A 228571-nucleotide genomic window follows, 5' to 3' on the forward strand; every position below is an offset into this window, starting at 1 on the left:
TCATCGGGTCCTTTCATCGGTTGTGCGCTCGGCGCGACGCCCAGGCCCCTCACCGGTACCCGAAGGTAGGATCGGAGTGTGAGCCAGGCCACCGTACATCTTCCCGTTCCCCGTATTCCACGTTCGCGGGCGACGCGGCTTCAGGATATCCCGGTCGACGGACACAAGCGCGTTCTGCTCGCCGCCCCACGCGGCTACTGCGCCGGTGTCGACCGTGCTGTCGTCGCCGTCGAGAAGGCGCTCGAGCGCTACGGCGCACCCGTGTACGTGCGCAAGCAGATCGTGCACAACATCCACGTCGTCACCGAGCTAGAGGCGAAGGGGGCGATCTTCGTCGAAGAGGTCGATGAGGTGCCCGAGGGCGCACACGTCGTCTTCAGCGCGCACGGTGTTTCGCCGGCAGTCGTGAATGCGGCATCCGATCGCGGACTGCACGCCATCGACGCGACCTGCCCGCTGGTGACGAAAGTGCACCGCGAAGCGGTGCGGTTCGCCCGCGATGATTTTGAAATCCTGCTGATCGGCCACGAAGGGCATGAAGAGGTCGAGGGCACCGCCGGGCACGCGCCAGAGCGAGTGACGATCGTGAACTCGCCCGATGAGGCCGACACCGTGCAGGTGAAGGATCCTTCGAAGGTCGTCTGGCTCTCGCAGACCACACTCTCGGTCGACGAGACCATGGAGACCGTCAACCGACTGCGGGCTCGCTTCCCCGACCTGCAGAACCCTCCGTCTGATGACATCTGCTACGCCACGCAGAACCGTCAGGTCGCGATCAAGAAGGTTGCGAAGGATGCTGACCTGGTGATCGTCGTCGGCTCGTCGAACTCGTCGAACTCGGTGCGTCTCGTTGAGGTCGCTCTGGAATACGGTGCGAAGGCCGCCTACCGCGTCGACTACGCGGAAGAGGTCAAGCAGGAGTGGCTCGACGGCGTTGAAACCGTCGGCGTGACCAGTGGCGCCTCCGTGCCCGAGGTGCTCGTCCGCGAGGTGCTCGAGGCACTCAGCGGCGCCGGCTACCGGGACGTCGAAGAGGTCAAGACCGCCGAGGAAGATCTGATGTTCTCGCTTCCCAAGGAGCTTCGTCAGGACATTTCGGGCCAGAAGGATCCGCGCGCGCTCGGCGGCCGTACCGGAGCTGCTTCTTCATGAGTGACCGTCCGCAGTTCGGAGAGTACGCGACGCCGGAGGAGCAGCGTCGGCTGGCCGGGCTCCCTCCTGCGGACGCCGTTGCTGAGTCGCCTGTGATGCAGGCCGCACCGGCAGCTCCGGTGCAGGCGACGCCCTCGGCGCCAGCGGCCCGCCCGTGGGATCGCATCATCACGATCGCTCTGCTCGCGTACGGCGTGGTCAACGTCTTCATGACTGCCATGTCGTATTTGGACCTGCCCACACTGATGAACCGGAGCATGGGGATTCTCGGCATCGAGGGCGAGTTCACGAACTTCGCGCAGGGCAAGACCTGGGGCACAGTCGCCGCGGTCGTGCTGTTCATCGGCTGGGCAATCACCGCCTGGCTGGCGGTGCGGCGTCTGCGTCGCGGCAAGCTCAGCTGGTGGGTGCCGCTCGTCGGAGCTGTCATCACCATGATCATCACGACGATCTGCATCACTGTGCCGATGATGAATGATCCCGCCTTCATCGCGTACCTGAACGGTGCGACAGGGCAGTGAGCGCCTAGCTATATAAGAAACGAGCCCGCGTCGAATCGACGCGGGCTCGTTGCTTTGTGAGGCTGGTGTCAGCTCTTGGACTGGCCGTAGGAGCCGAGCTGGCGGGTCGACTCGACGACGCGAGCGGCCATCGCGGACTCCGCGACCTTGCCCCACGCGCGCGGGTCGTACTGCTTCTTGTTTCCGACCTCGCCGTCGACCTTCAGGACGCTGTCGTAGTTCTTGAACATGTAGTCAGCGATCGCACGCGTGTACGCGTACTGCGTGTCGGTGTCGATGTTCATCTTGATGACACCGTTGGCGACGGCGAGAGCGATCTCTTCGTCGCTCGAGCCTGATCCGCCGTGGAAGACGAGGTCGAGGGGCTTCGCACCGGTGTTGTACTTCGCGGCGACCTGCTGCTGGATCTCACCGAGCAGCTCGGGGCGCAGCTTCACTCCACCCGGCTTGTACACGCCGTGCACGTTGCCGAAGGTGAGGGCGGCGATGTAGCGGCCCTGCTCGCCGAGGCCCAGTGCCTGAACGGCCTGGTCGACGTCGGCGAAGGTCGTGTAGAGAGCATCGTTCGAGCCCTCGTGCTGCACGCCGTCCTCTTCGCCGCCGACGACACCGATCTCGACCTCGAGGATCGCGTTGATGTTCTTGATGCGGGGGAGGAGATCCTTGGCGATCTCGATGTTCTCCGCCAGCGGCACGGCCGAGCCGTCCCACATGTGCGACTGGAAGATCGGATTGCGTCCGGCCTTGACCTCTTCTTCGGATGCCGCGATGAGCGGCTCGACGAAGCCTGCGAGGGCATCCTTCGGGCAGTGGTCGGTGTGGAGTGCCACGGTGACCGGGTAGTTCTTGGCGACCTCGGTCGCGTAACGAGCGAAGGCGAGAGCGCCCGTGGCGCGAGCCTTGACGGTGTGGCCGGCGAAGTAGTCGGCACCACCGGTGGTCACCTGGATGATGCCGTCGGAGCCGGCCTCGGTCAGGCCCTGGAGGACGGAGTTGATGGTCTGCGAGCTGGACACGTTGAACGCCGGGTACGCGAAGCCACCGGCCTTCGCGCGGTCGAGCATTTCTGCGTACTGTTCCGGGGTGGCGACGGGCATGAAAAACTCCTGCGATAGATGAAGCGGGGTCAGTGCTCACTCTATCGCTGGCCATGAACTGATGACGGCGCGGTCAGCGTCGGGGCCACCCTCTCTTTCCCGGTGGTTAAGAACTGCGATTTCTTCGTGCGTGCTACGCCGAAAACGCCCCAGTCTCATGCGGGGCGGTCACTAGGCTGGCCACATGGTGAGTCTTACGGCTGATATGAGCCCCCTGCGTCCCGATCGGAACCTTGCGCTTGAGCTGGTGCGTGCGACTGAGGCGGCATCGATCCGGGCGGTGCCGTTCATCGGCCGCGGGGCGAAGGAAGCTGCTGACGGAGCTGCCGTCGACGCCATGCGCGCGTTCCTCGGCACTGTGAACTTCCAGGGCCGCGTCGTCATCGGCGAGGGCGAGAAGGACAACGCCCCGATGCTCTTCAACGGCGAGGTCGTCGGCTCTGGGCGCGGACCCGAGTGCGACATCGCGGTTGACCCCATCGATGGCACCTCACTCACCGCCGCTGGTCGTCAGAATGCACTTTCGGTCATCGCGGTCTCTGACCGCGGCACGATGCTCGATGCCTCGAGCGTCTTCTATATGGACAAACTCGTCACAGGTCCCGCCGGCGTCGGTGTCGTCGACATCAATCTGCCGGTCGGTGAGAACATCCGACGCCTGGCGAAGGCTCTCGGCAAGTCGGTCGACGAGATCGTCGTCTCGGTACTGAATCGGCCTCGTCACGAGAAGCTGATCGATGAGATCCGTGAAGCCGGTGCCGGCACCCGTCTGATGAGCGATGGCGACGTCGCAGGCGGCATCAACGCTGCGCGTCACGGCGCTCGCACCGACATGTGCGTCGGAGTCGGTGGCAGCCCGGAAGGCATCGTCACCGCGTGTGCGATCAAGGCACTCGGAGGACACATCCAGGGGCGTCTCTGGCCGCGTGACGATGAAGAACGTCAGCGCGGGACCGATGCCGGGCTCAAGATGGACTACGTCTACGAGGCCGATGAGCTCGTCAAGGGAGACAACACGATCTTCGTGGCGACCGGTGTGACCGATGGGCAGCTCGTGGCGGGCGTCCGCCGTGAGGGCAACTACGTCTATACGGAATCCGTAGTGCTGCGCGGTGCATCCGGCACTTTGCGCCGCGTCACATCTGAGCACCTCGTCTCGAAGTGGCTCTGAGTCTCTGACGGCGCCCCTCCGACCGTTATCAGGGTTACCTGGCACAATGGGTGATGTCGTCGAGGAGTCATCTTCGACGACATCCAGGGAGGGGTCACATGGCCGCGGGACAGATGAGCAGCAACGAGAAGTCGGCTCCAGTGAAGATGGTCACCACCAACACTGGTCGCATTCTGCGCGTCTCTGCGGACGATGAGGCAGCACGTGTGGCCGCTGCGGCCGCCGCGGCATCAGCCCCTGCGCACGTGGATCCTGCACGCCGTGCTGACGTGCTCTTCCGGGTTCGTCGCGCCGAAGGGCACGAGATCAGCTCGTGGTGGATGATCGGCGCATTTGTCCTGACGTCGGGGCTCGTGATCGCTGCGCTCAGCTGGGTTCCCTACAGCGCCTGACGCTCGTCACGGCTTTTGACCGAATCGACCTCTGCGAGCCGGTTTCGCACCGCACCGAGGTCGGCTTCGATCTCTGATGCCGGATCGGCGTCGACCAGCTCAGGAGCGGTGAACTTGCGCGGCACGCTGGTGATCGCCGGCGGCGCGGGAGCGAGCGCGGAGGCATCGATTCCGGGGAACTGCCGCGCTGTCACGAGCACACGGGTCTCGAGGGAGCCGGCGAACTTGTTGTAGCTGTCGACCGTGCGCTCCAGCGCGCGGCGCAGGTCGTCGGCGTGACCGGCGAGGGTGCCCAGGCGATCGAACAGCTGCGTGCCGAGCGCGAGCAGGGTGCGGGCTTCGGTAGACACTTCCTGCTGCGTCCACGTGAACGAGACCGTCTTCAGCACTGCCCAGAGGTTCACCGGCGATGCCAGCGCGACGCGCTTGCTGAATGCGTAGTCGAGCAGCGTCGGGTCTTCATCGATCGCGGCAGCGAGCAGAGACTCGCTCGGCAAGAAGCAGATCACGAACTCGGGGCTCGCATCGAGTCCGGACCAATACGCCTTCTTCGCGAGTGCATCGACGTGAGCCCGAACAGCCTTGACGTGCTTCTGCATGTGCACCCGGCGTTGGGCCTCGTTCGCATCACCGCCGCTGAGTGCGCTGGCTTCGAGGTATGCGTCGAGCGGCACCTTCGCATCGACTGCGATCGACGTGCCTCCAGGAAGGCGCACCACCATGTCGGGTCGGCCTTGTCCGCGGTCGGAAGAGATCGTCGACTGCAGATCGAAATCGACGTGGCGCGTGAGGCCGGCGGCCTCGACGACGCGGCGCAGCTGGGTCTCGCCCCACACGCCTCGTGTCGCCGTCGAGCGCAGTGCGCCGGCAAGCGATTCGGTGGTGGCACGCAGTGCCTCGTCTGATTCCTGTGCGCGTCGCAGCTGCTCGGTGAGCGACCCGAACTGCGCATGACGCTCCTGCTCGAGAGAGGCCACCTTGGTCTGCATCTGCTGAAGCGATTCGCGCACTGGCGCGAGTGCGGTGAGAACCGCGTTCTGCTGCTGCACGCGTTCGGCTTCGGCTCGCTGCTCTGTACGAGCATGCTCGACGGCATCGCGGTACAAGTCGTACTGCCGGTCTCGGTCGTCGCGGGCCGCAGCCAGTTCGGCTTCAGCGCGCGCGAGGTCAGCACGTGCCTGTGCTTGCGAAGAAGTGGCGCGCGCTGCGCGCGCAAACCAACCCACAGCAGCCCCGACCGCGAGGGCGGTGATAACCAGCAGAGCGATCAGCGAAGCATCCATACCGCCATGATGCCGCGGGCCTCGGACATTGCCGGGCTGCCGCCCCGATAAGGCAGCGTCAGCGTGCCGCGTAGTCCTCGAGCACCGCGCGCATCTCGGTGAGCTTGAACTGGTCAGCGATCGCGATCGCCGACATCGCGCCGGCGTTCTGGTCGGCTCCGGCATCCAGCAGCATCCGCAGCAGTGTCTCGTTTTTGCGGAATACCGCACACGAGATCGCGGTCTGGCCGTTCGCATTCACAGCATCCAGATCCGCCCCGCGACGGATGAGATCTGCAACGGTGTGCGGTTCTTCGGCGTACGTGGCGACGATCGTTAACGTGTCGCCGCGTGGGTTGCGCAGATCGATCGGAACACCGGCGTCGATCATCTCGCCGAGCGGGCCGGTGCGACCCTGTCGCGCGAGATCGAAGGTACCCTCGATGACCTCGAGGCTGACGGGGGAGTCGCCGGATGGATTCGTCATACGGCCATTCTTGCGTGCCGGACGGAAGATGTCCTCACGCAGCGCGTTCGGCGATGGCGGGTGTGGCCGGCTCGGTGACGCGAAGGCTGAGCGAGCTGGCGAGAGCGTGGACATCTGCAGCTGCGGTGCGGCGGGCTGCATCGATGACGATCTGTGCGCACGCACGAGCATCCGCCAGCGCGTCGTGATGCGAGAACTCGGCGAAGCCGGCCGCGGCAGCGGCATTCGGCAACCGGTACGAGTCGAGGTCATAGACCTTTCGCGCGACCTGCAGGCTGCACAGTGAGCGGTAGGGCGGGCAGTCGAGGAGCGTGACCTCGGACGCCGTGCGCAGCACCTTCATATCGAAGCCCGCGTTGTGCGCCACGAGGACGTCAGCTCCGGCAAAGGCGCACAGCCTGTCGAACTGCTCGGGCCAGGTCGCCGCATCCGCCACTTCATGAGGATGGATGCCGTGGATCTTGATGTTCCACTCCTGGAACTCGTCGTGGCCTGCCGGCGGACGGATCAGCCATCCGGCGGTCGCGACGACCTCTCCGTCGCGGACCCGGACGAGTCCGACCGAGCAGGCAGATGCCGGGCTGGAGTTCGCGGTTTCGAAGTCGATTGCAGTGAAGTCCAGAGGCACACTTTCACTTTCACCCTGAGTCGGAGTCTCGTGCGGCAGACTCGCCGTAGGAATCCACGACCGACCGCGAGTAAGGCGTCCAGGCGCGCGCCGGTAGACTCTTACCCCGTGGCTCTCACTATCGGAATCGTCGGCCTGCCCAACGTCGGCAAGTCCACCCTCTTCAACGCTCTGACCAAGAACGACGTGCTCGCGGCGAACTATCCGTTCGCGACGATCGAGCCGAACATCGGGGTCGTCAACCTGCCGGACTCGCGTCTGCAGAAACTCGCCGACATCTTCGGCAGCGAGCGACTGCTCCCGGCGACGGTGTCGTTCGTCGACATCGCCGGAATCGTGCGCGGAGCGAGCGAGGGCGAGGGCCTCGGCAACCAGTTCCTCGCGAACATCCGTGAGGCGGATGCTATCGCTCAGGTCGTGCGCGGATTCGCTGACGGTGACGTGGTGCACGTCGAGGGCGCGATCAACCCGAAGAACGATCTCGAGACGATCAACGCGGAGCTCATGCTCGCTGACCTCCAGACGATCGAGAAGGCTATCCCGCGGTTTGAGAAAGAGGTACGGGGCAAGAAGCTCGACTCGTCGGTTCTCGAGACGGCGAACGCCGCGAAGGATGCTCTGGAGCGCGGAGTGCTGCTCTCCGTCAGCGGCATCGACCTCGCCCCGATCAAGGAACTCGGCCTACTCACTTCGAAGCCGGTCATCTTCGTGTTCAACGTCGATGAGACCGTGCTGACGGATGCTACGCGCAAGGCCGACCTCGAAGCGCTCGTGGCACCAGCCAAGGCGATCTTCCTCGATGCGAAGATCGAGTCCGAGCTCATCGATCTCGATCCTGAGGATGCTGCTGAGCTGCTGGCATCCACAGGCCAGGACGAGTCCGGACTGGACCAGCTCGCCCGCATCGGCTTCGAGACGCTGGGACTGCAGACGTACCTCACGGCAGGTCCGAAGGAATCGCGTGCGTGGACGATCCCCAAGGGCGCCAAGGCGCCGCAGGCTGCCGGCGTCATCCACACCGACTTCGAGAAGGGCTTCATCAAGGCCGAGGTCATCTCGTTCGACGACCTCGTCGAGACCGGCTCGGTCGCCGAAGCCCGCTCCAAGGGCAAGGCCCGCATGGAGGGCAAGGAGTACGTCATGCAGGATGGCGACGTGGTGGAATTTAGGTTCAACGTATAAAAATGCCGCCTGAATAGGGTTTTCGTCTCTTCTGCCTCAAGCCGAGGAATTTGCCGGAGTTCCGATCTAGCGTGCGCAACCAGGCGAGTAAGTGCCTCAACCGCTTAGGTCGTTGGCATTCCGCGGTATCCAGTAGGCGTGACCCACACATGAGCGGTAACCACTTGTCGCCCGCTGTCTCGGGCGTTACGCAGAGACGGTACGTTGTCTGGATGGATATGCCCCCAAAGCACATCGTTAGTGTTCGCCGGCACTTGTCGCGTCAGCCGCTGTAAGGCGGCGATGCCCACACGTTGTCCGCGATGTGCTGAATTGAGGGCGATCTCCTGCATGCAGAAGCCAGTGAATCCGTAGGAATCATCACGCTCTGCGGCCACAATGCCCGCTGAGGTGCCACCCACGCGAATCTCGAAAAGTAGCCCTTCTTCCGCGGCATCCTCAAGCGATTCTGCGTCAGCCGGCACGGCCCACTGGCCCAGTTGCGGCCGTGATGGCTTTAGTGCTTCGTAGATTGCCGCGACGCGTTCTGCTGCTTCTTCCGGAGCGCAAGCAACGAGAGTCACATCGTCGTAGCGGTCGGCCAGAGGCTGCTCGCGCATCTCGGCTACGGGGCGTGCCACGATCAGCAGATCTGGCGTAGCTTGTCCAACATCCATACCCGAACCAGTGAGCGCTCGAAGTCGCTGTTCCGGGTCGGGTAGGTTGACGCGCATGCACAGCGGCGAGAAGGCGTCGAAGCTCGGCAAAACATCACCGAGAGCGGCAAATCCCAATGGTTCAGGCGGCAGTGATGTTGCGATTATGTCCACGAATGGCTTCTCAATGTCTCGCCCCCGGAACCGAATACCCGCGACGGCCCAATGTCCGTTCGGCAGTTCCACGCGTCTGTTCGCCCACGCGAGGGGGTCTTGGACGGGGAGCTGAACCATGTCCCGGATCTGGCCGCCCCACTCAGAATCTCCGACGAGGGCGAGGTTTGGCTCCAGCCATTCTGCTAGATTCGTCCGCCACTGTGGCGACCAGTTCTTGATCTGCGAGGAAGTCCATCGCTCGGCCGCTTCTAGTGCATGCGCATCAGGGGTAGTCATCCGGATGAGAATATCAGGGGAGTGGCGAACGGATATTGAGCATATAATCTGGCTGGTTCGCAGAGCGGCCAGGGAGCGTCTCGCCGTCTTGCGCAGCATCTAACTCGTGTCTGGCGGCAGAGGTTGGTATGTGCGGCGACGTGGTTGAGTTTAGATTCTCGAACTGAGCCTTTGGCGCATGCCGCATTCCATCGGCGGCGTCCTTCTCTCCAATGGGCGCTCAAAAAGGGGCTCTCGCGGAGGCTTGGCGCGCCGTGAGGTGGTGGAGTTTAGGATTAACGCCTGACGGTCTCTTTGTTGAACGGCGGTACACGAGTGGCCCCCAGCCGGTCGAAGCGAATTCATTTTCCTCTTGCGAGAAAACACTGGGCGATCATCGCTGCCACGGCGATGCTGGTGGTCGGCGGGTGCGCGATGTACCTGTCTTGGGGTGTGTGGGGCGTGTTCGTGGCCTGTAGTGCTCTGACGTTGGTGGGCTCGACGGCTCCGGCGTTGATGCTCCTTCCGCGGTCTGCGGTGACGAGAATGTTGGTCATGCAGGTGGCGTCTTGCGCGGTCTGGTTCATGCTCATCGGATGGGGGCTGGTCGCCCTGTTGTACCCCGCGTGCACCGTCGGTTGGAGATTTCCGGGTAGAGGCGGCGGTGGCATGCGCGTGGAAGATGAGGCCGATGCATGGTGGATAGGTTGGTCCGTGCTCGGCATGGGGGTCGCCTGCGCGGCGTTGATCATCACAGTCGAGATACTCCCTCGCATCCGCCGAGCACGAGTGGATCCGTGACTTCGAGACCGTCGTGGTCTGCCTCCTATTGTCCGTCGATCGTGCAGCCTTGGTATCAGCTCTAGGTGACCTTGTAGATCCAGAGGTTGGTATCTGTGGCGACGTGGTCGAATTCCGGTTTAACGTATAGCGTTAATGACGGACTCCGTTATACACTGGTTTCGTGATCAGATCGTTCGGCAACAAGGACACCGAACGGCTGTGGCGTCGTGAGCGCGTGCGCTCGATCGATCCGAGGATCCATCGGGTCGCGCTGCGCAAGCTACGTCAGGTGGGGTCTGCAGAGTCTCTCGAGGACCTCCGCGTCCCGCCTGGCAATCGGCTCGAGGCGCTCAAGGGCGATCGGGTCGGGCAGCACAGCAACAGGATCAACGACCAGTGGCGGATCTGCTTCGTGTGGACCGACGCTGGACCAGCGGAGGTGCAGATCGTTGACTACCACTGACAGGATCGAGCCGATTCACCCGGGTGAGGTCCTCATGGAGGACTTCATCGAGGGCTTCGGCATCACACAGAACAAGCTCGCCGTGTCGATCGGCGTCCCGCCCCGGCGGATCAACGAGATCGTGCACGGCAAGCGGGGGATCACCGCAGACACGGCGCTGCGGCTCGCGAGGTACTTCGGCACGTCGGCCGAGTTCTGGATCAACCTGCAGAGCCACTATGAGCTCGACCGCGCCGAGGACGCAGCAGGTGAGCAGATCGCGGCGATCGCGCCGCTACGGGTCGCGTGACCAGCTGCGTCGTGCAACGCCCCGGAGGCGTCTGCATCGCGGTCACCGACCTCGGCGGCGACGGCCCTGTCGTCGTGCTGCTGCACGGGCTTGTCGGGAGCTCGCGGGAGTTGCTGCGCACGGCGCGAGCGTTGCAGGACCATCGGGTCCTGCTCGTGGACCAGCGAGGGCACGGTGCGAGCACGCGGCTTCCCGATGATCTATCCCGCGACGCCTTCGTCGGCGACGTCGTGGCGGCGATCGAGGAGCTCGCCCCAGGGAGTCAAGCGACGCTCGTCGGGCAGTCGATGGGAGCCCACACTGCTTTTCTCGCAGCAGCAGCGCGCCCAGACCTGGTCGAGGGGCTCGTGATGCTCGAAGGTCATGTGTCGGGGAGTGACGATCCGCGCGAGGCTGCTGGTCTCGGCGCGTACTTCGCGTCCTGGCCGGTTCCGTTCCGGGACGAGGCCGCTGCCCGCGAGTTCCTCGGTGATGACGCGATCGTTGATGCCTGGGTAGCGGATCTCCAGTCGACGGATGATGGGCTCGTCCCGCGTTTCGACTCCGCGGTCATGCAACGCACGATCGAGGCTGTGCGTGAACCGCGCTGGGACGAGTGGGAAGCTCTGCAGGTTCCGACGCTCGCGATTTTCGCCAAGCACGGGATGTTCAGCGATGCCGACAAGGACGAGCTGATCCGGCGCAGGCCCGAGACGGTCAGAGTCGATCTCTCCGGCGGCAGCCATGATGCGCACCTCGACGCCTTCGACGAGTGGATCGACGTGCTTCGCCGCTGGTTATCCCGCGATCAGGCCAGCGACTCGCGGACCAGTGTCCGCTGAGGTTGGTAGCTGCGGCGACGTGGTGGAGTTCCGCTTCAACGTGTAGTCGCGTTCTGCTCTAACGTCTGGTTCGATTGCCTGGATCTCCCTGTGGGGGATCCGGGCAATCGATTTATGTGCGACCATCAGGCGAGTCGCCGCGGCCTGGGTCTAGCGAAACGCTCGGCTGATCGCGCCACCGGTCTGGAACAAGGAGATCCACACCAGGAACTTTCGAATCGGACGTAGCGGCCATGCGACAAGTCCTCGCCAGCCTTGGCGTCGCGACCAGGACCTGCTGATCCGTACCTGCGTGCCACCGGTCGCGCTCACCAATGTGAATTCAGTCAGCACTGAATTGCTTTGCGCGACGTCGGGATATCCGAAGCTCCACGCGATGCTGTCCGGTTGGTGAAGTGCGATGAGTTCAACACTGCGTCGACGAAACTGAGGCTTAATCTTCACGGGCTTGCCGTCTGGATAGCTTGCGGGTGCAACGCCATCCCAGACCGTACCTGGCGTCGCTTCTTGACTGGTCTGATCGAGGATACCGATGCTCGGTTCCCACTCGGGGATACGTGCGGGATCTGTGAGGAACGCCCACACCTCGTCCAGCGGTGCGGATACGAAAGTCTCAGTCGTTCCCGTGGTCCGCCCCTTCACTTTCGCTGCGGCGGGCATGGACTTCATAGAGAGCGAGTCGGCCCGATCGAGGCGTTCGATGAGCACATCGGATGTCGCGCCAAGGCGGCCGAGGATATCCGTGATCAGACCGCTGGGTTCTGCGACGAGTTCCCGGAGAACGGCGGCCGCGTCGCCTGGCTTGCCTTTGCTGCTGGACTTCGCGATGAGGTCCCGAGCACGAGCAGTCCACTCGTACCCATCCGTCTCATGGAACACGATGCGCCCCGCCTCGGGGAACGACGCCTCGATGCCGAGTGAGGTCAGCTGTGCATCACGTTGTTCCTCGACGGCGAGACGGGCGCTGTCAATGTCGATACCGAGCTCGCGCAGTGCGCGGCCGGCGGACTGGTCATTGATGACCAATGCGAGGAACAGGTGGTCGATGTCGGCTTCGCGGAGCTCGAGCCGGGATGCTTCCTCCATGGCGGCCAGGGAAAGCGATTGGCTGGTCTGAGCGGCGCGGACGAGTTTGTTCATCTGTTCCTCCTGGGTGTCGAGATCGCCGGGTCAATTCTTTTGGAGTGCTTCTTGTGGGCGGCTTGTCGCGTCACTCCGAGCGCGTCGGCGATCTCCTGCCAACTCATGCCCGAGAGCAACGCAGCCTCGACCTGCCGAAGTTCCAGGGTGTCCGCGAGCACGCGCAAGGACGCTACGGCCCGCAATCCTGCTTTCGGGTCGCTGGTATCGGCTGCTACTGCTGCGATCCGCGGAGACTCCATGCCGTCAACCTACGTTGCTAAGTGACCGAATGTCAACCTTGGTTGCTTTCTCGTTCGGCGAGCTTGGTATTCGCAGGGCCAGGAGAGGGCCGACGCTTCGGGGGATTCGCCGGGTCCTGAGAGGTTGGTACGTGCGGCGACGTGGTGGAGTTTAGATTTTCGAACTCAAGTCCGGACTTGAGGACTGGCCCAGAAGCGCGCTTCCGTGCCTGTCGAGCCCGGATGCTCTTCAAGCCTCAGTCTTCGTGCGGCTGAGGCCCATCGAGACATACGCGGAGAACCCGGCTCGATTAGCGAATTTGACACGCCGTCGCTGCGTTTCGGTGAATCCGAGTTTGGCGTACAGTCCGAGCGCGGGGGTGTTGGTGTCCTTGATATCACGCAACACGAACTCGTCGGAGTGCAACTCCAGGAGCCGACGCATCAGCGCAGTGGCTACGCCTTTGCCCTGATGCTGCGGCGCTGTCGTGACGAACGCAATCTCCGTCAGATCGTCGCGGGCACCGTCGTGGGTCCCCATGAATTGACTTCGGATGATCCGATAGCTGATCATCCCGTGTATTGGACCGAGCACGCGCTGGAGCTCGCGCCGATCCGGCTCGAAGCACTCCTGCTCACCTTCGGTGACGACCGCGACAGCGGCGGGCTCGCCGTCGACGAGCGCGACGTGAAAGCGCTCCAAGATGAGCATCGGGGCGAACGCGTCGGCAAGCACGTCGGGGTCCTTGGAGAAGAACGCGAAATCCTCGGCGAACCCTTGCACGAGAACTTCAGCGATCCTGTGCCGATACCCCTCACCCATTTCGTCTGCGCGCGCGACTTCGATCTTCATCGGGGTCCTCCTGTGAACATTCGTAGGATCAGCTCGACATCGGGCTCCGCAGATCCCTCCCGAAGAGCAACGTGCATCGTCGTCATTCCGGCAAGCATGGCGAAGTAGTGAGCGGTCATTCGGGTTGGGTCTCCCGCGGCGATTTGGCCTGCGGCCTGGCCTCGACCGATGAGCAAGGCGAAGGCCCGCCAGAGCGCCCCCTGCGTTGCGGCCAGCCGCGCCGCAGTCCCCTCAGGAGTGTCCGTCGAGAAACCCTGGTTGATCACCATGTAGAACTCGGCCGCGCCGTTGCTCGCCGCGAGGTCCGCCACGTATACCTCGGTGAAGGATCGGATCATGGAGAGTGGATCCCCTTCGGTCGAGAGCTGAACGGCGACAGCCTCGAGCCCGCGTGAGGCCTGATCGATTAGTTCAGCGAAGAGTTCTTCCTTGCTCGCATAGTGCCGGTAGATCGACCCAGTGCTGATCCCCGCCTCGACGGCGATCTGACGCATGTTCGTGGCCGCGAAACCACGGTGTGCGAAGACCCGGACGGCGGCCGTCTCCACAGCAGAGCGCGTGGCTGAGCGCAATGCTTCGTTCTGCTCCGTCGTCCGCGGCACGATGTTCCCTTCAATGAACTTCTGTTCATTTTATGCTTCGATCGCACCGGGCGCAACTGGGTGCCCGACTAGGGTTGCTACGAGGTGCCTGGTGGGCAGTGGAATGATGCGCGGCCACGGGTCGACACTCAAAGGTTGGTATGTGTGGCGACGTGGTTGAGTTCAGGTTTAACGTATAGCGTTATTGACGGCGTCCGTTATGCGACTGGTGTCGTGATCAGGTCGTTCGGTAGCAAGGACACAGAAGCGGCGCTACCATCAGTTGGTCGCTGCCGGGGCAACGCCAACGGGGCGACCTGCGTTGCGGGAGTGGGGCCAGTTCTCTGGATTCTTCGCGGATCCGGAGGGGAACATTCACTCCCTGTTCGCGAATGTGTTGCGAGTGTCCCGCGCGGGCGCAGTCGACCGTCACCCCGAACCTGTCGTCTGGAGAGAGGAAGATCGCATGAGTGACTGGCGCAAGGATCGTGTCGGTGCGGCGCTCGCGGGCACAAACCCGACCGTTCTCGCTGAGCTGGGCGCCTCATTCGCGGTGTTCGGCGATGTGCAATGGCTTCCGGGCTACTCGCTGGCGCTCACGAAGGTTCCGGGCGTGGACCGCCTCAGCGACCTGCCGAGGCCGGATCGAATCCGATACCTGGCAGACGTCGATCTTCTTGCAACTGCGGTCGAACGCGTGTGCAGCCGTCGGGACGAGGCCTTCCGCCGGGTCAACGTGGAGATTCTCGGGAACACGGACGCATTTCTCCATGCGCATATCTGGCCCCGCTACGACTGGGAGCCGGGCACGCTCGTCACCAAACCGGTCTGGCTCTATCCGGCGGATCATTGGTCGGATCCGGCTCATGCGTTGAACGAATCTCATGATGACTTGCGGGCGCAGCTCGCGGCTGAGGTTTCTCTATGCCGGAACTCGGTGGAGTTCCGGTTTAACGTCTGAGTGACCGGACCCTCGGGGCCGGGAGTGTCTCGCGGGAGGCGTTCCGATGCTGCACAACCGTGACCTGGACGCCCCAGAACCGCTCTTGAGCGTGGCGCACTAGTAGCGGATAGGGCGGCTCGAGCGTGCAGCGAGTCTGAGTCGGTAGTCAGGAGTTTGCGCTCGGTCTCGGTCTGGATCGCTCTGGAATCCGCTGAATTCGAGTGATATCATGGGTGCTATCAACTGGAGGTGGTTGTGATGTCGTCGATCATTGTCCGCGGTCTTGATGAGTCCGTGAAGGACCGTTTGGCTGCGCAGGCCAGGGAGCATGGCCGCTCTATGGAAGCAGAGGTGCGCGATATCTTGACGCGCGCTTCGTCACGGCCACACATCGGGATTGCGCTGATGCGCGTCGCCCGCGACGTCGGTGGAGTCGAAGGGCTGGAGATTCCTGCTCGGTCAGACACCGCTCGGGCTGCGGACTTCGGATGATCGTTCTTGATACGAACGTCATCTCGGAGCTGTTCAGATCGACCCCTGATCGAGGTGTTGTCGCCTGGCTCGAGTCCCTCCCGGACGACGTTGCGATCACAACAATCACCCTCGCCGAATTGCTGGCTGGGATTCGGCGGTTGCCTACCGGTCGGCGTAAGAACGAGTTGGAGACGGCGCTCGGTGCCGCGCTGCAGCCCTACCGGGACACCCGTTCACTTCTCTCATTCGACGACGAGGCAGCCGGAGAGTACGCCGAAGTCTTGTTCGCTCGTGAGCAGGCGGGGTTGCCGATCAGCACGCCGGACGCGCAAATCGCGGCGATCTGTCGGGCAAATGGTGCGGTCTGTGCCACGCGGAACGAGAGGGACTTCACGAAGACAGGCGTCCAGATCGTGAATCCCTGGACGGTGTGAGAGCACTGCCGCGAGGCTGCGAACGTGACGTTCCATCAGTGACGGAACTCGGTTGAATTTAGGTTTAACGTCTAGTCGGATCGTCTGAAGTCGCCGACTTAGCGAGTGCGGCGGCGTAGTTGCGCATCGAACGCTGGTAGGCGCTGGTAGCGCGGCATCGTTTCTATCTGCGCTTCGATGGCGACTCGGAGGGCTTGGTCCTTGCGTCCGGCGCTGTGCAGAGCCAGGGCCAACACGACGCGGGATGCGGAGCCGGTCGATGCATGCGTCGGCGCTGCTTGCAGGACTGCGATCGCCTCGTCGATGCGACCGAGATTACGCAGGGTCGATCCGTACTGGACGGCGAGCTGAGCATGCCTGGCTGTGTCGAGGCCGAGTTCGAGAGCGCGCTCGTACTCTGCGCCGGCCTCAGTCTCGAAGCCCATTGAGTCGTACATGCCAGCGAGTTCGAACGAGTCGAATCGCTCCCACCATAGTCATGTCTCACTCCATCTTCAGCGTGAGCAAGTGTTTTCGCGCCAGTGCTGATGCCGTCTGACCGTCGCGGTCGGCGATTGCATCGAGGATGGCCGTGTGCGCGTGCTGATCGACGTCGCTTCCGAACTCGTCACGCAGGCGAAGGAGGTCGATCATCGCTTGGCGGCTTCGCGGAGTGAAGCTGTCGAACAAGTCGATGAGGATCGGGTTGTGTGCAGCCGCGACGATTGCGCGGTGGAAGGCGATGTCCACATCGACGTGCGCCTCCATGTCCGTTCGTTGAGCGTCACGCTTGTCTGCGGCAAGTCGGATTGCGCGTAGGTCCGCGGGGGAGCGCCGCTCGGCAGCGAGAGCGGCAGCTTCGACTTCGATGGCAATGCGGGCTTCGATCACCGAGTTGATGTCCGCCTGGCGCAGTGCTGCACTCCACTCCTCGGCGACGTCGAGCGCAGCAACGAAGACGCCGGCTCCTTGCCGGGTGGACAGCACGCCTTGCCCTGCGAGGCGGCGGATGGCTTCTCGAATTGTCGAGCGGCCGACACCCAGCTGCGGACCGAGCGTGTTCTCGCCGGGGAGCTTCGATCCGAGCGACCATTCGCCTGCACGGATTCGCTCAAGAAGCAGATCTGCCGCTTGCTCTGCGAGCGGGGTCCGTGTCACCTGTGCCATGGAGTCTCCACTTCGCTACTTGTCTGAGAAGTTGTGTAGAGTCTACCCGTGCCACTGCGGAGTGCGCTGGATGACCAAGCCACCGAATTGGAGAGCGCAAATGACTGACCGCGAGATCCTTCGCCTCGACGGCGTCGACTTTGTGCGCGAATCCCGGCAGATCCTCAGTGGCATCAACCTGACAGTTCGTGCGGGGGAGAGATGGGCATTGATCGGCCCGAACGGAGCCGGCAAGAGCACCATCTTGAGCATGTGCGGCGCGGTCAAGCACCCCACTCGCGGCAGCGTCCACGTGCTCGGCCGTAAGCTCGGCCGCGTCGACATCCGGGAACTGCGCGAGTCTATTGGGCACGTCAATCCTCGACACCCGCTCAGCTCGCCACTCACTGTTCGGCAGGTGATTCTCACCGGTGCAACGGGCACGACAGAGCTCATGCCGCGCTGGAAGCCCGACGCCGACACCCATGCCCGCGTCGACGAGCTGATTGAGATGCTCGGTCTTGCTGGTCTTGAGAGAGCGACGTGGCCGACGATGTCGCAGGGTGAGCGAGGACGCGCGCTGATAGCACGGGCCTTGCTGCCTGATCCTCCGCTCCTGCTGCTGGACGAACCATCGACGGGACTCGATGTTGCGGCGCGCGAGCAGTTCCTTGGCACTATGGACCAGCTGCACCGGGCGCGCCCAGACCTCGCCACCATCCTGGTGACACATCACTTGGAGGAGCTCCCGACAACGACAACGCATGCCATGCTGGTCAAGCACGGGCAGGTGCATAGAGCTGGCCCGGCCCGAGAAATCCTCACGACCGAGCTGGTGAGCGAGTGCTTCGACCACCCGATCGAGATCGAGCACCGTGCTGGTCGCTGGCAGGCACGAGCCCTGGTGAGGGCCTGAATGATTCGGATGCCCACGACGGTCGCCTAATCGCATCCCGGTAGGCTTTCGAATGGCCGTACCCGCCGGCATCATCGACTGTAAGGAAGCTCCCAATGCCAGTTATCGCAATCATCGGAGCTGGACCCGGTCTCGGAGCAGCGGTCGCTCGCAAGTTCGGGCGCGAGGGCTTCTCGGTAGCGCTGATTTCGAGGGACCAGTTGAAGCTCGACGCTTTGGCAGCAGAACTCGAAGCGGGTGGGGTGACGGCCCGCGGTTACGTCGCAGACGTACGGGAGCCGGCGGCGCTCGAAGTCGCGCTCGCGCGTGCCGCCGCTGAATTGGGTCCAGTCGCCGTCCTGCAGTACAGCCCGCTCCCGTCGCGCGACTACCTGAAGCCGGTGCTCGATTTAACTCCCGAGTTGGCGCTGGAGGCACTGCAGTTCTCAGCGCTCGGTCTCATTCGTGCGGCGCGTACAGTGCTGCCTTCAATGCGTGAGACGGGGGATGGCAGCATCATCCTGATCAACGGTGGCACCTCGGTGAAAGCACGCGCAGGCTTCGCGGGAACATCGGTGGCCTTCCCAGCCGAGAGCGCCTACGGGGAGATGCTCCACGACGCGCTCGAGGACGAGGGCATCCGCGTCCGTCAGCTCGTCATCCCAGGAGGCATTCCCAAGCTTCAGCTGCCCAACGGCATCGACGACGTCGCGTCTCGCATCTGGGAGCTCCACGCCACCGCGGCACCCTTCCGCACCATGCTCATCCCGCTCGAGGACGGCAGGGAGTAAGACGGCTGCTCCTGGCGGCCACGGTTATGCGACAGAGGCCGCACGTCGTCTATCGATTCATGCGTGTCGTGGAGAAGTCGGCAGCAGCGTACGGCCCAGCCTGCGGCTGAGCCGGCGGATAAGACTCTGCCGGGAAGCTCGCCCAGTCCTGCGCGTCGTCCTCGGGGTGATAGCCAAGCTGCTTCCCCGCGTTCAATGACCACCAACGCTCGGTGTTCGCCGAGACGGCGTAGAACACTGCTCCGGGCTGGTCCGCAATCATGGCGGCGTCAAAGGCGCGGAGTGCGTCGCCGGGGCTGAGCCATGTTCGAAGGTCACGTTGGGTTTGGGGACGCTCTTCATACGATCCGATTCGCACCGTCACAGTGAGAAGTTGGAACTTGTCTGCATAGAGTCGGCAGAGAGCTTCACCAGCGATCTTGGCGACGCCGTAGAACCCATCGGGTCTGACTGGCATGGAAGGATCGACCATTGTGTCTGCGGGGTACATGCCGGTGACGCGGTTGCTGCTTGCAAAGACCACCCGACGGATTCCTGCTCGGCGTGCGGCTTCGAGTACGTGGTAGCTTCCGACGATATTGACCTCTGCGAGATCGTGGAAGTCTGCCTCATCGGAGAGGCCGCCGAGGTGGACTATGCCATCGCAGCCCTCGGCGCTGCGCGTCATGGCGTCGAGATCGCGGAGGTCGACGGTCATGACCTCGTCGTCCTCTGACACGGCTTGAGGTGTCGCCAGATCGACTGAGCGTAACGCAATGCCACGGTCAGCGAGGTGACGACGAAGCGCGACACCGATGCGCCCCGCGGCACCTGTGATCAGCCATCTGCTCTGATGCATGAAACGACACTATCGCCCTGCCCGATTCCCTTTGCGGTTATGGTCGAGCCATGAACGCAGACGCTCTGATCTGGCTCAACGCCATTGCGATTCTGCCGCTGTCGCTCGTTGGTTCGCTCTTACACTTCGCCTATGACTGGTCGAGGCACAACAGGTTCGTCGCGGTGTTCGCCGCTGTCAACGAGAGCTACTGGGAACACATCAAAATTGCGTTCTGGCCGGTTCTGGTGTGGTTCATCGTTCTGTTCGCACTTGGTGGCTGGAGCATCCCGGGTTTCGTGCCTGCCGCAACGATCGCGCTCTACTCGGTCCCCGTGATCATGATCGCGATCGTCTTCGTCTACAAGGCGGTCGTGCGCAAGAACGTCCTCTGGATCGATATCGCGGCCTTCTTCGTGACCATCGGACTTGCGCTGATGATCTTCGCGCTGGTCGCTGCCGAACTCGACGCGAGCGGCTGGACGATTGCGATCAGCGTGATCCTGTTCGTGCCACTCGGTGTCGCATTCGCGCGCTACACGCATGCGCCGCCCGATGAACCAGACCTCTTCATCGACCCGCTCAACATGCGCTACGGCTTAGAAGCGCACCCCGACGACTGAGCCGGCAGCACCCTCTGGGACCGGCGTCCTGCAATTAGACTGACGGACGAAGACCCGTCGCACAGGAGGATCACCCACGTGTCCCAGTTGAACATCATGGAGCCTGAAGGCCGCGCCGTCCCGTACGTCGTCGAAGGTGAGGGCCCCGTCGCTCTTGTGCTGATCACTGAACGTGCGTTGGACTCCGACGGGCTCGGTGTGATCTCGCACTATCTCGCCGAAGAGGCAGGCTTCCGGATCATCCGCATCGGAACACGCGCGGGCGCGGCCGACGAATCAGCGGACGACCGGGTTGCTGATGTTCTGGCAGTGCTCGACCACCTCGGCCTCGAGGACAGCTGGGTGGGCGGGTACGGGATCGGCGGCACGGCTGCTCGCTCCTTCGCTGCCGCGCACGTCGATCGCGTCAATGGGCTTCTGCTTCTGGGCGTTGAGGATGCCGACATCCCGCTTGCACCGGCGATCCCCGTCCTGCTCGTGCAGGGCACCGCAGATGATGTGACGCCGCCGGCCAATGCCGAGAAGCTGCAGGCGACGGCCCCGGAGCGAGCCAGCATCAAGACGCTTGAAGGGGCCGATCACTTCTTCCCGGTCACGCACCCGATCGAGACGGCCGTCATCATCGAGGAGTACCTCGACTGGGACTGATCACGCCCACGACGGTGTCTCCCGGCTCGGCTATGGTCGACTCGTAGCGACGACGTGAAGACGGAGGGTCCGATGCGCAAGCTGTGGCAGAGCGATCTCGGGATCGGCGGGCTCTTTCACCGTCATGCTCGTGACGACGTCCCCGAAGAATCAAAGTACGTCACGGGCAAGCTCGTGAGATTCGTTCACAACGGGGTGCCTACTCGCGTCCCGGATGACCTCACGGTCACTGACGCAACCGCTGTCGCAGCGCAGAACAGCGATCAGATGGCGCTGTTCCTCTATTCGCAGCCCACTGCGACGCAGATCGAAGAACTCGCCGAGGCGTGGGCGCTGCATCCGGTGCTGGTCGACGACCTGCTGAACGCCGGGCAACGTCCCAAACTCGAGCGCTACGGCGACACGCTCTTCGTCGTGGCGAAAGCAGCGCGGTACCTCGACGACAGTGAGGCCGTGGACTTCGGCGAGTTCCACGTTCTACTGCGCCCGGGAGCAGTTGCCGTGCTCTGTCAGGATTCCCGGTGGCTACGCCGGCCCGAGCACTCGACGCACGATGGCCACGATGGCAACGACCAGCGCGAGGTCGATTTCGGAGATCGTGAGCGCGCCATGCTCACTGACCAGAGCCTGTTGAAGATGGGGCCGGTGGCCGTCGTCTACATGCTCCTCGATGCGATCGTCGACGGCTACGGCCCGGTGCTGAACGGCATCTCCACAGACCGCGAAGAGATCGAACGCCAGGTCTTCGGCGGCGACGCGACGGTCACGGAGCGCATCTACCGACTGAGCCGCGAGGTCGTGGAGATGCAGCAGGCGATCGCGTCGCTGACGGAAGCGGTCGATCTGCTTCGCTCCGAGCCGAGTGGGCACGAGATTTCGCAAGAGCTGCGCACGCGCCTCGATGATGTCGCCGACAGGCTCGTGCAGGCAGACACGAAAGCATCCGGCTTGCGCGACGCTCTCACCCAGATTCTGAGTGTCAACGCAACCCTCGTGAATCAGCGGCAGAACGAAGACATGAAGCGGATCTCCGGCTGGGCGGCGATCCTCTTCGCCCCTTCGCTGATCGGTGGCGTCTACGGCATGAACTTCGATGAGATGCCTGAGCTGCACTGGGCGTTCGGCTACCCGTTCGCCCTTGGACTGATGCTGGCGCTGGCGGCAGTGCTCTATACCGTCTTCAAACGCAGCAAGTGGATCTGACCTCAGTCAGTCCTGCTCGCCAGGGCGCCGACGGCCGCTCTTAGTCTGTGACCGTCGCCGTTTTCCCTCGAGCCGCCGTCGCTGAGAGCCCTTCGTCGGCCGAGTCGACCGCCGGGCGACAGCCGGCATGACCGCCTCGCGGAGAAGCTCAGCGAGGCGCTCCCTCGCTGCGAGGCGGTTCTGCCGTTGGGATCGCTGCTCACTGGTGCTGACGATGAGCACGGTGCCGGCAAGACGCGAGCCGAAGTAGTCGAGAACACGCTCTCGCTGTACGTCGTCCAACGCACTTGTCGTACCGACGTCGAAACTCAACTGCACGCGAGAGTCGGTGGTATTCACACCTTGACCACCCGGACCAGACGATCGTGAGAACTGCTCGACGAGCTCACTGGCCGGCACCCGGAGGCCACGGGGCGCTCCGGGGCCGCCGGGCACGTGCAGGTCTTCCACACGACCAGTCTGCCGCAATCAGTGTGCAGCCTTCAGTGCTCAGGCGTGCTGTCCCGCGTGCGGACCCTCGGCGATCTCCTCGATGGTCTTGGCGTTGAACGCGGGCAGGTCATCCGGCGTCCGGCTCGAGACCAGGCCCTCGTCGACGACGACCTCCTCATCCACCCACGTGGCTCCGGCGTTGCGGAGATCGGTTCGCAGACTCGGATAGCTGGTGATCGTCCGGTCTCGCACGACGTCCGCTTCGATGAGGATCCACGCACCGTGGCAGATCACCGCTACCGGCTTCTGTGCTTCGAAGAACGCCTTCGCGAACGCGACGGCATCCTGATCCAATCGCAGATGGTCTGCGTTCACGACGCCGCCGGGCAGGACGAGCGCATCGAAAGCCGACGCATCCGCCTCGGCGACAGCCTGATCCACCGGTTGTGTGTGTCCGTTCTTCCCCGTGACCTTCTGGTCGGCCGGCGACACGAGCCGCGCTCGGGCACCCGCTTGCGTGACCGCACCCCACGGACTCGTCAGCTCACTGTCCTCAAATCCGTCGGTGAGCAGAAAGGCCACGTTCTTACCTTCGAGTTCTGCCATGTTCATCCTCCTCGTTCGCGGTTTTCGTTCCCCTCACCATCGTCGATCGGTTGATGACGCCCCAGGGGGTTGACGAATGAAAGCGAAGAGGGTGGGATGCCGAAGCATCCCACCCTCTTGTAAGGCTGTGGATCAGAGCGGCTGCGGCAGGATCGTGAAGCTCACGGCTCCCTGCTCATCGACGCCCGCATCGAGGACCTTGTCGGACAGCGCCTCGGCGGCGTCATCCTCCAGGAATACCCGGCTGCCGGGACCCTCGATGACGATATCTGCGGGTTCGGGGGAGGGCGCGATGTGAACGGCGAAACGTGCTTCGCCGTTCGGTCCCTGCCCTTCCGCGGTCTGGATGCGAAGCCCCGCCTCTGCGCTGGCATCCTCTCGGCCGACGATCGTGGTGACGACGGCATCTGCATTCTCGGTCAGGGTGAGCACAGCGCTCTCCTTCCGTGTTGCGGACATGCTCCGGACAGAACATGTCCGGCCCACGATTCCGCACAGCGCCGTCGTCTTCAAGCTCAGCGGCAAGATTGTGAGGAACCTCTCATGTGCGCAGGTTCTTGCGCAGGAAAACCTGCTCGGTGCCGTCGTCCTGCGGCACCCGGCGCGTCTCGACGTAGCCGCATGATTCGTAGAGGCGGATGTTCGCTTCGCTGAGGCTGCCGGTGAACAGCTCCGATTCGCTTGCAGTGCTGCCGTTCTCCGCAGCTTCGAGCAGCGCGCGTCCGACGCCTTCGCCCTGCATGTCGGGCGCGATGGCGATTCGACCGATCAGCAAGAGCTCGTCGTCTTCGACAGCACGGATTGCACCGATGAGGCGCCCGTCAGCGGTGGCGACCCAACCGGCGTTCTCAGAGATCTCCGCGCGCAACTGCTCGAGGGTCTGGGTCAACGGCGGCATGTCTGCGCTGCCGTAGATGAGCGCTTCAGAGACGAAGGCGGCGCGCTGGATCGTGAGGATCTCGCCCGCGTCATCCTTCGTGATGCGACGCAGCGCGATGCGCGGACCCTCTTCTCGCAGGCGTGGTTCGCGGCGCCGCTTCGGGTGGAAGCCGGCTTTGTCGGCGTAGAACTCCCGGACGCGATTCATATCCGCAGTGATATCGCCGGTGGTCTCGATGGTCATCCCGAGTCCGGTGGTCATGGTGGTTCGATCGACGTAGCCCAGGGTCAGCGGCATCCCGGTCTCCTGCGCGATGCGGTAGAAGCCGGACTTCCAGTACGCGGTGTTGCTTCGCGTTCCATCCGGCGTCACCACGAGACCGAACACCTCACCCTCGCGGATCAGCGCGACGACATCGGAGACGACCCGGCCCGGATCAGCGCGATCCACGGGGATGCCACCGAGCGCACGCATCAGCGGGCCGCGCCAGCTGGCGAACAGACTCGCTTTGCCCAGCCAACGGAAGTCGATTCCCAGCCGCCAGGCGATGGCGAGCATGAGCACGAAGTCCCAGTTCGAGGTGTGCGGAGCGCCGATCAGAACTGTGGGATTGGCAGGCGCTGGCTCGCTGACCAGCTTCCATCGGCTGAGTGCCCAGAAGGCTCGCGCGAGGAGACGTCGAATCATGTCTCAACCGTATGCGTGCGGGCGTCCCGTTCTGCACCACGTGACACCAGCAGTGGCAGCACCAACCACAATCCGACGACGACGAGCGATCCCACGATGAGGATGACGACCGCGAACGTGCGGTCCAGGGTGAAGTCGACGATCAGCACGGTCACCCCGACGCTGAGGGCGCCGACGACGACGAGGTTCGCCTTGACCAGACGGTGGGCGATCCGCACGAGCGCGGGTTTCTGCCGACGACCGAACAGGGACCGATGCATGCCGACGGGCGCGAGCGCGAGGATCGTCGCGAGTGCCGCGAGACCGACGAGCGCGAGATACAGCCCGACCTGCAGCGGATCGAGCTCATCGAATCGTGGCTGGAACGCCACCGCGAGCAGAAAACCCGACAGTATCTGGGTTCCGGTCTGCATGACGCGCAGCTCTTGCATGAGCTCTTCCCAGTTGCGGTCAGCCCGCTCATTCGCTGTCTCGTCGCGACCATCTTCACTCAGCGCGTCGCCGAGGGCGCCCTCTTGTTTCATGGGCCAAGTGTTCGGGGTGCGCTCGCTCGTGTCCAGTCCCTTGACCTCATCGCGCTCGATGTGCCGCCATACGGAAACCGGCGTAGCATGGAGCCATGACCGATACTCGGACGACGGATGCTGTGCAGACTGACGCGGACGCCGCGCAGGCTGACGCTGTGCAGAAGACGCAGCAGCTGACGGCTCCCGCAGGACTCAACCTGCTGGGCGATGAGAGCGCAGGGGGCTGCTGCGGCGGCGGATCCTGCGCGATGCCGGGCGAGTAAGTCTCACCCGGCACCGACGCCGGCAGTCAGTGCCCGCCAGCGGACTCGGAGTCGATGTCGTCTGCGGGCTTGCGGACGAACGCGCTCAGCGCGACAGCGCCCAGTGAGACGATCGCTGCGATGAGGAACGCCATGCGCGCTCCGGGCGCACCTGCGGCGGCTGTCTCAAGTCCTTGCTGCTCACCCGCGTGCAGGGTCGACGAGTAGATGACCGTCAGCAGTGCGACACCGGCGGCGCCGGCCACCTGCTGGATCGTGTTCAGCGCGGCCGAACCGTGCGAGTACAGGTGGCGGCGCAGCGATCCGAGCGATGCGGAGAACAGCGGCGTGAATGACATCGCCAATCCCACCGAGATCACGGTCTGCGCGATCACCAGCAGCCACCAGACGGTGTGCTCGCCGATCGTGGCGTAGAAGAACAGCGCGGCCGACACCATGATCGTTCCGGGAATGAGTAGTGTGCGTGTGCCGCGGGCGTCGTAGATGCGGCCCATGATCGGACCCAACAGACCCATCAGTACCGAACCCGGCAGCAGGATCAGGCCGGACTGCAGCGCGTCGAGCCCTGCGACGTTCTGCAGGTACTGCGGAAGGAGAACCAGTGTGCCGAACATCGACAGCGCGAGGATCGCCATCACGATGACGGAGATCGTGTAGTTGCGGCTGAGGAAGACGCGCAGGTCGAGCAGAGCGTCGTCCACGCGCTGCAGCACGAGCTGGCGCCAGACGAACAGGGCGAGAGAGATGACGCCCACCACGAGCGAGACGATGCCGATGACTTCGCCCGTCGAGCCTTCTCCGCCGAACTGGCTGAGCCCGTAGACGAAACCGCCGAAGCCGAAGGCCGACAGCACGATCGACAGGATGTCGATCGGAGCATCCTTGGTCTCACCGAGGTTCGTCATCCACTTCGCGCCCATCGCGAGCGCGATGAGGGCGATCGGAAGCACGATGACGAAGAGCGCACGCCAGCTGAACGCGTCGAGCACAGCGCCCGCGAGCGTCGGTCCGATCGCGGGAGCGAGCGAGATGACCAGGCCGACGCGGCCCATCATGCGGCCGCGGGACTGGGGCGGCACCACGTTCATCATGGTCGTCATCAGCAGCGGCATCATGATTCCGGTGCCGGCGGCCTGGATGACGCGTCCGACCAGCAGGATCTCGAATCCGGGCGCGAGCATGCAGACCAGCGTGCCGAGTGAGAACGCGCTCATCGCAGCGATGAAGATCTGCCTGGTGGTGAAGCGCTGGAGCAGGAAACCGGTGGTGGGGATGACGATGGCCATCGTGAGCATGAACGCGCTCGTGAGCCATTGACCCAGCTCTGGCGGAATGCCGAGATCGGCGTTCAGATGGGGAATTGCAATACCCATCGTCGTCTCGTTGAGGATCGCGACGAAGGCGGCGACCAGCAGCAGCCAGATCACCCGCATGTCGGATGCGGCGATCAGCGGTTCCTTCTTCACGACGTTCACGGTGGGAACAGTATCGGTGGGTGTGGTGGCCAAAGCGTCTCCTCAGCGACAGGGGGTGGCGGAAGGCCAGAGAAGGAGCCGTCAGATCCGGCATCCTCTCGTGCACGACATCTCAGGATAACCCTGCATGTCGCGCTCTCATTCCCCGCTCGAGAGATTTTCTGCGGATTAGGCTGAGCGCATGAGCATGGGCGGCGGACGAGGCGGAGGCGCGGGATTCCGCGGTGTAGACGCGGCGGCGCAGAAGAAGCTGAATGCGCAGGCGCCGAAGATCGAGGGGCTCGGCAGACGCGTGGTCGCACTGTTCCGCCCGTACCTCGCTCGCATCATCATCACCGGTGCGCTCGTCATCGTGGGCGCGGCGATCGCCGTCATCCCCCCGCTGATCGTGCAGCGCATCTTCGACGACGCGCTCTTTCCCGTCGACGGCGGCGGGCCGCAGATCGGGCTTCTGATCCGACTCGTTCTCACCATGGTCGGGCTATTCCTGTTCTCGGCCGGGCTCGGCGTCGCGCAGACCTGGCTCACCTCGACCGTGGGCAACAGTGTCACCGGCGACTTGCGCGTTCGGCTGTTCGAGCACTTGCAGGCGATGGAGCTCGGGTTCTTCACGCGCACGAAGACCGGCGTCATCCAGTCCCGGCTGCAGAACGACGTCGGCGGGGTCTCGGGTGTGCTGACGAACACCGTCACCAGCATTCTCGGCAATGTGGTCACGGTGATCGCGTCGCTCGTCGCAATGATCATCATCGACTGGCGGCTGACGATCATCGCCGTCGTACTGATGCCCTTCCTGATCATCGTGCAGCGCAAGGTCGGGCAGGTGCGCGCACGCATCGCGGGGGAGACGCAGGAATCTCTGTCGGAGCTCACCTCGATCACGCAGGAGACGCTGAGCGTGTCGGGGATGCTGCTGTCGAAGTCGTTCAACCGGCAGCAGACCGAATCCGACCGGTACCAGGCCGAGAACCGCAATCAAGTGACGCTGCAGGTGCGCCGCGCCATGAGCGGCCAGGGTTTCTTCGCGGTGGTGCAGGTGCTGATGGCATCCGTCCCGGCCGTGATCTATCTGGTCGCCGGGTACTTGATCGCCGGGGGTGAAGGGGCGATCACCGCCGGAACGGTCGTCGCGTTCACGACCGTGCAGGCGCGACTGCTGCAGCCATTGATGGGGCTTATGCGCGTTTCGCTCGACCTGCAGACCTCGCAGGCGCTGTTCGCGCGCATCTTCGAGTATCTCGATCTGGTGCCAGAGATCGCGGATGCTCCCGATGCGATCCCGGTGTCGCAGGCGCCAGGGCCCAGGGGACAGATCGAGTTCCGGGATGTCGTCTTCCGATATCCGGATGCCGCACCGGACACCCGCCCGACGCTGCAGGGAATCTCGTTCACCGCGAGGCCAGGGCAGCACGTCGCGTTCGTCGGCCCGTCGGGTGCGGGCAAGACGACCGTGCTGTATCTCGCTCCACGGCTTTACGAAGCGCACGGCGGCGCCGTCTTCTTCGCCGGCGCTGATGTACGCACGCTGACGCAGAGCTCGATCATCGACGATGTCGGGATCGTGTCACAGGAGACATACCTCTTCCACGCCACGATCCGCGAGAACCTGATGTACGCGAAGCCGGATGCGTCGGAGGCGGAGATGGTCGCGGCATGCGAAGCGGCGAACATCCACCACATCATCGCCAGCTTCGAGAACGGCTACGACACCGTCGTCGGAGAACGCGGCTACCGGCTCTCCGGAGGGGAGAAGCAGCGCATCGCCATCGCGCGGGTGCTGTTGAAGGATCCGCCGGTGCTGCTGCTCGACGAAGCCACTTCGGCCCTGGACACGGTCTCAGAGCGGGTGGTGCAGGAGGCCATCGATGAGGCGGCGAGAGGCCGGACCGTGCTCTCGATCGCGCACCGGCTCTCGACGGTGATGGGGGCAGATGTCATCCACGTGGTCGAGGCCGGGCAGATCGTCGAGTCAGGGACGCACGCAGAGCTGCTCGCCGCCGGCGGCCTGTATGCAGAGCTCGCCGCGCAGCAGGTGGCAGCGTCGCAGATCTTCGACACGGAGAAGAAGATCGAGCAGTCGGTCAGCGGCGGGTTGATGGCGGCCTTCGCCGACCGCCGGGCCGACCGCGCACCGCAGGGCTCGGTGGCGGAGGATGCCGTGGATGCTCTCACCGCGCCGGTGCCGCTGCTGGATGGTCAGGGCGTCGACCAGAGGGTGTACCCCGCGGACGGGTGAGCCTCAGTGCGACGACATTCCCCCGTCGACGAACAGCGACTGGCCGGTCACATACGCCGACCCGGCGCCGGCGAGGAACACCGCGGCACCGGCGAAATCATCGGGAAGCCCGTTGCGCCCGATCATCGTGCGTGCGGCGAGTTCGGCGATCTTCTCCGGGTCCTCCTGCAGGCGGGCGTTCAGCGGGGTGAGGACGAACCCTGGAACGAGAGTGTTACTGGTCACGCCGGTGCCGCCCCACGCCTCGGCTTCTGAGCGCATCAACGACTCCACCGCGCCTTTGGAGACGCCGTAGATGCCGCTGCCGACGAACGCGCGATGGGCCTGCTGCGAGCTGATGTGAATGAGCCGTCCGTAGCCGCGCTCAGCCATGCCCTTCGCGTAGCGCTGACCGAGCAGGAATGGTGCCAGCGCATTGACGGTCATCGTCGCATCCCAGTGGTCCTCGGTGATCTCGGGGTACGGCGGGCGGATGTTGATACCGGCCGAGTTCACGAGGATGTCGGGTTCGCCGAATGGTGCGATCGCGGCTTCGGCGAGCGAGCGGATTCCGTCGCGGGTGCTGAGGTCTCCGATGACGCCTGCGACGCGGCATCCGATCTGGGTCAGCTCGGCGACGGTCTCGTCGACGCGATCCTCTCCTCGGGCGACGATGACAGTTGCCGCGCCTGCGCGGGCGAGCGCTGTGGCGATGCCGCGTCCGATGCCGGAGCTGCCGCCGGTGACGATCGCGGTGCGGCCCGCGAGAGAGAAGAGGGAATCGAGGTAGGTGTTCACAGGGTCTCCACGAGCGTCACCACGAGAGAGCGGCGGCCAGATCAGGGTCAGGATGGATGTCGGCGAATTCGGGGAAGGCGCGAAGGTCGTTGAGGAATGCGGCGACTTCCGCGCCATAGATGGGGTCGGGGTGCACTGCTGCGATCTCCTCGAGCGGGGCCATGTCCATCGCGAGGATGAGATCGATCCGCGCGGTCACCGCCGCGTGCGCACCGGCATCTCTCAGCACTTGGATGCCGCCGCGGAGAGCTGCGAGATAGTCGCGCAGCACGGGAAGCTGTGACTTGCTCTGCGTGATGGAGGAGCCGTCAGCCCGCAGGCGCCAGCGCACGATGACGTCGGGGATGACGTCGAAGGCGGATGCGCGGGTGTACATTCGCTGCGCGACGATCTGGTCTTCGTAGGCAACGCCCTCGGGGAAGCGCTCGCCCTCCCAGAAGGCGGTGCGGCTCAGCTTCGACCAGGCGACGATATTCGCGGATGCCGCCGGATGATCGAAGATGTTCGTGCGCAACCGCTCGGGGTCTGTGGCGGCCGTCGTCCACGGCTGCACGCGTCCGGCCGTGTAGCCATCACCCTGTGGGCGCAGCCGCACATAGGCACCGGCGACGAAATCGCTGCCCGTCGCGGTGATCGTCGTGATCAGGCGTTCGAGCGCGTTCGGGGTGAGTTCGTCGTCGCCGTCGAGAAAACCGACGAACTCCGTATCGACCCGGGCGAGTCCGGCATTGCGTGCCGCCCCGAGACCGTGGGCGTGTTCGTGGGAGATGACGGTGAAGCGCTCGTCCGCGGCGGTGGCGGCGCGGAAGATGTCACCCGTGTCGTCGATGGATCCGTCATCGACGAGGATCGCCCGCCAGCGAGGCTCGGTCTGCACGCGCAGTGACGCGATTGCCGCGGGCGCGAAGGACTCGATGTCGCGGCCGGGGACGATGAGCGTGACGATCGGGTCTGACACGCACAAGAGTCTAGGGGCCAGAGGATCGGGTCAGCCCGAGACAGCGGCGGCAGCATCCGCCACCAGAGCGGCGAGGCGCTCTGGCGCATCTTCCGGCAGCGGTTCGTGACCGAAGGTGAAACGGACCGAGGTCTGGGCGATCTCGGGGGCGATGCCGCACGCGAGCAGCACGTGCGAGGGTTCGTCACTGCCGGCCGCACATGCCGAACCGCTCGATGAGATCACTCCGCGGCGCTCGAGCTCGAGCAGTACGCTCTCGCCGCTGACGCCTGCGAGGGTGAAGCTCGCCACGCCCGGCAATCTGCTCGCCGGGTCGCCGGTCAGCGCCGCGTGCGGCAGCAGTTCCAGAACTCTCGTGATGAACCGTGCGGTCAGTGCGCCCACGTGCTCCGCACGCGAGGAACGCTCGGCGTCAGCGAGTTCCAGGGCGGTCGCGAGTCCGACGGCGCCGGCAACGTTCTCTGTCCCTGAGCGGCGCCCGCGTTCCTGTCCGCCGCCGTGCAGCAGAGGCTCGAGCGGCACGCGGCCGCGCACGGCGAGCGCGCCGATGCCCTTGGGCGCGCCGAGCTTGTGGCCGGCGATCGACACGGCATCCGCACCGAGGCCAGCGAGAGGGAGCCACCCGGCGGACTGCACCGCATCCAGATGCAGCGGCACGCGTGCCTCCCTCGCGACCTGGGTGAGGGATGCGGCATCCTGCACCGTGCCGATCTCATTGTTCGCATGCCCGAGCGAGACGAGCGCGGTGTCCTCACGCAGCGCGGCGGCGAGAGCATCCGGTGAAACGCGTCCGGCCTCGTCAACCGGCAGATGCGTCACCGTCACACCGTGGAACCGCTCGAGGAAGGCTGCGGATTCGAGAATCGACTCGTGTTCGATCGGCGTCGTGACCAGGTGGTGCCGACCGTTCGCCAGCGCAGCCAGCACGATGCCCTTCACCGCGAGGTTATTGGCCTCGGTTCCTCCTGCGGTGAAGATGACGTCGCCCGTGCGCATCCCGAGCACTCGCGCAACCCGTGACCTGGCATCCTCGAGCGCTCTCTCGGCGGCTTCGCCGACGGTGTGGTGACTCGAAGGGTTGCCGAAGATCCCGGTGAGGTACGGATGCATCGCTTCGAGCACCTCCGGACGCACCGGGGATGTCGCTGCGTGATCGAGATAGAGCACGTCAGTCGATCCGTACGTCGAGCCCCAGATCCAACGCGCGCGCGGAGTGCGTGAGCGCGCCGACCGAGATCACGTCGACGCCGGTCTCGGCGATGGCGCGCACGGTGTCGAGGTTCACCCCGCCGGATGCTTCGGCCGTCGCACGGTCACCGATCAGTGCGACTGCCGCCTGAAGATCTTCGAGCGAGAAGTTGTCGAGCAGCACGGTGTGCGCCCCGCCCGCGAGCACCGTCTCGACCTGGTCGAGGCGGTCGACCTCGATCACCACATGCGTGGTGTGCGGCAGCTTCGACAGGGCCTCGCGCAGGGCAGGGGCGAGATCCGCACCCGATGACTGCAGCACGGCGAGATGGTTGTCTTTGGCCATCACCGCATCCGACAGCGAGAAGCGGTGGTTGTTTCCGCCGCCCGAGGCGACCGCATGCCGCTCGAATGCACGCAGCCCCGGCGTGGTCTTGCGGGTGTCGACGATGCGCGCCCCGGTGCCGTCGATCGCGCGCACGTACTGCGCGGTCAGGGTCGCGATGCCGCTCATGCGCTGGGTGAAATTGAGTGCGACGCGCTCCGCGGTGAGGATGCTGCGCGCGGAACCCGACACGGTCGCAAGCACGTCTCCCGGTGCGAACTCGTCACCGTCGCCGACGTGCAGGTCGACGGTGAGCGAGCGATCGGTGAGAGTGAACGCGGCAGAGAAGACATCGCCGCCGCTGAAGACTCCGGCCTCGTGGGCGACGAGGTCAGCGGTTGCGGTGGCCTCGGCCGGCAGCAGTGCGGTGCTGGTGAGGTCGCCCCACGGAGCATCCTCTTCGAGGGCAGCTCCTACGACGCGGGTGACGGTGGCGGGGGTGAGCATCAGGCTCCGATCAGGGCAGGTTCGTGGTCGACGTGGTGCGCACCGACAGATTCCGTACGCGCCAGGGCAGCGGATGCGGTGGCTTCCGCAACGAGCAGCAGATCGGCATCCTCGTGGGCGGAGCGTGAGACCCCAGAGCGTAAGGCGGGGGCAACCGCTGTCGCACGCCAGCTGCGGATCGTCTCGAGTGCTTCGGCGAGGCCTTCGTGCGTCCGCAGCAGTCCGACTCGGTCCCACATCAGCTGCTGCAGCGCAGCGCGCGAGAAAACCCCACCGTTCAGGTCGCGATTTGTGCCGTTCTCAGCATCCGATACCGGCACAATTCGCGACCTGAACGTGGGGGGCGCCGACGTGGGGGTCGACGACGGGTCAGGCTCGAGCGCTGCGGCAGCGCGCGCACCGAAGACTGCGCCCTCGAGCAGGCTGTTCGAGGCGAGGCGGTTTGCTCCGTGCACACCGGTGCGGGCGACCTCGCCGACGGCGAAGAGCCCGGGGAGCGACGTGCGTCCGTCGATATCGGTCACCACTCCGCCCATCAGATAGTGTGCGGCCGGGGTCACCGGGATCGGTTCGCGGCTCCAGTCGAGTCCGCGCTCGCGCGTGACCCGATCGATCGTCGGGAAACGCTCCGCGAGACGCGCTGCGCCGATCATCGTGGCGTCCAGCCGCACCGGCGAACCCTGCGCTGCGGCCTGACGTGCGACGGCGCGCGCGACCACATCGCGGGGTGCGAGCTCTCCGTCGGGGTGGGAGTCGAACGTGAACCGGCGTCCGTGCTCGTCGACGAGCGCCGCGCCTTCGCCGCGCACAGCCTCCGAGATGAGAAAAGGCGCTCCCGCACCGAGCACGGTCGGATGGAACTGCATGAACTCGAGATCCGCAACAGCGACCCCTGCGCGGATCGCCGCGGCGATTCCTCCGCCCCTGGCACCTCGGGGGTTCGTCGTGTGCGCATAGAGGCGCCCGGCGCCGCCGGTCGCGAGAATCACGGCATCCGCGTACATGTCGGTAAGCGCTTCGCGAAGCATCCGGATGCCTCGCACGACACCATCGGCGACGATGAGATCGACCAGCGATGCGTGCTCGACCACTTCGATATCGGCAGCTTCCACCTGCGCGACGAGTGCCCGCGAGATCGCCACCCCCGTCGCGTCGCCACCGGCGTGCACGATGCGCGCATGACTGTGCGCTGCTTCGCGGCCGAGCAGCAGCATCCCGTCCGCACCGCGATCGAACGCGACGCCACGAGCGATGAGCTCTGCGATGCGCGCGGATCCTTCGCTCACGAGCACATCGACGGCCGCCGCGTCAGCGAGCCCTCCGCCGGCTGTGAGAGTATCGGCCGCGTGCACAGCGGGCGAGTCGCCAGGACCGTACACGCCCGCAACGCCGCCCTGGGCAAGCGGGGTGCACCCGCCCCCGAGGGCGTCATCCGTGACGAGAGTGACGCGGTGCCCGGCATCGGCGGCGTGCAGAGCCGCGGTGAGCCCCGCGATGCCGGAGCCTGCGACGATCACGTTCATGCGCGGGGCTTTGCGGCCAGCATCCGCTCGAGAGCCACGCGCGCCGGATCGGCAACGTCGGACGCCACCGAGATCTGGTTGACGACGCGGCCCGCGACCAGCTCTTCGAGCACCCAGGCGAGGTACCCGGGGTGAATGCGGTACATCGTCGAGCACGGACAGACGACCGGGTCGAGGCAGAAGATCTCGTGCTGCGGGAACTGTGCGGCCAGGCGCCGGACAAGGTTGATCTCGGTGCCGATCGCGAATGTCGCAGGTTCGGTCGCTCCGGCGATCGCCCGGCGGATGTAGTCGGTCGATCCCGCTTCGTCGGCGGCATCCACGACCTCCATGGGGCACTCGGGATGCACGATCACGCGCACGTCCGGATGCTCGGCGCGGGCCTGATCAATCTGCGCGACCGTGAACCGGCGGTGCACGGAGCAGAAGCCGTGCCACAGGATCACGCGCGAGTCGACCAGCTGCGCGGCGGACGAACCGCCGAGCGGCTGGCGCGGGTTCCACATCGGCATCTGTTCGAGCGGCACGCCCATCGCCTTCGCGGTGTTGCGACCCAGGTGCTGATCGGGGAAGAACAGCACGCGCTGTCCGCGCTCGAAAGCCCACTCCAACACTGTCTCGGCGTTCGAAGACGTGCAGACGATGCCGCCGTGGCGCCCGACGAAGCCCTTGATCGCGGCGGAGGAGTTCATGTAGGTCACCGGGATCACGGGCACGCGGCCGTCGGGGCCCGCCTGATCGAGCGGGCCGAGAGCGTCTTCGAGCTGCTCCCAGCAGTCCTCGACCTGGTCGATGTCGGCCATGTCGGCCATCGAGCAGCCGGCCGCGAGGTTCGGCAGGATCACGGCCTGATCGGGGGTCGAGAGCAGATCGGCCGTCTCGGCCATGAAGTGCACCCCGCAGAACACGATCGCCTCGGCATTCGGATGCTCGAGCGCCGCGTTCGCGAGCTGGAACGAGTCGCCCACGTAGTCGGCGTGCTGCACGACCTCTTCACGCTGGTAGAAGTGTCCGAGCACGACGACGCGGTCGCCGAGCGTGGCCTTCGCGGCGCGGATCCGCTGATCGAGGTCAGCATCGCTCGCGTCGCGGTACTCGGCAGGCAGCTCGCCCTGGCGGGGTGCTCCGCTCGGGATGACATCACCCATCGAGGAGCCGGGGCCGTAGCCGGGGACGCTGTCGAAGGTCCAGGGGGATGCCGCGAGATCGCTGCTGCACGACTCGGCCGGTGCGGCCTGGATCAGGTGATCGACCGAGGGATCGATCAGGTGAGTAGCGAGTGTGGACATCAGGCTCCGCCTTAGGGTCACTTCGACACTTACTGTGCGGGTTCAGGTTATGTCGAAATGACCTTTACTGCAATTTCAGTCGTCGGAAGCGACACGGAACAGCCGCGCAGGGCGGTGCTTCCCAGTGCGGAACGACTCCGTGGGGACGAGCTCGTCCGATCCCTCGAGCAGGCGTCGGAAGTTCGAAGGGTCAAGGCGGCGGCCGAGCACCGTCTCGTAGACCTCGCGCAGCTCGGTGAGAGTGAACTCGTCGGGGAGGAGTCCCGCACCGATCCAGCTGTAGCCGACCTTGTTGCGCAGGCGCCACAGGGCGTACTCGGCGATGCGGTTGTGGTCGAAGGCGAGCGTCGGCATCGCGTCGACGTCGAACCACTCGACGTTCTCGGGTGCGCCGGCGGCCGCGCGGTGCGCGTCGACGAGATCGGATCGCAGCAGCGCCCAGTACACGATCGAGATCGCGCGCGCGGGGGAGCGGTCGACATCGCCGAACGTGTACAGCTGCTCGAGATAGCTCGGCTTGAGAGCGGTGGTCTCGGCGAGCGTGCGGGATGCCGCGGCATCCAGATCCTCGTCAGGATCGAGCCAGCCGCCGGGCAGTGCCCAGGACCCCAGATACGGCTCCCGCGTGCGTCGCACCAACGGAAGCATCAGCCGGTCACCGTCTGTGCCGCTGCGCACCGAGAAGATGACGGTCGACACGGCGACGCGGATCGCGTCGGAGGTGCCGTCGAGAGAAGTCACGCTGTTGAGCCTAGATGAGAGGGGGTGTGCGGCTAAGCTGTCAGTGACAACTGAAGACGGCCCCACGACCCGTGCGGGAGAGCCCCGGTGAATGCGACCGGGCACCGAAGGAGCAAGCCTCCCCGCCAATCTCTCAGGTACCGAGTACCGCGCAGGTCAGGCCACTCTGAAGAGCGATGCTCACGCATCCGCCGACGGTGAAAGCCCCTCGTCACGCTCCCTGACCCTTCGACAGGCTCAGGGATCGAGAAGGGGCGAAACTCTCAGGCCCATGACAGAGGGGGAGTTCTCGGATACCGTGCATTCCGTACGGCATCCTTCCGATCCACACGGGAGAACTCCATGACCGAGGCACGCTTCACTCCGCTCCGAGAGCGACATGAGTCGCTCGGAGCATCCTTCACCGATTTTGGCGGCTGGCAGATGCCGGTGCGCTACACCTCTGATCTCGCTGAGCATCATGCCGTGCGCCAGGCCGCGGGCCTCTTCGACATCTCGCACATGGCCGAGTTCCTCGTCCACGGCTCCGAAGCCGCCGCGTTCCTCGATTACGCGCTTGCGGGGCACTTGTCGACCATGATCATCGGCAAGGCGAAGTACTCACTGCTGCTCTCCGACTCCGGCGGCATCATCGATGACGTCATCGTCTATCGGATCAGCGATGACCGTTTCCTGATCATCTCGAACGCCGGCAACCGGGATGCCGTCTCTGCGGCACTCAGCGAGCGCGTACGCGCCCACGCATTCCGCCGCACGCCAGAGATGGTCGACGACAACGGGTCGTTCGCGTTCGTCGGGGGGAAGACCGGTGTCACCGTCGAAGACGTCTCCGACTCCTTCGCGCTCATCGCCATCCAGGGACCGGCGTCCGAGACGATCGCCGCGGCGATCGACGGCATCACCGACCTCACCGTGCCGTGGGCCGAGCAGAAGTACTATGCCTGGACCGACGCACGCTACAACGGCGAACCGCTCATCGTCGCTCGCACGGGCTACACCGGTGAAGACGGCTTCGAACTGCTCGTTCGCGCCGAGGACGCCGCTGCGCTCTGGGACGCCGCGCTCGCCGTAGGTGAGCCGCACGGCCTGGTTCCAGCCGGGCTCGCAGCTCGCGACACACTCCGGCTCGAGGCGGGCATGCCGCTTTACGGTCATGAGCTCTCGCTCGGGATCAAACCTGCGCAGGCCGGGCTCGGCCGCGTCGTGGCATCCGACAAGGACGACTTCGTCGGCAAGAACGCGGTCGATGCTTCGACAGGCTCAGCGATCGCGGGGCCGGCACGCGTGCTTGTCGGCCTGGCAGCCGACGGCAAGCGTGCGGGCCGCGCTGGCTACGCCGTCGTCGCCGACGACGGCACCGTCATCGGCGAGATCACCAGCGGCGCCCTCAGCCCCACTCTCGGCCACCCGATCGCGATGGCCTTCGTCGATCCCGCGTTCACCGACGAAGGAGCCACTGTGTTCCTCGATGTCCGCGGCACCAAGATCCCCGCAACCGTTACCGCACTGCCTTTCTACCGGAGGAAGAAATGACCGATCTCAACGCACTCAAGTACACCGAAGAGCACGAGTGGCTCCACGTCGAGGGCACGACGGCCACGATCGGAATCACTGACTATGCCGCCGACAAGCTCGGCGACGTCGTCTTCGTCGAGCTGCCGCAGGTCGGTCTCGACCTCACGCCGGGGGCCGTCATCGGTGAGATCGAGTCGACCAAGTCGGTCGGCGAACTCTACGCTCCCGTCGTCGGCCGCGTCATCGAGGTCAACGACGCCGTCGTCGATGACCCGTCGCTCGTGAACGCCGAGCCGTTCGAAGGCGGTTGGCTGATCAAGGTGTCGATCGCCGAAGGCGGCACGGACGCCCTGCTCGACCGTGATGCATATGTCACGCTGACCGAAGGGTGATCCTGCAGTGACAGCCTTCGCCGATCGTCATATCGGAACCAACGCCCAGACCCAGCGCACGATGCTCGAGGCGCTCGGACTCACGGATGCTGACGCACCGGTCGAGACGCTCATGCGTCAGGCCGTTCCCGCCGCCATCTTCACCGACGCGGCAGCATCGTCCGTGCTGCCGCCGGCTGCGACCGAAGCGGAGGCCCTCGCCGAGCTGCGCGGATTCGCATCGCGCAACACGGTGAACCGGGCCATGATCGGTCTCGGCTACTACGGCACGATCACCCCGAGTGTGATCCAACGCAACGTCCTGGAGAACCCGTCCTGGTACACCGCGTACACGCCGTACCAGCCGGAGATCTCGCAGGGCCGCCTTGAGGCGCTCATCAACTTCCAGACGATGGTCGCCGACCTCACCGGGCTGTCGACTGCGAACGCGTCGATGCTCGACGAGTCCACGGCGGTCGCCGAGGGGATGCTGCTGGCGCGTCGAGCGTCGAAGTCGAAGTCGCCCGTGTTCGTGGTGGACGCCGACGCGTTCCCGCAGACCAAGGCGCTGCTTGCGACGCGTGCGTCGGCACTCGGCATCGAGCTCGTCGAGCGCGACCTGTCCGGTGGCGAAGCGCTGCCGGAAGAACTGTTCGGCGCGTTCGTGCAGTACCCCGCGGCATCCGGACTCGTCTGGGACCCGACAGCCGTGATCGATGCCGTGCACGTCGCTGGCGGTCTCGCGGTCGTCGCCGCCGACCTGCTGGCGCTCACGCTGATCTCGTCGCCCGGGTCTCTCGGCGCCGATGTCGCGGTCGGCACGACCCAGCGCTTCGGCGTGCCGATGGGGTTCGGTGGGCCGCACGCCGGCTACATGGCTGTGCGTCAGGGCTTGGAGCGTCAGCTGCCCGGCCGCCTCGTCGGCGTCTCGGTCGATGCCGAGGGCAAGCCCGCGTACCGCCTCTCTCTGCAGACGCGTGAGCAGCACATCCGCCGCGAGAAAGCGACCAGCAACATCTGCACCGCGCAGGTGCTGCTGGCCGTGATGGCGGCGATGTACGCCGTCTATCACGGGCCGGACGGACTGCGAGCGATCGCAGGCGAGGTCGCCGCGAAGGCATCCATGCTGCGTGACTGGGTGACGGACGCCGGCGCGGAGATCGTGCACGACGCCTTCTTCGACACGCTGACCGTGCGCACCGCGGATGCTGCGACGATCGTTTCCCGTGCCCACGACGAGCAGGGCATCCTGCTCTACCTCGTGGATGACACCACCATCAGAATCTCGGCCGATGAGACGACCACCGTCGCGGAGCTGCACCGTGTCGCCACGCTCTTCGGCGGCACTGAGGAGCGCGCCTTCGGGTTCTTCGGAACCAGATCGCGCGGGGCACTTCCGGAGTCCCTGAAGCGCACCGACGAGTACCTCACCCACCCCGTCTTCCACGTGCACCACAGCGAGACTGCCATGATGCGGTACCTCAAGAGCCTCGCCGACCGCGACTATGCGCTCGATCGCGGCATGATCCCGCTCGGCTCGTGCACGATGAAGCTCAATGCGGCAACCGAGATGGCTGCGATCACGTGGCCGGAGTTCGCGCAGATCCACCCCTTCGCCCCGGCACCCGACGTGGAGGGATATCTCGAGATGATCGACCAGCTCGAGAGCTGGCTCGCCGAAGTCACCGGATACGACGCGGTCTCGCTGCAGCCGAATGCCGGGTCCCAGGGTGAGCTCGCCGGACTCCTCGCGATTCGCAGCTACCACCTCGCGAACGGCGACGAGGCTCGCACCGTGTGCCTGATCCCGTCATCCGCGCACGGCACGAATGCAGCATCCGCTGTTCTTGCCGGAATGAAGGTCGTCGTCGTCGCGTGCGACGACCTCGGGAACGTGGATCTCGACGACCTGCGCGCGAAGATCGCCGCACATGCCGATGAGATCGCGGCGCTCATGATCACGTATCCGTCGACGCACGGCGTGTACGAGCAGGATGTCGTCGACATCACTGCCGCGGTGCACGACGCTGGTGGGCAGGTGTATGTCGACGGGGCCAACCTCAACGCGTTGCTCGGCTACGCGCGATTCGGCGACCTCGGCGGCGACGTCTCGCACCTGAACCTGCACAAGACATTCGCCATCCCGCACGGCGGTGGTGGACCAGGCGTCGGGCCGGTCGCGGCGAAGTCGCATCTTGCGCCCTACCTGCCGTCGCATCCGCTCGAACAGCGCGCGACCCACGCCGGTGGGTATGAGTTCGCCGGTGGTGTCGTCTCGGGTGCTCCCTACGGTTCGGCCGGAATCCTGCCGATCTCGTGGTCGTACGTCCGCATGATGGGCGCAGGTGGGCTGCGGGACGCCACGGCTGCCGCTGTCCTGTCGGCGAATTACATCGCCGCTCGCCTGAGTCCGCATTATCCAGTGCTGTACACCGGCGAGAACGGGCGGGTCGCGCATGAGTGCATTCTCGACCTGCGTCCGCTCAAAGAAGCCACCGGCATCACGGTCGACGACGTCGCCAAGCGGCTCATCGACTACGGATTCCACGCGCCGACGATGTCGTTCCCGGTGCCGGGGACTCTCATGGTCGAGCCGACCGAGTCGGAGGACCTCGGCGAGATCGACAGGTTCATCGAGGCGATGATCCTGATCAAGCAGGAGGCGGATGCTGTCGCCGCGGGCCGCTGGCCCGCAGACGACAACCCGCTCGTGAACTCACCCCACACCGCGGCGTCGCTGATCTCGGGGGAGTGGAACCACGCGTACACGCGTGAGGATGCCGCATACCCGGTGCGCACGCTCATCGCGTCGAAGTACTGGCCACCGGTGCGCCGGATCGACCAGGCCTACGGCGACCGCAACCTGGTCTGCGCCTGCCCGCCGATCGAGGCATTCGCGTGAACAGCCCACCCCGCGAAAGCGCAAAAAATTCGGTTTCGCGGGGTGGGAGACCGAGTTTCCTTGGCGATCGTTCAGTAACGGTTCATTAACGGCGCTACCTGTGTGCGAGAAGGTCACGTAGCCTCAGATGTAATGGTGCGCTCACTGTTGTCGCGCCTTTGCACCTGTCCACAGGAGGACACTCACATGAAGCGAAACAAGATCACCCTCGCCGGGGTGGGCCTGCTCGCAGCCGGGACCATGGTTCTGGCTGGTTGCGCAAGCGCCAACGATTCCGGCAACGGCGACAGCACTGACGGAGGCGATGCTTCGGCCATCATCTCGGTGAACGGCTCTGAGCCGCAGAACCCGCTGATCCCGACCAACACCAACGAGGTCGGCGGCGGCAAGATCCTCGACGCGATGTTCGCAGGGCTGATCGGCTACGCGGCCGACGGTTCGGTGTTCAACGACGTCGCTGAGGACATCACGGTCGAAGACCCGCAGCACCTCACCGTCAAGATCCGCGAGGGGCTGACCTTCACCGACGGTGAAGAGGTCACTGCTGACAACTTCATCAACGCGTGGAACTACGGTGCTCTCGCATCGAACGAGCAGCTCTCCAGCTACTTCTTCGAAGACATCGAGGGCTTCAGCTACGACGAGGACTCTGAGCTGACCGGTCTTGAGCAGGTCGACGACTACACCTTCACGATCGCGCTGAACAAGCCGGCATCTGACTTCGCTCAGCGTCTCGGCTACTCCGCGTACTTCCCGCTGCCCGATGTCGCTTTCGAAGACATCGACACTTTCGGTGAGAACCCGATCGGCAACGGTCCGTACATGCTCGAGGGTGAAGGCGCGTGGCAGCACGACGTCGGAATCAACCTCGTCTCCAACCCTGACTACGACGGCCCGCGCACGCCGGCCAACGGCGGACTGGACATCAAGTTCTACGCTTCGCAGGACGCTGCGTACGCAGACCTGCAGGCTGGCGAGCTCGACGTTCTCGACGCGATCCCGGACTCGGCCTTCGAGACCTTCGAGTCCGACCTGGGCGACCGCGCTGTGAACCAGCCGGCCGCGATCTTCCAGTCCTTCACGATCCCCGAGCGCCTCGAGCACTTCGGTGGCGACGAGGGCAAGCTGCGTCGTCAGGCGCTGTCGATGTCGATCAACCGCGAGGAGATCACCGACGTGATCTTCCAGGGCACCCGTACCCCGGCCAGCGACTTCACCTCGCCGGTCATCGACGGCTGGTCCGACTCGCTCGAAGGCGCTGAGGTTCTGGCGTACGACCCCGAGAAGGCCAAGGAACTGTGGGCCGAGGCTGACGCGATCAGCCCGTGGTCGGGTTCCTTCCAGATCGCCTACAACGCCGACGGAGGCCACCAGGCCTGGGTCGACGCGACCGTGAACTCCATCAAGAACACGCTCGGCATCGACGCATCGGGTGCCCCGTACCCGACCTTCGCTGAGCTGCGCGGTGAGGTCACCGAGCGTGCGATCCTGACCGCATTCCGCACCGGATGGCAGGCGGACTACCCGGGTCTGTACAACTTCCTGGGCCCGCTCTACGCAACCAACGCCGGCTCGAACGATGGAGATTACTCCAGCCCCGAGTTCGATGACCTGCTCTCGCAGGGCATCTCGGCGACGGACCCCGAGGAGGCGAACTCCCTGTTCCAGCAGGCACAGGAGGTTCTGCTCCGTGACCTCCCGGCAACGCCGCTGTGGTACTCGAACGTCGTCGGTGGCTACGGTGAGACCGTCGAGAACGTCGAGTTCGGCTGGAACTCGGTGCCTCTGTACGAACAGATCACCAAGGTAGGCTGACACCCGAACGGCAGGTGACGAGGCGGTGGTGAAGACCACCGCCTCGTCGCCCTGTCTGGCCCGTATCTGAACGGAGGTCGAGGGTGGCCATTTACATCCTCAAACGGATCCTGCAGGCGATCCCGGTGTTCTTCGGCGCCACCCTGCTGATCTATTTCATGGTCTTTGCGATGCCCGGCGACCCGATCGCGGCGTTGTTCGGAGACCGTCAGCCCAACCCGGCGCTTCTCGAGCGACTGCGCGAGCAGTACCACCTCGATCAGCCCTTCATCGTGCAGTACTTCTACTACATCGCCGGAATCTTCCGGCTCGATTTCGGCATCAGCTTCTCGGGGCAGCCGGTCAGCGACATCTTGGCTCGGACGTTCCCCGTCACGCTGCGTCTGGCAGTGATGGCCATCGTCATCGCGTTCGTGCTCGCGATCGTCATCGGACTGTTCTCCGCACTCGGCAAGGGTGGGATCTTCGACAACTCGATGCTCGTGCTCGCGCTCATCTTCGTCGCGGTACCGATCTTCGTGCTCGCATTCCTCGCGCAATACTTCCTCGCAGTGCAGCTGGGGTGGTTCAGACCGACGGTCGGTGCGCGCAACGACTGGGGTGATCTCTGGCTTCCCGCCATAGTCCTCGGCGTCAGCGTCTACGCGACGAGCATGCGCCTGACCCGCAGCTCCACGATCGAGACGCTGAACCAGGACTGGGTGCGCACCGCATACAGCAAGGGCCTGTCGCGCGGACGCGTGATCCCCGTGCATGTTCTTCGCAACTCGCTGATCCCGATGGTCACCGACCTCGGCACCGTGTTCGGCATCCTCATGGTGGGCGCCACCGTCACCGAGGGCATCTTCAACGTCCCCGGCGTCGGAAACACGCTGTACCAGGCGATCATTCGAGGCGAGAACCCGACGGTCGTCTCGTTCGTCACGGTGTTCGTCGTCGTCTATGTGTTCATCAACATCGTCGTGGACCTGATCTACGGCCTGCTCGACCCGAGGATTCGCTATGTCTCGTCCTGACGCGAACGTGGAGCACTACGTCGCTCCCGTCGAAACGACGTCGATTGCGGTCGACGCCGTCCGCATCGATGCCAAGCGCAGCAACCTGTGGCTCGACGCCTGGCGCGATCTGCGTCATCGTCCGCTGTTCTGGATCTCCACAGCGTTCGTCCTGCTCGTGGTGATCGTCTCGCTCTGGCCGGGACTGTTCACGAACGTCGCGCCCAACAACGGCTGCGCGCTCGCGAACAGCAACGGCGGACCGGAGGCCGGGCACCCCCTCGGCTTCACCCGCCAGGGATGCGACGTCTACTCCCGGATCATCTGGGGAACGCGCACTTCAGTGGTGGTGGGCCTGCTCGCCACGCTGATCAGCACGGTCCTCGGCATGATCATGGGCGCGTTCGCTGGGTTCTACGGCGGCTGGCTCGACTCGCTGCTCTCGCGCATCGGTGACATCTTCTTCACGATCCCGTACATCATCGCGGCGATCGTCGTGATGTCTGTGATGCCGGTGCGCAACGAGATCGTGCTCGCATTCGCGATCGGTGGGTTCGCATGGGCGTCGACGGCGAGGATCATGCGCGCCGAAGTGCTCCGCGTGAAGCAGGCTGATTTCGTGATGGGCGCAGAAGCTGTGGGTCTCTCGCGATTCCGCACGCTGCTGAGCCACGTGCTGCCGAACGCTATGGCGCCGGTCATCGTGGTCGCTACCCTCAGCCTCGCTGCGGCAATCGTCGCAGAGTCCGTGCTGTCGTTCCTCGGTGTCGGTCTCGGCGGCAGCACGATGTCGTGGGGCAACGACATCAGCCAGGCTCAGACCAGCATCAGAACCGCACCTATGGCGCTGTTCTGGCCGTCGCTCGCGCTGACGGTGACCGTGCTGGCATTCATCAGTCTCGGCGAGCTTCTGCGCGACGCCGTCGATCCGAAGGCGAGGGCACAGCGATGAATGCACCGCTTCTCAGCATCCGTGACCTGAAGGTCGCGTTCCGCAGCGGCAAGAAGTCGCGCGAGGTCCTGCACGGCGTGAGTTTCGACATCCTCGAGGGCGAGACGCTCGCGATCGTCGGTGAGTCGGGTTCGGGCAAATCGACCACGGCTGCCGCGATCATCGATCTGCTGCCAGGCACCGGCGAGGTGACCGCGGGCAGCATCGAGCTCAACGGCAAGGACCTCACCAAGGCGAGCCGACATGCGATGGAGCGGATCCGCGGGCGCGAGATCGGCTACGTCCCGCAGGACCCCATGTCGAACCTCAACCCGGTGTGGTCGATCGGCTTCCAGGTCAAGGAAGCGGTGCGAGCGAACGGGCTCGCCCGCGGACGGCGCGAAGTGCACGATCGCGCCGTTGAGGTCCTCGTCCAAGCCGGCCTCAGCGATGCAGCGCGGCGCATGCACCAGTTCCCGCACCAGTTCTCTGGAGGCATGCGGCAGCGTGCGCTGATCGGAATCGGCCTCGCAGCCGACCCGAAGCTGCTCATCGCCGATGAGCCCACCAGCGCACTCGATGTCACGGTGCAGCGAGTGATCCTCGATCATCTCGCAACCCTCACCAGCGAACGCGGCACCTCCGTGCTGCTGATCACGCACGACCTGGGCCTCGCCGCTGAGCGCGCCGATCGTATCCTCGTGATGAACCAGGGTGAGATCGTCGAAGCCGGTGCGAGCGCGGAGATCCTCTCCAACCCGCGTCACCCGTACACTCAGCGACTGGTCGCGGCTGCCCCCAGCCTGGCATCCAAGCGCATCGGGCTCACGGGGCGGTCCATGCAGGTGAACGAGGACGCTCCGGCTGTGGTCGAGGTGCGTGACCTCGTCAAGGACTTCTCGATTCGTACCGGTGGCCTGCGTCACGAGAACTTCCGTGCGGTCGACAACGTCTCCTTCTCGATTCCGCGCGGAAAGACGCTTGCGCTTGTGGGGGAGTCCGGCTCGGGCAAGTCCACGGTCGCGAAGATGCTCCTGCAGCTCGAGAAGCCGACCGACGGTGAGATCCTCATCGACGGGCTGGCGACGAGCACGATGTCGCGGTCGGATGTGTTCCGGTTGCGTCGTCGCATGCAGCCGGTGTTCCAGGACCCGTACGGCTCGCTCGACCCGTTGCGCAGCATCGGCAGTCTCATCTCCGAGCCGCTCCAGGTCCACGGCATCGGCACGCGCGATGAGCAGCACCAGCGCTCGCTCGACCTGCTCGAGCAGGTGGCCCTGCCTCAGGAGCTCGCCTGGCGCTACCCGAACGAGCTCTCGGGCGGCCAGCGCCAGCGCGTTGCGATCGCGCGTGCGCTCGCGCTGAAGCCCGACATCGTGGTTCTCGATGAGGCCGTCTCTGCGCTGGATGTTCTCGTGCAGGATCAGATCCTGCACCTGCTGTCCGACCTGCAGCGCGACCTCGGCCTGACGTACCTGTTCATCACCCATGACCTTGCGGTCGTTCGTGTCGCAGCGGACCTCGTGTGCGTCATGGAGCAGGGACGCATCGTCGAGCAGGGCACGGTCGACGATATCTTCAGCAATCCTCAGCAGGAGTACACCCGCCGACTGCTGGATGCCATCCCCGGAGCAACGCTGCCTCTGGGCGGCGTCAGCGAATGACGGATGCTCGACCGGCCCGGGTCTTTCGAGTCACCGGGTCGGTCGTCCTTTTCGTGCTCTGTGCGCTGATTGCGGCAGCACTACTGGTCGATGCGGCTGTCCGGTCGGGGGTCGTCCTGGCGGTGCTTCTCGCGCCGTGGATTCTTCTGGTCCTCTGGGCCGTCTACGTGGTGGGGATCGCGTCTGACGTGCGTGCCGATCGCAGGGGCGTCCGCGTGCAGAACCTGCTTCGTCGCACCTGGATTCCATGGAGCAGGGTGAAGCGCATCGCCATGCGCTGGCAACTCGAGCTCACGCTGGATGATGGCGCGGTCGTCCGTTGTTTCGGCAGCCCTGGTCGCTCACGTCCGCGAAGGATCGGACCCGAGCGGACGCGCGAGGACGGGAACGAAACGGCCGAAGATGGCATCTCGCGGATGCAGCGCCTCCGGCTGGATGCGGAAAGCCAACCGGATGCTGTCGTCGTCCGAACATGGGACTGGGCATCCATCATCGGTCTCGCGGTGCTCGTGGCCTGGGCGGCGGTCGCCGTGGTCGCGACCCGCTGACCCGTTCCCCTTCCCACCCTTGCGGTTTGCGCGTCAGTCTCGGCCCAACGGGCTGAAGTTCGCCAGGCGCATCGTGTCGCGAGGGCGCACGGGTTGCAGCCCCGCCGAGCGCAGCGCTGCATCAACCGGATCGATCTCGTGCAGCTCGCGCCATCCCCAGCGGACGAGACCCGCTGTACTGCGCCGCAGTCTGTTCTCGCGGCCTTTCTCTTTGATGATCACCGCCGTCGGATCACCCGATTCGGCCGAGTATTTCGTATCACCGTCGGCCTCGCCGATGACGTCGGCGTCTTTCCAATAGAAGTCGCATCGGTCGAGCTGTCCTTCAAAACAGAACTCCTGTTGGAGCGTGGGTGCTTCGTAGCCCAGCCATTCGACCACTGCCACGCTGGCCGACTCCAGCACGCTCTCCGGGATGCCGGTCGCGCGCTCCAGCGCCCAGCAAGCCTGACGCCGTCCGCGCCCGGACACGAGTGCCTCGTTGAGAGCGCCGAGCGATTCGGGGATGATCGTGGAATCGATGCGCAACAGTGCATCGGCATACGCCAGCGCCTCGGCGGGCGGACGGGTACGGGCAATGTCCACGGCCGTCGCGGAGGGCGATGTGAGACGGATGCCATCGACGATGATGGTGTCGCGCCCTTCGACGAATACGTGCGTGCGGACACCGCGGTACTCCCGTGACGACCCTTCGCCAGCGAGCACATGCACCGGGCGACCGGGGTAAGCGATCAGTACACCCAGCAGCGCCGCCGCTGATTCGTGGCAGATCACTCGACGAGGGTCAATCGCGATCACCGCATGAACTTGCACGAGATACTTCTCCCACGGCGGAAGTACTCTCCACGGTTCAGTCTCGACGTACACGCCGCGAGCGAGACGCGTCAGTGCGCCCGATCGCCATCCGCGTTCCGTATGGCTGATGCCTTGGTTGCGTGAGAGGACGAGAGGCAGGGGGCTCGGCAGGATCTGCATCGAGCCAAGCTCTCACGTAGGACAGCCGCTTCTGTGCTTTCCACAGCCGCACAGAGAATTCCTCACCTGTGCAGAACGAGTGGTGCACGCCCCGCACCTGCAAAACCACGCCGAGAACCGCGCGATTCGGCGCGGTCTCGGCGTGGTTTTGCAGGTTGGGGAGCTAGGGGAGGAGCGGCGCTACGAGGGGGTAGCCGACGAACGCCGCGGCGTCGATCAAGAAGTGTGCAACCAGGAACGGCAGCAAGCGACCTGTTCGGGCGAAGAGCCAGCCGAACAGCAGCCCCATCGCGAGGTTGCCGATGAACGCTCCGGGCCCCTGATAGAGGTGATAGCTCGCCCGCAGCACCGAGGTCGCGATGATGATCGGCCAGATGTTCCAGCCGAGCTGACGCAACCGGAAGAACAGATAGCCGAGAACGACGAACTCCTCCATGATCGAGGCGCGTGCGGCCGACAGGACCAGGATCGGAACGGTCCACCAATGCTGGTCGAGCCCACCGGGATCGACCAGGACGAAGAGCCCGAGCATCCGGCCGGCGACATAGAGGGCGATGCCAGGGATGCCGATGGCGAGAACGAGCAGCGCACCGCGACCGATGTCGCGCCCGATGCGCGTGCCGTCGAGTCCGAGACTCCCCAGGTGCGGTCGGGTGTTCTGCCACACCAGGAAGCACACCAGCAGCACCGGCACGATCGAGAACCCGATCCCCAGCACCTGATAGATGAGGTCGAAGACCTCACGGTCGCTGCGAGACGGATTCAGCGTCGTCGTCTGATCTGCCAGGGGCGCGGCATCCGTCAGCCGATAGGCGAGCTGCACGATCGAGTAGATCGCCGATTCGCCGAGGCCGAGCGCGAGCACGATCGCGATCTCCCACCACACGCGGGATCTGGATTGGGCCGGTCCCTGAGCCTGTCGAAGGGTCACAACCCGATGTTACGGGAGCGGTCGGCGAGCGTTCAGCGAGCATGCGATATCCTGGACCGTCGGCATCCCGGCGCATCCCAAAACCCCTTTTAGGAAACTTGCATGGCGCACGCCCTTCGCTCTGACCTCCGCAACGTCGCAATCGTGGCGCACGTCGACCACGGCAAGACCACGCTCGTGGACGCGATGCTGCGTCAGACGGGCTCCTTCGGCGAGCACGCTCACGTCGATGAGCGCGCCATGGACTCCAACGACCTCGAGCGCGAAAAAGGCATCACGATCCTCGCGAAGAACACCGCGATCACCTACAAGGGTGAGCACGCGGGCGGCGAGGAGATCACGATCAACGTGATCGACACCCCCGGCCACGCCGACTTCGGCGGTGAGGTCGAGCGCGGCCTCTCCATGGTCGACGGCGTCGTGCTGCTCGTCGACTCTTCTGAGGGCCCCCTCCCGCAGACCCGCTTCGTGCTGCGCAAGGCTCTCGAGGCGAAGCTTCCCGTCATCCTCCTTGTCAACAAGACCGACCGCCCCGACGCGCGTATCGCAGAGGTCGAGGCTGAGGCGCAGGATCTGCTGCTGGGCCTTGCCTCCGACCTCGTCGATGATGTGCCCGACCTCGACGTCGACGCGCTGCTGGACGTTCCCGTCGTCTACGCGTCCGGCCGTGCAGGTGCTGCCAGCCGCAACCGTCCCGAGAACGGCTCGCTGCCCGACAACGATGACCTCGAGCCGCTCTTCGGGGCGATTCTCGAGCACATCCCCGCTCCGTCCTACGATGACGAGGCGCCGCTGCAGGCGTGGGTCACCAACCTCGACTCGAGCCCGTTCCTCGGCCGCCTCGCGCTGCTGCGCGTCTTCAACGGCACGCTGAAGAAGGGCCAGACTGTCGCTTGGGTCCGGGCAGATGGCACCCACCAGAACGCCCGCATCACCGAACTGCTCAAGACGCGTGCGCTCGAGCGCTACCCGGCCGAGTCGGCTGCTCCTGGCGACATCGTCGCCATCGCCGGATTCGAGGACATCACCATCGGCGAGACGATCGCCGACCCCGAAGATGTCCGTCCGCTTCCGCAGATCCACGTCGACGATCCCGCCATCTCGATGACGATCGGCACCAACACCTCTCCGCTCATGGGCAAGGTCAAGGGCCACAAGCTCACTGCACGCATGGTGAAGGACCGCCTTGACCGCGAACTCATCGGCAACGTCTCGCTCAAGGTCGTCGACATCGGCCGTCCGGATGCATGGGAAGTCCAGGGCCGTGGCGAGCTCGCACTCGCGATCCTCGTCGAGAACATGCGCCGCGAAGGTTTCGAGCTCACCGTGGGCAAGCCGCAGGTCGTCACCAAGCAGATCGACGGCAAGGTGCACGAGCCCTTCGAGCACCTGACCATCGACACGCCGGAAGAGCATCTCGGCGCGATCACCCAGCTCCTAGCGAACCGCAAGGGCCGCATGGACAACATGATCAATCACGGCACCGGCTGGGTGCGCATGGAGTTCATCGTTCCCTCGCGCGGCCTCATCGGATTCCGCAGCGAGTTCATGACCACGACCCGCGGCACCGGAATCGCCAACGCGATCTCGCACGGCTACGACGCCTGGGCCGGTCACATCACCACGCGTCAGAACGGCTCGATCGTGGCGGACCGTTCGGGGGTCGTCACTCCGTTCGCGATGATCGCACTGCAGGAGCGCATGTCGTTCTTCGTGCAGCCGACGCAAGAGGTGTACGAGGGCATGGTCATCGGCGAGAACTCGCGCGCCGACGACATGGACGTGAACATCACCAAGGAGAAGAAGCTCACGAACATGCGTGCCGCGAGCTCCGACACCTTCGAGTCGATGACGCCGCCGCGCCAGCTCACCCTCGAGGAGAGCCTCGAGTTCGCTCGTGACGACGAATGCGTCGAGGTGACTCCTGAGGTCGTGCGTATCCGCAAGGTCATTCTGGACCAGACCGTTCGCGGTCGTGAGACCGCACGTATGAAGCGTCAGGACGCGAACGTCTGAGCCTCGCAGCTTCGCAGGCCCCACCCACCGGAGAGAACCGGCAGGTGGGGCCTTCTGCGTTTCGGATGCTTCTGCGTTCTCCGGCCTCGGTGTCGAACAGGCCGACGCGCCAATAGCGCTGATTGGCTCTGTGCCCGGCAGGCGATCAGAATGATCATCATGCGTGCATCGAATCGGGCGGCGGCCGAAGAGCTCTCGGGCCGGCGGGTGGTGTGGCGCGAAGGGCTGGGCGTTGCGATAGCGACGAGCGCTTATGGGGTCTCGTTCGGGGCCCTGGCGGTAGCATCCGGTCTCGATGTCTGGCAGACGTGCGTGCTGAGCCTGCTGATGTTCACCGGGGGATCGCAGTTCGCCTTCATCGGCGTCTTCGGCGCGGGCGGCATCGCGGCGCTCCCGTCGGCGATCGCTTCGGCCGCGCTGCTCGGAGTGCGCAACGTCGCCTACGGCATGCGGATGTCGCCGACCATCGGATCCGGCTTCTTCCGGCGGATGGCTGCGGCGCAGGTCACGATCGATGAATCCACCGCTGTCGCGATCTCGCAGAGCACCCCGCCGCTGCGACGGCTGGGATTCTGGATCACCGGCGTCGGCGTCTTCATCGGCTGGAACATCACCACTCTCGTGGGCGCGCTGCTCGGGGACGTCCTGGGCGACCCGAAAGCGTGGGGTCTGGATGCCGCGGCTGCTGCCGCTTTCCTCGCCCTGCTGTGGCCACGGCTCAAACAGCGACAGGCGATTGCGGTCGGCGTCGCGGCGGCAGTGGTCGCCGCTGCGCTCACGCCTTTCCTGATGCCAGGGCTGCCGGTGCTGGTGGCCGCGGTCGTTGCCATCGTCGTGGGCTGGTTCAACTGGCTGGGCCGCGATGAGAAGCCGTCGGTCAGCGCGGAGGCGAGCGTATGAGCGTGTGGAGCGCGGTGCTGCTCGCCGCCTGCATCTGTGCGGCGCTGAAGGCCTTCGGCTACTTGATTCCCGCGCATCTGCTGGAGGCGCCGCGCCCCGCGCGAATCTCTGACCTGCTGACGGTCGCGCTGCTGGCGGCTCTCGTCGCCGTGCAGACGCTCGGTGCCGGTCAGCACGTCGTGGTGGATGCTCGGGTTCCGGCTGTGCTCGTCGCCGCGGGGCTGCTGTACCTGCGGCAGTCGTTTCTCGTCGTGGTCATTGCTGCGGCGGCTGTCGCGGCTGGGCTGCGGCTGGTCGGCTGGGCCGTCTGAGCCCACGGTGCACGCGCGGGGCCGCGTAAGATCGGTGCGTGCCCAACTGGTTGTCTCGTACCCTCTCCTGGATCGCCGCTGCGCTCGTCGGCGCTGTCTACGGGACGGCCGGGACCATCGCGCACGGCCTGATGTGGGGTGTGGTGCCGGTCGGGCTGATCGTCGGCGGGATCGCGTGTGCCGCGCTCCTGGTCGCGGTGCGCACGCTCACGCATGATCGCGGCGCAGCAGTGGCGACAGCGATCGGAATGATCGGGATGCTGCTGATCATCTCGGGCCCGGGCCCTGGCGGATCCGTCATCGTCCCGAACACTCCGGTGGGGCTGATCTGGATCTTCCTCATCTGCGGGATCGCGCTGCTCGTGATCGCCTGGCCGAGCCTTGATCGGCTTCCGTCCCGAGTGCAGACTCCGGCAGCGGCGCCGACACTGACGCCCGCCGAGCGAAACGAGTCGTAGACTGAAGGGGTGACGTATGTGATCGCCCTTCCGTGCGTCGATGTCAAGGATCGCGCCTGCATCGACGAGTGCCCCGTTGACTGCATCTACGAGGGTGAGCGCTCGCTCTACATCCACCCCGACGAATGCGTCGACTGCGGTGCCTGCGAGCCGGTCTGCCCCGTCGAGGCGATCTACTACGAAGACGACCTGCCCGAAGAGTGGGCCGACTACTACAAGGCGAACGTCGAATTCTTCGACGAGATCGGCTCGCCAGGCGGCGCCGCGAAGATCGGCGTCATCAAGCACGATCACCCGATCGTCGCAGCGCTTCCTCCCCAGGGCGAGTAGTCCGTGGGGGTCAAGGATCTCGCCGACTATCCCTGGGATGCAGTTGTCCCATTCCGGGAGCGTGCGGCGCAGCATCCGCAGGGTCTCGTCGACCTGTCGATCGGCTCGCCGATCGATCCGACCCCGGATGTGATCCGCACAGCTCTCGCAGAAGCCACCGACGCGCACTCCTATCCGCAGAACATCGGCACGCCCGCTCTGCGAGAGGCGATCGCCGGTTGGTACGCGCGGCGCAGGGGAGTGCCGGGACTCACACCTGAGAACGTGCTGCCGACCGTGGGGTCGAAAGAGCTCGTCGCACTCCTGCCGACGCTCCTCGGGCTCGGCGCCGGCGATATCGTCGTCTTCCCCCGGGTGGCATACCCGACCTACGAGGTCGGGGCGCGCATCGTCGGTGCGACACCGGTCGCCGAGGACGATCCCGCGTTGTGGCCAGAGGGCACCAGACTCATCTGGATCAACACCCCGGGAAACCCGGACGGACGCACGTGGACCGTCGATGAGCTCGCCGTCGCCGTCAGCCGCGCACGCGAGCTCGGCGCGGTGCTCGCCAGCGATGAATGCTACGCCGAGCTCGGCTGGGACGGCCAGTGGGCGACCGAGCCCGTGCCATCCGTCCTCGACCCTCGGGTCACCGGTGGTTCGCGCCGCAACCTGCTGAGCGTCTACTCGCTGAGCAAGCAGTCGAATCTCGCCGGATACCGTGCGGCGTTCGTTGCGGGGTGTGCACGGGTGGTCGCCGAGATCCTCACGCCGCGCAAGCACCTCGGCCTCATGATGCCGCTTCCCGTCCAGCACGCGATGATCGCGGCGCTGGGCGATGACGAACATGTCGCCGTGCAGAAAGAGCGCTATCGCGAACGCCGCGACCTGCTGCGGCCTGCTCTCGAGGACGCAGGTTTCCGTATCGATGGCTCCGAGGCTGGCCTGTACCTGTGGGTCACCGAAGGACGCGACGCCTGGGAATCGATGGGCAGGCTCGCCGACCTCGGCATCCTCGCGGGCCCTGGTCCCTTCTACGGGGCGGATGCTGCCCAGCATGTGCGCTTGTCTCTCACCGCCCCGCTGGAGCGCATCGCCGACGGCGCACGGCGCCTGCGGGGAGAAGCTCTGTAGGTTCTCACCGTGGATCGCGTGCATCCCTTGGCCGATGTCACAGTAGGCCGATCTGACGACTAGGCTGTAAAGGCGATTCGGTCGGTACCCGGCCAGGTGCTCGGCGCCGTGCATCGCCCTCGATCAAATGCGACCGACTGGAAGATTCAAGCCAGCGGTTCGCGGACACGTACAAGGAGGACCGCGTGAGTGCAGCGGGAGACCAGCAGGCCAAGGCGACTCTCACGATCGGTGAGACCAAGGCAGAATTCCCCCTCCTGCGCAGCACGGCAGGTGCAGACAGCATCGACTTCTCGACGCTGACCAAGCAGACCGGCTACACCGGACTCGACTACGGATTCGTCAACACCGCGTCCACCAAGTCCGACATCACATTCATCGACGGTGACCAGGGCATCCTGCGCTACCGCGGTTACCCGATCGAGCAGATCGCCAAGAACTGCACGTACCTCGAGGTCGCCTGGCTGCTCATCTACGGCGAGCTGCCCTCTGCGGATGAGCTGGCGAACTTCGATGACCGCATCCGTCGTCACACCCTTCTTCACGAAGATCTCAAGCACTTCTTCTCCGCACTGCCGCACACGGCGCACCCCATGTCGGTGCTGTCGTCGGCGGTCGCTGCCCTCTCGACGTACTACGAGGGCCAGACCGACCCGAACAACCCCGAGCACGTCGAACTGAACATGGTTCGCATGCTCGCCAAGCTTCCGGTGATCGCGGCGTACGCGCACAAGAAGAGCACCGGTCAGGCGTTCCTCTATCCCGACAACTCGCTGAGCTTCGTCGACAACTTCCTCAAGCTCAACTTCGGTGTGCACTCCGAGCCCTACGAGATCAACCCGGTCATGTCGAAGGCGCTCGAGCTGCTTCTGATCCTGCACGAAGACCACGAGCAGAACGCGTCGACCTCGACGGTGCGTCTGGTGGGCTCCACCGGTGCGAACCAGTTCGCATCGATCTCTGCCGGCATCCAGGCCCTCTCCGGTCCGCTGCACGGCGGTGCCAACGAAGCAGTGCTGAGCATGCTCGCCGAGATCCGCGATTCGGGTCAGGGTGTGGCGCGCTTCGTCGAGCGGGTCAAGAACAAAGAAGAGGGCGTCAAGCTCATGGGCTTCGGCCACCGGGTCTATAAGAACTACGACCCGCGTGCCAAGCTCGTCAAGGAAGCCGCCGACGAGGTGCTGCGCGAGCTCGGCGTCACCGACCCGCTGCTCGACCTCGCCAAGGAGCTCGAAGAGATCGCTCTCGCAGACGACTACTTCAAGGAGCGTCGCCTGTACCCGAACGTCGATTTCTACACCGGTGTGATCTACAAGGCCATGGGCTTCCCGACTCGCATGTTCACCGTGCTGTTCGCGATCGGACGCCTCCCGGGCTGGCTCGCGCAGTGGCGCGAGCTGAACCTCGACCCGCAGACCAAGATCGGTCGCCCGCAGCAGCTGTACACAGGATCGCCGGAGCGCCAGTTCCCGACCCGCTGATCACCGATCGCCATCCGCGCGATGCGCGGTGAATGCCGAAAGCCCCGGATCACTTCCTGAAGGAAGAGATCCGGGGCTTTCGCGTGGGCTCAGCGTCCCTGAGAACTGCCGCCCTGCGCGCGACGCGGACGACGGTTGTCGACGCGCTGTCCGACCTGGATGCCGGGGCGCTGGCCGCCGGAGCGTGAGGATGCGCCTGCGCGCTGCCCCTGGCCTGCAGACTGCCCCTGGCCGCTCTGCCCCTGGCCGCCCTGGCCCTGCGGGCGACGACGACGCTGTGCGGGCGATCCGGATGCCGGGGCGCCACCCTGCTGAGGCTGGCGAGGCTTCTTCGGCTGCTGACGCTGCTGCGGCTGCACCGGTACGGGCTTGACGTGCGCTGCACGCTCGCCGACGAGCTCATCGACGATGGTGGAGTTCGCCTGCTCGAGCTCGGCTGCGATCTGCGCCTTGCGCAGCAGATCCTTCACGTCGCGGCGCTGCTCGGGAAGAACAACAGTGACGACGGTGCCGGCAGCGCCTGCGCGAGCGGTGCGGCCTGAGCGGTGCAGGTATGCCTTGTGCTCCATGGGCGGGTCGACGTGGACGACGAGGTCGACGTTGTCGACATGCACGCCGCGGGCTGCGACGTCGGTCGCCACGAGCACGCGCACGCCGCCATCGGCGGGATCAGCCGAGAACGCGCTGAGGTTGCGCTCACGGGCGTTCTGCGACAGGTTGCCATGCAGGTCGACGGCGGGGATTCCCGCGGCGGTGAGCACCTTGGCGAGCTTCTTGGCCTGGTGCTTGGTGCGCGTGAACATGATTCGGCGGCCAGTGCCGGAGGCGAGCTCCCGCACGAGGACGGTCTTGTGCTCAGTGCTGGTGGTGACGAGGACGCGGTGGGTCATCTCGCCGACCGGAACACTGGACTCGTCGACCTCGTGGCTGACCGGGTTCGAGAGGAAGCGCTTGGCGAGCGAGTCGATGCCGCGATCCAGCGTTGCGCTGAAGAGCAGACGCTGTCCGCCGGCGGGCGTCGCGGTGAGAATGCGGGTGACGCCGGGCAGGAAGCCGAGGTCGGCCATGTGGTCGGCCTCGTCCAGAATGGCAACCTCGACTGAGTCGAGCGAGACGACCTTCTGCTTCATGAGGTCTTCCAGGCGGCCGGGGCACGCCACGACGATGTCGACGCCGCTGCGCAGTGCCTGCTCCTGCGGGCGCTGGCTGACGCCGCCGAACACGGTGGTCACGCGAAGGCCGACGGCCTCGGCGAGAGGGGCGACGACTGCGGCGATCTGGGTGGCGAGCTCACGGGTCGGCGCGAGGATGAGGCCGCGCGGGTGGCCGGGGCGGCTCTTGCGACCCGAATCCGTCAGGCGTGCGACGAGGGGGATGGCGAAGGCGATGGTCTTGCCGCTGCCGGTGCGGCCGCGGCCGAGCAGGTCGCGACCGGCAAGGGAATCGGGAAGCGTGTCGCGCTGAATGGCGAAGGCTTCGGTCTTGCCATCTGCTGCGAGAACGTCTGCCAGGCGTGCGGGCACGCCGAGGTCGAGGAAAGTAGTCATAAAAATACTCCGTGAACGCGTGACGATTCACGCGTGAATAGTGGGGTGGGCGACCGCGCACAGGAAGTGCGCAGAGGTTCGCCGTTCGAAACGCCAACTGGTGGGGAGCAGTTCTGCTCGCTGTGGTCCGGGAGGACCCCGTGTCGACGACGCAGTCACCCGATGCCGGGCAACCGCACAAGCCTAGCAGAGCGAAGCTGAGAGCGGCTCCCGAGCTGTCGAAGGGTCAGGCGTGCAGGGTCTCGTTCAACGTGACGCCCGCTCCACGGCGCTGCTTCGCCTCGATCGCACCGGTGAGGGAGTTGCGCCAGAACAGCAGGCCGTTGCGTCCGGAGAGCTCGGCGGCCTTAACCACAGTCTTGCCGCCATCGGCGGAGGCCGGACCGTCAGCGAGGATGACCTTCGAGCCGGCTGTGATGTAGACGCCCGCTTCGAGGATGCAGTCATCGCCGAGAGCGATGCCGAGACCGGCGTTCGCGCCGAGCAGGGTGCGCTGGCCGATCGAGACCCGTACGGTGCCGCCACCCGAGAGGGTGCCCATGATGGATGCTCCGCCGCCGATGTCGCTGCCTTCGCCGACGACCACGCCCTGCGAGATGCGGCCTTCGACCATGGAGGCGCCGAGCGTGCCGGCGTTGAAGTTCACGAAGCCCTCGTGCATCACCGTCGTGCCGGGAGAGAGGTGCGCGCCGAGGCGCACGCGCGACGCATCCGCGATCCGTACGCCCACCGGCAGCACGTAGTCGGTGAGCCGGGGAAACTTGTCGAGACCCTGCACCTGGATGCCGTGACGGCGCAGCTGTGCCTGCAGGCGTGCCGCATCGTCGGGGTGCATGGGTCCGGCGTTCGTCCAGGCCACATTGGGGAGGTGTCCGAAGATGCCATCGAGGTTCAGCTCGTTCGGGCGCACGAGAAGGTGCGAGAGCGCGTGCAGCCGCAGATAGGCATCAGCGGTGGAAGAGGGAGACGCGTCGAGGTCGATCTGCAGCTGGACGACTTCGGTCCGCACATTCCTGCGCTCATCGTCGCCTGCGTGCGCTTCGAGACCGGCGACGTCGATCGTGGGGAGCGCGCCACTACCCACGCGCGGATACCAGGCATCGAGAACAGTGCCGTTGCCGGCGATCGTGGTCAGGCCGATACCCCATGCAGTGCGCGCGTCGCTCATAGGTTAACGCTACCCTTCGACAGGCTCAGGGAACGGCACGGCAGGGCTCCTGCGCCGTAGGGTGGAAGAATGCTGCTCGATCTGACTGCGTCCTCTGTCGATCTCACCCGTGCGATCTGCGACATCCCCAGCGTTTCAGGGGGCGAGGTCGCGCTCGCCGACGCGATCGAAGCAGCCGTCACGCCACTTCACCATCTCGAGATCCTTCGTCACGGAAACACGGTCGTCGCGCGCACGAACCTCGGCCGCGCGCAGCGCGTGGTGATCGCGGGGCACATCGATACCGTGCCGATCAATGAGAACGTGCCCACGCGCATCGTTGACGTCGATGGCGAACCGCACCTGTGGGGTCGCGGAACCGTCGACATGAAGGGCGGCGTTGCGGTGCAGCTCAAGCTCGCGGCAGAGCTCACCGCGCCCGTGGTCGACATCACCTGGATGTGGTACGACAACGAAGAGGTCGCCGCAGCCCTCAACGGACTGGGCCTGCTCTCGGCAGACCGCCCGGATCTGTTCCAGGCGGACTTCGCCATCCTCGGCGAGCCGTCCAACGGACAGGTCGAAGGCGGATGCAACGGAACCATGCGCGCGATCGTCCGCACGAAAGGCGTGCGTGCGCACAGCGCCAGAGCGTGGATCGGCGAGAACGCCATCCATGCCGCCGCTCCCATCCTCGCGCGCCTCGCGGAGTACCGTGCGAAAGAGGTGCAGGTCGAGGGCCTCACTTACCGGGAGAGTCTGAGCGCGGTGCGCATCACCGGAGGCGTGGCAGGAAACGTCATCCCCGACCTCTGCGAGGTCGAGGTCAACTACCGCTTCGCCCCGAGCAAGAACGCCGCGGATGCCGAGGCACACCTGCGGGGCGTGCTCGAAGGCTTCGAGGTCGAGATCACGGATGCTGCAGACGGAGCCCGCCCGGGGCTCGATGCGCCGATCGCTCAGGAGTTCGTCGCCGCTGTCGGCGCACAGCCTCGACCGAAGTACGGCTGGACCGATGTGGCGCGGTTCAGTGCGATGGGCATCCCTGCGGTGAACTACGGCCCCGGTGACCCGCACCTGGCGCATCATGACGAGGAGCAGGTGCCGCTCGCGCAGATCGACGCTGTCGAGCGGGGCTTGCGGGCCTGGCTCACTGCATAGTGGCTTCTGCGGCGCTCGCGACAGCGCGATGGTGGGCGAAAGTGCCGATCATCGCTCGCATCGCGGTCATCTACGCGGCAGGGCGCCTCGTGACCTTCGGCTTCCTTGCGCTGGCGGCGTCGCTGTCAGGGCCTGCTTCACGCTTCGGCGCGGATGCGAGTATCGGCAGCTTCATCGTCGGCTGGGACGCCCAGTGGTACTGGCTGGTCGCCTGGGAGGGATATCCGCAGACGCTGCCCCTCAACGAGGCAGGGCAGGTCGCTGAGAATGCCTGGGCCTTCATGCCCGTGTACGCCTATGCAGCCCAGGTCATCGGCACGCCGTTCGGATCGTGGGGCGCCGGTGCACTGCTGATCTCACTGGTTGCTGGTTTCTTCGCCTGCGTCATGCTGCACCGGCTGCTTCGGGGACGCATCGGATCGTCGGCTGCACTGTGGTCGGTGGCATTCTTCGCCTGGGGGCCGCTGGCGGCGCTGTTCCAGGTCGGCTACGCCGAAACACTGTTCGTCCTGCTGCTGCTGATCTGTCTCGACCTCGTGGCGAGACGTCGCTTCGGCTGGCTTTACCTTGTGATCCCTGTGATGGCCTTCACACGCCCCGGGATCCTCGCATTCTCGCTCTACTTGGCGCTCTACGGCATCCTGCGCTGGCTGAACCGGCGACGCGACCCGCTTCCCGCCCGCGAGATCGTGCACATCGTCGCGCTCGGCCTGCTCGCCGCTGCCACCGGATTCTTGTGGCAAGTCATCGCCGGCGCCGTCACCGGCGACCCTGGCGCGTATCTGGCCACCGAGCTGTCCTGGCGACGCAACTGGGGGATCGGCGCGAGCACCTTTATCCCGTTCGACGGGTGGGTGCAGGCGGCGCAGTTCTGGTTCTCGCAGTGGGGGATGCCGGGGTGGCTCGGAATCGTCGCCCTCGTGCTCATCGTCCTGGCGATGGGGCTCGCGCTGTTCACTCCGCAGGTGCAGCGACTCGGCGCCGATCTGCGTCTGTGGAGTGCGAGCTACCTGCTGTACCTGCTGGCGGTCTTCTTCCCGCAGTCGAGCACGTTCCGGCTGCTGCTGCCGCTCACACCTCTCGTGGGAGCACTCGCCGTGCCGCGATCACGGCTGTACCGGTTGGCGGTTCTCGCGGCGTGTCTGCTGGGACAGTGGGTGTGGATCTTCCATATGTACGCGCTGGGGAATACGTACTGGCAGGTTCCGTAGGGCCGGTGGGGCTCGACGATACGGATCGTTCATGACGCTTTCTTCCCGTGCGAATGCCGAGGCGGGAGTCTACCGATAAACTTGATGCATACCAGCGAGGAAAGGAAGCCACGATGGCAGCGATGAAGCCGAGAACCGGTGACGGACCAATGGAGGCCGTGAAGGAGGGACGACTGATCATCGTGCGAGTACCCCTCGAGGGCGGCGGCCGACTGGTCGTCTCCGTGAACGATGCCGAGGCGAAGGAGTTGCATGACGTCCTCGCGGGCGTCGTGAGCTGAGCGCCTGAGCAAGTAAAGGGGTGGTGGATCATCGATCCACCACCCCTTTGTGTTCGCGCGACGCGCTACGCGGTGCGGATGCTGACCAGCTGCAGCAGTCCTTCGCCGACTGTGGAGATGGCTGCGAGCACGGCGGGTGATTCCTGCGTCTCCTGCACCAGAGAGCGGTATGCGCTGGTGACGGTGTCGCGCTGCACAGGATCCGCAGCTTTTCCGCCGGCGAGGACGCGCGGCACGACGACGATGCCGCCGACGCGCACGAGCCTCAGCCCGTGCTCGACGTACTCGATGACGTTCTCGGGGTCGGCGTCGACGAGCACGATGTCGTAGGACGCCTCGTTCATGCGCGGGAGCACGTCGGCTGCGCGTCCGGTGATGAAGCGTGCTTTTGTCGAGGGGATCTTCGCCTCGGTGAAGCTGCGTCGGGCAGCTGCGAGGTGCTCTGGCTCGTTGTCGATCGACGTGAGCACGGCCTGGGGTGCTCCGCGCAGCATCCACAGCCCGGATACTCCGGCTCCGGTGCCGATCTCGACGATCGATCGGGCGTTGGTCGCAGCGGTGAGAACGGCGAGCTGTGCGCCGACGGCGGCGCTGATCGACGCGACACCGAGTTCTCGTGCGTGCGTGCGTGCTCGCGCGATGTGCGCGGGTTCGACTATCGCCTCGCGGATGTAGCGTGCGTTGGCGTCGTTCTCGCTCATGGTTTCTCCTCGGGTGCTTCTTCCAGGGTATTCGCCCGTGGTGTTCATGGCCCGCAGGCGCGGCGGGTAGCCTGTGTACATGGAATTCGGACTCACGTTCGAGAAGATTCTTCTCATCGGGGTGATCGCTGCCGTCATCATTGGTCCTGAGCGACTCCCGAAGGCCGCTGAGGCGTTCGCGAAGTTCGTCCGCAGGGCCGGCGAGTACCTGCGAGACACGAAGTCGCGGATGCGCGATGAGCTCGGTCCTGAGATCGACGAAGTCGACTGGCGCAAGCTCGATCCGCGTCAGTACGACCCGCGCCGCATCATCCGCGATGCGCTTCTCGAAGAGAGCCCGGCACCGGCCGCAGCCGTATCTGTTGCGACGGCGTCAGCCGTGCAGGCCGATGCGTCGGCCACGAGTGCGGTCGCCTCGCGAGCTCCGCGGGTCCGACCGGACTTCACCCGCGATTCGCCACCGCCGTTCGACGCGGAAGCGACCTGAGTCAGATCTTCGACTTGAGCTGCGCGACACCGGCGTCACTCAGCAGAACGCGCGGTACTGCAGTGACGACGGAGTCTCCGCGCAGGAGCAGCAGCACGGCGTGACGCCCGACCCGCATCGTGCGGAACGTCGTGAACGGCATGTCAGAGACACCTCGTTTCGATGCCACCACGATCGACTCCTCGTGGACTTCGGCGCGCACTGAGGAGCCGGAGGGCATCGCCGTGCTGATCGCGCGGCGGTTGGATGCTCTGGTGAAGATGATGGACGCCACGATCAGTGCAGCGATCGCCACCAGCGTCAGCGTCACGCTCGTGCGCTGCTCTTCGTCTGCGGGACTGATCATCCCCAGCAGGGCGGCATTCACGATGAAGGCGGCGATTAGCGCGGTGTAGGCGATGATGGCGAGAGGCCGGGTGAGTGTGAAGATCGTGGCGTCCCTGGTCATGCCGCGCAGCAGCTCCGCATCGATGACAACGGAGTGGGAGGTGGAATCGGCAGTCACCTCACGAGTCTTTCACGACTCGGATGCGGCGGTTCGCGAGAGCGAGATCGGCAGCGACCGCCCTGAGAGCCCTCGACCTCGGTGCCAGAGGCGATCTGCCAGCTGAATGATCGACTGCGCCGCGGCATCCTCAGGGTCGCTCAGGACGATCGGGACTCCCGCGTCTCCGCCCACACGCAGCGCGGGACTCAGCGGTACCGACGCCAGCAGGGGAACCTGCTCGCCGTCGTCTGACTGCGAAAGGGCTGCGGCAACTTCCGCGCCGCCGCCCGATCCGAACAGATCGACCACGGTGCCGTCGGGGAGCGTGAAGGCGGCCATGTTCTCGACGACGCCGATCACGTGCTGACCGGTCTGCCGCGCGACGAGCCCGCTGCGGATCGCGACATCGGATGCCGCCCCTTGCGGAGTGGTCACCACGATGACCTCGGCGTGCGGCAGGATCTGGCCGATCGAGATTGCGATATCACCGGTGCCGGGCGGCATGTCGATGAGGAGCACGTCCAGATCGCCGAAGAAGACGTCGGTGAGGAACTGCTGCACAGTGCGGTGCAGCATCGGACCGCGCCAGGCGACGACGGCCTCACCGTCGCGAAGGAACATGCCGATCGAGATCGTCTTCACGCCGTGCGCGACGGGCGGCAGCATGAGGTCGTCGATGCGGGTCGGCTGGGTTCCGGTCGGAATGCCGAGGAGCGCAGGAATGGAGAAGCCGTGCACATCGGCATCGATGAGGCCAACGGCAAGGCCCTTGGCGGCGAGCGCGGCGGCGAGGTTCGCGGTGATCGTGGACTTGCCGACCCCGCCTTTGCCGCTCGAGACCAGGATGACTCTCGTCAGCGAATCAGGACCGAACGGCATCTGGCGCGGGGGGCGTCCGTCACGCAGCTTCTCGGTGAGCGCTTTGCGCTCGGCCGGAGTCATGACCCCGACCTCGACCGTGACGTCTGAGACCTCCGGGACGGATGCCGCAGCGCGGCGGACATCGGATTCGATGTGCGCCGCTGCGGGACATCCGACGATCGTCAGCACGATTCCGACGTGCGCATGACCGTCGTTGACGCTGATGTCGCGCACCATGTCGAGGTCACCGATCGGCCTGCGAAGCTCGGGGTCCGTCACCGCGGCCACCGCCTGGCGAACACGATCTGAGAGGCTCATCAGCGCAGCCGATGGTTTCTGGTCGAGAGGGGACCCGTGCGTGGGTTGGTGTCGTCAGCGCCATGCTCTTCATCGAGGTCTGCAAGCAGCGCACGCAGCTCTTGACGCAGCACGTCGCGCGTCACCGCCTGAGAATTGCGCTCCTCGAGCGACATGCGCAGCGCCACGATCTCGCGGGCGAGGTACTCGGTGTCGGCGAGGTTGCGCTCGGAGCGCTGCCGATCCTGCTCGATCTGCACGCGGTCACGGTCATCCTGGCGATTCTGCGCGAGCAGGATCAGCGGTGCGGCATACGACGCCTGCAGCGAGAGGATCAGCGTCAGAGCGGTGAACCCCAGGGCCGCCGAATCGAAGCGCCACCAGCCGTTCGCCTCCGCAGTCACCGTGTAAACCATCCACAGGAGGCAGAACAGCGTCAGCAGAAGAAGGAAGGTCGGCGTGCCCATGGCGCGTGCCACCCACTCCGTGAACCGTCCGAAGCGGTCGCGGTCGGTGGTCCTCTGCCGCGCAGTGCCGCGCCCGAGGGGGGCATCGAGGCCGGAACGGTCGCTCTTGGCCATCATCGCGCACCTCCGGTCGTCACAGTTCCCGTGTCGCCAGCATCCTGAGTGCGCCAGTCATCGGGCAGAAGATAATCGAGCACGTCGTCGATGCTGACCACGCCGACGAGTCGGTTGGCGGCATCCACGACGGGCAGCGATACCAGGTCGTAGCTGGCGAGCAGGCGTGCCGTTTCGGCAGCGGATGCCGTCACCGAGATCGGTTCCATCGTCTCGTCGACGATCGCGCCGAGGCGCTCGTGGGGCGGGTAGCGCAGCATCCGCTGGAAGTGCACGACGCCGAGCAGGCGCCCCGTCGGTGTCTCGAACGGAGGCAGAGTCACGAAAACCGCCGCAGCCAGAGCTGGGTGCAGTTCGTGGCGGCGGATCAGCGCGAGGGCCTCGGCAACGGTGGCGTCGGCGGAGAGGATGATCGGCTCGGTCGTCATGAGGCCACCGGCGGTGTCTGGACCGTAGCTGAGCAGGGTGCGCACGTCCTCTGCCTCTTCGGGCTCCATCAGATCGAGAAGTTGCTCGAGGCGCTTCTTGGGAAGCTGCGCGAGCAGGTCGGCCGCGTCGTCCGGCTCCATGTGATCGAGGATGTCGGCGGCTCGTTCGTCGCCGAGCCCGTCGAGGATGTGCACCTGCTCGTCCTCTGGCATCTCTTCGAGCGCGTCGGCGAGCCGGTCATCGGGGAGCTCTTCTGCGACCTCGATCATGCGCCGCTGCGGCAGATCGAGGAGCGTTGTGGCAAGGTCGGCGGCGTGCAGCTCGGAGTAGGAGGCGACCAGCTGCTCGGCGGACTGAGACTCCCCGGGTGCGCGCTTCTCTGCGACCTCGTTCCACGCGGCGAACGTCGTCGGGCCCTTCGCGAACGGCGAAGCACTCGTTTTGGGCTTGCGCAGGAAGAGCTGGCTGACGCTCCACTCGCCGAGGCGGTTGGGTTCGATCGCGGCATCTTCGATCACGGCGCTACCGCTGCCGTCGGTGAGCTCGACGCGGCGGCCGAGCAGTTCGGCCAGCACGCGCACCTCACCGGGGCGCGGCTGGAACCGGCGCACATTGATCAGGCCAGTGGTGAGCACCTGACCCGCGCGGATCGAAGTCACCCTGCCGATCGACATGAAGACATGGCGGCGCCCGGGAATCTCGATGACCAGACCGATCACGCGCGGGGCGACGGTACTTCGATACACGATGACGACATCTCGGACCTTGCCGAGCCGGTCGCCCACGGGGTCGAAGACGGCGCAGCCTGCCAGGCGCGCGACGAAAACCCGTTGTGTGCTCACGCGTCCAGCGTAGTCCGCGCACCGCTGAACTCGGGCTGGCTGATGCCGCGCATGGAACAATGGGGGCATGAGCATGTTGAATCGTCCGGCGAGCAATGCGACCGTCGGCGAGCCCGTGACTTCGGTCCGTGAGTACGAAGCCGCGCAGAAGGCGGTGTCGGCGCTGATCGCGGGTGAGATTCCTGCGCGCGATATCGCGATCGTCGGCCAGGGGGTGCGCACGATCGAGCGCGTCACCGGCAAGCTCGGCTACGCGACCGCGGCGCGCTCCGGTGCCGTCAACGGTGTGCTCATCGGCCTGTTGCTCTCGGCAATTCTCGTGATCGGCAATCCGGATGCTCCGATCCAGCTGTTCGTCGGTTTCGTGTTCATCGGGGTGGCCATCGGCATGATCATGAGTCTCGTCACGTTCGCGATCGTGCGACGCCGTCGTGACTTTGCGAGCATCACTCAGATGGCCGCAGACCACTACGAGGTGACTGTTTTCCCGAGCTCCCTCGCCAAAGCACGTGAGGTGCTCGGCACGGGAACGCGGACGCAGGTCGTCCGGCCTCCGGTGGATCTCGACGAACCGCCTCGCTACGGCGAGCGGATCACGCCCGGAGAGCAGACTTCTGAGCCGGCGGAGGCAGCACAGGAGCCCGCGGCAGAGGAGCCTGCGAAGAAGAGCGACGACAGCGAGAGCTGAAGGTGACCTTCGACGTCGAGTTGCCGAAGGGCGCCGTGTCGATCTCGACAGAGTGGGGTGAGGGTGCCGGTCGTGGCACAGTGCTCGTGGCACACGGCGCAGGCGGAGGGATGGAGCATCCGTTCCTCGTCGGATTCACCGACGCACTGAACGACCTCGGGTTCTCCACCCTCCGATTCAACTTTCCCTACCGTGAGCAGGGCAGGCGGATGCCTGGGCCCGCAGCTCACGCGATCGCGACCTGGCACGCTGCTGTCAAGTATGCGCGCGTGCGTGCGCCGGAGCATGCGATGTGGGCGGCCGGGAAGTCCTACGGCGGACGGATGGCCTCGATGGCCGCGGCCGAAGGGCTTGAGGTCGACGGGCTGATCTATCTCGGGTACCCGTTGCATCCGCCAGCGCGCCCCGATAAACCGCGCGTGGAGCATCTTCCGGCGATCGCCGCGCCGCAGCTGTTCATCGAAGGCACGAACGATCCCTTCATCCAGCCTGTTGCACAGCTCGAGGAAGCCGTGGCGGCGTGTCAGAACGCCCGCATCGCATGGAGCGATGGGGGAGGGCACTCCTTCGAAGTGAAGGGGCACAAGCGCCCTGCCGACGAGGTCGGTGCCTCGCTTGCCCCGCTCGTCGAGGAGTTCGCCGCGAGCTAGGGCGTGTCTGACAAAGCCCGGGCCCAAGCGATAGCAGCGTGGATGAGGACGGCGGCGCGGTAGAGGATTCAGCCCGCGGTCGATTGGTCGAGTACGTAGATGGTGGTGCCGCCCGCGTCGCGGTAGGTCGCCATGAACCCGTCGGGGATCTCTGCGGGTGCTTGCAGGACTTCGAGCGCCACCGGTCGGGCGTCATGGAACGTCTGCACGTTGTCCACCACGAGCATCGGCCCTGCGACTGCGGTCGGATCGTTCGAGTCGAGCATGATCTGCACTTCGCTTCCGGGAAGAGTGATGGCGGCGGTGCTGTCGCCTTCGCGCCAGACCTCCTCGAATCCGAGATCGCGATAAGTCGCGAGCGTGGCGTCAAGGTCGGTGGTCGGCAAGAAGAGGAGTTCGAGCTTCATGGGTCCATCACTTTCGCGTCGTAGCGGCTTTTCCTCAGAGCATAATGTCATTATGTGGTTATGCGCGAGTGGATTCCGATCTCAACTTCGCCGAAGGGGCGTCTGGCGCTCGCTGCGGTCAAAGAGTTCGGCGCACGCCCCTTTGGCGAAGTGACGGTCGGTGAGCTCGCCGCCGCGGCCGACGTGACCACCGGAGCGATCTACCATCACTTCGGCAGCAAGCTCGGCCTGTACGCCTTCGTTCGGCGCGACGTCGAACGAAGGCTGATCGACCGCATGGAGGGCGCTGCCGAGTTCGCGAGGCAGCACGCGGTGCGTGCCGCGCTGCAGGTCGGGTTCGATTTCGCAACCGGGCAAGGATTCCTACACCTGCTCGCCCAGCCGCCTCTCGGCGCTGAAGACGATCTGCTGGTGGAGATGCTCCACCAGCTCCTTGCGCCGCGCAAGGAGCCGGTGGGTCAGGTGCTCGCGGCTGGCTGGCGGGCGGCATTGCTCGCGGTGGCTGGTGGCGTATCCGTGAACGACGCCAGGGATGCGCTGTCGGCGCTGAACTACTAGGGCGCGGCTGACCGAGGGTGCGTCTGCGGGTTGAGAGCCTTGAACACGTGTCACGGTTTCAGTCGCTCTTGGATGCTCAATGGTCGTTGATCGAGCCGATGTTGCCGAAGCCGACGGGCAGTCCAGGGCGGAGATTCTCGGATGCAAGGTCGATGGTCGAGGGCATCATCTACCGGTATCGGTGCGGGATCGCGTGGCGAGACTTGCCCGAGGTATTCGGGCCGTGGCAGACGGTGTGGACCTGGCATCACCGCCTCGCTGCGGAGGGAGTCTGGGACACGATCGTGTCCGCGCTGATCGCGCAGGCCGATGCTGAGGGCCTGGTCGATTGGTCGGTATCGGTGGATTCGACAATCGCTCGCGCGCATCAGCACGCGACGAACACCACCCGTCTCACGGGGGCTGGATCGAATTACACAATTCCGGCCGTCGAGCCGCCTGATCACGGCATCGGCCGCTCACGAGGAGGCCTGTCCACGAAGATCCATCAGCTCGTCGATGGCAACGGGCTGCCGCTGGTGACGCTGATCACTCCGGGGCAGGCCGGCGACTCGCCGATGCTACTTCCCCTGCTCGAGCAGCTACGCGTGAAGCGTGATAATGGCCGGCCCCGCACCCGGCCGGACGCAATTCGCGGCGATAGAGCATACTCGTCACGCGCGATCCGCTCGCACCTGCGCGGACGCGGCATCAAGGCCGTGATCCCGGAACCGCGCGACCAGCAGGGGCACCGCAGGAGGCGCGGCTCACACGGCGGCAGGCCCGTCGGACTCGACGTCACCGATTATAGAAACCGCAACGTGATCGAGCGCCGCTTCTGCCATACCAAGCAATGGCGCGGCCTCGCCACCCGCTACGACAAACACGCGATCGTCTACCGCGCCGCCGTCCTCATCCATGCCGCCGTCGCCTGGGCTCGGGCTTTGTCAGACACACCCTAGCGGTGCTGCCAGCGGAAGAGCAGCAGCCGCAGGGAAGCGCCGATCTTCATCGGCACGATCTCGCCGAAGCGGTGCTCGTCCGCGCGGACGAGCCGCTCCGCGAGATCTGGTCGCTGCTGCCAGAGGTATTCGCGGGCGACTTGTGCGTGCGGAGAGTTGGAGACGATCTTGATCGCATCCACCTGGTCGATCATCGGAATTACGTTCTCGATGTTCTCCCATGTCGAACGGCTCTCGGTCTCGAGCAGGATGCGTCCGGTGTACCCGAGTTCTTCGCGGGCGAATCTCTCCATCACGACGGCCTCAGGCGTGTCGCCCTCGACCGTCCCGCCGGAGAAGATGAGTGTGCTCTCAGCGGTGCGGTTCAGCGAGCGGATGCCGGCGCGCACGCGATATCGATTGATGAAGTTCGCACGCTCTTCACGATTGCCGTAGCCGAGCACGACAACAGCCTCAGTGCCGTCGGCGAGAGTCCCGTCGAAAGCATGCGGCCCCAGCATCCGATGGCTCGAACGCCAGTGCACGAACTCTGCCCAGGCGGCGAACGCCGCGTACGCCGCGAAACCCGCCCAGAACAACCGGCGGGTGAGGCGACGGGAACCGCTCAAACCGTACGGCCCTCGGCGATCCAGGCCTCGACATCCTCGGCGGTGCGAGGAATGTCTGCCGAGAGGTTCACCGGGCCCTCTTCGGTCATCAGGATGTCGTCCTCGATGCGCACGCCGATTCCGCGGAGCTCTTCGGGAACGGTGAGATCGTCGATCTGGAAGTACAGACCGGGCTCGATCGTGAAGACCATGCCTGCCTCCAGAATGCCGTCGTAGTACATCTCGCGACGAGCCTGCGCGCAGTCGTGCACGTCGATGCCGAGGTGGTGCGAGGTTCCGTGCACCATGTACCGGCGGTGCTGGCCTCCGGCGTCGGCGTCCAGAGCCTCTTCAGCGGTGACCGGAAGCACACCCCATTCGGCGGTGCGCTTCGCGATGACGGCCATCGCCGCCTCGTGGACTTCGCGGAAGCGCACACCCGGGCGGGCCGCGGCGAACGCGGCATCCGCGGCCTCGAGGACCGCGTTGTACACGCGACGCTGCACGTCGGAGAACGTGCCGTTCACCGGCAGCGTGCGGGTGATGTCGGCGGTGTACAGGCTGTCGGCCTCGACGCCGGCATCGACGAGGATGAGGTCGCCGGGGATCACCGAGCCGTCATTGCGCGTCCAGTGCAGGTAGCAGGCGTGCGGGCCGGAGGCCGCGATAGTGTCGTAGCCCTCACCATTGCCGTCCTCACGGGCACGGCGGTGGAAGACGCCCTCGACGACGCGCTCGCCGCGGGAGTGCTGTGCGGCATCCGGCAGAGCCTGGATGATGTCGTCGAAGCCGCGTGCGGTGATCTCGACGGCCCGGCGCATCTCAGCGATCTCGTACTCGTCCTTGATCAGGCGCAGTTCCGAGACGAACGTCTCAAGGTCGGTGTCGGCCAGCGTCACGTCCTTATCGGTCGCGGCGAAGACGGCGAGGTGGTCGGTGGCGATCGCGAGATCTGCGGCGACGTCGGCGAGCGACGGGCGCGGTCCGATCCAGAACTCGCCCACCGTGGAATCCGCGTAGAACTCGGTCGTGGTGCGGTCGGCGCGCTCGCGGAAGTAGAGAGTGACGTCGTGGCCGGCATCGGTCGGCTTGAACACGAGCACGGAATCCGGCTCGGCGTCGGCAGCCCAGCCCGTCAGGTGGGCGAATGCCGAGTGCGCGCGGAAGGGATAGTCGGTGTCATTACTGCGCTGTTTGAAAGATCCGGCCTCGATGACAACGCGCTTACCGGCGAAGGCTTCGGAGACCCTTGCGCGACGGACGGCCGCGAATGCGGCCTGTGCGCGTGCAGCCGGGAGAGATTCGGGGCGCTCGGCCCACCCGGTCGAGATCGTGTCGAGGAATCCACGAGGGAACGGCTGCTTGCGGTTCGTCGTGACGGGCGCCTGTTCGATCGTTTCGTTCTCTGCAGTGCTCATACCCCCAGTCTCTCACTCCTGCGTAGGCTGGGCATGTGGCGATACTCATAGATCTCGTGCTCGTCGTGGTGTTCTGCGTGATCGGACGCCTCTCTCACGATGAGGGGATCTTCAGCGACTTGCCGGGACTTCTGAACACGACCTGGCCGTTCGTGCTGGCACTGCTGCTCGCACACGGTGTGCTGCTGCTGCGCAAGGCGCAGCCCGACCGGATGCTGCCCGGGGTCATGGTCTGGTTCCTGACCGTGGTCATCGGCCTGCTGCTGAGATTGTTCAGCGGACAGGGCACGGCCGTGCCGTTCATCATCGTCGCAACGCTCACCCTCGCGCTCTTCCTGCTCGGCTGGCGCGCGATCTGGGCGGGGATCAGCCCGCGGGCTCGAGCTGAACGACGAGCGCGCGATGATCCGAGCCCGCGGCGTCGAGGATGAGCGAGCCGGTCGGATTCCAGTTCTGACTGGCCATGACATGGTCGATCGGCGCGCCGACGAGTTCGGGGTACTTCGCCGGCCACGTTCCGGTTGCTCCGGTGCCGGTGCGTGAGGCGGCATCCAGGCAATAGCCCATGTCGCCGCCATCCGTGCCCAGGGACGCCATGTGGTCGATCGTCGCGTTGAAGTCTCCGGCGAGGATGAAGTCACCCTCAGGGCACTGGTCGGCGATCCAGTCGAGGTCGGACTGCCAGCCGGCCATGTCCTCGATGCGCGGTGCGACGGCGTGGACGGCGACGATCGTGGGGCCCATGCCGCTGACGGGCATCACCACCGCGCTCGGGACCGAACCGGTGTTGCTGCTGCCATCTTCAGACGACGCGATCACGGAGTAGTCGCCGAGCGCGGGGGAGATGAGAATCGTCGTCTCCCACGCCTGGGGGCCGTTGTCGACGTTGCCGAACTGCACATGATGGACCCACATCGGATGCCCCTGCTCGCGGAGCATGACGGCGATGCGCTCCCCGACCGATTCTGCGGTCTCGGGGAGGGTCACGACGTCGACCTGCTGGGTCAGGATCGCATCGGCGATCGTCTCGGCGGAGACCGCTTCACCCGCAGTGTTCCAGGTCAGAACACGCACGCTCTCGGCGGTCTTCTCTGGCAGCGCACCCGTGCCGAAACCGCGCACGGCGCCGATCGCACCGGTTGCGGCAGCCCCGAGCAGCGCGACGATGAGGATGGATGCCGCGAACCCGCGCAGCGGGCGGGCGAACAGCAGAAGCAGCGATACGACGGCGACGGCGAGCAGACCGACCAGGACGAGCCCGCGGACGGCGACGAGCTGCGCGAACGGGAATGTCTGCTCGAGGTGGAAGAACTGCGGCCACACCACGATCGCCGTCGCGATCGCAAAAAGCACGGTGACGAGGATCCCCAACAGACGAAACATCATCACGAGCGTAGAGGGAGACGCTGTGAATCACCTGCCGCGGCCGGGGCTCAGCCGGGGTCGCCGGGACAGCAGTAATGTCAGAGATATGACCGATGGGCAGGCTTTCGCGGGACCAAGCGATCTGCACCTGCATTCGAACCATTCCGACGGCACGGAGACCCCTGCAGACGTGGTGCGGCAGGCACACGGTCACGGGCTGCGCACCCTGGCGCTCACCGACCACGACCGCACGACGGGGTGGGACGAAGCGGCAGAGGCCGCGGCATCCCTCGGCATGACGTTCATCCCCGGCATGGAGTTGTCTGCGAAACAGCAGTGGCGCAGCGTGCACGTCCTGGCCTACCTGTTCGACCCGGCCGATCCGGCGCTCGTCGCGGAGACGAATCGCATCCGCGACGACCGACTGGGACGGGCAGAGCGCATCGTCGGGAACATCAGTCGCGACTACGACCTCACCTGGAACGACGTGCTCGAACGCACGACAGCGGATGCCACGGTGGGTCGGCCGCACATCGCCGATGCGCTGATCGCGCGCGGCATCGTCCGTGACCGGACAGAGGCGTTCGAGGGGATCCTCCACCCGCGTGAGGGGTACTACGAGCCGCATTACGCGCCGGATCCGATCACGGCCGTGCGCCTGATCGCAGATGCCGGGGGAGTGGCGATCATCGCTCACCCCGTCACGTCAGGACGCGAACAGATGCCGCTGGCATACATCGAGCAGCTGATCGACGCGGGCCTGGGCGGCTTCGAGATCGATCACCGCGAGAACACCGAGCCGGGCAAGCGCATGCTGCGTGAGCTTGCCGCCACGCACGATCTCATCACGACGGGGTCGAGCGACTACCACGGCGCGGGCAAGCCGAACCGACCAGGCGAGAACACCACCGCCGACGCGATGGTCGAGCGGATCATCGCGCAGGCGAGCGGCTCGGCTCCCCGCTACCCCTGACGGGGCGCTAGCGAATCTCAGGCGCCGGTGGGCGCTGCGCCTCCGGAGCGGCGACGACGACGACGGCGCTGCGGTGCGGACTTTCCATCGCGGTGCTCGTTCGTCGCATCACCATCGTGTGTTCCGGCGCCCTCAGCGTCGCGATCTGCGGCGGGCGCGGGAGCGGAATCTGCCGAGGCGGGTGCCGCATCCTCGGTGAAGGTCGAGCCGAGCTGCTCGGCGCTGGACCCGCGGCGGCGACGGCGACGGCGACGGGTCGTACCCTCGTCCGTGCCCTCGGCGGCAGCTTCTGAGGCCTTCTGCGGCGGGCGCTGACGACGCTCGGATGCGGGCTTCTCGGCCTTGGGCGCTGTCGTCAGGCGTCCCTTGGTGCCGGCGGGGATGTTGAGCTCTTCGAACAAGTGCGGGCTCGACGAGTAGGTCTCGACGGGATCGGGCTGGCCGAATTCGAGGGCGCGGTTGATGAGGGCCCACTTGTGCAGGTCCTCCCAGTCGACGAAGGTCACCGCGATCCCGGTCTTGCCCGCACGGCCGGTGCGGCCGGCGCGGTGCAGGTACGTCTTGTCCTCGTCGGGGATCGTGTGGTTGATGACGTGGGTGACGTCATCCACATCGATACCGCGGGCTGCGACATCGGTCGCGACCAGCACGTCGCGCTTGCCGGCCTTGAACGCGGCCATCGACCGCTCACGCTGCTCCTGGCCCATGTCGCCGTGCACACCGCCGACGTTGAAGCCGCGGTCCCCGAGCTCGTCTACGAGCTTCTGCGCCGCACGCTTCGTGCGGGTGAAGATCACGGTCTTGCCGCGGCCCTCGGCCTGCAGGATGCGGGCGATGATCTCGTCCTTGTCCATCGAGTGTGCGCGGTAGACGAGGTGCTTGATGTTCGCCTGCGTCAGTCCCTCATCGGGGTCGTTGGCGCGGATGTGGATCGGGTTCGACATGAAGCGGCGCGCGAGGGCCACGATCGGGCCGGGCATCGTCGCCGAGAACAGCTGGGTGTGGCGCACCGCCGGCACCTTCTGGAAGATCTTCTCGATGTCGGCGAGGAAGCCGAGGTCGAGCATCTTGTCGGCCTCGTCGAGGACGACCTCGACCGCACCCGAGAGGTCGAGCAGACGCTGACCGGCCAGGTCGATCAGGCGACCGGGGGTTCCGACGACGATCTGCGCGCCGGCCTTGAGCTGGTCGATCTGTCCTTCGTACGCCTTGCCGCCGTAGATGGCGACGACGCTGGTGGAGCGGTTGCTGGTGAGCAGATCGATGTCTTCGTAGACCTGCACCGCGAGCTCACGGGTCGGCACGACGATGAGGGCCTTGACGCCGGGCTCGGGGTTCAGACCCAGGCGCTGCACCACGGGGATGCCGAAGCCGAAGGTCTTGCCGGTGCCGGTCTTGGCCTGGCCGATGATGTCCTGACCGGGAAGACCGAGCGGGATGGTCTGCTCCTGAATGGGGAACGCGTCGATGATGCCTTTGGCAGTGAGTGCCTCGACGATGTCCTGATCGATGCCGAGATCAGTGAAAGTAGTCAATTTTTTGTGTGCCTGTCCGGCGGAGTTCTCGAAGAAGAGGCCGCCACGTAACGGATCCACGCCGTCTCTTGTGCCACAGGCGCGGCGCCCTGCTCCTACGGCAGGACTCGTCCAGCCTACCCCGAGGGGCGTCTGGCACCGAGAATTTCGCGCGCCCGGTCCCTGAGCTTGTCGAAGGGTAGTCTGATTGCGTGGTGAAGTGGTTCTGGCAGCGAGACAAGCCCCGACGTGCTCTTGCCCTGCGCACTCGCGGGGAGCACAGCGGTACGACGCGTGTCGACTTCGCTGAGCTCGCTCCTGAGCTCGATCGCTTCCTCGGTCAGGCCGCCTATCTGCAGCTCGGATACTTCGAGACGCTGACACGCCTCATCCGTGCGACGCCCGAGCTCGATGAGAAGGCTGCCCTGACGCGCGCCGCAGGAGCTGCTCTCAGCAAGCACCGCGGGATCGTCGAGGTCATCACCGCTCAGGGCGATGACCCCACAGAGATCATGCTGCCGTTCCAAGAGCCGCTCGACGCGTTCCGCCGGAAGACGATCGGCCTCCGTCCGCGTGAGACGCTGCTGGCGGTCTACATCACGGCAGCGATGCTGGACGACTTCTACCTCGCCCTTGCCTCCAGCTACGGCGAGACCGGCGCGCGGGTCGCCGAGATCCTCAGTGAGGACGATGACACCGGAGAGGTCGTCTCGATCCTCAAGAAGACGATCGAGAGCGACGGCGAGTGGCGTTCGCTCCTGTCGATGTGGGCGCGCCGCCTCGTCGGCGACACCCTTCTCGTTGCACGGCAGGCCCTGCGCAGCGAGCGTCTCGCGGTAGAGGAAGAGCGTGTCGAACCGGTCTACACCGAGCTCATGGGCGCGCACGCACGCCGCATGGATGCGATGGGACTCGCCGCGTAGCTGTCCCTGGGTCGCTCAAGAGCGTCGCTCAGATTCCGAGCGCGGCCTTCTTGGCAGCATCCGATGTGCGCCGGTTCTGCGTCAGCAGCGCGCCAGCGACAGCGGCGATCAGAAGTGCGCCGACGATGCTCGCCAGCCACAGCCATCCGTTGCCGTCGCTGATGCCAGCCCACTGCATGACCGTGTAGATCACTGCGGAGGCCGCCGTCGCGATCGCCGGCACGAGCGCAACGCCGCGCAGCGAGCGGTGCGGCAACAGGTAGTGAACACCGATGCCGCACGCGCACGCTGCGATGAGCGCGAGAAGGATGTACATCCGGGTCAGGCGACGAAGCCGACGCGACGGGACTCTTCAGTGCCGAGCTCGACGAACGCGAGGTTCGCCGTGGGGACGATGTAGGAGTTGCCCTTGACATCGATGAAGCTCACGTGAGCGGCGTTCTGCTCGAGAGCGGACGTCACCTGGGTGCGGACCTCATCCGCAGAGGTGGAGGTCTCGAAGTTCAGTTCGCGGCCGGTGTTGATGATGCCGATGCGGATTTCCACGCGTGCTCCTTGAAGGTTCGGGGACTGAGACGACTCTACCCCGCGGGCAGGTGTCGCGGCGCTGTCTGCGGCTGCCGATAGCGTGGATGACATGACAGAAGATGCCGGACAGCGCGCGGTCGTGAACGCTCCCGTCGAGGCATCCGGTGTGATCATCGGGGCACCGGGCACGGGCAAGACGCAGACGCTGATCGAGCGTGTCGTGCACCTGCTCGAAAACCAGGAACTCGCCCCTGAAGAGGTTCTTGCGCTGACAGCGAATCGACAGGCGGCGACCGTGTTGCGCGACCGGATCGGTGTGCGGATCGGGCAAGCCACCCCCGGCCCGCTCGCGAGGTCTTTGGGGTCGCTGGCCTTCCAGGTCGTGCGAGGGGCGATGGTTCGCGCGGGTGAAGATCCTCCGGCGCTACTGACCGGAGCAGATCAGGATCGCATCATCGCCGATCTGCTCGCGGGCGACGCAGAAGACGAGGCAGCGGGAGCAGCGAGCAGGTGGCCAGAAACACTGAGCCCCGCCGTTCGCGCGTCCAAGAGCTTCCGGTCCGAACTGCGCGCCTTCCTCGCGGAATGCACCGAGCTCGGCGTGACACCCGCAGAGCTGCAGCGGTCAGACCGAGCGGTGTGGCGCGTTGCGGGTGATTTCCTCGACGAGTACCGCGCGGTGCTCGCGCGCATGCGCACTTCATATCGCGATGCCGCCGATCTGGTCAGCGAAGCCGCCGCGATTCTCTTCGAGGCGGATGCTGCGACCCTGGGTCCACTCGCGCCGCTGCGCGTCGTGCTCATCGATGACGCGCAGGAAATCACGCGCGGCGGCATCACCCTCGTTGAGGCACTGCGCTCGCGAGGGATCGCGGTACTGGCATTCGGCGATCCCGATATCTCCTCCGGGGCGTTCCGCGGTGCGAGCCCGCAGCTGTTCCACGACCTGGCCGGAATGCTCGGCCAGGTGCTCGTGCTCGACACGCCGCACAGGCAAGTGCCGGCACTGATCGATCTGACGCGCACCGTGACTCAGGCGATCGGTGTCGCCGGGCGAGTGGAGCATCGTCGGCCACCGGGTCCCGCGCCGGAGCATCCGGACCCGGCAGTGCAGACGTTCCTCGCCTCCTCTCCGTACGAAGAGGTTGATCGGATCGCGGGAACGCTGCGCGAGTGGCATCTCGCCGAGGGCATCGCGTGGAGTGACATGGCGGTCATCGCGCACGACACCCGTCAGGTCACCGCCCTCGAGACCGAACTCGCCGCCCGCGAAGTGCCCACTCGGGCCGCGGGCGTGCAGCGTCCGCTCGGCAGCGAGAGTGTCGTGCGCGACATCGTCGGCATCGTGCGACTCGCGCTGACGCCGCTCGAGCAGCGAGAGACCGAGGCGCTCGTCGAGGCGCTGCGTTCGCCGTTCGGCGGGATGGATGCTGTCGGTCTTCGGCGTCTGCGCGCGCGAATGCGTCACAACGAGCTCGCCGATGGCGGCTCGACCCCCGCGGGGGAGCTGCTGCGCGAGGCGATGAGTCATCCGGCGGCGTTCACATTCATCGATGCTCCCGAGGCTCGGGTCGCTGCTCGCTTCGCCAAGACGCTGGCGGAGACGACAGCGGCGGCCGAGGCCGGAGAGACGATCCACGAACTGCTCTGGCGCATCTGGGACGATGCGCGTGCGCTCGACGGCTCGAAGCTGCAGAAGTCTTGGCGCGAGAGTGCCGAGCAGCACGGCGGCGGCGAGATCGCTCGTGCGCTGGATGCGCTGGTCGCGCTGTTCGATGCGGCCAAGCGCTTCGTGGAACGGTCGCCCGAAGAGCAGCCGGATACCTTCGTGCGCGACATCCTCGACAGCGAGGTGCCCGAAGACACGCTCTCGACGCCGGATCGCCCAGGTCTTGTGACGCTGCTCACTCCCGCGACCGCACTGGGCACGCAGTTCGATGCGGTGATCGTCTCTGGTGTGCAAGACGGTGTCTGGCCCAACACGCGTCTCCGTGGTGGCCTGCTCGAGACGTGGCGGCTGGCGGATGCCGTTGTCGCGGCGCGCACCGGCGCACCACAGGCTCCGCAGGGGGTTCTTGACCGGCGTCGCGACGCACTGCATGATGAACTGCGCCTGTTCGTGCGTGCTGTATCCCGGGCCCGCACGCGCATTCTGGTCACCGCGGTCGACGACGACACCACCGGCCCCAGTGCCTTCTTCTCGTTCCTTCCCGCGCCGCCGCCGGCCTCGCAGCATCCTGCCTCCGAGCATCCGCTCACTCTGCGCGGACTGGTTGCGAAGCTCCGGCGCACGCTCACCAGTACGACGAATCCTGCGGAGCGGGTGGCTGCTGCCCAGCAGCTGCGTCTGCTCGCCGAAGCCGAGGTACCAGGCGCTGCTCCCGCCGAGTGGTACGGCATCGCTGCGCCTTCGACGACCGCGCCCCTTCACGATCTTCAGGTCGAAGCCGCACGCGTCTCTCCGTCGAAGATGGAGGCGTTCGAAGAGTGCGAGCTCAACTGGGTGATCGCATCCCTCGGAGGCGACACCGTGCTGCCGCCGTCGGCGGGGATCGGAACGATCATCCACTCGGCGATGGAGACGGTTCCCGACGGCGAGCTCGAGAAGATGCGTGAGGTCGTCGCTGGTTTCTGGCCAGAGCTGGAGTTCGAGACCGAATGGATCGGCCGGAAGGAACGGCGGCGAGCAGAGCTCTACATCGACCGCCTGCACTCGTATCTCGGCAATGTCGTCATCGAGCGTGGGCGCGTTCTGGCCAGCGAGGTCGAGTTCCGCTTCGCCGTCGAGGTGGGCGACGACGTGGCAGAAGCTGCACCTGAGGTTTACGTCGACGACGAGGTCTACGGGCCCCATCGTGCTCTCGTGCACGGGTTCATCGACCGAGTCGAGGCCTATCCGCGGGGCGCAGGCGAGCATGCGGCGGCTCGGGGAAAGAACTTCGCAGCCATGGGAACGAACATCGAGGGGGAGCGCGTCGTGGTGGTCGATCTCAAGACCGGCAAGTACGAGTCGGAGTCCGACGCCAAGGTCATAGACCATGCACAGCTCGCCGCGTATCAGATCGCGGTCGAGCAGGGGCTCGTCAGTGGTGCCGACGCGCAGGCGCTCGCCGGTGCCAGGTTGGTACTGGTGGCGAAGACACTCGCTGGCAGCGACTATCGGGTCGCGCATCAGCACACCCTCGTCGGCGAGGACCGCACGCGCTTTTTGGGCCGACTGGCGGATGCTGCCAAGGGAATGTCGGCGAACACCTTCACTGCGCATGTCGAAGCACACTGCGCTGATGTGCAGTGGCGGGTGCAGCCGTGCCGCATCCACACCGTTCCCGCGGTGAGCGCATGAGCGGGTGGGGTGATGGCCTGGGGCTGTCGGCACTCGACGTCGCGGCGGCACTGGGCCAGTTCCCTCCCACCGAGGCGCAGCAGCGGGTGATCGAGGCGCCGCCGACCCCGGCTCTGGTGGTCGCGGGCGCGGGCAGCGGCAAGACCGAGACGATGTCGGGACGAGTGGTCTGGCTGGTCGCCAACGGACACGTGCGCCGCGATGAGATCCTCGGCCTCACCTTCACTCGCAAGGCCGCCGGCGAGCTGGCGGAGCGCATCGGCGCCCGGCTCGCGGTCATCGACGAGTTCGGCAGGCGAGGGCTGCTTGCGCATGTGCCGGAGATCGTCGCATCCGGTGCTCTTGCGCGCGTGAACGCAGCCACAATGCCAGCGCAGAAGGCTCTCGTGCGCACGCATGTCCTCGATGAGCTCGCGGCAGGCTACGGCACCGGCTGGAATCCTGCGGCGGTGCGCACTGCGGATGATCTGCTGGTGCAGCCGCGAGTGTCGACGTACAACGCCTTCGCCGATTCGATCGTCAGAGAGCACGCCGCACGGATCGGCAGAGATTCGGATGCCGCGATGCTCACGCAAGCGGCTTCGTGGATGCTCGCGCGTGAGGTCGTGCTTCGCGCAGACCTGCCACAGCTCGAAGACATCGAGCTGTCGGTCGCGACCATCGTCGATGCCGTGCAGCGTCTTGCCGGCGATGCGCTCGATCATCGGGCCGACCTCGGCCGGGCTGAGCGCATCGCAGTAGAGCAGGCGCGGGCGTTCGAGCCCTATCGCAGCAGTGAGCCGATCGCGAAGATCGCTGACAACCTGCTCTCCCTGCCCACGCTGACGGCCCTCGTCCGCGAGTACGACGCCGAGAAGCAGCGCCGAGGGGTCCTTGATTTCGCCGACCAGGTCAGTGGTGCGTTCGACATCGTCGAGACCGCTCCTGACGTGCGCGACGATCTACGGGAACAGCATCGGGTCGTGCTCCTTGATGAGTATCAGGACACGTCGGTCATCCAGACCCGGTTCCTTGCGGCGCTCTTCCGGGATCAGGCGGTGATGGCAGTCGGCGATCCGCATCAGTCGATCTACGGCTGGCGCGGCGCCAGTGCAGACAACCTCTACGCGTTCGCCGCCACGTTCGCCGCAGAGCAGCCCGCGCACAGCTACAGCCTGATGACGAGCTGGCGCAATGACAGCACGATCCTCGATATCGCCAACGAGGTTTTGAAGCCGCTGCGGCGGCCAGGGTTAGACGTGCCGCCGCTCGAGGCGCGCCCCGGCGCCGGCCCCGGAACCGTGGATGTGCGCTTTCCACTCACCGTGCACGACGAGGCCGCACAGGTCGCGGAGTGGTTCGCAGAGCGCCGGGCAGGTCATAGCGACAGCGCGAATCCTCACACCGGTGCGATCCTGTTCCGCTCCAAGCGGCACATGCAGACCTTCGCCGAAGCGCTTGCCGTGCGCGGCATCCCGCATCGGATTCTGGGGCTGGGCGGATTGCTGGCCACTCCCGAGGTCGTCGATGTGCTCTCCGCACTGCGCGTCATCCACGATCCGAACGCCGGCTCCCCGCTGATCCGCCTGCTGGTCGGCCCGCGCTTCGGCGTCGGGGTCGCCGATATGGGGGCGCTCTACGCGCTGGCCGGGGAGCTGTCGCGGCGCGACAGCGGTCTGCTGCCGCTGCCGGAAGAGCTGCGATCACGCATCAGGGCCTCGCGCGGTGCCGATGAAGCGGTCTCCATCGTGGACGCGGTCGATGTCGTGCGAGGGCTGCGCGATGACTACCGTCTGCTGGCGGGAATCACGCCGGAGGGTCGAGCACGCATCCGCGCAGCGGGAGAGATGTTCGAGCGGCTGCGCCGCGCATCGGGTCAGCCGATCCCCGAGCTCATCAGGCTCATCGAGCTCGAGCTGCGGCTCGATATCGAGCTGGCTGCGAACGAGTCGCGCGGACCTGCGCGGGTGGCCGCCACGCAGCTGCGCACGTTCGCGGATGAGGTGCGCGCGTTTCTCGCAGCTGACGACCGGGGGACAATCGGGAGCCTCCTGGCCTGGCTCGACAAGGCCGAGAGCACAGATGAGCTCATGCCGCGCCCGGAACCGCCAGAGCCAGGAGTCGTGCAGCTGCTGACCATCCACGGCTCCAAAGGCCTCGAGTGGGACGCGGTCGCTGTGGTTCGCATGGTCGACGGAGAGCTGCCGTCGCGCCCGAGCGACACGTCGGGCTGGTTCGGGTTCGGCGTGCTGCCCTTCGCACTGCGCGGCGATCGTGCGGCCCTCCCGTCGTTCCACTGGCTGCCCCCGACCGAGGAGGAACTCGACCCCGCCAAGCGGCTCAAAGCGGGAATCGCATCGCTCACCAGCGCGAGCAAGTCGACTCCCGGCGCGATCACGGTGTTCAAAGACGCCTATCGCGACTACCAGCAGCAGGAGGAACGTCGGTTGGCGTACGTCGCTGTCACCCGTGCGCGCACAGATCTGCTGCTCAGCGGCGCGCACTGGGCGGGGCAGAAGAAGCCGCGAAAGCCAGGGCCTTACCTGCTCGAGGCCTTTGACGTCATCGGAGTGGATCCGGTCACCGAGATCGACGAGGACGAGAACCCTTACGAGGGCGAGGGCAAGACCAGCATCTGGCCTCTCGACCCGCTCGGAACCAGACGCGCAAGGGTCGAAGAAGCGGCGGACGCCGTGCGTGAAGAGTTCCAGAACGATGCCGCCGAGCCGAGCGACATGCTCCGCCGGCTCCTCGCCGAGCGGGCAGAACGCCAGCGCGGAGTCATCGCCGAGGCACCGACTCGAGTGCCGGCCTCACGGTTCAAGGATTACATCACCGATTACGCAGGCACCGTCCGCAGCCTCACCAGGCCCATGCCCGAGCGTCCCTATCGGCAGACCAGGCTCGGAACGCTGTTCCACGCATGGGTCGAGCATTGTTCAGGACTCGTCGGCACGGCGCCGAGCCCGCAGAGCGCGCTGTGGGAGATCGACGACGAGGCACCCGAAGCATGGAACGCCTCAGCGGCCGATATCGACGATCTGGAGCAGTTGCGCGCGATCTTCGATCGCAGTGAGTGGGCACAGCTGCGTCCGATCGCGGTGGAGATCGAGATCGACTTCGTCCTCGGTGCAGATGTCGGTTCGGTCCCTGAGCCTGTCGATTCGGTCCCTGAGCCTGTCGATTCGGTCCCTGAGCCTGTCGATTCGGTCCCTGAGCCTGTCGAAGGGCACATCGTCATCTGCAAGCTCGACGCCGTCTATCGCCGTGCCGATCGCGGCGGACGCATCGAGATCGTCGACTGGAAGACCGGCAAGGCGCCGCGAACGGCAGCGGAGAAAGACGAGCGGATGCTGCAGCTCGCGCTGTATCGACTCGCGTACCACCGTCGGTTCGGCGTTCCGCTCGATGAGATCGATGTCGCGCTCTACTACGTGGCCGATGACCTCGTGATCAGAGGCGACCGGGCCTATTCGGAGGAAGAATTGGTCCAGCGGTGGAGCGCCGCGCGCGCTGCACGCTGAGCCTCATCGGCGGGATCGGCTTGCGACGGGGTCTCATCTGAGGGGATGAGTCCGGATTCGACGACGTCTGTGAGGTCTTCTGTCGCGTCAGCATCTTTCACACGGGCGTCCGCGACATCGCCGGTGTCCGCGGAGAACGACTCCTCCGGAAGGAGATCACCGGGGCTGTAGGCGTCGGTCTGCATCGAGGTGTTGATGCCGGTCGATGCAGTCGCCGGAACATGATCAAGAGCGTCCAGCGCCGAATCGACGCCCTCACCGCGGGCAGCGATCACCGTCAGATCGTTCTCGCGCAGACCCTCGGCGAGTGCATCCAGCAGTGCAGCCGCATCATCGACGATATCTTCGCGATGCATCGCATCGCCGTGCACCAGCCAGCGGGCGAACTCGAGTTCGGCCAGCATCCGTGCGCGCACGGCCAGCGCGGCGTCGGGTGCGCGACCGGAGGATTCTGCATAGGTCGCGTGCACGTCGCCGGCAGCATCCGGTGCGGAGGAGAGCCACGCGAGGTCGACCGCAGGGTCACCGAGCGACAGACCATGCCAGTCGAGGAGTCCTACGACCTCCGGCCCGCGCTCTGGGTCGTCTTCGAACAGGAAGGAGGTCGCTTTCACGCCGCCGAGCGTCACGGCTGATTCGAAGCGCCACAGTTCATCGTCTTGGACTGCTTCGCGCCAGCGCACGGTGAGCCTGGCAGGGACCCGGCCGGTTGCGGCCGCGCGGTCGACCAGCCGACCGATCTCGGCGCGCACCTCTTCAGCGCTGCGCGCGCTGAGGCCGGCGCTGCGCACGACCGAGGCCGGGAGTGCATGCACGGCAGCGATCGCCGCGCCCATGGATGCTGCAGCACCCCGCCCACGCGGCACGTGAGTCGCTTCGATCTGGAACCCGGGCAGCAGCTCGGTCACCAGCGCACGTCCGTCTGCGAGTCGGGTTTCACCCAGGTACTCGGGCACGCGGAAGGGCAGGATCGCACGTGCTCCCGTCGTCAGCGCTCGCAGCGCGATCGACTCGGAAGCGAGCTCTCGCGAGGTCTCGTCGTCGTCGCCGACGCGGATCGCGAGCTCTCGGCCATCGGCGAGTGTGATGACGGCGGAGTCGAATCGTCCATCGCCGTCGGCCGTGAGAGATCGTGCTCCCACGACCTCCGCCCCGGGCAGTGCAGCGGTGACCGCCGCCGCTAGAGTAAAGGGAGACCGTGCCATGACCCCAAGGTTAGGTGTGCTCGGGTGCGGTTCCGCCTACGCCACGCCTGCGAAAGAGGAGTCGATGAACGTTTCACGCGCCGTGTTCGACCGCGCCGGCTTCCTTCGCGATGAACCAGGCATCCTCGATGCGCTGCGTTCATCGGCGGATGCTCTGGTGATCGTCGTCCGCGAAGGGCGTGCGCGCGTTGCGGACGATGCGCTTGTGACTGTCTCGCCGGCCGAGGTCGGCGACGGAGCGGAATGGGGCTTGCTCGGCCGTGACGGCCAGGGCCGCACGATCCTGATCGCTGCCGTGGAACCCGAACATGACTCGATCGACGCGGCGCCCGCCGAGAGCTGGCTGGGGGTGCGCGACACCGGGGGAATGCTCGACGCGGAGAGCACCGAGATGCTCGTCGCCGCAGTCACTGTCGCCTCATGGCTCCGCGATGCGCGATTCTGCCAGAAGTGCGGCGCCGAGACCGTGCTGCGTCAGGGCGGTTGGTCGCGACGCTGCGAGACCTGTGAGATTGACATCTTCCCGCGCACTGATCCCGCGGTGATCGTTGCCGTCGAGAGCGCAGACGGCGAACGGCTGCTGCTCGGGGCGAATGCGAACTGGCGAGGACGGATGTACTCGTGCTTCGCCGGCTTCGTCGAAGCGGGCGAATCGCTCGAGACGACCGTTCATCGTGAGATCGAAGAGGAGGCCGGTGTTCATCTCGACGATGTCCGCTACATCTCTTCGCAGCCGTGGCCGTACCCGCGCTCACTCATGATCGGCTTCCGGGCGACGGCGACGGACGCACGCGAGGCTCGACCCGACGGTGAAGAGATCATCGACGTGCGCTGGTGCACGCGCGAGGAGATCGGTTCCGCGCTGAACGGCGACGGCCCGATAGGGCTTCCTGGCCCGGCATCCATCGCCCGCGCACTCATCATCGACTGGTACGAAGACCAAATGCACACTGTCCCGATCACGGACTCCGGGCCCCAGTGAGCGCACTCGACGCGCTCGACGAACGGCAGAGGGAAGCAGCAACGGTGCTGCGCGGACCCGTCGCAGTTCTCGCCGGAGCCGGTACCGGAAAGACCCGCGTCATCACGCACCGGATCGCACACGGCGTCGACACCGGCGCCTATTCGCCGAGCCGGGTGATGGCTGTCACCTTCACCTCGAAGGCCGCGGGGGAGCTTCGCGGTCGACTACGCGCGCTCGGCATCGAAGGCGTCTCCGCGCGCACGTTCCACGCAGCAGCCCTCGCGCAGTTGAACTTCTTCTGGCCGACACTGGCTGGTTCTCCTGCCCCGAAGATCGTCGACAACAAGGTGCGTGTTCTCGGCCAGGCCGCAGAGCAGCTGCGTCTTCGGCTCGATACCGCGACGCTGCGTGACATCGCCAGTGAGATCGAATGGCGCAAGGTCTCCATGCTGACGATCGATCAGCATGCGGCACTCGGCAAGTCGGTCGGTCGGGTGAACACCGACCAGCTCGCCGAGCTGCAGCGCGGGTACGAAGTGCTCAAAGATGATCGTCATCAGCTCGACTTCGAGGACGTGCTGCTGGCGTGCGCGGGGATGCTCGAAGCGGAAGCCCGTGTGGCCGCATCGGTGCACGAGCAGTACCGGCACTTCACCGTCGATGAGTTCCAGGACGTCTCACCACTGCAGAACCGGCTGTTGGAGCTGTGGCTCGGTGAACGCCGCGACATCTGCGTGGTCGGTGATGCGAGCCAGACGATCTATTCCTTCGCGGGTGCCGACCAGCGCTACCTGCTGGAGTTCGGCCGTACATATCCCGATGCCACGGTCGTGCGCCTCGAGACGAACTATCGTTCGCAGCCCCCGATCCTCACCGCAGCCAATGCGCTGATGAAGGGGCGCCCCGGCGCGCTCGAGCTCGTCGCGGCCCGCGAAGCACCGACGGCTGATGCGCCGACCGTGACCGCATACGACAGCGACGCGGAGGAAGCCGCTGGCATCGCCGCGGGCATCGTCGCCCGGATCAAGGCGGGCGCCGAACCGTCCGAGATCGCCATCCTCTACCGGGCGCACGCGCAATCCGCGCCGATTCAGCAGGCGCTCGCCGAAGCAGGGATCCCCTCGACGGTGCTCGGCGGTAAGCGATTCTTCGATATCCCGGAGGTCCGTCAGGCGGTGCTCGCTCTTCGTGGAGCATCCGTCGCGCCGACTGAGCGCGGTTTCCTGCCGAACGTTCGCAGGGTGCTGCGCGAAATGGGCCTCACCGACGAGCCGCCGGCTGCGGGCGGCGCACAGCGCGACGGGTGGGAGGCCCGGCGTGCCATCCTGCGCCTCGCGGAGGAGGCGAGCGATGACACGACACTGCGTTCGTTCAGTGAGACGCTCATGGCCCGGGCCAAGGACCAACACGAGCCGACGATGCAGACGGTGACGATGTCGACTCTGCACGCAGCCAAGGGCCTGGAATGGCCGCATGTGTTCCTGGCCGGCTGCGCTGAGGGTGCGTTGCCGATCTCATATGCGACAGGCTTCGACGCCATCGATGAGGAACGGCGTCTTGCCTACGTCGGCATCACGCGCGCCGCAAGAACGCTGGCGCTGTCGTGGTCGCGTTCGTCTGGGCGAGGGGAGCGGCGTCCGTCTCGCTTCCTTGAAGAGATCGGGACGTCTGCTCGCGGCACAGGCAATCTGCGTGAAACTTCACCTCGCTCCACAGGCGCCGCCCGTCGCCGCTGATCCGGACGGATTTGGTGAGTTTTGCGCCGTCGATCTCGCCGAGCACGCGCGCGACGAGCGCTGCCGCTTCGATGGTGCGCACGGAAGTGATTTCGACCGCCGTCGCACCGATGAGCTGGGCGTGCATGCGGGGCCACGCGGGATCCCGGTCGCGCTCGTGCGCGTCGCGGCACGACAGGCACGGAGTGCGACCCGGCACGATCAGCGGACCGATGGTCGTGCCGCCGGGCTCGAATGCCACCGGAAGATGGGCGAGATCGTCGCGGAGGTAGCCTGCCAGTTGATGGGCGGATGCTGCGCCGTGCACGAGCACGATGCCGACAGCATCCTGTGCGCCACGATCGACCGTCGCGAAGCCCTCATCGACGAGCGCGTGCTCGATCCGCGTCTGGACCCGTGAGTCACTGACGTTGACGCTCTCGATCCAGATCGGCGGCAGTGGCCGGCGATCGTCACGCAGCACTGGTTCGACGGTTCGCAGCAGTTCGCGGGCGGGGTCTCGCGGCGCGCCGAGCCCGTGCGCGACGACGTCGAACGATGCGCGCCGGAAGCCGTTGCGCATCGCCTGAAGCAGCGGCTCGACCCACGGAGCCGACAGCGGCACGACGACGTCGGCCTCCAGCCCGAACTGCACCGTGTCGACGTCACGCCACAGCAGGGGAAAGGCCGGGTCGATTCTGGTCAGCGTCGTCGGAGAAAGAGGAGGCATTCCCCGAGTCTGACCAGCGCATGCGCGCCGAGGGGCGCAATTCGATGATCAGTGGACAACTTCGCCGAATTCGGCGAAGTGCAGAGCGAGTCGTGCTGCGATCACACCGGCTTCTCGTCGTCAGCGGGCCCGCTGTCCGAGTCGCCGTCAGCGTTATTGTCGGCGTCTCCCGAGAAGTCGTCGCCGTCCAGCAGACGAGCGAGCGCTTCGTCGAATTCATCGGCAACCGGTTCCTCGCCGCGCGCGCGGGCCTGAAGTCGTGCAATGAGCGCCGTCGGGTCGTCGATGTCCGCTGCCGAAGGCAGCAGATCCGGGTAGTCCCAGAGCGAGTCGCGCGCGCTGATGCCGACAGCATCCGTCACCTTGCGCCACATCGCGGATGCTTCGCGCATGCGTCGTGGGCGCAGCTTCAGGCCGACCAGCGCACCCAGGGCGTCCTCTGCAGGACCACCGACTGCACGGCGGCGGCGGGCTGCCTCGGCCAGTCGCGCACCATCGGGAAGGCGGGAGGTGGCCTCGCTGGTGACGACATCCACCCAGCCGTCGATCATCGCGATGATGTTCTCGAGTCGTGCGAGAGCCTCGCGCTGCGCCTCGGTCTGCGTCGGCAGCAGCGCTCCGCCTTCGATCGCCGCGCGAAGCTCTTCGGGGTTCGAAGGGTCCAGGCGGCTGGCGACGTCTTCAAGCGCATCGACATCGACCGTCACCCCGCGCGCGAAGTCGGTGATCTGCGACATGACCTGCAGGTGCAGCCACTTCGCGTGCCGGTACAGGCGGGCGTAGGCGAGCTCACGCGTCGCGAGATAGAGGGTGATCTGGTCTTCGGGAATCTCCAGCCCCTCACCGAACGCGGTGAGGTTCTGGGGGATGACGGCAGCCGTGCCCGCAGGAAGCACGGGGATGCCCACGTCACCGCCGGAGACGACCTCGAGCGAGAGGTTGCCGAGCACCTGAGCGAACTGCGCCGCGAACACCGAGGAGCCGAGGCCGCGCATGAGCTTGCCCGCGCCCTGGATCGCGTCACGCATGTCGTCGGGAACCTGCGAGTCGAGCGCACTGGTGAGGGCATCGGCGATGCTGGTCGAGACGGGCTCGGCGATCTCCCGCCATACCGGCAGAGTCTTCTCGACCCACTCGCCGCGCGTCATGGCCTGGGGGCTCTCTGACAGTTCGGCGATGGTGGTCGCCTCGCCGAGCCAGAGGTTTGCGAGGCCGAAGGCATCGACCAGGGAATGGCGAGAGCCATCGGTGATGCCCTGGCCCTCCTTGTTCGCGATGTGCAGGGCCTGCCGCAGGGTGTTCTCCCACGGGTCACCGCCGAACACATTCTGCAGCTGCTGGGAGAGCGCGGCCATCATCGCTGGATCGAACTGGATGCCGCCTTCACCGCCGAGCGCGTTCTGCAGCGCGCTGAGATCGAAGTCTCCACCGCCCGCGCCGGACATCATTTTGCGCAGGAACTCCTGGAAGTCTTCCGGGTTCGGATCGTTGTCTGCCATTTCGTCGCCTCTCAGCACGTCGCTAGCCGTGCCATCTACGCTAGTCACAGGTTTCTGCGCGCACCCCCGGCGCGAGCAGATCGCTGTACGCCGGTCGCGAACGACGGAGGAAATCACGTGGCACGAACTCGTCCTGCCCGCATCGGGCTCGGAGTGTGGGCGCTGATCGTCGCACTTGTGGCTCTGGTCGCCCTGACCTTCTTGCCGACGCCCTACGTCATTCAGCGTCCGGGCCCGGTGTACAACACTCTCGGGACTGCGGCAAGCGCTGATGGCGAGCAGGTGCCGCTCATCGAGATCGAGGGCACGAAGACCTTTGAGACGAGTGGAAGCCTGAACCTGACCACTGTGCAGGTCGTCGGCAACCGTGAGCGCACGCCGTCATGGTTCGAACTCGCGCTGGCATGGATGGATTCGTCCCGCGCAGTCGTGCCCTTGGATTCGGTGTTCCCCGTGGGCGTGACCAGCGAGCAGCGCGATGAGCAGAACGCGATGCTGATGGTCGACTCTCAGCATGAGGCGACAGCGGCGGCACTGCATCAGCTCGGCTATGACACCGGCGCCGAAGTCGAGGTCGTATCGATCGTCGAAGACTCGGCCGCAGACGGACTGCTCGAGGAGGGTGACCGCGTCGAAGCCGTAGACGGCGAACCGCTCTCGAGCGCCAGCGCGCTGCGGGCCGCGGTGCAGGACTCCACGGGCGAACCTCTCGAGCTGACAGTGCTGCGCGATGGCGAAGAGAAGCGGATCGAAGTCACCCCGAAGCAGGAAGAGGTAGGCGGCGTCGACACCTGGTTGATCGGCATCTCGTTCACCACCGAGTACGACTTTCCGATCGATGTCGCCATCCAGCTCGACAACGTCGGCGGGCCGAGCGCCGGCATGATGTTCGCGTTGGGAATTGTCGACGAGCTCACACCGGGCAAGCTCACCGGCGGCAAAGACATCGCGGGAACCGGCACGATCGACGCTACGGGTGCCGTGGGGCCGATCGGCGGCATCCGTCAGAAGCTGTACGGCGCGCGTGATGCGGGAGCGGACTACTTCCTTGCGCCGTCCACGAATTGCAATGAAGTGGTCGGTCACATCCCGGATGGGCTGACGGTGATCAGCACCTCGACGCTGGAGGAATCGCTCGATGCGCTCGAGGTGATCGCAGACGGCGGTGACATCGACGCGCTGCCTGCCTGCACGGCTGCGGCTGGCTGACACGCGGCTCGCGCACAGCAAACGATGCATAGGATGGACGGGTGACCACGACCTCGGCGCCGAATCCGGCCACGCCTCGCACATCCCGACGAATTCTGACCATATCGCTGGTCATCATCGCCGCACTTGTCGCGGCGTTCTTCGTCTTTGCCTCCCTCTACACCGATTTCCTCTGGTTCGACCAGGTCGGATTCGCGAATGTCCTGACGACCCAGTGGCTGGCAGCCGCATCGATGTTCGCCATCGGGTTCCTCGGCATGGCGGTGCCGCTGTTCGTCGTGATCCAGCTCGCCTACCGGCTGCGTCCGGTGTACGTGCGACTGAGCTCGCAGCTGGACCGGTACCAGGAGGTCATCGAGCCGTTGCGACGCCTGGCGATGTGGGGCATGCCGATCTTCTTCGGCGTCTTCGCCGGCTTCGCTGCCGCAGGCAACTGGGAGACCGTCTGGCTCTGGTTCACCGGCGGCGCCACCGGCGTCATCGACCCCGAGTTCGGCATGGACACCGGGTTCTACCTCTTCGCGATGCCGTTCTACTCGATCCTGCTCGCCTTCGTCTCGGCCGTCATCCTGCTGTCACTGATCGTCACAGCGCTGGTGTCATACCTGTACGGTTCGGTCCGCATCGGTCAGGGTGAGCTGCGCATCTCGAAGCCGGCACGCATTCAGCTCGCGATCCTCGCCGGCCTCTACCTGCTCGTGCAGGCGGCCAGCCTCTGGCTCGACCGGTTCAAGACCCTCGTGGCTGAAGAGGACCGCATCACCGGTGCCGCCTACACGGGCGTGCACGCCACGATTCCCGGAATGGCGATCCTTGCCATCCTCGCCGCTCTCGTGGCCATCCTCTTCTTCGTCACGGCGATCATCGGCCGCTGGCGCTTCCCGCTCGCGGCGACCGCACTGCTGATCGTCGCATCGCTGGTCGTCGGCGTGGGCTACCCGTGGGTTGTCACGACCTTCCAGGTGCGTCCGAACCAGAACAGCTTCCAGGCACAGTACTACGAGCGCAACATCGAGGGCACGAAAGAGGCGTACGACATCGCCGACCTCGAGGTCACGCCGTTCAAGGCCGTCACCGATGCTGAGGCCGGTCAGCTCCGCGAAGATGCCGAGACGACGACATCCATCCGCATCCTCGACCCGAGCATCATCAGCCCGACCGTGCAGCAGCTCGAACAGTTCCGCGGGTACTACCAGTTCCAGGACGTGCTTGACGTTGACCGCTACGAGATCGACGGCGAGTCGCAGGACACCGTCGTCGCCGTCCGTGAGCTCGACGTGAACCGTCTGGGCGACAGCAACAACTGGAACAACCGCACAGCGGTCTACACGCACGGCTACGGACTCGTCGTCGCCGCAGGCAACCAGCGCACGAGCGAGGGCGAGCCGGTGTTCCTCGAACGAGGCATCCCCTCGTCCGGCTTCCTCACCGAGACTGAGAAATTTGAGCCGCGTGTCTACTTCGGCGAGGACTCCCCGCCCTACTCGATCGTCGGAGCGCCTGAGGGCACCGAGCCGGTCGAGATCGACTACCCCCGTGGTGAAGACGGTGCCAGCGAGACGAAGACGACCTTCGAGGGCGACGGCGGACCGCACATCGGGAACACCTTCAACAAGCTGCTGTTCGCGCTGAAGTTCCAGGAAGCGGAGATCCTGTTCTCTGACCTGGTCAACAACGATTCGCAGATCCTGTACGACCGCGACCCCAAGCAGCGCGTGCAGAAGGTCGCCCCGTACCTCACGCTCGACAGCGATCCGTACCCCAGCGTGGTCGACGGCGAGGTCGTCTGGGTCATCGACGGCTACACGACCAGCTCGACGTACCCGTACTCGACGAGCGTGAGCCTCTCCGACGCGATCGCCGACTCGAACACGGCAGCGCCGAACTTCACGATCGACGACATCAACTACATCCGCAACTCCGTCAAGGCGACGGTGAACGCCTACGACGGTTCGGTGACGCTCTACGCATGGGATGACGAGGACCCGCTGCTGAAGGCATGGCAGAAGGTCTATCCGACCACGATCGAGCCGATCAGCGAGATGTCGGCAGATCTGATGAGCCACGTGCGCTACCCGACGGACCTGTTCAAGGTTCAGCGCGAAATTCTCGAGGTATACCACGTCGACACGCCGAGCTCCTTCGCTCAGCAGGACAACCGTTGGCAGACGCCGAACGACCCGCGCAACGAGAACCAGCTGCAGCCGCCGTACTACCTGTCGATGCAGATGCCGGGGCAGGATTCGCCGCGGTTCTCGATGTTCTCGACGTTCATTCCGGCATCCGCTCAGGGAACGACGAGCCGCAACGTGCTGATGGGTTACCTCGCGGTGGACTCGGATGCCGGGTCGACGGCAGGGAAGAAGGCCGAGGGATACGGGCAGTTGAGGATGCTTGAGATCGACGCCGATACGACGGTGCCGGGCCCCGGCCAGGTGCAGAACACGTTCGACTCGGATACGACGATCGCCGACAAGCTCAACGTTCTGACGCTCGGCAAGTCCGAGGTGCTCTACGGAAACCTTCTCACCCTCCCGGTTGGTGGCGGTCTGCTCTACGTGCAGCCCGTGTACATCCAGTCCTCCGAGGGCACCCAGCTGCCGCTGCTGCAGAAGGTGCTGGTCACCTTCGGCGACAGCGTCGCATTCGAAGACACTCTCACCGGTGCGCTCGATGTGATCTTCGGCGGTGACTCGGGAGCGAGCGGCGGCGATGAGGAAGTGGAGCCCACCGATCCAGGTGAAGGCGGCACCACGCCACCCGACGAGGGCACGACCGAGCCGGGAACGACGGACCCGGGTACGAGCACGGACCCTGACGCCTATGCCGCAGCGCTCGACGCGGCGCAGAAGGCGATGACCGACCGCGACGCCGCACTGAAGTCGGGCGACCTGACCGCGTTCGCCGAAGCAGACAAGCGACTGACGGCTGCCGTCACCGAACTGCTCTCGCTGGAGGCATCCAGCGGCAAGTAGCCGCACTCGGCTCGCCAGCGATTCTGGATGCTGGATGGATTGGGTTGGTTCTGAATACTCAGAACCGGCTCAAACCATCCAGCATCTTGCTGTATGCGCCATATTGCGTGGCGGGCCAGGCGCGGGTCGCGTCCGGGCAAAGCAGAAGGCCCGGATCCTTGCGGATCCGGGTCTTATAGCTTAGCACGGCTCTGAGGGGCCCGACGCCACCGGCCGGGATGGGTGATGATGGGAGCATGTCCGATCTCGCTGTCGCTGTCTGCCAGTTCCGCCCGAGCGCTTCGCGCGCGGACAACCGAGCCCGCGTCGCCGAATTCACCGCGAAGGCTGCGGCCGGGGGAGCGCGCCTCATCGTCTTCCCGGAGTACACCAGCTATTTCGTGGAACCGATGGATGCCACCTTTGCCGAGAACTCCGAGACGATCGAGGGCGAGTTCGTCGCCGCGCTGCAGGATGCGGCATCCGCTCACGACGTCACCATCATCGCGGGCCTGGTCGAGAGCGCGGGGGAGCGCGTGCGCAACGCGCTCGTCGCCGTGGATGCGACGGGGCTCCGCGCCGTCTATCGCAAGCAGCACCTCTATGACGCGTTCGGGCAGACGGAGTCGGATTGGATCGAAGCCGGCGAGCTCGACGAACCACAGACGCTCGACATCGACGGCCTACGGATCGCCATGATGACCTGTTACGACCTGCGCTTTCCGGAAGTCGCACGCAGGCTCGTGGATGCCGGAGCCGATGTCATCGTCGTACCGGCAGAGTGGGTGCGCGGACCGCTGAAGGAACACCACTGGACGACGCTGCTCGCGGCGCGTGCGATCGAGAACACCACGTACGTCGTCGCGGCAGATCACCCGACTCCGATCGGCGTCGGACACTCTCAGATCATCGACCCGCAGGGCGTCGTGATCGCCGGTGTCGGTACGGCAGAGGGCATCGCCGTCGCAGAGCTCTCGACCGCGGCGATCGCCAAGGTGCGCGAGACGAACCCGGTGCTCGAACTGCGCCGCTACCGCGTCGTCCCGCGCTAGAACGTCCCGTGCTAGAACCGCCGCGTCAGAAGGTTGTCGCGGCGAGGCGCGCCACGGCATCCTCGATCACTTCAACGCGCTTGCACGCCGCGAATCGCACCAGCCCTGCATAGTCGTCCTGATGCTCGAGGCTCACGAAGGCGCTGAGCGGAATCGCGACGACTCCGGCCTTCTCCGGAAGTGCACGGCAGAAGGCCGCGGCATCCGCCCCGCCCAGAGCTGTGGCATCGGCGACCGTGAAGTACCCGCCCTGCGGCGCGATGACCTCGAATCCGGCGGCGCGCAACCCGTCGCCGAGGATCTCGTGCTTGCGCAGGAGAGTGGCGGCAGCATCCGCGAAGAATGCATCCGGCAACCGCAATCCCACCGCGATCGCGGGCTGGAACGCAGATCCGTTCACGTAGGTGAGGAACTGCTTCACCGTCAGCACCGCAGTGATGAGGTCAGCGGGGCCATGGATCCAGCCGATCTTCCACCCGGTTGTGGAGAACGTCTTGCCCGCTGATGAGATGGTCAGCGTCCGCTCTGCGGCACCGGGCAGCGTCGCCAGCGGCATGTGGGCGGCGCGGAAGGCGAGGTGCTCGTACACCTCGTCGGTCACGATGATCGCTCCGTGCTTCTCTGCCAGCCGCACGACTTCGTCCTTCACCTCACGGCTGAACTGGATGCCGGTGGGGTTGTGCGGATCGTTCACGAGGATGATGCGCGTCCGGTCGGTGACGGTCGCAGCGAGCACGTCGAGATCCGGCTGGAAGTCGCCCCGGCGCAGCGGAACGGTGCGCAGGCGTGCGCCGGCCAGCGCCACGGCGGCGGCATACGAGTCGTAGTACGGCTCGAAGACGACGACTTCGTCATCGGGGGAGTCGATCAGCGCGAGCAGGGTCGCAGCCAGCGCCTCCGTGGCTCCGGCGGTGGCGATGATCTCCGTGGCGGGATCCACCTCAAGACCATAGAAGCGCTTCTGATGCTCACTGATCGCGTCGAGCAGATCAGGGATGCCGCGACCCGGTGGATACTGGTTTGCACCGCGCGAGATCGCCTCGCGTGCGGCCTCGAGTACCTCGGTGGGGCCGTCTTCATCGGGGAATCCCTGACCGAGATTGATCGCGCCGGTTCTCGCTGCAGCCGCAGACATCTCTGCGAAGATGGTGGGCGCGACTGCGCCGTCTGCGGAGAGCAGGCCGGCACCGGCCGCAGTGCGCCGCCAGGCGCCAGGAATAGCACTCATGCAACCCAGGCTAAGGCCATAGGCAGCACTCACCTCGCCCATATCGAACGCACAGCTACAAGCGGCACTCTGAAATGGCGTTGATGAAGGAGCAGACATGAATCAGAGCAACACCCCCGAGCAGCCCTCGTCCCCCGAGCAGCCTGCGTCGCAGACTCCGGCTGGCACAGGTGCCGGTCACCACGACATGCCCGCTGCGTTCACATCGCACGCGGCGCCGCAGCATCCGGCGCCGGCCCAGGGCGCCGCGTTCGGTATCGCGCAGACGGCCGACCCGAATGCGCAGACCATTCCTCTTGCGCCGTACGCAGGCCAGTACGGCACGGCGGATCACACGACTCAGGGGTCGATGACCGAGGCGAAGACGAAAGAGAAGAAGCCGTTCGGCGCAGGCAAGGTCGCAGCGCTCATCGTGGCGGCAGCCCTTGTCGGCGGCATCGCCGGCTTCGGCGGCAGCTACCTCGGCACCACGATGTGGGCGCAGCCGGCCGGCTCGACGGCGACGGGACCTGGAACCATCACGGTGAACAACCCTGGCTCGGTGAACGAGACCACGGCCGTTGCCACCGAAGTTCTTCCCTCTGTCGTCACGATCCAGGTAGCGGGAGCAGATGGATCGGGAAGCGGTTCGGGCGTCGTGCTCAGCGATGACGGATACGTCCTCACCAACACGCACGTGGTGACTCTCGGCGGTGCGGAGGCCAACCCCACCGTTCGGGTCTCCACATCAGACGGCCACATCTACGATGCGGAGATCGTCGGCACTGATCCGATCTACGACCTCGCCGTGATCAAGCTCGAAGGGGCGAAGGACCTCACCCCGATCGAGTTCGCCGACTCCTCGAAGCTCAACGTCGGTGACACCGCTGTTGCGGTCGGCGCTCCTCTGGGGCTGTCGAACTCGGTCACCACTGGCATCGTCAGCGCGCTGAACCGCAGCATCCAGATTGCCTCTGCGGCGCTTCCGGATTCTGCGGGGCAAGACGCGCCCGATGACCAGGGCGAAGGCGATCAGGGTGGCAGCCCGTTCCAGTTCGATCTGCCGGGCACGCAGCAGCAGACGCCGAAGTCGTCGATCTCGATCTCGGTGATCCAGACGGATGCCGCCATCAACCCCGGAAACTCCGGTGGGGCGCTCGTCGACAGCGAGGGCAGTCTCATCGGCATCAACGTCGCGATCGCCACGGCCGGCGGGGGACAGGAAGCCGGCTCGATCGGTGTCGGTTTCGCCATCCCGTCGAACATCGCTCAGCGCGTGTCGCAGGAGATCATCGAGAACGGTGCGGCCACGCACGGACTGCTGGGCGCAACCGTGCAGGATGCCGCCTCGGTCAAATCAGCCGACGTCTCTGGCGCAGTCATCGTCGAACCGACCCAGGGCGGGGCGGCGGACGCCGCCGGGATCAAGAAGGGCGACATCGTCACGGAGTTCAATGGACTCCCGATCGCTGGAGCCACCGACCTCACCGCACAGGTCCGCGCGGCAGCGGCCGGCAGCGACGCGACGATCACCTACGTTCGCGACGGCAAGTCGTATGAGACGAAGGTGGAACTCGGAGAATTGAACCTCTGAGCGCACGCGCGTTCACAGATTCGGACGCCACCCCGCGATAGGCTCGCGGGGTGGCGTCCTTCTCTTTCGGCTCCGGCAACGCAGCGAAATTGCTGAGGATTCCGTTGTATGCCGCAGGCCGCATAGGAACCGTTCTCGTTCCGCGTGGGCGACGCTGGGTGTTCGGGTGCGGCGCCGGTGTCGGCGATGGGGCTCTCGCGCTCTGGCGCATCGCCACAGCACGAGGGCATGACGCCGTGTGGCTGGTTTCTTCGCCTCGCGAGCGAGCGGATGCCGCGGCCCTCGGCATCCCCACGATCAAGAAGTCCTCTCTGCGCGGCTGGTGGGCCACGGCGCGCGCAGGCGTGCTCGTGGTCACGCACGGGCAGGGGGATGTGAACAGGTACGCCACCTCTGGCGCGTTTCTCGTGCAGCTGTGGCATGGAATTCCGCTCAAGCGGATCGGTCTTGATTCGGCGGCGACGACCCAGGTGCCGAATGTGCCTGGGGCGCCGGTGCTGCGCAGGCTGATCGAACTTCTGTACCGAGCGGCCGCGCAGCGGATCAGGCTGATGCCCGCGGCATCCGATCGCTCGCGCGGACGGTTGGAGTCGGCCTTCGCGCTCGGTGACTCACGTGTGGTCGTCACCGGCGAGCCGCGAGTGGACGTGCTCTCGTCCGGTTCGTCGCAGGAGCGGCGCGCCGCGGCATCCGCACTGCTCGAAGAGGTGACGTGCGCCCTTCCAAAGGACGCGCGCACGCTTCTGTACGCGCCGACCTGGCGCGACGGCGCTGACGATCCCGCGATTCCCGCAGCTGACGACTGGGTGCGGTTGATCGCGCTGCTCGAAAAGCAGAATGCCGTGCTGTTCGTGCGTTCGCATCCGCTGGGAGCCGGCGGGTATCAGCCGCCGTTGCCGAGCGCACGGGTGCGGATGCTGGGCTCTGACCTTCTCGCCGACGTGACGCCGGCGCTGCCAGGCGTGGACGTGCTCATCACCGACTACTCCTCGCTGGCCTACGACGTCGGACTGCTCGGGATGCCGGTGCTCTACCTCGCGCCGGATGCCGAAGAATATGCCCGCACGCGGGGGTTCTACGGTCGATACGAGGATGTCGCGGGGACCGATGTCGCACAGGACTGGCAGACCGTGACCGACCAGCTCGACAGACTGCTGAGCGATGAGGGTGCGTTCACCGCGCGTTCTGCGGTGTCCAGTACGCTCAGCGCACAGGTGCACGCGTATCGCGACGGACAGAACTCCGACCGCGTGTACCGCGCAATATGTGCGCGGGCAATCCCCGCGCCGAAGGGAGCACGATGACGACCATCCGCATCGACGACCAGACGGAGAGTCTGGTCATCGCGGGTGACGGGGCAGCCCCCGCGTACGGCGTGCTCGGAGGCCCGCGCGCCAGAGTCGAGGCGACGCTCGTGACCGACGAAGCGGCGCACGCCGGGGACGAGGCGACGTGGACGGCGACCTTCCCCCTGCGCGTGTCGCGATGGGGCGGCGAGGCGCTGCCATTGCCGTCGGGCGAGTACCGGCTCGACCTTGCCGGAGTCGACCTCTCTGACGTCGAACTCGGAGCGCGAGTGCTGCAGGGTCCGCGGATCGCGGTTCGTGGTGACCGCGTGGAGATCGCTCCTCCGATGGAGCTCTTCTACGACACGCGCGAGGGCCAGGCGGAGCTCGAGGCGCAGTACGCGGCCGAAACAGGTGGCGACGAGAACGCCGTGTTCTTCGAGAGCTTCTACGGTCAGAGTGCGGGGTGCAACCCGCGGGCGATCGATCGCGAGCTCGCCGTGCGTGCTCCGAATGTCGTGCGCTACTGGAGTGTCGTCGACCTCTCGGTTCCCGTGCCGGACGGCGCGATCGCGGTGGTCGAGGGCAGCCCCGAGTGGTGGCAGGCCCGAGCGCATTCCCGGCTGCTCGTCGTCAACGACTGGCTACGGCGTCGTTTCGTGCGCAAATCGGGGCAGAAGGTGCTGCAGACCTGGCACGGCACGCCGCTGAAGCGTCTGGCGTTGCATCGCCCCGGCTTCGACCCTCGGCGCATGGCCGCAGTGGTGAAGGAATCCAGGCGCTGGGATGTGCTGCTGGCGCAGAACCTCTACTCGGAACGGATCCTCAAGAAGGCGTACGCGTTCTTCGGCCGACCGATCTGGACCGACGGCTACCCCCGCAACGACATGCTCGTCACGGGTGATGGGGCAGCAACGCGGGCGGCACTGGGGATCGGTGCGGAAGAGCGTGTGCTGCTGTACGCGCCGACGTGGCGTGATGATCGGTCCGAGATGGTCGACTTCATCGACCCGCAGACTCTCGCCGAGCAGATGGACTCGGTGGTCCTCGTGCGCGGTCACTCGCGAACCCTCAAACCAGGCAGAGACACGTCGGGTGCGCGCGTGGTCGATGTGACCGGCTTTCCGGAGACATCGCAGCTTCTGCTCATCGCGGATGCGCTCATCACCGACTACTCCTCGGTGATGTTCGACTACAGCGTCACAGGTAAGCCGATGTTCTTCTTGGTTCCAGATCTGGATCACTACCGCGGTCAGCTGCGCGGCTTCTACTTCGACCTCGCCGAGCGTGCACCTGGTCCACTGGTGAAAACGCAGGATGAACTGGTCGCGGCTCTTCTCGATGACTCGGTGCCTGGCCATTTCGCTCCGCGCTACGCGGCGTGGCGTGGCCAGTTCAACCCTCGCGACGACGGGAAGGCCTCAGAGCGGGTGGTCTCGCGCCTTCTCGACCTCGGCTTCCTCGCCCCGTAGAACGCCGCAGGCCTGCTGCGCCCGTTGCGTCGGTTGCGCCCGTTACACTCGTCAGTCCGGATCACGGATGCCGGTCGAAAAGGCGGCATATCCGCTGACGGCTGTAATCGGGACTGACGTCTGTGCCTTGCGGGCCCGAGCGCGCCGCCGCGGCTAAGGCAGCGGAGTGTTCTGCGTGCCGAGCCGCGAGGCGTCGACGGTGTCGCGGGCACCGCGCAGCACGCCGACGATGAAGCCGTAGCCCCACGCCAGGTGCATCGTGGGCAGCACGGCGAGGGTCCAGACGCGCTCGCGTGCGGATTCGCCTCCGCCCGGTCGCAGCGCCATGAACGCGACGAGCAGCGCGTACGCGATCAGCGGGAGGTAGACGATGGATGCCACCACAGAGGCGATGCCGCCGAGCACGCGAGTCAGCTGCAGCGCCCCGACAATCACTGCGAGCACGACGCCCAGCAAGAGTGCCGGGGGAGCGAAGAAGCGCAGCCCGTTGCTGCGTCCGTAGCGTCTGACCAGCTCGCCGCGCCACGCCCCTGTCGCCCGGAACTGCCGAGCAAGACGCCACCAGCTCTCGCGGGGCCAGTAGGTCACCTGCAGTGCGGGGTCGAGCCACACCTTGTGGCCGGCCTGGCGAATACGCAGGTTGAGTTCCCAGTCCTCGCCGCGGCGGATGGTCTCATCGAAGAGCCCGACTTCTTCGAGCACCGAGCGACGCATGACGCCGAGGTAGGCGGATTCGGCTTCACCCTCGTGGGTCGTGCCGTGATAGGCGCCGCCACCGAGGCCGATGGGGGAGTTGTAGGCGCGTGCGACGGCCTTCTGGAAGGGCGCGCGTCCTTCGGCGTGCATCACACCGCCGACGTTCGCAGCTCCGGTGCGCTCGAGCGTTGCGAGTGCCCGCTGCGCGTAGCCAGGGGCGAGCTCGGAGTGCGCGTCGACGCGCACGATCGTCGCATACCGGCTCGCGCGGATCGCGGCGTTCAAACCGACAGGGATGTGCGCGTCAGGGTTGTCGACGAGGCGGATGCGGTCGTCGCTCGCGGCAAGCTGCTGTGCGAGTTTCGTCGTGCCGTCCGTGGAAGGGCCGAGAGCGAGCACGAGCTCGCTGGGGCCTGCGAGCTCCTGTGCCAGCACGGATGCGACGGCGTGCTCCAGGTAAGCCCGTTCGTTGAGCACGGGCATGATGAATGACACTCCGACCGGAGACGTTGTCGAATCGTGCTCTTCCACCTGTCGATCATGTCATGGCGGGCCAGGCGTACACGCGTACTCTTAACAGGTGGGTGCTGTCCGGGACTTCAAGAAGGCGTATCGTCTGCTGCGCAAGGCTCTGCGCTCGCGCAAGGCGGTACAGCGGGTCCGGCGCCAGGTGAAGACCCTGCCGCCCCTGCCAGAGGATCACTACAAGATCGCCGTCTACTTCGCCGATGGTGCAGTCAACATGTACCAGATGCGCCAGTGGTATCAGCCGTTGGCTGAGCTCGCCGAGCAGTGGCCCGTCGTCGTGATCGCGCGAAACGCCAACGGCGCCGAGAAGCTGATGGATGAGACTGAGATCCCCGTCGCTTTCGTTCCCACCGTGCGCGACGTCGAGCGCTTCATCGCCGAGCAGGACATCCGCATCGTTCTGTACGTGAATCAGAACACCCGCAACTTCCAGATGTTCCGCTACGGGCGGCGCTGGCACGTGTTCATCAATCACGGCGAGTCCGACAAGATGTACATGACCACGAACCAGTACAAGGCGTACGACTACGCCTTCGTGGCCGGTCAAGCGGCGCGCGATCGCCTGAGCCGTACGCTGTGGGACTACAACATCGATCGACGCACGATCGAGATCGGTCGCCCGCAGGCCGATCATTACTCCGGAGTCCTGCCGTACACCTCTGACGAGCGAATCGTCGTGCTGTACGCGCCCACCTGGGAAGGCGACCGTCCGAGCGCCCACTACGGGTCGATCGCAACGCACGGCGAGACTCTCGTGAAGGCGCTGTTGGCCACGGGCCGGCACCGCGTCATCTACCGTCCGCACCCGCGCAGTGGCGTCGTCGACGACGCGTACGGTGCAGCGCACAAGCGCATCGTCTCGGCCATCACAGAGGCGAATGCATCCGATCGCGATGCGCAGCACGTCTTCGACGATGGTCCAGAACTCGGCTGGCAGCTGGCGGCAGCGGATGTCGCGATCGTCGACATCTCCGCGATGGTCTACGACCGTCTCGCGGTCGGCAAGCCGCTGATGATCACGCGCCCCCTGGATGAGAACGCTCAGGTCGACACCGCCGGATACCTGTCGGACTGCGAATGGCTGACGGCGGATGCCGCATCCTCGATCGTGTCGGAGATCGACCGGGTGCGCGCCGACGAACAGGCGATCGCGAAGCTGCAGATGTGGGTGCAGCACTACTTCGGCGACACGACCCCTGGCGTTGCGACCGCGAAATTCCACGCTGCGATCGAGCAGCTCATGTCGAAGTGGGAGCGGTGGCAGCAGCGCGAGATGGGCGTCGTCGTCCCCGACGAGGACGATGACGACGAAGAAGACAAAGACGACGAGTCCGAGATCCACTGAGGGGTCCGTCGAGTCCGATTTCAGAGGCGTGCGTCGATGATCCAGTCGTGATCGAGCGCGAGCAGGGTCGAGTCGCTCGTGAGAAGACGCAGACGCTCGCACTTTGCCTGGGCCATCAAGAAACGGTCGAACGGATCGTGCCGGACGAGGGATTCAAAATCCAGGAGGGCGCCGGCATGCTCTGTTCGGAACGGCAGTTCGCTCAGGCCTGATGCGGCGAATATCTCGGGGAACTCATCTCCGCCCGGCAACGGCATGCGACCCAGCATGTGTTTGACGACGATCTCGGACACAGAGACTGATGAATAGTGCACACGCGGAGCGTTGTCGATCATTCCCCGGCTGACGCTGCCCAAGCGAGGGCTGTTGTGGACGAGCCAGATCAGGGCGTTCGTATCGAGGAGCATCAGACTTGCTGCCCGTAGAAGAGCTCATTGATCTCGTCATCCACGCCATCGAATATGGCGGGGTCATGTTCGGGCGCATCGCGGGCAAGTCCGTAGACGACCGTCAGCTCGCGATGAGGGATCAGGTCGACGACAGGCTGGCCTGCCCGTGCGATCGTCACCTTCTCGCCGGCGAGAACCTGCGCGATCAGCGCCGAGAGCTGGCTCTTCGCTTCATGCACATTCACCTGAGTCATACTTCTAGCTTAGCTAAGTCTGGCTAAGTGGTAAAGGCTCCGTAGACTGACGCGCATGGACTTCTCGCAGGCTGCAGCTGTCACGTCAAGACTCGAGGTGCTGACGGAGTCGGCGTCAACGAATGCCGCGTTGCGCACCCTGTCGGCGGATGCTGAGGCGTGGCCGCACCTGTCCGTCATCGTCACCGACAATCAGACTGCCGGCCGCGGGCGCCTTGATCGTTCGTGGATCGCGCCGGCGGGATCGGCGCTGGCAGTGTCGGTGCTGATCCGTGAGCTTCCCTCGCGGCCCGAAGCGATCGGCTGGATCCCGCTGGTTGCGGGGTTGGCGATGGCGGATGCCGTGGCCGCACAGCTTGTCGGGCATGAGGTGGCAGTGAAATGGCCGAATGATGTGCTCGTCGATGGCAAGAAGATCTGCGGCATCCTGGCTGAATCGACCGGGACGGCCGTGATCGTCGGCAGTGGTGTGAATACGGCAATGGCGGCTGAGCAGCTTCCGGTGCCCACAGCGACGTCATTCGCGGCACTCGGTGAGGTCTGCGACGGCGACCGCCTGATCACTGACTATCTGCGCCGACTCGATGGGCTGCTCAGTGCACTCGTCGCGTGGGAAGACTCCGATCGCAGCGGCATCCACGACGCCGTATCCGCACGCTGCGCGACGCTGGGGCGCGAGGTCGACGTTGATCTGCCTGACGTGTCGACCCTGCACGGCACAGCGACCGGGATCGATGCCGATGGCCGATTGTGCATCGATGTCGCTGGCATTATGCATGTCGTCTCGGCTGGAGACGTCGTCCACGCCCGGCTGACGTAACGACGCTGCCGAGGCGAACACGGCGCGGTGCAGCCGGAGATGTCGGTGTCTGAAGGCACAATGGAGGCATGACCCAGCCAGTGACCCTCGGCGGTCGGCCGATGATGCCGCCGCCGGGAGCGCCTGCCGAAGAACGGCTCATCGCGCGCTTCCGCGGGCATGCGCGCCGGTTGATCTGGTCCGCGCTTCTGCTGATCGTCGTGTGCGGGGCGACGGGCTATCTCTACGGCAATCTTCCGGAGGGCTTCGAGGATTGGATGCTGCTGACCGCAGCCGGCGCGCTCATCGTCGTCGGCGTGATCATTCCGTTCTTCATCTGGCTGTCCCGCACCTATACGCTCACCACGCGACGGGTCATTGTTCGCCATGGGACGGGCGCCCGACATCGCGAAGAGATCTCGCACGTGCGCGGCTACTCGATCGGGGTGCGTCGTGGTCCTCTGCAGCGTCTGGGGGGAGCCGGAACCATCACTCTTTCCAACGGCATGGACGTGCCGGTGCGACTGGTGAACATTCCCAACGTGACGCTCGTCCATGAGGCTCTGGCCGATCAGATCGAGGTGAATCAGATCCTCGCGCATCGTGACGCGCAGTCCGCGCCCGAAAGTGAGGGCATGATCTGATCGTGCGTCGCAGGAGCCCGCGCCATGCGGGAGAATAGGTGCGACGAACGGAGATCTACATGGCGTTGCGCATCGGCGTGATCGGCGGCGGACAGCTGGCCCGGATGATGATCGCTCCGGCGGTCGAGCTCGGACTCGACATCCGCGTGCTCGCTGAATCCGAGGGGATGTCGGCACAGCTCGCCGCGACGGCCGTGGGGGACTACCGCGACCTCGAGACCGTCCGCGCTTTTGCGAAGGATGTCGACGTCATCACCTTCGATCACGAGCACGTGCCGCAGGAAGTGCTGCGTGCTCTGGTGGCCGAGGGCGTCGCCGTGCATCCAGGGCCTGATGCTCTGCGTTTCGCACAGGACAAGCTCGACATGCGGGCGAGGCTCACTGAGCTCGGAGTCCCGCAGCCCGACTGGGCCCGTGTGACAGGCGCCGCAGCGCTGCAGGCGTTCCTCGACGATCACGGTGGGAGCGCCGTCGTGAAGACTCCTCGTGGAGGTTACGACGGCAAGGGCGTGCGTGTTGTGCGCTCTGCCGAAGATGCAGACGACTGGTTCGCACAGCTCGCCGAGGACGACGCACTGCTCGTCGAAGAGCTCGTCTCCTTCCGTCGCGAACTCGCCCAGCAGATCGCTCGGCGCCCGAGCGGCCAGATGGTGGCGTACCCCGTTGTCGAGACCGTGCAGCGCGATGGCGTGTGCGCCGAGGTTCTCGCGCCGGCTCCGGCGGCCACCGACCGCCTCGTGCAGGTTGCCGAGGGGATCGGACGCCAGATCGCTGAAGGACTGGGCGTCACCGGAATGCTCGCTGTCGAGCTCTTCGAGACCGACGATGAGCGAATCCTCGTGAACGAGCTCGCAATGCGTCCGCACAACAGCGGCCACTGGAGCCAGGACGGCGCGGTGACCGGCCAATTCGAGCAGCACCTGCGTGCGGTTGCCGACCTGCCGCTGGGGGATCCGAGCCCCAGGGCGCAGTGGTCGGTGATGGTGAACATCCTCGGTGGTCCGGCGGAGGGCTCGTTCGAGGATCGTTTCGAGGCAGCGATGTCGGAGCACCCCGACGCGAAGATCCACACCTACGGCAAGGAGGCACGTCCAGGCCGCAAGGTCGGACACGTCAACACAGCCGGCGATGACCTGGATGACGTCGTCTACACCGCGCGCGCCGCTGCCGCGCATTTCGCCTGACCCTTCGACAGGCTCAGGGATCGACAGGCTCAGGGATCGACAGGCGCGCCGTTCAGCGGAACCCGGGGTATCAGAAAGTACCCTGGGGGAGTGACTGAGCCGCTGCATTCCTCTGCTGTGCCCGTTGTCGGCGTCGTGATGGGTTCCGACTCCGACTGGCGTGTGATGAGCGACGCCTCGCAGGCGCTCACCGACTTCGGCATCCCGCATGAAGTAGAGGTCGTCTCGGCGCACCGCACGCCTGACAAGCTCATGCAGTACGCGCGCGAAGCGCGGGGCCGCGGCATCCGGGTCATCATCGCTGGTGCGGGTGGCGCAGCCCACCTTCCGGGAATGCTCGCATCTATGACGGCTCTGCCGGTCATCGGCGTTCCCGTACCTTTGGCTTATCTCGACGGCATGGACTCGCTGCTCTCGATCGTGCAGATGCCTGCAGGCATCCCCGTCGCCACGGTCTCGATCGGCGGCGCTCGCAACGCCGGCATCCTCGCTGCTCGAATTCTCGGCTCAGCGGACGATGCGCTCGCTGACCGGGTCGAAGAATACGCGAAGACCCTCGAGTCGCAGGTGGCGGAGAAGAACGAGCGACTCAAGGGTTCCCTGTGACTCTGGCCCAGCCGCGCAGCAGCGCGTCGCCGAGGTCGGGAAGACCGCTGATCGAGACGCGTCCGCTCCGCAATCCCGATGCGGCCGACTCCGCGTTCATGGGGCGGCGCGGGTGGTGGCTGGTCGTCATGAATGTGCTGGTACCCGGGTCGGCCCAGGTTCTCGCGGGACGCAGTCGTAAGCTCGGCCGTTTCGGGCTGGGGGCGACCCTGCTCAGCTGGTTCCTGGTGATCTGCGCGATTGCCGCCGCACTCTTCTGGCGATCGGGACTGATCGCACTGGCATCCAACTGGTTCGTTCTCACGCTGGTTCAGGTGCTGCTCATCGGCTATGCGGTGCTGTGGGTTGTCCTTACGCTGAGCACACTGCGCCTGGTGCGTCTGATCAAGGTGCCGCCGATCTCACGCCTCGCCATTCCGGTGGTCGCGCTCGTGATCATGGGAATGCTCAGTGGCGGTGCGGGATACGCGGCGAGTATCGCGGCATCCAGTCGTGGCGCGATCAATGACATCTTCGGGCAGAGCGGCCCGAGTCTTCCGCCCAGCGACGGCTATTACAACATCCTGCTGCTCGGCGCCGACAGCGGCGACGGACGCGACTCTATGCGCTTCGACAGCATGTCGGTGGTGTCGGTGAACGCCGACACGGGAGCGGTGACGATCTTCGGCATTCCCCGCGAGCTGCCCGGTGCGCCGTTCAGTGAGGGCAGCCCGATGCAGGCGCTCTACCCGAACGGCTTCGAGGGGCATTCCTCGCAGAACTGCGGGTGGAACCCGTGGATGAACCACGTGCGCCAGGCAGCGGAGATATGTCGCGAGGATAACGGCACGGGGCTCTACCCCGATGCGGAATCTCACGGTTCCGACCCGGGAATCGAGGCGACGAAGGATGCCGCGGAAGGGGTGCTCGGGATCGATATCCCGTACTACATCTTCGTCGATATGCACGGTTTCGCCGCCATGATCGACGCTCTCGGCGGCGTCGACATCAACGTCACAGAGCGGCTCCCGAAGGGCGGTCCCCCCGAGGACTGGACCGGCGATGACGTCAATGAATGGGCGATCGGATGGATCGAGCCCGGGCAGCAGCACATGGACGGTGACACGGCCCAGTGGTATGCGCGCTCGCGCTACACGACCAGTGACTGGGATCGCATGCAGCGTCAGAGAGAGCTCCAGGTTGCGATCCTTGACCAGTTCACACCGCAGAACATCTTGAGTCGCTTCAATGACATCGCGGCCGCCGGTACGGTCCTCATCGACACCGACTTGCCGCGTGACAAGCTGAGCGAGTTCTTCGACCTCATGCTGAAAGCGAAAGAGCAGCCGGTCACGACGATCGAGCTCGTTCCTGAGAACGGCATCGACGAGTTCGAGCCCGACTACGCGTTCGTTCACGAACTCGTGACGCAGACCCTGCATCCGCCGACGCCGGAGCCGACAACGGAGCCGTAGGGGCTACTCGCACTCGAGAGCGGCGCGCGTCACGTCGACCCGATTGAGCATCGGCGTGTGACGTACGTGGGCGAATTGTTCGCCGGTGTTTGAACCGGTGAACGTCGCCGTGATCGTGACAGACTCGCCGCGCGGCGCCGTCACGTCGTACTGCACGACGGGGCGCTCGCCGATCTGCGCCTGTGCATCACCGGTTTCTTTTGCGGTCGCGCCTTCTGGGCCCACGATCGCGATGAGCGTGCGGGTCGTGCCCGGCTCGAGATCGTCGGGATTCTCGGGATCTGAGCCGGTGACCGACGCCGGCAGTTCGCTCGCGGGCGCGTCGTTGGTCCACGTCACGTGTACCTGGGTGGTCTGATCGCCGTGACATTCACCGATGGCGCGGGTGATGGCGGCATCGGCGTAATAGTCCATCGCGCCGCCGGTGCGGTCGTTGAGCAGCACCTCGACGTAGACATCGTTTTCGGCGTCGCTCGGCAGCGCTCCGCCGAGAGTGGATGCTGCGAGTGCCGCCTGCTCTTCGGGATGGACGCTCCACAGGCGGATGTGGCCTGATGCTGCGGCATCCGAAAGCGCTCCGAGAATGGCAGGGGGATCGTCTGACATCAGGAGCGCTGAGGCCAGCGCGATCGTGGCCTGGGCGACCAGGGTATCGTAGGCGGCGGGGTCTGCACCGGTGGCGGGAACCTCAGAAGCGAGAACCTCCACGAGAGTGTCGGCGCCGGCGGTGAAGTCGCCGAAGGAGATCTGCTCGGTGGCTGCGGTCAGCTGTTGCAGGGTGACGAGGTCCACCGCGATGACGCCGTCAATTGCGTCGCCGTACTGCTGCTGCCAGCGCGTCGCGAGCATCGCGCCCGCCTCTGCGAAGGCGGGGATGCTCGTCGCATCGCGCACGAGTCGACCCGGAGCGTCGCCGTACAGCGCAACTGTCGCCTCGTCGAGTGGAAGGGGTGCGTCGAGGGCCGGGAAGTCGTGCGCGGAGACAATGCGGTCGATGCTCAGTGCGCCGTTGTCGGCGTGCATCAGCGCGAGTGCCTGCACTGCGCCACCGTGTGAGCGAAGCTCGGCGTTGTTCTGGACCGCGACGAGATAGGCGCGGGGGCCGTTGCTGCCGAGCATGTTCGGCAGCAGGACGGATGCTCCGTGCATGGCGCCGACCGTCCGCGAGGCATCGTGGATGAGGTCGCGCTGCTGGGTGATGACGTCGCCCATCATCGAGATCGTGACGTTGGTGTCGACGCGCTGAGCCCGCAGATCAGCGGCAGCGAGTGTGGTGGCGGACTCGCCCAGTGGGTCTTGCAGAACGGAGAGCGGTGCCAGATCGACGTGCGAACCGCTGAGCCCGAGGGTTGCAAGGTCGGCTTGTCTCGCGACGGTGATGAGGGGTGTGATCGCATTGGTCGCCACGTCATCGGTGATCTCGGCGATCTCACGGAACGAGGTGAAGCCACCGCCGAGCCAGGGGATGAACTCGAAGCTGCGCCAGACCGGGTCGGACGTGAGGTCGTGGGCAGCAGCCGCATGTTGCTCGGTCCGCGGGGCGATCTGCTCAGCCCGTGCGAAATCACGGTCTTCGATGGCGGACTGCAGCTGCCCGACGGAGTTGCGCACGTTCTGCAGTTCGCTTGCGGCACCGAACCCGCGGAAGAAGACCCAGCCGGTCGCGAGTATGACGACGAGCAGTGTCAGGCCGATCACCCATCCCACCCAGCGTCGTCGCGGTGGCAGTCGACCGTCACTCATGAGTGCATTCAAGCATGCTCCGGCGCGCGGCACCGGGTTTCCAGGCGTGCGCGGATAATCTGAGCGTATGGGTGCTCAGTTGCGCGTCGTTCTCGACCAGGTGGCGACGATTGTCGATGCCGACCAGGCCCAGGCAGCGCGCGATCTCGTCACAGGGCTGGTTCTCACTGCTCCGTCTGGATGCTCCGTCGAGCTGATAGTCCCGGCCGGCGGAGGCGTCGCGATTCCCGGAGTGTCTGAGGTTCGTTCGCTCCGACTCGGCCGACGTGAGCTGGCCGCATCTTGGCAGATGGGGATCGCTCCCGGTGTGGGCGGGGGGCTCATCCACGCACCGTCGCTGATGGCGCCGCTCGTCAAACATGATCGCCTGCACAATAACGACCAGACCGCGCTGACGGTGTGGGATCTGAGCGCATGGGAGTCGCCGCACAACCTGTCGAAATCGAACGTCGGCTGGCAGCGGGGGATGCTTCGTCGTGCGGTGAAGCACGCCGATGCTGTCGTCGTGCCCACCCATGCGATGGCCGAGAGGATCAAAGACTTCGCGAAGCTCGGCGACCGGGTGCGAGTGATCGCCGGTGCGGCTCCGGATGGTTTCGTCGTGCCATCGGATGCCGCGCGGCGGCGCGAGGCGCTGTCATTGCCGGAGCGATACATCGTGCTGGTCGGGCCAGAAGACGCACTCGAGAACGGGTTTCGTGCAGCAGCCGCCGCGGATATCGATGTTGTGGTCCTCGACGCGGCGGAGGGCGCTGAACCTCGTCTTGTCGAGATGGCATCGGCTGCGGGGCTGCCCGAGCGCCGTACACACGTGCGGGGAAGCCTGGGGGCTTCGGACCGCGCGGCTTTGCTCGGAGCCGCAGCGGCGTTCATCGCGCCCAGCTCGGTGTCGGCATGGCCGTGGCGCGCGATGGAAGCTCTTACGCTGCGGGTGCCGGTTGTCGCCGCTGACAGCGGTGTGCATCGCGACGTCGTCGCCGAAGGTGGCGCCCTCGTTGCAACCGAAGAGATGACGGATGCTGTGGTCGACGCCGTCGACGCCGTCGGCGCAGGGGAGAAGCGACTGCGGGTGCTTGCCGCAGATCGCGCAAAAGCGTTCTCATGGGCGAGTGCCGCGGAGCGCGTGTGGGCGCTCCATGCGGAGATGTGACGCGCTTATTTTGGGCCGTACAGATGCGCGACACGCCGGGATGCTACGCGAGTTTGTCGACCACAGTGGCATCATGACGTAACTTCCGCCACACTATTCACATGTCTCAATCTGTCCCGCGTACCCGCAGCGCGCGCGGAGTGTCCCGGTTCCTCACAGTTTTCGTTGCCGTAGTCGCTGTCGTTGTCGGCACCGTTGCGCCGTCGACGGTTGCTCCGGCTTCGGCAGCAGTCGGTGCATCGACCAGTCTCTCCCGCGTGGCGGGAGGCGTGCAGTCGGGGATCGTGAAGACCACTCTCACCGGATTCAAGCCTGGAAACATCATCAGCGATGCCGTGTTCACCAACAAGAATGCGATGTCCGAGGGACAGATCCAATCGTTCTTCAACTCGAAGGTGTCCGAGTGCGTCATCGGGAAGGATGAGAACGGCAAGCCGTTCGTGTGCCTGAAGGACTTCCGAATCACTTCCGTGAATCGGTCTGCGGATTCATACTGCAGCGGGTACAACGGTGCAGCGAATGAGTCAGCGGCACGCATCATCTACAAGGTTGCTCAGGCCTGCAACATCAATCCGCAGGTGCTGATCGTCATGCTTCAAAAGGAGCAAGGCTTGGTCACGCACGTGTGGCCCAGCGCGTGGCGATATGACAGTGCCCTGGGTCAAGGATGCCCCGACACCGCGCCGTGCGACCCGAACTTCGTCGGCTTCTTCCACCAGATCTACGGCGCTGCACGACAGATGCAGATTTATATGGAGGGGCGTTGGTTCCAGTGGTACAAGGCTGGCAAGACCTGGCAGATCCAGTACCATCCAGATCGCACTCGGTGCGGCACCTCTCCCGTCTACATCGAGAACAAGGCGACTGAGGCACTCTACTACTACACGCCGTACCAGCCGAATGCCGCTGCGATGCGCGCGGGCTCCGGTACAGGTGACAGCTGCTCGAGCTATGGCAACCGCAACTTCTACAATTACTTCACCGATTGGTTCGGTTCGACCACGTATCGCCAGTTCTCGCCGGCCGGCGTGACTGTGCAGGGAACGTTCACACCAGGCCAGGTTGTCCGGGTCTCGGGGAGTTTTGCTCCGACCCCCACTACCACGCTGTACCAGTGGTACCGCAACGGCGAGGTCATCCCGGGAGCAACGCGTTCGTCGTACAGCGTCATCGTCGCCGACGTCGGAGCGAAAATCGATGTAATCGTCTTCGCAAGGACCTCGGGGTATCAAGAGGGACAACAGCGCTCGCCTGCATACACGGTGTCGCCCGTGAGCGTGGACAGAGTGCATGGAAGCACACGCGAAGAGACGGCAATCAGCGTATCGCAGACGTCTTGGCCCACGGGGACGAAGACAGTATTCCTCGCCACGAGCCTCGAGTTCGCCGACGCGTTGAGTGCGGCGGCAGCAACAGGGAACGCGGATGCGGCACTACTGCTGACACCTGCCGATGGTCTTCCGCAATCGGTCTCGAACGAACTGGCGCGTCTGAAGCCCGACAAAGTTGTGCTGATGGGAGGCGAGGGCGTGCTAACGCCCAAGGTGGTGGACGGTGTGAAGGTGGCCGTTCCCGGAGCCGGGATCACGCGGCTGTCAGGCGCCGACCGGTTCGAAACATCGCGTAACATCGTCGAGTCATCGGGTGAGAGCAAGAACCTTCTTATCGCGTCTGGATGGGGTTTCCCGGATGCGCTGAGCGCTGCATCTGTGGGCAGCAATACGGGAACACCTGTGCTGCTCGTTGATGGCACCGCCTCCGCGCTCGATGCCGCGTCGGTCGCAACAATTCGCAAGGTCGGAGCTACATCCGTGACGATTGTGGGTGGGACAGGAGTCGTCAACGGACGCATCGAGACCAGCCTGAAGTCCAATGGCATCAAGGTGAATCGACTTGCAGGAAGCGACCGTTACCTGACCAATGCCGCCGTCAATAATGCCTATTTCTCGAACACAACGCCGCGCGTCTTGATCGCAGCCGGTACCGACTTCCCCGACGCGCTTGCGGGATCGGCGCTTGCGGGGCGCTGGAAGGTGCCGCTCTTGCTGAGCGAGCAGACGTGCCTGCCGATGCCTAACTCTGACTTCATCCGCACGCACGTCACCAACTCCGTCGTACTAGTCGGTGGGCACGGTGTGCTCTCGGAGGAGGGAATGGGACAGCTTCGTGCATGCGGTTGATCTCCAGGAATGGCACCAAGCTGACCCGATAGGATGTGAGTCTGACCCTTACCCAGGCAGGACTCTCCGTGACGTTGCTTGATCCCTTTGCGATCGTTCCTCGCTCGGCATTCGAAACACCCGGCAAGAGCCGTGGGCTGATCGATGTCGTGCGCTGGCGCTACCTGCTGCACCTCTTGGTACGCACCGGCGTGACGACACGCTACCGGAACTCGGTTCTCGGCTGGACCTGGTCCTACGTCCGTCCTGCCGCACAGTTCCTCGTTTTTTGGGTCGTGCTCGGTGTGTTCATGCAGCTGGATCGCGGAATTCCGAACTACGCCGTGTATCTGTTCTCAGGCATCATCGTAATAAATCTCTTCTCGGAAGCGTTCAAGAACGCGACGACGTCGATCGTCGGCAATGCGCCGCTCGTGCGCAAGGTATTTCTGCCGCGCCAGCTGTTCGCGGTTTCCGCGGTGATCGTCGCCCTTATCCATTTCCTCCCGCAACTGGGGCTCCTGCTGGTGGTCTGCATCCTGCTGGGGTGGTTCGCGCACGTCTCACTGCTGTCCCTGCTCGCCATCGTCGCGGGCATGATTATCATCATGGTCTTCGCGCTGGGACTGGGGCTCTTCTTCGGTGCGCTCAATGTTCGTTACCGTGACGCGGAGAACATCGTGGAGCTGCTGCTCCTGCTCGCTACCTGGGCATCCCCGGTGCTGTACTCCTGGACGATGGTGCAGACCGCTGTCTTCGATCGGTTGCAATGGCCGTCCTGGGTGCTTGACCTGTATCTTCTGAACCCGATCACTCAGGGAGTCGAGCTGTTACACTACGCCTTCTGGCGTCCTGCGACCGAGGGGATGACCACTGCTGCTCAGCCTCTGGTCGAGCTGCCGCCGAACCTTGCTTGGAACACGTTGTCGACCTTCCTGATCGCCGTGGTGACGCTTCTCATCGGCCAGCTCGTCTTCCGACGTCTAGAAGGAAGGTTCGCTCAGGATCTATGACCACTCAGCAAGCCGGGCCGGCACCCAGTGTCATCGTCAACGCGGTGCGCAAGAAATTCACGCTGAATCATGCCTTCTCGCTCAAAGACACCGTCGTATCGTGGATCAAGCGCCGCGAACTCACCAGTGAGTTCGAAGCGCTCAAGGGGATCGATCTTGTCATCGGCGAGGGCGAGTCGGTGGCGATCCTCGGGCTCAACGGTTCCGGCAAGTCGACTCTGCTGAAGCTTGTCTCGGGTGTCATGGAGCCGGATGAAGGCGAGGTGCTCACTCGGGGGCGTGTCGCAGGACTGATCGAAGTCGGAGCGGGGTTCCACCCAGAACTTTCCGGGCGTGAGAACGTGTTCCTGAACGCCGCCATTCTCGGCATGAAGAAGCACGAGATCGAGGCACGCTACGACGAGATCGTCGCCTTCAGCGAGATCGAGCAGTTCATCGACCAGGAAGTCAAGCATTACTCGTCTGGGATGTTCATGCGACTGGCCTTCTCCGTCGCAATCCATGTAGAACTCGACGTACTCCTCGTTGACGAGATCCTCTCGGTGGGCGATGCGCCATTCCGTGAGAAGTGCCGGTTGAAGTTCGAAGAACTCATCGCTGGCGGGAAGACGCTCGTCGTCGTCAGCCACGACATGGAAATGGTCCGGGGGCTCTGCTCGCGCGGTGTCGTGATCAGCAAGGGCGAGGTCGTGTACGACGGAGAGATCGAAGGCGCGATCGCTCTGGTGGACGCGTGATCACCTGGATCGAACAAGTGCCAGCGCTACTGCTCGCACTCGCGCTCCTGGTCGTGCCCGGTGCGCCGGTTGCGCTATGCCTGCGCGGTGTGAGCGGTGTTGTTCGACTCGCCCTGGCCATCGCCGTGTCGCTCGCGGTGATCGGCGCGGCCACGTCCCTGGCTCCTCTCGTCGGTCTGTCTTGGGGTCTGATTCCCGTTCTGGTCGTCGCCGTCGTGGTCTGGGCCCTGGCCGCCGCGCTGTGGCTGCTCGGTCGGAACCGTCCGCCGGTCAGCGGCAGCACGCAGCTGCTTCATCCCGGCCGCCGCTGGCGCGGGGAGTGGATCACAGTGCTGGTCGCGACCCTCGGCTGGATGGCCATTGTTGCGATAGGGATCGGCAATCCGAATAATCCCTCGCAACTCTACGATGGTCTCTTCCACATCAACGCTGTGGAATTCATCGCCAAGACCGGTGATGCGTCTCCGCTGCACATGACCATGGTCGTGCCGCACGAGGCAACCTCGTTCTATCCGACTCTATGGCACGCATTCGTCAGCCTTGTGGCGCCGGTCTCTGGCAGTATCGTTGTGGCCACGAACATCGTGACCATTGCGGTGATCGCGCTGATATGGCCTGTCGCTCTGGCAGCTCTGGCCGCGGTTGCGCTTCCCGCACGGCAGGGGGCGGCGATCTGGGCGCCGCTGGTGAGCTTCGGTTTCAGTGTGTTCCCGCTGGGCTTCCTCAACTGGGGAGTGCTCTACCCGAATCTGCTCGGCACGGTGCTCGTCCCGATTCTCATCGCTACAGTCTTGCTTGCGTTCACCCGCGCCCTGTCAAGGCCGGAGCGTGCGCTGCGTGTTCTCACGATGCTGGCCGCAGCGGGTGCAACGGCGCTCGCGCACCCTTCCGCCCTGCTCGGCGCGCTCGCACTGTTGGTGCCATACTTGCTCTGGTTGGCGTGGACGCGGAGCCGCAGAGCAGGTGTGCTAACACGGGTTCTCCTGGTACTGTGCGTGCTCGGAGGCCTGTTCGCGCTTGTCGCGGTGTGGCGCATGGCCAACGTCACGACGAACGAGTGGCTTCCGTCTCAGACGATGGCACAATCGTTCGGCGAGGTCGCGTTCCTCAGCCCAGTGGGTCGTTCTGCCGGTCTTCTGCTCGGACCGCTCGCAGCGATCGGCATCTGGCGGCTGGTGAAGGATCGCACCTGGTGGATACTCGGGTCCTATGCCGCCAGCGTGGTGCTGTTCCTGATCTCTGCATGGTTCCCGATTCTCTCAGTGCGCAGCTTCTTCGTCGGGATCTGGTACGACGACACCACACGAGTCGGTGCATTGATCGCGATCTGGGGCCTTCCTCTCGCGGGTCTCGGTGCGTCGGTCGTTCTCGACTGGCTCGCAGGATGGTGGCGTGCGGGGAATCGCCGTCGGGTGGTTGCCATCATCGCGATCGTGGCCGTCGCTGCGGTGAGTCATCTCTCGGCGTTGCGCAACGATATCCGGTTCATGCGCTCCGTCAGCTTCCAGTTCAGCGAAACTTCTCAAGGGCTCTCGCCCGACGAGGTCGCGCTGTTCGAGGAGATCAGCAGCGAACTCCCTGAAGGCAGTCTTGTGATCGGGGATCCGCTGACCGGGGCGGGGCTTCTGTATGCGTACACCGGACGCGATGTGGTCTTCCCGCACGTGACCGGTTCGTACGGGCCCGATGCCGCGACCCTCGCGAGTTATCTTGTCCTCGGAAGCGGTGAGGTGTGCGATGCTGCAGCGCGACTGGGCGTGACCCATGCGCTCGACTTCGGCGACACAGTGCTCTTCGAGAACCACTACACGACCTACGATGGGCTCCACGATCTAGAGCGGTCCTCGATTCTCACTGAAGTCGACCGCATCGGGGATGCGGTGCTCTACGAGATCACCGGGTGCCGCTGAATCGACGAGAGTTCAACGTCCCGCGCTGTTGTCGTTCTGCTGTTCGGTGGACTCTACCTGCTGAGCTTCCACGAGGGCGATCTTGCGTGCGAGGAGCGTGAGCTGGCGCTGAAGAACGGTGTTGCGCCGATACTGCGTGTAGACGAAGACCAGGAAGATGACCACGAGCGCGTACAGCAGCAGGTCTGTGCCACGACCGACTCCGATGAGCGTTGCGACCCAAGTCAACCACTGGGGGAACAGCACGGAGAGGATCGCCGCGAGCACGAACAGCATCATGAAGATTCGACGGAGCGCAAGATGACTGTCCGCGCCGGTCTTGCGCATCACGACGATGCCGAGCGTGACGATGGCTGCGATGAGAAGCAGTTGGATCCACATGATCAACGCACCACCAGATCGACGAGAATGTTGACCGAATTGAGCACGCTCTGCCCCTTGCCCTTGGAATAGTCGGTGTACAGCAGCTCGACCGGGTGCTCGGTCCAGGGAAGCCCTGTCCTGCCCAACTCGAGCACGATCTCGGTGGCGTGCGCCATTCGGTCCTGCTTGAGGTCGATCAGCTCAGCCGCATCGCGTCGAATAACGCGCAGACCGTTATGCGCGTCTGTGAGCTTCATTCCCGTGGTGAGGTTAGTCACCCAGATGGCAGTCTTTAAGACGACCTTCTTCACCCATCCGGGGTTGGTCCGGTTGTCGAGGAACCGGGATCCGAAGACGACAGCGACATCGTCATCGCGCGCAACTGCGAGCATTTCGAGGGCATCTTCGATCCGATGCTGGCCGTCTGCGTCGAACGTCACGATGTATTCGCAGGCCGAGTGTGCCAGTGCATACTCGATGCCTGTCTGCAGTGCGGCCCCTTGGCCGAGGTTGATCGGATGCTGTACAAGATGGGCGCCAGCGGCGGCAGCGACCTCTGCTGACCCGTCAGAGGAACCATCATCGACGCAGACGATGTGCGGGAAGTGGGGTAGGAGGCTCGCAATCACGTCGCCGACCACCGTCGCTTCGTTGTAGAGCGGGATCACAATCCACGCAGCGGCATCCGGTGCCGGATCGTTTGTGTTTTCGCTCATACTCCTATTCTGCCAGGCATGCGCGTCGAGGACGTGCGGCGCTTGGCATCGGGGGATTCATGGGGGAGGAAGCGTTCGGGCGATAGACTGTGACGTGCGACTGTCGTGTGTCGACAGCGCAGAAAGCGTGCGAAGTGCCACAGTCTCCTGACGTGCGGATCGTTGAGTCCGCCGACGTCTCTCCAGAATCGACCATCGGCGGCGGATCCTCGGTCTGGCACCTCGCGCAGGTGCGTGAAGGCGCTCAGCTGGGTGAAAACTGCATCGTGGGGCGTGGTGCGTATATCGGTTCCGGCGTCGTCATGGGTGACAACTGCAAGGTGCAGAACTACGCACTGGTCTATGAGCCGGCACGGTTGGGAGATGGCGTGTTCATCGGACCGGCTGTCGTGCTCACCAACGACACCTACCCGCGTGCGATCAACGCGGATGGCTCGCTCAAGAGCGCTCACGACTGGGTGCCTGTCGGCGTCGTCGTCGAGCGTGGTGCGGCGATCGGTGCCCGCGCGACGTGCGTGGCGCCAGTGACGATCGGCGAATGGGCTACCGTCGCCGCCGGAGCAGTCGTTGTGAAGGACGTGCCTGCCTATGCCCTTGTCGCGGGAGTTCCCGCGCGTCGCATCGGCTGGGTCGGGGAGGCCGGTGCGCCTCTCTTCGCCGGAGATTCTGAGAACACCTGGGTGTGCCCGGAGACCGGTGCACACTACCTAGAAACTGACGGAACGTTGACCAAGGAGATCGTGTGAGCGAATTCATTTCCCCCGCAAAGCCCATCATCGGCGACGAAGAGCGTGAAGCTGTCGACCGGGTGCTGCGCACCGGCATGGTGGCGCAGGGCCCCGAGGTCGCCGCTTTCGAGAACGAGTTTTCCGCGCACTTCGTACCCGGCCGCCCTTCTGTCGCAGTGAACTCTGGGACAGCTGGGCTCCACCTCGGTCTGCTCGCAGCCGGGGTCAGAGCGGGGGACGAGGTCATCGTGCCGTCGTTCACTTTCGCTGCCACCGGCAACTCGGTCGCGTTGACCGGGGGCACGCCGGTCTTCGTCGACATCGAGCCGGAGACCTTCTCTCTCGATCCGGTCGCGGTCGCTGCCGCGATCACCCCGAGGACAAAGGGAATCATGCCGGTGCATTTGTACGGGCACCCTGCCCGGATGCGCGAGCTCGAAGCGATCGCGGCCGAGCACGGTGTCGACTTGTATGAGGATGCGGCCCAAGCGCACGGTGCTTCGTTGGACGGACGCCCCGTGGGATCGTTCGGCGAGTTCGCAATGTTCAGTCTGTATCCGACGAAGAACATGACAAGCGGCGAGGGAGGCATGGTGACGACTGCCACCGACGAGATCGCCCGTCGAGTCAAGCTGCTGCGCAACCAGGGTATGGAGAAGCAGTACGAGAACGAGATCATCGGCTTCAACGCGCGTATGACCGATATCCATGCTGCTATCGGTCGCGTCCAGCTGGGCAAGGTCGATGCGTGGACGAAAGCCCGCCAGGCCAACGCGGCGTTCTTCGATGCGAACCTGAGGGGCGTTGTCGTGCCTCCCGTCCTCGAAGGCGCGGTGCATGTGTATCACCAGTACACGATTCGAGTTCCGCAGGACCGTGATGGCTTCGTCGCGGCGCTGAAGAGCGAGCACAATGTCGGCGCGGGGATCTATTACCCGATCCCCAACCACCGACTCCCCTCTCTCGCGCCTTTTGCTCCCGGAGTGGATCTTCCTGAGACTGAGCGTGCGGCCCGTGAGGTCGTCTCGCTTCCGGTCCATCCTTCGCTCAGCCAAAGCGATCTCGAGCGCATCGTCGTCGCCGTGAACACTGTCTCTGGGGCGGGTGCCTGATGGCGTTGCGGGCAGGGCTCCTCGGTGTGGGCATGATGGGCCGTCATCATGCACGCGTGTTTCGGGAGATCGACGACGTGGAGCTCGTGGCGATCGCTGACCCGGGGGGCGACCCCCACGGGGTCGCAGGAGACTTGAAGATTCTTCCTGACATCGATGCTCTGATCGACGTGGGAATCGATGTCGCGGTCGTCGCGGTCCCGACGCGTTTCCACGAGGATGCGGCGATGAAGCTTGCCGCGGCAGGCGTGCACACTCTTGTCGAGAAGCCCATCGCGCACAGCGTCGAGGCCGGACAGCGCATGGTCGAGGCTTTCGACGGGGCTGGCCTCGTCGGCGCCGTAGGGCACATTGAACGCTTCAACCCTGCGCTGCAGCAGTTGCGGCGTCGCATCGAGGCTGGCGAGCTCGGCGCCGTGTACCAGGTCGCTACACGCCGCCAGGGCCCTTTCCCGTCGCGAATCGCCGACGTCGGAGTGGCCAAGGACCTCGCATCACACGACGTAGACCTCTCGGCATGGGTCGTACAGAGCGACTATGAGCACGTTTTCGCACAGACGGCATTCAAGAGCGGTCGTGAGTACGAGGACATGATCACCATCACAGGACGGACCTCGTCAGGTGTGATCGTCAATAATATTGTCAACTGGCTCAGCCCTATGAAAGAGCGCGTGACCGTCGTGACAGGCGAGAAAGGGGCGTTCGTTGCTGACACTGCGACTGGCGACCTCACATTCTACGCGAACGGAACGATTCCTGTCGAATGGGACTCGGTCTCGTCATTCAGAGGAGTGTCCGAGGGGGATGTCACCCGTTACGCATTCACCAAGCGTGAACCGCTGCGCGTGGAGCACGAGGCATTCCGTGACGCGGTGCTCGGCAAGGAGTCCGATCTGGTCACGATGAAGCAGGGGCTGCGAACTCTTACGGTGGTCGAGGCCGCCCTGGAGTCGGCTCGTACCTCGAACGTGATCAGCATCGACGCGATCTGACTCAGGTCGTAGGCGGTCGCGGCCTCGAAGCCTGAGTGCCGCGCGAGACCTTCCTGGACATGAGAGCCCGGCACCGCAACAGCTCTCCTTGTGGTTCGTACGCAAAGCGCGCTTCATGGTGCACCCGGTAAGATGGAGAATTCATATGTCGATCCGGCAGAGCAGGAAGTGCGCGAGATGGTTCAGTCCCACAGCGGACTCTCACAACATCCCCTGGGCCAGCGCAAGGCGCAAGGAGTGAAGAACTGAGCCGCTGGCCGGACGCAACGCGTATGACGCGCGTTGCGATCGCCAGTCGTATCTTCGAGCCGGAACCCAGTGCAGCATCATTCCGGTTGCAGGCGCTCGCTTCTGCGCTTGTCACGAGCGAGCATGACACGACAGTCTTGACCGTGAAGCCTCCGCGACGACTTGCTGTGCGCTCCCATGATGCGCAGCGCCCGTATCGTGTGAAGCGGTTTCCGGTGCTCCGTGACCGCACGGGGTATGTCCGCGGGTACGTGCAGTATCTGAGTTTTGACGTCCCGCTCTTCGCTCGCATTCTGTTCGGCCCTCGCTACGACGCCATCGTCGTAGAGCCACCGCCCACGACAGCCTTCTTCGTGCGGATCGCCGCCGCGCTGCGGCGGGTGCCGTACGTCTACTACGCCGCGGACATCTGGTCTGATGCGGCGGCTCAGACCGGATCCCCCCGATGGATAATCCGCCTTGTGCGAGGTTTGGAGAAGTTCGCGCTGCGGGGCGCGAGCGCCGTGCTCTCCGTTTCAGAAGGAGTGACCCGGCGTCTCAAGCAGCTCGACATGTCATCGCGAGCGACAACGATCGGCAATGGCATCGATGTCACGGCATTCGGACGCGGCACATTCTTGAGCGAATCGCCCGAGCCGGCAGCGACATTCGTGTACGCGGGGACGGCATCGGAGTGGCACGGTGCAGAAGTGTTCATCGACGCATTGCCCGAGGTGCTGCGGGCTCACCCCGAGGCGCGCATCCTGTATATCGGCGGAGGATCGGAGCGAGAGGCGCTTCGTTCGCGTGCGGCTGAGCTCGGGGTCACCGAAGCCGTGTCGTTCGAAGATGTCAGACCGCCATCGGAACTTGGTCCGGAACTGCGCCGTGCATGCGCAGCGCTCGCGAGTGTGCGCCCGGGGTCCGGATATGATTTTGCCTTTCCCACGAAGCTCTACAGTGGCGCAGCGTGCGGGGCTCCGTTGATCTACGCAGGAATCGGTCCTGCCGTCGACTTCGTGCGCACAGAAGTCGACGGACGAGCACTCGGTGAAGCGGTGCCGGCGGATGCCTCGTCGGTGGCAACGGCGATGATCGAAACCGCAGGGGCAGCATTCGATCCTGGCAGACGACAGGCTGTGGCGAATTGGGCGGCGACTCACGTCTCACTTGATGCGGTTGCCATCCGCGCGGTGCAAACTGTCGAGTCCGTTGTCTCCGGAACAGCGAAGCGGGACGAGCGATGATCGCTCGGTTGCGCGCATCGCTCGGTGCGACGATAGAGGTGCTCAAACTGCGCGTGCGCGGGGTGGAGTTCCCGCCGGTCGCCCCTGATTTGCGCGACCAGGGACTGTTCATCGGCACGTCGAACAGCGCGGGGCAGGGCTGGGCGTGGGCACGTGCGTTCGAGTCCGCTCGTCCCGGGATGCGTGCCGTAAGTGCGCGGTTCGGCGGCGAACATCAGGATGCGAGTTTTGCGTTCTCCGTAGATCAACCCGTCTTCAGTCACTACGCGGCACACAGCAGACGCTGGCAGCGAAGGCAGTTCGAAGCGGTGAGCGCGTATCGCGGGGCCCTCGTCGAATCAGGGGATGCGATATTCGCGCGTTTGAGCGGAGGGGATCCAGTGGCTCAGGTGCGGGCACTCCAGGAAGCAGGGGTCGCGGTAGGACTGCTCTTCCACGGTAGCGATATTCGTGCGCCTGATCCGCATATGCGGGTGGAGCCGCATTCTCACTTCGCCGCGGATGAGACATTCGCCCATGCATTCCGTGAACTGACTGATCGTAATCGCGAACTCATCGCAGAACTTCAGATCCCGGTTTTCGTGTCGACCCCCGACCTGCTCGACGAGGTGCCAGGGGGGACGTGGCTCCCCGTCGTCGTCGATGTTTCGAGATGGGCGACAGAGCGACCCCCGTTACAAGATGAGAGGGTGCCTCTCCGGATCGTGCACATTCCGTCAAGCTCAATGGTGAAGGGGACTGAACTCGTCGACCCGCTGCTGCGCGATCTCGCCTCGGAAGGCGGGGTCGATTACCGCACCCTGACAGCGGTCCCGCACGCCGAGATGCCAGCGGCATATGGTTCTGCGGATGTCGTCATCGATCAGTTCCGTGTCGGTAATTATGGAGTGGCGGCCTGTGAAGCGATGGCAGCTGGCCGCATCGTCGTGTCCCATGTCTCTGAGCGAGTGCGTGAACGCACGCGGGAGCTCACCGGAGAACCGCTGCCGATTATCGAAGCCACACCGGAGACGCTGCGTGAGGTGCTCAGCGCAATCCGCACCGATCCGCAGCGCTATCTCGAATTGGCGTCGAGGGGACCCGGCTTCGTGCAAAGACATCATGATGGCCGGCGCAGTGGTGCGGTCCTAGGCGACTGGTTGATGCCGCTCTGACGGCGCTCTTCGCTGGGGAGAAGATGCTCCACTGTATAGAATCGAGGGGGCTCCGCAGCCTCCGACCACTCAGATATCAGGTGATACACGTATGCTCACAGATGAAACGGATCGTGGCGGGAAGGGCTCGAACCTTCTGATCTACCCTTCGTCTCTCCTCGGTTCCGGCAGGCTCGGCAAGATCGCTCGGAGTCTGCAGGCCACCGGTGCATTCGATGAGACGGTCATCGTCGGCATCCGAAGCGATGGCATCGATGAGGCTCAGCAGATCGACCGAGGCGTGCGGATCGAGAGGACTCGCGGGGCGAGCCTGCGCGGCTTCCTCGGCGGTGTCCGCATCATGGCCTTGTGGCCGCTTCGCGTTTATCGCAGGTATCGGAAGCAGCACCTTGCGGCGGTTGCAGCGCAGAACGTCTACGTGCTTCCACTGGTATACCACCTCAGCAGAAGAACGGGTGCGGTCTTCGCGTACAACGCACATGAGCTTGAGACCGAGAGTATAGGCGCTCGCGGCCTGAAACAGAGAATCGCCAAGCTGATCGAACGGCGCTACATCCACAGAGTCGACGTACTTTCGGTCGTGAACGACTCGATCGCGGACTGGTACCGGCAGCATTACCCGGGGGTCGCGCCGGTGGTTCTCACCAACACACCGGTCGATGACGGGAAGACCATCGACCTTCGTGCGCAGCTCGCGATACCTGACGGGGAACTGCTCTATATCCACGTCGGGTTCCTGATGGGGGGACGGAGCATCCCACTGCTGCTCGATGCGTTCACCGCGACACCGAATGTTCACATTGCGTTCCTCGGTGATGGCTACTTGCGACCGCAGGTCGAAGCAGCAGCCGCATCGGCATCGAACATCCATCTGGTTCCGGTCGTCGCGCCGGACGAGGTCGTATCCGTCGTGCGTGGCGCTGACGTGGGACTGTGCCTGATCGAGTATGTGAGTCTCTCAGATGAGCTCTCCACTCCGAACAAGCTGATGGAAGCTCTCGCGGCGGGGGTTCCACCGTTGTCGTCCAACCTCGTGGAGGCGCGCCGTCTGCTCGGTCCCGAACTTGCGCAGGTCTGGGTACTGGATGCACCGGCGGAGCAGCTCATAGGCGCACTCGAGCGGATCGGTCCCGCAGAGATCGCAGCCTTCCGGGAAGCCTGGAAGGGCATTCCGAGCTGGGACGAGCAGGCAGTCGCCCTGCTCGAGGCGTACGGACGGGCTCTCGCTGACAGAGCCGCAGGCTCAGGGGCGCTTGCTTCGGGCCGTTAGAATTGATAGCTACCGGGTCGAACTCGAACCGGAGCATCCAATCGCAATGAGGTGAACGAAACCGTCATGCAGCAACAAGCAGCAGACAAAGGGTTGAACCTGATTATCTACCCCGGCGATCTCCAGGGCGCTAGCCGCGTAGGCAAGATCGCGAAGAGTCTCCAGAGTACCGGTGACTTTCTGGAGACTCAGGCCGTGGGCAAGACAGGAGTCTCACAGCTTCCAGAGCACGAGCACCTCTCCCCAGGCGTAGAGCTCGTACGTGTCAAAGACACGACTTTCAACGGTCCGGCGGGCTGGACACTCGGCCAACTCCTGTGGCCGGGGCGCGTGATGCGCCGATACCGCAAGCAGAACGTCACTGCTGTGTCCGCCCAACGAGCCCTCGTTCTGCCTCTCGCGTTTCACCTGAGTCGCCGCACGGGCGCGATCTTCGCGTACAATGCGCACGAGCTGGAGACTGAGGTTCTCGGCTTCTCTGGGCTTAAACAGAAGATCGCCAAGTTCATCGAGCGTCGTTACATCAAGCACACCGACGTCGTCTCCGTTGTGAACGACTCGATTGCAGATTGGTACGTCGACACATATCCCGGTCTTCGCCGACCGACCGTGCTGACGAACACGCCCATAGATGATGGCAATTTCGTCGATCTGCGCAGCAAGTTCGGAATACCGGATGACGCTTTGATCTATATCCACATTGGCTTCATCACCGACGGTCGAAACGTCCCACTGATGCTGCGCGAGTTTGCTGCGCATCCTGAGGCACACGTGATCTTCTTGGGTGACGGACACATGCGCAAGGCAGTCGTAGAGGCCGGCCGTACGAGCCCCAACATTCACTGGCACCCGCCTGTGGACCCGGACTCTGTCGTGGCACATGCGCGCGGTGCGGATGTCGGCCTTTGCCTGATCGAGTATGCGAGCCTATCGGATGAGCTTTCCACGCCGAACAAGCTCATGGAGGCTCTCTCGGCAGGAATCCCACCGCTCTCCTCCGGACTTTTCGAGGCTCGTCGTTTGATCGGCCCCAACGCGAGCAAGACATGGATCCTCGATTCTCCTGAGGAGCAGCTTGCGGGCGCGCTAGAGCGGATCACACGCGCTGATGTTGATGAGTTCAAGAAGAACTGGGGCGGTATCCCCGGGTGGGACGCACAGGCGCAGGATCTGATCGACGCATACCGTGAGGCGATCACGGCTAAGCGTTCGCGCAAGCGCAAGCGCAAGAAGTAGAAACTACCAGTGGATGGCGGAAAGAGGCCTGCGGATCGATGGATCCGCAGGCCTCTTTCCGCTATCGCCTAGCGCGTCACGTAAGACCCGATAGTTCTGCCTGCTGCGCGAAGTCGGGGACTCGCTTGATGAGTTCAGTGAAGGTACCGCGATCTACAATGCGTCCATCGCGCATGTAGAAGATCACATCGGCTTGCATGATGGTCGACAGTCGGTGCGCGACCAGAATCAGGGTTGTATTGCCCTTGAGCTGATTCACCGCCTGGCTGACTGCCGCTTCGGTCTTCGCGTCGAGCGCGCTCGTCGCCTCATCCATGACGAGAATATAAGGCTCGGGGTAGAGCGCTCGAGCGATCCCGAGTCGCTGGCGCTGGCCACCGGAGAGCGCGAGTCCGCGCTCACCGACGCGTGCATTGATACCGCCGGGCCGAGATTCAACGGTGTCGAGGAGGGTCGCCTTGCGCAGAGCCTCCATAACCTTGTCTTCGTCGTACGCACCTGACCAGCTCAGCGCAACGTTCTCCGCGACGGTGCCGTCGAAGATCGACACATCTTGCGGCACGTACCCGAGACGACTGCGCCACGCGTGCGAGATCTCGGGGATGGGCTGACCGTCAAGGGAGATCACACCGGACCGCGGCTGCAGAAGACCGAGAATCGCGTCGATGATGGTGGACTTTCCCGACCCTGATGGGCCCACGAACGCGACAGTGGTCCCCATGGTGATCTCGAGGCTGACCCCGTCGAGGGCTGGCGCCTCGCTCGTCGGGTAGTGATACACGACATCGTCGAGCACAAGCTTCTGCGGCTCGTGAGCCAGCTGCTTCTGGTCACGGACTTCGATGTCGGTGCTGGCAGACTCGCTCGCATAAATCTCATCGAGCACACCGCGGGCGTGTGGGGAGTTCGCGGTCAACTGGGAGAGCACCGACTGGGCTCGGACAACGGCCGGCGCCATTCGGAATCCCGCGACGGCGAACAGCGCGACCGAGACGAAGGCTGTAGCGATGCCGCCGAGCCAGAAGCCCACTACACCGACCAGGACGAACCCTCCGATGATGCCGGATTCGAGTGCGTAGCGGGGCACCTGACCGAGGAAGTTGATGTTGGCGCGGGCCCTTGTCGCCCGTTCACGCGCTTCGTCGACAGTCGTGGCGACCTCGTCCATCTTGCCGCGAAGAGTGATTTCCTTCATCGAGGCGACCATGCTCAGAATCAGACGAGAGGTGAGGAGGGAGAACCGCAGATTTACTTCTCCCGCTCGTCTGGATTCGCGAGCAATCCAGAAGTAGAGCACAGCTGCGATGAGACCGAGGTACAGAACCGTCGTGACTGCCGTCATGGGCTGAGCCACTGCGACCACGATCAGGATTGAGACGAGGCTCAGACCCTCTGACAGGAGAGTCGCTCCGGGAAGGAGGAAACCCGGGATCAGTACAGAGACGCTGCTGTCGGTGAATCGCACGATATCTGAGGAGTTGCGTGACAGGCGCAGCTCCCAGGGTGCGCGGATATAGGCGCGGAAGAGCCGAGACCCAATCTCGAGTTCGTATTTCGCCCCCTGCCTCGTCGCCCAGAAGGTCACACCGACTGCGGCGATTCCCTTCATCACGATGAGCGTGCACAGCACCGCGATGGCGATCAGCAGGCCGGTTTGGTCGAGTTCTCCGATGAGGGGCAGCGTTGCTGCGTCACCGATCGACATCGGCGCGATGAGCAGCGCGAGCATGCCGAGTGCCGCCGCATCGACGATCGAGAGAACCGCGAGCGTCACCGAATACCAGTTGAGGAACCGGCGTGCGGGGGATGAGATGGCTCGCAGCACCTCGTTGTAGAGATTCCAGACTTCACGCATGGAGCGGGGATTCCATTCTTTGCTGGCCCTGGGCCGCAGACCCGGGTCAGGCGTTGTAGAGCCGCGGGAGGCTGTTTACGACACGCACGGCATCGGAGAAGTCGATGCCGAGAACATCCAGATACCACTTGAGGTTCGGGTAGCGCGGCGTGTTCTCATCGGCGACGAGACGAAGTGCTTCGTCGCGGGTGATATCGCCTTCCCGAATCTGGTTGCTGCGGAACGTGTCGTGCTCGGTGAAGCCAGCGACTGTGTAGTACGCGTAGTTGTAGAACGCTGCGGTGCCATCTCCGATGCGCCACGTCGTGGAGGTGTCGGGTGCCTTCTCCCAGTCGTACTGGTTGAGCAGCGTGTCGTCGATCTGCTGCTCGTCCCAGCGCCAGTAGTCGAAGATGTGATAGTAGTCGGACTTCGTCGTGAAGCTGCGGTAATACTCTCCGGAGAGCGTGTCCCACATCGAACGGTTGAAGTAACCAGGACTCTTCGTCATCGCCTTGAAGCGGAGCTTCTGATAGTTCAGCTGCTTCATCGCCCCGTGGCTGTAGACGCGTTCTTCGGCGAAGTCCGGCGGCACACCGAGGAAGCCCGACTTGAAGTGGGTGACCTCGAGCGGATTGATGCCCCAGAGGTTAAGGCTCAGGCCGGTCTGCTTCTTCACCGTCTCGACGTGGCGGAAGAAGTGCTTGTCACCGGCCGTCAACACGCTCAGCATCCCGAGGTTCGGAGCCTTCAACCAGGCGGTGAGGTTGCGGCGGATGTGGTCGCGCTTCTTCGTGATGTCCGCAGCGACGATGATGTTCTCTACGCCGAGCTCGCCAGACATGCGGCTGATGTTCCGTCGACCGAGGTCGGTGACCATGCCCCAGTCGTACGTGTACGTCACCGGTTTGAGTTCGAGCTCGTTCACGATGAGGTGGAGTGCATAGCAGCTATCGCGTCCGCCTGAGAATGGCACGAGAACCTCATCGCCCTTGGCGCGCCGATACGGCTCTACGAGTTCGAAGAGCTCTTCTTTGGGGCGAGGATGATTACGCGGGCGGTAGTTGGTGCAGTAGTTGCAGACGCCGTCGGCATCGAACTTGATGTAGGGCATCGTCTCAGGGAGGATGCACTTCGTGCAGCGCCGGAACTGCGGCTCCGGGTAGATCAGCAGCTTCTCTTCGGCGGAGGAGAGGTGCAGACCCGGCACAAGGTCGATCGTTCGCTGCTTCCACTCAACGATGTCGATAGGCGTCGACTCCGTCGCGATATCGAAGGCTTCGGCCGCGCGGATCTGACGGATGGCGTGCGCCTCGATCTGCTCGAGCGGGTAGCGCTCGGACGAGAAGACGATGCCGCCGTCCTTCGCTCCGATGTACAGGCTGCCGTTGTTCGAGAAGAGCACCAGCTTGCCGAGCGTGGGGATGAGGGCCGCACACGCTACGACACCCTTGGCCACCGAGAGCACGTGGTCCGCTGCGGCCTCGGGGGTTGCTCCGTTCTCGAGCTCCGCAGCGATGAGCGCGGGGATGATCTCGCTGTCGATCGTGAGCTCACGAGTCTTGCTCGTGGTTTCCCAGAGTTCTTCGAAGTTGACGACGATGCCGTTGTGAACCACGGCGATACCGTCACGAACCACGGGCTGATTGTCGGCAGTGCCGTTCGTGACGAGTCGGCTGTGGCCGATAAACGTGTCGATACCCTTAAGAGGGGTTCGCTTGAGAAGCTTCTCGATGGTGAAGTCAGCACGGAATGCGCGATACTCACCGGCCCGGTGCACGACCAGGCCGCTCGAGTCACGGCCTCGCTGCTCGGCATGCTTGATCAGGGTCTCGATTGATTTCTTATCGAGACCGGCCGGGGCCGTGGATCCGAAAACACCGCACATACGCGCTCGCAGCCTTCATTGTTGAGGATGAGGAATACGGGGGCGGCCGGCCGCAGGAAACGGAAACGAGCGCCACCCAGAGGGACTCTCAAGGGTAACACCAGCCTCCTGGACGCCTAATCACGAGGCTCTGCGGTGTCTTTTCTGCCGGTTCAGCGCCTCGGTGTCGGTCTTCATCGGCTACGTACGCGTACGATGGAATAGTGAAGATCGCTGTAGTCGCCCTTGGAAAGATCGGGCTTCCCCTCGCCGTCCAGTTCGCTTCCTCTGGTCATGACGTCATCGGCGTCGACGTCAACCAGAGAGCGGTTGACACCATTAATGCAGCTCAGGAGCCCTTCCCTGGTGAGGCCCACCTACAGGAGCGCCTTGCGGAGCTGGTTCCTGCGGGACGTCTGCGCGCAACGACCGATTATGCCGAGGCCATCCCCGGAGCCGATGCTGTCGTGCTCGTCGCTCCTGTCTTCGTGAACGACGAGACATGGGAGCCGGACTTCAAGTACATGGATGCGGCGACCACTTCGCTGGCCGAACATCTAACCCCGGGCACTCTCGTCTCATATGAGACGACTCTCCCTGTTGGCACGACTCGTGAGCGGTGGAAGCCGATGCTCGAGGCCGGTTCCGGTCTCACCGAGGGAGACGACTTTTACCTCGCCTACTCACCGGAGCGTGTTCTCACGGGTCGGGTGTTCGCCGACCTCCGCAAGTACCCGAAACTTATCGGTGCTCTCTCCGACGAGGGTAACCGTCGCGCACGCGAATTCTATGAAGCCGTGCTGCAGTTCGATGAGCGCCCTGATCTACCACGCCCGAACGGGGTATGGGATCTCGGTACGACTGAAGCGTCCGAGATGGCGAAGCTTGCCGAGACAACCTATCGCGACGTCAACATCGGCCTCGCGAACCAGTTCGGCCTGTTTGCGGCTTCACATGGGATCGATGTGTACAAAGTCATCGAGGCCTGTAACTCGCAACCGTACAGCCACATTCATCGTCCGGGGATCGCGGTTGGCGGCCACTGCATCCCGGTCTACCCGCGCCTGTATCTCTCGACCGATCCTGATGCGGACATCGTACGCGTTGCGCGTCAGCTGAATGCTTCGATGCCAGAGCGTCTCGTCGCGCAGGCAGAGGGTGTCCTGGGAGACCTGAAGGGTCAGCGGGCGCTGGTGCTGGGCGCCGCTTATCGCGGGGGAGTGAAGGAGACGGCGTTCTCCGGTGTCTACCCGACGGTCAAGTCCTTGAAGGATCGCGGTGCGAACGTTGTCGTACACGACCCGCTGTATACCGACGACGAGCTGCGCAGCCTCGGATTCGAACCGTATACGGCGGGTGCCGAGGTCGACCTCGCAATCCTGCAGACCGATCACGCCGAGTACAAAGAACTCACACCTGCGCAGTTGCCGGGCATCAAGCTCCTTGTGGATGGCCGCGCGGCCACAGACGCTGCACGCTGGGCTGGTACGCCGCGCATTGTCGTGGGCACCGCAGGCATCGGAGGCTGACCTGGCGCTGACGCAGTCTGCGTCGACGAGATCGCAGACACGATTTCGTCCCGATATTCAAGCACTGCGCGCGATCGCGATTCTTGTCGTCGTCCTCAACCATCTCTGGCCGAACCGGCTGACGGGCGGTTACGTCGGGGTTGACGTCTTCTTCGTGATCTCGGGATTTCTGATCACGAGTCATCTGGTTCGCGAAGCGACGGCAAGCGGTCGAATCGCGCTGGCATCGTTCTACGCCCGCAGGGTGCGACGGCTGCTCCCGGCGGCGCTCCTCGTGCTTCTCGTGAGTGCAGTCGGGACGATCCTGCTGCTTCCGTTCCCGCGCTGGACTCGAGCGGGCGCGGAGATCATGGCGAGCGCGGGTTACGTCGAGAACTGGTTTCTCAGCGCGATGTCTGTCGACTACTCGGCACTGAACGATCAAGCCACCGTCGCACAGCATTACTGGTCGCTGTCCGTGGAAGAGCAGTTCTATCTGATCTGGCCGGTGCTCCTGCTCGCGGTGTGGTGGTACGCGGCGCGAAGAGCCTGGGCGCCGAGGTTCGTCGCGGCAATCGCATTGAGCACGATCGTGATCGTGGGCGTGTTCGTCAGCGTTCTGATCACGAGCCAAGCCCCCAACGAAGCGTACTTCGTCACCTACACTCGGGTGTGGGAGTTCGGCATCGGGGGGATACTGGCGCTCCTGCCGGTATACCGGCTGCATCGGACAGCCGCGAACATCCTTGCCTTCAGCGGCTTCGGCGCGATAGTGCTGGCGGCCCTCGTCTTCGATTCCGCAACTCCGTTCCCCGGGGCTTTCGCGCTGCTGCCGGTACTAGGCACCGCAGCAGTCATCGCATCGGGCTCCTCGGTCGAGAATCTCTGGCATGCCCGTGTCACCTCGCTGCGTCCGGTGCAATGGCTCGGAGACGTGTCTTACTCGCTCTACCTCTGGCACTGGCCGCTGATCGTGCTGGTCCCTTTCGCGCTGATGGGTGCGCTGTCGACGACGATGAAGATCGGCATCCTGTTCATGGCGCTGGTCCTCGCCTGGCTCACGTACCGATTCATAGAGCGCCCAGGGCAGCGCTGGCGTTTCATAGCGTTGTCGAACCGACGCACGTTCCTGGCCATGGTCGTCAGTATGGCTGTCGTGCTCGGCGCCGGCGGCGCGCTCATACTTGCGGGGCATCTCCGCGCAGCCGCGGACGTACCGCCAGACACAGTGGCCATTGAGAGCTGCGTCGGACCACAAGCAATGGAGAGCACGGAAAGCTGTCCCGACCTGTTTGGCCCTGCAGCGGAGACCGTGATGGGGCCGCGAAACGCGTATTTTTACGTACCGCCAGAATGCGTTGCGCAACCGGAGACGATGCCATTCGGCTCGAGGACGGCTACAGTGAGCTGCGATTTCAGTGGCGGGGCGCACGATCCCACGCGGGTTTGGCTCGTCGGAGACTCACATGCGCAGCAGTGGCAGGGGGCCGTGTTTGACCTCGCGAGGCAGAACCAGTGGTCGGTGACGACCAGTTTCGGCGGAGGATGCCCGGTTATCGATGCTCCGTTCGTGGGGTTCCGCGAACCTGCCACCGACGTAGATCGCGATCGATGCCGCGAATGGTCTGGCGCTGTTCGCGACGCTGTTATCTCGGAGTCGCCGGACTTTGTGCTCACCTCCTCGGCAGGACGCGTACAGCTCGTCGACGACGGGACTGATCGCCCACAGCCCGCCCAATTCATGGACGGGCTTGAACGGACGTGGAAGCAGTGGGCCGATGCGGGTATTACGGTGGTTGCGCTCGGCGGGGTGCCGTTCAATGGGGAAGTTAGATCACCCGACTGTGTGCTGGCTAACGCCGCGAATCCACTCGCCTGTGCCGTATCGCGTGCGGATGCCCAGCCAGAGGATCCGTACCTCACCGCTGCGGCAAGGATGACTGCTCCGCGTGTCCGTGCCTTCGATGCCGATCCGTATTTCTGCGACGTTGACACCTGCTACGCGGTGATCGGTGGAGTGACCGTGTACTACGACGCGGACCACCTCAATCTCGATTACGTCCGCCGGCTTGCTCCGCCCCTCGCAGAGGTGATGAAGGACGCCCCTGGCTAAAGTCCAGCCAGACGTCGATACGATTGATCCTATGGATCTCCTCGTCGTAGGGTCGGGTTTCTTCGGCCTCACCATTGCTGAGCGTGCCGCAGCAGCCGGCCGCAATGTCACCGTTATCGAACGCCGTCCCCACATCGGCGGTAACGCCTACAGTGAGGCCGAGCCCGAGACGGGCATCGAGATCCACAAGTACGGGGCGCACCTGTTCCACACATCGAACGCGACGGTGTGGGAGTACGTGAACCGCTTCACGACGTTCACGAGCTATGTGCACCGCGTCTACACGAACCACAAAAGTGTCGTGTATCCGATGCCGGTGAACCTCGGCACGATCAACCAGTTCTTCCAGGCCGCGTATTCGCCCGACGAAGCGCGCGCGCTCATCAAGGAGCAGGCGGGCGAGTACGACGTCAAGTCTGCGCAGAACTTTGAAGAGAAGGGCATCGCCCTCGTTGGCCGTCCTCTGTTCGAGGCGTTCTTCCGCGACTACACGGCCAAGCAGTGGCAGACCGACCCGCACAAGCTCTCGGGTGACATCGTCAGCCGCCTGCCCGTGCGTTATAACTACGACAATCGCTACTTCAGCGACACGTGGGAGGGACTCCCGACCGACGGTTACACGGCGTGGCTCGAGCGCATGGCGGAGCATCCGAACATCGACGTCAAGCTGAACGTCGACTTCTTCGACGAGTCCCAGCCGCTGAATCGTAAGGCCCTCGTTGGCCAGGTGCCGATCGTCTACACAGGCCCCGTAGACCGCTACTTCGACTATGCCGAGGGTGAGCTCAGCTGGCGCACGCTCGACTTCGAGCAAGAAGTTCTGAACATCGGTGACTTCCAGGGCACACCGGTGATGAACTACCCCGACATGGATGTTCCGTTCACGCGCATCCACGAGTTCAAGCACTTCCATCCGGAGCGCAGCGACGTCTACCCGACGGATAAGACCGTCATCATGCGCGAGTTCTCGCGCTTCGCCGAGAAGGCCGACGAGCCGTACTACCCGGTCAACACTCCCGCTGACCGTGAGGGTTTGCTCGCCTACCGCGAACTGCAGAAGGGTGAGAAAGACGTCCACTTCGGCGGACGCCTGGGCACCTACCAGTACCTCGACATGCACATGGCGATCGGCTCGGCGCTAACCATGTGGAACAACACTCTCTCGTAGACTCATCTCTGTGAGTCACGCTGCTGTCGGGGCGCCGGGAACGCCCCGGCGGTATCTGCATTCGCTGTGGCTGCTCTCTGCCCGAGACCTGAAGGTCCGGTACTCGACGAGCTTCCTCGGCTACCTTTGGTCGGTCCTCGACCCCTTGGTGATGAGCGCGATCTACTGGTTCGTGTTCACGCAGATCTTCCAGCGCAGCGTGGGCGAAGATCCGTACATCGTCTTCCTCATCAGCGCCCTCCTGCCGTGGGTGTGGTTCAACTCGTCGGTCTCGGACTTCACGAAGGCCTTCAAGAAGGATTCCCGACTCGTCCGGTCCACGAACATCCCCCGATCGATCTGGGTGAACCGCACGGTTCTCAGCAAGGGCATGGAGTTCCTCTTCTCATTGCCCGTCCTGGTGCTGTTCGCCGTGTTCTCACCCGGGACCGAATTCGGATGGGGGATCCTGTGGTTCCCAGTGGCGATGCTGTTGCAGGTGATCCTGCTCGTCGGGCTCGGGCTGTTGGTCGCGCCTCTCTGCGCGCTCTACGCCGACCTCGAGCGCACCACGGGCCTCATCCTGCGCGCGCTCTTCTACGCCACTCCCATCATCTACAGCGTGTCCAATATTCCGGAGCCGTTCGAGACGCTCATGTCCTTCAACCCCCTCGCCGGCATCTTCACGCTGTATCGCATGGCGTTCTTCCCTGATCAGTGGTACCTGAACACGGTGCTGATCGGGGCGGCGATGTGCCTCATCATCTTCGCGCTGGGCATCTGGGTCTTCCGCTCCCTCGAGCGCGCAGTGCTGAAGGAGCTGTGATGTCCTCAGCGATCGAAGTCAAAGACCTTGGGGTGCAATTCCGTCGCAACAGGCGTGGGCGTCGCAGCTTCAAAGATCTCTTCGCTGACACTTCGCGGCGGAGCCGACCCGGAGAGTTCTGGGCGCTTCGCAACGTCTCGTTCACGGTGCAACCGGGAGAATCGATCGGGGTTGTCGGCCGCAACGGTCAGGGAAAATCGACGCTGCTGCGACTGGTCGCCGGCGTTCTGCTCCCCGATGAGGGAACTGTCGCGGTCCACGGGGGAGTTGCGCCGCTCATCGAACTCACCGGTGGATTCGTCGGTGACCTCACTGTGCGCGAGAACGTACGTTTGACGGCCGGCCTGCATGGGATGCCGAAGGCGGAGATCACGCGTCGGTACGACGACATGATCGCGTTTGCCGAGCTCGAGGACTTCCAGGACACCCCCTACAAGCACCTCTCGAACGGCATGAAGGTGCGTCTGGCCTTCTCAGTCGTCTCGCAGCTCAACGAACCGATCCTGCTCGTCGATGAGGTCCTCGCGGTGGGCGACAAGGCGTTCCGCGAAAAATGCTACAAGCGCATCGATGAGCTGCTCGCCGATGGGCGCACGCTGTTCTTCGTCAGCCACAACGAACGCGACCTTCGTCGCTTCTGCAAGCGCGGGCTCTACCTGAACAAGGGCGAGCTTGTGCTGGATGCTGGCATCAACGACGTGCTCGATCGGTACAACGCCGATCACAACAGCTGAGGGCGGTCAGAGATGGACGAGCGCGCGGACCTTCTGCAGAGCAGCGGTTGCGGCATCCAACGCCGGCTGCGGGTTTGCGCCGTTGCTGTACGTTCCGCGGAGATCGGCGAGTTTTGTGGCGTACTGGGTGACTGCCTTATTCCAGTCCTCGGCGATCGAACTGGGCGCTGCCGTATCCGACAGGATGGTTGCATCCTGCTGTAGAGAGTCGACGATTTGCGCGCCGAGATCCAAGTTCTGCGTGACGAGATCCAGACCGTGCACTGCGTCATCTAGGCGCGGTTGTACCTGGGCGGCGAATGTTTCGAGATCCGGATCTGGTACAGGCGGTTGGGTGAGCAGAGGCTCGTCGATTGGTGAAGTTGTAGACGGTGAGGTCGGGGCTGGCGTTGACGTTTGTGTGGACGTCGGAGACGGAGTCGGTGTTGCGGTTGGAGGGTGAATCGGAGCCGGGCTTGTGTCATCACCGCGCGGAATAAGAAAGAAGAGCAGGGTGCCGATGATCAGAAGCGCGAAGATTACGAATCCAATGATCCACCAGATCTGTGCCTTGTCGCGCTGTTTCTGCTGCGCAAAGATCCACTCGGGCCCAGCCTGCTGGTCGTCGCTCATTGCTGCTCCAATGCTGGCATCGGCTTCCATGTGCGGTCGCGTCCGACCTTCCCGCCGTCACGGATGCCGCGGAAGAGGTTGCTGGTCCCGCGTACGGTGCGTTCGACGAAGATCAGGCGGATCAGTTCCTTGAAGAACGTCGCGGTCGATCCCAGTCCGAACAGCACCGGGTTGTACACGCCGTGCGTGCGGTAGTACTGCTTGATGAAGCCGCGGTTTCGCATGATGTAGTACCGGTAAGCGTTGCTCGAAGCGTTCATGTGGCGGATGCCCATGTCCCACTGCTTGATCTCGCGCGTGCGGCGCAGCACGAACTCGTCCACGATCACGGCTGTGGTCAGTCGTGAGGCCAGCCAGCCGTACATCTGGTCATCCCAGTAGATGAAGAACCGGTGGTCGGGCAGGCCGATTTGCGCGACGATCGAGCGGTGGATGAACATTCCCTCGAAGCATCCGCTGTTCATCTCTTTGAAGCCCGACGCATCGAATCCCGCTGGAGCGAAGGGAATCGGGATGCCCATTCGCTCGGCGATCCGGTACTGCCAGTAGAACTCGCTGCCGTCGTAGTCGTAGCGGCGGCCCTGAATGCTCTTGAAGCGTGGCGTCCACTTGCCCATGCGGGCGAGACCATCTGGGATGACCTCGACGTCATCGTCCATCATCCAGATCCACTCGCTGCCGAGTTCGTACGCGGTGCGCATGCCCTCGCTGAATCCGCCGGAGCCGCCGGTGTTCGTGTCGAGCTTGCGGTAGACGATCTCGGTGCCGATGCTGTCGCGGAACGAATCGACGACCTCGTTGGTGTCATCGACCGAAGCGTTGTCGATGATCACGACGTGCCCGGGTTTCGGATCCATCATGGTGATGCTCGTGAGGAGGCGAGTGAGCAGATGCGAGCGGTTGTACGTGACGATCACGATCGTCGCCGCCTGCGGGTCGAATGTGTCAGACATCGGGGTCATGCTTTTTCCTCGAAGATCTTCTCCCATGACTTGGGGGAAACGAGCTCAGGGAGCGCATCACGATACTGTTTCTGGAGTTCAGGCCAGCGGCGCTTCAGCTCGGCGTGCAAGCGGAGCGAATTGCGCAGCATGCGCCGGTACTTCTTGCGGTCACGAGTATAGATGTTCTTGCCAGAACCGTCCGCAGCGCTCACGAGTGCGCTATCGAACAACGGGATCCGCCACCAATGGGCGTCTTCCTTGCCGAACTCCACCTCGGGGCGGGAAACATTGGCAGGAGCGGGCGCGTGCAACCAGTGCGCGACGAGCGTCGAGAGAGTGAACCAACGGAGTCTCAAACCAGCCGGGCTGTCAAACTGGTTCTTTGGCAGCTGCTTGTAGACCTGTCGTCCGCGACGCGAGTGCAGCACGGTCTTTGGGTCGCGGTGCACGACCGTCTCGGGATACTCAGCGGCCAGCGCTCTTGCCGCGGGCATCGCCGTGCCAAGGGTTTTCGCCATATGCGCGGGCCCGGAGAGGATGTCTCGCAGTGCGCGTGCGCGAAGGGCCACCGGGTAGTACTGCATCATCATCAGGTGTTTCAAATCAACGCGTCGGCTGTGTCTGATTAGCCGTCCGCCGCCTGGAACGTTCGAATGCAGCAGGCCCGCAACGATTCGGTTTCGTGCGTGGAAGTACGCCTGCCAGTCAATGGAGTCGTCCTTATTCACCCACGACACATGCCACAGTGCGACCCCCGGCATAGATACCGTCGGGAATCCTGCTTCCCCGGCACGAAGACAGAACTCTGCGTCATCCCATTTGATGAATGCCGGTAGTGATAGTCCGACCTTGCGGATTGTCTCGAGCGGAATCAGGCACATCCACCAACCGTTGTAGTCGGCGTCCATTCGCATATGGAGCAGAGTCGACTGGCGCAGGTTGGAGACGCCGAAGTCATGGGGCATCTCTTGCTGGTAAAGGTTTCGCCACATGAACGGGGATTCATCCACGACTTCTGCCCAGCCGTGCAGTTTAGGACGATCAAGCAGGTCGAACATGTGTCCGCCGACGAGGACCGGAGTTGTCGCGTATTGACCCAAGACAATCGAGCGGCGGAGGGATTCCGGCTCAATGCGAACATCGTCATCGAGCAGCTGCACGAAATCGCTGTCAGGGCGCTGCAGGGTTTCATGCATTGCGCGCGCAAATCCACCAGAACCGCCGAGGTTCGCCTGCTTAATCACCTGAAGCGTGTCGCCCAGGTCTTCGGCGACTTCGGTGAAGCCATCCTGATCCTCGACGAGCTGAGTGCCCTGGTCGACGAGGAAAATGCGGTCGACGAGATCGAGTGCATCGGGGGACGCTGCGAGAGCCTGCAGAGTCTCTACGCAGAAATCGGGCTTGTTATACGTCGTGATTCCCAGCGATGCTTTTCCGGTTCTGGCCGGCTCCTGCTCCGTCGTCCAGTCGGCGCCTTCGAGAATGGCACTCTTCTCGTCGGCGACGATGTCGAACCAGAGCCAGCCGCCATCGCTGTACTGAGTCAGAGAAAGGTCGAACACAGTGGTCGCGTCGTCGGTGACCTCTCGAGTGTCGATGCGCTGGTGCACGCCTGAACCGTTCGAGCGGTAGACCAAGATCGTCGCAGAGCCGACCGTGCGCACCGTCAGGCGCACCTGTCGGACGCTCGTCCAATGCTGCCAGTACGACGCGGGGAACGCATTGAAATAGGTTCCGAGCGAGACACGACGACCAGATGAGATGCGGGCGCTCGTGCGGCTGAGGATGTTTCCGAGTTGAGCACGGTTGGACACGCGCACCGGTTGACCGTCGATGACCGACCATGTTTCCGGGTCGGCGTAGAGGGGCAGTAGATCTGGGTCGCGATCGAGCGGGAAGACAACATTCTGCAGGACGTATGTCACGTGAGAGATCTCCGGGGTGTTCTTCCCGCGCGCCGCGAAGGCACAGAACGGGATGTCAGCGAGCAGAGACAGCCTACCCGCCGCACATTGGGAAGTCCGGTAAGACCGAAGCACCGGTACGATGTCTGGTGATGAAGGCATTGATTACCGGCGGCGCCGGATACATCGGTTCGACAGTCGCGACGGCATGCCTCGAGGCGGGCATTGAAGTGGTGATTCTCGATGACCTCTCTGCAGGCCGCGAAGAGTTCGGCCAAAATCGCAGTCTGTATGTCGGAGATATCGCTGACGCCGAGGTTCTCCGCCAGATCGTGCGCGATCATCCCGACATCGACGTCGTCGTGCACTGCGCGGCCCGGATCGTCGTGCCGGAGTCGGTCGCCGATCCGCTCGGCTACTACGACACCAACGTCGGCAAGACCATCACGATGCTCCAGAACCTGCGCGCGCTCGGGCTCAGCCGCGTTGTCTTCAGCTCTTCTGCAGCCGTGTACGTCGGAGAGGGCGGCGGCGGTGTCGATGAGGATGCTGCGCTCGCGCCGGCAAGCCCCTATGCGGCGACGAAAGCCATGGCTGAAGGCATCCTTTCTGATGCTTCGCAGGCGGGTGGCATCCGCGCCATTGCGTTGCGGTACTTCAACCCGATCGGCGCGGACCCGGGCTTGCGCACCGGTCTGCAGAACCCCACGCCATCTCACGCATTAGGCAAGATCATGCAGGCACGTGCCGCGGGGAAGCCCTTCGCGATCACCGGTACCGATTGGCCGACCCGTGATGGTTCTGGGTTGCGGGACTACATTCATGTCTGGGATCTCGCTCTGGCCCATGTAGCTGCTGTTGAGCGCTTCGACGAGGTGGTCACGGCATCGGATCCGTATCGCGTGATCAATATCGGCACGGGTGATGGCGTCACCGTGCGTGAACTCGTGGCGGCCTTCGAGCGAGTGACGAACGAGCCGCTCGATGTCGTTGACGCCGAAAGGCGCCCTGGCGACCAGGCGGGCGCCTACGCGATCGTCGAGCGCGCTCACTCTGAACTGGGTTGGAAAGCCGAGCTGTCTGTTGACGATGGCGTGCGTGACGCTCTCGCTTGGGCCGAGAAGCTCCGCACACTCGGCTGAGCTACTCGAGCCGCCCCAGGGTAGGTATCACGCCGGTGTTCGCGGCGTCGATGCTCTCGCGCCACGATCGCGATTGCCCTGCGCGCAGGGCGCACAGAACCAGCATGAACCAGCCCGCGCCTGTGAGCGTGAAGCTCTCGAACATGGAGTCTGCAGCGAGCGTGACCAGCACGAGCGGGGTCCATGCGTACACGACCGAACGTCGCGCGCTCGCGACCAGCCAGGACCTCACGAGTGCGACTCCGCCGAGCAGCACGAAGAGCAAGAAGCCGGCGATGCCGAGCTGCAGCAGCACATCGAAGAATGCGTTCAGTGCACTCTCGTGGTGGTTGTCGAGCCGGTAGTTGATGAAACTGAACGGGTACTCGCCGCGTCCCCACGTGCCGAACCAGCCCCAGCCCTGGAAGGGCTTGAGCGCGACGAAGTTCAAGATCTCGTTCCAGAGATCCGCTCGGGTCGAGAAATCCGAACCCGCACCCATCCACGCGATGATCGGATGCCGGAAGAGAAAAGCCACCCCGAGCGTGAGAACGACCACTGCGCCCAGCATCCACTGCACGATCGTGCGACGGGCGACCGGTGTGTGACGCACGATCGTCAGCGCCCCTGTTGCCGTGCCGACGACGACTGCGAGCACGAGAACCGTGGGGGAGGCCGACAGCAGGGCGAGGAATCCCGCCAGCGCGATCGAGGGGATGGCGATGGGGACCGCGACCGACTGCGTCCGCCACTCGATCACGAAGGTGATCAGCGCGATGACGGCGATGAACCCCAGCATGTTGCGGGTGCCGAACAGACCCTGGATCGGGCCTCCCACCGCAAGATTGCCCTCGACGGCCAGAAACCTGATCGGTACGTCGAGCAGGATCCCGGAGAGGATCTCCACGCCCAGCGACAGGCCGAGCAGCACCCGCAGTGTGTCACCGATCGCGCGAACAGTCTGCAGCGTGTCGCGAATGTGCCCGATCGTGATCGCGAGGAAGGCGAAGCCGAACAGCCACACCCATGCGCTCAGGGTGTCGCTTCTGTCGGTCGACCACAGCAGGCTCAGCAGAGCCAGTACGAGGAACATCAGCAGCGATGTCGGAGCCACTCTCAGCAGCGACAGCTCTTCGCGCCGCACGAACAGAATCGCGGCTCCGAGAACCGCCAGGATCAGGATGATCGTCGCGAACGTGACACGCGATGTCATCTGCTCGATCGCGAACGACCCGAACGTCGCCCCCAGGACCGACAGCGTGTAGGCCCGCGCCATCGAGGTCGACCCGAGGAGCCGGCTCAGACGCGCTTGTGGAGTCGTCACGGGATGCGCCGCGCCGCGCGACCGCGCTCGGTCACGCGGGACTGTTCGCTCAGCCCGACGCCTGCGAGGGGCACGGATTTGATCTTGAAGGAGAACAGCACCAGAAGCAGCCAGCCCCACAGCATGATCGGGGTGGATTCTGCCAGCCCCTGCACGAGCAGGACGACGGTGAACAGCACCGGCAGCAGAGTCAGCGGCGAGTAGGGCCGGTCAGTGCGCAGATCCCAGCGGGGCCGGTCCGCGGCGAAGAACCAGGAGCGCCACAGCAGGCTGAGGTACGCCACCGCCATAAGCGCGAGTCCCACCACGCCCAATTGCATGAGCACATCGAGCCACATGTTGTGCGCATGGAAGACCGTAATGCCGTGGTCGACGATCCATCCGTCGAACGCCGGGTCGGTGGGGATCCAGGGGCTCGAGAACCCGTTTCCGAAGATCGGGTGGTGACCGGCGCGCTCGAGCACCTTGGTCCAGATGAGATCGGTGCGACCGGTTAGGTCTGCTCCGCGCCCGAGGGCTGTGAACAGCGGCTGACGGAAGAGGATGAGCGCCGCGGCCGAGGCCACGACGATCGCGCCGCAGGTGGCGTAGATGCGCGCGCGTTCCCGTGGTCGCCGGGCACGACGGATCAGCAGCGCGACCAGGAGCACGACCGCGGCGGCAAGGGCGCACAGGTAGGCCGTGGCCGACGATGCCCGGAACATCAGGTACGCCGCGAGGACGAGCCACAGAATGTGAGTGGCACGCCAGCGGGCGTGCTGCGCGATCCGCACGCTGAAGGTGATGACCGCGAAGAGCGCGATGATCGCCAGGACGTTGGAGTTTCCGACGATGCCCTGGATGCGTCCGCCGTCGACGAGGTTGTTGCGCACCCAGTACAGATGCGGATCGATACCGCCGTCGGGAACGGTGAGGAAATTCGGCAGCAGCGGATGCTGGATGACGATCGACACCCAGAGCTCGAGAGCGAGCGACAAGCCGAGGATCCACTTGAAGGCGGACGACAGAGACCGGACGATCTCCTCCCAGCTCAGCGCGTGCGCGATGAGCAGGCCGTTGACGGTCACCGCCGCCAGCAGCAACCACGTGAGGATGGTGGGCCCTCGCCACTGCGACCAGGCAACCGAGAGCAGAGCGAAACACGTGTACCCGACGGCAGACCAGGGAAGCCGGCGCCACGCGAACGCGTGCGGCTGCTTCTTCGCGATCATCGGGATGCCGATGGCGCACGCAGCCAGAAGCATGACGCCCATCGCGATTCCCGCGCCATAGATGCCCACGAGGTTGTAGACAGCGATATGGGCGAATACGGCGATCAGCACGAGAGTCGTGTACGCGCGCAACAGTAGATGCCCCGTCGACTCGCGTTCTGGCGCGGTGGGCGGGGCTGTCACGGGATGCTTCGTGTACTGCGCCATCGTCATCAGGCTACCGCGCACCGCTCCGCCTTCTGCTGTGCCACGGCATGATCGATACGCTTGATGCCATGCTGCTGAGCCTGTCGAATGCCCCCCGCGACTACGCCTGGGGTTCGTCCACTCTTCTCGCGGAGCTCGAAGGTCGCGCGGCCACCGGCGCTCCCGAGGCGGAGGTCTGGTTCGGGGATCACCCCGGCGACCCCGCAGACGTGGCCGGCGGCTCGACGTTGGATGCCATCACCGGCGGCACACTGCCGTATCTGCTGAAGCTCCTCGCCGCAGGCGATCCGCTGTCGATTCAGGTGCATCCGACCATCGCGCAGGCGCGCGACGGCTGGGCGCGAGAGGCGGAACTTGCCGCGGACGACCCCCGCCGCAACTACCGCGATGACAACCACAAGCCCGAACTCATCGTCGCCCTCAGCGAGCGCTTCGAAGCGCTCAGCGGGCTGCGCCCGGTCGCCGACACTCTGCGCCTTCTGGATGCTCTGGGTTCATCGAAGGGCGTTACCGCGCTGCGCGAGCGGCTGAGTGCCGAAGGCGATGCGCTGCGCGACACGATCGCCTGGCTGCTTTCCGGCACGGCCCAGACGGAGGTCGACGAGATCATCGCCGCAGCAGTGGATGCGGCGTCCGCCGAGTTCTCCGCCGAGCTGAACGGCATCCGTTCGATCGCCGCGCGCAACCCGGGAGACCCCGGGGTCGTGGTGGCACTGCTGATGAACTTCATCGTGCTCGGCCGAGGCGAGGGCATCTTTCTGCGGGCAGGGCTCCTGCACGCCTACGTGTCGGGGCTGGGCGTCGAGATCATGGCCGCGAGTGACAACGTGCTGCGCGGAGGACTCACACCCAAGCACATCGATGTGCCCGAGCTGTTGTCGGTGCTCGATACGACGCCGGCGGTGGTGCCGGTGCTGAGGCCCGCGGCATCCGATTCGGTGACGTCGTACCCCGTCGACGTGCCGGACTTCGCACTGCGTCGCGTCGAGCTAACCGGCTCTCCAGTCTCTGTTGAGGTCACCGGCCCCGCAATGGTGCTCGCCACCGGGGGAGAGGTGGTCGTCGAGGGGGCGGATGCTGCCGCGCGCGCCGTTCCGATCGGCCAGGCGGTCTTCGCGACTGCTGACGAGCGCACGCTCGTGATGTCGGGGTCAGGCGAGGCGTTCATCGCAGAGCCGGGCGCTGGTTCCTGAGCCGCTCCGTGGGCGCGTGTCGCAGGGATCTGGCGCGACACGCCGCAGACACGCCGTGAACCTTCAATACTCGCTTGAGGGTTTATCCTCCACGACTTGACCCGATCGAATGACACGGGTGTAATTAGTGGAGCAAGGCCCAGCGGGGGGCAGTATTTAGGGCAAGGAGAACGATATGACGGGTTACCGTTCCGACGTTCCCGAGAATTGGTTTGTCGATCCGGTCAATCTCGGGGTTCCCGGGGTTCGTCGTCCAGAGCAGGACGATGACACCGCACTGGCATGGCAGACCGACGCACTGTGTTCGCAGACCGATCCAGAGGCGTTCTTCCCTGAAAAGGGCGGATCGACCCGCGATGCGAAGCGCATCTGCTCATCGTGCGATGTTCGAGGCGAATGCCTGGAGTACGCGCTGGGCAACGATGAGCGCTTCGGAATCTGGGGCGGCCTGAGCGAGCGCGAGCGTCGCAAACTCAAGCGCCAAGCCGGCTGACACCGCGCCTTCGTCGTCGCTTCGCGGCCACGCCGCGTGCGATCAACGGATCACCGGTTTCTGCGCATAGGCTGACCTGGCTATGCCAACCCGAGTCCATGCCATCATCGTTGCGCGTCCTAGCCCGTCGTCCCGCGCACAGTTGCTGCGCACCCTGGACGCACTGACGCTCCAGACACGGCCACCTGAAGCGGTGACGCTAGTCGTCTGCGGCGACGGCTCTTCCGCGCGGAAGAGCGAAGAAGTCGGTCGGGTCGTCGAAAGCATCATCGAGGCGCGCGGCGGCACTTCTTTCGCCGAGGGCGTGCAGATCGGACTCGGTCGAGTCGCCCAAGGATCGGCCGTATGGGTGCTCGCGCACGACACCGCACCGCACCCGCAAGCGCTTGCCCAACTCGCCGGCGCACTCGAACGCTCGCCGTCGGCAGCCATCGCGGCACCGAAGCTCGTCGATGTCGACAACGATCGCGAGTTGGTCAGCCTCGGCGTCACCATGACGACGCTCGGCCGCTCGGTCGAACTTGCCGCCGGCGAACTCGACCAGGGCCAGCATGATGGACGTGACGATGCGCTCGGTGCCGACATCCGCGGTGTGCTCATCCGCAGCGAGGTTCGCGATCGCCTGGTGCCAGACCCCGCTCTCGATGGCGCCGACGAGGGCCTCGACCTCGGCGTGCGTGCGCGCCTTGGGGGAGGACGCGTCGTCCTCGCTCCCGGCGCACGCGTCTCCGTCAGCCCGGATGGCCCCGCGGCGCTTCCTCAGCGTGCCGGGCAGCGTGCGTTCGTCACGCGCGTCGCGCAGCTGCACCGGCGCCTCGCCTACGCTCCTGCAGCGGCCATCCCGATGCACTGGATCAGCTTCTTGCCGCTTGCGCTGTGGCGAACGATCATCCACCTGATCGGCAAGCGCCCCGCCGCGGTCTTCCCCGAATGGGGAGCCGCGCTCACCGCGATGTTCCGGTTCGGCGCGGTCGCACGTTCGCGGCGGAACATCCGCGCGTTCCGCAGCACGAGGTGGTCGAGCATCGCACCACTGCGCATCACCCGCGGCGAGCTTCACCGCCGTCTTGACGACGGCCACGGCAGCGAAGGCGGTGCGGTCAGCGAGCTCAACTTCTTCTCGGGTGGTGGCGCCTGGGCCGTGCTCGGCGCACTGATCGTCAGCATCGCAGCTTTCACATCGCTGCTCGCGTGGCCCGCTCTCGGAGGCGGGGCGCTTCTGCCGCTCCGCGACACCGTCAGCACGCTGTGGCAGGACGCCGCGTGGGGGCAGCGAGGCATCGGCATCGATGTCACGGGCCCCGCTGATCCCTTCGCCGGAGTCATCGCGGTCATCGGCACGCTGTGGGCGGGCGCACCCTCTCTCGCGATGGTGCTGCTCTGGCTTCTCGCGCTCCCTCTCGCCGTGCTCGGAGGCTGGTTCGCGGCGACGAGGATCACGGACCGCGGGGGACTGCGCATCTTCGGAGGCGTCGCGTGGGCACTCGCTCCGACGTTCCTCACCGCGCTGAACGAGGGTCGCCCCTCTGCGGTGCTCGTGCACCTGCTGCTGCCGTGGCTGTTCCACTCCGCGGTTGTCGCTCACCGCTCCTGGGGGGCCGCGGGCGCGGCATCCATCATCCTCGCGGCGACGCTCGCGTGCGCGCCCTCGCTCGCGCCCGCATTCGCCGTGCTCTGGCTGCTCGCGATCATCATCGTGCTCACGCGCGCATGGTTCCACGGGGCGGTTCGTCTGCTCTGGATGCTCGCGCCCACAGCCGCACTGTTCGTACCTCTGGTCATCTGGCAGGTGCAGAACGGAAGCGTCTGGGCGGTCTTCGCAGACCCGGGTCTCGTATGGGCCGGCCCACAGGTGACCCCTGACAGCACGGGGCGTCTGCTGCTCGCAAGCGGATTCCCGACCGGCGATCTCGCCGGCTGGACTCAGGTGCTGGACCCGACGGTGGCCATGTGGGCGCCGGTGCTGATCGCACCGGTGGCTCTGCTCGCCCTCGCGGCCGCTATCGCGCCGCGGTGGGGCGCGGGGGTCACTCTGCTCGCGGTGACGATGACAGGGCTCGCGACAGCATTCGTCGCCGTCGGAGTGTCTGTCAGCTTCGTGCACGGAACGCCCGTCGAGATCTGGCCAGGAACCGCGCTGAGCCTTGCCTGGGCCGGCCTCGTCGGCGGTGCGCTGGTCACCCTAGATACCGCCATCACGATGCCGCGGCTTCGAGTCATCGCCGTCACCATCGCCGGCCTGTGCCTTGCGATCTGCGCCGTACCGGCGCTGACCGCGCTGCACACCGACCGGTCCGCGCTGACCAACGGGCCGCAGAGCACACTTCCCGCGTACGTCGCGGCAGAAGCCAGAGGCGACCAGCCGGTCTCCACCCTTGTTCTCACGCCGTTGAACGATGGCGCTCTTGCCGTAGACGTGGTCTGGGGGCCGAGCGCGACGCTCGGCGCGCAAACGACGATGCTCAGCACCGCCACTGAGCCGCAGGGCGTCGACCTCAGCGCCCTTTCCGTCGACCTCCTTTCGGCACGCACTTTCAATGCGCCCGCTGAGCTCGCCCAGTACGGCATCGCCTACGTGCTCCTCGATCAGGTCGACGGCGACGAGTCGGATGCTGCCAGAGCGTTCCGCGTCGAAGCGGTCACCGCGCTCGACCAGCGAGCGGGCTTCGTGAAGGTGGGCGAGACCGACAAGGGCGTGCTGTGGCGCCTGGATGCCGAACCCGCAGAGCGCCAGGGCCTCACACTCGCCGAGGCGGGTACGGCGAGCACGATCACGGCGATCCAGCTCATCGTGCTGTTCGCCGCGTTGCTGCTGGCGGTTCCGACCCGCGCGTCGCGTCGGGCCGCCAGGGCCCAGTCCCGCATCGTGGGGCGTTCGCCCGAAGAGCCGCTGGTGCTGCCGCACCGCAGTGAGGACGACTTCCTGCACGGTGAGGACGACGTGCAGTTCGAAGAGCCTGCCCCGGCGGAGCTAGACGAGGTCGACACGCTCGAAGAGCCTGAGGTTGAAGAGCCGGAAGAGACCGAAGAGGGCGACGTCGTTGAAGAGGGCGACGCGCCTGACGAGGCCGAGACGCCCGAAGAGCCCGAAGAGCCCGAAGAGCCCGACGGAACCGAGGAGGAGCGATGATTCGCAACCGAGCGATCAGAGTCGCCGCTACCGGTGCACGCCTCCTCATCGGTGCGGCGATCGCCGTCGGATGCGTTGTCGCCGTCGTCGCAGCGGTCGCGCTGCCGTGGCCAGGTGTCGCCGCCGAACCCGCACAGGTGGCTGTCACGCCCACTGCAGGGGATGCGACTCTGGTCTGCGCAGGATCGTTCCGTGCGGTGGGCCGTAATGCCTTGGATGCTGCGCAGCAGATGCCGGCCGGCACTCCGGATCTGACCGTCGACAGTAGCGGAGAGCGTACAGAATCGACGCTCGAGGTGCCGGAACTGAGCGACACCCCAGGTCCTCAGCGGTTCATTGCCAGCGCCGAACAGGGCGGCGCACCGCTTCTCGCTGCAGCCGAAGCGATCACGCTCGCCTCGGACGATCTCACCGGGCTTGCCGGGGCCGCGTGCCGCGAGGCGCGCACCGAATCGTGGTTGGTCGGTGGCTCCGTCGAGACCGGCACCAACGATCTCATCGTGCTCAGTAACCCGGGTGATGTGACCGCGACTGCGACGATGACCGTGTTCGGTCTCGCGCAGACGTCGACCACTCAGCTCGTTCCCGCCGGAACCCAGATCTCGGTGCCGCTCTCATCGATTGCTGCGGGCACGCAGGATCCGGTCGTGCGCATCACCGCAGCCGGTGCCCCGCTGCGCGCGACGCTGCAGTCCTCGCTCATCCGCACCCTCGACCCGTCCGGCATCGACCTGCAGGACAGCGCCGGTCCGCCGAGCAGCACGGTCGTCTTCGCCGGCGTCCAGGTGCTCGCCAAGAGCGCCGACACCCCGCTCACCGTGCTGCGGCTGCTGGCAACAGACCAGGCCACTCAGGCTCGCGTCACGGTGCGCGCTCAGGGCGCGGCGGTGCAGAGCCAGACGGTTCCGCTGGAAGCGGGAACTCCTACCGAGGTGAACCTCGACGGACTCGAACCCGGCGTCTACAGCGTCGAGATCGAAGGTGACGCACCGATGGCCGGAGCCATTCGTCAGGCGGCACGTGCAGGTGCAGGCAGCGATTTCGCGTGGATGACGCCGGCACCAGACATTCACGGTGAGACGTACGTGGCAATTCCGGGTGCCGCGGGCTCGCGCGTCCACCTGGTCAACTCAGGCACTGCGGATGCGACGGTCGTTCTGGCACCAGCATCCGACACCGACAGCGGGGAAGAGATCAGCATCCCCGCCGGTGGTGACGCTCTGGTCGAGGTCGATGCGGACTCTGTCTACTCGCTCGCATCCGACGAGACGATTCACGCAGCGGTCATCCTTGCAGCGGCCGATAACGCGCTGGCCGGGTGGCCGGTGTGGGCGGGCGCTGCCGCACAGGAGCCGGTCACCGTCTACCCCTGACCCTTCGACAGGCTCAGGGACCGACAGTTTTTCCGCTCGCTGAGCTTGTCGAAGCGTCGGTCCCTTCGACAGGCTCAGGGATCGGCAGGCTGCTGCCTGTTCTTCGCAAGCCGAGGCAGCTCGTCACTGCGTTCAGCTATCAATGCGGTCTTCTTCCTGCGCGACCATCCTTGCACTTGCTTTTCGCGGTAATACGCCTCGTCCACGCGGTCGAACTCCTCGGCGTACCGCAGCACCACCGGCCTGCGTTTGCGCGTGTACGCGGCGGCTTTCTCGTCGACATTGTTGTGTTCCCAGACACGGGCAACCACGTCGGAGAAGGCCGTACTACCTGTGTAATACGATCCGTCCGAGCACTCGAGAATGTACATCCACGCCATCGCTAAAGTGTTGTCGGATCGAGCGTGTAAGACGCCGCTTCCGACCGATCTGTGGAGAACTCGCTCGGGACGACCCTTCGACTGCCTCAGGGATCGACTGGCTCAGAGGGGTCGTCGGCTTTCCGCTCGCTGAGCTTGTCGAAGCGTCGGTCCCCTTCGACAGGCTCAGGGGTCGACAGGCTCAGGGATCGACTGGCTCAGGGATCGACAGGCTCAGGGTTGTCGTCCGCGTTTCCGCTCGCTGAGCTTGTCGAAGCGTCGGTCCCCTTCGACAGGCTCAGGGGTCGACAGGCTCAGGGATCGACAGGCTCAGTACCAACAGGCTCAGCTACCGGTACCAGCAGGCTCAGGAGTCGTTGGGTCCGAATTCCCACGGATCCCGACCGACGTACTCTGCTGCGGCGCGGAAGACGGCGCTCTCGATGGCGATCCGCCGGTGGATGTCATCGTCGTGACCGGGAGGCATCAGACGTTCGATGGGAATGCGGAACAGCACGATGCGTCTGCCCTCGCGGTCGATGTGCCAGCGCGGGATGCCGCCGTCATCGGCGTGCAGCGGCAGTGCACCGATCTCGAAGCGAACTTCCTGCAGCTCTGGCCACGTGCCGCGCAGGAAGTCCACCGCGGTGCCGATCGTGACATCGAACCGGTCTATGCGGCCTTCCAATGGCGGCAGCGGAGGCCGAACGACTTCACTGCGCCCCAACCGCCCATGCCGTCCGTGACGTGCTCCGCGGCGAGGCGCGGCGGCGCTTTCTGTACGGCGACGAGGCATGTCCAAAGTCTAGGCTGTTGCGCGCGGCATCCGGGTCTGTGCGCACCGCAGCCGTAGGGTGAACGAGATGAACGCAAGACTCTGCTCGAAGGTCGCCTGTGCGCGCGAGGCGGTCGCCACGCTCACATTCGATTACGGCGATCAGATGGCGGCTCTCGGGCCCCTCGGCGCCGCGGGAGACCCGCACGCGCATGATCTGTGCGCTCAGCACGCGGAGAGGCTCTCCGTCCCCAGCGGATGGGTCGTCGTCAGGCACGAGGCGCTTCGCGCTTAGCGATCGTTTCGCGCCTAGTGGTCGCTTCGCGCCTAGCGATCCCTGGGCCGGTCGAAGGGCTAGACGCCGACGCGTCGCCCGGTCAGCTTCTCTGTCCTGGCATCCGCGATCGCGAGTGCCCGGCGCTCCCGCTCGCGACGCAGCACTGTGATCGCGATCAGCAGCTGCTCCGGGTGGGCTGCCGGCTGGGGCGAAACATACGCGGAAGACTCTGCGACCAGGTCCTGCGCGACGCGGGCGCGCGCCGACGGTGACATCTTCTCGGCGTGCTGCAGGAACTGCGAGATTCGCCGGGCCAGGCGATCCGGCATCCGAGCGACGTCGGCGATCTGCGCCCAGCCCGCGAGCGCGGGCGGGAGCACCGGGGCCAGCGGCAGAAGCTTCGGCGTCCGTACGCGCTGGCTGTAGGTACCCGCCACGAGGTCTCCCAGACGCTGCGAGCGGGCGGTGAAGGCCCCGGAGAGGATCGCGACGGCTCCGAAGGTCATGTAGATCTCGAGCACCCCGATGAGCGCACGGATGAACGCGTGTCGGAAGCCGGCCGCGCCTCCGTCGAGACGGACGATTCGCCCGCCGACAGCGAGCTTGCCGAGACTGCGGCCGCGCAGGGCGACCTCCATGACGATCGGCACGATCACGAAGCAGACGACCAGCGCCGTGATGTTGAGGATGCCGTCGATCGACGAGTCGATGACGCCCACCCCGAGCAGCCAGATCCGCAGCCAGAGGAACAGCGCGAAAAGGACCCAGCCGACAGCCATGTCGATCAGGGCTCCCAGCGCGCGCATGAAGAACCCGAGCGGCTGCACATCGATGGCGACCGCTTCTCCCGAGAGAACCTCGTCGGCGGTGTCGATCGGCGTGGACATGAGTACAGTAAATCAGGTGGATGCTGATGCTCTGGCCGATGCGCGCCGCACGGAGTGGGAACGACTGGACGAACTCAGTCGTGCGCGCCTGGACGGCGAAGGCGTCGATGAGCTGATTCTGCGGTATCGCGCAGCATCCGCTGATCTTGCCGAATTGAAGACCTCGGTCGGTGACTCGCCCCAGGGGGCGTATGTCTCCTCAGTGCTGTCGAAGGCGCGTCTGCGGCTGACCGGCACTTCCGACAGCATCCTCACTCAGGTCGCGCGATTCTTCGCAGATCAGCTTCCCGCAGCTCTTTACCGCCTGCGCTGGACGACTCTCGTCGTGGCTGTGGTGTTCATCGCCATCGTCGTGGGAGTGGGCGCATGGCTCTCGAGCGACCCGGCGCTGGTCGCAGCGCTCGGACCCGCCGACTTCCTCGAGCAGTATGCCGAAGAGAGCTTCACCGAGTATTACACCGAGAATCCTGCCGCCGTCTTCGCGGGGATGGTCTGGACGAACAACGCGTGGATCGCCGCGCAGTGCGTTCTGTTCGGCGTCACCGGGATCTGGCCGGTCTACGTCATCGTGCAGAACGCCTTCGGGCTCGGCGTATCCGCCGCAGTCATGGCCGTGCACGACCGGCTCGACGTCATGGTGCTGTACATCCTCCCGCACGGGATGCTCGAGATGACGAGCATCTTCGTCGCTGCTGCTGCCGGGCTCCACCTCTTCTGGGCGTGGGTTGCCCCCGGCAACCGCACACGCGGCGCGGCGCTGGCGCAGGAGGGCAGGGCGCTGGCGACGGTCGCGATCGGACTCGTGTTCGCGCTGTTCCTCTCGGGCCTTGTCGAAGGATTCGTGACCGGATGGTCGCTGCCGTGGCCGATCAAAATCGGGATCGGAGCCGCGGCTCTCGCGGTCTTCCTCGTTTACATGCTTCTTGTCGGACGCCGGGCATACGAACGCGGTGAGCGCGGGGATCTGCTCGAGTATGAAGCAGGCACCCCGCAGCTCACCGCGGGGTGATCGTCAGGCCGATCCCTGAGCTTGTCGAAGGGTCGGGTGCTTGGCCGTGCCGTCGAGCAGCGTCTTGTACGCGAAGCCTGCGATCAGCGCGCCCACGATCGGGAACACGAGGAAGACCCACAGCTGCGAGAGTGGGCCTAGGCCACCGTAGATCGCCGCGGCGATCGAGCGGGCCGGGTTCACAGAGGTGTTGTCCACCGGGATAGAGATGAGGTGGATCAGCGTCAGCGTGAGACCGATCGCGAGGCCGGCGAACGGGGTCGGGCGTAGCTTGTGCGTGGTTCCCAGAATCACGAACAGGAACACCGCGGTCAGGACGACCTCGATGATGATCGCTGCCCACATGCCGAAACCGCTGGGCGAGTGCGCGCCCCAGCCGTTGCTGGCGAATCCGGCATCCTGAGCGCGGGTAAGCCAGCCGTCCGGGCCGAACAGTCCGATCAGCACCAGGATCGTCGACGCGATCACACCACCGACGATCTGGGCGATGATGTAGCCGGGGACATCGCGCCAGGGGAGGCGGCCGGCTGCCGCGAGGCCGATGCTGACGGCAGGGTTGAAGTGGCCGCCGGAGATCGGTCCGAAGGCGTAGACACCGACGACGACGGTGAGACCGAACGCGAGTGCGACGGCGACGTAGACGGCTGAACCTGAACCGGGGTCGGTGAAGTGGTTGGATGCGAACAGAGCGGTGCCGACACCGCCGAGCACCAACAGGAAAGTGCCGATGGCCTCTGCAGTGAGTTTGGCACCGGTGGAAGGCGTAGGAAGCTCTGCTTCGGCGAGCGATTCGCTCATGGGATTCCCTCTCGTCGGTTCGATCGAAAGATCGAATTCACCGCACATGCTAGCGGGGTCGGATGCCGAAGCATCCGACCCCGCGCAGGAATCTGTGAATCAGCTGATTATTCGCCGACTCCGACCGGCTCTTCGTCGTTTCCGCCACCTGCGGCGACCAGAGCACGGACGTCTTCGGCGACCTTCGGGTCGACCTGGCCCCAGTACCAGAAGAAGCGCTCCTGGATTGCGGGAACCGTCAGCGCGTCGTACTGGCCGGCGAGCGTCTCAATGAAGCGCTGGCGCTCCTCGGCGTTGAAGACATCATTGATCAGCGTGCGTGCCTGACCGAAGTCATCGTCCTCGGAGTGCAGGGTCGCAGCGGAGCGGATCAGCGCGCCGTCCGACTCCCAGCTCGCCTCGACGCCACGCGCCGGGTCAGCCTGCGGGCCACCGGCAGCGCCGTACGAGTTCGGGGTGTAGACCCGGTGCTCGGCGGTGTTGTAGTGGTACTGCATGTTGCCCTCGTGCATGTAGTTGCTCGTGTGGGCGGCGTGCGGCTGGTTGACCGGCAGCTGGTTGTAGTTCGTGCCGATGCGGTAGCGCTGTGCATCAGGGTAGGAGAACACGCGGGCCATGAGCATCTTGTCGGGCGAGATGCCGGTGCCTGGGACCTGGTTGCCGGGCGAGAAGGCGGCCTGCTCGATCTCGGCGAAGAAGTTCTGTGGGTTACGGTTCAGCGTGAACGTGCCCACCTTGATGCGCGGGTAGTCCTTCTTCGACCAGATCTTGGTCAGGTCGAAGGGGTTGAAGCGGTAGTCCTTGGCCTCGTCGTACGGCATGACCTGCACGTAGACGTCCCACGACGGGTTCTCGCCGCGCTCGATGGCCTCGTACAGGTCGCGACGGTAGTAGTCGGCATCCTGACCGGCGATGCGCTCTGCCTCATCGGCGAACATGGGCTCGACGCCCTGCTGGCTGAGGAAGTGGTACTGCACCCAGAAGCGCTCACCCGCGGCGTTGACCCACTGGTAGGTGTGCGAGCCGTAGCCGTTCATGTGACGCCACGAGCGGGGCAGGCCGCGGTCGCCCATGACGTAGGTGACCTGGTGGGCCGACTCAGGCGAGAGCGTCCAGAAGTCCCACTGCATGTCGGCATCGCGCAGGGCCGAGCCCGTGAGGCGCTTTTGCGAGTGGATGAAGTCCGGGAACTTGATGCCATCGCGCAGGAAGAACGTCGGGGTGTTGTTGCCGACGATGTCGAGGTTGCCCTCGGTCGTGTAGAAGCGCAGCGAGAATCCGCGGACGTCGCGCCAGGTGTCGGGGGAGCCCTGCTCGCCGGCGACCGACGAGAAGCGGATCAGCGTCTCGCTCTTCGCGCCGGGCTGGAAGACGGCCGCGCGCGTGTACTGCGAGACGTCTTCGGTGACGACGAACTCACCAAATGCGCCGCCGCCCTTGGCGTGCGGGTTGCGCTCCGGCACACGCTCGCGGTTGAACGAGGCGAGCTTCTCGACCAGGTAACGGTCGTGCAGGGCCGTGGTGCCGTCGGGTCCGCCGGTCAGCGAGTGTGCGTCGCTGGCAACGGGCGTGCCGGTCTGGGTGGTCGTGAAAGTCTTGTCAGTCATTCACTTGTTCCTTTCGCAATCGGAGCAGATGGCTCGGTAGGTCACAGAGGCTTCGATGATCCGCATCCCATGGTCGTGGGACGGATGCAGGCAGGGGGCTTCGCCGACAGCGCACGCGACGTCTTCGACGCGGCCGCACTCGACGCACTGCAGATGGTGGTGGTTGTCGAACTCGTGCTGCACTTCGTAGAGTGCGCTCGCCGCGTCAGGGAGGCTTACCCGGCGCACGATGCCGGCATCGGTGAGATCACCCAGGATGCCGTGCACCGTGGGGAGTGCCACGCCGCTGAGCTTCTCGCGGAGACCGGAGTAGACGGTGTCTGCCGACGCGTGCGGGCGGGCGGTGAGTGCGTCAAGGACAGCGACTCGTTGCACGGTGACTCGAAGACCGGCGGCGCGCAAGCGCTCGGGTGCTTCGAGAGTGTCCATGCCCCCAGGATATCGTTCTTCTGAATCATTCGCAATAATGAATCACTCAGGTTTACCAGCTGTTCAGGTCTTCACTCCCACCGCTCAGGTCGCGAATTGTGCCGCTTTCGCGCGCCCAGAGCGACGTTTATCGCGACCTGAACGACGGGCGGATGCCGAGAGCGCTGCGGATGCGGCGGAGCAGCTCCTCCGGCTGTGAGTAGAGAGCGCTGGTCACTTCGATCACCGTCCAGCCTGCGGCACGCAGTGCGGCGATTCGCTCGACATCTTTGGCGTAGTTCGCCGCATGGATGAGCCCGTGATACTCGATGGCGAGTTTCAGGTCGGGGTAGGTGAGGTCGAAGCATCCGAGGAATCTACCGTGATCGTCGTAGATGTCCTGGTTGAGTGCGGGTTCGGGAAGGCCAGCGCGCAAGATGAGGCATCGCAGTTTCGACTCGCGGGGCGACCACGAGTCCTCGCGGATGAGATCGACCGCCTCACGCAGGCGACGGATGCCTCGGCGCCGGACTCCTGCGATCCGTTCCCGCAGTTCGCTGACTGTCGTCATCGCCGGTGTCCCGACGCCCGGTCTCCCGTACCCGGGACGCCAAACCCGACACAAGTAGTCTCCGAGCGCGACCAGGTCGGGAACGCTCCATGCACCGAGCTGGGCCCACGCGGTCGCGGGGTCTGCGACCAAACATCCGTCGATGTCGACGATTCGGGTAGTGCGCGGATCGGCGCGGTGGGCACGGACCCCTTCCGTGCGGACGAGCGGTCCGGGCCCGAACGTACTCACATGAACCGGAAGCGAGCGGCCATCGACGACTTCGCCGTCATCGAGCACCAGCGGGAGCGGACCACCATGGATTGCCACCGCAGTCTCGTGACTGAAGAACTGGTGCGGCCGCATTCGCGGCGCGTAAACAGCGGACTGCAACCGGCGCTCGGCCGATTGGAGTCCGAAGACATCGAGATCGTCGTGATCGATCGGTGGCTGCGGGCGACTGCGGACACCGTGAAAGGGAGCATCCAGATCGGTGCGGCGCAAGCGACTTCGGCTCGCGCCGGCATCTTCAGCATCCTGGATCGTGAACGCCGTCGCGAGCGTCTCGGGAAGCGGGCCTGGTGTGCGCATCGCTCCACCGTGCCAGCGCTTCGGTCACGGCGCTGGCGCTTTCCACAGGTCGCGCGCCGCGTCTGAGGCAGTGTCTCTCTCGCTCAGGTCGCGAATTGCGCCGCTTTCGCGCGGCCAGAGCGGCGTAATTCGCGATCTGGACGGGGACTGTTGCCCTCGGGAGGCTGCTGCGCGTGACCGTGACCGAGACCGGGCGGCGACCGGGGCTGCGCAGACGCGAGTTATCCACACGCGCGGTGCGGACGAGTGGCTGGGTCGCGAAATGTGCCGCTTTCGCGCGGTCAGAGCGGCGTTTATCGCGACCTGAGCGACGGATGACCGCGGATGCTGCGGACGGGGATGCTGCGCGACCGAACGACCGGCGCCGCAGGGCGGCACGGCAGTCAGAGCCGCCCTGCGGCCTTGAGCTCGAGGTACCGGTCTGCGATCTTGGGCGGGAGGGCCTCCGGGTCGGCGGTGATTGCCTCTCCGCCCGCGCGACGAATGGCATCGGCGACGTTCTCGGCGTCTCGCAGCGTGCGCTCGGCAGCCGCTGCCAGATAGATGTCCTCGCGGGAGTCCCGCGCGGTCGCAAGCGAACCCACCGCGTCATCGGTCACCGAGCCCACCAGGATCGTGGTCGCACGCGATGCATTCGGGAAGGCGCCGAGGAAGCTGCGGGCGGACTCGGCCGCGTCCTGCGCGGTGAGCACGACGATCAGTGAAGGACGCGTCGTCAGCGTGCGGATCTCGGCGAACGCCCCACCCCAGTCGGTGTCGACGAGCCGTGCGTGAACAGGCGCCATCGCATCGGTGATCGCCTGGAGGAGTCCTGGACCATCGATACCCGTGACCCGGCCGCGCACCACGCGGTCGTACATCAGCAGGTGCACGTGGTCTCCCGCTCGTGCCGCGAGCGCTGCGAGCAGGAGTGACGCCTCAAGCGCGGCATCCAGACGCGTGCCATCGCCCACCCGGGCCGCTGCGGTGCGACCGGTGTCGATGAGGATCACCACATGCCGGTCGCGCTCTGGTCGCCACGTCCGAAGCATCGTCGTGCCGGCCCGTGCCGTCGCGCGCCAGTCGATCGATCGCACGTCATCGCCGCGCACGTACTCGCGCAGCGAGTCGAACTCCGTGCCCTGGCCACGCACCTGGATGCTGGTGTTCCCATCCAGCTCCCGCAGCCGGGCGAGCCGGGATGGCAGGTGCTTGCGCGATGTGAAAGCCGGCAGCACACGCAGTGCACCGCGCACATCGTGCCGTGCCTGCCGTCCGCCCAGACCGAGCGGTCCGCGCGAGCGGATGAAGACGAACTCACTCGTCAGCTCACCGCGGCGACGGGGGAGCAGTGGAACCGTCACCCGCCGGCGCTCACCGGCAGGCGCCACGACGCTCAGCTGGTCAGAGCTCGCGCCCGCCGTCGGCTGCCAGGCATCCCGCACGAGCGCGTGGAGTGTGCGCGGCCCGTGATTATGCAGCGCGACGCTCGCCTCAACGCGCTCGTCGATTCGCGCTCGCGGGGGCACCTGGCGACTGACCGAAACCGTCCGCGCGCTCGCCGCACGCCACACATCGATACCGAGCAGAGCGCAGGCCAGCACGAGCCATCCGCCCACGCCAGCCCACACCGGTATCCCCGCCATCGCGAGTGTGACGACGGGTATGACCCCTATCCCGATGGCGAGGGCGAAACGCGAGGTGATGAACACTTAGATCGGCACCCGTGTCTGCTGGATCACGCTGGCGAGCACGGCGTCTGCCGATACGCCTTCCATCTCGGCGTCCGGGCGAAGCTGCAGGCGGTGACGCCACACGGGCACCAGCATCGTCTGCACGTGATCGGGAGTCACTGCGGTCGAACCGTTCAGCCACGCCCAGGCCTTCGCCGCGGCCAACAGCGCAGTCGATGCGCGAGGGCTCGCGCCGAGCAGCACAGAGGGCGACTGGCGGGTGGCGCGGGCGAGATCGACGACGTAGCCGAGCACTTCGTCGGTGACCTCGACGCGGGATGCGGCATCCTGGGCCGCACGGATCTCCTCAGCCGTCACCGCAGCCTCGATGCCGGTGAGCGCGCGCGGCGAGAACCCGCCGGCATGCAGTCGCAGCACGTTGACCTCGGCGTCGCGCTCGGGCATTCCGACGACGAGCTTCATGAGGAAGCGGTCCAGCTGCGCCTCGGGCAGCGAGTACGTGCCCTCGTGCTCGATCGGGTTCTGGGTGGCTGCAACGAGGAAAGGATCCGGAAGATCGCGGCTGACGCCATCGGCTGAGATCTGTCGCTCCTCCATAGCCTCGAGAAGAGCCGCCTGCGTCTTCGGAGGGGTGCGGTTGATCTCATCCGCCAGCAGGATGTTCGTGAACACCGGCCCCTGACGGAACTCGAACTCACCCGTGCGCGCGTCGTACACGAGAGATCCGGTGACATCTCCCGGCATCAGGTCGGGGGTGAACTGCACGCGCTTGGTGTCGAGGCCCAGCGCGCGCGCGAACGAGCGCACCACGAGAGTCTTCGCGACACCGGGCACACCCTCCAACAGCACGTGCCCGCGCGAGAGCAGGCACACGAGCAGTCCGGTGATCGTCCCGGCCTGCCCGATGACGGCCTTATCGACCTCAGTGCGCACGCGATGCATGGCCTGGCGCAGAGCATCCTCGTCGAAGGCGTTCGGGGTGGTGTCGGTCACGGTGTGTTCCTTTCCACATGCACGGCAGTATCGACCGCCGTCTCGAGTTCAGCGAGCCGGCGGGCGCTATCGACAAGCTCGGAGTCATTCTGCGGCAGGGGGCCTGCGAGCAGCTGATAGAGAGAACCGCGCGGTATGCGCAGCCGATCGGATGCCGCATCGGCGACTTCTTCGGGGGTGGACCGAGCCGTCAGACCGAGGCGTGCGGCGAGGCGGCGCAGCGAGCCTTCGCGAAGGGCCGCGGCTGCGTGCGAGGAATCGCCGGCCTTCGCGGTGAGCCGCGCGCGGCCGTGCATGGTCTCGGAAGCGCGAACTGTGACGGGCAGGGTCTCGGTGACGAGCGGACCGAATCGCTGTCCACGGGCGATCCCGGCGACGATTCCCGCGAGCAGAAGAAGCAGGATCGCGGGAGTCACCCATTCGGGTGTGAGAGTCGCCAGAGTGTCGGAGGACTGGGCCTCGATATCGGTGTCGGCGAACGAGGGCACGTACCAGACAACGCGCTCGGTCTGCCCGAGCAGCGCGAGACCGAGGGCCGCATTCCCGTTCTCGGCGAGGTGCTCATTGCCCAGCAGCCAGGCTCCCTCGAGCAGCGCTGTGCGCGTGCCGTCGCGGTCCGAGATGAGCAGCCCCGCAGCCCCGTCCTCGTCGAAGCATCCGGTGACGCCGTCTGCGGGCGAGAAGAATCGATCCGGCTGCACGGAGCCGACATCGACGAGTTCCGGAACGTCGCATCCGGCGGGCAGAGCCCCGGATGCGGGCGGGGAGGTGTTCTTGCCGAGGTCGAGCAGCCGCAGCAAGCGCGAGGAGCTCGAGAGGAAGACCGTGCGGTTCGATGGCTCGATCAGCGCGCGCACCGCCTCGTCCGAGAGCGTGTACGGATCGGACATCACGAGAGTGGTATCGCCATCGACGGCTGCGATCGCATCGGCACGGGTGCGGGAGACCGTGATCTCGACACCCTGGTCGCGCAGGATCTCAGCGAGAGCGAGCGTGCCCGAGCCCTTCGCGCTCTCGGGATCCAGTCCGCCACGGGAGTCAGGAGCACTGAAGCTCAACGCAGCGATCAGAAGCGCGAAGACGATCACGGCCACTGCGAGAGCCAACCATCCGAGCGCCGACCGGAGCCGGCCGGGCTCGCGTACCGCGGTGCTGGTTGCGGGCTCGACGACGGTCGGCGCGCCGGTCATGCGGCAACCGCCTGTCGCGCGCGGGAGATGAGCTCATCGGTCGCCACCAACTCGCGATACGTCTGTTCAGATGCCGGATGCCGCAGATACCGCACCTCGTCGAACAGTCTGGCAGCCGACGCGAGCTCGTCCCCATGCGCGCCGAGGGCGGCGGCGGCTGCACGGGCGATCGCCTGTGCTGTCGCACCCGGGGTGGGATCGACGATGTCGCGTTCGAGCAGCCCGCGCGCCAGCGCACGGAAGCGGCGGATGATGGCGGCATCCCAATCTCCCTCGCGCGCGCTCCGGTCAGCATCCGCTCGCAGCTGTGCGGCAGAGCGATCATCGCGCTCGCCGAGGAGCTCCCCTCCGCGGCGCTTGACGCGGCGCGACGTGCGTGGTCGTCCCCACAGGATCAGCACGGTGATGAGCGCTGCCACAACAACGATGATCACGATCACGAGAGCGGTGCTGCCGACCTGCTCGCCGGCTTCCGGTGAGAACAGGTCCGAGATGAACTCCGCGACGTCCTCAGCGAGGTAGTCGAACCACGTCGGCTTGGCATCGGCATAGCGCGGGTTCTGAAGCTCCTGCTCCGCCCAGCGGCGAGCTTCGTCGCCATCCGGTGCGTAGGGATCGAGATCGAAACGGATCATGCCTCGCCGGATCCTGGCGCAGTCCACGAGCGTTGCGGGGCGGGCGCTGAGGGCGAGGGAGGCGGCGGAGGCGGCGCGGCTGCTGGCGTCTGCGGCGCCGGGTACTCCTGTGCTGCCGGGTACTGGGGGTCCCAGCCGACCGGCGGCGAAGCGTGCGTCGGCTGCGGCCGCGGGGGTGGTGCGCTGCTGACAGCACGAGCCGGATCGACGGCGAACGGATCACCCAGCTCCTCCGGCGGGGTGCCGAGGTCACGACGCTCGAGATAGCTGATGAGACTGTGGTCGAGGCCTTCGTATCGCATGCGGCAGTCGAGATAGATGAACGCGGCGGCGGCGCACTGCACGACGACGGCGACGGCCTGGAGCACGTACACCAGCAGCTGCGGGGCGACGGTGCCGATGAGCATCATCACGATGGCAGAGGTGTCGTTCATCCCGGTAGGCGAGACGACCGGAATGAAGAGAGACGAGAGCAGCGAGAGTGGAACGCTCACAACGGTGACAGCAGCGTTCATGATGACGCTGATGAGCAGGATCACCGCGAACGTATTCCAGAACCGGCCGCGGGTGAGACGCCACGAGCGCACGAGCGCTTCACGCAGAGACGCATGCTCGAGGACGAGCACAGACGGCACCAGCAGCAGCTTCGTGCTCAGCCACACCCAGAGCGGGATCGCGGCGAGCACGACCAGGATGCCGATGACGACTGTGACGGCGACGCCCTCGCCAGAGCCGCCGACACCGGCCATCACGCCGAGAGCGATGATGCCGCCGACGACGATGATGAGCACGGTGGCAGCCAGCATCTGCAAGACGCTCCAGCCGACCAGGCGCCAGAACGCCGGCCGCATGAGCTGCCACAGGCGTCTGAGCTTCGCCTTCTCGCCGAGCGCCGCGTAGCCGATGTCGGCGGCGACGACGCCCTGCATGACGGCGGTGAACGCGAGGCTGACGAAGCCCATTGCCAGCACAGTGATGGCGTTAATGGCAATGGTGCCCCACATCACGGGGAAGAAGTCCGGGTTGCTCGGAGAGAGCGATTCGAGACGGAAGAAAGTGGCCACCGCAACGCCGCCCACCACCACGAGCGTCACCACGGCGATGACGAGCTGAATGACGATCGCGAAGCCGAACAGGACCTTGGGGTTATGCCGCAGCGCGGCGAACGGCTTGCCCAGCAGTGCGCCGAACTGCAGCGGATGCAGGGGGACGAGCCCCTGCTTCACCGCGGGCGTCCAATTCTGTGCGCTCATCACGTTCCCTCCGAAGGTGCAGAACCATCGTGTCATATCCCGCAATTCCACCGATGAAGAACGCGATGGCGCTACCGTGATCAGAACGTTGTCATGAAGTACGCTGGGAAAGACCGCGTTCAGTCTTCGTCCGAAAGGCGGCGCGCTGCGTAGAAAGATGGGGCTGGGATCAGATGACCTCACGGATCCTCGTGGTCGACGATGACACCGCGCTTGCGGAGATGATCGGCATCGTGCTGCGCACAGAGGGCTTCGAGCCGGTGTTCTGCGCCGACGGCGCCAAGGCAGTCGAACAATGGCGCACCCAGCATCCCGACCTCGTTCTCCTGGACCTCATGCTTCCGGGGATGGACGGGATTGAGGTCTGCACGCGCATCCGGGCCGAATCCGGCATCCCGATCATCATGCTCACCGCGCGGGGCGACACCGCAGATGTCGTGCGCGGGCTCGAGGTCGGCGCCGACGATTACATGGTCAAGCCGTTCAATCCGAAGGAGCTGGTCGCGCGCATCCGCACGCGTCTGCGTCCGGTCACACAGGCGACGAGTGAGATCCTTCGCATCGGCGACCTGGTCGTCGATGTCGACGCACACGAGGTGCGGCGCGGCTCCACGCCGATCCCGTTGACCCCCCTCGAGTTCCAGTTGCTTGTCGCTCTGGCATCCAAACCTCAGCAGGTCTTCTCACGTGAGATGCTGCTCGAGCAGGTCTGGGGTTACCACTACAAGGCCGATACGCGGCTGGTCAACGTGCATGTCCAGCGCCTGCGGGCCAAGGTCGAACTCGACCCGGATGCGCCGAAGATCGTCATGACGGTTCGCGGCGTGGGGTACCGGGCCGGAAGCGTCAGCTAGGAGACAGGGTGATCGCGACCACTGCGACTCCCACCACCGTCGTACTGTGGCGCGACCCGCGTGGCTGGCCAGAAGCGATCGCCGATATGTGGCGACGCTCGCTCCGATTTCGCACGATCACGATCACGCTGCTGCTGACCTCACTGTCGATCTTCATCACGAGCCTGATTATGGCTCTGGTGATCCAGAACAACCTGTTCGAGTCGCGCCGCGATGAGGTGCTCTCGGATGCGCTGCGTGCGGTCGCCGAGGCGCAGAACACGCTGGACTCCGCAGAGGTCACTGATGACCCCCAGGGGCTGCGTGCACTGTGGGCCGATGTGCAGGACACGATCCCTCGCGCGTCCTCATCCACTCACGTCGCGGTGTACTCGATCGGCGACATTCCGGTGGGCACCGGTGTGCGCGGATTCACCACCGACCTGAGAGCGGATCTGCTCAGCGACGGGCTGCGTGAACGAGTCATCTCCTTCCCCGACCGGCAGTCGTGGCAGTCGGTGGCGATGCCCATGCCAGACGGGTCCATGGCCCCGGGGATCGTGGTGGGCCAGCAGCTGTTCGTGCCGGAGGTGGGGGCGTTCGCCGTATACATCGCCTACGACCTGGCAGATTCGCAGAACACGCTCCAGTTCGTGCAGAGCACGCTCTGGGCCGCGGGCCTCGTTCTCATCGCGATCATCGCCGGGATCTCCTGGGTGGTGCTGCGTCTGGTGTCCAAGCCGATCATCGAAGCGGCAGAGACCAGTGCCAGGCTGGCCTCGGGAGACCTCGAAGTGCGGCTTCCTGTTCACGGTGAAGACGAGCTGGCCACCCTTGCCCAGTCGTTCAACGCGATGGCCGACAGCATCGAGGCACAGATCAAGGAACTCGGCGAGCTCTCGCTCGTGCAGCAGCGCTTCGTCTCGGACGTCTCGCACGAGCTGCGCACACCGCTGACGACCATCCGTCTCGCCGCAGACATGCTCAACGATCAGCGGGAGCAGTTCGACCCGACGATGAACCGCACGGCCGAGCTGCTGCATACGCAGGTGCAGCGGTTCGAGACCCTCCTCAGCGACCTTCTCGAGATCAGCCGCTACGACGCGGGCTCCGTGCAGCTCGAGCTCGAGCCGACCAGCCTCGCCGAGCTCGCAGAAGACATCATCGATCAGATGGAGCCGCTCGCCGAGGAGCGCGGGTCGGAGATTCGGCTGGTCGCGCCCGGCGGATATTCACCGGTCGACATGGATCCGCGTCGTGTGCGGCGAGTGCTGCGCAATCTCGTCGGCAATGCGATCGAGCATGGAGAGGGGCATCCGGTGGTCGTCACCGTCGACAGCAACCAGTACGCGGTCGCCGTCGGCGTGCGCGACTTCGGGCTCGGGATGAAGCCCGAAGACGCCGAACGCGTCTTCGACAGGTTCTGGCGCGCCGATCCCTCGCGGCAGCGCACGATCGGGGGCACGGGCCTTGGCCTCTCGATCGCGCTGGGAGATGCGAAACTGCACGGCGGAACCCTCGGTGTGTGGTCGGAGCTCGCCATCGGGACGAACTTCGTCCTCACCGTGCCGCGTGACGGCCGAGTGCTGGAGGGGCCATCGCCGGTTTCTGTCGAGCCGCAGGAGTCGCTGGTCGACGTCGGAGGAACGACGCAGCCCATTCAGCTCACTGAACTGCGGGAGATGTACTTCACCCCGCCGACAGACAATGCCGGGGAGGACCGATCATGACTCGCACACGTCGTTCTCTCGGCCTGATGGCGCTCGCCACCCTCGTCGCGGCTCTCACCGCATGCACGAGTCTGCCGATGTCGGGAGAGGCCAATGCCGGGCTCTCGGTGGACGACGTCGATTTCGATCCTGACATCAGCCAGATCGCTGCCCGCCCCTTGGAGGGCGCGAGCCCTGAGCAGATCGTCGAAGGATTTCTGGATGCTGCGCTCACGCCCGATAACGGCTGGGCGATCGCTCGCGAGTTCCTGACTCCTCAGCTGGCGGACACCTGGCGTCCGAGCGCCGGAGTGTCGATCGATTCCGGAGCGCCCGCGCGAGAGTTCACTGCCGACATCGACGGTGAGGAGGAGACCGCGGCGAACGCGGACGTGCGCGTGGTGCTGGACCAGGTCGCTCGCATCGATGAGGCCGGCCAGTACACCGAACTGACCGGCGATGACGCGGTGGCCTCGTTCCAGGTCGAGCGCAACGATGATGGCGAGTGGCGGATCGCGGTCGCCGACGACGGGATCTTCCTGGACGCTGAGGCTTTCTCGCAGGTGTATCGGCGGTACTCGCTCCAGTATTTCGATCACAGTTGGACGCATCTCGTGCCCGACGTGCGCTGGTACCCCCGGCGGCAGACGGTCGCCACGACGCTCACGCAGGCTCTTCTCAACGGCGAGCCCAGCGAGTGGCTGGCGCCGGCCGTGCGCAGCGCGATTCCTGGAGACGTCACCCTCGCTCGCGACGCCGTGCCTATCAGCCCGGAGAAGATCGCGACTGTGGACCTCACCCCGAATGCCTCTGCGCTGGACCCGACGCAGACCGCACGGATGCGGACTCAACTCGAGGCGACGCTGCGACCGGCGGGTGTCACGGAGGTGCGGCTCACCGTCAACGGCCGTGATCTCGATGCAGGGCGGGCCACCATCGAGACGGGGCGCACGGAATCGAGCCCCATGGTCCTCACCGAGGCGCAGTTCGGTACATACATCGGTGAGGAGATCATTCCTTACGACGGCATCACCAACGAGATCGTCGAGATCGCCCCCTCTGTGCAGGCCATCGATGTCGCAGTAGACGACTCGCATGCCGCCGTGCAGCTCAAAAACGGGGAGGTCTTCACGGTGTCTGATGGCCGGGTGGACCAGCTCGATGCGAGACCGGGGCTGATAAAGCCGTCCATCGATCCCTACGGATTCACATGGTCGGTGCCGGCGTCGGCGCCCCAGGCGCTCACCGCGTGGCAGTCGGACGTGACGCCGATCACGCCAGCCGGTGCATTCCCCGATGCCTCGGCGATCTCGGCGGTCCGTGTTGCGGCGGACGGTGTGCGCCTCGCCGCCGTGATCACTGTCGGCGGGCAGCGCTGGCTCGCGCTCGCCGTGATCGTACGTGACCAGAACCAGGTGCCGGTTGAGATCGGGCCCGCGCATCCGGTGGCACAGATCGAAGGCGAAGTCATGGGGATGTCGTGGATCGGCGATGACACTCTCGGAATACTCGTGGACTCGGATGCTGCGCGTGTGATGCTGACGCAGAAGGTCGGCGGACCGGGAACGGAAGCCGCGGCGCCCGCCCAAGCAATGGCGATCTCGGGCGGACGCACATCGGTGGCCGTGCGCATTCTCGACGAGGCAGGCGTTCTCTTCGCTCAGCGAGGCACGACCTGGCAGATGAGTCTGGCCGATGTGCTCGTGCTCGGCTCGCACGCAGGGCAGTAGCCACTCCTCCTGCACAGGCGCAGCGTCTGCACAGATCACGTCGCACGGGTGATTCTGCGGTGCCTGATCACTCATGATCGACGCATGGGCGAGTGGAAGACACTGGTGGATGAGCTTGCGGCGTTCATGCTGTCGGGGAGCTGTGCGGGCTGTGACGCACCGGGAACCCTGCTGTGCGCGCAGTGCCATGGCGAGCTCGACGCGCACGTGACGGCCGCATCGACGCCCGATGGACTGGAGGTCACGGCAGCCTTCCCATTCGAGGGTGTCGCAGCCCGCTGCATCCGCCGCATCAAGGAGGACGGCGAAACCGTCCTCGCTCGTCCTCTCGGCGCGGCCGTGGCGGTGGCAGGAGAAGAGCTCCTGCGCCGGCATCCGAAAGCGGTGCTCGTGCCGGTGCCGACGAGCAGGGCCGCGTTCCGACGGCGGGGATACCGGGTGCCGGAGCTGCTGATGCATCGCGCAGGTCTCACCCCGTCGCGCCTCCTCACGCAGACCCGACGAACTCAGGATCAGCGCGAACTCGACCTCGAACAGCGACGTCAGAATGTGGCGGGCAGCATGCGTGCGCGACACGCCCGGGGTGCGCAGGAGATCCTGCTCTTCGATGATGTCGTGACCACGGGAGCAACGCTCGACGAAGGGGCGCGAGCCCTGCGAGACGCAGGATTCCGGGTGTGCGGGGCCCTCGCTCTGGCAGCGACCCCCAGACGCCGCGAGCTCTGAGCAAATTCATGGTGAATGGTTCGTGACAAGCAGAGGAACGGGGACTACGGTAGGGGGTCACAAGGCGACCACGGTCCGCCCTTGGCCGGGAGGACCGGGACAAGGAGGCAGCAATGGAAACAAGCATCGTTGGCGTCGGGGTGGGTATCACCGATCGCTTCCGAACCGTTGTCGAAGAGAAAATCGCCCGTATCCAGCAGCTCGCAGCGAAAGCGCAGCGGCTGGACGTCAAGGTCACGCACCGTGCCTATCGCGGCGGTCGCGTTCCCGATGAGACCGTGGAACTCACCCTTGTGGGCAAGGGGCCGGTCGTTCGCGCCGAGGCCGTTGACGGCGACAAGTTCGTCGCCCTCGACCAAGCCGTCGACAAGATGTCCGAGCAGTTGCGCCGCGCGAAGGAGAAGCGCGTCGATGGTCGTCACCACCCGCGCGGGGCGCACTTCGAAAAGGAAAGCGGATCGATCGAAGGGATCGATGTGCAACCCGCATCCGTCGAAGTGTTGCGCGCCGTCGCTACCGGTGCCGTTCCGATCCAGAACGACGAGGAAGAGATCTACTCGCCCGTCGTCATCCGGACCAAGAACTTCGATGCCGAGTGGATGACAGTCGAAGAGGCGGTCGACCGGATGGAGCTCGTCGGTCACGACTTCTTCCTGTTCGTCGATGCCCGCACCGATCACCCGAGCGTCGTATACCGGCGCAAGGGATGGGACTACGGTGTGATCTCACTGACCACCCAGGCCTCGCCTGAGGAGGCCGAAGCCCTCGCATCCTGATCTCGAAGAAGCGGCCCGCTCCAGTGATGGAGCGGGCCGCTTCTTCGTTCAGACTCAGTCGAAGTCGTTCAGACTCAGTCGAAGATTCCGTCCAGGATGCTGCCGATGACAAGGCCGCCCATGATGCCGCCCATGATGTCGCCGCCGCCTCCACGGCGGCCGCCGCCCCATCCGTCGCCGCCCCAGCCCTGCTGCTGCGGGCGGGCCGAGTCGATGTCGCGCTGCGCGAGCTGCAGTGCCTCTGCGGCGAGCTGGGCGACGCGACGGGATGCCGCAAGCGCCTGCTCGCGGGTCTCCTCAGGCCGGATCATCTCTGGGATGTCGATCCGAAGACGCTCTGCTTCAGCGAAGCGAGTGCGGGCATCCGCGCCGATCCAGCCGCGGTGACCGGAGATCAGGCCGCGAGCGACGCCGAGCTGGCGGTCGGCGTCATCGAGCGAATGCTGCACCTGGGCGACGCTGGGCAACGGGTTCTGTGCGCGATAGTGGGCCTTCGCAATGGCGTCATCGAGAGCAGTGTTCGCGTTGCGCAGCTGGGTCAGCTCGGCGAACGGGTCATTCCGTGCGCCCGCGGGAGACAGGGCTTCCAGCGCACGCTCCAGGTTGCTCACGGCCGTCGCGACCGCCGTGACGTTGGGAGCATTGCGCGCTGCGACGATGTCTCCGCGTGAGTCGGCCACGACTTCGGCGAGGGTGGACTCTGCGCGCAGTGCTTCGATCTCGAAGTCCTCCACGGCATCCATCAATGCGCCTGCGCGCCTGGTCGCCTCGGTCGCTGTCTCGAGCGCGAGGTTCGCCTCTTCGTTCTGGCGTGCGGCGCGGCGGCGCTCCGAAACATCGGCGCCGTGGGTGGCGAAGGAGATGAGCTGCTCGGCCTCACCGGCAGATGCGGAGATCTGCTGCATCGCGGAGTCGGAATAGCGCGTGGACAGGCGCTCGATCGCGGAACGGGTCTGTGGGATCCGTGCGGCCAGAGCTTCGGCATCCGCGCGCACCTTCGCGATGATCTGCGGCGCCTGGCGCACGCGAGAGATCGATTGCGCGAGGGCTGCGGTCTTCTCGTCGAGCAGATCCTCTGCCCAATCGCACAGCTGCACGATGCGAGCGTTGCGAGTGCGCAGCTCTTCGTCGGTGTCGGGGATCTCGTCGTGGTTGAGCTGGTGCAGCTGGAACGCTTCGCGCAGGTGCGTCCGCACCGAGTCGAGAGCGGCCTTCAGATCCTTGGTCATCGAGACGCCGAGCTCTGCCTCGGCGAAGGCGAGCTCGTCATTCGCCGTGCGAATGCGCTCGTCGGCGGCGACGAGCGCCTGCTCGGCACGGCGGGCGAGATCGGCATCCTGTGCCGCCTGCACGGCCTCTTGCTCACGTTTGCGCTTACCCCAGAAACCGGCCATGGGTTGATCCTACTTTCCGTATGCCATGTGCGGGCTGTGGGTGGTTGCAGCCGGCTGGCGCACGGTCGGATTTATCGCGCAGCCGCCCGGCTCGACGGTCGTCCGCGTTTGGGATGCTCAGTCGCGAGCTCCAGTCCCATCCCGGAGAGCGGATGCAGCGCGAGGCGCGCCTCGATGTGATCGAGCCATCGGAGCTCGGCCTCGGCGGTGAAGATCATCGAGTCCATGACGAGCGACCAGGCGAGTCCCGCTGCGTCTTCGGCGTCGCCGCCGGTATAGGTGGCGTGCTGCACGCTGTGCAGGTGCGCGAGTGACGCGCGCCGCTGTGCGTGGATGACCGCGGTGGCATCGACGCCGGGGAGGGTTGCAGCCACCGCGAGCTTGAGCGCGAGCTCGTCGCGCGTCGCCTGGGCGCGCACGACGGGGGAGGAGAGCCACTGGGCGACCTCCGCGGATCCGGCATCCGTGATCTGCCAGTACACGTGACCCTGCTCATCGGCGTCGCCGCGGTCGACGAGGCCATCGCGCTCAAGGCGCTCGAGGGTGTTGTAGATCTGGCCGACGTTCAAGGGCCATGTCGAGCCCGTACGGCGATCGAACTCCGCCCGCAGCTGATAGCCGTAGCATGGGCCCTGGTCGAGGATCGCGAGCAGGCTCTGACGAACGGACAAGAAGACCTCCTGAAGTGATTTCTCAGTAAATATATCTGCGAACGGGTATGCCAGCATCCGATCTGACGCGGTGGCGTGTCCTGTGCAGGCGACGTGCGGGTCACGGGCCGGTAACATAGCGAAGTATGCCCGGCGCCGAAGCCCGATCTGGGTGGCTGGGACCTTGACCCCACAGGGAGACTAAAAGTGGCGAATCCTCTTGAGAAGCTGCTGCGCGCAGGAGAAGGACGAATCCTCCGCAGGTTGAATCAGGTCGCCAAGGCCGTGAATGCACTCGAAGAGGACTTCGAGAAACTCACCGACGACGAGCTTCAGAACGAGACGACCGCACTGCGCGCGAGATACGACGGCGGTGAATCCCTGGACAAGCTGATGCCGGAGGCATTCGCAGCCGTGCGTGAAGCCGGCAAGCGAATTCTCGGCATGCGTGCGTATGACGTGCAGATCATGGGTGGAGCAGCCCTGCACTTCGGCAACATCGCCGAGATGAAGACCGGTGAGGGCAAGACGTTCACGGCTGTCTTCGCGATGTACCTCAACGCGATCGCCGGCAAGGGCGCGCACCTGGTCACGGTCAACGACTTCCTCGCGAGCTATCAGGCCGAGCTCATGGGGCGTGTGTACCGCGCACTCGGCATGACCACCGGAACGATCGTCTCCGGGCAGACACCGGCGGTCCGTCGCGAGCAGTACCTGTGCGACATCACCTACGGCACCAACAACGAATTCGGCTTCGATTATCTGCGCGACAACATGGCGTGGCGCAAGGAAGACCTCGTTCAGCGCGAGCACTTCTTCGTCATCGTCGATGAGGTCGACTCGATCCTCATCGACGAGGCCCGTACACCGCTGATCATCTCGGGGCCCTCGTCAGGTGAGGCCAACCGCTGGTTCACCGAGTTCGCGAAGATCGCTCGCACACTCGAGGCGGGCGAGGACTACGAGGTCGACGAGAAGAAGCGCACGATCGGTGTGCTCGAGCCCGGCATCGAGAAGGTCGAGGACTACCTCGGCATCGACAACCTCTACGAGTCCGCCAACACGCCGCTCATCTCGTTCCTCAACAACTCGATCAAGGCCCTCGCGCTGTTCAAGAAGAACACGGACTACGTCGTTATGAACGACGAGGTCATGATCGTCGATGAGCACACCGGCCGCATCCTCGTCGGCCGCCGCTACAACGAGGGCATCCACCAGGCCATCGAGGCGAAGGAAGGTGTTCCGGTCAAGGCCGAGAACCAGACCCTCGCCACGGTCACGCTGCAGAACTACTTCCGTCTTTACGAGAAGATCGGCGGAATGACGGGTACGGCTGAGACCGAAGCCGCCGAGTTCATGTCGACGTACAAGCTCGGTGTCGTGCCGATCCCGACGAACAGGCCGATGATCCGCAAGGACAAGGCCGACCTCGTGTACAAGAACGAGACGGTGAAGTTCGAGCAGGTCGTAGAGGACATCGCCGAGCGCCACGAAACCGGGCAGCCGATTCTCGTCGGCACCACCAGCGTCGAGAAGAGCGAGTACCTCTCACGCCTCCTGGCGAAGAAGGGCATCAAGCACGAGGTCCTCAACGCCAAGAACCACGCACGCGAGGCCGAGATCGTCGCTCGTGCCGGTCGCCTCGGCGCGGTCACCGTCGCCACGAACATGGCAGGTCGCGGTACCGACATCATGCTCGGCGGTAACGCGGAGTTCCTCGCGGTGCAGGAGCTCAGAGGGAGGGGCCTTGACCCCGCAGAGACGCCTGACGAGTACGAATCGGCCTGGGACGAGACGTACGAGCAGATGAAGTCAGTCGTCGCCGAAGAGAGCTCGAAGGTGATCGAAGCAGGCGGCCTCTACGTGCTCGGCACCGAGCGCCACGAGTCGCGCCGAATCGACAACCAGCTGCGCGGTCGATCGGGTCGTCAGGGTGACCCGGGTGAGAGCCGCTTCTACCTCAGCCTCACCGACGACCTGATGCGCCTCTTCCAGTCGGGTGCGGCCGAGGCGATCCTCGCGAGGACGAACTTCCCCGATGACGTTCCGATCGAGTCGGGGCTGGTCTCGCGCGCCATCCGCAGTGCGCAGTCGCAGGTCGAGTCGCGCAACGCCGAGATGCGCAAGAACGTCTTGAAGTATGACGACGTTCTCAACCGTCAGCGTGAAGCGATCTACACCGACCGCCGTCATATCCTGCAGGGCGATGACATCGCGGACCGCGTGCAGCACTTCATCGAGGACGCCATCACCGGCGTCGTCACCGACCACACCGGCGAGGGCCACACCGAGAGCTGGGACTTCGACGCGCTCTGGACAGAGCTGAAGACCCTCTTCCCGGTCAGCGTCACCATCGACGAGGTCGTGGCAGAGGCCGGTGGCCGCAAGGGCGGCATCACGACCGATGGCCTCACCCGTGAGCTGCTCTCCGACGCCAAGATCGCGTACGAGAAGCGCGAGGAGACCCTCGGCGAGGCGGCGACCCGTGAACTCGAGCGACGCGTCGTGCTGCAGGTGCTCGACCGCCGCTGGCGCGATCACCTCTACGAGATGGACTACCTCAAGGACGGCATCGGGCTTCGGGCCATGGCGCAGCGCGATCCGCTGATCGAGTATCAGCGCGAGGGCTACGCGATGTTCCAGTCGATGATGGGGCAGATCAAGGAAGAGTCAGTCGGCTACCTCTACAACCTCGAGGTCGAGGTGCGCAGTGCCGAGGACTCGCAGACGACCGAGGTCGAAGCCAAGGGGCTCGTCACCGATGGCGGCGACCAGCGCCTGGAGTACTCCGCTCCCAACGACGCCGGTGACGTCGAGGTGCGCAACGAGCGCGGTCAGGTGCAGCAGTCCGCCACTGACCGGGTTCGCAAGGCCGCCGAGGCCGCCGCAGCCTCCGGTGGCGCAGCGCCCGCACCGCAGCAGGAGGCGCCTCGAGGCGCCTTCGGCCAACGGACGGATGCTCCGGCCGCGGCACCGCAGAATCGCGAACAGCGTCGAGCTGCGGGCAAGAAGAAGAAGTAGATCTGACGTGAGAGGGCCTACCGGCGAGAGCCGGTAGGCTTTTTCAATGACTCCCATGCGCACCTTCGACCAGTCGTCGAAGCTGAAGAACGTCCTGTACGAGATTCGCGGTAAAGCGCTCGTCGAGGCGGCGCGCCTGGAAGCGGAGGGCCACAACGTCCTCAAGCTGCACACCGGTAACCCCGCGATCTTCGGTTTCGAGGCTCCGCACCAGATCGTGCACGACATGCTCGCAGCGTTGCCGACCGCGCACGGGTACAGCGACAGCAAGGGGATCATCTCTGCGCGTCGCGCCGTCGTCAGTCGGTACGAAGAGGTGCCCGGCTTCCCGCAGTTCGGGCCAGAAGACGTCTACCTCGGCAATGGTGTGTCCGAGCTCATCACTATGACGATGCAGGCATTGCTCGATGAGGGCGATGAGGTGCTCATCCCGGCTCCGGACTATCCGCTCTGGACGGCGATGACCAGTCTCGCTGGAGGCGACCCCGTGCACTACGTGTGCGATGAGGAGAGCGGTTGGAGCCCTGATCTCGAGGACATTCGCTCGAAGATCACGCCGAAGACCAAGGCGATCGTCATCATCAACCCCAACAACCCCACCGGTGCCGTGTATTCACGTGAGGTGCTGGAGGGGATCGTGCAGATCGCCAGGGAGCATCAGCTGCTGCTGCTGTCCGACGAGATCTACGACCGCATCCTCTTCGATGATGCCGTGCACATCCCGACGGCGACGCTCGCACCGGATCTGCTCTGTTTGACCTTCAACGGTCTCTCCAAGACGTATCGTGTTGCGGGCTACCGGTCTGGCTGGGTCGTGATCACCGGCCCTCAGCGTCATGCGAAGGGCTTCTTGGAGGGCATCACCCTTCTCGCCTCGACACGCTTGTGCCCGAACGTCCCCGCCCAGCACGCCGTGCAAGCAGCCCTCGGCGGTGTCCAGTCGATCGGCTCCCTCATCGCTCCGACAGGACGTCTGCATGAGCAGCGAGACATCGCGTGGAAGGGGCTCGAGTCGATCCCCGGAATCTCTTGTGTGAAGCCGCAGGGAGCACTGTACGCATTCCCGCGGCTGGATCCTGAGGTGCACCAGATCCACGACGATGAGAAGTTCGTCTACGATCTGCTGGTCGCCGAGCGGATTCTGCTCGTGCAGGGGACCGGGTTCAACTGGCCGACCCCTGATCACTTCCGTGTCGTCACGCTGCCGGAGCCGCGCGTCCTCGGCGAAGCCATCGAGCGGCTCGGGAACTTCCTCGCGAGCTATCGGCAGTAGCCCGTGTGAGCACGGGTGCCGGAGCGGGATCGAGGCGCTCTGCGAGCCTGCGCACGGCAGTGACCAGTGCGGAGCGCGGGGTGACGTCGGCCATCGTGCGACCGTGCAGCAGCGCGGCATCGGCGGCTCGCTGGTCGAAAGGCAGGAACGTGACATCGGTGATGCCGGCGAACCGTTCGAGCGAGCGGCGGATCTGACCCCGCGCATCGATGCCCAGGGGGCCGGGACGCACCTTGTTCGCGACCACGGCGATACGGGGGAGCGGGCCGACCAGATTGCGCAGTTCCGCGTGATCGCGCAGAAAGCGTGAGATCGACAGTGGGTCAGCGGCGGTGACCGCGACGATGACGTCGGCTTCTCGCAGAACGGCGGTCGTCGAGGCATGCCGGCGCGGACCGAGGAGGTCATCGGAGACCTCCTCGTAGGAATCGAACGAAGCCGCGACGTCGACCACTGTCACATCGGCCCAGTCGCGACACACGCCCAGCGTCGTCTTCATGCGATCGGCGGAGATCTCCGGCCAGCGCGAAGGACGATTGATGCCGGCGAAGACGTTGAGGCCACCGGATGCCGTCTCAACGGCCGAGGCGAGGCGACCGAGCTCTGCGGCGTCCAGGCCGCCGAACTCCGCACGGCGGCATGCGGCAGCAAGACCTGGTGCGTCGTCGCCCAGGCCGAGCAGCAGGGCGAGCGAGGGTGCCACAGTATCGGCGTCGATGAGCGCGCACTGATGTGCGGTGCGCGAGAGTTCAGTCGCGAGCTGGATCGCCACTGTGGAGCGCCCGGGGGAGCCGTGCGAGCCCCAGACCGCGATGATGCGGCGCTGCGATGCCGGGGCCGACGCCGTGGGAGCCGGAGCGTCTTCGGAGAGCGCATCCGCGATCTGCCATGCGTCGGAGTCGTCGGGCAGTGCTTCAGGCAACCCGTGTCGGCTGAGCAGTCGGGTTTCTGCTGCGCCGAGGGTGACGATGCGTACGCCAGCCATGTCGCAGGCGGCGATGAGGTCGCCGCTGAGGGCCGCTCGAGTCGCGGGAAGGATGATGGCATCAGCACGAGTGAGCAGCGCGCTGGGCACCTCTCCGGGAGTCGCGATTCCGACGACCTCGATTCCGGTGCGCTCCAGATCTGCGGCGATCTCGGATGCGCGCGGCTCGGGGAGCGCGATCAGCGCGGAGGTCATGACCCGGATCCTCGCGGTACGACCGACAGCGCCGCACCATCGGTGACGGCCGCCAGGACCTCGGCGATATCGGCGCGGTCGATGACGACCTCGACAGCGGCGCTTCGCTGTGCCAGCATGCCGTCGCTGTCTGGCACCGACGCGACGACGGCGTCGGCTGCGAGGATGCGCGGTGCGTCGAACTCATCGGTATCGCCCATCACCGGCGAGTACCAGAGCTCCACCGGCGTGCCGACGCCGATGTGCTCGGGGAGGCCGATGCTGCTCTCGATGACGATGTTGGTCGTGCGACTGCTCTGCGCATCAGCCGTCGCCACCGCTGGCAGCAGCTCGCCGGAGCCCACCGTGCGCGATGCGATCAGCCCGGCCTCGAGGTCTTGCGGAGCCATGTACTCCTTGGCCGCTGCGCCGAGGCTGACCTCGACGACGCGGAAATCGTCTGAGGTGAGGGGTGCACCCTCTACGACGGTGCGGTTCGCCTGCAGCACGGGGGTCGTATCGCGTGCCGTCGATACGACCAGCCAGACTCCGACGATGGAAAGGATGACCAGCGCGATACCGATGAGGAACCGGATATCACTCCAGAAAGCGTGCCGGGCACGCGGATGCGTCGTCATGAACACATCGTCACAGAATCTGTGGAAACGGCTCAGAAGTTATCCACAGGGTCGCGGGGCGGTATAAGCGGACGACTGCGGGAGGCCACAATGGGTACATGGCCGATTCGCCCGCATCTGCTCCTCGATTCCTCGCGCCCGCGCAGGTTGCCGAGCTGCTCGACATCGAGTTGGACGAGGTCATGTCGCTTGTCGTCGAGGGACGACTGCGCGGCGCTCGACTCGGTTCTCCTGCGCGCTGGCGGGTAGAAGAGGCGAGCATCGCCGACTACCTCGCGGAGCAGACCGAAGATGCCAGACGGACTGCTCTGTGGCACCAGGCCGATGATGCGAGCTTCCCCGAGGTGTGGGGACACCAGCCGCGCTCCTAGAACGTCGCGCTCGAGGTTCGCAGCCACGTCACCGCGCTGAACGGCACCAGCCGGAACGCCCGCACGGCGTGAGCGTGCCGGGCCTGGCCCGCATCATGCACGGCGAGGTCGAGATGGTCTTCACCAGCCCGATCAATCGTGCCGTGCACCGTCTCTCCGTCGGTCAGGCCGATCCGAAGCGCCAGCCGGCGCCGAGCGAGATCTCGCAGGAGAAACCCGAGCGTCATGCGATCACGGATGCCGTCTGGTGCGACTGCGCGGTCATCGAGTGTGTCGAGAATCGCGCCGTGATGAGTCTCGATGCTCGAGACCGCGTGCAGAGGAACGATGAGTGCGCTGGGGGAGTCGACGGTCTGCACCGCCAGCCAGTCCGCCCCCATCGCGCGAAGGCGTCCGGAGCAGCGCTCGCCCCCTGCGATGTACAGGGTGAGGGGAGCGTCGGTCTGGTGCAGCATCCGCACACGAGCGCGGAGGGTCAGCTTCGCGATGCGCAGCCGTTCGGCTTCGGCATCCAAAGCGGCGCGCTCGGCCTCCCATTCGCCGGCGAGCTGGCCCTCGAGGTCTTCGAACAGTCGATCCCAATGCACATGACGAGCGTAAAGGACGGCGCGGGGGCCTCTACGGGTTATCCACATCTTTCGTGATCACCCCCACGCGGAGGACCTGACGCGTGCTCTACTGGCATGCGTTCCAGACCGAGAGTGATCACGATGATGCTTCAAGAGTATTTTGCCCCGCAGCCGACATCGACGTCTGCCCTGCCGAGCCCCACTCCGTTGATCCGGAGCCTCACCCAGGGTGTTCTCGAAGTATTCGCCGGCGTCCGTGAGATCGATCAGTTGGCACGCTGGTTCAGCGAGGAAGCATTCCGCAAGCTCGGCGCTCGCGCCAACCTCGCGGCTCGGGCGCGCAGTGCGCGCGGCACGGCACCGGTGCGACCTGTGTTCGAGATCCTCTCGATCCGCGAGACGGTGCCCGCCGACGGAATCGTCGAGGCTGTCGTCATCGTCGCCGGTCCCGGCCGAACGCGCGCAGTGGCGATTCGCCTCGAAGGGCTGGATCGCCGTTGGCGCGCCACGTCGTTCGCTGTGCTGTAGCGGTGCGTGTGCTGAGTAGGCTTGAAGGGTGTCAACCCTCAGTGATCTCGTCCATGCCCAGGGCTGCTTGACCGACGATGACGTCGAATGGCTCCACCGTCTCACCGGTGACGGTCAGCTTCTCGCCGATCTGGCTTCTGCTGACATCGTCATCTGGGCAGCGACGAACGATGGTTCTTTCGTTGCGGTCGCTCACACGCGCCCCAGCGGCGCCGCCACCCTGTTCTACCGCGACATCGTCGGTGAGCGGGTGCGCCCGCAGTGGCGCACCCAGGTCCAGGGCGCTTTCGATGCCGCCGAGATCGTCGATTCCTCGTCTCCGGACTGGTTCGAAGAGACACCGACACGGGTGCGGGCCGTGCCGATCATCCGGGTCCGCCGCCGGAGCGGCGATGAGCCGACGGTGATCGGTGTCCTCACCAGGCACACGAACCTCGGAGAGGTGCGCACGCCCTCGCGTCAGCAGATCACTTTCGATGAGTGCGCCGATGATCTGTTCCGGATGATCTCCTCCGGTGAATTCCCTGATCTCACCGCGCCGACCTCACCACGGCGCGGTGCACCGCGCGCCTCTGACGGTCTGATCCGCATCGACGTAGACGGCATGACCACTTTCGCGAGCCCTAACGCGCTCTCCGCCTTCAATCGCATGGGCTTCGACGACGAGCTCGAAGGGGAGTCGCTCGCCGAAGTGACAACCCGCATCCTTCCGGCCACGAGGCAGGTCGACGAGTCTCTGCCCGTGGTCGTCACCGGCCGTGCTCCCTGGCGCACTGACATCGAGGCGCGAGGTGTGACGGTGTCGCTGCGTGCGATTCCCCTCAAGGATCACGGCACGCGCATCGGCGCGATCATTCTCTGCCGTGATGTCAGTGAGCTGCGCCATCAGGAGCAGGAGCTCATCACCAAGGACGCAACGATCCGTGAGATCCACCACAGGGTGAAGAACAACCTGCAGACGGTGGCATCCCTGTTGCGCATCCAGGCGCGCCGCACGCACTCAGACGAGGCTCGGGATGCCCTTACCCAGGCCATGCGCCGGGTCGACGCTATCGCCGTCGTGCATGACACTCTCGCCCAGGGGCTCACTCAGAAAGTCGACTTCGATGAGGTCTTCCATCGAGTGCTCAAGCTCGTCGCTGAAGTCGCCGCGGCCCCCAACACGCGTGCACGCACACATTCGACGGGACGCTTCGGCGTGTTGCCGAGCGAGTACGCCACCCCTCTGGCGCTGGCGCTCACAGAGGTCGTCACGAACGCCGTGGAGCACGGCCTCGCCGGCAAGGAAGGCAGCGTGACCATCGATGCCGTGCGCACGGACGACAACCTGCATGTCTCGGTGCGGGACACCGGTCACGGTCTGCCCGAGGGGCGCATCGGCCAGGGGCTGGGTACGCAGATCATCCGCACCCTGATCCAGGGAGAACTCGGCGGCACGATCGACTGGCGCGGCAGCGAAGGCGAAGGCACCGAGGTGTCGATCGATATCCCGACGCGCTGGCTCAACAAGTAGAGCGCAGCCAGCGCCTCGGGCGATCGGTCGTGCTGAGACTCAGGAAGCGCGGCGTGCGCGAGCAGCGCGGCGCTTGAGTGCGCGGCGCTCGTCCTCGGACAGGCCGCCCCAGACGCCCGAGTCCTGGCTGGTCTCAAGGGCGTACTGCAGGCAGATCTCGGTCACCGTGCAGGTGGCGCAGACAGTCTTCGCCTTTTCGATCTGGTCTACGGCCGGGCCGGTGTTTCCCACGGGGAAAAACAGCTCGGGGTCGACGGTAAGGCAGGCGGCTTTGTCGCGCCAATCCATAGTGGCTCCTCGGTATGGGGTGATTGGTGAGCGATCGCGTTGCGACGACTCATTTCGTGCAACGAATCGGGAATCGTCGCTCATCTGTAGTGCGAGCGGTTGCTCGCCCCACGCCGCTGTGGGAGCACATGACTGTTAACATTGTGTGACAGTACGGGTACAAAATCAAGGCTTTTCTGCCGGTATCCGAGAAATCCCAGGAGGCACTGTGACAGATCAGAGCGTGCGGTCGCCTGCGCTTGCCACGGCAGCCGCAGGGGTCCTTGCGATCGAGGGAGCCGTTCTGGTCGTGTTCGTGCTCATCGACCTCTTCGAGCTCGGCTCCGGCGAGGCCGCGTCTCTGCCGACGGCGATCGCCCTCATCGTGTTGATTCTGATCGGCGCCGGGGCACTTTTCGCGTTCGCTGCGGGTACCCGTCGAGGGTTGATGTGGGCGCGTTCAGGCGGAGTGGTGCTTCAGGTGCTCGCGATCGCTCTCGCCCTGGCATCCCTTACGGTGCAGCCGGTCGTATGGGCGTTCGTGTTCGGTGTCGGAATCCCCGGGCTCCTCGGCTTCATTCTGCTGATCGCGTCCACTCGCAAAGAAGCGCGCGTCGTAGCCGAAGCAGACGAAGACAGCGAAAGCTGATCAGTTGTCGAGACCGAGTGTCTTGCGAAGCCGAGCCACGTGACCGGTGGCTTTGACGTTGTACTGAGCGAGGGTGATCACGCACTCCTCGTCGAGGACGAAGGTCGAGCGGATGACGCCTTCGGTCACCTTGCCGTAGTTCATCTTCTCGCCCCAGACGCCGTATGCGGTGTGAACGGCGTGATCGGGGTCGCTCAGCAGCGTGAAGGTGAGGCCATCGCGCTCACGGAACGTTGCGAGCTTCGTCGGCTCGTCGCGGGACACTCCGACGACACGGTAACCGGCGCCCTGCAGCGACGAGATACTGTCGCGGAAGTCGCAGGCCTGCGTGGTGCACCCGGGAGTCATCGCAGCGGGGTAGAAGTACAGGATCGTCTTCTGGCCGCGCAGGTCGGACAGGCTGACAGAATTGCCGTCCTGGTCGAGGAGCGTGAATTCAGGGGCAGGGGTTCCGGGGGCAAGGCGCAGATCAGTCACGCCCCCAGCCTACTTGGCGTCTCGACCCTCGTGCTTGTCGGCGAAGGTCTGCAGCAGACGCTGCAGTGAATCGAGTCGGGAGAGCTCCGCGGGGTTCAACTCGCCGTTTTCCGCTGCCTCGATCAGCGCACAGTCGGGAGCATCTGCCAGATGGGTGCATCCGCGCGGACAGCGCTGGGCGATCGCGGCCAGCTCGGTGAACGACGCGAGAATATTCGACGTGTCGACATGACCGAGACCGAACGACCGAACCCCGGGTGTGTCGATCACCCAGCCGGTGCCCGCTTCGCTCTCATACCGCAGCGATACGGTGGACGACGATGTGTGGCGACCTCGACCGGTCACCTGGTTCACGTGCCCCGTCGCGCGTCCGGCTGTGGGGACGAGCGCGTTCACGAGCGTCGATTTTCCGACGCCTGAGTGCCCGACGAAGACGGTCGAGTGGCTGATGAGCGACGCACCGATCTCATCGATGGGCATCGTGTCCTGCGCGCTCGTGAACACCCGCAGGTCAAGACCTGCGAAGTGCGTGAGGAACTGCGTCGGGTCTGCCAGGTCGGTCTTGGTGACGACGAGAAGAGGGCGGATGCCGGCATCCAGAGCCGCGACGAGATAACGATCGACGAGGCGCGGACGGGGTTCCGGGTCTGCCGCGGCGACCACGATGAGCATCTGGTCGGCATTGGCGACGATCACACGTTCGACCTGATCGGTGTCGTCTGCACTTCGGCGCAGCAACGACGAGCGATCTACGATCCCCACGATCCGTGCCAGCGTCCCTGTCGTGCCGGACATATCGCCGACGACACGGGCCTGGTCCCCTGTGACGATCGGGCTGCGGCGCAGCTCTCTGGCGCGCGTGGTGGTTATGACGCGCTCGTCCGGGGTGTCTTCGTCGACCATCACGCTGTAGCGACCTCGGTCGACGCCTAGGACACGGCCGATCTCGGCGTCGTCATGCGCAGGGCGGCGCTTGGTGCGGGGCCGGTTCGCTTTGGGATTCGGACGGGTGCGGATGCTGCTCTCGTCGAAGTCCTCGAATCCATCGTCGAGGTCATCATCGGGAGGGAGCCAGCTCACGCGTTGGTGCCTTCTTCCAGCATCCGCTCCCACAGCTGTGTGAACTCGGGAAGCGTCTTCGCGGTGGTGCCGATGTCGTCGATCACGACGCCGGGCACGCGCAGGCCGATGAGCGCACCGGTGGTGGCGAGTCGGTGATCGTGGTACGCACCCCATTCGCCGCCATGCAGCGGGCGCGGGATGATGCGCATGCCATCGGGCAGCTCTTCGATCTCGCCGCCGAGAGCGGCGAAGTTGTTGATGAGCGCTGCGATGCGATCTGTCTCGTGCATGCGGATGTGACCGATGCCGCGGATCGTGGTGGGCCCGTCGGCGAATGCCGCAAGACCGACGATCGTGGGGGAGAGCTCGCTCGCGGCGGACAGGTCCAGGTCGAGTCCGCGGATGTGGTCGCCAGCGCGCACCGTCATGGTGCCGCTGTGACGGCTCACGTGTGCCCCCATGGCCTGGAGGATCTCGGGCAGCAGCGCGCCGGGCTGGGTGGAATGCAGGGGCCAACCGGTGATCGATACTTCACCGCCGGTCACCATCGCCGCGGCGAGGAACGGCGCAGCGTTGGAGAGATCCGGCTCGATCGCGATCTCTTTCGCGCGCGGAACGCCGCTCTCGACGAGCCACTCGCCCGTTGCCGGACGCTCGATGCGGATGCCGCGACGGCTCAGCGCCTCGATCGTCATGTCGATGTGGGGGAGGCTCGGCAGATGCTCACCGGTGTGCACGAGATGCAGCCCGACGTCGAAGCGGGGAGCGGCCAGCAGGAGTCCGGAGACGAACTGGCTGGATGCGGAGGCATCGATCTCGACGCGACCGCCGCGGATGCGCCCGTGACCGCGGACGGTGAACGGAAGCGACCAGGTCCCCTCATCGTCGATATCGACGCCGAGGTCGCGGAGGGCCGTGATCATCGCCCCCATCGGTCGATGCAGAGCGTTCGCGTGTGCGGTGAGGTGCACATCCTCGCTGGCAAGGCCGGCCAAGGGTGCGATGAAGCGCATGACGGTACCGGCCTGACCGCAGTCGATCGTGCTGTCGCCGCGCAGAGGAGCGGGGGTGATCAGCAGATCAGGGCCGAACTCGCCGTGGCCCTCTACCTCTTCGATCGTGATGCCGAGTGCGCGAAGCGCCTCGATCATCCGGCGCGAGTCATCCGAGTGGAGGGGGGCGGTCAACCGGCCAGGCCCATCGGCGATCGCGGCGATCACCAGCTCTCGATTGGTGAGTGACTTCGACCCGGGAATCGTCACGGTCGAGTGCACAGCGCCGGTGACCGCGGGTGCGTCGTACGCGCCAGCGGTAGGGGACGGGGAATACGTTGTGTCGCTCATCGGTTTCAACCATAGTGAATGGCCCTGTGAACGCCGCGGCCATCGAAACCCTGAGAAAGGAGTGGTGATGACTGCGACGCTGGAACGTCGTGTGGAAGACACCGTCGGCCTAGACTGGCCGGTGATGGATGACATGACCCCCGCAGACGCCACGAGCACCGCTCAGCGCGAGTTCGAGGAACAGGCGATCCCCTTCATGGATCAGCTGTACGCCGCAGGTATGCGCATGACGCGCAATCCCGCCGATGCTGCAGACCTCGTTCAAGAGACCTTCGTCAAGGCATTCGCGTCGTGGTCGTCATTCACTCAGGGCACGAACCTCAAGGCGTGGCTCTACCGGATCCTGACGAACACGTACATCAACATCTACCGCAAGAAGCAGCGCGAGCCCTATCAGGGCACGATCGACGAGCTCGAAGACTGGCAGATGGGCGGTGCGGAATCGACGACGGCGTCGCACAGCCGCTCCGCCGAGGCAGAGGCGATCGATCGGATGCCGGCATCGGTTGTCAAAGACGCGCTGCAGGAGGTCCCCGAGGACTTCCGACTGGCCGTCTACCTGGCAGACGTCGAAGGCTTCGCCTACCAGGAGATCGCCGACATCATGAAGACCCCTATCGGCACCGTGATGAGCCGTCTGCATCGTGGCAGGCGGATGCTTCGCGAGTTGCTGGCCGATTATGCCGCTGAGCGAGGAATCGCCACGGCGAGTACGAGGAGCACGAAATGAGCGATTGCGGCTGCGACAAAGCGCGTCAGGACCTGGAGGAGTACCTCCGCAACGAGGTATGCAAGACCCAGCACTCCGTGCTCAAGGAGCACATCGAGAACTGCCCGGAGTGCCGGGATGAGGCGCTGGTCGCGAAGACCCTGACCGAGGTCGTCGCTCGCGCCTGCAAGGAGAGCGCTCCGGAGGAGCTGCGCGATCAGGTTCTCGCTCGACTCCGCGTGGCTGCCGCGCACTGATCTTTTCGGGCGGGCGGGCGGACTGTGGCGTCCCATAGGCTGGGACGATGACCGACGCACGCCAGATCCCCGTCGACCCCGAATCCTTCGAGCGCCTGGCAGGTCAGCAGCTGACCTACCGCACGATCGATGCCTCATCTCCGGCTGATGCCGAAGCGTTCGTCCGCGCGGATGCGCGCGGGTTCTTGGACGCGGACCCCGCGGCCGACGTCGTCGAGGCGGATGCTGCGGCGATCGCCGATCGTCGCAACGTCGGCGTGTTCGAAGCCGGCGCCGCTGAGGGCTCCTGGCCGGTCGCGACGGTGAACTCCTGGCTCACACCTCTGACGATCCCCGGCGGCGAGATCGATATGTGGGCCATCAGCTCCGTCACGGTGTCCGGTACCCACCGGCGTCGTGGCATCGCACGAGCACTCCTCGAAGGCGAACTGCGCTCTGCGGCAGCATCCGGCACCCCGGTTGCGGGCCTGACCGTCTCGGAAGCGACGATCTACGGTCGCTACGGGTTCGCTCCTGCCGTTCCGATGGCCGCGATGACCATCGATACCCGCCGTGCCGGCTGGGCGGCTGGCGCCCCCGCCGGACGCCTGGAGTACCTGGACAAGGAGGCGCTGCGCGACAACCTTGCTGTTCTGCACGAGGTCGAGCGCACTCAGCGCTCCGGCCAGGTTGCCGGATGGGAGCGCCGCTGGGATCGAATCGCGGGGCTTGCGCCGGGGAATCCCTCGGCGGCTGCGGTTCGCGGTGTGCGCTATCTCGACCAGCACGGCGCGGCACGGGGAGTGCTCGCCTACACGCTCGCCGAGATCCCCGGAGCCTTCCGGTTCGAGTTGAAGATCTCGCTGCTGACAGCGGTAACTGATGAAGCGCTCGTCGCGCTGTGGGGTTTCGCGCTGCAGCATGACCTCGTCGACAAGGTGACCGCTGATCTGCGGCCCACCGACGATCCGCTGCCGTGGCTCGTGAAGGACCCGCGCGGCGTCGACGTGCGGGTGCATGACCACGGCTGGCTGCGGATTCTCGATGTGCGCGCGGCGCTGGAAGCGCGCACGTACCGCACACCGCTCGACCTCGTGCTGCATATCGAGGACCCGCTCGGGTTCACGAGCGGAACCTGGCGACTGACCGTCGCAGACGGCCGCGCGAAGGTCGAGGCATCGGATGCTGCGACCGCAGACGCGACCCTCGACATCGGCACGCTCTCCGCGATGTACGCCGGGGGAGTGAGCGCGAGGGAGCTGCTTGCCGCGGGGCGGCTGACGACGACAGCAGAGATCGCCGCGTCGCTCGACGACGCCTTCCGCGCTGTCCGGGCGCCCGCCCTCAGCATCTGGTACTGAGGACGGGCGGCGGATCAGTCGAGCGTCAGAGAGCGCTTGATCAGGTCTGCCTGCTCGATCGCGTGAACCTTGGACGACCCCGTTGCCGGTGACGCCGAAGCGGTCCGGGAGATGACGCGGAAACCGCGCTCGCGGACCTTCGCGAACTCGAGGGCCAGGAACGGCCACGCACCCTGGTTCTCAGGCTCATCCTGCACCCAGACGAGCTCAGCATCGGGGTACGAGTCGGTGATCTTCCTCAGCGCATCGAGCGGCGTCGGGTAGAGCTGCTCGAGACGCACGAGAGCGATCTCCGGGTTCGGGTTCTTGTCGAGCTCGTTGCGCAGATCCCAGTGGATCTTGCCGGAGTGCAGCAGCACGCGCTTCACCGAAGCACGGGTCAGCTCGCGGTTGTCGTCAATGACCGGCTCGAAACGACCCTGGGTGAAGTCTTCGACGCTGCTGGTCGCACCGCGCAGTCGAAGCATCGCCTTCGGGGTGAAGACGATCAGCGGCTTGCGGGGGCGGGCGTAGGCCTGACGGCGCAGCAGGTGGAAGTACGACGCGGGAGTCGATGGGCGAGCGACGATCATGTTCTCCTGCGCGCACAGCTGCAGGAAGCGTTCGATGCGGGCAGATGAGTGGTCAGGGCCCTGGCCCTCGTAGCCGTGCGGGAGCAGGAGCGTGACGCCGGACTGCTGGCCCCACTTCTGCTCAGCAGCAGAGACGTACTCGTCGACCACAGCCTGAGCGGTGTTCGCGAAGTCGCCGAACTGCGCCTCCCACAGCACCAGTGCTTCAGGCGCCTCGACAGAGTAGCCGTACTCGTACGCCATGGTGGCGTACTCGCTGAGCAGCGAGTCGTATACGAAGAAACGACCCTGGCTCTCAGAGAGGTTGGCCAACGGCAGCCATTCCTGACCGTTCGCACGGTCGTGCATGACGGCGTGGCGCTGCACGAAGGTGCCGCGCCGGGAGTCCTGGCCGGCCAGGCGCACGGTGGTGCCCTCGGCGAGGAGCGAGCCGAAGGCGAGGAGCTCACCGAAGCCCCAGTCGATGCCTCCCGACTTGGTCATCTCGACCCGCTTGTCCAGCAGCTGCTGGATCTTCGGATGCACGGTGAAGCCTTCCGGCTTGTTGGCGAACGCCTCGCCGATGAGACCCACGATCTCGTGGGAGATACCGGTGACTTCGGGTTCGCCCACGACCTCGTCCACGGGAGAGAGCTCAGGCGCGATCGGTGTCGCCCCGGTCTCGGCCGCGTGGGTCTCGGCGAAGGCGACCTCGAGACGGCTCTGGAAGTCGTCCTTGGCCTGCTCGTACTCTTCTTCGGTGATGTCGCCGCGTCCGACGAGAGCTTCGGTGTAGAGCTTTCGCACCGAGCGCTTCGCCTGGATGAGATCGGTCATCAGCGGCTGCGTCATCGAGGGGTCGTCGCCCTCGTTGTGGCCGCGTCGGCGGTAGCAGACGAGGTCGATGACGACGTCCGAATGGAACCGTTCGCGATACTCGAAGGCCAGGCGAGCGACGTGGATGACCGACTCGGGGTCATCGCCGTTGACGTGGAAGATCGGCGCCTGGATCGTCTTTGCGACGTCGGTCGCGTAGACAGAGGTGCGCGCATCCGTCGGCGTCGTGGTGAAGCCGACCTGGTTGTTGACGACCACGTGGATGGTGCCACCGGTGCGGTAGCCCCGCAACTGCGACATCTGCAGAGTCTCGACGACCACTCCCTGGCCGGCGAATGCTGCGTCGCCGTGCACGAGGACCGGCAGCCAGGAGAACGTGCCGATGGGCTTGCGGTCCTGCTTGGCGCGGACGATTCCCTCGAGCACGCCATCGACCGTTTCGAGGTGGGAGGGGTTCGCTGCGAGGTACACCGGCAGTTCGGAGCGATCATCTGCGATGAAGGTGCCCTCGGTGCCGAGGTGGTACTTCACATCTCCGGAGCCGCGCTGGTTGCCCGGCGTCTGGATGCCTTCGAACTCGCGGAAGACCTGTCCGTAGGTCTTGCCGGCGATGTTGGTGAGCACGTTCAAGCGGCCACGGTGGGCCATGCCGATCGCAGCGCCGTCGAGCCCTGCAGTGGCAGCGCCCTGCAGGACCTCATCGAGCAGCGGGATCAGCGATTCGCCGCCCTCGAGCGAGAAGCGCTTCTGGCCGACGAACTTCGTCTGCAGGAAAGTCTCGAACGCCTCGGCTTCGTTGAGCTTGCGGAGAACGCGCAGCTGCTCGTCGTGACCGGGCTTCTGGTACTTGACCTCGAGCTTCTCCTGGAACCAACGCCGCTGCTCGGGGTTCTGGATGTGCATGTACTCGATGCCGAGCGTGCGGCAGTACGAGTCGCGCAGAACGCCGAGGATGTCGCGCAGCTTCATCACACGCTTGCCGCCGAAGCCGCCGGTGACGAATTCGCGGTCGAGGTCCCAGAACGTCAGACCATGGCTTTCGATCTCGAGGTCGGGGTGCGAGCGCTGCACGTACTCGAGCGGGTCGATGTCGGCCATGAGGTGGCCGCGGACGCGGTACGAGTTGATGAGCTCCTGCACGCGTGACTGCTTGTCGACGCGCTCAGCGAGGTCGACGGCGATGTCAGCGTTCCAGCGGATCGGCGCGTACGGGATGCGCAGCGCCGAGAAGATCTCCTCGTAGAAGCCGCGCTGGCCGATGAGCAGCTCGTGCACCTTCTTGAGGAACTCGCCCGAACCCGCACCCTGGATGACGCGGTGGTCGTAGGTGCTGGTGAGCGTGATGGTCTTGCCGATGCCGAGCTCGGTGAGCGTCTTCTGGCTGGAGCCCTGGAACTCGGCCGGGTACTCGAGCGCACCGGCGCCGATGATGCAGCCCTGGCCGTTCATCAGACGCGGCACGGAGTGCACGGTGCCGATACCGCCGGGGTTCGTCAGAGAGACGGTCGCTCCGGCGTGATCTGCGGCGGTGAGCTTGTTGCCCCGCGCACGGGTGACGAGGTCTTCGTATGCCGCGAGATACTCGGTGAAGGTGAGGGTCTCTGCACGCTTGATGCTGGGCACCATGAGCGCGCGAGTGCCATCGGGCTTGGGAAGATCGATCGCGATTCCAAGGTTGACGTGGGCCGGTGCGACGACAGACGGCTTTCCGTCGATCTCGGCATACGACACGTTCTGGCTCGGGAACTCCTTGAGTGTCTTGATCAGCGCCCAGCCGATGAGGTGAGTGAAGCTGACCTTGCCGCCGCGCGAACGCGCCATGTGGTTGTTCATCACGATGCGGTTGTCGATCATCAGCTTCGCCGGGATCGTGCGGACGCTCGTGGCGGTGGGGATCGTCAGCGACTTGTCCATGTTCGTCGCGAGCGTCTTGGTCAGACCTCGAAGCGGCGTGACCTGGTCGGAATTCTCGTCGTTGGGATCTTCCTTCGGTGCAGGCTTCGGAGCCTGCGCAGGAATCGGCGCCTGCTTCGCAGGCTTGGCAGTGGTCCTGGCGACGGGCTGCGATCCGATGACCGGAATAGGAGCTGTCACTGGATGCTGGTCGTTCGAAGCGTTCACCGTGGGGGAGGCGGGAACAGCGACTGCGGCATCCGGTGCGTAATTCTCCAGGATCGGCCACCACTCCTTGTCTACGGAGTTGCGATCAGCTTTGAACTGCACATACAGCTCGTCGACGAGCCAGGAATTGGCTCCGAAATCTCCGTCGTCCGAACCCCCGACGCCGGCTGTTTGGCCTGCCACGCGCTATCGCCCTCTTTCATCGCTGAAGATCTGTCGACGCGCAAAATCCTCGGTTTTCCCAGGGATGCGCGTTCTGCCTACTAGCCTAACGTGTTCTGCCGCGCGGGAACGTGCGGCGACGCACCGACACAGGCACGAAGAAGCGACGAGAAAGCTACCGTGTAGTTATGAAGTTCGTCAGTGAGCAGCCCGCTGTAGATCTCACCTATTCCGATGTCTTTCTCGTGCCTCGGCGGTCAGGAATCACGAGTCGCCTCGAAGTCGATCTCGCCCCTCACGACGGGACGCCTGCGACCATCCCGCTGGTGGCCTCGAATATGAACTCCGTCACCGGGCCCAGGCTCGCTGCTGTGCTCGCGCGACGTGGGGGGATCGGCATCCTCCCGCAGGACATGCCGCTGCAGGAGCTGGATGCTGCGATCCGCGATGTCAAGGCGCAGCCGGTGGCGTGGGACACGCCTCTCGTGCTGTCGCCAGCGGCCACCGTGGCTGACGCGCGGGAGCTGCTGCCGCCGGTGAGCGGACACGGTGTGGTCGTCGCGGAAGGGACGGGGCGGATCGAAGCATCCGAGATCGCCGGCATCCTCTCGGCTTCACGCCTTGCCACCGCACTATCGGATGCCCGCCTCGGCGACCTCGTGCACGCAGGGACTCCTTCACTCGATGCAGAAGACGCCGCCGACGCCCGCAGCGCATTCGACGTCATCACTGAGACCGGTGCGGAGCTCGTCACGGTGACCGACCGCGGCCACCTCGTCGGCACGCTGAGCGCTCGCAGCGCACTGCGGTCCACTCTCTATGCACCCGCGACCGACTCGCACGGGCGCCTCGCGGTCGGGGCGGCGATCGGCATCAACGGCGACGTCGCCGCGAAGGCCCGCGCCCTGGCTGCTGCCGGGGTGGACGTGCTCGTCGTCGATACCGCGCACGGTCATCAGGAGAGCATGCTGCGTGCGCTCGCCATCGTCGCGGGGCTGGACCTCGGCATCCCTCTGGTTGCGGGCAACATCGTCACGGCCGACGGCGTGAACGATCTCGTCGAGGCGGGAGCGACGATCCTCAAGGTCGGCGTCGGACCCGGCGCGATGTGCACCACCCGCATGATGACCGCGGTGGGACGCCCGCAGTTCTCCGCAGTGCTCGAGACAGCGCAAGCAGCTCGGGAAGCCGGTGCGCACGCGTGGGCCGACGGGGGAGTGCGCTACCCGCGCGATGTCGCTCTCGCGCTCGCGGCAGGCGCGGCATCCGTCATGATCGGCTCCTGGTTCGCTGGCACGCTCGAAGCTCCGGGGCGGTTGCAGGCCGATGACGAAGGCCGCATCTACAAGGAGTCGTGGGGGATGGCATCGACGAAGGCCGTGCAGGCGCGGTTCGGGCGCCTCGACGCCTATGAGCGCGCGCGCAAGGAGCTGTTCGCCGAAGGGATCTCCTCATCGAAGATCTACCTCGACCCGCTGCGTCCTGGCGTCGAGGATCTGCTGGACATGATCACTTCGGGTGTGCGGTCGTCGTTCACCTATGCGGGAGCGGCGTCTGTGCCGGAATTCCACGAGCGTGCGCTGGTCGGGCGTCAATCGGCTGCGGGATACGAAGAGGGCAAGGCGTTGCCCATCAGCTGGTAGCGCGCGCTGTTGGGTCGCGCTTCGCGCTGCTGTTTCTTGTCTCGCGCTGCTGTTTCCTGTTCGCGCCGCTGAAGTTTGAGGAGCGCGAACAGAGAATGACAGCGCGAGCGGGAGCGACTCGCCGTGCTGACTCGTTCTCCACAGAACGCGATATCGCTCGGGTTGTTCGAGAGTGCGCCTGGCGATCCGGATGCTGTCGTGACTGTGTCAGCATCCAGGCATGGTGATGCAGACCGAGCACCCGATCATCGTGCATCGTCGACGCGAGCGCGACGGCGGACCCCTGAACGATCGGAAGCTCAAGCAGCGGGTGCGCGAGGGCGTGTTTCAACGCGTCATCGCAGGCAGTTATGTGCGCGATGCGGAATGGAAGCGATTGACATGGATGCAACAGCACCTCGTACGGGTCCTTGAAGTTGCAGACCGTGCGCGGGGCCCGCTTGTCTTCACGCACAGCGCCGCCGCAGCCATCCACGCGATCGATCGGATCGGTCGGTGGCCGAACCCAGTGGACGTGCGCATCGCGCAGAGTACCGGCGGCCGGTCATCCGGTGCTGTCCGCCGCCGCGCGCTGGGATTCGGTGGCGTGGATCTGCTCGAGTGGCGCGGGCACCTGGTCACCTCGCCGGCGCAGACAGCGGTCGATCTTGCAGCAGAAGGAAGTTTCACCGCCGGGGTCATCGCGTTCGACCAGGCGCTGTGGGCGAGAAGGGGAGGCGGTCCACTCGCTGCGCGCGAAGCTGTTCTGAGTGCGCTCGAGGTGAATCAGAGACGCGGGTACGCGCGAGTGCCGATGGCGATCGACTTCAGCACGAGTCTCTCCGACTCTGTCCGTGAGAGCGAAGCCAGAGTGCTGCTCGACAGGTTGGGGTTCCCGAAGCCCGTGCTGCAGAAGGAGTTCCATCCTCCGGGCGGGAAGGTAGCGAGATCGGACTTCTATTTTCCGGACCAGGACCACGTGGGCGAGTTCGACGGCACGGGGAAATACTTCGATGCTGACATCCTCAACGGACGTACTCCCGAGCAGGCGCTGCTCGAAGAGAAGGACCGCGCGGACGCGCTCCGTCGACAGGTGTCGGCTCTGTCACGGTGGCGGACTCCGGATCATCGGGATCCGGCTCGGCTCTACAGCATCCTCACCGCTGATGGGCTGCCATCTCGCTTTCCGCCGCCGCGCAGGCGTTCTTAACGCGCTTCGCGCGGCTATTCGCTGTTCGCGCTGCTGAAGCTTCTGCCGCGCGAACAGCGAATGACAGCGCGAGCCAGGAAACAGCAGCCCGAGCCGGGAAACAGCAGCGCGAGCGCCCTCCCCGAAACTCACAGCAAAAGCAGAAGGGCGCGGCGGAGGGATCGGTAGAATCATAGGCACCATGGACGACCCTCCCAGTTGTAGTACTTCGCCCCACTGCCCGCGCTGCCACTCCACGGAGGGGAGCGTCTGATGGATTACGTCATGTTGGGCGTGGGGCTCCTCCTCACAGTCGGAACAGGTCTTTTCGTCGCGAGTGAGTTCGCACTGGTCAATCTCGACCGCGCAGAACTCGAAGCGCGCCAGGCTCGTGGCGAGTCCCGCCTCGCGATCACGATCGGTGCCCTCAAGCACACCTCGACACATCTCTCGTCCGCGCAGCTCGGTATCACGCTGACTACGCTCCTGACCGGATACACGATGGAGCCGGCGCTGTCGAACCTCCTCCGACCCGTGCTCAGTGCGGCGGGCGTGGCCGAAGGCGCTGTCCGGCCGATCTCGACCGTCGTCGCGATGACCCTCGCCACGGTCGTGTCGATGATTCTCGGCGAGCTCGTGCCGAAGAACTTCGCCCTCGCGCTGCCGCGTGCCACCGCAAAGCTCGTCGTGCCGTTCCAGGTCGCATTCACGACGGTCTTCAAACCGGCCATCCTCCTGCTCAATGGCAGTGCCAACGGCATCCTGCGATCGGTGGGGATCGAGCCGAAGGAAGAGCTCTCCGGCGCGCGCACCGCAGAGGAGCTGTCATCGCTCGTGCGACGCTCGGCCAGCGCTGGCGTGCTCGAAGCCGATACCGCCTCCCTGCTCGATCGAACACTGACCTTCTCGCGACTCTCAGCCGATGATGTGATGACTCCGCGTCCGAGCATGCATGCGATCGCCGCAGGAGACACCGCCGAAGACGTCATCCAGCTCGCACGACGAACGGGCCACAGCCGCTTCCCCGTCTACGACGACGATCTGGACGACATCACAGGTGTCGTCCATCTCAAGGCCGCCGTCTCCGTGCCGCGTGATCGACGCTCCGAGGTGCCGGTGGGCGCCCTGTCGACCGAACCGCTGCGCGTCCCGGAGACCCAGCACCTCGATGTGCTGATCTCCGAGCTGCGGGCCAAGGGCTATCAGCTCGCTGTGGTCGTCGACGAGTACGGCGGAACAGCGGGCATCGTCACTCTCGAGGATCTCGTCGAAGAGATCGTCGGCGAAGTCGCTGACGAGCATGACCGCAGCCGTGCCGGTGTGGTTCAAGGGCGCGACTCGATCACATTCCCCGGCGAACTGCGCCCTGATGAACTGCGTAGTCGCACCGGCGTGCGCGTTCCAGAAGGAGACGTGTACGACACCGTGGGCGGTTACATGATGAGCGTGCTCGAACGCGTGCCCTCCACCGGTGATGAGGTAACCCTCGACTCCGGCATCCTGCAGGTCGTCCGCATGGATGGCCGTCGCGTCGACCGCATTCGGTACACGCCGTCTCCTGTTGATGCCGATGCTGAGGAGGAGATCCGATGAACGACTGGTCGGGAATCGTCTGGCTCGTGGTCCTGCTGATCGCGAACGCTTTCTTCGTCGGCGCGGAGTTCGCCGTGATCTCTGCCCGCCGCTCGCAGATCGAACCGCGAGCGGAGGAGGGCTCGCGCGCGGCGAAGACGGCGCTGTACGCGATGGAGCACGCGACCTTGATGCTCGCGACTTCGCAGCTCGGTATCACGATCTGCTCGCTGCTGATCCTCAACGTGTCCGAACCCGCGATCCACCATCTGCTCGGCATCCCGATGCACGCTTTCGGGTGGGCGGATGCTGTCGTGGACATCGTCGCCTTCGTCATCGCGCTCGTGCTGGTCTCCTACCTGCACGTCGTCTTCGGTGAGATGGTGCCGAAGAACCTCGCGTTCTCGATCCCTGATCGTGCGGTGCTCATGCTCGCTCCGCCGCTGGTGTGGATATCGAAGATCTTCCACCCCGTGATCTGGGTGCTCAACACGGCAGCGAATGGTGTCCTGCGCCTGTTCCGCGTCGAGCCGAAGAACGAGGCAGCCTCGACATTCACGATCGACGAGGTCGCCACGATCGTCAACCAGTCACGTCGCGAGGGCGTGCTCTCGGATGCCTCGGGAGCCGTCGCCAAGGCTGTGGAGTTCACCGACAAGAAGGCCCGCGATGTGGCCGTCGCGCTCAGCGACCTCGTCACGCTGCCGCAGGCCACGACGCCTGACGACATCGAGCGCGCTGTGGCGCGCTACGGCTTCTCGCGCTACGTGATCGTGGACGACGAGAGCATGCCGGTCGGATACGTGCACCTGAAGGACATCCTTCGGGCGTCAGAAGGGGAGGACGCGGAGACGCTGACTGCTGCGCCGATCCCCGCCAAGCGCATTCACCACATGGTGCCGGTGCAGGAGAGCACCGATCTCGAAGATGCCCTGGCGATCATGCGTCGCGCAGGTCGCCATCTCGCCAGGGTGCGCAACGATCAGGGTGAGACGACCGCGGTGCTGTTCCTCGAGGACATCATCGAAGAGCTCGTCGGTGAGGTGCAGGATGCGACGCGAAAGGTGCGCGGCCGGTAGGGGACGCCCCTCAGCGCCAGCGTGCGCGCTCGTACTGTGACGGCCACTGGACGTCTGCTGTCAGCGCATGCGCGGCCCGCAACGCGAAATGCGGGTCGCGCAGCCACTCGCGTGCGGCGAAGATCGCATCGGCTGATCCTTCGACCAGGATCTGCTCGGCCTGCTCTGCCGTGGTGATCAGGCCGACGGCTGCGACCGGGATGCGTCCATCCTGGCGCACGGCAGCGGCCAGCGGCACCTGATACCCGGGGTGCACGTCGATCTTCTGGTGCGCTACGAGCCCGCCGCTGGAGACGTCGATGAGGTCAGCGCCCCGCTCCATCGCCCACTCCGCGACGATGGCGGCCTCTGCCACGGTGAACCCGCCCTCGGCGTGATCAGTGGCGGAGATCCGCACGAAGATCGGCACGTCGGAGCCTGCGACATCGCGCACACTCTCGACGATGCGCAGCAGGAGCCTGGCACGGTTCTCGAGAGACCCGCCGTACTCGTCTTCTCGCCGGTTCGACAGCGGAGAGAGGAACTGATGCAGCAGATACCCGTGGGCGCCGTGCAGCTCGAGCACGTCGAACCCGGCATCCAGGGCCCGCTGCGCAGCGGTGCGGAACCCCTCCACGATGCGCTCGAGACCCGCGGCATCCAGCGCGACCGGCTCGGCGAAACCCTCGAACGCGATGGCAGAGGGCGCGACCGTCCGCCATCCGCCGTCAGCCTCGGCAACGGATCCCTGCTGGTCGGCCCATGGCCACCACGTTGATGCCTTGCGCCCCGCGTGCGCGAGCTGGATGCCGGCGAGACTCCCGCGGTCATGAATCGCCTGCACGATCGGCGCCCACGCGTCTTGCTGCTGGTCATTCCAGATGCCGGTGTCGCGTGGCGAGATGCGGCCTTCCGGGGTGACGCTGGTGGCTTCGGCGACGATGAGCCCCGCACCGCCCGAGGCGAACTGCGCGAGATGGGTGTGGTGCCATTCCTGCACGACGCCGTCGATTGCGCTGTACATGCACATCGGCGACACCCACAGGCGGTTCGAGAAGGTGGCGGAACGGATGCTGAGCGGGGAGAACAGGAGAGTCACATCTCGAAGGTATCGTGCGCAGGACCCGGGTCAGCGCGCTAGCGTTGAACCCATGGTCGATGTGGGCAGTTGGTCCCGTACGGATACGGTGCGCCTGCTGCGCGTGCCGACGTCGACGGACGACAAATACTCCCGCGGTGTCGTCGCCCTTCGCACCGGATCGAACGCCTATCCCGGCGCCGCTGTGCTCGGTGTCGACGCGGCATGGCGTGCGGGGGCAGGGTATGTCCGATTCGTCGGCGAGGGGCGGGCAGCCGACGCGGTGATCGCCCGGCGCCCGGAGACCGTCGCTGCCGCAGACATCGGCGGCACGCGCGTGGATGCCTGGGTGATCGGATCGGGCACGGATGCCGCGGCCCGCAGTGCCGACGAGACGCGCGCGCTGCAGGAGATCCTCGCCGGACCCGCTCCGGTGATCGTCGATGCCGGCGCTCTCGACCTCATCGCCGGGGCGGCGGCACCGTTGATCGTGACGCCGCATGCCGGGGAATTCGCGCGTCTGCGCGAGATGCTCGGGCTCGTCGCGAGCGGCAGCAGCGACACGGAGGCCGATGTCGCCGAGGTGGCGCGCACGCTGTCGATCACCGTGCTGCTCAAGGGCGCGACCACGCTCATCGCGTCGTCACACGGGGTCGTGACCGCTGTCTCGGCAGGCCCTGGCTGGCTCGCTACGGCGGGTACGGGCGACGTGCTCGCAGGGATGCTCGGCGCCTTGACCGCGGCGAATGCTGGTGCACCGCTCGCAGATGTCGCCGCAGCGGGTGCATGGCTGCACGGATACGCGGCCGCGTTGGCATCCGGTACGACTGACGGGCGCCGCGGGCACCCGATCGTTGCGCTCGATGTCGCGGAGGCACTGCCGGCGGCCATCGGAGAGCTGCTGTCGTGAGGATGCGCACTGCCGGCCTGTGGGCCGTGTTCCTCGCCGTCCATGTGCTGATTGCAGCGCTCGGGTGGCTGTATCCATCGCAGCCGATGGGAGATGTGACTCTCGTCTACCAGCCGTGGTCGCAGTCCGCTCTCACCGGTGGGGCGATCGTCGGCATCACGGAGTCGTGGGTGTACCCGCAGCCAGCGCTGCTGCCGATGCTGCTGACGCAGCTGATCGCATGGCCCCTGAACGGGCTCGTCGGGGTCATGGGCGCGTACCTGATCGGATGGGCGGTGCTCATCACCGCGCTGGACGCAATCGCCTTCGCCGTACTGGTAGGACGCACCGGGACGGCAGCCCGGCGCTCCGCCGGCTGGTTCTGGACGGCGGCGCTCGCGCTGATGGGGCCGATCGCCATGTACCGCATCGACGCGGTGACCGTGCCGATGGCCGTGATCGCCGGATGCTGGCTCGTGAAGCGACCGGCCATCGCCGCGCTCCTTCTGACCGTGGCCGCATGGGTCAAGATCTGGCCAGGGGCGCTCGTTGTCGCTGCGATCGCGGCTACGCGCACCCGGATGCGGATCCTGCTGGTGTTCCTCGCCACCAGTGCTGCCGTCATCGTGCTGCTGTTCCTGCTCGGCGCGGACCAGCACCTCTTCGGATTCCTCACCGAACAGACCGGGCGCGGACTGCAGATCGAAGCAGTGTTCGCGACACCGTTCATGTGGATGGCGGCGGCGGGGGCGGCATCCGTCGACTACAGCTTCGAGATTCTGACCTTCCAGATCGGCGCGCCCGGCGTCGACGTGCTCGCTGCGGTACTCACTCCGCTCATGGCGGTCGTCGCGGTAGGGATCCTCGTCGTAGGGGCGATCAAGGCGAGCCGCGGGGCATCGTTTCCCCGACTGTTCCCACCACTCGCGCTGGCACTGGTCGCAGCCCTGATCGTGACGAACAAGGTCGGTTCTCCTCAGTTCCAGTCCTGGCTGATCGCACCGGTGATCCTCTGGATCGTGTTCGATCGCACTCGTTCCGGCCTTCCGGCGGGAATCGTGCTGGTGCTCAGCGGGCTGACCTGCCTGGTCTATCCGCTGACGTACGACGGGCTGCTGCATGCGCAGTGGCTGCCCGTGCTGCTGCTCACCGCGCGCAATGTGCTCGTCATCGTGCTCCTGGTCATTGCGATCCGCGCATTGACCCGAGTGCCTGCCGCGCGTGTGGGCAGACGCAACTGACCCCCACTGAAAGGAACACCATGCTCATTGCATTCTCCGTTGCTCCCGGCGGAACCGGAAACACCGATGGCTCCGTTCACGATGCCGTCGCCGCTGCTGTCAAGGTCGTGCGCGAATCAGGGTTGCCGCACCGCACCACCAGCATGTTCACCGAGATCGAAGGCCCGGACTGGGACACCGTCATGGGTGTCGTAAAGCGCGCCGTCGACGCAGTGCAGCCGTTCGGCTCCCGCGTATCGCTCGTGCTGAAAGCGGACATCCGTCCTGGGTACTCCGGTGAGCTCGACGCGAAGATCGAGCGACTGGAAGCGGCGATCGAGCAGTCCGACCCCGAATAGCCCAGTACGCTTAACGGGTGAATCACTCCTCGACTCTCTCGAGGGGTGCGGCGAAGATGGCGCTCCTCTCTCTCGCCATCGGCTCTTTCGGAATCGGCATGACCGAGTTCGTCATCATGGGCCTGCTGCCGGATATCGCCCAGGATCTGCTCCCATCCCTGTGGGCGACTTCGCCCGATGAGGCGATCGGGCAGACCGGCATCCTCATCTCGCTGTATGCACTCGGCGTCGTCATCGGTGCTCCGACGATCGCGGGCCTGGTGGCGCGCTTCCCCCGCAATCGCGTCATGATCTGCCTCGCGATCGCTCTGACGGTGGGCAACGCCCTCACAGTGATCTCGCCGACGTTCGGCCTCGTCGGTGCTTCCCGGTTGCTCGCAGCCCTTCCGCACGGCGCGTACTTCGGGATCGGCGCACTGGTCGCCGCCGACGTGCTGGGCCCTGGCAATCGAGCGAAGGGCGTCGCGTTCATCCTCACCGGGCTCACCATCGCGAACGTCGTCGGTGTGCCCGTGGGCACCTTCCTCGGACAGCAATGGGGGTGGCGCACCGCATTCTTCGTGGTGACGCTCGTCTTCGCCCTGGCCACGGTGTCGATCGCACTGTTCGTGCCGAAGCATCCGGGTGACCCCGGACGCACGCTGCGCTCAGAGTTGGGCGTCTTCAGGGTGGGGCAGGTCTGGCTCACGCTCGGCATCGGCGCCATCGGGTTCGGCGGCTTCTTCGCGGTCTACAGCTACATCGCACCGCTTGTCACCGATGTCGCGGATGCTCCGCAATGGGCGGTGCCGATCGTGCTCGTCGTCGTGGGCCTGGGGATGACGGTCGGTAACCTGCTCGGCGGCCACATGGCAGACCGCGACCTGCGTCGCACACTGCTGATCGGCATGGCCGGACTCGTGCTCGTGCTCGCTCTGCTGGCGCTGCTGTCGTTCCAGATCATTCTGCTTGCGGTGCTCGCCTTCGCGGTCGGACTGACTTCTTCTATCCTGAGCCCGGCGATTCAGACGCGCCTGATGGATGTCGCCGGCGACAACCAGTCGATCGCGGCAGCCATGAACCACTCCGCATTGAACATCGGCAACAGCCTCGGAGCGTTCCTCGGTGGAGTCGTGATCGCGGCAGGATGGGGTTTCACCGCTCCGGCGTGGGTCGGCGCAGCGCTTGCGATCGTCGGGCTGGCGATCACCGCGATTGCTTTCCGAATCGAACGGCGCAGCACAGCGGAGCGGTACGCGGCATAGGGTGATGCCATGGCACAGGCGATGCTCGACGGCGGGACTGCGGTACTTCTGCGTGAGCGCGAAGCGAGCATCGAGACGCTGCTGATCCAACGCCCGGACCGGGGATCTTTCGGCGGCGCATGGGTGTTCCCCGGCGGCATCGTCGAGGCCGGCGACATCGTGGCCGGCGAAGACGAGGTCCAGATCGCCGCTCGTGCGGCCGTGCGGGAGTGCGAAGAGGAGGTCGGGCTGCGGCCGATCGATGCGCGGGTCTTCTCGTGTTGGGTGCCGCCCGTCGAAGCACCGAAGCGTGTGCGCACCTGGTTCTTCCTCGCGCACGCGCCAGAAGGCGAGATCCATCCCGCTCCGCACGAGGTCATGGAAGCGGCGTGGCTCTCACCGGTCGATGCTCTGCAGCGCCACGCCCAGGGTTCGCTGATGCTGTTTCCACCGACCTGGATCACGTTGAGTGCATTGGCCGAGCACACGAGCATCGCAGAAGCTCTGGCATCCGTGACAGTTCCTGAGACCTACACGACGTACCTTCTGGGCGGTGGGGTGTTCGTCTGGGCAGGCGACGCGCAGCATCCGAGCGGTGGTACTGGGCGGCACCGGCTGGAGACCGACATGATGCCCTGGCGGTACACGCGGGACTGAACCCCGGGTTCAGGCCTCCAGCAGCCGCTGCAGGTGCATGGCGACAGCATCCGTTTCGATGAGGAATCCGTCGTGCCCGAAGTCGCTCGTGAGAACGACGGTCTGTCCGTCGTCGATCGTGTGCGGCACGCTGCGTGCGATGCGCTGCTGGCCGTCTACGGGGAACAGTCGATCGGTGTCGATGCCGAGCACGAGCGTCTTCGCTGTGATCGACTGCAGTGCTGTCTCAACACCCCCGCGGCCACGACCGACGTCGTGGGAGTTCATCGCTTCGACGAGTGTGAGATAGCTGTTCGCGTCGAAGCGGCGCGTGAACTTGTTGCCGTGGAAGTCGAGGTACGACTCGACGGCGAATCTGCCGCCGTGTCCGAGCGGTGAGACATCCGACTGCCACGAACGCTGGAAGCGTTGATTCAGCTCGATGGGGCTCCGGTAGTTCAGCAGCGCCATGCGTCGGGCGAGGGCAAGTCCGCGATGCGGGCCCTCGCCGACGCTCTGGTCGTAGTACTCGCCGCCCTGGAATCGGGGATCGATGCGGATGGCCTCCAGCTGCACGGAATTCAGTGCGATCTGATCGGCGGTGTTCACCGGGGGAGAGGACAGCACCGCGAGGCGCTCGACTCTCTCCGGGTGCATGATCGCCCACTCCAGCGCATGCATCCCGCCCATGGATCCGCCGACGACCGCTGACCAGCGCTCGATGCCGAGCGCGTCGGCGAGGAGCACCTGGGCCGCCACCTGATCGCGCACGGTCACGTAGGGAAAACGCGACGCCCACTCGTAACCGTCTGGGGCGATGCTGGCGGGGCCGGTGGAGCCCTGGCATCCGCCGAGCATATTGGGGGCGATCACGCACCAGCGGTCGGTGTCGAGCGCCGCGCCAGGACCGACGATGTCCTCCCACCAGCCCGCTGTCGGATGTCCGGCGCCTGCGTCGCCGCGGAGATGGCTGTCGCCGGTGAGGGCATGCAGCACGAGGATCGCGTTGTCTTTCGCGGCGTTGAGTTCGCCCCACGACTCGTACGCGATGCGGATGCTCGGCAGCTCTGCCCCGGTCTCGGTGCGGAAGGCGCCGAAAGAGGCGAATTGTCGATCGCCCGCAGGATCCCCGTCTCGCCAGGCTCCCGTCACGGGAGGGCGAGCACGGAGCAGTCGTGCATCCGCTTCGGTCACGCGCGCCGAGGGCACCGTGTCTTCAGAGGTGCTCTGCCAGTCCATGTCTCCATTGTCGCCTGCCCGTCACCCGCGGGGGCCCACGTTACGTGCGGTGCGCCGGCTGACGTGACAGAAAAGCACGGATCTCGCAGAGTTCCGAAGAAAATCTGCGAGATCCGTGCGGTAATGCGAGAGGATGCTCAGGCGCGAGCGGCCTCCGACACGCGTCGTGCCGCGGCAAGAGCCTCATCGAGGTCTGCCTTGAGGTCATCGACATTCTCGAGTCCGACGGACAGGCGCACCAGGCCCGGCGTGACGCCGGCGGTGAGCTGCGCCTCGGGCGAGAGCTGCGAGTGCGTGGTGGATGCCGGGTGGATGACGAGCGAGCGCACGTCACCGATGTTGGCGAGGTGGCTGAACAGCGACAGGCTGTTGACGAACTCGCGTCCGGCTTCCACGCCGCCCTTGAGCTCGAACGACAGCACGGCACCGACGCCCTTGGGCGCGTACTGGTTGGCTTTCTCGTACCACGGCGACGAGGGGAGCCCCGAGTAGTTCACCGAGGCGACGTCATCGTGACCCTCGAGCCACTCTGCGATCTCCTGTGCGTTCTGCACGTGGCGCTCGATGCGCAGCGAGAGCGTCTCGACGCCCTGGATGAGGTTCCACGCGCTCTGGGGCGCGATGGCGGAGCCGAGGTCGCGGAGCAGCTGCACGCGCGCCTTGATGATGTACGCGAGCGCGTCGCCGACCGCAGCGGTGTAGACAGCCCCGTGGTACGAGGGGTCGGGCTGGGTGAGCTCGGGGAACTTCTCGGCGTTCTTGGACCACTCGAACTTGCCGCCGTCGATGATCGCGCCGCCGATGGTCGTGCCGTGGCCGCCGAGGAACTTGGTGACCGAATGCACGACGATGTCGGCACCGTGCTCGAACGGACGGATCAGGTACGGGGTAGCGATCGTGTTGTCGACGATCAGCGGGATGCCGTTGTCGTGAGCGACGTCGGCGATGCCCTGGATGTCGAGCACGTTGATCTTCGGGTTTCCGATGGTCTCGGCGAAGAACAGCTTCGTGTTCGGGCGGACGGCTGCGCGCCACTCCTCGATGTCATCCTGGTTCTCGACGAAGGTGACCTCGACGCCGAGCTTGGCGAGGGTGTACTTGAAGAGGTTGTAGGTTCCGCCGTAGATCGAGCTCGACGAGACGAAGTGGTCTCCGGCCTGCGCGATGTTCAGCACGGCGAACGTCGACGCGGCCTGGCCGCTGGCGAGCACGAGCGCGCCGGTGCCGCCTTCGAGGGCTGCGAGGCGCTGCTCGAGAACATCCTGGGTGGGGTTCTGGATGCGGGTGTAGATGTTGCCGAACTCAGCGAGCGCGAAGAGGTTCGCGGCGTGGTCGGCGTTGTCGAACACGTAGGACGTGGTCTGGTAGATCGGCGTCGCGCGCGCCTTCGTCACCGGGTCGGGAGCAGCACCGGAGTGGATCTGCTTGGTCTCGAAACGCCAGGTCTCGGGTGCGGACATGAGTTCCTCCAGGGCTGGTAGTGAGGTCGGTACGGCGGATGCCATTCCTGCGAGAGTACGGAACAACCCCGGTGCCGACAACAGCCCGGAAATGTTACGTAACATGCCGCATGCGCGAAAATACGCGGCCAGGTCGTACGGTGGAGACATGGTGACAAGGCGTGCAGTGGTGACAGGGGCGAGTTCTGGGATCGGCGAGGCTGCGGTGCGCAACCTGCGTGCCAGAGGCTGGGACGTCGTCGGCGTCGCTCGCCGTGAGGATCGGTTGCGCACGCTCGCCGCCGAGACCGGCGCATCGGCGATCGCCTGCGATCTCACCGAGGCGGATGCTGTGGCGGCTCTCGTCGCAGAGCTCGAAGCATCCGGCCCTGTACATGCCCTCGTGCAGGTCGCCGGCGGTGCACGCGGCACTGATCGGGTCGAAGACGGCAGCATCGCAGACTGGCAGTGGATGTACGACGTCAACGTCCTCGCCGCTCAGCGTGTCGTCGCAGGGGTGCTGCCGCTGCTTCGCCGTGCGGCCGCGGCCGACGGTCACGCCGACATGGTCTTCGTGACCTCCACCGCTGCGCGGATCGACTACCCGGGCGGTGGCGGATACAACGCGGCGAAGGCAGCAGAATCCATGCTCGTCAGGGTGCTGCGTCAGGAGCTCAACGGCGAACCGATTCGCGTCGTCGAGGTGGCACCAGGACTCGTGCACACCGAGGAGTTCACCCTCAATCGTCTCGGTGGTGACCGCGTCGCCGCCGAAGCGGTCTACGCCGGGGTCGATGATCCACTCACCGGTCAGGACGTCGCCGATGTCATCGGCTACGCCATGGACGCTCCCGGTCACGTGAATCTCGACCTCATCACGATGCGTCCGGTGGCGCAGTCCGCACAGCACCTGCTCGCCCGCGGTCCGCTGCGCGTGCGTCCACAGCGCGAGGGCTGAATCGGTGCCTGGGCGCTCACTCGCACAGCTCGCCGATGACGGAATCATCGACCGCGGCTGGGCAGAGGCGCTCGCCCCGGCATCGGAGACGATCGCACAGCTCGGCGAGCGACTGCGAGCCGAGCAGGCCAGCGGTGCCGGATACCTCCCCGACGGCGCTCACGTGCTGCGGGCGTTCCAACGACCGCTCGCCGACGTGCGAGTGCTCATCACCGGGCAGGACCCCTATCCGACTCCTGGGCACCCGATCGGGCTCTCGTTCGCCGTCGATCGTGCCGTGCGGCCGCTGCCGCGGAGCCTCACGAATATCTACGCGGAGCGTGAGAGCGACCTCGGCATCTCGCCGGCCCCGCACGGTGATCTGACCGCGTGGAGCGATCAGGGCGTGCTGCTGCTGAACAGAGTGCTCACGGTGCGGCCGGGCGCTCCGGCATCCCATCGGGGGTGGGGGTGGGAGCGGGTGACTGAACTCGCGATCCGCGCGCTCGTGGCGCGCGATCAGCCGCTGGTCGCGATCCTCTGGGGGAAGGATGCCGAGAAGCTGCGCCCCGTGCTCGAGGAGACCCCCGCGATCGTCTCCGCCCATCCGTCGCCACTCTCCGCTCGTCGCGGTTTCTTCGGCTCCCGGCCGTTCTCGCGGGCCAATGCCCTGCTCGCCGCGCAGGGCGCTGCGGCGGTGGACTGGCGTGTGGACGGCGAACTATAAACTGAGCACGTGCAGTTCGAGCCTGGTGACACGCGTCGACGACTGCCGCGCCATCTGCGCTCTCCCGAGCCGGAACCGGCCAGCTTCGCCTATGTGATCCGACCCGCGCGCATCGGTGATCTGCCCGATGTCCGTGGGATCTACAACCACTACGTCGCCAACTCCGCTGTCACCTTCGATGAGAAGGCGTCGACCCACCGCTACTGGCGTGAGAAGTTCGCGCTGCTGGCCAAGCTGCGGCTGCCTTTTCTCGTCGCCGTGACCGGGTCGAGCCAGGTGATCGGCTACGCGCTCGTGCAGCCGTGGGCGAGCAAGTCCGCGTACCGCTACACCGTCGAGGACTCGATCTACCTGGGTCCTGGGGCGGGCGGCAAAGGGCTCGGATCGGCGCTTCTGCAGGCTCTGATCGAGGCGTGCGAGCAGATCGGTCTGCGCGAGATCGTCGCGGTCATCAGCGATAGCGGTGCCGAGGCCTCGCTCCACCTGCATGCGAAGCACGGTTTCGTCGAGGTCGGCCGCATGGGCCGGGTGGGATTCAAGTTCGGGCGATCGCTCGGGACGATCTATCTGCAGCGTTCGCTCACTCCGGCGTCGAAGCGCCGCCGTCGGAGATGACGCCACCACTGGGGATCACGGGGATCGCTGCGAGCAGGCGCTTCGTATAGTCCTGCTGCGGGTGCAGGAGCACGTCCTTGGTCGCCCCGCGCTCGACGATTGCGCCGTCCTTCATCACGGCGACGCTGTCGCACAGGCTCTGCACGACGCCGATGTCGTGCGAGACGAGGATCAGAGTCAGCCCTTCGGACTCGAGCAGAGTATGGAAGACCTCGAGAACCTGAGCGCGCACGGTGACGTCCAGCGCGGAGAGCGGTTCATCGCCGACGAGAATGCGGGGGCGATGTACAATGGCGCGTGCAATGGCGACGCGCTGGCGCTGTCCGCCGGAGAACTCGTGCGGGTAGCGCTCCGCCATCTCGGGCTCCAGGCCCACTTTGGTCAGCACGGTGCGCACGCGCTCTCGTCGATCGCCTTCGATCCCGAGCGCCCACAGCGGTTCGGCGATGATCTGACCTGCGCTCATCCGCGGATCGAGCGATGCGTAAGGATCCTGGAAGACCAGACCGGTCTGCCGCCGGAGCCAGTGCAGCGAGCGTGCGGGCGCCGCAGCATCCACCTTCTTCCCATCGACCGTCACCATTCCCGCCGTAGGGCTGTCCAGCCCGAGGAGGAGGCGGACGAGCGTCGACTTCCCAGATCCGGATTCGCCGATGAGTCCGATGGACTCGCCCGCGTCGATATCGAGGTCTGTCGGATGCAGCGCGGTCTGCGTGGTGGCGCGCTCGAACATGCTCCGCTTCGGCACCGGGAAATCCCGGCTGAGACCGCGCGCCTCGATCAGGCTCATGAGGTTCCCTCCGGCCGCCAGAGCGTCGCGGTGGCATCGCGCAGCAGGCCTTGAGTGATCGGTGACGAGGGAGCGGTGAGCAGCGTCGATATCGGAGCCGCCTCGATCACTCGTCCCTCTTCGAGCACGACGCCGTGGGTGGCTACCTGCGCGAGCACCGCCAGGTCATGGGTGATGAACATCAGCGACATGCCCTGCTCCTCCACGAGCGAGAGCAGCAGCCGCAGGATCTCGGCCTGGATCGTGACGTCGAGCGCGGTCGTCGGTTCATCGGCGATGAGCAGGTGCGGATTGCACGCCAGCGCCATCGCGATCGCGACGCGCTGGCGCTGTCCGCCGGAGAGCTGGTGCGGATACTTGTCGATGATCGTTTCCGGGTCGGGCAGCCGCACGCGGGCTGCCTCTTCGATCGCACGCTTTCGCGCCTCGCGTCTGCCGACTCCGGTGTGAATGCGCACCGACTCCGCGATCTGGCGACCGACCGTCCTGATCGGGTTCAGCGCGGTGCGCGGCTCTTGGAACACGATTCCGATGTCATCGCCGCGCAGGTGTGCGAGCTCTCGATCGGGCATCCCGATCAGCTCGGTTCCATTCCAGAGGATGCTGCCGCGCGCTGTCGCTCCGTCGGGGAGGAGCCCGAGGATCGCGAGCGCCGTGACCGACTTGCCGGAACCGGACTCGCCGATCAGCCCGAGACGCGCGCCGTCAGGAACCTCGAACGAGATACCGTCGATCACTCGGCGGCCGTCGATATCGACCACGAGATCGTGCACTTCGAGACTCATGCGACCACCGCCGGGGTAGGGATTTCGGCCGAACGATGCTGCAGCGTCGGATCAGTCGCCTCACGCAGCGCGTCGCCGAGCAGATTGAGGGAGAGCACGGTGATCGTGATAGCGAGCCCGGGCCAGACCACCGAGAGCGGGTGGATGCCGATGTACCGCTGGAGGTCGGCGAGCAGAATGCCCCAGGACGGCTCTGTGACGGATGCTCCGAAACCGAGGTACGATAACCCGGCTTCTGCGAGGACGGCAACGGCCATCGACCAGGACAGCTGCACGATGAAGACCGGCGCGACGTTGGGCAGCAGATGACGCACGAGGTTCTGCGAGGTGGTGAGACCGGACGCTCGACCGGCGAGCACGAAGTCGCTCTTCTGCACGCGGCGCAGTTCCGGGCGGGTGACGCGGGCGATGTTCACGCCGAAGCCGATGCCGACCGCCCAGATGACGACCCAGAGCGACCCGCCCCAGACCGAAGAGATCATCATCGCGATGATCAGCACAGGGAAGGCGATGAGGATGTCGACGAGAACAGCGACGGTCTCGCGCATCCAGCGGAACGTCAGGGCGCCAAGGGCAGCAAGTGCGATTCCGACGACAGTTGCCACGATTCCGGACCCGACGCTGACGAACACCGTGGTGCGCGCACCGGCCATGATGAGGCTGAGGATGTCTCGGCCGGTGCCATCGGTGCCGAGCAGGTGCGGCCAGCTGGGCGGCGCCCACCGGTTGCGCACGGCGGCCTCCAGCGGGTTGAACGGCGTCCAGAACAGGGAGATCAGCGCAACCAGTGCGATCACCCCCACAGCGATGACGGCGAAGCGCCCGGTGGCGGTGCTCCAGAGCGATCTCAGCCAGCGGGGCATCATGCGGCCTCTCTCTGCCTGGGGTCAACGAAGTGGTGCACGAGGTCGACGATGAAGCCGATAACGAGTACGAGGCCGGTGAGAACCAGCAGTTCGCTCTGCACCTTGACCAGGTCCCGCGTGCCCACATCGGTCACCAGCATCCGCCCGATGCCGGGAAGTGTGAAGAGCTGTTCGATCACGACAGAGCCGACGACGATCCCCGCGACCTGAAGACCGAGCACCGTCACGATCGACAGACCGACGGCGGGGATCCCGTGCTGGATGAGCGCGCGGTTCCGGGTGAGGCCCTTCGCCGCGGCGGTGCGAACGAAATCTTGGCCCCGCGCCTGGAGAGTCGCGCTGCGCACGAAGCGCAGCAGCATCGCGCCCTCGACGATTCCGATGGTCAACGCAGGCAGGAGCAGTGCCTGCAGCGCCTGGCCCGGCTGTTCCCATCCGTGACGAGGGAAGCCCTGTGCCGGAAGCCACCCCAGCCACACGGCGAAGACGACGATGAGCATCATGCCAGCCCAGATCACCGGGACCGCAGCCAGGGTCTGCGCCGTGACGTTGATCGCTGTTCCGCCTGCGCGGCCGCGCAGCAGTGCTGAGCCGACTCCGAAGGGCACCGCGATCAGCAGCGCGATCAGCAGCGACATGATGCCGAGGGGAACGGTGATCTGCGCCTTCTGAGCGAGTTCCGCGCCCACCGAAGCGCCGCTGAGCTGCGAGGTGCCCAGATCGCCGGCGAGCACTCCGCCGATCCATTCGCCGTACTGGGCGATCAGAGGGCGATTGAGGCCGAGTGATTCCCGGAGCGCCTCGACGGCAGCGGGAGAGGCCTGAGTGCCGGCGATGAGCTGAGCGACGTCTCCGGGAAAGACGCGGAGAGTAACGAAGATGAGCACGCTCGATACGAGGAGTCCTGCGATGAGCAGGACTCCTCGAGTGAGCGTGTAGCGGATCACGCGGGGTCGCTAGCCGGCGTCAGTCCGCGGCGACCGTGACGCCGGCGAGGTTGATGCGCGAGTTGATCGAGTCCTCCGGGAAGCCGGACACGGTCGGGCGGAGTGCGGTGATCGTCTCGCCGGTGTACAACCAGTCAGCGGCGTGATCCTCAGAGACCAGGCGCGCGGCCTTCGCGAGGATCTTCGCGCTCTCGTCCGGGTCGGTCTCAGCGAGAGCGTCGGCGTAGAGCTTCTGCACCTCGGGGTTGTCATAGCCGAAGTAGTAGTCGGGGTCAGCGAAGTTTCCGAAGTCACGAGGCTCCACGTGCAGCACGAAGCTGAGCTCGTAGTCCTTGTTCGTGTAGACGTCCTCGAGCCAGGTGGGGAACTCCACCGAGTCGACCTCGAGCGTCACACCGATCTTCGAGAAGTCGGATATCAGCACCTGCGGCACCGTCGTTCCGTAGAACGCGGGGATCGTGAGGGTCAGTTCGAGATCCTCCTGACCCGCCTCGGCAAGCAGTTCCTTGGCCTTCTTCGGGTCATATGGAACGAGATCCGAGAGGTCTTCATAGCCCGGGTCGAGCTCGGGGATGGGGCCATAGAGCGGTTGGCCTGCACCGACCGCCTCGATCAGAGCTTCGTGGTCGATGCCCAGACGCAGTGCCTCGCGCACGCGAGCATCGTTCAGCGGCGCCTTGGCGTTGTTGAACGCGAGTGTCGCCTTGTCTGTCGTGCGGCCCTTCGTCATCACGAACTCGCCGGAGTCTTCGAGCTGAGGGGCGAGATTGGGGTCGACGGCGGTGAGGACGTCGAGGCTGCCATCGAGCGCCGCGTTGACGCCGGCCGTGAAGTCGGGGATGTACTCGAAGACCACCTCAGCGATTCCTGCGGGCTCGCCCCAGTACTCGTCATACCGGTCGAATGTGATGGTGCTGCCCTTGCTCCAGTTCTGCAGCGTGAAGGGGCCGGTGCCGTTCTCTGCGGTCTGCAGGTCGGTGGTGTCGCCGGCCTGGAAGATGAGACCGGCAGGACCGGTGAGGGCGAACAGGAAGTTCTGGTTCGGCTCACTGAGCGTGATCACGACGGTGCTGGCATCCGGAGCTGTGATCGAGGCGACGTTGGCGAACTCTGCGTTGCCCTGCAGGGACGCGTCCGTGCGGACGGCTTCGAAGGAGGCGACGACGTCGGCAGAGGTCATCGCCGTGCCGTTGTGGAAGGTGACGCCCTCGTCGATCGTGAAGGTGTAGACGAGTCCGTCGCCCGAGACCTCGTAGTCGGAGGCCAGCCGCGGTTCGATTGTGTTGTCCTGCGCGCGGGTGACGAGCCCCTCATAGATGTTGTCGACGAGGATCTGCTCGAGCGCCGCTCCGCTGGTGTGGCGGATATCGAGGTTGGTCGGCTCGAGCACGAGACCGACGGTCAGGGTGGCGTCAGGGTCCGGCTTGCCGTCAGAAGTCTTCACCGGGTCGGGTGAGGCTCCCGCGCAGGCGCTGAGGACCACGGCTGCGACGGCAAGCGCGGAGATGACGGCGAGGCGTCTGGTGCGTCGGAACATGTCTTTACGATGTCCTCTCGGGACGGGACGGGACGGGTGCTGTGTGCGTTGTCAGGGCGTTGTGTCGATCGTGGTGCGGATGAGAGCTGCGAGCTCTCGCGGTGCGGTCTCCTGCACATTGTGCGTGGCGTCGATGGCCACCACGGCCGCACCGGGAAGGCGACGCTGGAATTCTTCAGCATCCGTTTCGCTGACGAATCCGCGGGTCGCGCGAACCAGCGTCAGGGGAACGGTGATCGAGGCGAGATCCTCCCAGCCGCTCACATCGAGCACTGCGTTCGCGGCCTCGGGCGTCGGAGCGGCGAGCGCGGTGGCAGCGAGGTGCGCGAAGTGGTGCTTCCACTCGACGCGGCCATCTTCTCGGACTCTGGTGTTCAGGACGACGCCTCGTTCTGTCTCTGCGCGTGTGCCGCCGAACCCGAGCGACATGGCGCGGTCGACGAGTTCGTCTCGAGCAGCGAAATCGGTGGGGCCCTCGTAGAACGCACGAAGTGCCGAGGGTCCGCCGGAGGTGTCGATGCCGGGAGTGATGTCCACGATGATCACGTCGCTGACGAGTTGCGGGCGGGATGCTGCGACTGCCGCCGCGGTGAGACCACCCAGCGACTGTCCGACGAGCACCTGTGGTGCGGTCGTCCACTCGGCCAAGGCGAATGCGACATCGTCCGCGAGCGTGCGGGCGGTGTAGGCGGCGTCATCGCGCCACGATGAATCACCGTGCCCCGCGAGGTCGATCGCCAAAGTGGGCACCTGCAGGCCGAGTGCCATCGTGTCCCAGGTGTGCGCATTCAAGCCGGCGCCGTGGAGCAGCGTGACCACTGGTGCGCCTTCGCCGAATCGAAGAGCGCTGAGGGTGCGACCGTCGGGGAGCGTGAGAGTGAGGCGTTCGACCTGTGGAACAGGTACACCAAGCGTCTGAGCCTGTAACGGAAGATACTGGAACTCGCTGGTGGTGGTTGGCACGCCCATATTCTGCTCCGAAATGGGTGCTCGGGTGAAACTCGGGAGCAATCTGACAGACATGTTGGGGATCTTGGTCAGCATACTGCTTAATAATCCGTGATACAGGCGAGCAATTTGGGTTTGAGTGAATGTGAAGGGTTCACAGCAGTACTTGTTACCGTCGTCGCCATGCGGCCTTCTATCCTCACCCCGCGCTTCCGTCCGGGCCGTCAGGTTGCGCTGACGTGGAGCATCCCGGACTCGTTCGGCGGAATGACTGGTGCACTGTTGCATCGCTCTCGAGCCATCGTCCGCCTAGGCGGACGTCCTGTCGACATCCTGACGCTGGACGACCGGCTCGACTACGCAGACGTCGAGCGAGAGCTGCGCACAGCAGGTGAACTCATCGATGGCATGCGACTCGTCAACATCTGGGACTGGCTGCGTGAGCACGAGACGAGAGCGGGCAAGAGCCGGCCCGAGAGTGGGCACGAGCTCCTCGCGGCCGGAGGCGACGCTGTCGAGCATCGACGGGACGGGGTTGTCCTGACCCGTGAACGACTCTCGGCCGGCAAAGTCATCGCTGCAGATCGATTCCGCGAGGACGGCAGCATCCTGGTAACGGATCGTCGCGACGAGGCCACGGGCACTCGAAGTGTCGTGATGTATGAGCGAGACGGCACGCCTCGGCGCAGCTGGGGGAGCGTGTGGGGCGTCTACCGCTATTGGCTCGATCAGATCCTGGGCCGCGAGGAGACGTTCATGATCGTGGATTCGAAGACCGCTGCGCGGTTCGCGCGGACCTACCGGCGCTCGAATGTCGTGACCATGCATGTTCTGCACGGCTCGCACCGCACGGCGGACGGGTCATCTCTCAGCGCATCGCGTCGCAGTGTGCTCGAGAATCTGTCGGATTTCGACTCCGTCGTGACGCTGACCACGCGGCAGCGCGGCGATCTGATCGCGGACCTAGGCTCGCAGCAGAACCTCGCCGTGATTCCCAACGGCTTCGACGGGGCACAGGCCCCGCACGGAGATGATCGGTCGCACCTGCGCGGCAGTGGGCTCATGCTGTCGTCTCTGATCAAGCGCAAGCGCGTCTCACACGCGATCAAGGCGGTCGCGCGTGCATCTGAGACTGTCGAGGTGAGTGTCGACATCTTCGGCGAGGGGGAGCGCAGGCCGCTTCTGGAGAAGACGATCCGATCGCTGGGCGTCGCAGAACGCGTGCACTTGCGTGGACACGATCCCGCGGCACGGTCGCGCTTCGCAACAGCGGATTTCATGCTGTTGACATCGACCGCCGAAGGGTTGCCGCTCGCGCTCGTCGAAGGAATGGCCGCAGGGTGCATCCCGATCGCCTACGACATCCCCTATGGTCCATCGGATCTCATCGTCGACGGCAGGAACGGCTTTCTGGTGGCAGCGGGAGATATCGACGCGTTGGCACGCCGGATCGTCGACTTGCAGCAGATGCCGGCACACGCCGTCGAGGCCATGCGCAAGCGGGCGATCGCCACATCTGAACGATTCGACGACAAGGCCGTGACGCGGGCGTGGGCGCGGGAGATGGAGAAGGCGTGGGAGCGGAAGCACGCGGCATCCGGCCCCGAGTCGGTGCTCGCACGGTCTCGTCACGTCACCGGACGCATGAAGCGGCGGGTCCGGCGTGTGACCGGTGGCTACGCATCCTCAGGCGAGGAGTGATCGTACGCGCTGCGACACCGCGGACCCGATGAATCGCGACAAGCGATGCGCCGGCGCCTCGACGAAGCGATAGAACAGAGCCGCCAGCACAATGCTCGCCGGAAAGCCCACCGCGATCGCCCAGGGCCAGCTGGATGCGCCCCAGAGGTAGACGAGGGTGGCAAGCAGCGGAACGTGCACGAGATAGAGGCTGTAGGAGACCCGACCGAGCCACTGCGCTGCGCGACGCTCGAGCAGGCCGCTCAATCGTGGCCATCCGATGGCCGCGATGATGATGATCACCGCTCCCACGCCGGCGAGTCCCCACAGTGCTCGGCTCGTGATGCTTCCGGCGTCAGCGATCGGTCGCGCGAGCCAGCTGGCGATGAGAAGCATCAGGGCGATGATCGTCGCGCCGGGCCAGAAGAGCGCGCCGCGAGGTCGCCGCATCCAGACTCGCAGATCATCCAGACGGACGGCCATGAGTGCTCCGAGCATGAACACCGGCAGATAGACGAGCGCGTCTATCTCGACGATGCGGCCAGCGACGGTCAAGACGCAGGCGATGACGGCCGCGGCCATCGCATGCCGGCGGACAGCGACGGCGAGAGCGACGAAGAGCGGAAGCGCGAGTGAGAAGATCAGCTCCCAGCGCAGCGACCACAGCACATTGTTGATGTCGTAAGACGCCGGGACCAGTGATGCTTCATCAAGGAAAGAGCTCCACGTCACGCTCGCAGCCTGCGCATCGCGCATCCATGAACCCTCTGGCATCGTCGAGTGATCGCGGGGAACCAGAGCGATCAGCACCGTTGCGAGAACGAGGGAAGCCCAGACAGGCAGGTAGAGCCGCAGTACGCGTGTGGGGTAGTAGCGCGACCAGGAGAAGCCGGCGCGCAGCACCGGAAGAGTGACCACGAAGCCCGAGAGGACGAAGAAGACCAGAACGGCCTCCGTGCCGGCGAATGCGAGTTTGCCGGGGCTCTGCGTCAGCCATGCTGCGAGAGTGCTGTCCAGGTGCGGCATCGCGATGAGGCTGCAGTGATAGACGACGACGACCAGCGAGGCCACCCCTCGCACGCCGTCGACACTCGCTATCCGCTGAGATCCAGACATTCCAAGCAACGCTAATATCTCGGGCTGAGCCTAAGCTGAGGTGCATGAGCGAGACGCGAGTGCACCTGTCGAAGACGGAACCTGCCGCCTACAAGGCGCTGGAAGAGTTCTCCCGAACCGTCGGCGAGATCTGCAGGACGAACGGCATCGACGACCGCCTCAAAGAGCTCGTGATGATCCACTGCTCGCAGCTGAACGGCTGCGCATACTGCACTCGCGTGCACCTCGATCGTGCAGTCAGCGCCGGCATCGACATCGATACGATCACGCAGATCGCAACCTGGCGTGAGAGCGGTGTGTTCACGGAGCGCGAGCGAGCAGCCCTCGAACTCGCGGAAGCCTTCACCTTCATCTCTGACGAGGGCGTGTCCGATGACGTGTACAACCGGGTCGGCAGCGTGTTCACCGAGAAGGAGTATGCCGCGCTGAGCTGGGCGTGCGTCTCGATCAATGCGTTCAACCGAATCGTGATCGCCGGACGCTACCCCGTGCTGCCGCGTGGTGAGCAGGCGACGAAGTGACAGTATTCGCGATTGACGGAGTCTTCAATGCGCGTGATGTCGGTGGGATGCCCGGCGCACGCGGTCGGGTGCGCGAAGGGATGCTGCTGAGGTCGGGAAGCCTTGTCGGCGCGACCGAGGCCGGTATCACCGAGCTCGAGCGGCGAGTGGATCGCATCGTCGACCTGCGCGACGGCCAGGAACTCGCCGACGCTCCGTCTGCAGTGACGTCGATCGCGACAACCCACCTGCCTCTCTTTCTGGGTTCGGTCGCGTCGTTCTTCGACGATGACATGGGACTCGAAGAGATGTACCGCCACCTTCTCGAGGAAAGCGGAGAACGTCTCGCCGAGGCTGTCCGTGTGATTGCTCGCGGTGAGCGGACGCTGGTGCACTGCACGGTCGGAAAGGACCGGACTGGTGTGACTGTCGCCCTGGCGCTCTCGGCGGTCGAGGCGCATCGAGAAGAAGTGATCGCCGACTATGCGCTCACTGCGTCGCAGCTTCCCGAGCAGCGCAACCGTCGCATCATCTCGTATCTGCAGCAGCACCACCCGCATTCTGAGAACGCCATCGCCCTTGCGACGCTGTCGCCTGCAGAGGTGATGCACGGCGTCCTCGACGAGGTCGATGCGCGGTGGGGGTCAGCCTCTGACTACCTGCTGGCGAACGGGCTGGCCGATGATGAACTCGCCGGACTCCGGTCTGCCCTGCTCGACAGCTGAGCAAGGTAAGGCAACCCTTCATCGGTGTTACGATGGTGACATCATGACGACGTCCACCGAGATCCGCAGCGGCCGAGCCCAGCGTCGGGCAGCGCGTGTGCGTTCGCACCACCTGGTCACGGCAGATGAGAACTCGCTGCTTGAACTCGAGACGTTCTTGGCGACGCTTCCGCTGTGTGCGTCTGGTCGTGTGTTCATCGAGGTTCCCGATGCACGCGACATCGGTGTGATCGAGGCACCCGCTCGTATGACGGTCACCTGGCTCGCACGCTCATCGCGCACGGGAGCACCGGGTACGGGGCGCGCGTGCGCACCCGGCGCGGCACTGGCTCGCGCGACGTGCGCCTGGGCAGACGAGATGCTGTGCGACGAGGAGCACTCCACGCACATCACACTGCTGGGTGGCTACCTCGGCACGGCTGACATCGTCGAGCACCTCACTTCGACGCTCGAGGTGCCCGCCTCGACGATCAGCGCACCCGAGCGCTTCGGTTTGCTCCCGTCCGCGCACTGACGTAGTTGCCGTCTTCGAGCCCCGCCTCGATCTCGAAGCGGTTTCGCAACGGGTTCTGACCGGCGAACAGGTAGAGCACCGGCATCAGGAATCCATAGCGCAGCCACTGGGCCTTGTGCACGGCTTCATGGCGGAGCACCGCGTCCGTAGGAGACGAGGGCCCCGTCAGATAGCATCCGCCGACACAGACGCCGCCGCGTTTGAACGTCCATTTCGGCATCCCGCGGAAGACCCACAGTCCGTTACGTCGTTCGATCGGACCCGTGCTCCACAGTGAGCCCCAGACCCAACCGACCGCTGTGCCCCAGGCGTAGCCGATTCGGCTGATCGGAGAGCGCAACAGGAACGACGGGATGCGCCGATCCAATCGGCGACCGCGCGCGAGCGCGGCCTCCGCAGCCGGTCGCCAGTCAGGCATCTGCGTGCGCGCGGTCACGCCACGGCCCCCACCAGGCGCAGAATCGCGCCGAGATCTTCGATCGCGTCGAGCGGAGTGCGCGGGGCGAAGCCGGCGATCGTCGCCCCCGCCAGCGGCACGCGTTCACGCAACGCTCGGATGGATGCCGCGAGAGCCGCGGCACTCGCACCGAAGGGTGCGGCAGAGGAGACCCCGGCGATCTCGGTGGGGTCGAGCACATCGACGTCGATGTGCACCCAGACCCGTGCGGCGCCGGTTGCCGCAACGGCAGCGGCGAGAGCATCCGGATCCTCAAGGTCGGTGACATTCAGCTGATTCAGGCGGTCGAGAGGCTCCTGCTCTGCGTCGTCGATCACACGCGCGCCGACGAGGACGACTCGATCGGCGGGGAGGCCAGGGGAGAGCGCGAGCTGAGGTTCTCCTTCGCCCAGCACGGCACGCAACGCCATCCCGGAGAACGCACCAGAGGGCGAGGTCTGATCCGTGTGCAGATCGGGGTGGGCATCGCACCAGACCAGAGCGAGATCGTCGCGCTCCAGGGTGTCGAGCGCGGCGACGGTCACGCTGCAGTCGCCACCGATCACGATGGTGCCGTCATGGAAGTTCTCGGTGATCATCGATCGGATGCGCTGCAGGGAACTCAGGCGGTGCACACCGGTTCCGAGCGACTCGCCCGCTTCCAGCGGGATATCGAGCACCGTGGTGGCACTGCGTGGGAGATCACCCGAGATCGCCGATGCCCCATCGACGAGCAGCATCGCGCGCGCCGACGGAGAGCCCTGCCATTGCGGAACAACCAAGAAGCGGGCCACAAGGACCTCCAAAGCGTGAGGGCGGATGCCCCGGACCCACGGCCTGGGGCATCCGGGGTTTCAGGACTCGATCTGCGCCTGCGAGGAGCCGCCGGCCTTCAGCTCGGCCAGACGCGCCTCGACCTCAGTGAGCTCACCGAGGTCATCGAGGCTCTCGAACTGTGCATCGAGGCTGGACGCGGCGAGTTCGACCTTGCCCTGCGCCAGGGCCTCCTGGCGGCGAACCTTGTCCTCGAAGCGGCCGAGCTCGCTCGTCGGGTCCAGCACGTTGATCGAGGACACGGCGTCCTGCACCTTGGTCTGAGCCTCGGCGACCTTCGCGCGGGCGAGGAGTTCGCTGCGCTTAGCCTTGAGCTCGCCCAGCTTCTCCTTCATTCCGTTCAGACCGGCCTTGAGCTTGTCGACGACCTCGGTCTGCGCGGCGATGGTGGGCTCAGACGAACTCGCCTCGCGCTCCTCGCTGATCTGACGCTGCAGCGCGATCTTGGCGAGGTTGTCGAACTTGTCCGCGTCGTCCGTGCTGCCGCTGGCTCGAAGCTCATCAGCCTTGCGGCTCGCGGCGATCGCCTTGTTGCCCCAGTCCTTGGCGGCCTGGATGTCTTCCTCGTGGTCGCGCTCGAGCAGGCGCAGGTTGCCGATGGTCTCCGCGATGGCAGCCTCTGCGTCAGCGACATTGTTGGTGTAGTCGCGGACGAGCTGATCGATCATCTTCTGCGGATCTTCCGCCTGGTCGATGAGGGAGTTGATGTTCGCCTTCATCAGCGTCGAGATTCGACCGAAGATGGACTGCTTGGCCATGGTGTTTCCTTTCGATTGGAACGGGGTCGTGTGAGTTCGTGCTTTTCGTGAGCGTGAGAAGAACGAGCGGATGCTAGAACCGGCCCCCTCTTGATCGACCGCCGCTGCGGGAGCTGCTGCGCGAGGAGCCGCCTCCGAAGCTGGACGGCCTGCTGCTGCGGGTGCTGCTGCGGCTCGAGCCGCCGGAACGCCAGCCGCCACCAGAACTCCAGCTGCCGCCTCCGCCGCCGCCCCCGCCACCGCTGAAGAGGCCGCCGAGGATGCCGCCGAGAATGGCTCCGCCCAGGTCGCTGCTGCCACCGGAGCTGTAGCCGCCCGACCAGCCGCCCGACCATCCGCCGGTGTGGAATGCATCGACCTCATTGCGGGCGAGCGATGTCGCCTCGGAGGCGAGGCTGTATGCACGTGTCGCGCGTTCTGTGGCGAGGATGGGGTCGCTCGCCTGTGTGGCGAGTGCTTCGGAGTATGCCGCGTTCGCTTCGGCGAGGCGGGTGCGAGCTGTCGCTCCGATCGCACCTCGACGAGTGGTGATGAAGTCGTTCGCTGTGTTGATCTGTGCTTGTGCCTGGGTGAGGCGCTGTTCGAGAACGCGACGGACGCGCTGCGCTTGCTCGCTCGCTTCGCGTACTCTTCCGAGCGCGGCGTCGATCTCGGCGTTGGCGGCGGTGAGCATGTCGAGATTCTGCTGCGGGTTGCGCGCGGTGCCCTGCAGCGTGGCCTGCGCCGCGTCGATGTTCGATCGCGTCCTGGCGATGATCGGTGCGAGGTGCCCTTGGGTGTCTGGCATGGCTCCTGCCGCTGCGATATCCGCTTCGAGATCGGTGATCGTCGTACGGATCTGCTCTTCGATGGCAAGAAGGTTCGCGCCGAGGCTCGTGACCGCGTCGATCAGCTCTTCAGTGCGTTCGACAGCGTCTTCGGCGGTGCGAATATCGAAGGCGGCTTCGCCGTTCTTGCCCTCGATGATCGCTGTAGCAGCCTCCGCGATCGCGGCATCTGCGAGCGACAGGCTGTGCTGCGCCTGGGCAGGATTGTCGCTGACGGTTGCCAGCGCAGCGGCGTCATAGGTCTGTCCGAGCGCGGAGAGCGTTGGGGCCGCGGCATCCAGTGCCTGCTCCGCCGCGGCGCGTCGCGCTTTGAGGCGCTCCAGCGCCTGCGGAGCCTCGGTTTCGAGCTTGCGCAGTTCTTCGAACGCCTCGATGTTCTCGTTGAGGAGATCGTCGGCCTCGTCGCACAGCTGGATGATCTGGATGTGCCATGCGCGTCGCTGCTCGGCGGTGTCGGGAATCTCATCGTCGATCTTCTGCTTGATCGAGAACGCTTCGGCGACTTTGGCCTGGGCTGCCTCGACGACCTTCGTGAACGCAGCGGTCGAGTCGTCGCCGTACTGAGCCACCGCGAAGCCGACCTCCTGCCGGCTCGAAGTGATCGCGTCATCCGCATGGACGAGCGCGCTTCCTGCCTGCTGCTCGAGGTCTTCGTCGCTGATCGACGCATAGGGGTCGTTGGGATCGGGAACGGTGACCTGCGCCGTCCGCTTCTTCCTGCGCGACCGCGAGACGAGCACGATGATGAGGATGATCACCGCGATGACGGCCGCGGCGACGAGCACCCACGTCAATCCGCTGGCGCTATCGCCGCCCCCGCCTTGCCCCGGGAAGGCATCGGCTGCGGCGATCGCTGCTCCGCTCCAGTCTCCGGCGCGAAGTCCGTTCTCCATCGCCTGTGTGACGCGATCGATCTCGCTGTCATCGAGCGGGCCGTTCTGGTCGGCGGAGACTGCGTACTGGCCGGCGTCGATGGCCACGGCGATGAGGTACTGATCGACGCCGAGCCCGTTGTCGATCGCCGTCTGATCGGTCCAGGCGACGCTGTCGGATGGGCCGGTGAACTCATCGACGAACACGACGTAGAGGTCGCCGCCGTCGGCTGCGGCGAGGTCGGAGAGGCGTGAATTCACGGCATCCTTCTCAGACGACGACAGCACTCCCGCGTCATCGGTCACGAAACCCGAGTCGAGAGTCACCGGGGCGGTCGCCATGGCGACCGATGCTGTCACAGTCGACGCGAACGCCGCCGCGACCAACCCGAGCATGACTGTGAACCGAGTCCGCATTGTGCTCCCTCCGCGAGGGCGTGAGCCCCTGGAGAATCGAGTCTATTCACTCCCGGTGACAGACGATAGCGACTGGCGGAAAGAGTCTGTGTCGGGCGAGGGAAGAAACGTGTTGACGCATACCCTGGAAGGCATGGATGACAGGTATGGCTCCGACGTGCTGGCATCGGGCTGGCAGGATCGTGGCGCGAAGAAGGTGCACGATGTCGCCGCCGTTCAGGATCTCGTCGTCGAAGTGGCAGTCGACGGCTTCTGCGGCGCGGTGACCCGGGTGCAGGGCGGCACCGTCGAACTCGAGGATTACAAGGGGCGCAAGCGCGTCTTCCCCCTCGGCGGTGGCTTCATGATCGATGGCGAGCCGGTACGGCTGATCCCGCCAGTCGCGGTGAAGCAGGGCACACGGCGCACAGCATCCGGATCCTTCGTCGCCGGTGCCCTGCGCGCGCGAGTCGCGTTGCCCAGCCGGATTCTCGTCGAGGGCAAGCATGATGCCGAGCTCGTGGAGAAGGTCTGGGGCGCCGACCTGCGCGCGGAAGGCGTCGTCGTCGAGTTCCTCGAGGGCGTCGACAAGCTCGACGAGCTGCTGGCGGCTGAGCCTCCCAGCGCGAAGCGCCGCTACGGCGTGCTCGTCGATCACCTCGTCCCCGGGTCCAAGGAGACCCGCATCGCTGACGCGATTCTGCGCGGCCCGCACGGCAAGCACATGAAGATCGTCGGCCACCCGTTCATCGATGTCTGGCAGTGCGTGAAGCCGCAGACTCTGGGGATTCAGCGTTGGCCGGAGATCCCGCGCGGCATCGATTGGAAGACGGGCATCTGTCGGGCCTTCGGCTGGCCGCACGCAGAACAGGGCGACACCGGCCGCGCCTGGCAGCACATCCTCAGCAAGGTGCACACGTACCGCGACCTGGAGCCGGCGTTGCTCGGTCGTGTCGAGGAGCTCATCGACTTCGTCACCGAGCCTGCCGCCGCGTAGTCCCGCAGCGGCCGTCGGATCCGCGCCGGCCGTCGGATCCTTGTCGGCAAGGATACGCTGGGAGACATGCCTGAACCCCGCACTTTCCGCGATGAACCGGTCTCCTTCGTTCGCCGCAGCGGACGGATGTCGGAGGCGCAGGAGCGCGCATTCGCCGACCTCGGCCCGCGCTATCTGCTGGACGTCCCGAGGGATGTCGCGTCGACCAGTGTGCACCCGGATGCGCGGATGGATCCGGCATCCGAATACGGGCGTGACGCACCGCTGATCGTGGAGATCGGATCAGGGCAGGGGCACGCCATCGTTTCGGCGGCATCCGCCCGCCTTGATGATGACTTCCTCGCCGTTGAAGTGTTCCGTGCGGGGCTGGCACGCACCATGCTCGACGCCGACAAAGCGGGTGTGCGCAACCTGCGTCTGATCGAGGCGAATGCGCCGGAGGTGCTGTCCACCTACCTGCCCGAGGGGTCGGCCTCCGAGGTCTGGATCTTCTTCTCTGACCCGTGGCACAAGAAGCGTCACACGAAGCGGCGCCTGATCCGGCCCGGGTTCGGAGACGCCGCAGCCCACGCGCTGGCCGATGATGGTCTGCTGCGACTGGCAACGGACTGGGAGGACTACGCACTCCAGATGTGCGAGGTCCTCGATGAGGAGCCGCAGTTCGAGCGCGCCTTCGAGGGGGAGTGGGCTGAGCGCTTCGATGGGCGCGTGATGACAGCGTTCGAACGCAAGGGCATCACGAAGGGGCGCGAGATCCGCGACCTCGTGTACCGGCGAAAGCCTCGCGAGTGACGCACGGCGAAGCGGCCTGGACGCCGAGGATCCTGCCCGCGGCACTCGTGTGTCTCGCCGCTCCCGCGTTCTTCGTGGTGGAGCAGGCCTGGCTCGGCTGGATTCTTCTCGCACTCGGCGTCGGCGGCGCCTGGATCATCGAGCGTCGGGCGGTCACGGCATCCGCACCATCGCTCACGCGCGATCTGTCGCTGATCTCGATCGGGATGCTGATCGTCAGTGTGATCCCGCTCGCTGCCGAGCTCGACAACCTCGCGATGCTGCGCTTCACCCTGGCTCTCGGCGGAGCCGTCGTCGTACCGTACGTGATCTCACGCTTCGTGTTCCACGACCGGGCGATCAGCTTTCCGTGGCGCACGGGGAAACGCTGGGGTCGCCTGCAGTGGACCTGGTTGATCGCTGTTCTCGTGCTCGGCTGGCTGATCCTGCCGTTCTACTTCATCACCAGTGGCGTCTACCTGAACTGGCCTGTTGTCGACACCCCCGAACTCATCGCGCGCCTGTTCGTCGGTGTTGGTGCAGTCGGTATCTGGGATGAGCTCTTCTTCATCTGCACGGTGTTCGCGCTGCTGCGTCGTCATTTTCCCGACGCGGTTGCGAACGTGCTGCAGATGGTCGTGTTCGTGTCGTTCCTGTGGGAGCTGGGCTATCGCGAGTGGGGCCCCCTGCTGACGATTCCGTTCGCGCTCCTGCAGGGCTATATATTCCTCAAGACGCATTCGCTCGCGTACGTCGTCACGGTGCACCTGCTTTTCGACGCCGTCGTCTTCGCTGTGCTCGTGCACGCGCATAATCCTGGGCTGCTGCCGATCTTTCTGGTGTGAGTCCTGGCCGCGCTAGGTTGAGTCGGACTCTGCACTCGTTCTACAGACAGGATCAGCACATGAGCGTTCAGGACGTGAGCGGCGTTCGCGGGGGATTCCGCCAGGAGTACACGACGCTGGTCGGCGCAGCTTGGCGGGTGATCAGGCAGGGCGGATGGCGCCTCGCGGCGGTGTATCTGGTCGGTCAGGGCATGATCGCACTGATCGCGGCCCCGCTCTTGCGCTGGCTCTTTGCCGAGGCGCTGCGTGCCGCAGGGCTCGCCGGCGTTGACACCTCCACCCTCCCGCGACTGATCACCACGCCGCTCTCGATCGGGTTGCTGATCGCGCTGGTGGCGATCGCGTTCATCGTGCTGTCATTCCAGTATCTGGTGCTGGTCGTCGCCATCAGGCGAGTGCAGGTCGGCGAGCAGCTGTTCGCGCGCGACACCCTTCGTGAGCTCGGGGTCCTGAGCAGGAAGCTGCTGCGCCCGAGTGCTCTGCCGCTGCTGCCATATCTCTTCCTGCTGCTTCCCCTCGGCGGCATCGGATTCATGTCCGTGCTGTCGCAGGCGATCACCATCCCCTCGTTCATCACCGGCGAGCTCATGAAGACCACCGGTGGGCTGATCGCCTACCTTGTGTTCCTTCTTGTGCTCGCGTTTCTCAACATCCAGCTCGCGCTCGCCGTGCCGCTGTTCGCCACGACCGGAGCGAGCGGAGGGGGCGCGCTGCGAAGCAGCTGGCGTCTCGTCCGCGGCCACCGCGTCGTGCTCGTGCTGGTGATCTTCACCGTGTTCGTCGCCGGCGCGATCGCGGGTGGCGCGCTGATCGGGATCGGGTTGGGGCCCGTCGCGCTCGCCGATGCGTTCCTGCCGGATGCTGCGCCGATCGTGGCGGCAGTGATGCTCGCTGTGGCGCAGGTGGGTGCGATGATCACGGTCGGAATCGGCGCAGTGATGATCGTCACGGTTCTCGTCGTTCTCGCCGCGCAGCCAGGCAGCACGCCGGTCACTCCCGCGGCAGAGCAGCGTCGTCGCCTCACCTGGGTGCCGGCGGTCTGCATCGCCGTGCTCGTGATCGGTCTGAGCGCGGTGAACATTCCCGTGATGAATGCGCTCTCCCGTGAGCCCAGCACTCTCGTGCTCGCGCACCGCGGAGATACTGCAGATGCGGTGGAGAACACGATCTCGTCGCTGAAGGCGGCGCGTGCCGCCGATGCCGACTTCGTCGAAATGGATGTCATGGAGACGGCGGACCGCAAGTTCGTCGTGATGCACGACGCCGAGCTCACCCGTCTCACCGGAGAAGCCGGCAACGTGGGTGATCTCACCCTCGACGAACTGGTCGCCATGACCGTGCACGATGCGCAGGGCAACAGCGATCGAATCCCCTCGCTCGAGGAATATGTGACGGTCGCGCGCGACATCGAACAACCGCTGCTCATCGAGATCAAACTGCACGGCGGGGAGAGCCCGGATCTCGTGCCGCGTCTGGTCGACGAACTCGAAGATCTGGGCGTGCTCGAGAACAACATCTACCACTCGCTCGACAAAGACAGTGTGGAAGAGCTCAAGCGACTGCGCCCGGACCTGACCGTCGGTCTCACGATGGCACTTGCGGGAGTCGGCGTTCCCGACACAGCGGCTGATTTCCTCGTCATCGAGGAGTGGTCGTTCACCGCGGAGATGAACGATGCCGCACACCAGGCCGGCCTCGGCGCGATGGTGTGGACGGTCAATGACGAGCAGCGTGTGCGTGAACTGATGCGTGATGACGCCGACGGGATCATCACCGACATCACCGCGGCTGCTGTGCGCGAACGCGAGAGCATTCAGGAGTCCACGGGGCTCTCGAGCGTGCTCTTCGACGCGCTTGCGCGTTACGTCGTGATCTTCTGACGTGCCAGACTCTGTCCATGCTCATCATCGGTCTGCTGCTCGCCGCGCTCGCGGCGGCGTTTCACGTGTTCATCTTCGTGCTGGAATCTCTGCGGTGGACGGAGCCGGCGACCCGCAAGGTCTTCGGCGTCGCGAGCGAAGCGGATGCTGAGACCACGAAGCCCCTGGCGTTCAACCAGGGTTTCTACAACCTGTTCCTCGCGATTGCGACGCTGCTCGGGATCGTCCTTGTGCTGTCGGGGCTCACGACGGTCGGCCTCACACTGGTGTTCGCCGGTACCGGGATGATGCTCGCAGCGGCCCTCGTGCTCGTGCTCTCTAACCGGAGGATGGTGCGCTCCGCGATGATGCAGGGCACTCTGCCGCTGCTCGCGATCATCGCGCTCGCGCTGTCGGTCGCTCTCAGCTGACCTGGTCGACCGGCTGCCGCAGGATCATCCGGCGAACGTCGCGGTCATGGACCGACTTAGCTCAGAGCGTGCTCGGAGATGAAGGTGCGCAGCTGCTGCTCATCATCCGGCATGTTCGTCACGCGCTGCGGCGCGTCAAGCAGCATCCGGGTGTCGGCGTCGAGCTCGACTGTTTCGCCGAGTGCTTCCTCGATGAGCTCTGCGAATTTAGCGGGTTTGGCGGTCTCGAGCACGAGCATCGGGATGCCGTCACTCATGTGCTCGCGCGCGACCTTGACGCCGTCTGCGGTGTGCGGGTCGATCGTGACGCCAGTTGTGGCGTGGACGTCGCGGATCGTGGCGAGTCGGTCCGCGTGCGTGCTGTTGCCGCTGACGATTCCGAACTCTGCAGCGAAGCGCTCGAGCTCGGCGGAGAGATCGATCTCATCGCGCTCTTCGAGCTCGTGCCACGCTGCGGCGGTCCGCTCGGGGTCGCGCCCCAGCAGATCGAAGACGAAGCGCTCGAGGTTGGACGCCCGGGAGACATCCATCGACGGGCTCGACGTCGCCAGCGTGTCGGCCGAGCTGCGCGGACGGTAGTGGCCGGTGCGGAAGAACTCGTCGAGGACGTTGTTCTCATTGGTGGCAAGGACGAGCTCGTGGATCGGGACGCCCATGGTGCGTGCGTAGTGCCCGGAGAGGATGTTGCCGAAGTTGCCAGAGGGCACTGCGAACGACACCGCGTAGGCTGCGCGGTCGCTCTCGGCAACGGCATCCGTCGTGCGCAACCATGCCCAGACGTAATAGACGATCTGCGCGGAGATGCGGCCGAAGTTGATGGAGTTGACGGCGCCGAGGCTGTGGGCGCGCTTGAAGTCCAGGTCGGTGTTCAGTCGCTTGACGAGGTTCTGGCAGTCGTCGAAGACGCCCTCGACCGCGATGTTATGCACGTTCTCGTCCTGCAGCGAGTACATCTGCGCGCGCTGGAATGCACTCATGCGGCCCTGCGGGGAGAGCATGAAGACCGAGACTCGGTCAAGGCCGCGGAGTGCGTGCTCGGCGGCGGATCCGGTGTCGCCGGAGGTAGCACCGAGCACGTTGAGGACGCGGTCGCTCTTCTCGAGCACGTATTCGAGTGCCCCGCCGAGGAACTGCATCGCCATGTCCTTGAAGGCGAGTGTCGGTCCTTCGGAGAGGCCGACGAGGGTCATGCCGTCGACGGCCGTCAGTGGAACGATCTCTTCCGCGGCGAACTTGCCGTCGCCGTATGCGCCCTCGGTGAGGCGTGCGAGGTCGGCACGAGGGATGTCGGTGGCGAACAGTCCGATGATCTCGGCGGCGAGCTGCGGGTACGTCAGCACGCGCATGCGCTCGAGGTCATCCGGGGAGAGCTGGGGGAGAGTCTCGGGAACGGCGAGTCCGCCGTTGGGTGCGAGACCTTCGAGAAGGACATCGCTGAACTGTCCGAGCGTGCCGCCGCGTGTGGAGATGTACTGCAAGTCTCGAACCTCGTTCGTGCTCGGGGGTGGATGCCGGGTCTTCGCTTCCATCGTAGAGCGTGGCGCGCCCGTGTGACGCGCGGTGGCGCGTCGCGGGCCACGTCCCCCACGTCCCACGCGCTGCCCACCTCGTCTGGGTCGCAAAAACTGTCGCTTTCGCGGGGCTATACCGACGCAATGTGCGACCCAGACGAGGGGTACGGGCGTTCATTCGCGGGGCAACCGCAGCGCCCGCAGATATCTGCGACGGGCGATCAGCTGCGCGACCCTCAGCAGCGGATACATCATGCGCCACGGCTGCTGCGGCGCGGGGCGGGTGAGCGAGCGGACCGTCAGACGCACCTCATCGCCGCTTCTGTGCACGACGAACGCCTCCTCACCGCTGACCGGGTGGCCGGGGAGCGTTCGATAGGAAAAGCCGACGCGATCGGGCTCCTCAACGACGCTCACGACTTCCACGGGCTCGATGATCTTGAACCAGAGCACATGTGCGGCGATCTGGACGCGATCGCCCGCGGCGACGGGGCCTTGATCATCGACGGTGAAGCCACTCGCAGTCTTGACCCGCCAGCGGAGTACGTCGTAACTGGCGCGCTCCCACATCTCCTCGCTGCGGCCGAGCACTGCCGAAACTTCAGAGCGGCGATGGGTGTGATCGGTCGGCGGCCAGTCGTGCAGCTCGGGCGAGGTCATGTGTTCATCTTCGGGGATCAGCGCACGAAGCCGGCCTGCAGGCGGCCGCCTGCCGCGAGAAGCCGAGGCGAGCACGATGTCTGATCAGCATCCGGTCAGTGATATTGTCGATCGGTACGCCTCCGTAGCTCAGTGGATAGAGCGCCGGTTTCCGGTACCGTAGGTCGCAGGTTCAACTCCTGTCGGGGGCACACACGAGAGATCTCTCCGACGTCCATATCCCCGCCCAGATCAGGGCGGGGATTCGTCGCTTCCGCCTCTCTTGACCCGGGTCAAGGACAACTTCTCAACGCATCGGTACCGTCGATATCGGACGACAGGAAAATACCTGGTCCGACAGAGAACTCACCGTCAGAAAGAGGTTGTCATGAACACCATGCCACAGGCCACCCACACGCTTCTTCGTGCGGAAGGCTTCTCCTGCCCCTCCTGCGTGGCGAAGATCGAGAAGCAGGTCGGTCGGATGGACGGCGTCCAAGACGTGAAGGTGCACTTCGCCTCCGGACGCGTCGAGATCGACCACGACGCCGCGAAGGCCTCGGTGGACGACCTCATCGCCGCCGTCGACAAGGCCGGCTACAAGTCGACCGCGTCGGCCTTCTGACGCACGGCACCAGCAACACATACAGCGAGATAGAAAGAAAGGCGGCGGTCGTGAACGCGCTTCGTGCCTGGCGGCACAGCAACTGGTTCATCCCGGTGGTCTCCGGAATCCTGATCCTGCTCTCGTTCGGGGCGGAGAAGCTCGCGGGCGGCGGGGCGAACCTCGCACTGACCCCGCGGTGGTGGGTGCACGCGGGGGAGCACGCGCACGGTTCAGGCGACGTGTTCACTCTCGCGAACGCATTGATGATCGCCGCGGCGGTCGTTGCGGGTTACGGAATCCTCCTCAAGGCGCTGCGCGCGCTGCGCGTGAAGTTCATCAGCATCGATCTACTGGTGTCGATCGCCGCAATCGGCGCGATCGTCATCGGCAACTTCTGGGAAGCCGCCGCCGTCACCTTCCTCTTCTCGGTCGGACACGCGCTCGAAGCCGGCACGATGAACAAGACCCGTGCGGCACTTGCAGCACTCGTGGCCGTCGCCCCTGACCGCGCCGTGGTGCTGCGCGACGGAGATCAGGTCGAGATCCCCGCCGCCCAAGTGCGGATGGGGGAGACTGTGCTCGTCAAGAACGGGACGAAGGTCCCCGTCGATGGAGAGGTGATCTCCGGCACGGGTGCGATCGATGAGGCATCGATCACCGGTGAATCGATGCCCGTCGAGAAGACGACCGCCGATCAGGTCTATGCGGGCACAGTGTCGTGCGGGGGATTCCTGCAGGTGCGCGCGACCGGAATCGGCGCGGACACGACCCTGGCGCGCATCATCCATCGCGTGGAAGAGGCACAGGACGCGAAAGCGAAGACGCAGGCGTTCATTGACCGTTTCTCAACCTGGTACACGCCCGCCGTGATGGTGCTCGCCCTCGCCGCCGGACTCATCACCGGTGACGTCGTGCTGGCGCTCACGCTGCTGGTCATCGGATGCCCCGGTGCGCTGGTGATTTCGATCCCCGTCGCGATCGTCGCAGGCATCGGACGATCGGCGCGCAATGGAATCCTCATCAAGGGCGGGGAGTACCTGGAGACCTCTGCGAAGATCTCGGCCGTTGCCCTCGACAAGACCGGCACCCTCACCGAAGGCCGCCCGCAGCTCACCGACATCGTGGTGCTCGATCCCGCGCTGACACGCGCCGACGTGCTTCAGTGGGCGGCAGCCGCAGAGGCGGGCTCAGAGCATCCGCTCGCACGCCCGATGCTCGATACGGCGCGTGCCGAAGGAGTCGCCCCGACCGGCATCCCCGGGTCTGTCACTCCGGTCATCGGCAAGGGGATCGTCTCCGACGTCGACGGCAGACAAGTGCTGATCGGCAACGCCGCGCTGCTCGCCGAGTACGGCATCATCGATGTCGCGCGCTCCGAGGCGGCTGCCGATGAGCTGGCGGCAGCGGGCAGGACGCCGATGATCGTCGCCCTCGATGACGCTGTTATCGGTGTGCTCGCGGTCGCTGACGCGATCCGCGCGGACGCATCCGAGATGGTCAGGCGCCTGCACGCCAGCGGTGTGAAGAAGGTCGTCATGCTCACCGGCGACACTCGGCTCGTGGCGGATGCTGTCGCGCAGGCGACCGGCATCGACGAAGTTCACTCCGCACTGCTGCCAGAAGACAAACTGGATGCCGTCGCGAAGCTGCAGCGAG

The 228571-nt window shown here is 65.3% G+C and carries 218 protein-coding genes, 1 tRNA gene, 1 pseudogene and 1 riboswitch (2 of these 221 cut by a window edge); of the genes and pseudogenes, 122 read left to right on the forward strand and 98 right to left on the reverse strand.

The annotated features are described in order from the left end of the window. Nucleotides 1-4 carry the beginning of an exodeoxyribonuclease VII large subunit gene (gene xseA / locus ACN0RC_RS01005; RefSeq protein ID WP_417508195.1) on the reverse strand. The gene continues 1274 nt to the left of window position 1, outside the view, so only the first 4 of its 1278 coding nucleotides appear in the window; it begins with the start codon at nt 2-4; the stop codon falls past the left edge of the window. Nucleotides 5-114: 110 nt separating this feature from the next. On the opposite strand from xseA, the gene ACN0RC_RS01010 reads away from it, so the two are divergent. After that, nucleotides 115-1152, forward strand: a complete 1038-nt coding sequence (locus tag ACN0RC_RS01010; RefSeq protein WP_417508582.1) for a 4-hydroxy-3-methylbut-2-enyl diphosphate reductase — start codon at nt 115-117, stop codon at nt 1150-1152. Further along, on the forward strand, nt 1149-1673 hold the full coding sequence (locus ACN0RC_RS01015; protein WP_417508196.1) for a DUF6264 family protein: 525 nt from the start codon (nt 1149-1151) through the stop codon (nt 1671-1673). Before ACN0RC_RS01010 ends, ACN0RC_RS01015 begins: the two co-directional genes overlap by 4 nt. Before the next feature lie 68 nt (nt 1674-1741). Here ACN0RC_RS01015 and fbaA read toward each other — a convergent pair whose 3' ends face one another. Next, on the reverse strand, nt 1742-2770 hold the full coding sequence (gene fbaA / locus ACN0RC_RS01020) for a class II fructose-bisphosphate aldolase (protein ID WP_417508197.1): 1029 nt from the start codon (nt 2768-2770) through the stop codon (nt 1742-1744). Nucleotides 2771-2954: 184 nt separating this feature from the next. On the opposite strand from fbaA, the gene glpX reads away from it, so the two are divergent. Further along, entirely contained in the window at nt 2955-3941 is a 987-nt protein-coding gene (gene glpX, locus ACN0RC_RS01025; RefSeq protein WP_417508198.1) for a class II fructose-bisphosphatase, read from the forward strand. Between the two features lie 98 nt (nt 3942-4039). Next, nucleotides 4040-4333 (forward strand): hypothetical protein, encoded by a 294-nt coding sequence (locus tag ACN0RC_RS01030; RefSeq protein WP_417508199.1) that lies wholly within the window; start codon nt 4040-4042, stop codon nt 4331-4333. Here ACN0RC_RS01030 and ACN0RC_RS01035 read toward each other — a convergent pair. Genes ACN0RC_RS01035 through ACN0RC_RS01045 form a run of 3 tightly spaced genes read right to left on the reverse strand, consistent with a single transcriptional unit; the run spans nt 4321 to nt 6710 of the window. Beyond that, nucleotides 4321-5616: a DNA recombination protein RmuC gene (locus ACN0RC_RS01035; protein WP_417508200.1), complete on the reverse strand. Its 1296-nt coding sequence runs from the start codon at nt 5614-5616 to the stop codon at nt 4321-4323. The two genes, ACN0RC_RS01030 and ACN0RC_RS01035, sit on opposite strands and share 13 nt — an antisense overlap. 58 nt (nt 5617-5674) lie before the next feature. Beyond that, the gene (locus ACN0RC_RS01040; protein ID WP_417508201.1) at nt 5675-6082 is read right to left on the reverse strand and encodes an ankyrin repeat domain-containing protein; all 408 of its coding nucleotides are present in this window, start codon (nt 6080-6082) and stop codon (nt 5675-5677) included. A 34-nt stretch (nt 6083-6116) separates the two neighbouring features. Beyond that, entirely contained in the window at nt 6117-6710 is a 594-nt protein-coding gene (locus ACN0RC_RS01045; protein WP_417508202.1) for a 3'-5' exonuclease, read from the reverse strand. 108 nt (nt 6711-6818) lie between these two features. On the opposite strand from ACN0RC_RS01045, the gene ychF reads away from it, so the two are divergent. Further along, nucleotides 6819-7892: a redox-regulated ATPase YchF gene (ychF, locus tag ACN0RC_RS01050; protein WP_417508203.1), complete on the forward strand. Its 1074-nt coding sequence runs from the start codon at nt 6819-6821 to the stop codon at nt 7890-7892. Between the two features lie 104 nt (nt 7893-7996). Here the strand turns inward: ychF and ACN0RC_RS01055 are convergent, their stop codons facing one another. Together ACN0RC_RS01055 and ACN0RC_RS01060 are read right to left on the reverse strand one after the other, a co-directional pair. Next, nucleotides 7997-8980: a hypothetical protein gene (locus tag ACN0RC_RS01055; protein ID WP_141393428.1), complete on the reverse strand. Its 984-nt coding sequence runs from the start codon at nt 8978-8980 to the stop codon at nt 7997-7999. 341 nt (nt 8981-9321) lie between these two features. Next, on the reverse strand, nt 9322-9516 hold the full coding sequence (locus ACN0RC_RS01060) for a hypothetical protein (RefSeq protein ID WP_417508204.1): 195 nt from the start codon (nt 9514-9516) through the stop codon (nt 9322-9324). A gap of 407 nt (nt 9517-9923) precedes the next feature. Between ACN0RC_RS01060 and ACN0RC_RS01065 the strand changes: the two genes are divergently transcribed. Genes ACN0RC_RS01065 through ACN0RC_RS01075 form a run of 3 tightly spaced genes read left to right on the forward strand, consistent with a single transcriptional unit; the run spans nt 9924 to nt 11315 of the window. Beyond that, nucleotides 9924-10205 carry a type II toxin-antitoxin system RelE/ParE family toxin gene (locus ACN0RC_RS01065; protein ID WP_417508205.1) on the forward strand — a complete coding sequence of 94 codons (282 nt, stop codon included), beginning with the start codon at nt 9924-9926 and terminating at the stop codon, nt 10203-10205. Next, nucleotides 10192-10494: a HigA family addiction module antitoxin gene (locus tag ACN0RC_RS01070; protein WP_417508206.1), complete on the forward strand. Its 303-nt coding sequence runs from the start codon at nt 10192-10194 to the stop codon at nt 10492-10494. The genes ACN0RC_RS01065 and ACN0RC_RS01070 overlap by 14 nt, the downstream gene beginning before the upstream one ends. Before the next feature lie 11 nt (nt 10495-10505). Next, nucleotides 10506-11315, forward strand: coding sequence for an alpha/beta fold hydrolase (locus ACN0RC_RS01075; protein ID WP_417508207.1), 810 nt, complete (start codon nt 10506-10508; stop codon nt 11313-11315). A 150-nt stretch (nt 11316-11465) separates the two neighbouring features. Here ACN0RC_RS01075 and ACN0RC_RS01080 read toward each other — a convergent pair whose 3' ends face one another. From ACN0RC_RS01080 to ACN0RC_RS01095, 4 genes are all read right to left on the reverse strand, one after another. Beyond that, complete coding sequence (locus tag ACN0RC_RS01080; protein WP_417508208.1) at nt 11466-12455, reverse strand: Clp protease N-terminal domain-containing protein; 990 nt, start codon at nt 12453-12455, stop codon at nt 11466-11468. Continuing rightward, nucleotides 12452-12697 (reverse strand): hypothetical protein, encoded by a 246-nt coding sequence (locus ACN0RC_RS01085; protein WP_417508209.1) that lies wholly within the window; start codon nt 12695-12697, stop codon nt 12452-12454. The genes ACN0RC_RS01080 and ACN0RC_RS01085 overlap by 4 nt, the downstream gene beginning before the upstream one ends. 229 nt (nt 12698-12926) lie before the next feature. Beyond that, entirely contained in the window at nt 12927-13529 is a 603-nt protein-coding gene (locus ACN0RC_RS01090; RefSeq protein WP_417508210.1) for a GNAT family N-acetyltransferase, read from the reverse strand. Continuing rightward, nucleotides 13526-14131: a TetR/AcrR family transcriptional regulator gene (locus ACN0RC_RS01095; RefSeq protein ID WP_417508211.1), complete on the reverse strand. Its 606-nt coding sequence runs from the start codon at nt 14129-14131 to the stop codon at nt 13526-13528. Before ACN0RC_RS01095 ends, ACN0RC_RS01090 begins: the two co-directional genes overlap by 4 nt. A 445-nt stretch (nt 14132-14576) precedes the next feature. Here ACN0RC_RS01095 and ACN0RC_RS01100 point away from each other — a divergent pair, with 445 nt between their 5' ends. The 3 genes from ACN0RC_RS01100 to ACN0RC_RS01110 all read left to right on the forward strand — a co-directional run bounded on the left by ACN0RC_RS01100 (nt 14577) and on the right by ACN0RC_RS01110 (nt 15961). Further along, nucleotides 14577-15071: an HIT family protein gene (locus tag ACN0RC_RS01100; RefSeq protein WP_417508212.1), complete on the forward strand. Its 495-nt coding sequence runs from the start codon at nt 14577-14579 to the stop codon at nt 15069-15071. A gap of 240 nt (nt 15072-15311) precedes the next feature. Further along, nucleotides 15312-15545 (forward strand): FitA-like ribbon-helix-helix domain-containing protein, encoded by a 234-nt coding sequence (locus ACN0RC_RS01105; RefSeq protein WP_417508213.1) that lies wholly within the window; start codon nt 15312-15314, stop codon nt 15543-15545. Then, a complete protein-coding gene (locus ACN0RC_RS01110) occupies nt 15542-15961 on the forward strand; it encodes a type II toxin-antitoxin system VapC family toxin (RefSeq protein ID WP_417508214.1) in 420 nt (139 codons plus the stop codon). Before ACN0RC_RS01105 ends, ACN0RC_RS01110 begins: the two co-directional genes overlap by 4 nt. Nucleotides 15962-16059: 98 nt before the next feature. Here the strand turns inward: ACN0RC_RS01110 and ACN0RC_RS01115 are convergent, their stop codons facing one another. Together ACN0RC_RS01115 and ACN0RC_RS01120 are read right to left on the reverse strand one after the other, a co-directional pair. Beyond that, nucleotides 16060-16398 (reverse strand): tetratricopeptide repeat protein, encoded by a 339-nt coding sequence (locus ACN0RC_RS01115; protein ID WP_417508215.1) that lies wholly within the window; start codon nt 16396-16398, stop codon nt 16060-16062. Nucleotides 16399-16444: 46 nt separating this feature from the next. Beyond that, nucleotides 16445-17107, reverse strand: a complete 663-nt coding sequence (locus tag ACN0RC_RS01120; protein ID WP_417508216.1) for a FadR/GntR family transcriptional regulator — start codon at nt 17105-17107, stop codon at nt 16445-16447. A 100-nt stretch (nt 17108-17207) separates the two neighbouring features. Between ACN0RC_RS01120 and ACN0RC_RS01125 the strand changes: the two genes are divergently transcribed. Both ACN0RC_RS01125 and ACN0RC_RS01130 read left to right on the forward strand, forming a co-directional pair. After that, a complete protein-coding gene (locus tag ACN0RC_RS01125; protein ID WP_417508217.1) occupies nt 17208-18002 on the forward strand; it encodes an ABC transporter ATP-binding protein in 795 nt (264 codons plus the stop codon). Between the two features lie 95 nt (nt 18003-18097). After that, a complete protein-coding gene (locus ACN0RC_RS01130) occupies nt 18098-18772 on the forward strand; it encodes an SDR family NAD(P)-dependent oxidoreductase (protein WP_417508218.1) in 675 nt (224 codons plus the stop codon). Nucleotides 18773-18821: 49 nt separating this feature from the next. On the opposite strand, the gene ACN0RC_RS01135 is transcribed toward ACN0RC_RS01130, so the two are convergent. Beyond that, nucleotides 18822-19610 carry an NAD-dependent epimerase/dehydratase family protein gene (locus ACN0RC_RS01135; RefSeq protein ID WP_417508219.1) on the reverse strand — a complete coding sequence of 263 codons (789 nt, stop codon included), beginning with the start codon at nt 19608-19610 and terminating at the stop codon, nt 18822-18824. Between the two features lie 50 nt (nt 19611-19660). Here ACN0RC_RS01135 and ACN0RC_RS01140 point away from each other — a divergent pair, with 50 nt between their 5' ends. From ACN0RC_RS01140 to ACN0RC_RS01150, 3 genes are all read left to right on the forward strand, one after another. Continuing rightward, complete coding sequence (locus tag ACN0RC_RS01140; protein WP_417508220.1) at nt 19661-20212, forward strand: DUF6512 family protein; 552 nt, start codon at nt 19661-19663, stop codon at nt 20210-20212. A 78-nt stretch (nt 20213-20290) separates the two neighbouring features. Next, complete coding sequence (locus tag ACN0RC_RS01145) at nt 20291-20860, forward strand: alpha/beta fold hydrolase (RefSeq protein ID WP_417508221.1); 570 nt, start codon at nt 20291-20293, stop codon at nt 20858-20860. A gap of 72 nt (nt 20861-20932) precedes the next feature. After that, nucleotides 20933-22063, forward strand: coding sequence for a magnesium and cobalt transport protein CorA (locus tag ACN0RC_RS01150; protein WP_417508222.1), 1131 nt, complete (start codon nt 20933-20935; stop codon nt 22061-22063). Nucleotides 22064-22069: 6 nt separating this feature from the next. Here ACN0RC_RS01150 and arfB read toward each other — a convergent pair whose 3' ends face one another. The 6 genes and pseudogenes from arfB to ACN0RC_RS01180 form a co-directional block, all read right to left on the reverse strand. Beyond that, nucleotides 22070-22513: an alternative ribosome rescue aminoacyl-tRNA hydrolase ArfB gene (arfB, locus tag ACN0RC_RS01155; RefSeq protein WP_417508223.1), complete on the reverse strand. Its 444-nt coding sequence runs from the start codon at nt 22511-22513 to the stop codon at nt 22070-22072. Between the two features lie 39 nt (nt 22514-22552). Next, entirely contained in the window at nt 22553-23101 is a 549-nt protein-coding gene (locus tag ACN0RC_RS01160; RefSeq protein WP_417508224.1) for a type 1 glutamine amidotransferase domain-containing protein, read from the reverse strand. A gap of 132 nt (nt 23102-23233) precedes the next feature. After that, nucleotides 23234-23533 (reverse strand): Fe-S cluster assembly protein HesB, encoded by a 300-nt coding sequence (locus ACN0RC_RS01165; RefSeq protein ID WP_417508225.1) that lies wholly within the window; start codon nt 23531-23533, stop codon nt 23234-23236. A 109-nt stretch (nt 23534-23642) separates the two neighbouring features. Then, nucleotides 23643-23999: a GNAT family N-acetyltransferase gene (locus tag ACN0RC_RS01170; protein ID WP_417508583.1), complete on the reverse strand. Its 357-nt coding sequence runs from the start codon at nt 23997-23999 to the stop codon at nt 23643-23645. A 105-nt stretch (nt 24000-24104) separates the two neighbouring features. Beyond that, nucleotides 24105-24668 (reverse strand): annotated as a pseudogene (locus ACN0RC_RS01175) (1-acyl-sn-glycerol-3-phosphate acyltransferase); the annotation flags it as partial. Further along, nucleotides 24665-25192, reverse strand: a complete 528-nt coding sequence (locus ACN0RC_RS01180; RefSeq protein ID WP_417508226.1) for a DUF6328 family protein — start codon at nt 25190-25192, stop codon at nt 24665-24667. The gene ACN0RC_RS01180 and the pseudogene ACN0RC_RS01175, both read right to left, overlap by 4 nt. Before the next feature lie 95 nt (nt 25193-25287). Between ACN0RC_RS01180 and ACN0RC_RS01185 the strand changes: the two genes are divergently transcribed. After that, nucleotides 25288-25458 carry a hypothetical protein gene (locus ACN0RC_RS01185; RefSeq protein WP_417508227.1) on the forward strand — a complete coding sequence of 57 codons (171 nt, stop codon included), beginning with the start codon at nt 25288-25290 and terminating at the stop codon, nt 25456-25458. Nucleotides 25459-25484: 26 nt separating this feature from the next. Here ACN0RC_RS01185 and ACN0RC_RS01190 read toward each other — a convergent pair whose 3' ends face one another. Further along, nucleotides 25485-26891 carry a DHA2 family efflux MFS transporter permease subunit gene (locus ACN0RC_RS01190; RefSeq protein WP_417508585.1) on the reverse strand — a complete coding sequence of 469 codons (1407 nt, stop codon included), beginning with the start codon at nt 26889-26891 and terminating at the stop codon, nt 25485-25487. 229 nt (nt 26892-27120) lie between these two features. Here ACN0RC_RS01190 and ACN0RC_RS01195 point away from each other — a divergent pair, with 229 nt between their 5' ends. After that, entirely contained in the window at nt 27121-29169 is a 2049-nt protein-coding gene (locus tag ACN0RC_RS01195) for an ABC transporter ATP-binding protein (protein ID WP_417508587.1), read from the forward strand. A gap of 3 nt (nt 29170-29172) precedes the next feature. Here the strand turns inward: ACN0RC_RS01195 and ACN0RC_RS01200 are convergent, their stop codons facing one another. The 7 genes from ACN0RC_RS01200 to ACN0RC_RS01230 form a co-directional block, all read right to left on the reverse strand. Continuing rightward, a complete protein-coding gene (locus ACN0RC_RS01200) occupies nt 29173-29946 on the reverse strand; it encodes an SDR family NAD(P)-dependent oxidoreductase (protein ID WP_417508228.1) in 774 nt (257 codons plus the stop codon). A gap of 16 nt (nt 29947-29962) precedes the next feature. Continuing rightward, the gene (locus ACN0RC_RS01205) at nt 29963-30904 is read right to left on the reverse strand and encodes a glycosyltransferase family 2 protein (RefSeq protein ID WP_417508229.1); all 942 of its coding nucleotides are present in this window, start codon (nt 30902-30904) and stop codon (nt 29963-29965) included. Nucleotides 30905-30934: 30 nt separating this feature from the next. After that, nucleotides 30935-32071, reverse strand: coding sequence for a cysteine desulfurase family protein (locus tag ACN0RC_RS01210; protein ID WP_417508230.1), 1137 nt, complete (start codon nt 32069-32071; stop codon nt 30935-30937). Between the two features lies 1 nt (nt 32072). Further along, nucleotides 32073-32924, reverse strand: coding sequence for a carboxylating nicotinate-nucleotide diphosphorylase (gene nadC, locus ACN0RC_RS01215; RefSeq protein WP_417508231.1), 852 nt, complete (start codon nt 32922-32924; stop codon nt 32073-32075). After that, complete coding sequence (gene nadB / locus ACN0RC_RS01220; protein WP_417508232.1) at nt 32924-34447, reverse strand: L-aspartate oxidase; 1524 nt, start codon at nt 34445-34447, stop codon at nt 32924-32926. Before nadB ends, nadC begins: the two co-directional genes overlap by 1 nt. Next, on the reverse strand, nt 34444-35736 hold the full coding sequence (nadA, locus tag ACN0RC_RS01225) for a quinolinate synthase NadA (protein ID WP_417508233.1): 1293 nt from the start codon (nt 35734-35736) through the stop codon (nt 34444-34446). Before nadA ends, nadB begins: the two co-directional genes overlap by 4 nt. A gap of 75 nt (nt 35737-35811) precedes the next feature. After that, entirely contained in the window at nt 35812-36477 is a 666-nt protein-coding gene (locus ACN0RC_RS01230) for an NUDIX hydrolase (RefSeq protein ID WP_417508234.1), read from the reverse strand. Between the two features lie 64 nt (nt 36478-36541). Next, nucleotides 36542-36637, forward strand: a riboswitch (glycine riboswitch). A gap of 182 nt (nt 36638-36819) precedes the next feature. Here ACN0RC_RS01230 and ACN0RC_RS01235 point away from each other — a divergent pair. The 8 genes from ACN0RC_RS01235 (at nt 36820) to ACN0RC_RS01270 (ending at nt 47218) form a co-directional block, all read left to right on the forward strand. Continuing rightward, a complete protein-coding gene (locus tag ACN0RC_RS01235; protein ID WP_417508235.1) occupies nt 36820-38010 on the forward strand; it encodes a glycine cleavage system aminomethyltransferase GcvT in 1191 nt (396 codons plus the stop codon). Then, nucleotides 38007-38384, forward strand: a complete 378-nt coding sequence (gene gcvH, locus ACN0RC_RS01240) for a glycine cleavage system protein GcvH (protein WP_417508236.1) — start codon at nt 38007-38009, stop codon at nt 38382-38384. The genes ACN0RC_RS01235 and gcvH overlap by 4 nt, the downstream gene beginning before the upstream one ends. Nucleotides 38385-38445: 61 nt before the next feature. Continuing rightward, nucleotides 38446-41265 carry an aminomethyl-transferring glycine dehydrogenase gene (gcvP, locus tag ACN0RC_RS01245; protein WP_417508589.1) on the forward strand — a complete coding sequence of 940 codons (2820 nt, stop codon included), beginning with the start codon at nt 38446-38448 and terminating at the stop codon, nt 41263-41265. A 186-nt stretch (nt 41266-41451) separates the two neighbouring features. Further along, nucleotides 41452-43080: a peptide ABC transporter substrate-binding protein gene (locus ACN0RC_RS01250; RefSeq protein ID WP_417508237.1), complete on the forward strand. Its 1629-nt coding sequence runs from the start codon at nt 41452-41454 to the stop codon at nt 43078-43080. A gap of 83 nt (nt 43081-43163) precedes the next feature. Beyond that, the gene (locus ACN0RC_RS01255; RefSeq protein ID WP_417508238.1) at nt 43164-44096 is read left to right on the forward strand and encodes an ABC transporter permease; all 933 of its coding nucleotides are present in this window, start codon (nt 43164-43166) and stop codon (nt 44094-44096) included. Further along, nucleotides 44083-45027, forward strand: a complete 945-nt coding sequence (locus ACN0RC_RS01260; protein ID WP_417508239.1) for an ABC transporter permease — start codon at nt 44083-44085, stop codon at nt 45025-45027. The genes ACN0RC_RS01255 and ACN0RC_RS01260 overlap by 14 nt, the downstream gene beginning before the upstream one ends. Further along, complete coding sequence (locus tag ACN0RC_RS01265) at nt 45024-46670, forward strand: dipeptide ABC transporter ATP-binding protein (RefSeq protein ID WP_417508240.1); 1647 nt, start codon at nt 45024-45026, stop codon at nt 46668-46670. The genes ACN0RC_RS01260 and ACN0RC_RS01265 overlap by 4 nt, the downstream gene beginning before the upstream one ends. After that, on the forward strand, nt 46667-47218 hold the full coding sequence (locus ACN0RC_RS01270; RefSeq protein WP_417508241.1) for a PH domain-containing protein: 552 nt from the start codon (nt 46667-46669) through the stop codon (nt 47216-47218). Before ACN0RC_RS01265 ends, ACN0RC_RS01270 begins: the two co-directional genes overlap by 4 nt. A 33-nt stretch (nt 47219-47251) precedes the next feature. Here ACN0RC_RS01270 and ACN0RC_RS01275 read toward each other — a convergent pair whose 3' ends face one another. Both ACN0RC_RS01275 and ACN0RC_RS01280 read right to left on the reverse strand, forming a co-directional pair. Further along, nucleotides 47252-48193 carry a hypothetical protein gene (locus ACN0RC_RS01275; RefSeq protein WP_417508242.1) on the reverse strand — a complete coding sequence of 314 codons (942 nt, stop codon included), beginning with the start codon at nt 48191-48193 and terminating at the stop codon, nt 47252-47254. 163 nt (nt 48194-48356) lie between these two features. Continuing rightward, on the reverse strand, nt 48357-49124 hold the full coding sequence (locus ACN0RC_RS01280) for a CPBP family intramembrane glutamic endopeptidase (protein ID WP_417508243.1): 768 nt from the start codon (nt 49122-49124) through the stop codon (nt 48357-48359). Nucleotides 49125-49226: 102 nt separating this feature from the next. Between ACN0RC_RS01280 and typA the strand changes: the two genes are divergently transcribed. The 7 genes from typA (at nt 49227) to ACN0RC_RS01315 (ending at nt 55736) form a co-directional block, all read left to right on the forward strand. After that, a complete protein-coding gene (typA, locus tag ACN0RC_RS01285) occupies nt 49227-51140 on the forward strand; it encodes a translational GTPase TypA (protein WP_417508244.1) in 1914 nt (637 codons plus the stop codon). A 159-nt stretch (nt 51141-51299) separates the two neighbouring features. Further along, nucleotides 51300-52040 carry an AzlC family ABC transporter permease gene (locus ACN0RC_RS01290; protein WP_417508245.1) on the forward strand — a complete coding sequence of 247 codons (741 nt, stop codon included), beginning with the start codon at nt 51300-51302 and terminating at the stop codon, nt 52038-52040. After that, on the forward strand, nt 52037-52351 hold the full coding sequence (locus ACN0RC_RS01295) for an AzlD domain-containing protein (RefSeq protein WP_417508246.1): 315 nt from the start codon (nt 52037-52039) through the stop codon (nt 52349-52351). Before ACN0RC_RS01290 ends, ACN0RC_RS01295 begins: the two co-directional genes overlap by 4 nt. 38 nt (nt 52352-52389) lie before the next feature. Then, nucleotides 52390-52809, forward strand: coding sequence for a histidinol dehydrogenase (locus tag ACN0RC_RS01300; protein ID WP_417508247.1), 420 nt, complete (start codon nt 52390-52392; stop codon nt 52807-52809). Between the two features lie 9 nt (nt 52810-52818). Next, on the forward strand, nt 52819-53139 hold the full coding sequence (fdxA, locus tag ACN0RC_RS01305) for a ferredoxin (protein WP_417508248.1): 321 nt from the start codon (nt 52819-52821) through the stop codon (nt 53137-53139). 3 nt (nt 53140-53142) lie between these two features. After that, nucleotides 53143-54255, forward strand: a complete 1113-nt coding sequence (gene dapC / locus ACN0RC_RS01310) for a succinyldiaminopimelate transaminase (protein WP_417508249.1) — start codon at nt 53143-53145, stop codon at nt 54253-54255. Between the two features lie 185 nt (nt 54256-54440). Next, on the forward strand, nt 54441-55736 hold the full coding sequence (locus ACN0RC_RS01315; RefSeq protein WP_417508250.1) for a citrate synthase: 1296 nt from the start codon (nt 54441-54443) through the stop codon (nt 55734-55736). Between the two features lie 89 nt (nt 55737-55825). Here ACN0RC_RS01315 and ACN0RC_RS01320 read toward each other — a convergent pair whose 3' ends face one another. Both ACN0RC_RS01320 and dapD read right to left on the reverse strand, forming a co-directional pair. Next, nucleotides 55826-57283 carry a DEAD/DEAH box helicase gene (locus tag ACN0RC_RS01320; protein WP_417508251.1) on the reverse strand — a complete coding sequence of 486 codons (1458 nt, stop codon included), beginning with the start codon at nt 57281-57283 and terminating at the stop codon, nt 55826-55828. A 226-nt stretch (nt 57284-57509) separates the two neighbouring features. Beyond that, nucleotides 57510-58451: a 2,3,4,5-tetrahydropyridine-2,6-dicarboxylate N-succinyltransferase gene (gene dapD, locus ACN0RC_RS01325; protein ID WP_417508252.1), complete on the reverse strand. Its 942-nt coding sequence runs from the start codon at nt 58449-58451 to the stop codon at nt 57510-57512. A 69-nt stretch (nt 58452-58520) separates the two neighbouring features. Here dapD and dapE point away from each other — a divergent pair, with 69 nt between their 5' ends. From dapE to ACN0RC_RS01340, 3 genes are all read left to right on the forward strand, one after another. Beyond that, complete coding sequence (dapE, locus tag ACN0RC_RS01330) at nt 58521-59591, forward strand: succinyl-diaminopimelate desuccinylase (RefSeq protein WP_417508253.1); 1071 nt, start codon at nt 58521-58523, stop codon at nt 59589-59591. After that, nucleotides 59591-60802, forward strand: coding sequence for a hypothetical protein (locus ACN0RC_RS01335; RefSeq protein ID WP_417508254.1), 1212 nt, complete (start codon nt 59591-59593; stop codon nt 60800-60802). Before dapE ends, ACN0RC_RS01335 begins: the two co-directional genes overlap by 1 nt. Nucleotides 60803-60915: 113 nt before the next feature. Continuing rightward, nucleotides 60916-61083: a DUF3117 domain-containing protein gene (locus tag ACN0RC_RS01340; RefSeq protein ID WP_084595462.1), complete on the forward strand. Its 168-nt coding sequence runs from the start codon at nt 60916-60918 to the stop codon at nt 61081-61083. A 65-nt stretch (nt 61084-61148) separates the two neighbouring features. Here the strand turns inward: ACN0RC_RS01340 and ACN0RC_RS01345 are convergent, their stop codons facing one another. Further along, the gene (locus tag ACN0RC_RS01345) at nt 61149-61784 is read right to left on the reverse strand and encodes an O-methyltransferase (RefSeq protein ID WP_417508255.1); all 636 of its coding nucleotides are present in this window, start codon (nt 61782-61784) and stop codon (nt 61149-61151) included. A gap of 79 nt (nt 61785-61863) precedes the next feature. Here ACN0RC_RS01345 and ACN0RC_RS01350 point away from each other — a divergent pair, with 79 nt between their 5' ends. Further along, a complete protein-coding gene (locus tag ACN0RC_RS01350; protein WP_417508256.1) occupies nt 61864-62271 on the forward strand; it encodes a Sec-independent protein translocase TatB in 408 nt (135 codons plus the stop codon). 1 nt (nt 62272) lies between these two features. Here ACN0RC_RS01350 and ACN0RC_RS01355 read toward each other — a convergent pair whose 3' ends face one another. The 4 genes from ACN0RC_RS01355 to ACN0RC_RS01370 are packed head-to-tail and all read right to left on the reverse strand — an operon-like array spanning nt 62273 to nt 65768. Then, nucleotides 62273-62776, reverse strand: coding sequence for a YcxB family protein (locus ACN0RC_RS01355; RefSeq protein WP_417508257.1), 504 nt, complete (start codon nt 62774-62776; stop codon nt 62273-62275). Between the two features lie 12 nt (nt 62777-62788). Next, the gene (locus ACN0RC_RS01360) at nt 62789-63937 is read right to left on the reverse strand and encodes an Mrp/NBP35 family ATP-binding protein (protein WP_417508258.1); all 1149 of its coding nucleotides are present in this window, start codon (nt 63935-63937) and stop codon (nt 62789-62791) included. Then, a complete protein-coding gene (locus ACN0RC_RS01365) occupies nt 63937-64497 on the reverse strand; it encodes a DUF1003 domain-containing protein (RefSeq protein WP_417508591.1) in 561 nt (186 codons plus the stop codon). The genes ACN0RC_RS01360 and ACN0RC_RS01365 overlap by 1 nt, the downstream gene beginning before the upstream one ends. Beyond that, nucleotides 64497-65768, reverse strand: a complete 1272-nt coding sequence (locus ACN0RC_RS01370; protein ID WP_417508259.1) for a magnesium transporter MgtE N-terminal domain-containing protein — start codon at nt 65766-65768, stop codon at nt 64497-64499. Before ACN0RC_RS01370 ends, ACN0RC_RS01365 begins: the two co-directional genes overlap by 1 nt. A gap of 67 nt (nt 65769-65835) precedes the next feature. Between ACN0RC_RS01370 and ACN0RC_RS01375 the strand changes: the two genes are divergently transcribed. Both ACN0RC_RS01375 and ACN0RC_RS01380 read left to right on the forward strand, forming a co-directional pair. Continuing rightward, nucleotides 65836-66456, forward strand: coding sequence for a general stress protein (locus ACN0RC_RS01375; RefSeq protein ID WP_417508260.1), 621 nt, complete (start codon nt 65836-65838; stop codon nt 66454-66456). A 2-nt stretch (nt 66457-66458) separates the two neighbouring features. Then, nucleotides 66459-67106: an alpha/beta family hydrolase gene (locus tag ACN0RC_RS01380; protein ID WP_417508261.1), complete on the forward strand. Its 648-nt coding sequence runs from the start codon at nt 66459-66461 to the stop codon at nt 67104-67106. A 68-nt stretch (nt 67107-67174) separates the two neighbouring features. Here the strand turns inward: ACN0RC_RS01380 and ACN0RC_RS01385 are convergent, their stop codons facing one another. After that, nucleotides 67175-67513 (reverse strand): VOC family protein, encoded by a 339-nt coding sequence (locus ACN0RC_RS01385; RefSeq protein WP_417508262.1) that lies wholly within the window; start codon nt 67511-67513, stop codon nt 67175-67177. 60 nt (nt 67514-67573) lie between these two features. Here ACN0RC_RS01385 and ACN0RC_RS01390 point away from each other — a divergent pair, with 60 nt between their 5' ends. Continuing rightward, the gene (locus tag ACN0RC_RS01390; RefSeq protein WP_417508263.1) at nt 67574-68071 is read left to right on the forward strand and encodes a helix-turn-helix domain-containing protein; all 498 of its coding nucleotides are present in this window, start codon (nt 67574-67576) and stop codon (nt 68069-68071) included. Nucleotides 68072-68118: 47 nt separating this feature from the next. Further along, nucleotides 68119-69012, forward strand: coding sequence for an IS5 family transposase (locus ACN0RC_RS01395; protein WP_417508264.1), 894 nt, complete (start codon nt 68119-68121; stop codon nt 69010-69012). Here ACN0RC_RS01395 and ACN0RC_RS01400 read toward each other — a convergent pair. Next, complete coding sequence (locus tag ACN0RC_RS01400; RefSeq protein WP_417508265.1) at nt 69009-69620, reverse strand: YdcF family protein; 612 nt, start codon at nt 69618-69620, stop codon at nt 69009-69011. The two genes, ACN0RC_RS01395 and ACN0RC_RS01400, sit on opposite strands and share 4 nt — an antisense overlap. Next, nucleotides 69617-71017 carry an aminopeptidase P family protein gene (locus ACN0RC_RS01405; RefSeq protein ID WP_417508266.1) on the reverse strand — a complete coding sequence of 467 codons (1401 nt, stop codon included), beginning with the start codon at nt 71015-71017 and terminating at the stop codon, nt 69617-69619. The genes ACN0RC_RS01400 and ACN0RC_RS01405 overlap by 4 nt, the downstream gene beginning before the upstream one ends. A gap of 35 nt (nt 71018-71052) precedes the next feature. On the opposite strand from ACN0RC_RS01405, the gene ACN0RC_RS01410 reads away from it, so the two are divergent. Next, nucleotides 71053-71448: a DUF3054 domain-containing protein gene (locus ACN0RC_RS01410; RefSeq protein WP_417508267.1), complete on the forward strand. Its 396-nt coding sequence runs from the start codon at nt 71053-71055 to the stop codon at nt 71446-71448. Here ACN0RC_RS01410 and ACN0RC_RS01415 read toward each other — a convergent pair. After that, the gene (locus tag ACN0RC_RS01415; protein WP_417508593.1) at nt 71384-72400 is read right to left on the reverse strand and encodes an endonuclease/exonuclease/phosphatase family protein; all 1017 of its coding nucleotides are present in this window, start codon (nt 72398-72400) and stop codon (nt 71384-71386) included. The genes ACN0RC_RS01410 and ACN0RC_RS01415 overlap by 65 nt on opposite strands. Before the next feature lie 88 nt (nt 72401-72488). Between ACN0RC_RS01415 and ACN0RC_RS01420 the strand changes: the two genes are divergently transcribed. Continuing rightward, nucleotides 72489-73355, forward strand: coding sequence for a PHP domain-containing protein (locus ACN0RC_RS01420; protein ID WP_417508268.1), 867 nt, complete (start codon nt 72489-72491; stop codon nt 73353-73355). 17 nt (nt 73356-73372) lie between these two features. Here ACN0RC_RS01420 and ACN0RC_RS01425 read toward each other — a convergent pair whose 3' ends face one another. Beyond that, a complete protein-coding gene (locus tag ACN0RC_RS01425; protein WP_417508269.1) occupies nt 73373-74890 on the reverse strand; it encodes a DEAD/DEAH box helicase in 1518 nt (505 codons plus the stop codon). A gap of 191 nt (nt 74891-75081) precedes the next feature. Here ACN0RC_RS01425 and ACN0RC_RS01430 point away from each other — a divergent pair, with 191 nt between their 5' ends. Beyond that, nucleotides 75082-75792 (forward strand): ferritin-like fold-containing protein, encoded by a 711-nt coding sequence (locus ACN0RC_RS01430; protein ID WP_417508270.1) that lies wholly within the window; start codon nt 75082-75084, stop codon nt 75790-75792. A gap of 28 nt (nt 75793-75820) precedes the next feature. Here the strand turns inward: ACN0RC_RS01430 and ACN0RC_RS01435 are convergent, their stop codons facing one another. Together ACN0RC_RS01435 and ACN0RC_RS01440 are read right to left on the reverse strand one after the other, a co-directional pair. Then, a complete protein-coding gene (locus tag ACN0RC_RS01435) occupies nt 75821-76108 on the reverse strand; it encodes a hypothetical protein (protein WP_417508271.1) in 288 nt (95 codons plus the stop codon). Nucleotides 76109-76113: 5 nt separating this feature from the next. Further along, nucleotides 76114-76338: a DUF3107 domain-containing protein gene (locus ACN0RC_RS01440; protein WP_417508272.1), complete on the reverse strand. Its 225-nt coding sequence runs from the start codon at nt 76336-76338 to the stop codon at nt 76114-76116. A gap of 91 nt (nt 76339-76429) precedes the next feature. Here ACN0RC_RS01440 and ACN0RC_RS01445 point away from each other — a divergent pair, with 91 nt between their 5' ends. Continuing rightward, nucleotides 76430-79663 (forward strand): ATP-dependent helicase, encoded by a 3234-nt coding sequence (locus ACN0RC_RS01445; protein WP_417508273.1) that lies wholly within the window; start codon nt 76430-76432, stop codon nt 79661-79663. Next, on the forward strand, nt 79660-83166 hold the full coding sequence (locus ACN0RC_RS01450; RefSeq protein WP_417508274.1) for a UvrD-helicase domain-containing protein: 3507 nt from the start codon (nt 79660-79662) through the stop codon (nt 83164-83166). The genes ACN0RC_RS01445 and ACN0RC_RS01450 overlap by 4 nt, the downstream gene beginning before the upstream one ends. On the opposite strand, the gene ACN0RC_RS01455 is transcribed toward ACN0RC_RS01450, so the two are convergent. Continuing rightward, nucleotides 83112-84371: a phosphotransferase gene (locus ACN0RC_RS01455; RefSeq protein WP_417508275.1), complete on the reverse strand. Its 1260-nt coding sequence runs from the start codon at nt 84369-84371 to the stop codon at nt 83112-83114. The genes ACN0RC_RS01450 and ACN0RC_RS01455 overlap by 55 nt on opposite strands. A gap of 64 nt (nt 84372-84435) precedes the next feature. On the opposite strand from ACN0RC_RS01455, the gene nudC reads away from it, so the two are divergent. After that, entirely contained in the window at nt 84436-85353 is a 918-nt protein-coding gene (gene nudC / locus ACN0RC_RS01460; RefSeq protein WP_417508276.1) for an NAD(+) diphosphatase, read from the forward strand. Further along, nucleotides 85350-87071, forward strand: coding sequence for an ATP-dependent helicase (locus ACN0RC_RS01465; protein WP_417508277.1), 1722 nt, complete (start codon nt 85350-85352; stop codon nt 87069-87071). Before nudC ends, ACN0RC_RS01465 begins: the two co-directional genes overlap by 4 nt. 810 nt (nt 87072-87881) lie before the next feature. Here ACN0RC_RS01465 and ACN0RC_RS01470 read toward each other — a convergent pair. Continuing rightward, nucleotides 87882-89279 (reverse strand): zinc-dependent metalloprotease, encoded by a 1398-nt coding sequence (locus ACN0RC_RS01470; RefSeq protein ID WP_417508278.1) that lies wholly within the window; start codon nt 89277-89279, stop codon nt 87882-87884. 117 nt (nt 89280-89396) lie between these two features. On the opposite strand from ACN0RC_RS01470, the gene ACN0RC_RS01475 reads away from it, so the two are divergent. From ACN0RC_RS01475 to ACN0RC_RS01485, 3 genes are all read left to right on the forward strand, one after another. Beyond that, nucleotides 89397-90488: a PDZ domain-containing protein gene (locus tag ACN0RC_RS01475; protein ID WP_417508279.1), complete on the forward strand. Its 1092-nt coding sequence runs from the start codon at nt 89397-89399 to the stop codon at nt 90486-90488. Between the two features lie 41 nt (nt 90489-90529). Continuing rightward, entirely contained in the window at nt 90530-93463 is a 2934-nt protein-coding gene (locus ACN0RC_RS01480) for a UPF0182 family protein (RefSeq protein WP_417508280.1), read from the forward strand. Nucleotides 93464-93699: 236 nt separating this feature from the next. Next, entirely contained in the window at nt 93700-94494 is a 795-nt protein-coding gene (locus tag ACN0RC_RS01485) for a carbon-nitrogen hydrolase family protein (protein ID WP_417508281.1), read from the forward strand. Between the two features lie 25 nt (nt 94495-94519). Here ACN0RC_RS01485 and ACN0RC_RS01490 read toward each other — a convergent pair whose 3' ends face one another. Continuing rightward, nucleotides 94520-95722, reverse strand: a complete 1203-nt coding sequence (locus ACN0RC_RS01490) for an aminotransferase class I/II-fold pyridoxal phosphate-dependent enzyme (protein ID WP_417508282.1) — start codon at nt 95720-95722, stop codon at nt 94520-94522. A 97-nt stretch (nt 95723-95819) separates the two neighbouring features. Between ACN0RC_RS01490 and ACN0RC_RS01495 the strand changes: the two genes are divergently transcribed. The 3 genes from ACN0RC_RS01495 to ACN0RC_RS01505 are packed head-to-tail and all read left to right on the forward strand — an operon-like array spanning nt 95820 to nt 100053. Further along, nucleotides 95820-97295 carry a S1C family serine protease gene (locus ACN0RC_RS01495; RefSeq protein WP_417508283.1) on the forward strand — a complete coding sequence of 492 codons (1476 nt, stop codon included), beginning with the start codon at nt 95820-95822 and terminating at the stop codon, nt 97293-97295. Between the two features lie 50 nt (nt 97296-97345). Next, the gene (locus ACN0RC_RS01500) at nt 97346-98599 is read left to right on the forward strand and encodes a CDP-glycerol glycerophosphotransferase family protein (protein WP_417508284.1); all 1254 of its coding nucleotides are present in this window, start codon (nt 97346-97348) and stop codon (nt 98597-98599) included. Next, complete coding sequence (locus ACN0RC_RS01505; RefSeq protein WP_417508285.1) at nt 98596-100053, forward strand: CDP-glycerol glycerophosphotransferase family protein; 1458 nt, start codon at nt 98596-98598, stop codon at nt 100051-100053. Before ACN0RC_RS01500 ends, ACN0RC_RS01505 begins: the two co-directional genes overlap by 4 nt. Before the next feature lie 153 nt (nt 100054-100206). Here the strand turns inward: ACN0RC_RS01505 and ACN0RC_RS01510 are convergent, their stop codons facing one another. Continuing rightward, nucleotides 100207-101232 (reverse strand): glycosyltransferase family 2 protein, encoded by a 1026-nt coding sequence (locus ACN0RC_RS01510; RefSeq protein WP_417508595.1) that lies wholly within the window; start codon nt 101230-101232, stop codon nt 100207-100209. Nucleotides 101233-101329: 97 nt separating this feature from the next. On the opposite strand from ACN0RC_RS01510, the gene ACN0RC_RS01515 reads away from it, so the two are divergent. Beyond that, a complete protein-coding gene (locus ACN0RC_RS01515) occupies nt 101330-102622 on the forward strand; it encodes a CDP-glycerol glycerophosphotransferase family protein (protein WP_417508286.1) in 1293 nt (430 codons plus the stop codon). Between the two features lie 20 nt (nt 102623-102642). Here the strand turns inward: ACN0RC_RS01515 and ACN0RC_RS01520 are convergent, their stop codons facing one another. Next, a complete protein-coding gene (locus ACN0RC_RS01520) occupies nt 102643-103029 on the reverse strand; it encodes a type II toxin-antitoxin system VapC family toxin (RefSeq protein ID WP_417508287.1) in 387 nt (128 codons plus the stop codon). Then, on the reverse strand, nt 103029-103265 hold the full coding sequence (locus ACN0RC_RS01525) for a type II toxin-antitoxin system Phd/YefM family antitoxin (protein ID WP_417508288.1): 237 nt from the start codon (nt 103263-103265) through the stop codon (nt 103029-103031). The genes ACN0RC_RS01520 and ACN0RC_RS01525 overlap by 1 nt, the downstream gene beginning before the upstream one ends. A 55-nt stretch (nt 103266-103320) precedes the next feature. On the opposite strand from ACN0RC_RS01525, the gene ACN0RC_RS01530 reads away from it, so the two are divergent. From ACN0RC_RS01530 to ACN0RC_RS01550, 5 genes are all read left to right on the forward strand, one after another. Continuing rightward, nucleotides 103321-104085: a biotin--[acetyl-CoA-carboxylase] ligase gene (locus ACN0RC_RS01530; protein ID WP_417508289.1), complete on the forward strand. Its 765-nt coding sequence runs from the start codon at nt 103321-103323 to the stop codon at nt 104083-104085. Nucleotides 104086-104153: 68 nt separating this feature from the next. After that, nucleotides 104154-104708, forward strand: coding sequence for a PH domain-containing protein (locus tag ACN0RC_RS01535; RefSeq protein WP_417508290.1), 555 nt, complete (start codon nt 104154-104156; stop codon nt 104706-104708). Nucleotides 104709-104767: 59 nt separating this feature from the next. Beyond that, on the forward strand, nt 104768-105892 hold the full coding sequence (locus ACN0RC_RS01540) for a 5-(carboxyamino)imidazole ribonucleotide synthase (protein WP_417508291.1): 1125 nt from the start codon (nt 104768-104770) through the stop codon (nt 105890-105892). A gap of 138 nt (nt 105893-106030) precedes the next feature. After that, a complete protein-coding gene (purE, locus tag ACN0RC_RS01545; RefSeq protein WP_417508597.1) occupies nt 106031-106498 on the forward strand; it encodes a 5-(carboxyamino)imidazole ribonucleotide mutase in 468 nt (155 codons plus the stop codon). Further along, nucleotides 106495-107952, forward strand: coding sequence for an LCP family protein (locus tag ACN0RC_RS01550; protein WP_417508292.1), 1458 nt, complete (start codon nt 106495-106497; stop codon nt 107950-107952). Before purE ends, ACN0RC_RS01550 begins: the two co-directional genes overlap by 4 nt. Nucleotides 107953-107955: 3 nt before the next feature. Here the strand turns inward: ACN0RC_RS01550 and ACN0RC_RS01555 are convergent, their stop codons facing one another. Continuing rightward, nucleotides 107956-109695 (reverse strand): DUF4012 domain-containing protein, encoded by a 1740-nt coding sequence (locus ACN0RC_RS01555; RefSeq protein ID WP_417508293.1) that lies wholly within the window; start codon nt 109693-109695, stop codon nt 107956-107958. A gap of 67 nt (nt 109696-109762) precedes the next feature. On the opposite strand from ACN0RC_RS01555, the gene ACN0RC_RS01560 reads away from it, so the two are divergent. The 5 genes from ACN0RC_RS01560 (at nt 109763) to ACN0RC_RS01580 (ending at nt 116664) form a co-directional block, all read left to right on the forward strand. Continuing rightward, entirely contained in the window at nt 109763-110845 is a 1083-nt protein-coding gene (locus tag ACN0RC_RS01560; protein ID WP_417508294.1) for a glycosyltransferase, read from the forward strand. Between the two features lie 101 nt (nt 110846-110946). Further along, entirely contained in the window at nt 110947-113025 is a 2079-nt protein-coding gene (locus ACN0RC_RS01565) for a cell wall-binding repeat-containing protein (protein ID WP_417508295.1), read from the forward strand. Between the two features lie 68 nt (nt 113026-113093). After that, nucleotides 113094-114017 (forward strand): ABC transporter permease, encoded by a 924-nt coding sequence (locus ACN0RC_RS01570; protein ID WP_417508296.1) that lies wholly within the window; start codon nt 113094-113096, stop codon nt 114015-114017. Beyond that, complete coding sequence (locus ACN0RC_RS01575) at nt 114014-114754, forward strand: ABC transporter ATP-binding protein (protein WP_417508297.1); 741 nt, start codon at nt 114014-114016, stop codon at nt 114752-114754. Before ACN0RC_RS01570 ends, ACN0RC_RS01575 begins: the two co-directional genes overlap by 4 nt. Then, on the forward strand, nt 114751-116664 hold the full coding sequence (locus tag ACN0RC_RS01580) for a DUF6541 family protein (RefSeq protein WP_417508298.1): 1914 nt from the start codon (nt 114751-114753) through the stop codon (nt 116662-116664). The genes ACN0RC_RS01575 and ACN0RC_RS01580 overlap by 4 nt, the downstream gene beginning before the upstream one ends. 12 nt (nt 116665-116676) lie before the next feature. Here the strand turns inward: ACN0RC_RS01580 and ACN0RC_RS01585 are convergent, their stop codons facing one another. Both ACN0RC_RS01585 and ACN0RC_RS01590 read right to left on the reverse strand, forming a co-directional pair. Next, nucleotides 116677-117045 carry a DUF2304 domain-containing protein gene (locus ACN0RC_RS01585; RefSeq protein ID WP_417508299.1) on the reverse strand — a complete coding sequence of 123 codons (369 nt, stop codon included), beginning with the start codon at nt 117043-117045 and terminating at the stop codon, nt 116677-116679. Nucleotides 117046-117047: 2 nt separating this feature from the next. Beyond that, on the reverse strand, nt 117048-117743 hold the full coding sequence (locus tag ACN0RC_RS01590; protein WP_417508300.1) for a glycosyltransferase family 2 protein: 696 nt from the start codon (nt 117741-117743) through the stop codon (nt 117048-117050). Nucleotides 117744-117895: 152 nt separating this feature from the next. On the opposite strand from ACN0RC_RS01590, the gene ACN0RC_RS01595 reads away from it, so the two are divergent. From ACN0RC_RS01595 to ACN0RC_RS01625, 7 genes are all read left to right on the forward strand, one after another. Then, nucleotides 117896-118489, forward strand: a complete 594-nt coding sequence (locus ACN0RC_RS01595) for an acyltransferase (RefSeq protein ID WP_417508301.1) — start codon at nt 117896-117898, stop codon at nt 118487-118489. After that, nucleotides 118486-119583, forward strand: coding sequence for a DegT/DnrJ/EryC1/StrS family aminotransferase (locus tag ACN0RC_RS01600; RefSeq protein ID WP_417508302.1), 1098 nt, complete (start codon nt 118486-118488; stop codon nt 119581-119583). Before ACN0RC_RS01595 ends, ACN0RC_RS01600 begins: the two co-directional genes overlap by 4 nt. After that, entirely contained in the window at nt 119580-120575 is a 996-nt protein-coding gene (locus ACN0RC_RS01605; protein ID WP_417508599.1) for a Gfo/Idh/MocA family oxidoreductase, read from the forward strand. The genes ACN0RC_RS01600 and ACN0RC_RS01605 overlap by 4 nt, the downstream gene beginning before the upstream one ends. A 272-nt stretch (nt 120576-120847) precedes the next feature. Then, nucleotides 120848-122050 (forward strand): glycosyltransferase family 4 protein, encoded by a 1203-nt coding sequence (locus ACN0RC_RS01610; protein WP_417508303.1) that lies wholly within the window; start codon nt 120848-120850, stop codon nt 122048-122050. Continuing rightward, nucleotides 122047-123204 (forward strand): glycosyltransferase, encoded by a 1158-nt coding sequence (locus ACN0RC_RS01615; RefSeq protein WP_417508304.1) that lies wholly within the window; start codon nt 122047-122049, stop codon nt 123202-123204. The genes ACN0RC_RS01610 and ACN0RC_RS01615 overlap by 4 nt, the downstream gene beginning before the upstream one ends. A 91-nt stretch (nt 123205-123295) precedes the next feature. After that, nucleotides 123296-124474: a glycosyltransferase gene (locus ACN0RC_RS01620; protein ID WP_417508305.1), complete on the forward strand. Its 1179-nt coding sequence runs from the start codon at nt 123296-123298 to the stop codon at nt 124472-124474. Nucleotides 124475-124669: 195 nt separating this feature from the next. Then, a complete protein-coding gene (locus ACN0RC_RS01625; RefSeq protein ID WP_417508306.1) occupies nt 124670-125710 on the forward strand; it encodes a glycosyltransferase in 1041 nt (346 codons plus the stop codon). Between the two features lie 76 nt (nt 125711-125786). On the opposite strand, the gene ACN0RC_RS01630 is transcribed toward ACN0RC_RS01625, so the two are convergent. Beyond that, a complete protein-coding gene (locus tag ACN0RC_RS01630; RefSeq protein WP_417508307.1) occupies nt 125787-127565 on the reverse strand; it encodes an ABC transporter ATP-binding protein in 1779 nt (592 codons plus the stop codon). A 46-nt stretch (nt 127566-127611) separates the two neighbouring features. After that, entirely contained in the window at nt 127612-129432 is a 1821-nt protein-coding gene (locus ACN0RC_RS01635; protein ID WP_417508308.1) for a hypothetical protein, read from the reverse strand. A gap of 203 nt (nt 129433-129635) precedes the next feature. Between ACN0RC_RS01635 and ACN0RC_RS01640 the strand changes: the two genes are divergently transcribed. From ACN0RC_RS01640 to ACN0RC_RS01660, 5 genes are read left to right on the forward strand one after another with little or no spacing between them, the layout of a single operon-like run. Beyond that, nucleotides 129636-130940, forward strand: coding sequence for a nucleotide sugar dehydrogenase (locus ACN0RC_RS01640; protein WP_417508309.1), 1305 nt, complete (start codon nt 129636-129638; stop codon nt 130938-130940). Continuing rightward, nucleotides 130861-133032, forward strand: coding sequence for an acyltransferase family protein (locus tag ACN0RC_RS01645; RefSeq protein ID WP_417508310.1), 2172 nt, complete (start codon nt 130861-130863; stop codon nt 133030-133032). Before ACN0RC_RS01640 ends, ACN0RC_RS01645 begins: the two co-directional genes overlap by 80 nt. Before the next feature lie 31 nt (nt 133033-133063). After that, nucleotides 133064-134200, forward strand: a complete 1137-nt coding sequence (gene glf / locus ACN0RC_RS01650) for a UDP-galactopyranose mutase (protein WP_417508311.1) — start codon at nt 133064-133066, stop codon at nt 134198-134200. A gap of 10 nt (nt 134201-134210) precedes the next feature. Beyond that, complete coding sequence (locus tag ACN0RC_RS01655; RefSeq protein WP_417508312.1) at nt 134211-135005, forward strand: ABC transporter permease; 795 nt, start codon at nt 134211-134213, stop codon at nt 135003-135005. Then, a complete protein-coding gene (locus tag ACN0RC_RS01660; RefSeq protein WP_417508313.1) occupies nt 135005-135739 on the forward strand; it encodes an ABC transporter ATP-binding protein in 735 nt (244 codons plus the stop codon). The genes ACN0RC_RS01655 and ACN0RC_RS01660 overlap by 1 nt, the downstream gene beginning before the upstream one ends. Nucleotides 135740-135745: 6 nt before the next feature. On the opposite strand, the gene ACN0RC_RS01665 is transcribed toward ACN0RC_RS01660, so the two are convergent. From ACN0RC_RS01665 to ACN0RC_RS01675, 3 genes are read right to left on the reverse strand one after another with little or no spacing between them, the layout of a single operon-like run. After that, a complete protein-coding gene (locus ACN0RC_RS01665; protein WP_417508314.1) occupies nt 135746-136351 on the reverse strand; it encodes a hypothetical protein in 606 nt (201 codons plus the stop codon). Continuing rightward, a complete protein-coding gene (locus ACN0RC_RS01670; RefSeq protein WP_417508315.1) occupies nt 136348-137304 on the reverse strand; it encodes a glycosyltransferase in 957 nt (318 codons plus the stop codon). Before ACN0RC_RS01670 ends, ACN0RC_RS01665 begins: the two co-directional genes overlap by 4 nt. Nucleotides 137305-137309: 5 nt before the next feature. Continuing rightward, entirely contained in the window at nt 137310-139220 is a 1911-nt protein-coding gene (locus ACN0RC_RS01675; protein ID WP_417508316.1) for a glycosyltransferase, read from the reverse strand. A gap of 131 nt (nt 139221-139351) precedes the next feature. Between ACN0RC_RS01675 and galE the strand changes: the two genes are divergently transcribed. Next, nucleotides 139352-140341: a UDP-glucose 4-epimerase GalE gene (galE, locus tag ACN0RC_RS01680; protein WP_417508317.1), complete on the forward strand. Its 990-nt coding sequence runs from the start codon at nt 139352-139354 to the stop codon at nt 140339-140341. Between the two features lies 1 nt (nt 140342). Here the strand turns inward: galE and ACN0RC_RS01685 are convergent, their stop codons facing one another. Both ACN0RC_RS01685 and ACN0RC_RS01690 read right to left on the reverse strand, forming a co-directional pair. Then, on the reverse strand, nt 140343-141644 hold the full coding sequence (locus ACN0RC_RS01685; protein WP_417508318.1) for an O-antigen ligase family protein: 1302 nt from the start codon (nt 141642-141644) through the stop codon (nt 140343-140345). Then, a complete protein-coding gene (locus ACN0RC_RS01690; RefSeq protein WP_417508319.1) occupies nt 141641-143062 on the reverse strand; it encodes an O-antigen ligase family protein in 1422 nt (473 codons plus the stop codon). The genes ACN0RC_RS01685 and ACN0RC_RS01690 overlap by 4 nt, the downstream gene beginning before the upstream one ends. Before the next feature lie 68 nt (nt 143063-143130). On the opposite strand from ACN0RC_RS01690, the gene manA reads away from it, so the two are divergent. The 4 genes from manA to ACN0RC_RS01710 all read left to right on the forward strand — a co-directional run bounded on the left by manA (nt 143131) and on the right by ACN0RC_RS01710 (nt 149251). Next, entirely contained in the window at nt 143131-144255 is a 1125-nt protein-coding gene (gene manA, locus ACN0RC_RS01695; RefSeq protein WP_417508600.1) for a mannose-6-phosphate isomerase, class I, read from the forward strand. A 175-nt stretch (nt 144256-144430) separates the two neighbouring features. Then, nucleotides 144431-144748: a WhiB family transcriptional regulator gene (locus ACN0RC_RS01700; RefSeq protein ID WP_417508320.1), complete on the forward strand. Its 318-nt coding sequence runs from the start codon at nt 144431-144433 to the stop codon at nt 144746-144748. An 82-nt stretch (nt 144749-144830) separates the two neighbouring features. Continuing rightward, nucleotides 144831-147878 (forward strand): glycosyltransferase, encoded by a 3048-nt coding sequence (locus ACN0RC_RS01705; RefSeq protein WP_417508321.1) that lies wholly within the window; start codon nt 144831-144833, stop codon nt 147876-147878. Beyond that, nucleotides 147875-149251 (forward strand): DUF5719 family protein, encoded by a 1377-nt coding sequence (locus tag ACN0RC_RS01710; protein WP_417508322.1) that lies wholly within the window; start codon nt 147875-147877, stop codon nt 149249-149251. Before ACN0RC_RS01705 ends, ACN0RC_RS01710 begins: the two co-directional genes overlap by 4 nt. A gap of 74 nt (nt 149252-149325) precedes the next feature. On the opposite strand, the gene ACN0RC_RS01715 is transcribed toward ACN0RC_RS01710, so the two are convergent. Both ACN0RC_RS01715 and ACN0RC_RS01720 read right to left on the reverse strand, forming a co-directional pair. Further along, nucleotides 149326-149622 (reverse strand): GIY-YIG nuclease family protein, encoded by a 297-nt coding sequence (locus tag ACN0RC_RS01715; protein WP_417508323.1) that lies wholly within the window; start codon nt 149620-149622, stop codon nt 149326-149328. A gap of 355 nt (nt 149623-149977) precedes the next feature. Continuing rightward, nucleotides 149978-150406: a hypothetical protein gene (locus ACN0RC_RS01720; RefSeq protein WP_417508324.1), complete on the reverse strand. Its 429-nt coding sequence runs from the start codon at nt 150404-150406 to the stop codon at nt 149978-149980. 67 nt (nt 150407-150473) lie between these two features. Here ACN0RC_RS01720 and ACN0RC_RS01725 point away from each other — a divergent pair, with 67 nt between their 5' ends. After that, a complete protein-coding gene (locus ACN0RC_RS01725) occupies nt 150474-150680 on the forward strand; it encodes a DUF3499 family protein (RefSeq protein ID WP_417508325.1) in 207 nt (68 codons plus the stop codon). A 59-nt stretch (nt 150681-150739) separates the two neighbouring features. Here ACN0RC_RS01725 and ACN0RC_RS01730 read toward each other — a convergent pair whose 3' ends face one another. Next, nucleotides 150740-151549 (reverse strand): RDD family protein, encoded by an 810-nt coding sequence (locus ACN0RC_RS01730; RefSeq protein ID WP_417508326.1) that lies wholly within the window; start codon nt 151547-151549, stop codon nt 150740-150742. A gap of 16 nt (nt 151550-151565) precedes the next feature. Here ACN0RC_RS01730 and ACN0RC_RS01735 point away from each other — a divergent pair, with 16 nt between their 5' ends. Further along, the gene (locus tag ACN0RC_RS01735) at nt 151566-152558 is read left to right on the forward strand and encodes a stage II sporulation protein M (RefSeq protein ID WP_417508327.1); all 993 of its coding nucleotides are present in this window, start codon (nt 151566-151568) and stop codon (nt 152556-152558) included. A 3-nt stretch (nt 152559-152561) separates the two neighbouring features. Here ACN0RC_RS01735 and aqpZ read toward each other — a convergent pair whose 3' ends face one another. From aqpZ to ACN0RC_RS01780, 9 genes are all read right to left on the reverse strand, one after another. Further along, nucleotides 152562-153356: an aquaporin Z gene (aqpZ, locus tag ACN0RC_RS01740; RefSeq protein WP_417508328.1), complete on the reverse strand. Its 795-nt coding sequence runs from the start codon at nt 153354-153356 to the stop codon at nt 152562-152564. A 107-nt stretch (nt 153357-153463) separates the two neighbouring features. Further along, a complete protein-coding gene (locus ACN0RC_RS01745) occupies nt 153464-154963 on the reverse strand; it encodes a catalase (RefSeq protein WP_417508329.1) in 1500 nt (499 codons plus the stop codon). Continuing rightward, complete coding sequence (locus tag ACN0RC_RS01750; RefSeq protein WP_417508330.1) at nt 154964-155392, reverse strand: Fur family transcriptional regulator; 429 nt, start codon at nt 155390-155392, stop codon at nt 154964-154966. Nucleotides 155393-155519: 127 nt separating this feature from the next. Next, a complete protein-coding gene (locus ACN0RC_RS01755) occupies nt 155520-156512 on the reverse strand; it encodes a hypothetical protein (RefSeq protein ID WP_417508331.1) in 993 nt (330 codons plus the stop codon). Nucleotides 156513-156895: 383 nt separating this feature from the next. Continuing rightward, nucleotides 156896-158203 (reverse strand): DUF58 domain-containing protein, encoded by a 1308-nt coding sequence (locus tag ACN0RC_RS01760; protein WP_417508332.1) that lies wholly within the window; start codon nt 158201-158203, stop codon nt 156896-156898. After that, nucleotides 158204-159127 (reverse strand): AAA family ATPase, encoded by a 924-nt coding sequence (locus ACN0RC_RS01765; protein WP_417508602.1) that lies wholly within the window; start codon nt 159125-159127, stop codon nt 158204-158206. 47 nt (nt 159128-159174) lie between these two features. Further along, nucleotides 159175-160368 (reverse strand): DUF4350 domain-containing protein, encoded by a 1194-nt coding sequence (locus tag ACN0RC_RS01770; protein ID WP_417508333.1) that lies wholly within the window; start codon nt 160366-160368, stop codon nt 159175-159177. Beyond that, the gene (locus tag ACN0RC_RS01775; protein ID WP_417508334.1) at nt 160365-161003 is read right to left on the reverse strand and encodes a DUF4129 domain-containing protein; all 639 of its coding nucleotides are present in this window, start codon (nt 161001-161003) and stop codon (nt 160365-160367) included. Before ACN0RC_RS01775 ends, ACN0RC_RS01770 begins: the two co-directional genes overlap by 4 nt. Continuing rightward, nucleotides 161000-162256: a glycerophosphoryl diester phosphodiesterase membrane domain-containing protein gene (locus ACN0RC_RS01780; RefSeq protein WP_417508335.1), complete on the reverse strand. Its 1257-nt coding sequence runs from the start codon at nt 162254-162256 to the stop codon at nt 161000-161002. The genes ACN0RC_RS01775 and ACN0RC_RS01780 overlap by 4 nt, the downstream gene beginning before the upstream one ends. A gap of 173 nt (nt 162257-162429) precedes the next feature. On the opposite strand from ACN0RC_RS01780, the gene mtrA reads away from it, so the two are divergent. The 5 genes from mtrA to hpf all read left to right on the forward strand — a co-directional run bounded on the left by mtrA (nt 162430) and on the right by hpf (nt 168030). Beyond that, on the forward strand, nt 162430-163110 hold the full coding sequence (gene mtrA, locus ACN0RC_RS01785; protein WP_417508336.1) for an MtrAB system response regulator MtrA: 681 nt from the start codon (nt 162430-162432) through the stop codon (nt 163108-163110). An 8-nt stretch (nt 163111-163118) separates the two neighbouring features. Continuing rightward, nucleotides 163119-164819 (forward strand): MtrAB system histidine kinase MtrB, encoded by a 1701-nt coding sequence (gene mtrB / locus ACN0RC_RS01790; protein ID WP_417508337.1) that lies wholly within the window; start codon nt 163119-163121, stop codon nt 164817-164819. Next, the gene (locus ACN0RC_RS01795) at nt 164816-166528 is read left to right on the forward strand and encodes a GerMN domain-containing protein (RefSeq protein WP_417508338.1); all 1713 of its coding nucleotides are present in this window, start codon (nt 164816-164818) and stop codon (nt 166526-166528) included. The genes mtrB and ACN0RC_RS01795 overlap by 4 nt, the downstream gene beginning before the upstream one ends. A gap of 84 nt (nt 166529-166612) precedes the next feature. Continuing rightward, the gene (locus ACN0RC_RS01800) at nt 166613-167254 is read left to right on the forward strand and encodes a ComF family protein (RefSeq protein WP_417508339.1); all 642 of its coding nucleotides are present in this window, start codon (nt 166613-166615) and stop codon (nt 167252-167254) included. 113 nt (nt 167255-167367) lie between these two features. Further along, on the forward strand, nt 167368-168030 hold the full coding sequence (hpf, locus tag ACN0RC_RS01805; protein WP_417508340.1) for a ribosome hibernation-promoting factor, HPF/YfiA family: 663 nt from the start codon (nt 167368-167370) through the stop codon (nt 168028-168030). Between the two features lie 74 nt (nt 168031-168104). On the opposite strand, the gene ACN0RC_RS01810 is transcribed toward hpf, so the two are convergent. Together ACN0RC_RS01810 and ACN0RC_RS01815 are read right to left on the reverse strand one after the other, a co-directional pair. Continuing rightward, nucleotides 168105-169424 (reverse strand): hypothetical protein, encoded by a 1320-nt coding sequence (locus ACN0RC_RS01810; protein ID WP_417508341.1) that lies wholly within the window; start codon nt 169422-169424, stop codon nt 168105-168107. 71 nt (nt 169425-169495) lie between these two features. After that, entirely contained in the window at nt 169496-170095 is a 600-nt protein-coding gene (locus ACN0RC_RS01815; protein ID WP_417508342.1) for a PadR family transcriptional regulator, read from the reverse strand. Between the two features lie 186 nt (nt 170096-170281). Between ACN0RC_RS01815 and secA the strand changes: the two genes are divergently transcribed. Both secA and ACN0RC_RS01825 read left to right on the forward strand, forming a co-directional pair. Then, nucleotides 170282-173095, forward strand: coding sequence for a preprotein translocase subunit SecA (gene secA, locus ACN0RC_RS01820; protein WP_417508343.1), 2814 nt, complete (start codon nt 170282-170284; stop codon nt 173093-173095). 46 nt (nt 173096-173141) lie between these two features. Further along, nucleotides 173142-174368 (forward strand): pyridoxal phosphate-dependent aminotransferase, encoded by a 1227-nt coding sequence (locus tag ACN0RC_RS01825; RefSeq protein WP_417508344.1) that lies wholly within the window; start codon nt 173142-173144, stop codon nt 174366-174368. On the opposite strand, the gene ACN0RC_RS01830 is transcribed toward ACN0RC_RS01825, so the two are convergent. Both ACN0RC_RS01830 and ACN0RC_RS01835 read right to left on the reverse strand, forming a co-directional pair. Next, nucleotides 174292-175548, reverse strand: coding sequence for an AAA family ATPase (locus tag ACN0RC_RS01830; RefSeq protein ID WP_417508345.1), 1257 nt, complete (start codon nt 175546-175548; stop codon nt 174292-174294). The genes ACN0RC_RS01825 and ACN0RC_RS01830 overlap by 77 nt on opposite strands. Further along, a complete protein-coding gene (locus ACN0RC_RS01835; RefSeq protein WP_417508346.1) occupies nt 175545-176165 on the reverse strand; it encodes a hypothetical protein in 621 nt (206 codons plus the stop codon). The genes ACN0RC_RS01830 and ACN0RC_RS01835 overlap by 4 nt, the downstream gene beginning before the upstream one ends. A gap of 98 nt (nt 176166-176263) precedes the next feature. Between ACN0RC_RS01835 and ACN0RC_RS01840 the strand changes: the two genes are divergently transcribed. Continuing rightward, nucleotides 176264-176536 carry a helix-turn-helix domain-containing protein gene (locus tag ACN0RC_RS01840; RefSeq protein WP_417508347.1) on the forward strand — a complete coding sequence of 91 codons (273 nt, stop codon included), beginning with the start codon at nt 176264-176266 and terminating at the stop codon, nt 176534-176536. Here the strand turns inward: ACN0RC_RS01840 and ACN0RC_RS01845 are convergent. Then, a complete protein-coding gene (locus tag ACN0RC_RS01845) occupies nt 176533-177123 on the reverse strand; it encodes a hypothetical protein (RefSeq protein WP_417508348.1) in 591 nt (196 codons plus the stop codon). The two genes, ACN0RC_RS01840 and ACN0RC_RS01845, sit on opposite strands and share 4 nt — an antisense overlap. 123 nt (nt 177124-177246) lie before the next feature. Here ACN0RC_RS01845 and ACN0RC_RS01850 point away from each other — a divergent pair, with 123 nt between their 5' ends. Both ACN0RC_RS01850 and ACN0RC_RS01855 read left to right on the forward strand, forming a co-directional pair. Then, nucleotides 177247-177633 (forward strand): Rv3235 family protein, encoded by a 387-nt coding sequence (locus ACN0RC_RS01850; protein WP_417508349.1) that lies wholly within the window; start codon nt 177247-177249, stop codon nt 177631-177633. 28 nt (nt 177634-177661) lie between these two features. Beyond that, a complete protein-coding gene (locus ACN0RC_RS01855) occupies nt 177662-179146 on the forward strand; it encodes a sensor histidine kinase (RefSeq protein ID WP_417508350.1) in 1485 nt (494 codons plus the stop codon). Between the two features lie 39 nt (nt 179147-179185). Here ACN0RC_RS01855 and ACN0RC_RS01860 read toward each other — a convergent pair whose 3' ends face one another. Beyond that, a complete protein-coding gene (locus ACN0RC_RS01860) occupies nt 179186-179434 on the reverse strand; it encodes a WhiB family transcriptional regulator (RefSeq protein WP_017203224.1) in 249 nt (82 codons plus the stop codon). Nucleotides 179435-179642: 208 nt separating this feature from the next. Here ACN0RC_RS01860 and ACN0RC_RS01865 point away from each other — a divergent pair, with 208 nt between their 5' ends. Continuing rightward, nucleotides 179643-180062, forward strand: a complete 420-nt coding sequence (locus tag ACN0RC_RS01865) for a hypothetical protein (protein WP_417508351.1) — start codon at nt 179643-179645, stop codon at nt 180060-180062. Here ACN0RC_RS01865 and bcp read toward each other — a convergent pair whose 3' ends face one another. From bcp to aroA, 3 genes are read right to left on the reverse strand one after another with little or no spacing between them, the layout of a single operon-like run. Next, nucleotides 180063-180539: a thioredoxin-dependent thiol peroxidase gene (gene bcp, locus ACN0RC_RS01870; protein WP_417508352.1), complete on the reverse strand. Its 477-nt coding sequence runs from the start codon at nt 180537-180539 to the stop codon at nt 180063-180065. Nucleotides 180540-180548: 9 nt separating this feature from the next. Continuing rightward, nucleotides 180549-181619, reverse strand: a complete 1071-nt coding sequence (gene rsgA, locus ACN0RC_RS01875) for a ribosome small subunit-dependent GTPase A (protein WP_417508353.1) — start codon at nt 181617-181619, stop codon at nt 180549-180551. Continuing rightward, complete coding sequence (aroA, locus tag ACN0RC_RS01880; RefSeq protein ID WP_417508354.1) at nt 181616-182944, reverse strand: 3-phosphoshikimate 1-carboxyvinyltransferase; 1329 nt, start codon at nt 182942-182944, stop codon at nt 181616-181618. Before aroA ends, rsgA begins: the two co-directional genes overlap by 4 nt. 67 nt (nt 182945-183011) lie before the next feature. Between aroA and ACN0RC_RS01885 the strand changes: the two genes are divergently transcribed. The 3 genes from ACN0RC_RS01885 to ACN0RC_RS01895 are packed head-to-tail and all read left to right on the forward strand — an operon-like array spanning nt 183012 to nt 185250. Next, nucleotides 183012-183674 (forward strand): sigma-70 family RNA polymerase sigma factor, encoded by a 663-nt coding sequence (locus tag ACN0RC_RS01885; protein WP_417508355.1) that lies wholly within the window; start codon nt 183012-183014, stop codon nt 183672-183674. Beyond that, complete coding sequence (locus ACN0RC_RS01890) at nt 183671-183910, forward strand: zf-HC2 domain-containing protein (RefSeq protein ID WP_417508356.1); 240 nt, start codon at nt 183671-183673, stop codon at nt 183908-183910. The genes ACN0RC_RS01885 and ACN0RC_RS01890 overlap by 4 nt, the downstream gene beginning before the upstream one ends. Before the next feature lie 47 nt (nt 183911-183957). Continuing rightward, a complete protein-coding gene (locus tag ACN0RC_RS01895) occupies nt 183958-185250 on the forward strand; it encodes a GNAT family N-acetyltransferase (RefSeq protein WP_417508357.1) in 1293 nt (430 codons plus the stop codon). 14 nt (nt 185251-185264) lie between these two features. Here ACN0RC_RS01895 and ACN0RC_RS01900 read toward each other — a convergent pair whose 3' ends face one another. Beyond that, complete coding sequence (locus ACN0RC_RS01900) at nt 185265-188942, reverse strand: multifunctional oxoglutarate decarboxylase/oxoglutarate dehydrogenase thiamine pyrophosphate-binding subunit/dihydrolipoyllysine-residue succinyltransferase subunit (RefSeq protein WP_417508358.1); 3678 nt, start codon at nt 188940-188942, stop codon at nt 185265-185267. Nucleotides 188943-189109: 167 nt separating this feature from the next. On the opposite strand from ACN0RC_RS01900, the gene ACN0RC_RS01905 reads away from it, so the two are divergent. From ACN0RC_RS01905 to ACN0RC_RS01920, 4 genes are all read left to right on the forward strand, one after another. Next, nucleotides 189110-190564 carry a GuaB1 family IMP dehydrogenase-related protein gene (locus tag ACN0RC_RS01905; protein ID WP_417508359.1) on the forward strand — a complete coding sequence of 485 codons (1455 nt, stop codon included), beginning with the start codon at nt 189110-189112 and terminating at the stop codon, nt 190562-190564. A gap of 220 nt (nt 190565-190784) precedes the next feature. Further along, a complete protein-coding gene (locus tag ACN0RC_RS01910; RefSeq protein WP_417508360.1) occupies nt 190785-191753 on the forward strand; it encodes a hypothetical protein in 969 nt (322 codons plus the stop codon). A gap of 252 nt (nt 191754-192005) precedes the next feature. Further along, nucleotides 192006-193325, forward strand: coding sequence for a hemolysin family protein (locus ACN0RC_RS01915; RefSeq protein WP_417508361.1), 1320 nt, complete (start codon nt 192006-192008; stop codon nt 193323-193325). Beyond that, a complete protein-coding gene (locus ACN0RC_RS01920; RefSeq protein WP_417508362.1) occupies nt 193322-194383 on the forward strand; it encodes a hemolysin family protein in 1062 nt (353 codons plus the stop codon). The genes ACN0RC_RS01915 and ACN0RC_RS01920 overlap by 4 nt, the downstream gene beginning before the upstream one ends. 10 nt (nt 194384-194393) lie before the next feature. Here ACN0RC_RS01920 and ACN0RC_RS01925 read toward each other — a convergent pair whose 3' ends face one another. After that, on the reverse strand, nt 194394-195461 hold the full coding sequence (locus tag ACN0RC_RS01925) for an NADH:flavin oxidoreductase/NADH oxidase (protein ID WP_417508363.1): 1068 nt from the start codon (nt 195459-195461) through the stop codon (nt 194394-194396). 52 nt (nt 195462-195513) lie between these two features. Between ACN0RC_RS01925 and ACN0RC_RS01930 the strand changes: the two genes are divergently transcribed. Genes ACN0RC_RS01930 through ACN0RC_RS01950 form a run of 5 tightly spaced genes read left to right on the forward strand, consistent with a single transcriptional unit; the run spans nt 195514 to nt 199788 of the window. Next, a complete protein-coding gene (locus tag ACN0RC_RS01930) occupies nt 195514-196350 on the forward strand; it encodes an ADP-dependent NAD(P)H-hydrate dehydratase (RefSeq protein ID WP_417508364.1) in 837 nt (278 codons plus the stop codon). A gap of 2 nt (nt 196351-196352) precedes the next feature. Continuing rightward, a complete protein-coding gene (locus tag ACN0RC_RS01935) occupies nt 196353-197570 on the forward strand; it encodes a hypothetical protein (RefSeq protein WP_417508604.1) in 1218 nt (405 codons plus the stop codon). A gap of 20 nt (nt 197571-197590) precedes the next feature. Continuing rightward, nucleotides 197591-197908 carry a thiamine-binding protein gene (locus ACN0RC_RS01940; RefSeq protein ID WP_417508365.1) on the forward strand — a complete coding sequence of 106 codons (318 nt, stop codon included), beginning with the start codon at nt 197591-197593 and terminating at the stop codon, nt 197906-197908. Nucleotides 197909-197964: 56 nt separating this feature from the next. After that, the gene (locus ACN0RC_RS01945) at nt 197965-199152 is read left to right on the forward strand and encodes an MFS transporter (RefSeq protein WP_417508366.1); all 1188 of its coding nucleotides are present in this window, start codon (nt 197965-197967) and stop codon (nt 199150-199152) included. Between the two features lie 9 nt (nt 199153-199161). After that, nucleotides 199162-199788 (forward strand): NUDIX hydrolase, encoded by a 627-nt coding sequence (locus ACN0RC_RS01950; protein ID WP_417508367.1) that lies wholly within the window; start codon nt 199162-199164, stop codon nt 199786-199788. Between the two features lie 9 nt (nt 199789-199797). Here the strand turns inward: ACN0RC_RS01950 and metX are convergent, their stop codons facing one another. Continuing rightward, nucleotides 199798-201006: a homoserine O-acetyltransferase MetX gene (gene metX / locus ACN0RC_RS01955; protein ID WP_417508368.1), complete on the reverse strand. Its 1209-nt coding sequence runs from the start codon at nt 201004-201006 to the stop codon at nt 199798-199800. A 137-nt stretch (nt 201007-201143) separates the two neighbouring features. Then, nucleotides 201144-202466, reverse strand: coding sequence for a bifunctional o-acetylhomoserine/o-acetylserine sulfhydrylase (locus ACN0RC_RS01960; protein WP_417508606.1), 1323 nt, complete (start codon nt 202464-202466; stop codon nt 201144-201146). A 148-nt stretch (nt 202467-202614) separates the two neighbouring features. On the opposite strand from ACN0RC_RS01960, the gene ACN0RC_RS01965 reads away from it, so the two are divergent. Genes ACN0RC_RS01965 through ACN0RC_RS01975 form a run of 3 tightly spaced genes read left to right on the forward strand, consistent with a single transcriptional unit; the run spans nt 202615 to nt 204724 of the window. After that, nucleotides 202615-203403 carry an SDR family oxidoreductase gene (locus ACN0RC_RS01965; RefSeq protein ID WP_417508369.1) on the forward strand — a complete coding sequence of 263 codons (789 nt, stop codon included), beginning with the start codon at nt 202615-202617 and terminating at the stop codon, nt 203401-203403. A gap of 4 nt (nt 203404-203407) precedes the next feature. Continuing rightward, on the forward strand, nt 203408-204109 hold the full coding sequence (locus ACN0RC_RS01970; RefSeq protein ID WP_417508370.1) for a uracil-DNA glycosylase: 702 nt from the start codon (nt 203408-203410) through the stop codon (nt 204107-204109). 9 nt (nt 204110-204118) lie between these two features. After that, on the forward strand, nt 204119-204724 hold the full coding sequence (locus tag ACN0RC_RS01975; RefSeq protein ID WP_417508371.1) for a GNAT family N-acetyltransferase: 606 nt from the start codon (nt 204119-204121) through the stop codon (nt 204722-204724). On the opposite strand, the gene ACN0RC_RS01980 is transcribed toward ACN0RC_RS01975, so the two are convergent. From ACN0RC_RS01980 to ACN0RC_RS02005, 6 genes are read right to left on the reverse strand one after another with little or no spacing between them, the layout of a single operon-like run. Continuing rightward, the gene (locus ACN0RC_RS01980) at nt 204690-205514 is read right to left on the reverse strand and encodes an ABC transporter ATP-binding protein (RefSeq protein WP_417508372.1); all 825 of its coding nucleotides are present in this window, start codon (nt 205512-205514) and stop codon (nt 204690-204692) included. The genes ACN0RC_RS01975 and ACN0RC_RS01980 overlap by 35 nt on opposite strands. Continuing rightward, nucleotides 205511-206299, reverse strand: coding sequence for an ABC transporter ATP-binding protein (locus ACN0RC_RS01985; RefSeq protein WP_417508373.1), 789 nt, complete (start codon nt 206297-206299; stop codon nt 205511-205513). Before ACN0RC_RS01985 ends, ACN0RC_RS01980 begins: the two co-directional genes overlap by 4 nt. Further along, nucleotides 206296-207165 (reverse strand): ABC transporter permease, encoded by an 870-nt coding sequence (locus ACN0RC_RS01990; protein WP_417508374.1) that lies wholly within the window; start codon nt 207163-207165, stop codon nt 206296-206298. Before ACN0RC_RS01990 ends, ACN0RC_RS01985 begins: the two co-directional genes overlap by 4 nt. Further along, the gene (locus tag ACN0RC_RS01995; protein WP_417508375.1) at nt 207162-208112 is read right to left on the reverse strand and encodes an ABC transporter permease; all 951 of its coding nucleotides are present in this window, start codon (nt 208110-208112) and stop codon (nt 207162-207164) included. The genes ACN0RC_RS01990 and ACN0RC_RS01995 overlap by 4 nt, the downstream gene beginning before the upstream one ends. A 19-nt stretch (nt 208113-208131) precedes the next feature. Continuing rightward, nucleotides 208132-209649: an ABC transporter substrate-binding protein gene (locus tag ACN0RC_RS02000; protein WP_417508376.1), complete on the reverse strand. Its 1518-nt coding sequence runs from the start codon at nt 209647-209649 to the stop codon at nt 208132-208134. A gap of 51 nt (nt 209650-209700) precedes the next feature. Next, complete coding sequence (locus ACN0RC_RS02005; protein ID WP_417508377.1) at nt 209701-210618, reverse strand: alpha/beta fold hydrolase; 918 nt, start codon at nt 210616-210618, stop codon at nt 209701-209703. A 162-nt stretch (nt 210619-210780) separates the two neighbouring features. Here ACN0RC_RS02005 and ACN0RC_RS02010 point away from each other — a divergent pair, with 162 nt between their 5' ends. After that, a complete protein-coding gene (locus ACN0RC_RS02010; RefSeq protein WP_417508378.1) occupies nt 210781-212298 on the forward strand; it encodes a glycosyltransferase in 1518 nt (505 codons plus the stop codon). Here ACN0RC_RS02010 and ACN0RC_RS02015 read toward each other — a convergent pair. Beyond that, nucleotides 212284-213393, reverse strand: a complete 1110-nt coding sequence (locus ACN0RC_RS02015; RefSeq protein WP_417508379.1) for an acyltransferase family protein — start codon at nt 213391-213393, stop codon at nt 212284-212286. The two genes, ACN0RC_RS02010 and ACN0RC_RS02015, sit on opposite strands and share 15 nt — an antisense overlap. A gap of 44 nt (nt 213394-213437) precedes the next feature. On the opposite strand from ACN0RC_RS02015, the gene ACN0RC_RS02020 reads away from it, so the two are divergent. Genes ACN0RC_RS02020 through ACN0RC_RS02030 form a run of 3 tightly spaced genes read left to right on the forward strand, consistent with a single transcriptional unit; the run spans nt 213438 to nt 215132 of the window. Further along, entirely contained in the window at nt 213438-213914 is a 477-nt protein-coding gene (locus tag ACN0RC_RS02020) for a carboxymuconolactone decarboxylase family protein (RefSeq protein WP_417508380.1), read from the forward strand. After that, the gene (locus tag ACN0RC_RS02025; protein WP_417508381.1) at nt 213911-214618 is read left to right on the forward strand and encodes a tyrosine-protein phosphatase; all 708 of its coding nucleotides are present in this window, start codon (nt 213911-213913) and stop codon (nt 214616-214618) included. The genes ACN0RC_RS02020 and ACN0RC_RS02025 overlap by 4 nt, the downstream gene beginning before the upstream one ends. A 43-nt stretch (nt 214619-214661) precedes the next feature. After that, nucleotides 214662-215132, forward strand: coding sequence for an SIP domain-containing protein (locus ACN0RC_RS02030; RefSeq protein ID WP_417508382.1), 471 nt, complete (start codon nt 214662-214664; stop codon nt 215130-215132). Here ACN0RC_RS02030 and ACN0RC_RS02035 read toward each other — a convergent pair. The 4 genes from ACN0RC_RS02035 to ACN0RC_RS02050 form a co-directional block, all read right to left on the reverse strand. After that, entirely contained in the window at nt 215089-215550 is a 462-nt protein-coding gene (locus ACN0RC_RS02035) for a Fe-S oxidoreductase (protein WP_417508608.1), read from the reverse strand. The two genes, ACN0RC_RS02030 and ACN0RC_RS02035, sit on opposite strands and share 44 nt — an antisense overlap. A gap of 14 nt (nt 215551-215564) precedes the next feature. Next, nucleotides 215565-216362, reverse strand: a complete 798-nt coding sequence (locus ACN0RC_RS02040; RefSeq protein ID WP_417508383.1) for an arginase family protein — start codon at nt 216360-216362, stop codon at nt 215565-215567. A gap of 60 nt (nt 216363-216422) precedes the next feature. Continuing rightward, nucleotides 216423-217160: a PspA/IM30 family protein gene (locus tag ACN0RC_RS02045; protein WP_417508384.1), complete on the reverse strand. Its 738-nt coding sequence runs from the start codon at nt 217158-217160 to the stop codon at nt 216423-216425. Nucleotides 217161-217233: 73 nt separating this feature from the next. Further along, nucleotides 217234-219276 carry a TPM domain-containing protein gene (locus ACN0RC_RS02050; protein ID WP_417508385.1) on the reverse strand — a complete coding sequence of 681 codons (2043 nt, stop codon included), beginning with the start codon at nt 219274-219276 and terminating at the stop codon, nt 217234-217236. Nucleotides 219277-219409: 133 nt separating this feature from the next. Here ACN0RC_RS02050 and ACN0RC_RS02055 point away from each other — a divergent pair, with 133 nt between their 5' ends. From ACN0RC_RS02055 to ACN0RC_RS02075, 5 genes are all read left to right on the forward strand, one after another. Further along, complete coding sequence (locus ACN0RC_RS02055) at nt 219410-220252, forward strand: DUF3097 domain-containing protein (RefSeq protein WP_417508386.1); 843 nt, start codon at nt 219410-219412, stop codon at nt 220250-220252. Between the two features lie 66 nt (nt 220253-220318). After that, the gene (gene trmB, locus ACN0RC_RS02060; protein WP_417508387.1) at nt 220319-221044 is read left to right on the forward strand and encodes a tRNA (guanosine(46)-N7)-methyltransferase TrmB; all 726 of its coding nucleotides are present in this window, start codon (nt 220319-220321) and stop codon (nt 221042-221044) included. Next, entirely contained in the window at nt 221041-221868 is an 828-nt protein-coding gene (locus ACN0RC_RS02065) for a type II CAAX prenyl endopeptidase Rce1 family protein (RefSeq protein WP_417508388.1), read from the forward strand. The genes trmB and ACN0RC_RS02065 overlap by 4 nt, the downstream gene beginning before the upstream one ends. A 59-nt stretch (nt 221869-221927) precedes the next feature. Next, nucleotides 221928-223748, forward strand: coding sequence for a glycerophosphoryl diester phosphodiesterase membrane domain-containing protein (locus ACN0RC_RS02070; RefSeq protein ID WP_417508389.1), 1821 nt, complete (start codon nt 221928-221930; stop codon nt 223746-223748). Between the two features lie 17 nt (nt 223749-223765). Beyond that, nucleotides 223766-224158, forward strand: a complete 393-nt coding sequence (locus ACN0RC_RS02075) for a DUF1304 domain-containing protein (RefSeq protein ID WP_417508390.1) — start codon at nt 223766-223768, stop codon at nt 224156-224158. Between the two features lie 56 nt (nt 224159-224214). On the opposite strand, the gene thrC is transcribed toward ACN0RC_RS02075, so the two are convergent. Together thrC and ACN0RC_RS02085 are read right to left on the reverse strand one after the other, a co-directional pair. After that, nucleotides 224215-225636, reverse strand: a complete 1422-nt coding sequence (thrC, locus tag ACN0RC_RS02080) for a threonine synthase (protein WP_417508391.1) — start codon at nt 225634-225636, stop codon at nt 224215-224217. 207 nt (nt 225637-225843) lie between these two features. Continuing rightward, the gene (locus tag ACN0RC_RS02085; RefSeq protein WP_417508392.1) at nt 225844-226329 is read right to left on the reverse strand and encodes a DUF1990 family protein; all 486 of its coding nucleotides are present in this window, start codon (nt 226327-226329) and stop codon (nt 225844-225846) included. A 118-nt stretch (nt 226330-226447) separates the two neighbouring features. Between ACN0RC_RS02085 and ACN0RC_RS02090 the strand changes: the two genes are divergently transcribed. The 3 genes from ACN0RC_RS02090 to ACN0RC_RS02100 all read left to right on the forward strand — a co-directional run. Continuing rightward, nucleotides 226448-226520: transfer RNA gene (locus tag ACN0RC_RS02090), tRNA-Arg, on the forward strand. Nucleotides 226521-226696: 176 nt separating this feature from the next. Then, complete coding sequence (locus ACN0RC_RS02095) at nt 226697-226933, forward strand: heavy-metal-associated domain-containing protein (RefSeq protein ID WP_417508393.1); 237 nt, start codon at nt 226697-226699, stop codon at nt 226931-226933. A 50-nt stretch (nt 226934-226983) separates the two neighbouring features. Beyond that, nucleotides 226984-228571, forward strand: partial view of a heavy metal translocating P-type ATPase gene (locus ACN0RC_RS02100; protein ID WP_417508394.1) — the 5' portion only. The gene runs 419 nt beyond the window's last position; the window shows 1588 of its 2007 coding nt (coding positions 1-1588); the start codon lies at nt 226984-226986; the stop codon falls past the right edge of the window.

The sequence above is a fragment of the Microbacterium sp. genome (assembly GCF_048259935.1).
In the GTDB taxonomy this organism is placed as follows: domain Bacteria; phylum Actinomycetota; class Actinomycetes; order Actinomycetales; family Microbacteriaceae; genus Microbacterium.

Coding starts and splice junctions, on each gene's coding strand:
- ACN0RC_RS01385 (WP_417508262.1), bottom strand. CDS start 67,513: ATGAAGCTCGAACTCCTCTTCTTGCCGACCACCGACCTTGACGCCACG.
- ACN0RC_RS01345 (WP_417508255.1), bottom strand. CDS start 61,784: ATGAGCGAGAACGACGCCAACGCACGCTACATCCGCGAGGCGATAGTC.
- ACN0RC_RS01100 (WP_417508212.1), top strand. CDS start 14,577: ATGAGTGACTGGCGCAAGGATCGTGTCGGTGCGGCGCTCGCGGGCACA.
- ACN0RC_RS02095 (WP_417508393.1), top strand. CDS start 226,697: ATGAACACCATGCCACAGGCCACCCACACGCTTCTTCGTGCGGAAGGC.
- ACN0RC_RS01160 (WP_417508224.1), bottom strand. CDS start 23,101: ATGGCAGAACTCGAAGGTAAGAACGTGGCCTTTCTGCTCACCGACGGA.
- purE (WP_417508597.1), top strand. CDS start 106,031: ATGGGTTCCGACTCCGACTGGCGTGTGATGAGCGACGCCTCGCAGGCG.
- ACN0RC_RS01015 (WP_417508196.1), top strand. CDS start 1,149: ATGAGTGACCGTCCGCAGTTCGGAGAGTACGCGACGCCGGAGGAGCAG.
- glf (WP_417508311.1), top strand. CDS start 133,064: ATGGATCTCCTCGTCGTAGGGTCGGGTTTCTTCGGCCTCACCATTGCT.
- ACN0RC_RS01795 (WP_417508338.1), top strand. CDS start 164,816: ATGACTCGCACACGTCGTTCTCTCGGCCTGATGGCGCTCGCCACCCTC.
- ACN0RC_RS01485 (WP_417508281.1), top strand. CDS start 93,700: ATGTCCGATCTCGCTGTCGCTGTCTGCCAGTTCCGCCCGAGCGCTTCG.
- ACN0RC_RS01770 (WP_417508333.1), bottom strand. CDS start 160,368: ATGACCGGCGCGCCGACCGTCGTCGAGCCCGCAACCAGCACCGCGGTA.
- ACN0RC_RS01235 (WP_417508235.1), top strand. CDS start 36,820: ATGACCGAGGCACGCTTCACTCCGCTCCGAGAGCGACATGAGTCGCTC.
- typA (WP_417508244.1), top strand. CDS start 49,227: ATGGCGCACGCCCTTCGCTCTGACCTCCGCAACGTCGCAATCGTGGCG.
- ACN0RC_RS01800 (WP_417508339.1), top strand. CDS start 166,613: ATGGGCGAGTGGAAGACACTGGTGGATGAGCTTGCGGCGTTCATGCTG.
- ACN0RC_RS01260 (WP_417508239.1), top strand. CDS start 44,083: ATGTCTCGTCCTGACGCGAACGTGGAGCACTACGTCGCTCCCGTCGAA.
- metX (WP_417508368.1), bottom strand. CDS start 201,006: ATGGACTGGCAGAGCACCTCTGAAGACACGGTGCCCTCGGCGCGCGTG.
- manA (WP_417508600.1), top strand. CDS start 143,131: ATGCTGCTGAGCCTGTCGAATGCCCCCCGCGACTACGCCTGGGGTTCG.
- ACN0RC_RS01825 (WP_417508344.1), top strand. CDS start 173,142: ATGACTCCCATGCGCACCTTCGACCAGTCGTCGAAGCTGAAGAACGTC.
- ACN0RC_RS01415 (WP_417508593.1), bottom strand. CDS start 72,400: ATGTTTCGTCTGTTGGGGATCCTCGTCACCGTGCTTTTTGCGATCGCG.
- ACN0RC_RS01615 (WP_417508304.1), top strand. CDS start 122,047: ATGATCGCTCGGTTGCGCGCATCGCTCGGTGCGACGATAGAGGTGCTC.
- ACN0RC_RS01810 (WP_417508341.1), bottom strand. CDS start 169,424: ATGGCCGGTTTCTGGGGTAAGCGCAAACGTGAGCAAGAGGCCGTGCAG.
- ACN0RC_RS01620 (WP_417508305.1), top strand. CDS start 123,296: ATGCTCACAGATGAAACGGATCGTGGCGGGAAGGGCTCGAACCTTCTG.
- ACN0RC_RS01765 (WP_417508602.1), bottom strand. CDS start 159,127: ATGCATCGCGTGCGCACTGAGGTCGATAAGGCCGTCATCGGGCAGGCC.
- ACN0RC_RS01590 (WP_417508300.1), bottom strand. CDS start 117,743: ATGAGCGAAAACACAAACGATCCGGCACCGGATGCCGCTGCGTGGATT.
- ACN0RC_RS01980 (WP_417508372.1), bottom strand. CDS start 205,514: ATGAGCCTGATCGAGGCGCGCGGTCTCAGCCGGGATTTCCCGGTGCCG.
- ACN0RC_RS01270 (WP_417508241.1), top strand. CDS start 46,667: ATGACGGATGCTCGACCGGCCCGGGTCTTTCGAGTCACCGGGTCGGTC.
- ACN0RC_RS01150 (WP_417508222.1), top strand. CDS start 20,933: ATGCGCAAGCTGTGGCAGAGCGATCTCGGGATCGGCGGGCTCTTTCAC.
- ACN0RC_RS01135 (WP_417508219.1), bottom strand. CDS start 19,610: ATGCATCAGAGCAGATGGCTGATCACAGGTGCCGCGGGGCGCATCGGT.
- ACN0RC_RS01040 (WP_417508201.1), bottom strand. CDS start 6,082: ATGACGAATCCATCCGGCGACTCCCCCGTCAGCCTCGAGGTCATCGAG.
- ACN0RC_RS02070 (WP_417508389.1), top strand. CDS start 221,928: ATGAGCGTTCAGGACGTGAGCGGCGTTCGCGGGGGATTCCGCCAGGAG.
- ACN0RC_RS01295 (WP_417508246.1), top strand. CDS start 52,037: ATGAGCGTGTGGAGCGCGGTGCTGCTCGCCGCCTGCATCTGTGCGGCG.
- ACN0RC_RS01420 (WP_417508268.1), top strand. CDS start 72,489: ATGACCGATGGGCAGGCTTTCGCGGGACCAAGCGATCTGCACCTGCAT.
- ACN0RC_RS02030 (WP_417508382.1), top strand. CDS start 214,662: ATGACGACGTCCACCGAGATCCGCAGCGGCCGAGCCCAGCGTCGGGCA.
- ACN0RC_RS01195 (WP_417508587.1), top strand. CDS start 27,121: ATGGGCGGCGGACGAGGCGGAGGCGCGGGATTCCGCGGTGTAGACGCG.
- dapE (WP_417508253.1), top strand. CDS start 58,521: ATGCTGCTCGATCTGACTGCGTCCTCTGTCGATCTCACCCGTGCGATC.
- ACN0RC_RS01450 (WP_417508274.1), top strand. CDS start 79,660: ATGAGCGGGTGGGGTGATGGCCTGGGGCTGTCGGCACTCGACGTCGCG.
- nadA (WP_417508233.1), bottom strand. CDS start 35,736: ATGTCCACACTCGCTACTCACCTGATCGATCCCTCGGTCGATCACCTG.
- nadC (WP_417508231.1), bottom strand. CDS start 32,924: ATGCTCACCCCCGCCACCGTCACCCGCGTCGTAGGAGCTGCCCTCGAA.
- dapD (WP_417508252.1), bottom strand. CDS start 58,451: ATGAGCGACGCGCGCACTGCATGGGGTATCGGCCTGACCACGATCGCC.
- ACN0RC_RS01610 (WP_417508303.1), top strand. CDS start 120,848: ATGACGCGCGTTGCGATCGCCAGTCGTATCTTCGAGCCGGAACCCAGT.
- ACN0RC_RS01470 (WP_417508278.1), bottom strand. CDS start 89,279: ATGGCAGACAACGATCCGAACCCGGAAGACTTCCAGGAGTTCCTGCGC.
- ACN0RC_RS01090 (WP_417508210.1), bottom strand. CDS start 13,529: ATGAAGATCGAAGTCGCGCGCGCAGACGAAATGGGTGAGGGGTATCGG.
- ACN0RC_RS01495 (WP_417508283.1), top strand. CDS start 95,820: ATGAATCAGAGCAACACCCCCGAGCAGCCCTCGTCCCCCGAGCAGCCT.
- ACN0RC_RS01350 (WP_417508256.1), top strand. CDS start 61,864: ATGGAATTCGGACTCACGTTCGAGAAGATTCTTCTCATCGGGGTGATC.
- ACN0RC_RS01365 (WP_417508591.1), bottom strand. CDS start 64,497: ATGGCCAAGAGCGACCGTTCCGGCCTCGATGCCCCCCTCGGGCGCGGC.
- ACN0RC_RS02010 (WP_417508378.1), top strand. CDS start 210,781: ATGCGGCCTTCTATCCTCACCCCGCGCTTCCGTCCGGGCCGTCAGGTT.
- ACN0RC_RS01130 (WP_417508218.1), top strand. CDS start 18,098: ATGCCAGTTATCGCAATCATCGGAGCTGGACCCGGTCTCGGAGCAGCG.
- ACN0RC_RS01835 (WP_417508346.1), bottom strand. CDS start 176,165: ATGACGACGCATCCGCGTGCCCGGCACGCTTTCTGGAGTGATATCCGG.
- ACN0RC_RS01250 (WP_417508237.1), top strand. CDS start 41,452: ATGAAGCGAAACAAGATCACCCTCGCCGGGGTGGGCCTGCTCGCAGCC.
- glpX (WP_417508198.1), top strand. CDS start 2,955: ATGGTGAGTCTTACGGCTGATATGAGCCCCCTGCGTCCCGATCGGAAC.
- nudC (WP_417508276.1), top strand. CDS start 84,436: ATGAACGTTTCACGCGCCGTGTTCGACCGCGCCGGCTTCCTTCGCGAT.
- ACN0RC_RS01710 (WP_417508322.1), top strand. CDS start 147,875: ATGATTCGCAACCGAGCGATCAGAGTCGCCGCTACCGGTGCACGCCTC.
- ACN0RC_RS01505 (WP_417508285.1), top strand. CDS start 98,596: ATGACGACCATCCGCATCGACGACCAGACGGAGAGTCTGGTCATCGCG.
- ACN0RC_RS02055 (WP_417508386.1), top strand. CDS start 219,410: ATGGATGACAGGTATGGCTCCGACGTGCTGGCATCGGGCTGGCAGGAT.
- ACN0RC_RS01750 (WP_417508330.1), bottom strand. CDS start 155,392: ATGGACACTCTCGAAGCACCCGAGCGCTTGCGCGCCGCCGGTCTTCGA.
- ACN0RC_RS01930 (WP_417508364.1), top strand. CDS start 195,514: ATGGTCGATGTGGGCAGTTGGTCCCGTACGGATACGGTGCGCCTGCTG.
- gcvP (WP_417508589.1), top strand. CDS start 38,446: ATGCTCGAGGCGCTCGGACTCACGGATGCTGACGCACCGGTCGAGACG.
- ACN0RC_RS01520 (WP_417508287.1), bottom strand. CDS start 103,029: ATGCTCCTCGATACGAACGCCCTGATCTGGCTCGTCCACAACAGCCCT.
- ACN0RC_RS01555 (WP_417508293.1), bottom strand. CDS start 109,695: ATGAGTGACGGTCGACTGCCACCGCGACGACGCTGGGTGGGATGGGTG.
- nadB (WP_417508232.1), bottom strand. CDS start 34,447: ATGAACGTGATCGTCGCAGGCTCCGGCATCGCGGGGCTCACCGCGGCT.
- ACN0RC_RS02085 (WP_417508392.1), bottom strand. CDS start 226,329: ATGACCTCGCCCGAGCTGCACGACTGGCCGCCGACCGATCACACCCAT.
- ACN0RC_RS01560 (WP_417508294.1), top strand. CDS start 109,763: ATGGGTGCTCAGTTGCGCGTCGTTCTCGACCAGGTGGCGACGATTGTC.
- ACN0RC_RS02050 (WP_417508385.1), bottom strand. CDS start 219,276: ATGCGGACTCGGTTCACAGTCATGCTCGGGTTGGTCGCGGCGGCGTTC.
- ACN0RC_RS01715 (WP_417508323.1), bottom strand. CDS start 149,622: ATGTACATTCTCGAGTGCTCGGACGGATCGTATTACACAGGTAGTACG.
- ACN0RC_RS01840 (WP_417508347.1), top strand. CDS start 176,264: ATGGCCGATTCGCCCGCATCTGCTCCTCGATTCCTCGCGCCCGCGCAG.
- ACN0RC_RS01780 (WP_417508335.1), bottom strand. CDS start 162,256: ATGAGCGCACAGAATTGGACGCCCGCGGTGAAGCAGGGGCTCGTCCCC.
- ACN0RC_RS01645 (WP_417508310.1), top strand. CDS start 130,861: ATGGCCGCGCGGCCACAGACGCTGCACGCTGGGCTGGTACGCCGCGCA.
- ACN0RC_RS01535 (WP_417508290.1), top strand. CDS start 104,154: ATGACCCAGCCAGTGACCCTCGGCGGTCGGCCGATGATGCCGCCGCCG.
- ACN0RC_RS01375 (WP_417508260.1), top strand. CDS start 65,836: ATGAGCATGTTGAATCGTCCGGCGAGCAATGCGACCGTCGGCGAGCCC.
- ACN0RC_RS02005 (WP_417508377.1), bottom strand. CDS start 210,618: ATGGGCGTGCCAACCACCACCAGCGAGTTCCAGTATCTTCCGTTACAG.
- ACN0RC_RS01120 (WP_417508216.1), bottom strand. CDS start 17,107: ATGGCACAGGTGACACGGACCCCGCTCGCAGAGCAAGCGGCAGATCTG.
- ACN0RC_RS01990 (WP_417508374.1), bottom strand. CDS start 207,165: ATGATGCCCCGCTGGCTGAGATCGCTCTGGAGCACCGCCACCGGGCGC.
- ACN0RC_RS01730 (WP_417508326.1), bottom strand. CDS start 151,549: ATGTCCACGCCGATCGACACCGCCGACGAGGTTCTCTCGGGAGAAGCG.
- ACN0RC_RS01965 (WP_417508369.1), top strand. CDS start 202,615: ATGGTGACAAGGCGTGCAGTGGTGACAGGGGCGAGTTCTGGGATCGGC.
- ACN0RC_RS02075 (WP_417508390.1), top strand. CDS start 223,766: ATGCTCATCATCGGTCTGCTGCTCGCCGCGCTCGCGGCGGCGTTTCAC.
- ACN0RC_RS01635 (WP_417508308.1), bottom strand. CDS start 129,432: ATGTGCGGTGTTTTCGGATCCACGGCCCCGGCCGGTCTCGATAAGAAA.
- aqpZ (WP_417508328.1), bottom strand. CDS start 153,356: ATGAGCGAATCGCTCGCCGAAGCAGAGCTTCCTACGCCTTCCACCGGT.
- ACN0RC_RS01390 (WP_417508263.1), top strand. CDS start 67,574: ATGCGCGAGTGGATTCCGATCTCAACTTCGCCGAAGGGGCGTCTGGCG.
- ACN0RC_RS01180 (WP_417508226.1), bottom strand. CDS start 25,192: ATGAAACAAGAGGGCGCCCTCGGCGACGCGCTGAGTGAAGATGGTCGC.
- ACN0RC_RS01775 (WP_417508334.1), bottom strand. CDS start 161,003: ATGATCCGTTTCGATCTCGATCCCTACGCACCGGATGGCGACGAAGCT.
- ACN0RC_RS01920 (WP_417508362.1), top strand. CDS start 193,322: ATGAACGACTGGTCGGGAATCGTCTGGCTCGTGGTCCTGCTGATCGCG.
- ACN0RC_RS01265 (WP_417508240.1), top strand. CDS start 45,024: ATGAATGCACCGCTTCTCAGCATCCGTGACCTGAAGGTCGCGTTCCGC.
- ACN0RC_RS01085 (WP_417508209.1), bottom strand. CDS start 12,697: ATGGAGTCTCCGCGGATCGCAGCAGTAGCAGCCGATACCAGCGACCCG.
- ACN0RC_RS01540 (WP_417508291.1), top strand. CDS start 104,768: ATGGCGTTGCGCATCGGCGTGATCGGCGGCGGACAGCTGGCCCGGATG.
- ACN0RC_RS01905 (WP_417508359.1), top strand. CDS start 189,110: ATGAAGTTCGTCAGTGAGCAGCCCGCTGTAGATCTCACCTATTCCGAT.
- ACN0RC_RS02035 (WP_417508608.1), bottom strand. CDS start 215,550: ATGCCTGACTGGCGACCGGCTGCGGAGGCCGCGCTCGCGCGCGGTCGC.
- ACN0RC_RS01950 (WP_417508367.1), top strand. CDS start 199,162: ATGGCACAGGCGATGCTCGACGGCGGGACTGCGGTACTTCTGCGTGAG.
- ACN0RC_RS01105 (WP_417508213.1), top strand. CDS start 15,312: ATGTCGTCGATCATTGTCCGCGGTCTTGATGAGTCCGTGAAGGACCGT.
- ACN0RC_RS01885 (WP_417508355.1), top strand. CDS start 183,012: ATGACTGCGACGCTGGAACGTCGTGTGGAAGACACCGTCGGCCTAGAC.
- galE (WP_417508317.1), top strand. CDS start 139,352: ATGAAGGCATTGATTACCGGCGGCGCCGGATACATCGGTTCGACAGTC.
- ACN0RC_RS02045 (WP_417508384.1), bottom strand. CDS start 217,160: ATGGCCAAGCAGTCCATCTTCGGTCGAATCTCGACGCTGATGAAGGCG.
- ACN0RC_RS01530 (WP_417508289.1), top strand. CDS start 103,321: ATGGACTTCTCGCAGGCTGCAGCTGTCACGTCAAGACTCGAGGTGCTG.
- ACN0RC_RS01340 (WP_084595462.1), top strand. CDS start 60,916: ATGGCAGCGATGAAGCCGAGAACCGGTGACGGACCAATGGAGGCCGTG.
- ACN0RC_RS01455 (WP_417508275.1), bottom strand. CDS start 84,371: ATGGCACGGTCTCCCTTTACTCTAGCGGCGGCGGTCACCGCTGCACTG.
- ACN0RC_RS01035 (WP_417508200.1), bottom strand. CDS start 5,616: ATGGATGCTTCGCTGATCGCTCTGCTGGTTATCACCGCCCTCGCGGTC.
- ACN0RC_RS01720 (WP_417508324.1), bottom strand. CDS start 150,406: ATGCCTCGTCGCCGTACAGAAAGCGCCGCCGCGCCTCGCCGCGGAGCA.
- ACN0RC_RS01445 (WP_417508273.1), top strand. CDS start 76,430: ATGACAGAAGATGCCGGACAGCGCGCGGTCGTGAACGCTCCCGTCGAG.
- ACN0RC_RS01665 (WP_417508314.1), bottom strand. CDS start 136,351: ATGAGCGACGACCAGCAGGCTGGGCCCGAGTGGATCTTTGCGCAGCAG.
- ACN0RC_RS01060 (WP_417508204.1), bottom strand. CDS start 9,516: ATGACCAACATTCTCGTCACCGCAGACCGCGGAAGGAGCATCAACGCC.
- ACN0RC_RS01830 (WP_417508345.1), bottom strand. CDS start 175,548: ATGACCTCCGCGCTGATCGCGCTCCCCGAGCCGCGCGCATCCGAGATC.
- ACN0RC_RS01290 (WP_417508245.1), top strand. CDS start 51,300: ATGCGTGCATCGAATCGGGCGGCGGCCGAAGAGCTCTCGGGCCGGCGG.
- ACN0RC_RS01405 (WP_417508266.1), bottom strand. CDS start 71,017: ATGAGCACTGCAGAGAACGAAACGATCGAACAGGCGCCCGTCACGACG.
- ACN0RC_RS01910 (WP_417508360.1), top strand. CDS start 190,785: ATGGTGATGCAGACCGAGCACCCGATCATCGTGCATCGTCGACGCGAG.
- ACN0RC_RS01030 (WP_417508199.1), top strand. CDS start 4,040: ATGGCCGCGGGACAGATGAGCAGCAACGAGAAGTCGGCTCCAGTGAAG.
- ACN0RC_RS01860 (WP_017203224.1), bottom strand. CDS start 179,434: ATGGATTGGCGCGACAAAGCCGCCTGCCTTACCGTCGACCCCGAGCTG.
- ACN0RC_RS02000 (WP_417508376.1), bottom strand. CDS start 209,649: ATGTTCCGACGCACCAGACGCCTCGCCGTCATCTCCGCGCTTGCCGTC.
- ACN0RC_RS01700 (WP_417508320.1), top strand. CDS start 144,431: ATGACGGGTTACCGTTCCGACGTTCCCGAGAATTGGTTTGTCGATCCG.
- hpf (WP_417508340.1), top strand. CDS start 167,368: ATGGAAACAAGCATCGTTGGCGTCGGGGTGGGTATCACCGATCGCTTC.
- ACN0RC_RS01745 (WP_417508329.1), bottom strand. CDS start 154,963: ATGACTGACAAGACTTTCACGACCACCCAGACCGGCACGCCCGTTGCC.
- ACN0RC_RS01360 (WP_417508258.1), bottom strand. CDS start 63,937: ATGAGCCTCTCAGATCGTGTTCGCCAGGCGGTGGCCGCGGTGACGGAC.
- ACN0RC_RS01275 (WP_417508242.1), bottom strand. CDS start 48,193: ATGCAGATCCTGCCGAGCCCCCTGCCTCTCGTCCTCTCACGCAACCAA.
- gcvH (WP_417508236.1), top strand. CDS start 38,007: ATGACCGATCTCAACGCACTCAAGTACACCGAAGAGCACGAGTGGCTC.
- ACN0RC_RS01755 (WP_417508331.1), bottom strand. CDS start 156,512: ATGCGCACACCAGGCCCGCTTCCCGAGACGCTCGCGACGGCGTTCACG.
- ACN0RC_RS01435 (WP_417508271.1), bottom strand. CDS start 76,108: ATGTACATCCTTCTCGCGCTCATCGCAGCGTGCGCGTGCGGCATCGGT.
- ACN0RC_RS01705 (WP_417508321.1), top strand. CDS start 144,831: ATGCCAACCCGAGTCCATGCCATCATCGTTGCGCGTCCTAGCCCGTCG.
- ACN0RC_RS01895 (WP_417508357.1), top strand. CDS start 183,958: ATGACCGACGCACGCCAGATCCCCGTCGACCCCGAATCCTTCGAGCGC.
- ACN0RC_RS01670 (WP_417508315.1), bottom strand. CDS start 137,304: ATGTCTGACACATTCGACCCGCAGGCGGCGACGATCGTGATCGTCACG.
- ACN0RC_RS01170 (WP_417508583.1), bottom strand. CDS start 23,999: ATGCCGCCGTTGACCCAGACCCTCGAGCAGTTGCGCGCGGAGATCTCT.
- ACN0RC_RS01575 (WP_417508297.1), top strand. CDS start 114,014: ATGACCACTCAGCAAGCCGGGCCGGCACCCAGTGTCATCGTCAACGCG.
- ACN0RC_RS01985 (WP_417508373.1), bottom strand. CDS start 206,299: ATGAGTCTCGAAGTGCACGATCTCGTGGTCGATATCGACGGCCGCCGA.
- ACN0RC_RS02020 (WP_417508380.1), top strand. CDS start 213,438: ATGAGCGAGACGCGAGTGCACCTGTCGAAGACGGAACCTGCCGCCTAC.
- mtrA (WP_417508336.1), top strand. CDS start 162,430: ATGACCTCACGGATCCTCGTGGTCGACGATGACACCGCGCTTGCGGAG.
- fbaA (WP_417508197.1), bottom strand. CDS start 2,770: ATGCCCGTCGCCACCCCGGAACAGTACGCAGAAATGCTCGACCGCGCG.
- ACN0RC_RS01630 (WP_417508307.1), bottom strand. CDS start 127,565: ATGCGTGAAGTCTGGAATCTCTACAACGAGGTGCTGCGAGCCATCTCA.
- ACN0RC_RS01055 (WP_141393428.1), bottom strand. CDS start 8,980: ATGACTACCCCTGATGCGCATGCACTAGAAGCGGCCGAGCGATGGACT.
- ACN0RC_RS01585 (WP_417508299.1), bottom strand. CDS start 117,045: ATGTGGATCCAACTGCTTCTCATCGCAGCCATCGTCACGCTCGGCATC.
- ACN0RC_RS01510 (WP_417508595.1), bottom strand. CDS start 101,232: ATGCCCGTGCTCAACGAACGGGCTTACCTGGAGCACGCCGTCGCATCC.
- ACN0RC_RS01490 (WP_417508282.1), bottom strand. CDS start 95,722: ATGAGTGCTATTCCTGGCGCCTGGCGGCGCACTGCGGCCGGTGCCGGC.
- ACN0RC_RS01915 (WP_417508361.1), top strand. CDS start 192,006: ATGGATTACGTCATGTTGGGCGTGGGGCTCCTCCTCACAGTCGGAACA.
- ACN0RC_RS01660 (WP_417508313.1), top strand. CDS start 135,005: ATGTCCTCAGCGATCGAAGTCAAAGACCTTGGGGTGCAATTCCGTCGC.
- ACN0RC_RS01525 (WP_417508288.1), bottom strand. CDS start 103,265: ATGACTCAGGTGAATGTGCATGAAGCGAAGAGCCAGCTCTCGGCGCTG.
- ACN0RC_RS01960 (WP_417508606.1), bottom strand. CDS start 202,466: ATGTCCGCACCCGAGACCTGGCGTTTCGAGACCAAGCAGATCCACTCC.
- trmB (WP_417508387.1), top strand. CDS start 220,319: ATGCCTGAACCCCGCACTTTCCGCGATGAACCGGTCTCCTTCGTTCGC.
- ACN0RC_RS01115 (WP_417508215.1), bottom strand. CDS start 16,398: ATGTACGACTCAATGGGCTTCGAGACTGAGGCCGGCGCAGAGTACGAG.
- ACN0RC_RS01565 (WP_417508295.1), top strand. CDS start 110,947: ATGTCTCAATCTGTCCCGCGTACCCGCAGCGCGCGCGGAGTGTCCCGG.
- ACN0RC_RS01725 (WP_417508325.1), top strand. CDS start 150,474: ATGAACGCAAGACTCTGCTCGAAGGTCGCCTGTGCGCGCGAGGCGGTC.
- ACN0RC_RS01320 (WP_417508251.1), bottom strand. CDS start 57,283: ATGACTACTTTCCTCGACCTCGGCGTGCCCGCACGCCTGGCAGACGTT.
- ACN0RC_RS01935 (WP_417508604.1), top strand. CDS start 196,353: ATGCGCACTGCCGGCCTGTGGGCCGTGTTCCTCGCCGTCCATGTGCTG.
- ACN0RC_RS01890 (WP_417508356.1), top strand. CDS start 183,671: ATGAGCGATTGCGGCTGCGACAAAGCGCGTCAGGACCTGGAGGAGTAC.
- ACN0RC_RS01690 (WP_417508319.1), bottom strand. CDS start 143,062: ATGGCGCAGTACACGAAGCATCCCGTGACAGCCCCGCCCACCGCGCCA.
- ACN0RC_RS01080 (WP_417508208.1), bottom strand. CDS start 12,455: ATGAACAAACTCGTCCGCGCCGCTCAGACCAGCCAATCGCTTTCCCTG.
- aroA (WP_417508354.1), bottom strand. CDS start 182,944: ATGAGCGACACAACGTATTCCCCGTCCCCTACCGCTGGCGCGTACGAC.
- ACN0RC_RS01110 (WP_417508214.1), top strand. CDS start 15,542: ATGATCGTTCTTGATACGAACGTCATCTCGGAGCTGTTCAGATCGACC.
- ACN0RC_RS01850 (WP_417508349.1), top strand. CDS start 177,247: ATGATGCTTCAAGAGTATTTTGCCCCGCAGCCGACATCGACGTCTGCC.
- ACN0RC_RS01140 (WP_417508220.1), top strand. CDS start 19,661: ATGAACGCAGACGCTCTGATCTGGCTCAACGCCATTGCGATTCTGCCG.
- ACN0RC_RS01190 (WP_417508585.1), bottom strand. CDS start 26,891: ATGCGGGTGATCTGGCTGCTGCTGGTCGCCGCCTTCGTCGCGATCCTC.
- ACN0RC_RS01125 (WP_417508217.1), top strand. CDS start 17,208: ATGACTGACCGCGAGATCCTTCGCCTCGACGGCGTCGACTTTGTGCGC.
- ACN0RC_RS01945 (WP_417508366.1), top strand. CDS start 197,965: ATGGCGCTCCTCTCTCTCGCCATCGGCTCTTTCGGAATCGGCATGACC.
- ACN0RC_RS02015 (WP_417508379.1), bottom strand. CDS start 213,393: ATGTCTGGATCTCAGCGGATAGCGAGTGTCGACGGCGTGCGAGGGGTG.
- ACN0RC_RS01940 (WP_417508365.1), top strand. CDS start 197,591: ATGCTCATTGCATTCTCCGTTGCTCCCGGCGGAACCGGAAACACCGAT.
- ACN0RC_RS01185 (WP_417508227.1), top strand. CDS start 25,288: ATGACCGATACTCGGACGACGGATGCTGTGCAGACTGACGCGGACGCC.